Source organism: Arcticibacter sp. (assembly GCF_053551015.1).
This window is the reverse complement of the sequence record NZ_JBMQOB010000007.1, coordinates 173014-343317: the sequence shown is the minus strand read 5'-3', so window position 1 is coordinate 343317 and position 170304 is coordinate 173014. Positions and strand designations below refer to the sequence as shown.

The window sequence follows — 170304 nt, the reverse complement described above, 5'->3', positions numbered from 1 at the left end:
TTCCCATTCCGAACAGAGAAGTTAAGCCCGCCAGAGCCGATGGTACTGCAGTAAAATGTGGGAGAGTAGGTCGGTGCCAAATTTTATAATCAGCCCGGTAGTTTCAGTACTACCGGGCTTTTTTGTGCGTTATGCTTTTGCCTTTTTCTGGTACGAAATCTCTGAGCTGTACGGCTTCCTACCTGGCCCTGTGCGTTTTTATCGCATTCTCAGGTGCTTTGGAGGGCATTTTCCTCATTGAAATCCCGTTTTATATCCCTTAAATATTTTATTTTCTAGGATAATTGTCCATATTTGGACCACAAACCTATGGAAAAATGGCAATTGACACCTTACATACTCTCGAGATAATTGAGGCCATGGAGAACTTTCTTGACCGGAAACGGCCGATAGAAGTACTCCGTTCTAAAGTCGATCTTTCCTATGCTATCGAAAAGCAGAGTGTCGTCATCTTTGAACTTCGTCCTCACTGGAAGAAACCTGAACAGATTGTTGAGGTACCCATAGCTAAGGCTACCTATGTCTCAGGTAAAAAGGCCTGGAAAGTTTTTTGGAAACAGTCTGACCTCAAGTGGCATGCCTATACGCCGGAGCCTTTGGTGCCCACGATTCGCGACTTTGTTTTGCTGGTCGAGCAGGATGAGTATTATTGCTTTTGGGGCTGAAAGAAGATTTTTCAACAAATACACTAAAGCCCGGGAATCTGATTAATTTAGCGGCTAAAAGGAGAGGTATTGGCTAAAAGTGCTACGAAAGAAACCCCGCTGATGCAGCAGTATAACACCATTAAGGCGAAATATCCTGGTGCCTTATTGCTGTTCCGGGTGGGTGATTTTTATGAAACGTTTGGAGAGGATGCCGTAAAGGCAGCCGGTATATTGGGTATCGTCCTCACCAAAAGAGCGAACGGCTCTGCTTCGCATATTGAACTCGCCGGTTTCCCTCATCATTCTATAGAGACCTACCTGCCTAAATTGGTTCGTGCTGGTCAGCGTGTTGCGATATGCGACCAGCTTGAGGATCCGAAAACGGTTAAGACTATTGTGAAACGGGGTGTAACTGAGCTGGTAACACCTGGTGTTGCCTACAGCGATAACATCCTGCATCAGAAGTCCAATAATTACCTGGCCTCCGTTTATTTTGATAAGCAGGTTACAGGGGTTTCTTTTATTGACATTTCTACCGGTGAATTTCTTGTCGCCCAGGGAACTAATGAATATATCGACAAGCTCTTGCAGAGCTTGAAACCCAGCGAGGTGATCTTTCCGAAGAGCAAGTCGAAGGAGTTTACGGAAACATTCGGTGACCGTTTCTACACGTATGCACTTGACGAGTGGGCATACTCCGGAGATTTCGCTTATGAAAATCTCCTTAAACATTTTGAAGTTAAATCCCTGAAAGGTTTCGGAATTGAGCGTTTAAACGTAGCCATTACGGCAGCGGGAGTTGCGCTCCATTACCTCAATGAAACAGAACACCGGAACCTGCAGCATATATCGTCCATCTCACGGATTGAAGAAGACCGCTACATGTGGCTCGATCGCTTCACGATCCGTAACCTTGAGCTGATCGGCTCGGCAAACGAGAATGCGACGACCTTGGTTGACGTGCTCGATCAAACACGTTCCCCTATGGGAGCACGGATGCTCCGTCGCTGGATCGTCATGCCGCTGAAAGAGCGAAGACCTATTGAAGAGCGCTTAAATGTGGTCGATTTTCTGATCAGCGATGAAGCTTTACGCGAGTCTTTGATTCAGGATATCAGTCAGATAGGCGACCTCGAACGGTTGATTTCGAAGGTGGGACTGCAAAGAGCTAATCCGCGGGAAATTTGTCAGTTGAAACGCGCCCTTGGTGCGATTGAGCATATCAAAACCCGTTGTGATTCGTCCGGGAGTGACGCACTGAGGCGCATCGCTGAGCAGCTGAACCCCTGCCTGCTGATCCGGGACAGGATCGAAAAGGAGCTTCATCCAGAGCCGCCGGCGTTGGTGGTGAAGGGCAGCGTGATCGCTGCTGGTGTGAATGAAGAGCTTGACCGCCTGCGCAAAATTGCCTTCGGCGGAAAGGGCTATCTGGTTGAAATCCAGAAGAGAGAAGCGGAACTGACGGGTATTCCTTCATTGAAAGTCGCGTTTAATAACGTATTCGGTTATTACCTGGAAGTTACCAATTCGCACAAAGATAAAGTTCCATCTGAATGGATCCGCAAGCAGACCCTTGTGAATGCTGAACGGTATATCACCCCCGAACTGAAGGAGTACGAAGAGCAGATACTGGGAGCGGAGGAGAAGATCCAGGCACTGGAATCTCGCTTGTATGCCGAATTGGTTTATTCGCTCACAGACTATATTCGTCCGATTCAGCTGAACGCGCAGTTGGTGGCTCAGCTGGATGTCCTGCTTTGCTTTGCGACGCTGGCGCTCCGGAACTTTTATGTGAAGCCCCTGATTGAAGATAGTCATGTACTCGATATCAAAGGCGGCCGTCATCCTGTAATCGAGAAAAACCTCCCTCTGGGCGAGGATTATATAACGAATGATGTGCATCTCGATAACGAGACACAGCAGATCATTATCATTACCGGGCCGAATATGGCAGGTAAGTCGGCCCTGCTGCGCCAGTGCGGTCTGATCGTGCTGATGGCACAGATCGGCTGTTTTGTTCCGGCAAAGGCGGCGCGCATCGGGATCGTTGACAAGATCTTTACCCGTGTAGGTGCCTCCGATAACTTATCTTCCGGCGAGTCCACCTTCATGGTTGAGATGAACGAAACGGCCAGCATCATGAATAACCTTTCAGAGAGGAGCCTTATTCTGCTGGACGAGATCGGAAGGGGTACTTCTACCTACGATGGTATCTCGATTGCCTGGGCCATTGCGGAGTTCCTGCACAATCATCCTACAGCGAAAGCAAAGACGCTCTTTGCTACCCATTATCATGAACTGAACGAGCTATCTAACTCCTTCAGTAGGATCAAGAACTTCAACGTTACGGTGAAGGAGGTCGGCAACAAGGTGATTTTCCTGCGAAAGCTGGTTCCCGGTGGAAGTGAGCACAGCTTCGGTATTCATGTAGCCAAGATGGCTGGGATGCCTCCCAAGCTGATTTCCCGCGCCAATGAAATTCTGAAAAGACTGGAGCAGGAGCGGACCGGCGGTGAACATATCAAAGACAGTATTAAGAAAGTACAGCAGCAGGCTTATCAGCTGCAGATGTTTTCGATCGATGATCCGGTGCTGGTCAAGATCCGGGATATGTTAAACCACCTGGATGTGAATACATTAACGCCTGTGGAGGCACTGATGAAACTAGATGATATTCAGCGAATTTTGAAAGGATGAGAAAAAGCGCAGTGCACTTGAAGTTTTCTTTGTATTTGCTGGCAGGGTGCCTCGCATTTACATCATGTAAGTCGAGGAAGTTGATCACTGATGCCTCCAGTGCAAGAGGAAAGGAGCTGAGCGGAACCATGGAACAACGTTATTCCACTCTGCTGGGCGTTCCTGAGAGCGAGATCAGGGACCAGCGTCTTTACAAATTTATTGACGACTGGATGGGCTCGCCCCACCGCCTCGGCGGCATGGACAAAGGCGGAATTGATTGTTCTGGCTTCACCACGATCCTGCAAAAGGAGGTTTTCAGAAAGAATGTGGCGCGTACAGCACGCGAGATGGCAGACCAGGTGAAGCGCCTCTATGAGGAAGATCTGAAGGAGGGAGACCTTGTGTTTTTCGACTTTGGCGGACAACCTTTTAATCACGTTGGCGTGTATCTGCACAATAACAAGTTTGTGCATGTATCTACCAGTAAAGGTGTCATAATCAGTGATCTAAAGGATCCCTGGTACTATAAGTATTTTTCCCGCTGCGGTTCTGTAAAGTAACGAAAATGACCATAATGCTCTCTTTCGGAGCATAGCAACCATTATATAATAATTTTTACGACTTTTGTTAGCAGTGGCGGAGATAGATTGACCTCTAAGCCTTAATGATTTTATAAATGAAACTTAATCTGAAACGCCCTCTTGCTTTTTTTGATCTGGAAGCTACGGGTACAATTATCGGCTTTGACAGGATCGTGGAAATTGCTGTTCTGAAGGTTTTCCCTGATGGATCCAAGGAGATGAAAAACGCTCGTATCAATCCGGAGATGCCGATCCCACTGGAAACATCTTTGATCCATGGAATATATGATGAAGATATAAAAGACGCGCCAACCTTTAAGCAAGCAGGACCTGAGTTTGCTGCCTTTCTTGAGGATTGCGATCTTGCGGGATATAACTCGAACAAGTTTGACATTCCGATGCTGATGGATGAGTTCCTGCGCGCGGGTGTTCCTTTTGAAATAGATAACAGGAAGTTTGTTGATGTACAGAATATCTTCCACCAGATGGAACAGCGCACGCTAAAAGCGGCTTACAAGTTCTACTGTGGAAAGGATCTGGAGAATGCGCATAACGCAGATGCGGATACGATCGCGACTTATGAGGTGTTGCTCGGACAGTTGGAGAAATATAAGGATGCGGAGTTTACAGATAAAAAAGGCAATGTTTCCGTTCCGGTACAAAACGATGTGGATGCACTGCATCAGTTTACGAACCTGCATAACCCTGTAGACTTTGCCGGGCGCCTGGTTTTCAATGATCAGGGTATTGAAGTTTTCAACTTCGGTAAGCACAAGGGCAGATGCGTAGAGGAAGTTTTTCAGGCGGAGCCTAGCTACTACTCCTGGATGCAGAATGGTGATTTCCCGCTGTATACCAAAAGATGTCTTGAAAAGATCTGGGTAAGGTGGAACGAGAAAAAAGTACTGGTGAAGAAGACCACTGAAACGAAGATTGAAGTGGAGGGTACCCGCCAGGTAACGCCTAAGAAAGATAATGAGGCCAGACCTATATTTAAGAAGAAAGAGCCTACGGCTCCGGTGACAGACTCCATGCTGGAGGAACTCAAAAAGAAGTTTGGTAAATAACATGAGAAAGCCGGTATCACAGCCGGCTTTTTTTATTGCCTGATCTTCAGGAAATCGATGTTGCGTTTGAGGCCTCCGAACTTCGTTCTTTTAACGGGAGAGCCTTTGAAGACTTTTTTAAATACATCCTCGGTAATCTCTTCCCACTCCTTACGGGTCATATCGAGGAGATCCGGATGGGGATCCAGTGATGGCTCCTGATGAGGGCTCGAGAATCTGTTCCAGGGGCATACATCCTGGCAGATGTCACATCCGAACATCCAGTTGTCCGTCTTGCCCCTGAATTCGCGCGGTAGCTCGTCTTTTAGTTCTATCGTCAGGTAAGAGATACATCTGCTGCCGTCCACCACCTGAGGGGCAACAATAGCGTCGGTCGGACAGGCGTCGAGGCAGCGCGTGCAGGTACCGCAATAATCACGTGCAGAGGGCAGGTCATACTCGAGGTCGAGATCAACGATCAGCTCGGCAAGGAAGAAAAAAGAGCCCGACTTTTTGTTGATCAGGTTGCTGTTCTTTCCTATCCATCCGAAGCCAGCCTGAACAGCCCATGCACGATCCAGAACCGGCGCAGAGTCAACAAATGCTCTTCCGGATACATCGCCTATCTGCTCCTGTATGACTTGCAGCAGCTGCTTCAGCTTCGCCTTAATAATGTCGTGATAATCGGTCCCATAGGCATATTTCGAGATTCGTGGAGCCGAAGGATCAGACTGCTCCTCATCGGTATAATAATTAAGAGCCAGGGAAATGACAGATCGGGATCCTTCAACCAGCTTCGTGGGATCAAGGCGCTTTTCGAAATGATTCTCCATGTAGGACATCTTCCCCTGGTACCCGCTATTCAGCCACTTCTCCAGGCGAGGAGCTTCCGCTTCCAGAAACCCCGCTTTAGAAATACCGCAAAACATAAAGCCCAGCTTATACGCTTCGTCTTTAATCAGTCGGCTATATTTCAGGGCATTATTATACATCGTACAAAGATACAGAATAACAAATACGCGTTCTGAGGCATATTATCATTATTTTTGCGCCCATTCTATGTCAGATTCGAATACCCCCCTGTATACCTGGTCCTTCGGCCTCCTTTGTTTAAGTTCCCTGCTCTTTTCCGCAAGCTTCAATATGCTGATACCCGAGTTGCCAGCCTACCTGAGCAGCATGGGCGGTGCCGAATACAAAGGGCTGATCATTGCATTGTTTACGCTTACCGCAGGGATTTCCCGCCCTTTCAGCGGGAAGCTGACCGACACCATCGGACGTGTTCCGGTAATGGCTGTAGGTTCAATTGTCTGTTTTGTATGCGGCTTCCTATATCCGGTTCTGACTACGATCAACGGATTTCTTTTTCTGCGCTTATTGCATGGCTTTTCCACGGGATTTAAGCCCACTGCAACTGCCGCCTATGTAGCGGACATCGTTCCGGTGAAAAGGTGGGGTGAGGCCCTGGGCATCCATGGCCTGTGTTTCAGCACCGGCATGGCAATAGGCCCTGCTATAGGAAGTCTGCTGACCAGCTACTATTCGATCAACGTGCTGTTCTACTGTTCTTCTTTGTTCGCCATGCTCTCGATCGTCATCTTGCTGAATATGAAAGAGACGCTTCGCTCCAGGGAGAAGTTCAGGATGGAACATCTTAAGATCTCCAGGAATGAGATTATTGAGTGGCGGGTCATTCCGGCGGCACTGGTGATTCTCCTCTCGTACCTGGGTTACGGAGTTCTGTTAACGCTGATACCGGATTGGGGGGAACACCTGGGGGTAAAAAATAAAGGCTTATTTTTTATGACCTTCACGATATCGTCCTTGCTGATCCGTTTCGTTGCGGGGAAGGTATCCGACAATTTCGGTCGTGTAGCGGTGATCAAGGTCGCCTTGGTAATGCTTTGCATTTCGTTCTACCTCATTGGTCACGCCAGTAGCGTAACAGAACTTCTTATCGGCTCTGTAGCTTATGGCATTGCCGGAGGGATCTTTTCACCTGCGACTAACGCCTGGACGGTAGATCTGAGTCACCCCGACCATCGCGGTAAAGCGATGGCAACCATGTATATCGCTTTGGAGGTCGGTATTGGTGCAGGAGCCCTCCTGGCGGGTGCACTTTACAAAGACGTGATCAGCATGATTCCGTCCATCTTCTACATCGCGGCTGCAGCGTGCCTCTGTGCCCTGGTATATGTTTACGGACGCGGGTTCTATAAGCCCCTTAGGGAAAAAACATAGTGGTCCGGCGCTCAATTCGCTGAAATACGTCTATAACTTCCTGATAATCTATATGCATAATTTTCTTATGTATATGAATATTTCCTATATTCGTTCATGGCAAATTCAAGCAGTATGCTCAAAGGGAGCCTGCAGACTATTCTGTTGAAGCTCCTGCACGAAAACGGGAAGATGTACGGATATGAGATTACCCAAAAGGTGAAGGAAATCACAAGCGGGGACATCAAGCTCACCGAAGGAGCAATATATCCATCGTTGCATAAGTTAGTGGCTGAAGGTCTGCTGGTAACAGAGACTGAAAGTTATGAGAACCGCCTGCGCAAGTATTACTCGCTCACGACTGCCGGAGAAAGAGAGTTGCGCGACAAGCTTAGAGAAGCTGAAAGTTTTATCGACAACCTGCAATTGTTATTGAACCTTAAACCTAAACTATCATGAACCTGAACAGGCAACAGCTTTCAGCTATTCACAACTATCTCCGTAAAGCCAATACCGCGCCGGAGATGTTCGACGAGATCTATGATCATGTAGTAAGTGCGCTCGAAGCGAAACCGGAGGGGCTGCCTTTTAGTATGAAGACTGTGGAGGAGCTGGCTGTTTCTGAGTTCCGGGAGGTGATGCAGGCAGATGCTGACAAGGTCCGGTTCAAGCGTCTCGATCTGATAACTGGGTTCTCGCTATTCGTTATTTCGAGTTTTGTCTACTGGCTGACGATGGAGCCTACGGTCAGCTTCTGGGACTGTGGCGAGTTCATTGCTGCCGCTTATAAATTGCAGGTGGGGCATCAACCCGGGGCGCCTTTGTTTCTGATGCTCGGCAAACTGTTTTCCTTGTTTTCGCTCGGCGATACTTCAAAAGTTGCTTACTGGGTTAACCTCAGCTCGGTCATGGCTAGTGGCGCAACGGTCATGTTCTTGTTCTGGACTATTACATCCTTGGTTTCTATGATCTACAGAGGCCGGAAGCAACCCTTATGGAGTATTCTGATCGCCGGTATAATGGGAGCGCTGGCATTTGCCTTTTCAGATACATTCTGGTTCTCAGCCGTCGAATCGGAGGTGTATGCCATGTCTACGCTCTTTACAGCCGTGGTGTTCTGGGCTGCTCTGAAGTGGGAGCAGTGCGAAGATGACCGCTGGTTGATACTCATTGCATTCATCATCGGTCTCTCGATCGGCATTCATCTACTCAGCCTGTTGGTGATCCCGGCCGTAACACTGGTATATTATTTTAAGAAGCAGCCTAAGGCAGGGTTCAGGGGAATGTGTCTCGCCTTTCTGGCGGGCTGTCTGCTTGTGGCCATTGTTCAGTATGGCATCATTCAATATCTCGTTCTGGCGGCTGCCAAGGCAGATCTGTTTTTTGTAAATACGATAGGGCTTGGCTATGGCTTTGGAGCTTTTATATTTCTGCTCTTCGGAGGTTTGGCAATAGCATGGGCAATCGCTTACTCGATAGAGCGTAAGTGGTATCGCATGAACCTGGCCCTCCTCTGCCTGACCTTCGTTTTACTTGGATATAGCTCGTACTTTATGATCTATATACGGGCAAATGCTAAGCCTAACATAAACCTGAGTAATCCAGATCACCCGTTTGCATTATACGACTATCTTGGCCGCTCAGGTTATGGCACGACGCCACTTTTGTACGGAAACACGTTCGACGCAAAGGTTGTCCACCAGGAAGAGGGCTCAGCGCGCTATCGGAAGAACAATGAAAGGTACGAGGTTTCAGGGCATCAGTACAAAACTGAGTACGACAAGAATCTCGTTTTCCCGCGCACCTACAGCCAGAAGCCTGGTCATCCGGCATACTATCAATACTGGCTCGGCCTGAAAGAAGGTGAGACGCCGAATACTTTGCAGAACATGAACTTCTTTAGCTCCTGGCAGCTGGGCTTTATGTACTGGCGGTACTTCTTGTGGAACTTTTCAGGCAGGCAGAATGATATACAAGGTATGGGTGGTTCCATGGAAGGAAACTGGATTTCAGGAAGCTCTTTCCTGGATGGACTCAGGCTGGGTAATCAGCGGGGACTGCCTCCCAGTATCACCAATAATGCCGCACACAATGTTTTTTATGGCTTGCCACTCTTGCTCGGGATTGCAGGTATGATTTGGTTCTACAGGCGCAGTAAACGTGGTTTTGCTATGCTCGTTACCCTCTTCTTCCTGACCGGGATTGCCATCGTGATCTATCTGAACCAGGATCCGATGCAGGTAAGAGAACGTGATTATGCCTATGTGGGATCCTTCTATGCTTTTGCTGCCTTTATCGGAATTGGGTTTATGGCGGTAAAGAAGGTTGCAGAAAGATTATTGGAAAGCATAGGTGCACCCCGGCTCAGTCTTATAGCGGCAAGTGGGATCTGCTTCCTCGCTGTACCGGGCCTGATGCTGAAAGAAGGTTGGGATGATCATGACCGGTCAGAAAAGCTGACTGCACTCAGCTGGGCGAAGAATTATCTGAACTCATGCGCCCCTAATGCCATTCTGTTTACCAATGCAGATAACGATACATTTCCGCTCTGGTATGCGCAGGAAGTTGAAGGCATTCGTACCGATGTACGCGTGGTTTGTCTGCAGTTCCTTGCAGACGATGCGTATATCAGCCAGATGAAGAAACCCTCCGGAAAGTCGGCGCCCCTCCCGATCCGCATGGAGCGCCAGAAATATATGGATGGCGTGCGCGAATACTTCCCCTTTGTCGACTACGGTATCACAGATAGTGTAGAACTCGCAGATCTGCTCGGGGTGCTACAGTCAGATGCGAAAGAAGATCAGATCCAGATGGCTGACGGTTCATTCATGAACTTTCTCCCTACCAAAAAACTGAAATTACAGGTAGATCGGAATGCCTTGCTCACAACGAAGACCCTCACTGATAATGAGATCGATCAGGTAGCCGCTACCATGGAGTGGAAATTCAAGAAGGAATTTGCAACCAAGGCTGATCTTGTTCTCTTTGATATTCTGGTTAACAACCATTGGGAGCGTCCCCTTTATTTTGCCACATCCGTATCTGAGGACACGTATATTGGCTTAGACGATTATCTTTACCTCGAAGGTTATGCTTACAGACTGCTCCCGCTTGCGCCTAATGCACGCACCGGAACTGATAAGGAGCAGCGCACACATAGCCATGTCATGTACTCCAATATGATGTCGCGATTTGACTTTTCGGCCTACTCCAAAACGGCCTATATCGACCCGGAAACAAGGAGAGTGATCAACGGAACATGGAGCCTGACCAATACACTCGCCGAAAACCTGATCGGAGAGGGGCAGACCAGAAAAGCTGACGCCCTGTTGCAGAAGAGCCTGAAGGAGCTTCCCGTGGAAATGAGCAGTATCAGAGACTCGCTTAACAGGATGATGACTGTGAAAAATCTGTACGGATGTAAGCGGGCGAAAGAAGCCAGTGAGCTTGCAACAGGGACACTTCAGTTTCTGGATGCAGAGTTGACTTATCTCTCATCACTTGCTCCTGAACAGCAAAGAGGCATGACGAACGAGATCAGCATCGGGATGTACGTGCTGCAGTCGCTGGGAACTATGGCGGCAGACAATAATCAAACGGAGCTGGCAACGCTGATTGGAAAGAATATCGCTTGGCTGGAAGACAAATTTGGAATCGCGAAGTCCTGAAAGACAGCGCTTCTGCGGCAAATGGCCCTGCTCACTTAGGCGGTGATTGGTGTCTGAACTTTGATTTATGCATATTAAAACGTATCTTTGCATCAAACGGTATATTTCTAGTATTTTCTATGTAACCTGTTTGATAGCCCATTCGGTTATCTCCAACTTCCAATTACTTTGTTTGTCAAGCCGTTGCAACAGGGGAAGTGATTAAGCGACTACAGTTTCTATTCTGAATTGACGCGGGTACATTTTTTATGCTTCTAAATTAAAATAGAATATTATGGCAAAGTCTCAGGCAACCTTCATGAAAAAGCAATTGGAAAAAACAAGGCAAAAGAAGAAGGAAGAGAAAGAACAACGTAAAATCGAGCGTCAACAAAATTCAGCGGGCGGAAGTCTGGAAAGCATGCTTGCTTACGTGAACGAGTTTGGAGAAATTGTATCGACTCCACCAGAAAATACGAAACCTCCGGTTATTGAATAAACCGGCGAATAGCTGCACCCGGTATGATCTTCCAAGGATCACCGCCTGATGCAGTACAGGGTTTAAACGAAGAAGGGATCTTTAGGTAGTTAGTATAATTATTAACTCCATCCTTTTCTTTTATGAGACCGCTCCCCAACTTCTGAACCTGTTAAGGCTTCTCTCTCCCTCGCAGGACGTCCTAATCTACTATCCACCGATCCCTGTTAATGTCCTCAAATGGAGGTCTCCATTAAGGTCGGGATGCCACCCACGTAAGCGTTCACTCCTTCCGTGGAATATACTGTATATTGAAGTTAAATACCCGATTTAGCAGACAGCTTATCCTGCTGTTCGTCCTGTGTACCTGCCAGGATACCTTATCGATCTATGCATAGCGTCAGAATAAAGGACTGCGAATCAATGGGATCATTCCTGACGTGCAGGATACAGCTTTCATATTTCTACCTGCTATAGAGCCGTACTGTCCAATGTCAAGTTGATGAATCCGGTAAACTGACTTATATTGTGTCAAACAACACAAATACTAATCTTGTTAAGTTTAAATAATTATAGACTGTTCTCATGTTAACGCGTTCTTTCTGCGGGTATTTGAGAGGGGCTGCAGGCAGACCCTGCAAAAACAATACATTGTACCAGTTTAAATGAAATCCATCAGAGTTTTTTTAGTAGAGGATCATAATTTAGTCAGGAACGGAATTCGGACCTTATTAGAACGGCAGCCCGACATCGAGATCGTTGAAGAGGCACAATCGGTAAACGAAACACTTGAAAAGCTGCGGTCGGGGATAGATGCCGATATCATCTTGTCTGATATCAATATGAAGGAGTTGAGTGGCTTAGATTTGATTAACATGATCAAGCCTGAATTCCCTGATATCCGTATTGTCATGCTCACGATGCTTGATCATGAAAATTACATCAAGCAGGCGATCGCTGCAGGGGCAAGCGGATATTTATTGAAGAACATAGATGTTGAACAGATGCTGTTTGCCATCCGGCATGTATCTACAGGCGGTAAATACATCTGCGCTGAAGTGGTGTTCGAGATGTTGAAGAAACAACTTCATTCGCCCGTGGAATCTGCCCCGGGCAAAGTGGCTGATTTGTCGCAACGGGAAGAAGAGGTTTTGCATCTGATTGCCGAGGGATTGACAAACCAGGAGATTGCCGATAAATTGTTCACGAGCCGGAGGACGGTGGAGGGGCACCGGCAGAATTTACTGGAGAAAACCGGGACAAAGAACACCGCTACCTTGATCAGGTATGCCATCCGGAATGGCGTGATCAGTTAGTATCTTGTTTCCGCAGACAAAGCTACGGAAACAAGATCAATGGAATTTGCGAAAAGCTATAGACTGACGACGAAGCCTTGAAGAGCTTGTTGAACATGCCATGGCGCTTCCACTGTAAAACCATGATGTCAGCCTGGATATTGTGCATTTTCTGATTGAGCTCTTCAGCCTTGTTCTTATGCTTAAGATTTACATAGCTCATTTTCGGATAGTTCATCAGGCGGGAGAGTTCATGTTTGAAGTAATCGCGCATGTAAGATTCTGCCATATCAGGTAAGCCATCTGCGGTGAGGTGAACCAACTGAACCTCGGCGTTGAATGCTCCTGCTAACTTTACCAGGGGACGAATCACCGACATATCGCAATAGCGGAGATCGGTCACATAGGCAATGTTCTCGATCTGTGTGATTTCGTGGTTCCTGGGAATGATCAGTACAGGGCATTTTGCCTTATTGAGGATGTTGTATACCTCGCTCTCAGGCACGTTAGGGATGGAATTGTCCGCTCCTGAAGATATGACCACCAGCTCAATACCTTCTTTACTGATGACGTCAGAAAGCATCTCCTTAGAATATTTGGTCTCCAGGAGGTGTGTAACGTTACCTTCAAACGCCGTCTTTTCAGCTGGTTTCCTCTCCTGAACACCATCAAACTCATCTAAAGGTGTTTCCTCCTGAACAAGTGTGTGGTTTCCTGCATGAACGGGCTTCTTGTTTCTTTTGTTCTGCATGAAACTCGCGTCAACTTTCATCCAGAGGAAGGTTTCGGCTTTCAACCCTTTAGCTATACGCGTTGCACTCTGCGAAATATCCTCATCCGGGGTATCGATCGGATTGATGGCAAGTATCTTTTTCATGTTCCAGTGGTTAAGTGTTGAGTGTATAACACCGCAGAAACAGGAATGTTGGTAAGAAAACTACTTAATTATACAGGAAATTGTACGTTTTTTGACGTTGTAAATACGATTTTACCATTTATCGCTCAATAATGCTGTCGAACTGCCACCCACTGCCGCTCCCTGCTTGCAGGTCTTTGCGGAAGATCACCAGGTAAAAATAGCCGTTGAGGGTGATCGGAACGTGTAGTTCATTTTCATTAGGCATATTCTTGATTTCGAGCTTAGGGAGCTCTAGCTCAGCGACCTTCCTTATTTCATCTGCTGTTGGTTTCATATTTTCGTATTGGTTTTAAAGCCTCGTATTTTCAATATTTATCTGGCTCAGCTATCCAGGAGCTTATCCCTTAGCTTAAAATAGTTTAAGCTGACCATCTCCCGGCGGCTTTGCATCACCAAAGACCGTTCGGCCGCCGTACTTCCAGGAATCCTCACGCTCCTTTTCAAGCAGCGCATCCAAACTTCTTGTGGGTGTAAAGTTTTGTTCTGCTGCTTCCGCCATCTTAGAAAGTCGTCTGATCGCATCTGCTTTCTCAGTATGCCCCACCTTTGCACTGTCTACCGCTTTCCTGAGCACCTGAATGGTGTCATCATAAACCCGAACGGGAACAGGGAAGGGGTGCCCGTCTTTTCCTCCGTGAGCAAAGGAAAAGCGCGCAGGGTCACTGAATCGAGACGGCGTCCCGTAGATCACTTCACTTACCAGAGCGAGCGACTGCAAAGTACGTGGGCCCATACCGGTAAGCAGCAGCAGGTCCTCAAACTGGCGCGGTGCCTGCTCATGTGCAACCCACAGCATGGCTCCCAGTCGCTTGATGTCCACATCTTTCGAGCGAACGTCGTGGTGAGAAGGCATTACAAGCCTTTTTACTTCCCTGATCATCTTTTCGGGCGCTTCTGCCGCTATACTCATGATACTCGTCCTTGCACCTGAAGCGTGTTTATCGGCCAGATTGATGATCGGACCATAATCACGGCCGTAGATAGCGGTGTGTGGGTCTTCTACAAAGGATTGAAGTCCGGCTGAGTGCCAGTGGTAACGCCTCGCAGTAGAACTGCCTTCACGCATACCCTGTTGTACAACGGTCCAGTCGCCATCACTGCTCACGATAAACGAATGCATATACAATTGGAAGCCATCTTGTACGGCGGTATTGTCGACTTTCGCACTCAGCTTGCTGCTTCTTACCAGAAGCGCGCCATCTAAACCGGTGCGTTCAGCCACCTTTAACAGCTCAGCGGGTGCCTGGAGAGATGCTTTACCTTTCCCACCGCAGATATAAAGGCCGAGTTCATTGGAGCGGCTGTTTACCGAGCGCTTCAGCGCTCCCATCACAGACGTGGTTATGCCTGAAGAATGCCAGTCCATGCCCATCACTGCACCCATGCTCTGAAACCAGAACGGATCGCTCAGGCGGCGAAGAACCTCAGCCTTACCATACTCCATAGCTATAGCTTCGACAATGGCAAGGCCGAGGGTGGACATTCGCTCCGAGAGCCAGAGGGGGACCTTTCCGTAATGTAGCGGGAGGTCAGCAGTTCCTGATCTTTTCATTACTAACAAAGTTAGTAAATTATATGAGCAACATGCTATCAGATACCTGTTCGCAGGCGTTTGCTGTTTTCGATCTGACGCTCTACGATCCGCGTTCTGATTTGCCTTCTGAAAGCTTCGCTCTCATTCTCCGGTTCAGGATTCACAGTGGTTCCGTGCGGTGGTTCTGGATCTTCTTCTACCTTGGCGCCGTACTCTTCCAGAACACGGACAGCTACTTCAGACTCAGCTATTGACTGTGTATGTACCGTGACAACAGAACCTTCTGCTGCTAGCTTGGAGAAGTGCGCAGCTTCATCATGGTCGTCGAACAGTGTTCCGAAGAAACCACTCAGACGCTGCTGGTATTCAGACTCGGTATGGTGAGATCCTCTCGCCGAGATATCGATGTTGTCATCAAGAAAGCCGCTGTTCTTGAGTCGCTGTATGGCGTTCTGTGCGGTAAATCCGTTCTCGAATATGCCGATTACGGTGTGTGCACTACTGGTGCTGCCTGCCTTCCTGCGGCTATACAGGCGATCTTCGTTGAAATGCTCGTGACCGTAGAAGTTATCCTGGTAGGACGCTGTGGTAACCGGATCGGCGTTCATGAAGATGGTTCTGATCGTCATCTCTGTTTCCAGCGAAACTTCGTTCTTGCTGTAATCGGGAAGAGCGGCAAGTTGTTCCGCTGTCACGAGTGGCAGCAGGACTTCATCCCGTTCATTATCCAGTTCTGCCAGTCCGATCGGGATCAGCACGTCCCGTTCTTCCAGGTTCCACTCGTTATCAGCGAGATCAAGTACGATATAACGTACCTTTCGGGAACTGGCATCGAACAGCAGTTCAGCTACAGATCCAAGATCCTGCCCCTCAGGGCCAAGAACTTCCCAGCCTTTTATATTCGGCTGGTCATCCACTATCTCAAAGTCGCTTCCACCTAATTCCTGAAGATGGTTGCTTTTTACGTTTTCATCATTTGCTTCCATAAATAGCTTCTAAAAGAGGTACATTAAAAGGGCAATTACCAATAAAATAATTGCGAGCCAAACCCACCAGGGATTGCTCTTTTTGGGTTGAACATCCAGTTGCGCCATGTCTCTGTTAGTTGGTTGTGTTTACTCGTGAAGGATTTCCGTTGGTTGGCTGCTGTTTGTACTTTTCAGCAATAGGCTCCGCTTTTTCATGGTGTGCCTTAAGTACAGGTAAGGTCTTTGTAGCGAAGGCTTTCACTTCCGGATCTTTCTCATTCTTGCTGGTTTCTTCAAACAGCTTGATGGCATCCATATGGTGAACCATCATCAGAGACATGTACTGGCGATCAAATTCCTCACCGGTTTTTGAGCTCAGGTCGGTCAGTTGACCCTGGAAGACGCTGCTGATTACGGGAGAAAGCTGTACTTTCTTAGATGTAGCCAAAGCCTTCAGCTCCTCATTCGCCTTCGAGTGATCTTTCACCATTTGGGCTGCGAAAGCCTTTACGTCCGCATTCTTAGCGGCTTTTTGTGCCAGCTTGCCGAATTCCACTTCCGCCATGCCGGCATCTGCTGCCTTCATGAAGAATGTGGATGCCCCCGCTTGTGTGGTATCTTCATTGGGAGATACCTCTTCCAGATAGGCAGTGCTGTCTGTTTCTGTATTTCTGCCATTGTTATTCTTGCTGTCGGTACAGGCCTGAAACGCCAGCATGGCGCCCAGTGACATAGTTAAAATTGTTGCGTTTTTCATAGGTTGATTGTTTGTCTTGTTAACCTGACCTGCTGCAAAATGTTTGCAAAATTTGGAAAACCATCACGCCATCCGCATTGTTGGTCTGGTGAATCTATCTGAAAAATCAAACGAATACTTATGAAAAATGAACGCTTAAATCCGAATCCTCATGAGCGGTATCCGAGACCGCCTTTTCCAAAGCAAGAGCAGGCTGTACCGGGAACTGAAGATCAGATGCAGCCAAAAGCAGATCATGGTGAAGAGTCTTATGTCGGCAGCGGCAAGCTGGAAGGCATGAAAGCTATTATCACCGGAGGCGACTCTGGGATAGGCCGGGCGGTAGCCATTGCATTTGCAAGAGAAGGAGCTGACGTATGTATCAGCTATCTGGCCGACGTGGAAGATAAGGATGCGGAAAAAACCGCTGAATATGTCAGGGATGCCGGAAGAAAGGCTTTGCTGATTAAAGGCGACATCCGTGATGAGGCGCATTGCAAGGAAATTGTAGACAAGACCGTTCAGGAATTTGGCGGTATTGACATCCTGGTCAACAATGCCGCTTACCAGATGGCGCATGAGGAATTGCAGGAGGTGCCTTCTGAAGAATGGACCAAGACTTTCGACACCAATATCACGGCGATGTTCTATTTGTGTAAGGCTGCCGAGCCTCACATGAAGCCGGGTAGCAGTATCATCAATACAACCTCGGTTAATGCGTATTCTCCGAGCCTGAAGCTCTTGCCGTATGCGGCGACTAAAGGCGCTATTCAGAATTTTACAGCAAACCTGAGTCAGATTTTACTAGAGAACAATAAGGGGATCCGTGTAAATGCGGTGGCACCAGGACCGGTATGGACGCCGCTTATTCCGTCTACCATGCCTGAGCCGGAGAACTTTGGATCGGATACGCCGATGGGAAGACCCGGTCAGCCTGTTGAGATCGCTCCGGCATATGTGTTCCTGGCCTCTCATGAGGCAAGCTACATCTCTGGTGCTACAATACCTATTACGGGGGGACGGATCACGATCTAGAACAGAAGATCAGCAGTCGCTTAAACTGATAGGGATATTGACTGCCAGCCCCCCTTCAGAGGTTTCCTTATACCGGGAATGCATATCCTGGGCGGTGTCCCACATGGTTTTAACGACATCATCCAGAGATACCTTGGCCACCTTGGGGTCGCTCCGCAATGCAAGCTGAGCGGCCGTAATGGCCTTGATCGCGCCCATGGTATTCCTTTCGATGCAGGGGATCTGGACCAGGCCACCTACCGGATCGCAGGTCAAACCCAGGTGGTGCTCCATAGCAATTTCCGCGGCCATGAGGCATTGCTGCGGAGTGCCACCTAATACTTCAGTGAGTCCCGATGCCGCCATTGCTGAAGATACACCGATTTCGGCCTGACAGCCTCCCATCGCTGCCGATATGGTTGCGCTTTTCTTGAATATACAACCGGTCTCAGACGCAGTAAGCAAAAAGCGGATGACATCAGTCTCCTTTCCGTCGCAGAAAGCCAGGTAGTATAGTAGAACGGCAGGTATTACCCCTGCGGCACCATTGGTTGGCGAGGTGACCACCCTTCCGTAAGCAGCATTCTCTTCATTAACAGCAAGCGCAAAGCAACTCACCCAATCGAGGGTATATTGAAAAGCAGATCCGCCTTTCTGTATAGCAGCGAGCCATTCACTATATCCTTCGTATGAAGAACCTCCCAGAAGCAGCTCGTTGATCTCTGCGGCCCGTCTCTTCACAGCCAGCCCGCCGGGCAGAACTCCTGTGTTGTGGCAGCCTCTGAAAACACTGTCTTTCATCACATCCCAGATGGCGAATAATTTCTTTTCTATCTCTTCGTCGGTTCTCCAGCTCCGTTCATTGGCACGAACGATCTCAGAAATGCAACTTCCGGTCTCCTGCACATAGCGGAGAAGGTCCTGAGCCAGGTCGATGGGGTAGGGCAAGCTTACTGCCCGGCCTTTCGACTGAGACGGATGATCATTTTCCCGCAGAATGAAACCACCTCCTATAGAATAATAGGTTTCTGAAATGACAGCTTGCGACCCAGTCAGAGCCGTGAAGGTCAGTGCGTTTGGATGAGCCGGAAGCGACTCGAACATCCTGAACTCAAGGTCTTCTGAATAATGAAAAGTCAGCGGGTGTTTTCCATTCAGCAGGAGTGTACCCGAGTTCCTGATCTCGTCAAACGTCCCGGTAATGTCTGTGGTAGGAATGGTGACAGGGTCGTAGCCGGAAAGCCCGAGAAGTACGGCCAGGTCTGTTCCATGTCCTTTACCTGTCTTCGCCAGTGAGCCGAAGAGCGCTATCTTGAGTGAGGTGACACTGCTGCTTAAGTCGCTGTTCTCTAATGTTAAAAGGAACTGCTGAGCTGCCCGCCAAGGGCCGAGCGTGTGCGAACTTGATGGGCCTATACCGATCTTGAATATATCGAATACTGAGATTTGCTCTTCTTGCATACTGTACGTCTAATGAGCGTATAAACAGGCAAGCTGATTAGGCACTAATCAGCTTGCCTGTTCTGTATATCACTAAATCAAATCTATTGTTTTTCGTTGTTTTCTTTGCTTTTATGCGTTTAAATCAACAAAATATGTGTCTCTGGAATAATGTTAGGCAGAATGTCTGAAAAACTTTAAAAATTAGATACTATAATGCGAAACACTTTGATCTTAAGCGGTTTTTACGACCTCGAGCACATCTGTTTCTTTGCTCACGTGCTGAGTAACTCTCAAAATTTCGAAAGTTTTCAGTCCGTTCGGCATTTCCCACTGCACAATTGAGCCTGTACGGTATCCGAGCAAGGCAATCCCTATAGGAGCAAATACAGAAATCTTTTGCTGTTTCATGTTGGCTTCAGAGGGAAGTACCAGATGAAAAGTGAACTTTTGCTTGCTGCTCTGCTCCTGAATATCAATGCGGGAATCCAGGCACACCACGTCGTCCGGAAGATCTTCTTCTTTCATTATTTTGGCAGACTTGAGCTCAGCCAACAGTTTGTTGCGGTTGAACTCAGAAAGGTTGCTGTGCAATAGATGCTTCTTTAATAGCTCTAACTCTTTTTTTACGATAATTAATTGTTCTGTTTTCATAATGAATAATTTAGATTAAAAGATGTGTCAAATACGCGGGGCCTTAAGCATCGGCATTACTTAGCAGGTAGACTGAACGGGAACAAAGCGCTAAAATGGTTTAAAAAGCAAAAGCCTGGCTCAATGGAACCATTCAGTAAAAGCTAAGAAATAAACGAATGCTTATTGGCTGGCCCCAAGACCAAGTATGGCCGGGGCTATAGTAATAAAGTCCTTGGATTTTTGAAACGCCGCATAGCGTACACCCGGTTTACAAGAGAAAGCAACAGGCGCACATACAGCATCAGAGGCAGCCTGTGATCCAGTCACAAGTCCTTTAACGTTTATGCTATATGTATATAAAGCGGTTGCCATTATTTCAAATGTCTATTAATTATTCGACTTAGTCAAGTATTAAGTTCAGTCACATGGAGAATGTTACATGCCGCTGAGCTGTTTGAGAGTCGCTGCATTGCGGAAAGCGGCTCCGCCGATATCATTATTAAAGAAAACGAAAGCGTCGCCGACATGCTGTTGCTCAACTTGTTTCACGAAGTCGTTCAGCTGCTCTGTGGTATATGCTGAGCTGTAGAGATTTTCCGAACCATGAAACCTGTAGTAGAAAGAGGGTGAATTACTGATGACATCCTGCGGCAAGGTCGGGTGACTGATCCCGCTGAATACAATGCCTCGCTCTCCAAAGGCTTGATATACCTTGTCATTCCACCAGCTGGGATGACGGAATTCCACGACATTGGTAAATACCGGATCCAGATTTTCGAGCATGGCGTCCAGATGGGCATCTGTATATGCGTAATTAGGATGCAGCTGGAAAAGGATGGCCGACAGCTTCTCCCGGAGGCCCGACTGTGCGAGATCATAGAAGCCGGAAATCAGGTCCCTCACGTTGTTGAACTTCCTGTAGTGAGTGATGGTCCGCGGCGCTTTTACCGCAAAATGAAAATCGGGCGGACTGATGTTGTACCAGTTCTCCAACGCTTTAATAGTAGGCGTTCTATAGAATGATGCGTTAAGCTCGAGTGCATTGAAGCGTTCTGCATAGAAGGGAAACCATTTCTTCTGGGGCAGGTCTTCGGGGTAGAAGATTCCTTTCCAGTGCTTATAGTAAAATCCGGAGCATCCGATATGCCATCTGATCATATTTACAGGTTTTTGGAATAAGAAATCACGAAACGGACAATTTGTTTGATCCCAATACTCGTCCATTTTAACGAAGGCCTGCGACTTCAAAGATGATAACATGATACAAAAGCACGCAAAAATCGTATTACCCTTTCATTGCCATGGCCTATATATTTGACGTTTAACCAAACACTTAAATAATGAAGAAGATCTGGAACATGTTGCTGCTCTCGGCAGTGACTGCGTACGCGGGTCAGGTATCTGCACAATATCCCGTCATCCCAAAGCATCTGGAAGCAAAGGGCGACTCGACCATGGACGAATATAAAAAGCTATCAGACCAGGCATGGGCGAAAGCACTTCCAATTGTAGAGAGAGAAGCGAAACAAGGAAAACCATTCGTGCCATGGGCATCAAAGCCCTCAGATCTGCTACAGGCAAGCATTCCTGCATTCCCCGGTGCGGAAGGCGGAGGTGCATATACTATGGGCGGCAGAGGCGGCAAGGTTTATGTTGTCACTTCATTGGCCGACAGCGGCCCTGGTACCCTGCGCGAAGCTTGTGAGCAGGGCGGAGCCCGAATCATTGTATTCAATGTCGCAGGAATTATTCAGCTGAAAAGCCCGATCAGTATCCGCGCTCCCTATATCACCATAGCAGGTCATTCTGCTCCGGGAGATGGTGTCTGCATCGCAGGTGAATCACTCTGGATAGACACGCACGATGTCGTGATCAGGTACATGCGTTTCCGTCGTGGAGCAACCGATGTAACACGTCGTGACGATGCACTTGGTGGTAATGGAGTGGGTAACATCATCATTGACCACGTATCTGCAAGCTGGGGACTCGATGAGAACATGTCAATGTACAGACACGTCTATGATAAAGGCGACGGGTCGAAGCCTGAGAAGCTCCCGACAGTGAACATCACGATTCAGAATTCTATTTTCTCTGAAGCACTCGATACCTACAATCATGCGTTTGGAAGTACAATAGGAGGGCTCAACAGCACCTTCATGCGTAACCTTTGGTCCAGCAACATCAGCAGGAACCCCTCAGTCGGTATGTACGGAGACTTCAATTTCGTGAATAACGTGATCTTCAACTGGTGGAACAGAAGTGCGGACGGTGGTGATAACCGTTCATTCTTCAACTTTATCAATAACTATTACAAGCCAGGACCAATCACTCCCCTGAGCGAACCTATCGCACACCGTATTCTGAAGCCTGAATCAGGCAGGGATCAAGCCAATAAGAACATTTATGGCAAAGCCTACGTGCATGGCAACATTGTCGAGGGGAACGAAAAAGTTACGGCAAACAACTGGGACGGCGGTGTTCAGATTGAAAACCTTCCCAATGCCGGAAATCAGATGGAGAATATTCGCGTTGACAAGCCTTTTCCGATGAGCCCGGTCTCTACCTTGTCTGCACAGGAAGCTTATAGCTATGTCCTCACCAATGTGGGGGCGGCACTACCAAAGCGTGACGCTGTCGACGCGCGCATCATCCGCCAGGTAAAAACCGGAAAGATAGAATATAAAGAAGGAGGGAAGACAGGAGTAGGCAAGGAATATATCAAGAGGAGGCTTCCTGAAGATTCCTATAAGAAGGGCATTATCAGCGACGTCAGTCAGGTAGGCGGATATCCTGTCTATAAAGGCAAGCCGTATAAAGATTCAGACAACGACGGAATGCCTGATGCATACGAGAAAAGCAAAGGGCTTAATCCGAAAGACGCCTCGGATGCCTCTCTGATCAGCAAAACCAGCTATTCGAATATCGAGGATTATTTGAACAGTCTGGTGCCACTGAAATCAGTGAAACCATAGTATTTAAAATCGTGATTTGATGGAGGCTGAACCAATGTGTTTAGCCTCTTTTTTTTGGAGTATGATAACGATCAGGTAACAATGTGTTAATATACAAACTTTAAGGTCGGGCAAAGCGTAACTTTACTACGGAGTTGCTGATATGATAAGGGTAGTGTTCATCATATTGATCGGAATAATAAGTGCTGGGAAAGCAGCGTTCGCTCAGAGCGGATCTCAGCAGTATTGCTTTGAATTTTATGAAGGCACCTATAACCTCGAAGCCGATCAGTCCATCCATGTTCCCGCCCCTCAGAAATTAAGTCCCGCAGCAATCCGATCATTCTACTTCGCCCTGAATAACGCCCGTTATCAGCCGATGATAGATTCCATGCTCGCTTATCGCGGGCGACATCAGCTGAACGACTGGCTGTATTATCAGCTCATCAGGAAAGTGGCTCAGCAGCTTAGCCCGAAGGCCGAAAACTATACTCGCTACACCCTTTACAAGTGGTTTTTATTAAGCAAATCAGGCTATGATGCACGCCTGGCCCTGGCAGGTGAAAAGATTATCTTTTACGTCTATAATGATGAAGATATTGCCGACATCCCTTTCTTCGAAGTCGAAAGTAAGAAGTACATGTGTCTGAATATTCACGATTATCCTAAAGCGGATCTGCACCAGGAGCCACCATACCCGGTAAATATCCCGATACCGGGCGCCAGCCGTTCATTCTCCTATAAAATTACCAGGCTTCCCGACTTCAGGCCTGAGTCTTATAAGGTCAGGAAGCTCGAGTTTCGTTACAAGCAGAAAACGTATCACTTCGCTGTAAAACTGAATCCGGAAATTGAACGGATATTCGCCAATTATCCCGGCGTAGACTTTGAATCCTATTTCAATATCCCTCTGAGCAAAGAGACCTATGGCTCGCTCATTCCCATGCTCAGGGAGAATGTAAGTGGCATGAGTCAGAAGAAGGGAGTCGACTACCTGATGCGCTTTACCCGATACGCATTCCTGTACGAAGATGATGAAGAAAACTTCGGTAAAGAGAAGAGGCTTTCTCCCGAAGAGACACTATTTGCCAGTCACAGCGATTGCGACGACCGTGCTGCCCTTTTCTTCTATCTGGTCAAGGAAATTTACGATCTCCCTATGATCGCGCTGTTGTATCCGACACATATCACCATGGCTGTGCGCTTTGATAAAGCGATAGGTAAGCCGATCTACTATAATGGAAAGGAATACAGCGTCTGCGAGCCTACACCTCAGGAAAAAAACCTCCAGATCGGCCAGCTTTCTCAAAAACTTAAAAACGTGCCGTATAAGATTGTCTATCAGTATGAGCCCGACAAATTATAGTCTCCATTCATTTTTTAAGCTTACTTAGCTATATTCGCTCACACAGGAGCAAAATATAGAAGTTCAGGACTGCACTCGCATCTTCGGTACAACTTTTAGCTGCATTTCCTGAAGAATTAAGAATAATCATATGACTAGACTGGAACAAGCTTTTGAGCTGTTTGACGAATATAATAAACAATGCCCCGAACAGATAACGTGGAATGACCAGATCTACCCTGCAGAATATTTCTACGCCGTTGAGCTATATAACTGGGTGAAAAAGCTGCAACCAGACGCTAATGAATTTCTGCTTCTCGCCTCCAGGAGTCAGCATATTGGCAGATGGGAAATAGCCCGGACCCAATACCCTGAAGGCCGCACAGGTTACCTGAACTGGAGAAGTGATCTGGGAAAGTTTCATGCGGCCAAAGCAGGTGAGCTCCTTGAGCAAGCTGGATATTCGGCAGAAGAGATTGAAAGGGTGCAACAGATCATCCGGAAGCAGCGGCTAAAGCTTGATGCGGATGTACAGGTGATTGAGAATGCCCTCTGTCTCGTATTCCTGGAGTTTCAGTTTGACGACCTGATCAGCAAATTGAGCGAAGAAAAAATGATCAACGTGCTTCGGAAGACCTGGAAAAAGATGAGTGAAGAAGGCCATAATGCCGCCTTGAAGCTCCAATACAGTCCGCTCGCTTCAGAACTGATCTCGAAAGCTCTGCAAGCTTAGCTGCCGGCTTAGAACCGGAACCGTTTTCTTATCCAGATTAGAAGGAGTATTCCTCCGATGGTGAGTAGTATTTTCAGTAGCATTCCAAACAATTAGTATTGGTTTTGTTTCTAAAGGTATAAATATTATCCTGAAAGAAATGCTGCTTCAAATTGACTGGACAAAGGTGCTCATTGGTGAGGAGGATTGGCCCTTCTTACTCGAAATTGCTGTGCGTACCTTCGCCATGTATATCATTATCCTTATTGGCTTGCGCCTGCTGGGGAAGCGTGGCGTAGGCCAGCTGTCCGTATTCGAGCTGGTGGTTATTATCAGTCTCGGTTCTGCTGCCGGCGACCCCATGTTCTACCGCGAAGTTGGCATGCTCGTACCTGTAGTCATCTTCACCATCGTGGTGTGTTCCTACAGGCTTACCACATACTTTACAGCCAAAAGCAGCGAGTTTGATAATCTTGTCGAGGGCAAAGCAGTTTATCTCATCAGAGAGGGCGAGTTCTCCATTGGCAACTTTAGCAAAGAGGGGCTTGCATATGATGAGTTCTTCTCGGAATTGAGGCAGTACAGCATATCTCATTTGGGCCAGGTGGAAACGGCTATTATCGAAACCTCCGGGGCAATCAGCGTATACTTCTATCCGGATGAAAAGGTGCGCTATGGATTACCAATCCTCCCTGATCTGTTTGAGAAAACCATAGTAAGAATCACGAAGGCAGATGTCTATGCATGTTCTTTCTGTGGTAATGTGGAGCAGTTGGAGCCGGCTGACATATGTCGTTGCAAACGCTGCAACCGCGAAGCCTGGGTGAAAGCCATTGATACCAAACGGGTGAAGTAGGTTTAATATACCTCCAGGATGCTGAAGGTCCGCTTATTTATCTCCACTGTGTCTCCGACCTTGCAGCCCATCATCAAGCGTCCGATAGGAGAGTGCGCTGATATCGCATAGGCCGTTTTCGATTCAGCTGTAAGCTGCCCCGCACTGATAGAGATATAAAAATCACCACCCGAAGTCACCACATAGCTTCCTTGTTTGATTTCGTCTGATGCGAAGTCTCCACTAAACTTGTCAAGGATCATGCGCAGCTTTTTAGCTTCCATCAGCTGCTGTGCATTGCGGGAGATTTCCTGCTGCATCATCTCCCTCGTAGTTTCGTACTTGTCTCCTGCACTGCTTTTGGTGTCGTTTACTGAAGCTTCATGAGATGCCTGTAGCGCATTCTCAATAGACAATATACGCTCATCTGCGTAGGCAACACACTTCTCATACAGTACTTTCTTTACATCTTGCATCATAGTCCTTACATTACGCGGAAGCGGATAAAGTTAAATATTTAGATAACATCTTCGGAATACAAGAAATGCTATCTTTATCTAAAATCGTAGCCAATTATATGATCCTTCACCGTTATGTGATCTTGCTGATCATAGCGTTATTCTCCATCCGGCCCATTCACGCTCAAACGATGAAAACACTGAGTGGCTTTATAACGGATGCAGCAAACGGGGAGGTAATTGGGAGCGCGGTGATCCATGCCGGCAAGGTAAAGGCCGTATCAAACGTCTACGGATATTATTCCATTACCATTCCCGCCAATAGTTCGGCCATTAACGTTTCCTGCGCAGGCTTCACACCGCAACAACTTAGTTTGTTTACGCAAAAGGACTCTATACTGAACGTTCAGCTCGCCATACCGGCAAATCTGATTTCTGAAGTTATTATCGACGTTTCCGGAAGGATGGCTTCTGATGAATCCTCTAAGTTGCTGAACATAAATAAGGTAAAAGATCTTCCCACCTTTCTTGGAGAGGCCGATCTGATCCGTTCCTTTCAGTTGCTGCCGGGGGTAAGCACTATAGGCGACGGGGCCTCAGGCTTTAATGTACGTGGTGGTGGCGTTGATCAAAATCTCGTGCTTCTGGATGAAGCTCCCCTGTATTTCACCTCACATCTCTTCAATCTCTTTTCGGTCACCAACCCCGATGCGGTAGTGGATGCGTCGCTATACAAGTCAGCTATTCCTGCCCGCTACGGGGGGCGCTTGTCTTCCGTGCTTGATACGCGCCTTAGAGATGGTAACAATCAGTACTGGACCGCAACAGGCGGACTTGGCCTCATAGCCAGTCGCATCACTCTTGAAGGTCCGATTAAAAAGGATAAAAGCGCCGTTTTGTTTAGTGCGCGACGCTCGTACACCGATGTGATCACCAGGCAGTCATCTAACGAAGATATTAGTGATAACTCCATTTACTTCTATGATCTCAATACCAAGATAAACTTCCCGATTGGCCCCAAAGACCGTCTCTTCATATCCGGATATCTGGGTAAGGACAAGATCCAGTCAGCAGACGACTTTATGCTTCAATGGGGAACGGGCACAGCAACCCTTCGCTGGAATCATGTTCTGAATAACAAGCTTTTCTCTAATCTCAGTCTCATTTACTCCAATTACCGCTATAGCCTCGGCTCCATGAATGAACCCACTTCCAGTTTCCTCTGGAAGGCTTCTATACGCGACTATATGGTTAAGAACATCTTTCAATGGTATCAATCACCGGGCAGCACGATACACTTCGGCGCAGAGCTTGCCTTGCATGAATTCAGTCCCGGTTCCGCCACGCCCCATGGTAATGCCTCTATCTTTCAGCCCATCCAGTTGTCTGGCCAGCGGGCAGCGGACTACAGCTTGTTCTGGGACCACCAGCTAAAGGCTTCCGATAAGCTAAGCCTCGAGTACGGCGTTCGCTATACGGCCTTCCGGAGTATCGCATCAGATTCTACTATCCTGTACGATTACGTGGGCGAAACGGGAATGCGGAAGAGCCCCCAAAATCCGCGGCACTATACCAACGGGCAGATCCTCAGGTGGTACCACCATTTTCAGCCGAGAATATCGCTCGTGTTTGCGACCTCCGAAGCTGCATCTCTTAAAGCCTCTTTCACGCGGACAGCCCAAGATCTGCACCTGATGTCAAACAGCTTATCCACCAGTCCGCTTGATATATGGGCTCCCAGCTCCTATAGCATAAAGCCGGAGCGCGCAAACCACTTTTCCCTGGGCTACTACCGCTCAGCCCCAAATAGCCGCTATAAGGTTTCGGCAGAGGCCTACTACCGGAGCATGACTAATCAGCTGGACTTTGTCGATGGGGCCGAAACCTTACTTAACGAAGATCTTCCTGGTGATATTCTTGTAGGCAACGGGAGAGCCTACGGCTCCGAGTTCCAGCTGGAGCGAAAGAGGGGAAAGGTAACCGGATGGATAAGTTACACCCTGAGCCGTACAGAACGGAAGATAGACGGCATCAATAACAACAAATATTATCCGGCGAAGTATGACAAAACCCATGCAGCAGCTATGGTGGCCATCTATCACCACAATCAGAGGCTCCAATTTTCTGCGACATACAACTTTGCAACAGGCACGCCCGCTACTCTGGCTTCTTCCCGGTACCAGTTCAGCGGCTATACGGTAATGTATAATCCCGGGCACGCGCGCAACAACTACAGGCTGCCTGCCTATCATCGCCTGGATATTTCTGCCACCTTAAAGAACAGAACCCGGCCGGGAAAAAGGATGAACAGCGAATGGGTGATATCTGCCTTTAATGCACTTAACAGAAGGAATGCCTTTTCCATGTATCTTCGTCAGAAAGACTCGAATCCCCTGCAGCTGGAAGCGGTGCAATACTCTATGCTGGGGATGATCGTCCCGTCTCTTACCTGGAACTTTAGATATTGATATGAGAAGCCTGAGAACCTATATCATCCTTGTGCTGACCATGCTCCTGATGAGCTGCGAAAAAGTTCTTCAGGTCAGCATCACTGAAGAAAAGCCTGTACTGGTTGTCGAAGGCTGGCTCACGAATAGACGAGAGGCTCACCAGATCAGACTGTATTACACCAGTCCGGTAATGGATAATACCTCGCCCGTGGTAGCTAAAAATGCAACCGTTATCCTGAAAGACAATGCAGGGAATTCCGAGAAGCTGAAAGAAGTATCCGGCGGCAGTTACGAGATCAGAACGATCCGCGGTCGGGAAGGACGTACCTATACGCTGTCGGTCCTCTTCGAGGGAAGTTCTTACGAGGCCGTTTCCACCATGCCGCGGCTCAGTATGGCCGCCGATACCCTGGAGTTCAAATACAAGAAGAAACAGCTGCTTTATCCTGCAGATGGCTTTTATCCCTTCATCACCGGGCAGGAGCTGAGGGGTGCGGGCGACTATACCTGGTACAAGCTCTTTCGAAACGGTAAGTTTTTGAATAAGTCTTCTGAGATCAATCTATTCAGCGATAAGTACGTCGACGGGAACCGCATCGGTAATTATGAGCTGGAAATCGACAGTCCTTTCGTTTCCGGAGATCACATACGCGTGGAGGCATGGTCTCTAAATGAGGCCACCTATAACATGATGACAGATATCCGGGAGCAGCTGAATAATAACGGGCTCTTTGCAAGTCCGCTTCCAAACGCGCGTTCGAATATCAGGAAACTGGATCCAAACAGTGAGGACGTTACCGGATTCTTCGGGACATCTATGGTGCAGGCAATAGAACGCACTGTCCCATAGATGCTCCCTGGATCAACCATTTTCCTCTTTGCTGTTCTTAATCCATACAAGCCTGTTTTTCACGCACTTCGGACAGAAATAGTTCCGAATGGGCAGAAATGGCAACAGGTTTTTTAGGATCCAGGGCCTTGGACTTTGATAATGAAAAGGTGTATTACACTTAGGGCACTTATAATCTCGATATGACATTCTAATTGGTCAAGGCAACAAAATTAATACAAACCGTACGGTACAAAACGGGTTTTTTTGTAACCTTTACGCTATGAACAGAAATTGGGTATTAATGTTTTTCAATGCGGTATTTTTTCTCACCGCTCACGCAGTATATTCTCAGAATTCGCCTGCGCCGATTAAACTGGTGGATGTCATTCTCAGTCCTGATCATTCTGACTGGAAGTATCTTACGAGTGAAAAACCGCTTGTGAAAGTGACTGTTCTCCAATACGGCGTTCCATTAAAAAATGTGAAAGTTGAATACGCTACCGGTCCGGAAATGATGAATGCAGATGGAAAAGGAAGCCTCCTTCTGAAAGATGGCTCAGGAACTATACAGATGGAAACATCGAAACAGCCAGGCTTCAGGTATTTGAAGGTAAAGACTACGCACAACAACAATAGCTATGAGAACCAGGTAAAGCTTGCCTTTTCTCCTGAGGCGATCGAGGCTACGACGACACTCCCCGCAGATTTCAATCAGTTCTGGAAGCAGAGTATGGATGCGCTCCGCGATGTTCCTCTCGATCCTCAGGTGGAACATCTGCCCGCCTATTCTACCAGCACCGTTGACGTATTCCTGGTTAGTATTCAAACAACAGGCAAGGGGCAACGCATGTATGGATATCTATGCAAACCCAAAAAAGCAGGTAAATACCCGGTAATTTTCTCTCCACCCGGCGCAGGAGTAAAGCCTTTTGCTCCGGCAACATCGCTGGCGGAGCAGGGATTTATCAGCTTTACCACCGAGATACATGGTCTGTCTCCCATGCTTGATGCCTCGGTTTACCGGAGTATAAGCACTGCTTTCGGCGACTACTGGCTTCATAATCTCAACGATCGCGACGCATATTATTACAAAAGAGTCTATTTGGGCTGTGTCAGAGCAATAGATTACCTGTGTAGCCTTCCCGAGTTTGACGGGAAGAACGTAGCTGTAACGGGCGGAAGTCAGGGAGGAGCCCTATCCATCGTCACCGCTGCACTGCATCCAAAGGTAAACTGTCTCGTTGCTTTCTACCCGGCGCTATGTGATATAACCGGGTACCTTCATAATAGGGCAGGAGGCTGGCCTCACATGCTGAACCAGGTAAGTGCTCCTGTGGTAAACCGGCCTGATAATCTGAAGACTCTGCAGTATTTCGACGTGGTGAACTTCGCCCGGCAGATTAAAGTGCCGGGGTTCTATTCATGGGGATATAACGACAATACCTGTCCGCCCACCTCCGTCTACGCAGCCATAAACACAATCAAAGCGCCAAAAACGATCCGCATCACACCGGTATCGGCACACTGGCGGTTCGAAGAGACGAACAGGGAATCAATTAACTGGATTAAAGAGCAGCTGAAACTAGTCGAGCCCGGGAGCAAGTAGATCGGGGTTAACTTCTCCCTCGTTGGCCTCGGTGATCTTGCTGAGGTTATACTTCATTTCTCCGTTCACCTCGCTGCCTTTAAGCAGCCCTTTGTCATAGTAACCGGAAAGTACATCCTCGACGATCAGCCTCAGTTGAGCACTTGTACTTCCCGGTTCAAGCTCTTCCAGCTTGGCCACGACCTCGTCTGTGCTTCCCTCGCCGATTTGTGCCAGGGCAAATATGATCTTACTCTCTTCTGTTGCAGCCGCCTCGTAGGAGGCAGGCACTACTATAGGTTTAAATTCTTCGCGAAAGCTATTATCAGATGCTGTCATAGATACTTTTTCATCAAGAACGGTGGTCGACCTGAATTGTTTAGCTTAACGTCTCCCGCTGAGGAATCCGGCAGACAGAACGCCGGCAATCACAGCTGCGGCGACAATGTATTTGCGATGGGCCTTTGGGCGCCCCGGTAAGCCCCAGCCGCCATGAGTACTGGTGCCGAAGCGTAGGGGATTGAATACATTTCCGCTGGTCACTTCAGTGGGCTCAGCTGTGCGCAGATAGGTGCGGATCACGCGGGCAACTATTCCTGCTGTAAGCTCCGGCATAAGCGAATGGGCGAGCCGCAGCACGGTCGAGACACTTCCCACGGTGACCGAGGAGCGCGGATGCACAGCCAGGGAAACCGCCGCCTTTGCCAGGCGCATCGGATCGTAGACCGGAGGAGCGGGCTTCAGTACCTTACCCGTGTAGTTGCCGGCATGCTGTATGCCGGGCGTGTCCAGAAATGCAGGGAAGAGGTCGCATACATGAATATCCTTCCAAGCCTGAAGCTCTGCTTTCAGCGCTTCCGAGAAACCCCGCAGCCCAAATTTACTGGCCGTGTATGAAGTCCCGAACGGTACAGGTAAAAAGCCGCCTACGGATATGTTGTTGATCAGGATTCCGCTTCCCTGCTTCTTGAAGTAGGGAATAACGGCATGCGCACCAAATAAAAAGCTCATGAGGTTGGTTTGTATCACCTGCGCATGCACTTCCATAGGCACTTTGTCAAATTCTCCCGCAGTCAGCACACCGGCATTGTTGATCCATACATCAATACCGTCCCCGAAATTATTTGCGTCACCCGCCAGATTGATGACAGCTTTCGCATCGGAGAGGTCAGCAGGCACAATAAGTACCTTGGATCCAAGCTCCCTGCATTCTTCGGCAAGCTCCATCAATGCAGCTTCATTCCGGGCAGCCAGTACAAGTCGCGCCTGGTGAAGGGCAAACTCCAGCGCCATTGCCCGGCCCGCACCTGAAGATGCGCCTGTGATAACAACGGTACAATTATTTAACGATTTAATTTCTTTCATCTTAGCTGTAAACTTTATATTCGTACTACCTGATAACAATCACTTAAACAAGGTGTTGTAATGAGGGTACGAGTATGATTTGACAAAACTATAATCCCCGTACACCTGTTCCTTTAGTATATATGCGAGAATTCAGTGCAGAAGAGTCGGTTTCAGAAGCCTACACGTGGCTCATTACCGGAAAAGTTACAGGTATAACAATTGCAGTTTATATTGGTTCTGAAAAGTTTAGAACGCTGGAAGGTGAGTTGCAGTTCTATATCTCCACGCAGGACAATACCGTCTATTTTCAAACCCTTCACTATCAGCATCAGAAACTTGCCTACATTCTTGCTGGCATCAATTGGTTTATTTCCCATCAGCTGAATCCGATCTCTCCACTTCAGTCTTACTAGCTGCACGATTTTCTTATTCGGCAAACAAAACATTGTCTAGCCAACTTTATAGGGTATGAGAAAGTTGAAAGGTATTATATCCGGTCTGGCAGGTGCCATAGCTGTAAATATTCTTCATGAAACGGTTAGAAAGTATGATAGCAAAGCACCCCGAGTAGATCTCATAGGCAAAGAAGCCTTATCGAAGGGACTGTCCAGGATTGGTGTAGAGCCCCCAAAAGGAAAAAAGCTCCATCAGGCCACCCTCGCAGGGGATATCGTCAGCAATGCCCTTTACTACAGTCTGATTGCTTCCGGAAACCAGGACAAGAAATGGCTGAGGGGTACCATTTTGGGAGCATCTGCAGGTCTGGGGGCACTGAAACTTCCTAAGCCTATGGGGCTGGACGACACGCCTGTAACGAAGAACCAAAAGGCTGAAGCCCTTACTGTCCTTTATTATACATTTGGCGGCCTTGTTACAGCCGCGGTTTATGCACTCTTGAACAGAAAATAAAAAGAAGCCGTCTCATAAGTGGATTATGAGGCGGCTTCTTTGTTTCTGTTGTTTTGATGTTGGAGTACGATATCAGGGTAGCTGCAGTTATTAAGATTGAGATTGTAACGTTTTAGTGAGTATTGGTGCAAAAAAGACTAAAAAGGCTGTTATGCCGTCCATTTTCTCAGATTATGAGCGATGGAGAGTAGGCCAACTTCCACCTCGACCTTGGTTAAGCCTCGCAGCAGGAACCGTTTGAAACCATGATTACTCTTAATGTGGGCAAATACCGGTTCAACATCGACGGGACGTTGCTTCCGATATTTGATTCCTTGCTCACTGTTGAGTCTTTCTTTTACAACCTGCTTATGCTTCCTCAAGGAATGGTTGACTTCGGCTATACGATTACCTTTTGCCGAGTGACAAACGCCAGCCATAGGGCACCCATGACAGTTCCTGGCCTGGTAGCGGCTGATGATCTGCACATACCCTGATGGGCTTACCCGCTGCCCGTCGCCAATGTGTGCCATCGGCTGACCCATCGGACAAACCAGATAGTTCTCCACTTTATTATGATACAGGCTATCGTTGCTGAAGGCTTTAATCCCTTCCTTTTGCTCTTTATCAAAGGTATTATACTTGATATAAGCGGCGATACCTTTGTCCTCCAGCAAGCCGTAGTTCTGGTCTGATCCGTAACCTGCATCGGCTACGATTGCCGCAGGCGTTTCGTTATACAAAGCTTGGTAGCCCTCGATATGGCTGGCTAAAGTGCCGTAGTCGGTGGATGTTTGATGTAAAGAATAGTTAAGGATGAACTGCTGCTGAGTGGAGATTTGCAGGTTATAGGCCGGTTTGAGCTGCCCGTTCAACATGTGATCTTCTTTCATTCGCATGAAGGTGGCATCCTGGTCGGTCTTACTGTAGCTGTTTCGACCGGCTAGTAACTTCTCCTGTTGATCATAGCGTTCCAGGTTCTGCGGCCAGTTCTTTGCGGCATAGCTCAGCTTTTGTTTTATCTTCTTGGGGACGTCCTGTTTATCAGAGATGGCTTCATCGATCTTCCTGATCGCCGCTTTTACCTTATCGGGAGCCAGACTTTCAAACTCAGAGGAGGAACTGTCCTGCATTTCTTCAGCTGCAACGCCCTGTGCATACTTCCAAAGTTCGTCCAATTGGCTTTTAATCCGGTCTTTGCTGGTCTTGATCGCTTTGCCCCATACAAATGTATACCGGTTTGCAGCTGATTCAATCTTCGTACCATCGGTGAACACCGCTTCCTTTACATTAACTATGCCTTCAGCTACCAAAAGTTGCACAATCTGCGAGAAGATCTCCTTGAGTATGCCCGAGAGCTTCTCCCCCCGGAAACGGTTGATTGTATGATGATCCGGCGTTTTCATACCTGTCAGCCACATGAAGTGAATGTTAACACGCGTCTGCTCTTCGAGTTTGCGGCTTGAATATACATTGCTCAGATAGCCGTAAACTAATACTTTCAGCAATAATCGAGGGTGGTAACTGGAGGCTCCCCCACCTTTATACGTCCGGTTGATGGGTTTGGTGTCGATCTCATTGATTACTTTGTTAATGATCCTAACCGGATGATTTTCAGCGATCAGTTCGTCCAGGCTTGGAGGGAGCAAGGATATCTGGTCCTGATCATATGGCTTGAAAACTACTGCACTCGAGCGTTTGATTCCCATGCCTTAATTTACGAAAAAAGCGCCCTATAAACAAAAAGAAGCTGCCCTTTTGAGACAGCTTCTTTTATTATTGGTAATCCCGGTGGGTTTGTTTTGCACCGGCATATTGATCTTTCAATTGGTCGGTATACTTATCCGTATACTTCTTTACGTGATCCATCCATTGCGGCGCCTTTTCATTCAGGTCATCCACAAACGACTTTCCGTCCGGTCGTTTTTTCGTTGCATACTTGACGCCCGCAGCTACTGCAGCACCAAGAACTATATATCTGAATAATCCCATAACTTTTTTAATCATAGTAATACAATTTCCATTCCATTTCTCCGAATGCAGGTAGATTATCCTGAAACTCTTACATTAGCGGTTTTTACAGGCATAATCAATTTTGTATAATGATTTCTATCAACAACTTTCAGGAATTTGAACAATATAAAGGACAGGAACTTGGAGTTTCGGCCTATCACAAGATCACTCAGGAACAGATCAATAAGTTTTCCGAGGCAACCCTTGATTACCAGTGGATTCATACGGATGTAGAACGTGCAGCAGCAGAAAGTCCGTTTAAAACGACTATTGCGCATGGTTATCTGACCCTTTCACTTATTCCTTACCTGTGGCAGCAGATTGTTACTATCGGAAACCTGAAGATGGAAATCAACTATGGAATCGAGAGCCTGCGTTTCGGACAGGCTGTGCGTGTAGATAGTGAAGTCAGGCTGAAGGCAAAGCTTTCTGATGTCGTAAACCTGCGTGGAACTGTTAAGGCAACGGTAGAAGTAACCCTGGAGATAAAAGACGAAAAGAAGAGCGCCTTCAACGGGGAAGCCGTATTCCTGTATCACTTTCAGGCATAGCCGGGGCCGGACCTACGGTAATCCCGGCGTTCTCTTCCATAGCAATGTGACAAGTCCGAAAACTATCATTCTGCTTAGTTGTTAGTCAGTTATGGAACTATTAAAATTTGGAAACAAGATTAAAACCCGGGACGGTCGCGAGGGGATCATTCAGGAAGATCAGGAAGCAAATTCCGATGAAGTTAAAGTCATGATCGATGGAGAAGAATCAGCCAGCGTCTTTAAAGCGCAGGAGCTTGAAAAGGTAGCAGATCACCTATAAATCTTAACCATGGAAGAGAAAAGAAACGAATCAACCGCCCTGCGTCCTGAAGGGGACCGGGTGCTGGATGCTAAGCTCGTCCGCATTGATCTCTCCGAACTCGGTCAGAAGATTCAAAAGGAACCGGCATGGATTGAGGGCGACAGAACAGCGATAACAGTCTTTAAAACGGATGAAATGCGTATCGTTTTAATCGCACTGCATGCGGGTGCAGAAATGAAGCCGCATACCGCTCCAGGGGTCATCAGTGTGCAGGTTCTGAAGGGCAGGATACACTTTGCTACCGAAGAGCATCATGAAGATCTGGAACCAGGTCAAATGATTACGCTTCATAAGCGAATCAGCCACCATGTGAAGGCATACGAAGATTCTTCATTTCTGCTGACCATGGCTACTTCAGATAGTACGGAGCTCACATAGGAAATTATTCAGAAATAAAAAAAGGAAGCAATTTGCTTCCTTTTTTTATGCGCTTACGACTGTAAGCCGGCGAAGGTCTTGAACTCTTCTGCCTCGATATAACGTTTAAAGTTATTGATGTCTTCCTTAATCATGTCTTCAAACACGCCGTTAAACAAGGATGTGATGCCTCGACCAACACTGCCGGCAGGAGGGAAGTAGCTGATCTCCACCAGCAACTCGGTACCTGTACCGTTAAGCGCGTCGCTGAATTCCACTTTGCCTGCATTGTCAATCATAGAACCTTCTATAGAACGCCAGCCAATATATGCGTTCTCTTCCTGGCGGGTAACTTCTGCATTCCAGCTCAGGCCCACCAGGTTTCCAGGAGTGTTAGCTACCCAATGGGATACATTCTCTCCGGTCTGCTCCACAGACTTCAGGTGTTTCATGAATTTTGGAAGGTTCGACAGGTTACTCCAGAAGCGATAGATCGTTTCCCGGGGTACATTTACTATAAATCGTTCAGTAATATTGATGGCTTCCGGATCGGATGTATCCTTACCCAGGCGTGTATAGATCGGGCATACACCTGTTGCTCCCCGGTAGAGTAAAACCCCACCCACAGCTGCTTCCTGCAAGGCTATGATAGGATGGCTCCAGATGTTTTTCAGTCCTTTATAAAAAATGACAGCACCGGCAGCGATTGAAATAACACGCTCCGTAGCATCTACATTGGGCGTTCCGGCGTTAGCCAGAAACGAATTGTTTAGTGTATCCTTAAATTTATCAGTTATGTTTTCCATTATGTATCGGTTTTATCAAGGAACATACGGGCGAACAACTTGTTTGCGATAATAGCGAAACGCAGCTATGTCACCGTCGCGGCTTAAAGAATAAATCATAAATTTGAACCTTCAATATGGATGAAAAAATAAGGCAGCTGAGAACTGTAAACGTTACCCGATATGTCATTCCTCTCAGAGAGGGGGGCTCCCTGCCCGCAATAGCAGAAGCCGATGACGAGTTCATGTACGTGCTCAAGTTTCGTGGGGCGGGACAAGGTGTTAAAGCCCTCATAGCCGAGCTCATCGGCTGTGAAATTGCAAGAGCGCTGGGACTTCGCGTTCCTGAAGTAGTCTTTGCGGAATTGGATGAGGCATTTGGCCGCACAGAAGGAGATGAGGAGATACAAGACCTGCTTAAATTCAGCAGGGGACTTAATCTTGCTCTGCACTATCTCTCAGGCGCCATAACCTTCGACTCGGTAGTCTATACCGTGGAGCCTTTGCTGGCTTCGAAGATCGTGTGGTTAGACTGCCTGCTTACAAACGTTGACCGCACAGCCAGAAATACCAATATGCTGATGTGGCACAACGAGCTCTGGCTGATAGATCATGGTGCATCATTATATTTCCACCATTCCTGGAGCAATTGGGAAGAGCAGTCAAAGAAGCCGTTTGTACAGGTAAAAGATCATGTACTCCTCCGTCAGGCTAGCGAGCTGGAGCTTGTTGACCGCGAGTTCCGCAGCGTGCTCAGTCCTGAAACAATCCAGTCGATCGTCAACCTCATCCCTGCTCACTGGCTCTCTGATGAAAGCAGCGAAGAGGCTGAACTCAACCGACGCGTGTATTATGATTTTTTAGTTACCCGGATCTCTAATTCCGACATATTCGTTAAAGAAGCCCAAAATGCAAGACAAACACTTATTTGAGTACGCCGTCATCCGCCTGGTCCCGAGGGTAGAACGCGAAGAATTCCTCAATGTCGGTGTAATCCTGTATTGTTCTTCCTCGCGTTTTCTGAAGATGACCATGACCATTGATAAAGAACGCATTCAGGCATTCGCAGGCGATATAGACCTGCAGGTTGTTGAACAGAATCTGAATGCTTTTTCTGCAATCTGTGCGGGAGGGAAGCAGGGCGGACCTATTGGTCAGTTATCAATAGCCGAACGCTTCCGCTGGATCACGGCAATGCGAAGCACCATCCTGCAGACCTCCAGGGTACATCCAGGCTTTTGTGCCGATCCCCACATGACCATTGAACGGCTCCATCAGGAGCTGGTATTATAGCAATTTCCCTTAACCGGTAAATTCCCTGATCAGGGGAAGGGTGAAGAAGAATTCAGATCCTTTCCCTTGCTCGCTTTCTACCCAGATGCGTCCCTGATGACGTTCTACGATCTCTTTGGATATAAATAGGCCGATACCCAGTCCGGAAATATGCGCGGCCAGGCTCTCGACCCGGAAGAAGCGTGAAAAGATATGCTTCAACTGATGGTCTTCTATTCCAAATCCAAAGTCACGGATTCCAACCCTTAGCTCAAGATCGGTCTTTCTTACGCTGACAATGATCCTGTTTGCGTCAGGTGAGTATTTGATGGCGTTGGAAATGAGGTTGATCAGCACCTGCTCAATACGTTGCCGGTCTGCCTGTACGGGAAGCACCAGCGTGTTGATATCCAGTTCTATTTCATGGTTGGGCGACGAAAACTGTATCGGTTCGATCACTTCAAGCAATAAGGCATGGAAATCAAATGTCTCAAAATCCAGGTGGAGCTTGCCGGATTGGATCTTGGACACATCGAGAAGGTCAGCAACCAGTCCGCTTATCTTGTTCAGCTGCTTAAGCGCCTTACTCACGAATATTCTGTTCCTGTTGTTCATCTCACTTCGCTCCAGGATCTGCAAAAAGCCTTTCATGCTGGTAAGAGGAGTCTTCAGCTCATGGCTGGCCAGCCCGATAAACTCGTCCTTCTTCGCATTGAGCATTCGCACTTCTCTATATAGCTTAGCATTATCGAGAGCAGTAGCCGCCTGGGTCACTACACCAGCCACCAGGTTCTGATGATTTTTCGTAAAACAGCCCGCTTCCCAATGGGCGAACATCAGGCCTCCCAAAATCACATTCCCCTTTGTCAATACTGGCATTACCATCAAACTCACCACGGGATGAATTCCGTGAAACAGCTCCTGAAGTCCGTTGGTACCCAGGGATCCCTTGTCCTTCCGGATATCATCGGAGCGAAAGACAGCTGTTTCCACGAAAACCTGATCAAAGAGTCCGGTCAGTTTATCTGCATCCAGATCTTGTAGGTGGCCTTTGGCGATTCCCGACAAGCTGTGCAGGCGAACAACCTGGCCTGTGTGGTCTGTCGTTTTATAATAGAAGGCGCCTAATTCGGCACCCGTAAGCTGAGTAGTTGCATCAGAGACCTTTTGCAGAATGACCTCGATCTCCAGATCTTCAGAAATTACCTTCCCAATGGAATGAAGTATTTCCAGATCGTGAGCATGGCGCTTGATGGCTCTTTCTGCCTCTTTGCTGTTGGTAATATCCCGTGCTATCTTCGAAGCACCTATAATATGTCCGTCCTTGTCTTTAACCGGAGATATGGTCAGAGACACGGCTATTTCTTTCCCGCTTTTTGTCTTCCTGAACGTTTCCAGATGCTCCACAGGGATACCTTTCCTGATATTGCTGATGATATGCTCTTCTTCAGACATCCGGTCTTCAGGGATCAGGAAGGAGATGTGCTCCCCGATTATCTCCGCTTCGGTATAACCAAACATGACCTCTGCACCTTTATTCCAGCTCGTCACGAAGCCATCAAGTGTCTTGCTGATGATAGCGTCGTCCGACGACTCAATAATAGCCGCAAGCATAGCCTGCTTCTCCTCGGAGATCAGCTGCATGGAAAGAGCATGGAAGATCTGAGAAATTCCAAGGACCCTGCCCGACGAGTCTTTGATCAGCGAAGCAGTGAGTGAGATATGCACCTCCTCATTCTTTTCGTTGAGCCTTGTAGTATGATAATGTTCCAGGGGATGCCCGGAGTTGAGCTTTCGAAGGTTTAGCTTTTCATCAAAGATCAAACGTTGCGGTATGATCGCCTCTACGGATTTACCCATGATGTCATGGGCCCGGTGACCTAAAATCCGGGATGCCGCAGAATTCCAGTGTATAATACATCCATTTGTGTCCAGCGTGATAATGGCATCGTGCGCACTATCGAAGATTGAAGACAAATCGAAGTCATTCAAGCTAATGAGTGGTTTGTTGTTGTCTTCCATTAAAACAAATATATTCAATAAAATATTTGTATAGAACTGAACTAAAGTTTAACCATTAATCAACATGCCATCTTCTGTTATTGCGTCTTATCACTACAATCCGGATACTCAAACGCTAAAGGTCGTGTTTGTTTCCGGAATGATATACGAATATCTGGAGGTACCCGAGTCGGTAATTGCAGAAATGAAAGCCTTCCAGTCGAAAGGAACTTTTCTCAACAAGCGGATTAAAGGCTCCTATACCTACCGGAAAGTTTCCTAATCTGCTGCCTGACGGATAATGGCGTAAACGTCGGTACCAGTTCCCCGAAAGGGGCCCGACGACTGGATCTTGAGCGTAGCCATAGCAGCACCGAACTTGCCAGCTTCCTCGCAATCAGCATTTTTTGATCGTTTATAGAGGTAACCTGCCATGTATGTGTCACCGCAGCCCGTTGCATCCACGATCTCATTGGGCGTATATGCAGGAATTTCGTGAAATTCACCCCCGGTATAGATCAGGGAGCCCTTGCTGCCCAGGGTGACAACTACTTCGTTCACCCCCAGTGCGGCAATGATCTGAGCACCCTCTCTCACATCATCACAGCCCGTGAGCACCGCCAGTTCTGAATCGTTAGCTTTCAGGATATCGACATAAGGGAGCGCTTCAGTCTTTTCAGCCCAGTCTGTTGCCACTACATTCTGATCCTTCACCATTCTTAGATATCCCTGCACATCGAGAGATACAACTCCCTTTGCCGACAGGTACTTAATCAATGCCAGCGGTATATCATCTCCAAGCAGCGGTCCCAGGTGGTAGGTTCCTGCATCCACGTCCAGAAAGGAGTTCACCTCGAAAGGATCAGCCTTCTGAGTGACCCTTTGTGTGCGGCTATCCTGATCCAGCCCGTAAATATTTTCAAAATACACAGTGTGAGCACTGGGAAGCGCCGTTACGGAAGTCCCTATGCTTTCCAGTCCCGACACAATAGGCCGTTCCGATTCAGCAATGGCGGTCACCAGGCTGTAGCGGGTGTCCAGGTTGGCAATAGCGTGCGAGAAATAAAAGGAAGTGCCTCCTGGCATATGTACTTCGCCGGAAGGATTTACAACTTTGTCGAGGGTAATATGTCCGATACAGCAGATGTCTACCATGTAATGTTCAAGTGTTATAGAGATGCTGCAAATGTAGCCATAAAGTTCAAGCAAACAGCCTTTGCGAAAATCAGGACCGCCCGCCGAGCTTTTCGCCCGCCAGAACGATATCGCTGCCGCTTGGAGCCTGGAAGATTTCAAGGTCGAAATGTTTTGCCGCAGCAAAGAGATGGTCGAATATATCTGACTGAATACCTTCGTATTCCGCCCATACAACTGTAGCAGTAAAGCAGTAGATTTCTACCGGTACGCCACGGTCATCGGGTGGAAGCTGGCGGACCATCAGCGTCATGTCCTTCCTGATGTTTTTATGGTGCTGAAGGAAGGCCTGGGTATAGTGTCTGAACACGCCAATATTCGTCATCCGCCTTCCGTTAATGAGCTCTGTGGTGTCCACATCATGCTCCATATTATACTCGTTGATCTCCAGCTCGCGCCGCTCTACAAAGTCCCTGATCAGGTAGAACTTTTTAAAGCGTTCCCGCATTTCCGGATCAACAAACTTAATGGAGCGGATATTAATATGGATCGCCCGCTTGATGCGCCGGCCGCCGCTCTCCTGCATGCCGCGCCAGTTCTTGAAGCTGTCTGTAATGAAATAGTAAGTAGGCACGGTAGTGACCGTCTTGTCCCAGTTGCTGATCTTAACCGTATTCAGATTCATAGCCACCACGCTTCCATCCGCATTAAACTTTGGCATCTCGACCCAGTCGCCCACTCTGACCATATCGTTGGCCGATATTTGCACACTGGCTACCAGACCCAGGATCGTATCTTTAAAAATCAACAGCAATATGGCTGTCATGGCACCGAAGGCGCTTAAGAAGTAGACCGGCGACTTACCCATCAATATGGAGAGCATGAGTATACCCACAGCGATGTATACCACGAGCCGGGCCAGTTGAAAATAACTCGCAACCGGCTTGCTCTTGAAAAGAGGGGAGCTGGAAAGAATATATTCCGCCGCCTTCAGGAATGACAGCACGACGTTCGTCATGACCACAATGATCCAAAGATCCAGTGCAATGACAAAGACTGGAAGCACCTCCGGAAAGTTAATGAAGACCAAAGGAGCAAGGGCCTTGAGGATCAGCACAGGGATCAGTCTTGCGAGATTATTAAGCAGCTTGAACTCGATGATGATATCGTCCCATTTCGTCGAAGTACGTTTGAAAAAAGCATGTATAAAGTTCTCTGTTGCCCATTTCGCGATGTACATAAGCAGATAAGCCAGCAGAGCGATCAACAGGATGTTACAGAAGAGCGTGATGTATGGGATCAGTTCGCTTGCGACACCCCAGTCGGCAAGGTAAGTGTTAAAACAACGTTGTATTTCTATCATTTCGGGCATTAAGATGTAGTAAAAAGGCCCGCAATTTACCAATTTCAACAGGAAGGGGCAGGTAAAAACCCTGTTAGGAAGCAGCACTTGCTTTTTAATTAAAAATTAATTCTCTTGTACTGAATGAATTATGCTGTCTTCTTAAAAAAAGCATAAAACCAGTTTGGAAATGAAGTGACTATTTGTACTTTTGTCGCGGAGAGTTGGCAGAGTGGTCGATTGCGGCAGTCTTGAAAACTGTTGACTGTAACAGGTCCTGGGGTTCGAATCCCTAACTCTCCGCCGAAAGGGATGATTTTTCAATCATCCCTTTTCTTGTTTATATCAACCACCTTTTTCCTGCATCCGCAAGGACTTATATAAAAACGGCGAGTTTTACACAGCAAATCAAAACTAATATTACACTGATCACCAACTTTGAGAAGACCAATTCCGGATGGTAAGCTACTAAGCTCAATCGCAATGTTCATTTCCACAACAGCATCTCATACCACCGTCGTCCGTTTAATTAAACGACTGCCGGAATTCCAAAGGTGACATGCCTGTTTTCTTTTTAAATAGCTTGTTAAACGACTGCGGATGCTCGAAACCCAGCTCGTAGGCGATCTCACTTACCTGCAAGCGAGTCGCGCTTAAGCGCTCTTTAGCATAATCTACAAGCCTGTTTTGAATATGCTGCTGCGTATTCAGGTTCGTATGCATCCGCAGTAAGGTACCCAGGTAATTCGGTGAGATATTCAACTGGGCGGCCATATAAGTAACCGTAGGGATCCCGCTTTCCAGCAAGTGCTTGCTCTCAAAGGACCGCAGGAGTACTTCCTCAAATCGTTCCAGCAGTTCATAGTTCGATTTCCTCCTTGTCAGAAACTGCCGCTCATAAAACCGCTCGGAGTAGATGAGCAATGTTTCCAGCTGCGCAAGGATCAGCTCCTGACTAAATCGATCGATATTCGCCTGGTACTCCTTTTCAATATTCTGCAGGATCTCCACGACTATCTTTTCCTCTTTATCCGACAGAAAAAGCGCCTCGTTGGCGGCATACTGGAAAAACTCATACGACTTGATCTTTTTCGCCAGCGGACTGTTCCACAGGAAATCAGGGTGTATAAGCAATAACCAGCCGGTCGGTTCCACTACAGCATCTTGATTTATCTCCAACTTTAAAAATTGAAGGGGCGACACGAATGTCAAAACTCCTGAGTCGAAATCATACTGTTGCTGCCCATAATTGAACTTTGCAATGATATTTCGCTTTAAGCCCACCGAGTAGAAGTGCTGGACCCACTTCAGCTCCGATTCATTAGGCGGATACTGAACCTGACTGTAATCGATCAGGCTGATCAGCGGATGCCCGGGTTTGGGCAGATTGCAAAAAGTATGAAACTCAGATATTGAGTTAAACTGGACCGTCGTTTCCATAAAGGCGAATTTACCTGATTATTTCCCTTGAACAAATCTCTACTGAAGGTGTCTTCCGGAAATGCTTAAATGTTCTTCTGCGCTGTCGGCCGTACTACAATTTCATTTACATCCACATCTGAAGGTTGGGAAACAGCGAACGCGACTGCTCTGGCGATAGCTGCAGCAGGAAGTAAATCAATCCTGAACCTTTCGATAGCCAGCTTCTTCAATTCCGGATCGGAGATCGTTTCTGCCAGTTCCGATTCTGTAGCTCCGGGAGCTACCAGCGTTACGCGGATGTTCCGGCTTACTTCTTGTCGCAGTCCGTCCGACAGTGCCCTTACCGCAAATTTGGTCGCGCTATACACAGCAGACGTCGGCCCGATCCAGCGATCAGCTACAGAGGTGACATTCACAAACTGTCCACTATCCTTTTCCTCAAAGATTGGAAGTGCGGCTGCAATGCCATGTAAGACGCCTTTGATGTTGACATCCACCATGCGGTGCCATTCATCGACCTTGTAGCTATTGATCATCGACAGGGGCATCAGTCCCGCGTTATTGACAAATACATCCAAAGTGCCGAACTGCTCCACGGCGTAGCCCGCAAATTCCTTTACGTCGTTGGTGTCGGTGACATCAAGCCTTTTATAGACGGCAGCGCCACCCTTGGCCGTGATCTCTTCCGCTACGACCTTAAGCCTGTCAACTCTTCGCGCGCCCAGAACTACTTTCGCCCCGAGGTCCGACAGATGTCTGGCTATCGCTTCTCCGATACCGCTGCTCGCACCGGTAATCGCTACTACTTTTCCTTTTACGTTTTCCATCATTTTTCTTTTGTTTGTCTGATAGATCAAAGGTCGGGAGCAGGATGCAGCCCGGTGTAGCTCAATCCTCGAATGATGTAGCTAAATCGTGGGAGGTACTTTTAGACGGTTTAGTTCCGGAATCGCTGCAACTCTTTTCTACGCCTCTCGATGCAGGTGTTCGCTTGATGAATTTTAGAGATCGGATACAGAATTCCTCTCCACTTTACTCTCTGTGCTCATAGGTATATGATTTGATTCCCAATAATTTACAACAAGAGGTTTTGAGCCCATGAAACAGGTGCATCTTTTTGCTGTTGTATAAGTAAAATTTAAACAATGAGTTGGACCTGCCCAAATGTGATCGGGAACTGCCCTGGAAAGATTACCGGCATTATTGTCAGCGAGTCAGCCTGGATAGCTTATTCGAGGGCCGTTCGCCGGAGTTGGTTCTAGCGTTTGATAAGGTGCTCGCTGAAGTGGCGGATTGGGAGAAAGTACTGGTGGGTGTAACACCGAACTGCATAGTATTTACCCGCAGGGTGGGTTTTCTCGTAATACGTCCGATGAAAAAATGGCTGGATATCAAGTTTTATTCAGCAGCCGCGCACCCGGAAAGACCGGTAGTCAAAAGCATCAAAGTGGGTAACAAATACGAGAACCATGTTCGCGTCGATGCAGCTGAAGATATCAGGCCGGATTTGTTCGTCTATATTCGGGAATCTTATGAATTGATGCGAAAGAAACGCCCGGAACAGTCAGCGCAAGTCCACCATGAAGTCGGCGATTATCCCGATCAATCGTAAATTTACCGCTTGGTATGAACCATGAGCAGTTCGTTTTACCAGACCAACCGTTTTCAGTAGGTCCTGCAGGTGTGGCCGCATTTCCCAAAAATAGAAGTTAATCCTTATACTTGCAGCTGTGGCGTACGTACGCGGACATATCTTATACTGGCGGAGGATTCTGATGATCCTTGTCGCACTGTTCGCATTGGCACCTTGTTCCGTGAAAAAGAATCTGTATCAGGCAGTAGGTGCCGGTTCGAACGATTCGCTCAATAAAACGCGGGTAACTATCTTTTCTGCTTCAAAATGCAGCTTCACTGATACCGCATTCCATAAGGCATCGAGCGAAAAGACTAATCCTGTTTTGACGATTCTTCCTGTCGATCTTTATGCTTATCATTTTGGTTCACAGGAACTAATATCATGCTGTGTAAAATCGAAGTACAGCTACTGTATTGCACCGAACGCTCCTCCTAAATACATTTTATTTAAGCGACTGAAGCTGGATCTGGCTTAATAAGCAAGTTCGCCCAATCAACTTTCGTTTAAATAAAATATTTCCCAATGAAGATTTATAGAGATGACCGGCCATCGGATATGGCAGGTCTTATTACGCTGTCCATGCGCCTGGTGATAGGCTGGACATACTTCTCCGCCTTTTGGAGAAGAATGGTTTTAGAAGACAAACTCATTCCTGGAGAAGCAGGCTATATAGGAGAGAAATTCAACCACTTCCTGCCGAATGCGCTCGGCATTAAGCCCATTATCGAGTATCTGGTCACTCATCCTGATGACCTGCATCTGGCCATGGTTGTTTTTACCATTGTTGAAGCAGTGGTGGGTTTGTTCCTCATGCTGGGACTGTTTACCCGCCTGGCCAGTATAGGCGTCCTGGGCCTCGCCATGGGCATCTTACTGGGTTCAGGTTGGCTCGGTACTACATGCCTGGATGAATGGCAGATTGGTGTGCTGGGCGTGGCCGGCGGTTTTACGCTATTTCTGAGCGGCAGTGGAGCAGGCTCCCTTGATCATTACTTCATGCAGAAGGGTTTGCCTTTTACCCGGACCAGGTGGTTTTGTTGGCTGGGTTCTGGAACCTTGCCCTTGAAACAGTTCAAAGTCCCCGTTTTTATCGCCTCAGCAATGATCTTGTTTCTTACCCTGTTTACCAATCAGGTATTTCACGGTGGGGTATGGGGAACCCTGCACAATAAATCCGTGAAACCAAAGGTGGAGATATCAGACGCCAGGATAGAAAAGGGAAGCCTGCAGTTCAGGATTTACCGGACGGAGGGCGCTGATGTCTACGGGTCTTTTCTGATAGAGATACAGCTCTTGAACAAGGCCGGTGAGGTGATGATGAAGAAGGATGCGGCCCAACTTTCATCCCTTTCTGCCGGTGAGATCAGAAATCACTATGTGACGAAGGCCAAACCCGGAAAACACAGCCTGATCATCCCACTGGGGGCAAAGGCGGATATCTCGCTCGACCTGGCCGGATTTCATGTAAACCCTGACGAGGATTATTCATTGAAGCTTGTTGATATCAGCGGGATCGAATGGGTGGCAACTGTAGGAAAGTCTATGGCCTTCCCTTAGCGCTTTTCTCCCTCTCTGTACTTTGGAAGGTGCTCGTCTGCTCTCTGAAAGAGTGAAGAGGGCGCGCTGGACCAGTGATGAGTCCGACCTGTATTATTCAAGGTCGGACTCGTCACTGGTCTGCACGCTGGTTTTCTTTCGACGGCAAGAGCCGTAAGGAGCGGAAAGCTCAGTCCGAAGGAGAGCGAAAAAGCTGGCGACCGGCGAATGGAACTCATAAAACCCCTCAGCGGACAGCCCGGTCTTCATTCCCCAAATTCGCAAAAATCAGCTGTTTTGCGACGTTTTTGGGAAGAATTTGGAAATTTTCGCTTAAGAATCGTCCTTTTTATTCCGCCGGCCTACCTTGAGGAAAAATAGAAAACCATGGCTATCATTGATCACAAAGGAGCAGTACGCGGAACAGCAGGTTCCGTAGTGTACCGCAGGTACCGCAACAAGAACATCATTCAGGGGAAACCCCGCAAATTCAAACAGACACCGGAGAGTGTAAGGGCTTCAACCGAGTTCGGCCTGAGCAGCTCGGCAGCGGCGGTGATCCGCAGGGGCTTTGAGCCTGCTTTCATTTTCCGCGACGGGGAAGCGGTCGCCCGCACAACAAAACAGGTCTACCAGGCACTGCGAAGCAGCCTGACAGGTAGTATTGGGGAACGCGACCTGCACGATGCCGATCTTCAGCAACTCGTGGGGATGGACTTTAATGGCAATAGCAAACTGGCAGAGGTGCTGCAGATCCCTCACGAACTGAAACGGGATGAAGAAGGAAACATCCTGGTTACTATAGGCCGCTTCCACCCGGCCAAAGACGTCAAAAAAGCGGCCGGATATGCTGCTTCGCGCTACCGGATCCGGCTGATGGCCGTGGCTTTCGACTTCCGCCAGGAGTACCTGGAGTATCTGGATATGCAGGATGTGGACTTTAAAAAATACGATGTGATGCCCGAACAAACCATCCGGCTCAAGGCTCAGGCTGATCCTGGATGTATGGTGCTGGTCAGCATGTCGCTGCTGATGTATGGGGAAATGGGACAAACGCATGAATACGTGCTGCTGAATAACAAGGGCTTCAGTCCATGCGCTATTATTGCTGCCTATCCCGCGGACGAACCTTCGCCTAAGGATGCAAGTCCCGTGGACGTCTGCCAGGCAGTTTTTCCGACGCGCTTCAACAACATGGAGGGTATGGGCTATGCCGGTAACACCTTGCTGAGAGAGTTTGCGAGGACGGGGTTTTGCAAAAAGCCGCTGGTGAATAAGAAACCCGTGACCGAGGTCAGGAGAATGCCAGAACTCCGAAAAAAAGTCGCTTTTTGAAGCTTGGATTTACAAATTTGTATGATATTACTTATTATTGTTAGCTCGACACACATCTATTTAAATGAGTAACATCCTGGTTGATCTGAATAACTGTAACATTGAACCCATCCATATACCTGGTCAGATACAGTCGCACGGATTCCTGATCGCAATTGATCAGGAACTTAGAATTCGCTTTTACAGTGAAAACATACACACTTATCTGAATCTACCGGCTATTGATATTATGGGTAAGCCGATCAGCGAGATTGAACCCATAATAGGGAAGAACGAGCCTCCCAACTTCATCAATCAGCTGATTGTCTTTGGAAAGACGAATGGGTTTGATCAAACCAATCCATTTCAGACGGACATTCAGGGACAGGCCTTCCATTTAATCATTTCCCAGTCGGCGGATTTCTTTTTGCTGGAATTTGAACCGTCGCTTTCTGATTTGAATCTGGATATTCAGAAGATGGTGGGGCGTTCTATTTCGGAGATGCTCGCGGATAAGAACCTCCAGAACTTACTCAATAATACCGCACTTCAGATCAAGAGCATCATCAGCTATGATCGTGTGATGATCTACAAGTTTGCAGAGGATGGCCATGGAGAAGTTGTTGCTGAAGCAAAGAACGACGATCTGGAACCCTGGCTGGGCCTTCACTATCCGGCATCCGATATTCCTCAGCAAGCAAGGGAGTTATATAAGGTTAATTTAACCAGACTTATAGCTAATGTGCATACCGAGCCATCGCGGATTCTCGCAGAGGAAGCCGATGCAGAACGGCGGCTGGATTTAAGTCCGTCGCAGCTCAGAGCGGTATCGCCCATCCATATACAGTACCTCAAGAACATGGGGGTACACTCCAGCTTCAGCATCTCCCTGATCTATCACAAGGAGCTTTGGGGACTGATTGCCTGTCATAATTATACGCCGCGTTTTATTAATTATAAATCACGGGAGTCTGCTAAGCTGATCGGCCAGATCCTGTCATCAGCTCTTGAGTTCAGGCAGGATGAAGAAAATCAAAGTATATATGACAAGTATAAAGCCGCTGTCAGTCAGTTATCTAAATCCATGCTGCAAAGCATCCGCATTGAAGATGCACTGACCAGTCAGAGTATTACACTCATGGATGTTGCAGACGTAAGCGGAGCTGTTCTGGTGTATGAAAATTCCACCGTCAGGCTGGGTGTGACACCTGACGACGAACAGTTGATAAGCCTGATCTCCTGGATAGGCGAGACGATCAGTGAGCCGATCTATTATACGCAAAATTTGTCGTCAATACATCCGGAGGCAGCAGCATATAAGGCAATAGCCAGTGGTATGTTCGTTTGTACGATATCTAAAGAACTGGGTGAATATGTGATTTGGTTCAAGCCTGAACAAATGCAGACCATCCAGTGGGCAGGGAATCCAGAGAAACCTGCAGAGGTAGATGTTGAAGACGGAATATTAAAGATTTCACCGCGGAAGTCGTTTGAGACCTGGTCGGAAACAGTTATTGGAACTTCCAAGCTCTGGACCAATGCGGAGGTGAAGTCCATACTGAGACTAAAAGGAGAGATAACCTATGCTATCAATCAGAAAGCAAGCCAGATAAGGGTTCTGAATGAAAAGTTAAAGCAAGCCTACGAAGAGCTGGATACGTTTAGCTTCACCATATCTCACGATCTTAAGAACCCACTTACGACGATCAAGAGTTACTCGCAACTGCTGATGCGTGATAAGAATATGTCTGCTCAGTCACTGGGCATTCTGGGTCGTATCGTTGCCTCTTCAGACCGGATGGACCAGATGATCCGGGAGGTGCTGGAGTATTCCAGGATAGGCAAGACCTCGCTTACCAAAGTGCCCATAGATGTTCGTGAGATGGTAGACGAACTCGTCAGAGATCTCCGGCTGGTTTATGGCACGTTCGACCTGGAGTTCACGCTCGGGGATACTCCGGTATTGCATGGAGATCCGGTAATGATGTCGCAGGTGTTCTCCAACCTGCTGAGCAATGCCATCAAGTATTCAAGCCAGTCTAATCCGGCACGCGTAAGTGTTCAGGGCACGATAACGGAATCGGAAATCGTTTACAGCATCACGGATAACGGGATCGGCATAGATATCAGGCAGCTTCCTTCGGTTTTCGACCTGTTCAAGCGAATGGATAATGTCCAGGATATCGAAGGTACAGGCGTTGGACTGGCCATTGTCAAACGGATTGTAGAAAAGCACCAGGGCAAGGTCTGGGTAGACAGTGAGCTGGGAAAAGGGTCTACGTTCTATCTGGCCTTTCAGCGTTAGGCAGCCTGCTTGAGTTCGATCCATCGTTTGAATTCCAGGAACGTCTCGTTAGCGGATTGGATCACTACGGCTTTCTCTTCGGGTGTAGCGACCTGTTCATCCAGGGCCGCCCGGAAGGAATTCCACATGCTGTTGGTCTGATCGCCATACCCGTCAAAGAAGGCCAGGGAAGTGCCGCTCTTCAGGTTGAGGAGCTTTGCGATCATTTTGCTGATATGTATGCCTCCGAGTGTGGAGCCTTCCATCACGTAGAGCGCTCCCCACACCTGAAGCTGGTTGGCTAATTCAGGCAGATGCTGGTCGGGAGCTAATTCGGGGACGGTGCCGCCAAGGGAGACGATATCTTCGGCAATAGCTTCTTTCTTCCTTCTCTGATGATAGTCAGGAAGCTCAAGTGGTTCAACTTTACTTATCTTTCTTTCCAGGGCACCAAAGTAGCTGTAAAATAATTCAAGCACTTTAACATAGTCTTGGTTTCCACGGATATTTTTGATCATGGGAACCATCACTTTTTCGAGGGCCACATGCAGGTCTTTTGTTTCTTCCTTCAGCGTTTCAGATAGCATACTTCATACAAAGATAAAAATTGTTCAATAAACCGGTCTGATCAGTGCGAGTCAAAGCAAGCTATCCTGGCGGCAGCGCGACGTTCAGACACTGAAAATCATTCCGTACATTAAACCAGACGTTGAAAAAGCTGTCTTTATTATATTCACCTAAACCTTTCCGCTATGAGAGCCAGCATAATCGCCTTATTTATTCTTTTTACGGGAACCACGATCCTAAATGCACAGACGATCCAGATCTCTAAACGAACTAATATTTTTGGAGATACGATCACCACCATCCGCAATGGAGAGGGCAGGGAGCTCGGAGGGATCAAGCAGTCTAAAGATTTCTTCGACAATAAGATCCTGAGCTTTTTGGGCGCGGACGGAGCGGTCATCTATTCGGTTAAGAGGTCTACCGATATCTTCGGCAATAACATAAAGGAAGTCAGGGACAAGCATGGAAGAGAGATCAGGTCTTTAAAGAACTCTAAAGACTTCCGCGGAAACAGGATTATAACGGTATATGAAGGAGGCCGCACGTTGGCTGAGCTGAAGGTGTCGAAGGATATCTTCGGTAATGAGATCAAGACCTTCACAGGGTCCAGAGGCGAGAGGATTTACACGATCAAAGAGTCAAGGGATATTTTTGGCGACACCACGATCACGCTGGAGGGAAACGCGGATCCTGACCTGGTCAGGATGATGTTGGATTTTCTGAAAGAGTCGTAGGCTTAAGAGCGCGTAAATATTCCCTTTCTAATTATATATTAAAATGTCAAACCGACAACATTTAGGTCGATTTTTGGTTAATTTTGATTAATGGACAACGATGCTGAATTAACGCAAACTAATGCGCCGGTTTTGAATCCTCAGGATGAAAAGCAGGCGATCCTTGCTGCTATTATTGCATCTACGGATGATACTATTATCAGCAAGACACTTGACGGGATAATAACCAGTTGGAATCCTGCAGCTGAGAAGATGTTCGGGTATTCCGCTTCTGAAGCTATAGGGCAACATATCACACTAATCATACCTCCTGAACGGTTCGACGAAGAAGCCTTCATCATCGGGCAGGTTAAAAAAGGGGAGAAAGTTGACCATTTTGAAACGGTCAGACGGGCCAAGGACGGCAGTCGGATTCCGATATCGCTTACGGTGTCGCCGATCAGGAACAGCAGTGGTGCGATCATTGGTGCTTCCAAGATCGCCCGTGATATTACCGAGCGACAAAAAGCAGATGAGAAACAGGCTGTATTGTCGGCTATCGTTACCACATCTGACGATGCGATCATCAGTAAGACCCTCGAGGGGATCATTACGAGCTGGAATCCATCCGCACACAGACTCTTCGGTCATTCCGAGCAAGAGGCTTTGGGAAAACATATCTCCCTCATTATTCCCCCTGACCGTTTAAGTGAGGAGGACGTTATTATCGATAACATCCGCAGAGGAAATAAACTAAACCATTTCGAAACGATAAGGATGACCAAAGACGGGAAGATGATCCCTATTTCGGTCAGTATTTCTCCGATCATGAGCAGCAGCGGCAAGATCATTGGTGCCTCCAAAATAGCCCGCGATATTTCAGAGCAAAAGAAAATATATGATCAGCTGAAGGTGTTGAATGCCAAGAAGGACGAGTTTATCGGATTAGCCAGTCACGAGCTGAAGACACCGCTGACCAGCATAAATGGCTACCTGCAGATACTTGCTATGCGCATGACGGATGACAAGAACAAGTCGTTCCTGGAAAAGACCCAGCAGCAAGTAAAGAAGTTAAGCTCTCTTGTGGAAGATCTGCTGGATATTTCCAAAATAGAAGCTGGGAAGCTAAGTTTCGCTACAGAAGAGTTTGATATTTGTGAGATAATAGAAGATGCGGTTGATCTGATTTCTCATGCGAATAACAGCTATCATATCACGTTCCAACCAGCAGTTTCTTCCTGCTTGCTTACCGGGGATGCACACCGGATCGAACAGGTGATTATTAATCTGATGACGAATGCCATCCGCTATTCTCCGGGTAGTGACGCGATTGAGATTTTCTTAAACGAGGAGAGCGACGAGATAAAAGTGGGCGTGAAAGATTATGGTGTAGGCATAGCCCCCGAGAAGCTGACGAACATATTTTCGAGATTTTACCGTGTGAACGAGGGGAATGCGAACGTTTCGGGACTCGGAATTGGCTTGTACCTGTGCCACGAGATCGTGACCAGGCACGGGGGAAAGATCTGGGCGGAGAGTGTACCAGGCGAGGGTAGTACCTTTTGGTTTACTGTGCCGCGGGAAACAGCTCAGGACTAAGGAGTTAAAACTAACCAATTATAACCAATTTATGCTAAAAGCCCTTATCTCAGTTACCAGCCTCGCTGCGCTGGTAACAGCTGCGGCAATGTCCCCTGCAGATCGTACGGACCTGCCGGTGCCGCCAACAAAATGTGAAGTGGCTGCCATGCCCTCGTTTGCCTCACTGCCAGCCATTGCGAAGCTCCCGGATCCATTTCTGTTTATGAACGGCTCCAGGATGAAGAAAAAGAAGGACTGGACCTGCCGGAGGGAAGAGATTGCCCGCCTGGCGCAGGAGTTTCAGTACGGCTACAAGCCGCTTACTCCAGCTTCAGCTACCAGCGGCAGTTTTGCTGAAGATAAAATCACCGTCAGCGTAACAGATAAAGGTAAGACCATCTCCTTCGTTTGTACTGTAAGCTATCCGAAGACAGGCAAGAAACCTTTCCCCGCCATCATCGGAATGGGTGCATCCAATCTCAATAATGCAGAGCTGCTGAACATGGGTGTTGCTGTGATCAGCTTTCCCAATAGTAAGGTTGCCGAACAGATGAATGCAGGTTCGCGCGGCAAGGGCTTGTTCTATGAGATGTATGGCGCTGATCATTCTGCCTCGGCCACTATGGCCTGGGCCTGGGGATTGAGCAGGTTGATCGATGCGCTGGAGAAAACACCGGAAGCCGGGATTGATGCAGGCAGGTTGGGCGTAACAGGCTGTTCCCGGAACGGAAAGGGCGCCTTGATTGCAGGAGCTTTCGATGAACGCATCCAACTCACGATCCCACAGGAGCCGGGAGCTGGCGGGGCGGCCAGCTGGCGTATCTCTGATGCGCAGAAGGTAGCGGGGAAAAACGTACAGACTCTCTCGCAAATTGTAGGAGAAAATGTTTGGTTCAGGGAGAACTTCAGGCAGTTTGGCCAGGCCTCTGACAAATTGCCTTTCGACCAGCATATGATCGCTGCCCTTTGCGCACCGCGCGCCCTTCTTTTTATTGAGAATACGTCTGTAGACTGGCTGAGTCCGGTGAGTGCATTCATTACTGCCCATGCTGCACATCAGGTTTGGCAGGCGCTAGGGGTGCCCGATAAAATGGGATTTTCTCAGATCGGGGGCCATAATCACTGTGCTATGCCTGATTCTCAACTTCCGGAATTAAAGGCGTACGTCCGAAAATTTCTGATCGGTGGGAGCAAGGAAGACACACGGGTGATGAAGTCGGACGCGAATCTTGCGCTGAACAGGGGAGAATGGGTGGACTGGAGTGTGCCAGTACTGAAATAAGGTAGGTTCATTGATGGCAGTTCACATGAGCAGGACAGGAGCGGATCTATCGGGATCGGAAGCGAGAAGGATTGCGCTGACAGCACAGGGATTCAATAGCTTGTCGCGCCAGGGCGAGCTTACTCCCCGCCAGATGCGGAAAGTCATTGAACAGTTGGGGCTGCTTCAGATCGACAGCGTAAACGTGCTTGTCCGCGCTCATTATATGCCCATCTTTTCCCGCCTTGGCGGCTATGACTCTGAGGTACTTGATGCACTGTTATTGAAGAAGCCGCGCCGTTATTTTGAGTACTGGGGACATGAGGCCTCGATATTGCCCATTGATTGTCATCCGCTTTTACGTTGGCGAATGGCAGAGGCGGAGCAAGGAAGGGGGATCTGGAAGCAACTGGTACCTTATGCTGGCGAAAGGCGTCATGAAGCAGATGGATTGCTGAACCGCATCCGGATGGAGGGCCCTTTAGCAGCATCCGACCTGACAGGGAAGAAAGCATCCAAAGGCATGTGGATCTGGAGTGACGTGAAGCATGCTTTAGAGTGGCTGTTCTGGTCTGGGAAGGTCGCAGCTACTCACCGTCGCGGGAGCTTTGAACGCGTTTATGACCTACCGGAGCGGGTGCTTCCTCAGTCGGTTCTTCAGCTACCTACGCCTGATGAAGTTGCCGCAAAGCGCATGCTGTTGGCACTGGCGGCAAAATCGCTGGGCATTGCCACGGCTGACGACCTGCGGGATTATTACAGACTGCCGGGGGCAAATATCAGTACTGCACTGCAGGAGTTGCTTGAGGAAGGGACAATCAGTTCGGTGCGGGTAGAGGGCTGGAAGCAGCAAGCGTATCTATACAAGGACGCACGTGCAGGCCGGAAGCTTAGAGGGGCAAGCCTGCTGTCGCCTTTCGATCCATTAGTCTGGCACCGGCCACGTACAGAACGGCTGTTTGGCTTTCGCTACAGGCTGGAGATCTACACTCCCGTACACCGGAGGGAATACGGATACTATGTCTTGCCCTTTCTGCTCGATGGTATGCTTGTAGCCCGGGTGGACCTTAAAGCAGATCGTCGGAATAATACGCTACTGGTCCTGGGGATCCATACAGAGCGTGATGCGCCTGAACATACTTTCATGTGCCTGATGGACGAGCTAAGCGTGATGGCTTCCTGGCTGGGCCTGTCAGAGGGAGTCATCGTTCTATAAAGCTTATTTTTCTGAAGCCAGCCTGGTAGATGCATGAAGATCTATCTTTCTTCAGGGAGAAGGTTTCAGAAAATCGAAAGCACCTTTCCGGAGTTGAACGCCATATTCGAGCCAGGCCTTGAGACAGGCGAGGAAGTTAGCCCAGCCACCCGTCTGTTGCAGTGCCTCATGTACGCCTTCGGGGCTGAAATCCATCTCATGCTCTTCTATGCGTACAACCGTTGATCCATCTTCACGGGCCTCCAGGTTGATCTCTACCAGCATACCTTCTTTGCCTCCGCTCCAGTCAAACGAAATGTGTGACCAGGGAACGACATCTTTGACGCTGACCGGAAAGTGGTCCGGGAATTCAGGAAACCACCATTCGACGGTCTGGCCGCTGGTTAGGGTATCGGAGCCAGAAGCAAAATAGTTCTGCATTTCACTGGGGTTGATGATTGACTCGAAAACTGTTTCAGGGGATTTTTGGATTTGTATGTAGGCTTTGGCGGTAAGTTTTGTGTTCATGCTTCAATGGGTTTGTTATTGCTATAGTCGTGCGGGTCACTTCTTTAAATTTACGTATTTGCTGGTTTTTTATGCTGATAGGCGGGGGTTAAAGGAGATTTTAGGTTATAAGCAGGGGCAGAGACGGAGGGATTGTTTTCAGTGATGTTGAGGGGGATGCCTTACGCAACGCGACAGCTCTTTTCAGATTCTATCCAGTATCATTGTGCGGAGAGTAAGGGGCATTGTACTCTTTGAGTCCACGCTTTTATTCAATATTTTAGAGGGTCTAATTCTTTACTCACCACTCAATTTTTTCTGACATAGCTGCGGATGTCATACCGAAAAATAGCTAATGATAAGGTACTTATCATTAGCTATTTTAGCTAGCTGCTTTTATATAATAAACAATATCTGTCTGCTGAACTACTAATCTTTAGTTCACCCGCCTGGGTTTCAATTAGGGGCCAAAAGATTATGAGGCATTTGGAGAGTTTCGAGCGTTGGAGGCGAAAATCTTCATTTCCGTTCAACTGAGGGCGAATTTAAGGAGTTTTTTGGAGAGGTGGAAATTGGGCTGTAACATATTTGTAACATGGCAAGCCTGTCAAGCCTTATTCTAACCATTATCATATGCTATATAAATACCCATCTGCATGAATAAATTTAAGGGAAAAGCAGTCATCCCTACGCACACCTGATCTTAGTAGCCCATTTCATAAATGCGCGCTTTATTCCATTGCATTGAAATTTGCCAATGAATCCCTAAATTGGCTGTCAGAAAAGGGATCACTATTTAACAGATTTTTTAAAGGCTGAAATTATATTGCTCCTGATGCATCTTTTGCAATTGGCAAAAGAAGATAGTGTTGTTGACAACCTAGATTTATATACAAGAATGTGCAAAGAAGAATGAAGCTCATGCAAGAATTAAAATAAATCAACTGGTTGAAGAAGCAGGGTGGCGATTCTTTGATAATGAGGACGGTAAAGCAATCATGAAGCGTTGCGGTCATTTCAAAGGAACATACGACCCGGTAGTTAGAAATCTTGTAGGGCTAGTGAGAAGTTTACTAAGCAGATAATAGTGCAATGAACTTAAATTAAAGTAAAGCAGATTCGGCAGTTGCCTTTGAGTATGAAGACAATTCGTTCTGATCAATCAGGTTTACTCGTTTCGGTTTTTCCAACAATCGAATAGCATTTTCATATGTCTTGAAGAGACTTCTTGATCTGGGTTTAGCTATAATAACGTCGAATAGATAGTCTTTTTCCTTGGCTATGTCTTCCAAATCTAAATATTGCCCGTAGTATTGATAGGCTTTTCTTGTTATTATCTCGGGCCTGGATAGATCGAAGCTAACAGGCTTTACTAAGTGCAATTCATCCTCATCTTTCCACGCTACATCAAATTTGATCTTCGACGAAGAGTTGGGTTCAATAGAGTAGTCGAAATGGAATCGATTTGTTTCCTTAATAGCAGCTGACTGATGAGCAAATTCCTTTATCAACTTTTTATATTTATTAAGAAGGCTTGATTCATCAATACGTTTTGCCACATTTTCCTGAGATTGAAACACAGAAAAATACAGGTTATAAAGCTGGTTTGTTATATGGTCTAAATCCAAGGTATATAATACCGAAGTTCTAAAATTTCCAAACTGTAAAGATGAGGAGTCTGATGGCAAAAATTCTCTTTCCAAAAATACTTTCAGAGATGTGCCTAAATCATAATCAGAAAATATTTCCGGATTTGTATTAAGCTCTTCTACTCGTTTATTGAAGTATTTGAAGTAAGCCTTAATTGTTTTCTCGGGTACATGGGGATAAGCAAATCTTAACCTGATTAGCTTTCCCGGATAGATAAATTCTAATCTCTTTTGTAGTGGAAAATATGCAATTAGGCCAACATTCAATACTTCACCTAGAAGTTGCGAATGATGGTATTGAAGAAGTGCATATGTAAATATTCCTTTGCTCATGAAATTAGCCCTAATAGTATATTACGAAACTTATTGGAATTTTGTTTGAGATGCCGAAGATAGCTAATTAATATATCACTTGCACCAATAGCTATTCCTTCCTTTTGCAACTCCTCTAAATGCCATTTTACTTTATCTATATTCAAAACTTTCAATCCCTCTTCAAAGGTGTCGAACAACGTCTTCTTCGTACCTTTATATGACTTTAAAAGATTAAAAAAAAGGTGTTTTTTGTAATTTCCCGGCCAGTTATTTTGATGGAAATTCTCTATTAATTTCGTGAAAGCTTTTCCATCTTCGTCATCTATTATATTCAACGTCAATTCGTGGTCTATTAATATAAAACCATCATCATCAGCCAGCAAATTAGGTTTATCTCGAAAACCACCCCGGTCTACATTCAACACTAAGCAATCAAAGGCAAATAGAGTGGCGCAATCATGTATATTAAAAGAGCCCTTCAACTGTTCGTTTACCAAAATTCCATTTGAAAGTTCACTGCAGTAAGTAACTCCCTTAAATTTTCCTGCAAGAACATCTCGTTCTGCTACTCCTAGAGTGCTATAAAAATCTGGATCGTAAAGGTTAATGATACAGGCTTCAGGTACAGCCAAATCGAATTCTCCTGATAAGAAATTACAAATAAATTCTTTTCCTATGCTATTTCCCTGTTGAATATTTTTATCTGAAAACACTTTTGCTACGTAGGGTACCTCGTCGGGAACATCTACGTCAGCCGGAATAGCAACAATTCTCCAAGGCTTTGTGGAGCCTCCAGACTGCATATAACCATCAAACCTAATTGGTACAACTTTTTTCAACCTAATAGACTAACCCAGATGCTAAAATGCAGAAGGCTTTTGAATAAATCAAGGATTGCAGACAAAAAGCTATTTTAATCAAAAAGTAAAAGCAGTTCCAACAGCAGCAGCGATAGTAAGGATCAGAATAATAACCCCGGTAAAAAGGGATTTTGCTACTATCAAAGTGATGACGGGTAACCGTTTTCGTTCTCTCTGGTAATTTATGCGCCAGTCTTGAAACTAAATTATCGATAAGCTCGGTTTGCACTTCCTGATTAAAAGATTGAGGCTGTTGCCCGAACATTGCTTTAATTTCTTCAAAATGCACCGTATAATCAGGCAATTTTATCATTCAATGCAAATTCACCAACAAGCGCGACCATAACCTGGCCATGTTCAAACCGCTCTTCATGCGAATTTAATTCGTGGTTCAATGCAATAAGAACACAGATTAAGATATCGGATGGAATGTCTTTGACGAAATCCGACTTTGATTTTGTCCCATTCGGAAATAGATCCTTATATCCTGCAACTGTACTTGGACATATCATAAAGCACTTCTGATTTTTGTAGCCGCCCTGGTAAATACTTAAGGAATCGCTGATAACCGACTCCATTTTTTAATAATTATCTTGCGGTGGATAATTGTAAAGATATGATATTAAGGAGCAAAAGAGCAGCGCTAGATTTTAAACAGGATATCAGCATGATGGCCCATGAGTTCGGTTATGAATGTGGTTATTTAAATAAATATCTCCTGGATTCAATTGCTCTGGTTGACAAGGCTGCTTTTCTGTCAGATGATGCTAAAATCTATTCAATGGAAGCTGACAACTACTTTTGGAGTGTAAACCATAATTTTTATTTCAGTTGTTCATATATCTCGATGTTAATGCAGATTGCCGAAGACTTGGTTAATCAATACATTGGGCATCTGGATTTATTATTGGCTAGTGAAGCGTTGAACAGAAAGATTAATAAGAAGAGTTATTATGAAAAGGTCAAAATTTCTCTGGAACAGAATTTTGATTTAAAAATCAAATCAAAATGGTGGGATGAGTTGATCAAACTTTATCAGGTTAGGAATGCATTCGTTCATCAAAACGGGGCGCTTGACCATAAATACCCTGATCGGGTTAATGCAATCCTCGAGGTGTCAAGAAAATATCGAGGAATTGAAGTCATAAGTAACAGGATTTGGATTGACCAGAATTTCTGCAAGGATGCCTTGAAGATATTTGAAAATTCGATAAGCGACCTTTTTAAGGAAACGAATGCGCATATTAACCTTTTAAAAAAGTCACTCTAGCAGGCATGATAAAATATAATAACCTGGTCATAGATAAGCTAGGTGATATTACCAATGGTACACTTGAATCCTCTAGACTCGCGGTGGGTCTAAGCGAGGAGGAATTCCGGAAGCTGCTTAGCGAACAAAACAAGGATATATTCGAGATGATTGATGATACATTGTCTGATTTTATACTTAACCAGATCGATCAGGATTATATACATACATGGCTAAAAGGAACAGCGAAAAACCAGCAGACAATAGTAAAAGAGTTTCCAGATTTCTTCCGGTATTATTTCATTTTTGTTCACGCTGCTAATAAAATCTTTGGCCGGATTGAAGAAGAAACGACTGGTACAACTGCCGACATAAAGGAAATCATTTTATTTTGTATGCTTGGAAATGTGTGCAGGATGGCAGATGAAATAGGCGTTGTACTAACCAATGGTTCAACAAAGGCGGCACTATCTTTATGGAGGGTTTTTTACGAATATGCCGTGGTTGGTGTTTTTTTAATGCGGCATGATTCTGAAGAATTGTACCAACGGTATGCTGACCATGGGCAAAAGAATGTTGATAAGCAAAAAAATAGCTTCATCAAGCACTTTGAAGAGCTAAAGTTTCCACCGCTAACGGATTCAGCTATTCAGGATATTGAATTACGATCAGCGGAATTAAAGGAGAAATATGGGAATGATTTTTTGGGAGAATATGTATGGGCAAAACTCATATTTGGTGATGATAAAAAGCGGGTTAACTTTTTTGATATTGAATTGAATGCCGGAATGAGCCGCTATAGACCTTTTTACATATGGGCTGGCGGCGTTGTCCATCCGACCTATAATTCGATGACCGACTATTTCGACAAGGAGGGCAAGCTTATTATTGGTGACATTACACGGCAAAAACTGGATCTGCACTCTTACATTGATCCAGCGCAACTTACATTGGTAATTTTTTATTCGTTTTTGGATTATTTTCTATATCGATACTCGTCTGATGGAGAATATGATACCAATGTCTTACTGTTAAGGAAAATCATTGAACGATTAAAACGGACTTTCCCCCAAAAAGTGGATTAATTAAATACGATTAGGCGGGGGGAAGTGTCTTTTTCTGTTTTTTGTTAAAGCCTTTTCGGTATTTTCGTAATAACTAAAGCAATTATATGAAGTATGATATAAATGATTTCATTTTGAAATACCAAGATGCTGATTTTCTTACACTGATAGTCGAAGTTACAAAAGAGGTTCAACATTTGGATGCGCGTTACATGCGACTTAAACGAAATGAATATGATGAAGGACTAGGCTATTATCGGGACCATGTTGGAGATTTTTTATTTTATTTGAATTCTGGAATGGTGCCGGCTGGTATTAAGCTAACCGGATTGCAAAAATTTCTACCAATTATTGAAAACTTAGTAAATAAGGGTCAGTTTAAACCTGAGGCATTAAATGTATTTAAATAGCTCTATAAAAGACCAATTTGTATTAAAATGAACATCCATTTATTTTATATCACAATACATGAAGTGTAAGTGTCCCTAAAAATCCAACGGTTTAGAACTGGACAGAAATGCTTAGTTTTAAATAGGGAATGAAAAAGACACGGTTTACCGAGACACAGATTGTAAGAGCCCTCAAAGAGGGAGAAGAAGGCAGAAAGACAGAAGACATCTGCAGAGAACTAGAGATCAGCAAAGCGACTTTTTACAATTGGAAAAGTCGTTACGGAGGCATGGAAGCCCCGGACGTTAAACGGCTAAAAGAGCTTGAAGAAGAAAATGCCCGCTTGAGAAAGATGTTTGCCGACCTGAGCCTGAACCACGAAATTCTCAAAGAAGTCATCACAAAAAAAGGCTGGGGCTCCGGGAACAAAAACAGTTAACCCAGGAGATTATCCAGGATCACGGTTTAAGTATCACCGGAGCCTGCATGCTAACGGGCATGTGCCGCTCTCAATAGTATTATACCAGCAAAAAGGACAGTGCTGTAATTAAGGCCCCGGATGAGCTATCTGCCAAGCATCCGGTCTATGGTTTCCGTAAGTTATACGCTTATTCAATTATCTCATTCTTTGAGAAGCGAAGGTCTCACGTTTATTTCACCAGTCAAGAGCTTTCACGGCATAAAGTCTCCTTCCTTCGTCAGTCCGATTTATTCCATGTTCTCTTGACAGGCTCATGCACTTAGGAGGAGAGCGGCTTAACAAAGGAATGGTGTAGGAGTTTTTGAAAGAGGTATGTATTATATCTCTTGAGCAGTTTGTGCAATTATAACATCAACTACTTTATCATCTTACTATGAGATAGATATACCAAAAATTTGCATGAATTTTAAATAAAAATATTTACACTTTGTAAAATATTAACACTATTTTTGTGTTAGGGAAAGTATGAACAGGCTTGAGGAATTAAAAAAGCATCTTAAAAGAGGCCAGGTGTATCGGCGGGATGATTTAGCCAAGTGGTCTAAATCAGTTGATCGGCATCTTGATGCTCTTGTTGAGGAAGATACACTTCAAAAACTTTCTCAGGGCTTATACTATTACCCGAAATTAAGTGCCTTTGGTAAAACTCCACCGGAGGAAGAGGTGTTAATACGAAGCTTTCTTAAAGATGATAGGTTTCTGCTTACTTCGCCAAGCTCTTATAATAGTTTAGGGGTTGGTACTACTCAGCTGTATAATGAAAGAACCGTATACAACCATAAACGGCACGGTGAATTCAAACTAGGGAACAGGAAGTTCTCCTTTCGCATGAAGCCACACTTTCCGAGTAAAGTAACCAAAGAATTCCTGTTGGTTGACCTGGTAAATAACCTTGAAACTCTTGCCGAAGATCCGACAGAAGTATTACAAAACATAGCTTTAAAGGTCCGTACAATGGACACCAAAAAGTTGAAACGCTATGTGTCTCAATATGGAAATGCCAAGGCAAAGAAAATATTAACTCCATTATTAGAGTCCCCAGCCAAACAGGATGTCTCTTAGTTATTTGCATGATCGAAGAGACTTCCCTGAGCTATTGCGCATACTCGAGGATGAGTCAGGTATCCTGGCGACGTTAATTGAAAAAGATTACTGGCTGATGCATGTTTTGTACGGCCTGAAAGGCCAAGGATTTAGCTTTGAACTAAAGGGCGGGACCTCGCTGTCTAAAGGATTCAAGGTAATACATCGTTTTTCTGAAGATATTGATATTCATATCACTCCTCCAAAGGGCTTCGGAATCAATGAGAATCCTAAAAACAACAAGCCGAATAATGTTAAGGCCCGCAAAGAATTTTATGACTGGCTGGCTAAAACCATTAAAATAGATGGTATTGTTTCCGTTGAGCGGGACGTGGCTTTTGACGACCCGGAAAATTACCGTAGCGGAGGCATCCGGTTACATTATGAAACCACAACCTCTGCGATTGAAGGCATAAAAGAAGGCATACTATTAGAAGCAGGATTTGACACGGTAACTCCTAACCAAAGTATAACAATCAGTTCATGGGCATATGACAAAGCAAGTGAAACAGAATCTATCAAGATTGTCGACAACCGCGCAATGGATGTTAGTTGCTATCATCCCGGCTATACGTTTGTAGAAAAGCTTCAGACCATTGCAACTAAGTTTCGCCAGGAACAGGAAGATGGAACGCAAAAGCCCAACTATATGCGGCAATACTATGACGTATACTGTCTTTTAGAACATCCGCAGGTATTGGACTTCATAGGTACTGCTGAGTATAACGCACATAAAGAAACCAGGTTTCCAAACAAAGATCTTGAGATTCCTATAGCGGAGAATGAGGCGTTTTTTCTTTCACAGCCTCAACAACGTGCGGAATTTAGAAAACGATACGAACTTACGAGGGCGTTGTATTATAGAGGACAACCGGATTTTGATGAGGTATTAGGCCGGATAAAAGGGGTTATCGAAAAATTATAACATAGTCGTACAGCTTCTCTTCAAATAGGGGCTCAATCATGTACATGCTGCAAGACATTTCCTTCTATGTTTTTCTTGTCTATCCAAACCTTCACTACCCATCCTGCACAAAGAGTAAAAATAAGCAGGCCCAATCCCATACAAAAGAGAATATCAGAAGTTGTATGTTCCAGAAAGCGTCGACTAAATCCAAGAGATCCCAACCCATACCATCCACAGGTAGAAACATACAAAAATCCGAAGGTGAGTTTTTTAGATTGTTCGGTATACCTCGCTATTAATGCTCGAGACCTAAATCTACGAGCCCTAAACAGGTCTTGCAAGGTCCCGATCAGCTTGAGATTAGATGCTTCGGATTAAGCTATCTTAAAAACAAAAAGGCTCAAATCTTATGATCTGAGCCTTTTTGTTTTTTTTGACCTATGGTTTGCGGAGAGTTAGGGATTATTTCATTGATCTCTTGGAGGGAGGCTTCATATCAAATGCTTGTCGCTCCGCTCGCCCTAAACAAAAAATGCCACCCTTTTGGGTAGCATTTGATTTGGCGGAGAGTTAGGGATTCGAACCCCAGGACCTGTTACAGTCAACAGTTTTCAAGACTGCCGCAATCGACCACTCTGCCAACTCTCCGCGACAAAAGTACAAATAGTCACTTCATTTGCAAACTCAAAGTTGGGATTTTTTGGTAAACTGAAATAACCAGCTAAAAATAAGTTCATTAATTTTTGAAATCCTCTGGTAAAGGGGAGGGTTTTAGTTTCTGACGCCTTTTTCCAGCTTCATTTTGGCGATGATATAGTCGTAAGCGACGTTCAGGTAGTTGTTTTTTTCCAGCTGATAGGCATAGTTGCTCTTGGAGAGATCGCCGATAAGGAGGCGGCCATTCTCGTACTGCTGCTGTGCAATGCGGTACGTATCTGCAGCCAGGTCATAGTTTTCTTTTGATCTCAGGTATTTCTTTTCGAGGATGGCAATATCCCTTGTTGCCTGCAATCTTTCCAGTTCATTCTTGTTTTGCTGAGAGAGATAGGACAGGCGGTTTGATTCGGTTTGGAGACGGATCTCTGCCAGCTTCTTCGATCGTTCCAGGCCCTCTGTGATCGGCAGACGGACACCGAGGTTGATGAAGCTGTTTCCGTGCCAGTTGTTTCCTTTGAATATCTCAAACCTGTTATCGAAGTAGTTGGCCCCGTAATAAGCCTTTAGGATGATACTGGGAAGATAGCCTGCTTTCGTACTGCTGAGTTGGGTGTTTAGCAGGTCTGCTTCCTGTGTGAGCTTCCTTAAGGCGATACTCTCAGCTGATGGTGCGGGACTTTGCTGATAGGATCTGAACAGGATTTCGATATCGTCTGTTAATTCGAGCCCGGCTTCGTCAGATGGGGGATAGCCCATTGTCACCATCAGCTCGGCCTGTGCTTGCTTCCAGATCTTTTGAGCTTCTTCGAAGTTGTTCTTTGCGTTGTTGAGATCCGCCTTCACCTTGTTAAGGTCTGTTTGCATCAGTCGACCGGCGTCGAATTGCTCCCTGCTCATTTTCCAGACGGTGTAGTTATTCAGCGTATCTGCGGCGGCCAGTTTCAGCTGTTCTGCTGCTATGATTGCTGCTGCATAGGCTTCGTCCAGATTATAGCTCAGATCAATTTCTTCTGCTTCTTTCTCGGTCTGGCGGATCTGGGTTTGCAGGCGGGCTTCTGCCAGTTCTGTTCTTTTTTGCGGGTTGAAGATATTCAGTTCGGCGTTAACACCTGTATTGGAGGTCCACTTGGTTGTAAAACGGAGCGGGATCAGCTCTCCTTCGGGCGCGTCTGGCCTGAAGGCGTTTGCCGGTACGGGTGTTACCGGAATGATCAGATTGCGCTGCATATTGAAATCGCTGTAGATCAGGGGGACGCGCCTTAAGCGCGCCTGATCTGCCTGGGCCTTTGTTATACTCACCTCGAGTTGTTTGATCTGGAGATCAGGATTGTTTTTCAGGGCAATGGCACGCGCTTCCTGCAGGGACAAGCGCAGCGGGGAAGTGGGCGTTTGTGCCTGAACAAGAGCTGAAAGCAGCAGACCTGCAAGTACCAGTATTCTTTCTTTCATCTGTTTTCGAGTTAAAATATGGAAGCGGGTTCCAGTCGGCTTATTTTAATGACCGCGAACAGGGATCCCCCCACGGACATAAATAAAGTAAATCCGAAAAGCAATAGCGACAGCGGCCAGTCAAATTCGAGCGTTAAGCTGGAGTTGGATACTGCAGCCTTGAAGGCAAGCAATAATGCGAAGGCAATACTGAAGCCGATGAGGGCAAACAAAAAGGCCTGCGTCAGGATCAGCCTGGAGACATAGCCATTAGTAGCGCCAATTGCTTTCAGTGTTCCGTAGTCGACGAGCCTGTCTAATGCTGAGGAATATAGGGTGAGCCCAATTATAAAGAAGCCGCTGATCGTGGCGAAGACGATTAGCGAGCCGAAGCTTACGCCCATATTCGAAGAGATAAGGATCTTGGAGTAGGTCGACTTCTTTAGCTTTTCTGCGTTCCAGGCCTTTACTCCGTAGAATGTTGCGTTAATGCGGTCGATGACCATCTGAGGATCGGCACCGGGTTTTACTTTGACGACGATGGCGTTCACCTTGTCGGGAGGCAGATCAGCGAAATACCGTACATTATCCAGGCTGGTGTACATGTTGTCGCCACCAAAACGCTGGGCATTCCGGGTAATGACCCGCGCTACTGCAAGTTTCTTGTTCAACTCAAACGTTTGCCCTTTCTCTGCAGGAATGCCAAAGCTTTTGGCATTGAAGTATTCGAGACTCACGGAACTGCTTTGCACCAGGTCGCTTAGTTTCCCTGCGACAACGCGGGAGGGGTGTGGCCCTGCTACGAATACAGGTCCGTCGCTTCCGACCAGGTTGACTGCTCCTGTCTTTCCATTTGGCAGTGTAAGACTGGCATTGGTGACGAGGATACTCTGGCTGCTGGCTACGCCGTCAATGCTTTTGATCTCCTGTGCAATGCGGCTGTCGATGCGGCTTAGGACGTTGACATTTTTGGTGACATTATCGATCACCCAGATATCGCCGGGCTCTCCATTGGAGTTTTCTATCAGTGCTGTCATCAGACTGGTCAGGAAACGCAGGGTGGCCAGCTGCTGGCCGATGAGGAAGATGCTGATAACGATGCCCACCAGGATGCCTATGCTCTTGGGGCGGTCAAACTTGATGAATTTAAATGCGGTTACGATCATGGTTGTGATTTTACCTGAATGGTGCATTCAACTTTATGGTTGATTAGCAGCGGGTCATTGGACTTGAACTCCACTTTAAATTCACGTACCCTGCGGTCCTGCGCTTCCGCTGTGGTTTCATATAGAATCGATTTGTCGGATAGTACCGGAGAGAGGAAGATGACCTTTCCTTCGCCTATTGTGTTTTTGCCTCCGATATACCGGACGGACACGGACTGGCCGACTGCTACCCGGTTGGCGAACATCTCATCAATCTCTCCATGCAGCACCAATTTCCCATGCGGGGCCAGGGTGGCAAAAGGCGCAAAGGCCTGTAAGGAGGAACCTAGCTTGGCATCCATACTCACGATGAGGCCGTCTTGCATGGCTGTGATGGTCTTATTGCCGGAGGCTACCTGCGACTGGTTCAGCTGTGTGCGGATCGTCTGGATCTGGCTGCGACTTGCGCGCGCTTTATTCCTGGCGCTTTGCAGGTTGGCCAGTATGACGTCGCGCTCTTTTCTTTTTTCCTCTACGTTCTGTCTTGTTTCGGCACCGGTCTGAACCAGGCGCTCACTGACGCTAAGATCGCGCTCTTTCTCTTTTAGTTCGGCTATATATTGGTCCACATTAGCCTGATCTGCTGCAGCCTGTGCCTGCTGTGTGCTGATCTCCTTTCTGAGCACCTCGCTCGAGAGCTGTTCGTCTTCTGCGTCGAGTAACAGGATCACGTCGCCTCTTTTGACCGTATCTCCTTCCTGTTTCTTGATTGCGATAATGTTACCACTCGCGTTGGAAGAAAGTTCAACTAGTCCTCCTTCAGGCTCCACCTTCGCAATTGCCGAGACCGTTGATACGTTCTCTGGTCGCGACAGGGAATCAAGCCGGGCTTTCTCGAGTTGTTCCTCTTCTTTCTTATTTCCGCCGCAGGAGGCCAGGATGGAGATCCCTGCGATCACCAATACGGTTCTGTGCATAGACTTATTTATAAGCTTCTTCATCTTTTAGTTTATCGGATACTTTACCTTCTTCAACATATATGATCCGGTCAGCAAAAGGTCTCAGCCGCAGATCGTGAGTGACCACGACAACGGCCTTTCCTCCGGCAGCCAGTTGCTTCAGGTCTTCCATTACGAGGGAGGCACTTTTGGCATCGAGGGAAGCTGTGGGTTCATCACAGAGAATGATGGCAGCGTCGGTGACGAGAGCCCTTGCGATGGCAACCCGTTGCTTTTGTCCTCCGCTCAGTTTTTTAGGCAGGTTGTTCTTGCGGTCGAGCATGCTGACCTTCTCAAGTGCTGCGAGTGCTTTTTCTTTTGCCTGTTTCTTCGACTCTCCCCGGAGGAGCAACGGCTGCATTACGTTCTCGAGCGCTGTGAGAGGATTCAGGAGATTGAAATGCTGAAAAACAAAGCCTATATTGTTCAGGCGGATGTGGGCAAGCCTTTTCTCCGGGAGCTTTGTTACGTCTGTGCCCTGAATGATCACGTCGCCACTGGTCGGATAGATTACACAGCCGATCAGCGAGAGCAGGGTGGTCTTACCAGAGCCAGATGGACCCATGATCAGCGTCAGTCTGTTATTCTCGATGTCGATTGAGGTGTTGTCAAGCGCTACAATCGTTGTATCACCCGTTTTATACTCTTTTTTTGCTCCTCTCAGCGAGGCAATTACTTCCATGGAAATTAGGTAAATTGTATTAGTGTAAAGTAAATATTACGCCGAATTGTTCATCCCTGGTCTGAAGTTAACAGTGAGTTAACATGCGAGGCCTAATTTAGCGATTAATAAACTATAGAGATGAAACAGCTGTCCGGGTTCCTGATAATGATGATTCTCGCCTCCTGTGGCGGTGAGAACCGGGCTATAAAGGTTAAGGGTTCAGATACAGAGGTGAACCTTGCGGTGAGTCTTGCAGAAGCATTCTACAAAGTTGATGATGATTACAGTCTGGCGATTTCAGGAGGTGGTTCGGGACTTGGAATTGCTTCCATCATCAACGGGCAGGCTGACATTGCCAACTCTTCGCGGCCATTGAGCAAGTCTGAGTTAGAGATGTTCAGGCAAAAGGGCATAAAGATCCGGACGGTGGTATTTGCAGAAGATGCCACTGCGATCATTGTCAACAAAGACTTTCCCCTGGATTCTATGGATGTAGCCACATTGGGTAAGATTTTCGATGGGACCTATAAGAGCTGGAAGCCCGTAACGGGGCAGGACATTCCGGTTACGCTTTACGGGCGGCAAAGCAATTCAGGCACGCATTCTTTCATTAAGAAGAAGCTGGATATCCGCTTTAGTCCCGAAGCAAAGGAGATGAACGGCAGCGCTCAGATACTGGGCAGCGTGAAGAGTGATGACACAGGCATAGGCTACATAGGCGCCGGCTACCTGATGCAGACGGAAGATCAGTCGGCCGTCAAAGCCCTCAGGATCTATGAGAAGGCAGGCGAACCGGCTATTTCACCCATGGATGAGAATGCTATTCAGGAAGGGCGGTATTTCCTGCAGAGGCCTCTGTATCAGTTTATCCCCGAAAGCTCCTGGGAAAAGGTCTCTGCCTTTATAGCCTTTGAAAAGGGGGCAAGAGGACGGGCAATCATTCAGAAATCAGGCTACTATGTCGTAAATGATTAAAGATACAGATGAAACTATCACAACGTGAACGGATCGACTTCGGAATGAAAGTGATCTTCAGAGTAACTGGACTTCTGGTAATTGCTGTATTGGGAGGCATTTTCTTTATGCTGATCTGGAATAGCAGCGCTTTCTTCTCCGAGGTAAAGCCCTGGGATTTCATCACAGGAACGCAGTGGAACCCTTCAGGTGATTCGATAAGCTACGGGATCCTGCCTCTTCTTACCAGTACGTTTATCGTTACTGTAGGGGCGATGGCGATCGCTATTCCTATAGGGATCGGAACCGCAGCATTCCTTTCTGAATATGCGGGCCGACGACTCAAAAATATATTAAAGCCTGCAATAGAAATGCTGGCTGCGATCCCGTCTGTTGCGATCGGATTTCTGGGAATCGTTATTCTCAGTCCCGGACTGGCCAATATTGCAGGTTTATCTAATGGATTAAATGCACTGAACGGGGCTATTCTATTAGCTGTCATGGCTTTGCCCACAATTATCACCGTTACCGAAGATGCGCTTCAGGGCGTGCCACATTCGTTTAAGGAAGCGAGCTATGGTGTGGGCGCGAGCAGGTGGCAGACGCTGACGAAGGTTGTCATTCCTTCTGCTGCACCGGGGATCCTGGCTGCGGTCATGCTCGGGGTTGGAAGAGCAATCGGGGAGACCATGACCGTGCTGATGGCAACCGGAAATGCTGCTGCCTTCCCGAAAGGGTTCTTCCATTCCGTCAGGACGATGACAGCGACGATCGCTATTGAGATGGGCGAGGTTCCTTTTCAGACAACGCATTATTATGCGCTCTTTGCCATTGCAGCGGTGCTGTTTCTGATCACGCTGGTGGTGAATGTGGTCGGAGAGTATTTTGTAAATAAGTTCAGGAAATTCCATTCATCATGATGAAACGATTTACACCGATAATAGAATGGGGAACGCTGCTGCTGAGCACCGGGACAGTCTGTTTCTTTTTGATCGTGATCCTTCTGGATCTGACTATCAAGGGTCTACCAGCGATCTCCTGGGAGTTTGTAAGCACCTTCCCAACAGAGGGGATGACGAAGGGGGGAGTGCTCCCGGCCATCATCGGCACTGTTATGCTGACGCTGATTACCGCAATTGCTGCCGCACCTTTTGGTATTTGCTGCGCGATCTATCTGAATGAATATGCAGCTGAGACCTGGATCACCAAGCTGATCCGGGCATCGATAAGAAATCTCGCGGGTATCCCCTCGATCATTTACGGCCTGTTCGGTCTGGCGCTTTTTGTCCAGGGTCTTGGAATGGGTACCTCACTGCTGTCGGCCGGCCTCACCTTAGGTCTGCTTTCGCTACCCTATATTATTACGACAACGGAAGAAGCCTTACGGCGGATTCCCAATAGTACAAGAGAGGCGGCGCTGGCCATTGGAGCTACTCAGTTTGAGTCGATCCGCGATGTTGTACTTCCTTCGGCATTGCCGGGAATACTGACGGGACTGGTGCTGACGCTGTCGCGCGCTGCCGGTGAGACTGCGCCGATCCTGTTTACGGGTGTGGCCTTTTACATTAACAATCCAGGCGGTTTCCTGAACCAGGAGTTCATGGCCTTGCCGTACCACCTGTATATGTTGTCTACGCAGCACCATTCCATTGACGAAGTACGTCCGCTGGCTTATGGTACCGCGCTTGTACTGGTTGCAGTTGTATTCCTCCTGAACCTGACCGCTTTTTATATACGCTATAAACATAATAAGAATGAACGGAGAGCACATTAAGTTGTCTGCAAGCGGAGTGAACCTTTGGTTTGGCAGCAAACAGGTATTGAAGAACATTGATGTCGCTTTTCCTGAGCACCAGGTAACGGCATTGATCGGCCCTTCAGGATGCGGAAAGAGCTCATTGCTGCGTGCATTTAATCGAATGCACGATCTGTCGTCTAATGCCAGGATCGAGGGAAAGTTCTGCCTGGAAGATCAGGATCTTTACGATCCCCATATTTCTGTAACACGTGTGCGGAGCCGGATCGGTATGGTTTTCCAAAAGGCCAATCCCTTCCCGAAGAGTATATATGAAAATATAAATTACGGATTAAAGATTAACGGTTACCCCAAAGAGCAAAGGGCCGGCATCGTGGAGAAGGCATTGACGGAAAGCTATCTTTGGGATGAGGTAAAAGACGAGTTGCACAAGCCCGCTATTACATTGTCGGGCGGTCAGCAGCAGCGACTGTGTATCGCGCGGACTGTGGCTTTAAGGCCTGAGGTGATCCTGATGGATGAGCCTTGCTCGGCTCTTGACCCCCTGAGTACGCTGAAGATCGAAGACCTTATTCAGAAGCTGAAGAAGAAGTACACGATCGTCATTGTGACGCATAATATGCAACAGGCGCAGCGTGTAGCCGATAAGACTGTGTTTATGTATCTGGGCGAGATCATAGAGCAGGGTAATACAGATGACGTATTTAATCATCCGAAAAACGAGTTGACCGGTAACTATGTGCTTGGACGTTTTGGATAGTTGGGAGGTGTCTTCTTATGGATATGAACGGCGGTCTCCTCGTCTTTGAAGGTGTTGAAATGAGGCCTCACAATTTTGATGCTTCGCTTGGAGAGGTCGATGCTTGCATTCAGCTCGAAGCCAATGAGTATGACCAGGGAGTTGAGAAACATCCAGATCATGATGACGATGAGCGTGCCGATGGAGCCGTACACTTTATTGTAGTTGCCGAAGTTGTTGATGTAATAGGTAAAGCCCCAGGAGATGAGGATAGTGAGCAGGGTAGCCAGCCAGGCACCGGGACTGAATAGCTTCCATTTTTTAGGATTTGCTGGAGCATAGCGGTAGATGACGCTGATGGTAAGAAAGTAGACGATCATCAGGATCAGCCATCTCGTTCCGGCAATGATGTATACCCAGATCCAGTCTGTCCCCTCGAAAGACAAGCGGGACTGTACTTTGGCAATGATGTACTCACCTGCGGTGATGACGGACAGACCCAATACGAGACCCAGTACAATGACGAAAGTAAGGGTAATGGCTACGATACGCTGCTTTATCCAGCCGCGGGTTTCCATTTGCAGGGAGGACTTATTGAATGCCGCCATGAGGTTCGTCACTCCGTTTGTGGCAAAGAAGAGCGCGGCGAAAAAACCGAAGGAGAGCAAGCCACCATTTTGCTTTTTGATGATATCTTCAAGGGTCGACTGAACCGCCAGATAGGCGTTGGAGGGCAGTACCATCTCGATAAGCGCCAGCAGCTTTTCCTGGAATCCTTCTACGGGGATATACGGAATAAGCGTAAAGAGAAAGATTATGCCCGGGAAAACCGCCAGCAAGAAGTTATACGCAAGGGCGGAGGCTTTGTTGACCAGAGAATCGCGACCGATCTCCTGAAAGAAGAAGCTGCCGATAGTATAAATGGGTAAAGGACTGAATACGGGGAATACGGCCGTCTTTGTCCATTCAATAAACCTGTTGTAGGGTTTGAACTTCAGTAGATAATGCTGTACTCCCGGCATTGTTAGTTTTCAAAAAAGGGTTTCATTCTGGACTGAAAATCTTCAGGCGGCAAGCACGGGCGGTTTCTTTTCATATCCACAAAGGCGAGGGTTGTTTCGCCAACGTGGATGAACTCCTCCTGCTCGTTGTAAAATTCATATTTGAAATGGATGCGCACGCCCGGCATTTTAGCGACGATAGTCCTGATCAGGAGCTCTTCATCGTATCTCGCCGGCTTGATGTATTTGCAGTTCATCTCGAGCACGGGCATCATGATTCCGGATTCTTCCATAGAACGGTAGGTCATACCCAGGCTGCGGAGCATTTCCACACGGGCAACCTCGTAGAACTCGGCATAGTTTCCATAATACATATAACCCATCTGATCCGTCTCACCGTAACGCACCCGCACTCTGGTTTCGTGTGTAAACATTATCTTTTGATATTGCGTTCGTTCAAAGCCTGCTGGAACCTCCTGGCGTTAGCCTGATGTTCGGCCACCGTCACTGCGAAGTTATGGTATCCTGAAAAGTCCTCCTTGGCACACATGTAAATATAATTATGTTTCTCGTAATTGAGGACGGCGTCGATGGCGTTAATGCTGGGCATCATGATAGGGCCCGGAGGCAATCCCGCATAGACGTATGTGTTGTAAGGTGAATCTTTTGTGAGGTGACGGTTGAGCACGCGGCGAATAGTAAAGTCCTCATTTGCATAGATGACCGTAGGGTCAGCTTGCAGCTTGATTCCTCTCTTGTAGCGGTTAAGATAGAGTCCGGCTATCGTAGGCATTTCTTTATCATGCAGCGCTTCCGCGTCGACGATAGCAGCAAGGATACTCACCTGGATTGGTGTCATGTTCAGCGCCTTTGCCTTATCAAGTCTCTCTTTGTTCCAAAACTTCTGGTATTCATCATACATCCGCTTGAAGAACGACTCCGCGCTGATGTTCCAATACATGTTATAAGTATTCGGGATGAACATGGCGTAGACATTCTCCTTATTGAAGCCGTACTTGCTGACGAACTGCGCGGAATCAAGTAAGTTAATCAGCGTGGTGGAATCAGGTTCAATCTGCTTAGAGACATAAGCCGCAAAGTTTTGCTTCAGACGGAGGCCGCGAAACCGCATACTCACTTCCTCCTGGTTTCCTGCTTTCAGCATGTTAATCAGGGCGCGGTTGCTCATTCCATCCTCAAGACGGTATTTACCCGGTTTTACGGCAAGCGGATAGTCCATATTCTGTGCTACCCACAGGAATACGATGGAGTCTTTTACAATTTCTTTTTCACGGATGGTGGCATAAACATCATCGAATGATGAGCCTGTCTTGATGTACAGATACTTCTCGTTATCTGTGACACTTTTCCCCATATAGCGGAGGTAATAGTTGAACATGGTTATACCGAGAATAACCACAACGATCAATGCAAAGGCAATCAGGAATTTCTTAAACGGAGAGAGCCCTTTCTTTTTTTCTTCAGTCATGTTTTTTTAGGAATGCTTAAAAATTACTGCGGATCATCTTATTCAACAGGTGCGGGGTCGTTAGACAGAACCATGTCGACTGATGTTCCTATTGCCACTTTAGACAGAGAATCGCTAACGGTGGGATATTGTTTGATGATCCTTGCGTTTACGCTATCCGTGACAGCTCCTTCGTAGTAAATGGAGCCGGGATTCAACGATGAGCCTTTGAGGGCGAAGATCGCTTCGGGTAGAGACAGGCCTACGAGGTTTGGAAGATCGACTTCTGAAGCCCCCTTGCCGTCACCAAGCACCATGGCGATAGAGGAACCTTTCGGAACCGGGTCACCCTTCCTGATGGTCTTGCCTCTGAAGGAGACCTCCAATACGCGGTCGCGCATAATGTCGGAGGTATATGATGTGTCGGCGATTTTGATGCCGTAATTGCTGAGGACAGCCCTTGCTTCGAGGTAGCTCATGTTGAAGATGTCGGGGAAGCCGACATCAGGGGCATTCAGCGTAATAATGGTGAGGTAAATAGTTCGATTCAGCTTCACATTCGTACCTGCGTCAGGGTCCTGTTCGACCACCATGCCTGGTGTACGGTCTATCTGATAAACCGAATCAATCTGATATCGCAGGCCTTGTTCTTCCAAGAGGGCAATCGCTTGTCCTACTGGCAGACCTTGCAATTTAGGTACGCCAACGCCCTCACCGTGACGGGTATAGAAGCGGAGGCAAAAGAAAATCAGCAATAGAAAAGCGAAGACGGATACAATCGCGATGATCAGGTTTTTACGAAATGTAGATGTCTTAAGGTATGATAAAAGCTTGCTCATGAATCAAAATCTTTGGCAAAGATGGCTAAACTTAAATAAAAAAGCGGATTTTAAAATATATTTGAACCATGAAGAATACCATTGCTCTGGTTACCGGGGGTTTCACCGGTGAATCGTACGTTTCATTTAAAAGCGCTGCAGTAATCGAACAGAACATCGATCGCGAGAAATTTGATGTATATACCGTCGTGATAACCCAGGAGAGCTGGTATTATGTTGATGAAAACGCGGTGAAGCACCCCATAGATAAGAACGATTTTTCTATCGTTCTAAACGATTCGGTTATCCGTTTTGATGCGGTATTTATTGGATTACACGGTTCGCCGGGTGAAGATGGCAAATTGCAGGGCTATTTTGATATGTTGGGCATACCTTACAATACTTGTGATGCACTTACCTCAGCAATTACGATGAATAAAGGTTATACCAAAGCGATTGTAGCCGGGATCCCCGACCTGAACGTAGCGCGTTCGCTGCAGGTGTTCTCTCATACTCCCGTTTCAGCAGAGGAGATCCTGAGTCAGCTCAATCTGCCGCTGTTTATCAAGCCGAACAATGGCGGAAGCAGTATTGGTATGAGCAAAGTGAAGACCGCAGAAGAACTTCCTGAGGCGTTAGCACGGGCATTTCAGGAAGATACCCAGGTGCTGATTGAAGAGTTTGTGTCAGGCAGAGAGTTTTCTATCGGCGTTTATCGCGGCAAAGAAGGCATTCAGGTGCTTCCATGTACAGAGGTGATCACAGATCGGGAGTTCTTCGACTTCGAAGCAAAATATACCCCCGGAGCTACTGAGGAGATTACTCCCGGAAGGATGAACGATGAGGAACTCGAAAGGGTGGAGCGCGTTATCAAAGCGGCCTATAGTAAACTGAATTGCGCTGGGGTAGTCAGGATTGACTACTTCCTGGAAGAAGGTACAGGTAAGTTCTTCTTTATCGAGGTGAACACTGTTCCGGGACAAACGGAGACCAGCTTTATTCCGCAACAGGTGCGGGCAGCTGGAAGAACAATAAAAGACTTTTATACCGAGTTGATCGAGGTGAGCCTGGGAGCTTCTAAATAAGCTGGAAGCTTCTAAATAGAATAGCGTTCGATCATTTGCGGACTGACTTTAGCACTGCGTCCTGATTTAATATCGATCAGGACGTAGTCGAACCAACCGTCGCAGCAGAGCTTTCCTGTCTTTTTGTTTTTGATGGTGAAGGCTACTTTGCAGCCGCGTTCCTGAAGTTCGCTGATACCGGTTTCAACAATGAACGAGTCGCCCAACGTAAGCGGCCGCTTATAGTCGACGTATGCTGTTTTGACCACCCAGCCGAACCCCTGGCTCAGGAATTCTTCCATGGACATTTTATAGAACTCTTCCATCTGTTCGTAGCGGGCTGCCAGTACATAATCAAAGTATTTGCTGTTATGAACGTGGTTAAACATGTCGATGTCGTCAGGACGAACCTTGAACACGGTTTGGAACTTGCTATAGGAGTGAGTCTGCTGCATATATATAATGGAAGTATGCAAGCAAAATTGGGCTATTTAATCAATAAATAAAAATGTCGGCAGAGGGTAAGGGTGCTCTTGTATTTAAATATTGGAATTTAAAGTAATTAAGACTACCTTTGCGGCACTATTCACAAAATTAAAAACGCTTTAATATTATTCAGGTAATGTATTTAAGTAAAGAAAACAAGGCAGAGATTTTTGCCAAACATGGAAAAGGAGCAACTGATACTGGTTCTGCTGAAGGACAGGTTGCATTATTCACTACTCGTATCGCTCATTTAACCGGGCATTTGAAGAAGAACAGAAAAGATTTTTCTACTCAGTTAGCTCTTCAGAAACTTGTAGGAAAGCGTCGCGCATTACTTGCTTATTTGTTTAAGAAAGATATTACCCGCTACCGTGCGATTATCAAAGCTTTAGAATTAAGAGATATCATCAAATAATTCATAATCCAAAAATTAAAAAGCCATTCGCTGATGTGAATGGCTTTTTTTATTTTATTTTTGCATCAAATAAAATAAATACATTCCAAATGTACCTCAAAGAGGAAAGGTACATTGCAATGACGACAAAATGAGTTACAATCTAATTAAGAAATCTTTCGATTTAGGCGATGGTCGCACAATCGAAATTGAATCAGGTAAACTAGCCAAGCAAGCCGACGGTTCTGTAGTAGTTAAGATGGGAGACACCATGTTACTTGCTACTGTAGTATCATCAAAAACAGCAAAAGAAGGCGTTGATTTTCTTCCTTTGTCTGTAGACTACCAGGAAAAATACGCTGCAACAGGACGTATACCAGGAGGATTCCTTCGTCGTGAAGCGCGTCTTTCTGATTACGAAGTCCTTATTTCCCGTTTAGTGGATCGTGCATTACGTCCGATGTTCCCTGAGGATTATCATGCAGACACGCAGGTGATGATCTCTTTGATCTCTGCAGATAAGAACATTATGCCAGACTGCCTTGCAGGCCTTGCTGCATCTGCTGCTCTCGCTGTTTCTGACATTCCGTTTAACGGTCCGATTTCAGAGGTTCGCGTAGCGAAGATCGACGGACAGCTTGTTATCAATCCTTATTTAAGCGATCTGAGCCGTGCATCACTTGATTTCATCGTTGCTGGTTCTGAGAACGACATCACGATGGTTGAGGGAGAGGCAGACGAGATCTCTGAGGAAGAAATGATCGAAGCAATTGAGTTCGCTCACCGCGCCATCAAAATTCAGGTTCAGGTACAGAAAGAAATGACTGTAGAAGCTGGAAAGACTGAGAAGCGTGTATATTCACATGAACACAGTAACCCTGAGTTGAGAGAGCGTGTTTTCGCTGAGACTTATGAGCAGGTATATGCTGTAGCAAAATCAGGCGTGTCTAAACATGAGCGTTCCGATAAATTTGCGGAGATTCAGGACGTGTTTGTTGCTTCTCTTGGAGAAGATGCAGACGACGTTACAAAGTCTCTTGCTAAAAAATATTTCCACGATGTGCAGTACGATGCGGTTCGTAACCTGATCCTGGATGAAGGAATCCGCCTGGATGGTCGTGACGTACGTACAGTTCGTCCGATCTGGAGCGAAGTTGGCTACCTGCCTGCTGCTCACGGTTCTGCTGTATTCACACGTGGTGAGACTCAGTCTCTGACGTCAGTAACTTTGGGTACGAAGTTAGATGAGCAGATGATTGACGGAGCATTCTTTAATGGCTACCAGAAATTTATTCTTCATTATAACTTCCCTGGATTCTCTACCGGAGAGGTGAGACCGAACCGCGGTGCTGGTCGTCGTGAAATTGGTCACGGTAACCTGGCTCAGCGTTCATTGAAGAAGGTTATGCCTGCTGATGAGGAAAATCCATATACAGTACGTGTAGTTTCAGACATTCTGGAGTCTAACGGTTCATCATCTATGGCAACTGTTTGCGCGGCTACGCTTGCGTTGATGGATGCGGGTGTGAAATTGAAAGCACCTGTTTCAGGTATCGCTATGGGTCTTATCACTGACGAGAAGACTGGTAAATACGCCGTTCTTTCTGACATTCTGGGCGATGAAGATCACCTGGGAGATATGGACTTTAAGGTTACTGGTACAGACAAGGGTATCGTTGCCTGCCAGATGGACTTGAAGATCAATGGATTGAGATGGGAAGTGTTAAGTGCTGCTTTAGCACAGTCTAAAGAAGGACGTCTGCACATCCTGAATGAGATCAAGAAAACGCTTGCGGAGCCTAATCCTGAGCTTAAACCTCATGCACCAAGAATCGAAGTGCTGAGAATTGACAAGGAATTCATCGGTGCTGTAATTGGGCCAGGTGGAAAGATCATCCAGGAGATGCAGCGTGAGACGAATACAACTATCACGATCGAAGAAAAAGACAACCAGGGTGTGATCAGCATCTTTGCTCCAGGCAAGGAAGCGATTGATAAAGCTGTTAAGCGTATCAGAGCGATCGTTGCTAAGCCTGAAGTAGGAGAGATCTACGAAGGTAAGGTGAAGTCAATTATGCCTTTCGGTGCTTTCGTAGAGATCATGCCAGGTAAAGACGGATTGCTGCATATTTCTGAAATCGACTGGAAACGTTATGAGTCTATGGACGGTATCTTCCAGGTTGGTGATGAAGTAAGAGTTAAACTTCTGGAAGTAGATAAGCAGGGTAAACTGAAGCTTTCAAGAAAAGCACTTTTGCCACGCCCTCCAAGAGAAGATAAGAAGCCAGCAGCTTCTGAGTAATCTCAGGAATTTGAGTAAACTCACTGATAAATATTAAGAGCCGCTTGCAAAAGCGGCTTTTTTTGTGCCTTTCAGGGTCTGAACACGATGATCGTCATTATTTTAGGTCAGCTTGATCGCTCTAAACAGTTCTTTTTTTTGTACAGGGTGTATTCCCTGTTGCTCAATGGAGTTGCATAGAAAGGACTTTTTCCTGATTAAACGCCCGGTATTGACACTTAAAATATTGGCACAAATCTTGGTTATTGTAAGTCACTATGGGAAAGCGAATTTTGGCGATAGATGATAACCCTGCAATTCTGGATGTTATAAATGAAATACTTTCATTTGAGGGGTACGAGGTGGTAACAATTTCCGATGGAAGGTCTGTTATGGATATGGTAGCGCAGGTGCATCCTGATCTGATTCTGCTGGATGTAATGCTGGATGATTTAGATGGACGGGAGATCTGTAAGGCATTAAAGCGGAATCAGGAGTTCAGTAATATTCCGATCATTATGATCTCCGCGAGTCACGATCTAAAAAGCTCATTGGATCAGCCAGACGCTCCCGATGACTTTATCGCGAAGCCCTTTGATATCTATTACCTGATATCGAAAGTAAACAACCGGCTGGCGGCTTAGTCAGGAAGCGGTGTAATATTCCTCTGTTTCGGTGGTGTGCAACTTGATAATGCCCGATAGAACCAGTGTCACAAGTAACTTCTGGGTACGTCTTCTGGGAAGGTTCAGTAATTTGCTGGAGTCCCTCGCAGATATACGCTCATTGGCGTCAAGATATTGAAGGAGTGTCCGTTCTTTATCAGAATACTCGATGAGGACACCGGCTTCTCCCTGGCTTGCCTTTAGCACGTCGACTACGATTTTGCTTGCAAGCAGGCTTTTGTCTTTCACCCTGACATAAACCCACCATTTGTTGTCTTCTCCCAGAGAATAGTGGGGCTTGGTGTCACTTTCCCTCACATCGGCAACCAGCACGAGTTTATTCTCTACATAGACTTCTTCAAACTGCACGTCGACCATGGGTCTGCAAAAGTATGTGGCCGCCTTGGTAATCATGTATTTTTCTTCATCTTCAGATCTTACACCTTTCACACTTCCGTTGTCTGCGATACCAATGAGCAGCTTACCGCCTTTATTGTTTGCAAACGCGACAAGGGTTTTGGCTATTTTAGAACAGGATGTAATGGTCTTCTTGAAGTCAACAAGCATACCCTCTCCGTCAAAGATCATCTGTTTTATGTTCTGCGGTCTAAGTCTGTTCATCGCTTTATTGTCTTTTAGGTGCGTCCAGATGTCTGATATAGACCAGATTGGAAACACGTGCAGCTATATCGCCACTTTCGTCAGTAATCTCGAGGACGCAATGATGTTCTGTCTTGCCATTTTCATCCAGCAGAGAACAAATTGAATCCACCTCTTTAACGTCGATTTTGATGTTAAAATATAAATTGGTCCTTCCTGGTTTAAGATAAAAGATCTCAGCGGACTTTTGCCATACTATGGTTCTATATCCCCTTCGTAACATGAGTTGGTAGAAGAGGACAGGATAGAAGGGATCGGCTGCAGCATAGATCGTGCCTCCGAAGATCGATCTGTTATAGTTGATGTTGATATAGCTTTTGAAAATCCTCACTTCGACGCCGAGATAATCTTTATGAAACTTCTTGACCCAGATTCGCTGAAACAGGAGCGGGGGATAGAATCGCATAATCCAGGTGAGGGTTCTTTCGGATACAAGCATCTTGACGAATATCCGAATTTTTGCGAAAATAAACATGATTTGAGCTTAGACTTGTTACCGTGTCGCATATGCATTTGCTTGTCAGACGATAAAAATTAATCTATCTTGTGCCAGATTAACTAACTCCAAAAATTGAAATCCATGAAAAAGGTTAAAGTTCTAAGCGTGTCCGCTTTTTTAGCATTCGCTCTATTGTTTTCAGCTAACCATGTATGCGCTCAGGCTAAGCCGGCACCAAGTCCCGCAGACAGCGTGAGCGGCAAGATAGGGAAGGCCAATGTTGAAATTAAATACAGCAGTCCGTCTGTGAAAGGCCGCAAAATCTGGGGTGCACTTGTGCCATTTGACCAGGTATGGAGAGCAGGCGCGAACAAGGCCACTGTATTTACAACGAGTGCCGATATACTTGTCGAGGGAAAGCCACTTTCTGCCGGGACCTACTCGCTCTTTATGATCCCGACCGCATTAAATTGGACAGTCATATTTAATAAAACTTCCGATCAGTGGGGCGCTTATAAGTATGAAGAAGGCCAGGACGCACTGCGGGTTTCGGTTAAACCCAAGAAGGTGTCTGCTGCAAAAGAAAGGCTGACCTACACCATCAATAAAGGCGGTTTTGTATTGCAGTGGGAGAACATTTCCGTTCCCGTTTCTATTAAATAACGGTTACTGGAATTATAATTTTAGATTTGCATGTTGTACCGGTTGCAACATGCAAATCTAAAATAGCTAACTATGACAAAAGAAGAGATCTCTGCCCAATATCAAGTCATTCAGGATGAGATTTGTGCGGGTCTGGAACTTCTAGATACATCAGGAAAATTCCAGCAGGAAGTTTGGTCACGGGAAGGTGGCGGCGGCGGCAGAACCCGCATCATGCAGAACGGAACAATCATCGAAAAGGGCGGGGTAAATTTCTCGGCAGTATTTGGTCACCTGCCCGAAGTTGTGAAAACCTCCCTCAAGGTTGATTCAAGTGAATTCTTCGCAACGGGAGTGTCGATCGTTATCCACCCCAGTCATCCGCTCATACCGATCATCCACATGAATATCAGGTATTTCGAGATGAATGATTCCATTCGGTGGTTTGGCGGGGGAATTGATGTTACTCCTCATTATGTATACCCTGAAGATGCCCGCTTCTTTCATGAATACATCAGGAGTGTTTGTGATCAGTTTAATAAGGAGTTCTATTATAAGTTCAAAACCTGGGCAGACGACTATTTTTATATCAAGCACCGCGACGAGACCCGTGGGATCGGCGGAATATTTTACGACCGGCTCAATCCTGAAAAGACAGGTATTAGCTGGGAATCTATTTTTGAATTTTCGAAAGCAGTAGGACGTTCTTTTGTGCCTATCTACAAGGAACTTGTTGATCGTCACCGCAATCAATCCTTTACTCAGCAGCAGAAGGAATGGCAGTATGTACGTCGCGGCAGGTATGCAGAATTTAATCTTGTGTACGACGCGGGGACCAAGTTTGGCCTGGAAACAAACGGGCGTATAGAATCTATTCTGATGAGTTTGCCGCCTCAGGCAAACTGGGTGTATAATTATATCCCGGAGGCCGGTTCGGAAGAAGAGAAAACGCTTCAACTTCTTAAAAAGGGAATTAACTGGACGTTTTAATATCCGCTCATTTAACTATCTGTTCATTATCAATCTTTTGCTCTTAATACCTGCCTTAAAGCAGGCATTTTCCCACGTTGAGGCAGGTATTGTGCAATAATTTCTTATCTTCGCAAGTCGTCATTTATTACGACTGTACATTTCAAAAACCAACTATCATACGATGGCTGAAGAAACAGAAAACGAAAATTTAGAACCCGCCCACGATCGCATTATTCCCATAAACATCGAACAAGAAATGAGGTCTGCATACATTGACTATTCAATGTCTGTGATTGTATCTCGTGCGCTTCCCGATGTAAGAGATGGTATGAAGCCTGTACACCGACGCGTTCTTTACGGAATGCTTGACCTGGGAGTTACCAGCGGAAGACCTCATAAGAAATCGGCTCGTATTGTCGGAGACGTATTAGGAAAGTATCACCCGCATGGTGATTCATCTGTTTACGGTACCATGGTTCGTATGGCCCAGGACTGGAGCCTTCGTTATCCATTGGTTGACGGACAGGGAAACTTTGGATCCATTGATGGTGACAGTCCCGCAGCAATGCGTTATACAGAAGCTCGTCTGAAGAAGATAGCTGAAGAAATGCTTGCTGATATCAATAAAGATACGATTGACTATCAGTTGAACTTTGACGACTCTCTGGAAGAGCCATCCGTGTTGCCTTCAAAAATTCCGAACCTCCTGGTTAACGGAGCTTCAGGTATCGCGGTTGGTATGGCTACCAATATGGCGCCTCACAATCTGAATGAAGTTATCAATGCTACAGTAGCTTTTATCGACAACAGAGATATCGAGATTTCGGAGCTGATGCAACACGTGAAAGCTCCCGATTTTCCGACCGGAGGTACGATCTACGGACATGCCGGTGTAAAGGATGCATATGAGACGGGCCGCGGACGTGTTGTAGTACGTGCAAAGGCTGAGATCGAATCATACGGGAATGATCGTGAACGAATCGTAGTAAGCGAAATTCCATACCTGGTAAACAAGGCTACAATGATCGAGCGGACGGCGGAACTCATTAATGAGAAGAAGCTGGAAGGTATTTCAGAGATCAGGGATGAGTCTGACCGAGATGGAATGCGTGTAGTTTACGAGATTAAACGTGACGCAAATTCATCTGTCGTTCTTAATAATTTATATAAATATACTGCGCTTCAGACGCCGTTCAGTATCAACAATATCGCCCTGGTTAAAGGCCGTCCGATGTTGCTGAACCTGAAAGATCTGATCAAGCATTTCGTAGATCACCGCCATGAGGTCGTGATCCGTCGTACAAGATTTGAACTTGCGGAGGCTGAAAAGCGTGCGCATGTGCTAGAAGGCTTATTAATAGCTCTCGATCATATTGAGGAAGTTATACGTCTGATCCGCTCTTCAGGTACTCCGGAAGAAGCAAGAACAGGCTTAATGGAGACCTTTGGCTTATCCGATATCCAGGCGAGAGCAATTCTGGATATGACGCTTCGTCGTTTAACCGGCCTGGAGCGTGATAAGATCAAGGAGGAATACGATGAGCTGATGAAATCTATTGAGTATCTGAAATCAGTGCTTGCTGACGAAGGTTTGCGTATGCAGATCATCAAAGATGAACTTGAGGAAGTTAGAGAGAAGTACGGAGATGAGCGAAGAACGACCATTGTACACTCTGCAGAAGACATGTCAATGGAAGACTTCATCGATGATGAGGAAGTTGTTATTACCATCTCTCACGAAGGCTATATCAAGCGTACCCCGCTGACAGAATATCGCACACAGGGAAGAGGCGGAAAAGGATCGATAGGATCGAACTCAAGAGATCAGGATTTCATTGAGCATATCATCATTGCTTCGAACCACAACTATATGCTCTTCTTCACTGAGGCTGGACGTTGTTTCTGGCTGCGTGTGTTTGAAGTACCTGAAGGTTCGAGAACCAGTAAGGGAAGGGCGATTCAGAATATCATCAATATTCCGAAAGAAGAGAAGATAAAGGCTTATATCAAGGTAAAGAACCTGAAAGATCAGGAATATCTGGAGAATAACTTTATCATTATGTGTACCGCGAAGGGAACGATTAAGAAGACCTCTTTGATGGCATATTCCCGTCCGCGTGCAAATGGTATCAACGCCATCAATATCAACGACGGAGACCAGTTACTTGAAGCGAACCTGACAGATGGCAGCAGCGAAATTATTATGGCTTTGCGTTCGGGAAGGGCTATCCGCTTCAACGAGAGTACGGTTCGGCCGATGGGAAGAACTGCTACCGGTGTAAGGGGAGTTACTCTGGCGCATGATAAAGACGAAGTTATTGGTATGCTGAGCATCAATAACCAGGATGCAACTGTGTTAGTAGTCTCTGAAAAGGGCTATGGAAAGCGTACAAACCTGGAAGATTACCGTGTTACGAACCGTGGCGGAAAAGGTGTGAAGACACTTAACGTGACGGAGAAGACCGGCGAACTTGTTGCAATCAAAGATGTGACTGATACGGACGATCTGATGATTATTAACCGTTCGGGTATTGTTATCCGGATTGCGATCGGCGAACTTCGTGTTATGGGTCGCGCTACGCAAGGTGTCAGACTGATTTCACTAAAAGCGGACGATGCGATTGCATCTATTGCAAAAGTGGAGCACGAGGAAGAGGCTGAAAAGGCGGAGATTCTTAATGAACCGAGTGAGGACGACGATCAGGCTGGAGACATCCTGGATGAAGAAGTAGAGGAGGATGAACCGGTAGAAGATGAGGATGCAACTGATAATGATGATACGAATTCTGAAGAGGATACGTTAGAAGATTAATGTCAGCAATGAAAAGGCAACTTATATTAATCACAGTTTTGTGTTGTGCAGGAAGTTATCTTTCTGCACAAACACTTACAAAAGAAGCGATGAATAACTTTGCCCTTTATACATCTACGGCTCAGTTCTCGCATCTGGAGAAAGCAAGAACTGCAATTGATGGTGCTTACAAGAGCAAAAAAGATTCTTTCAATTACAAAAATAACCTGATACGAAGCCTGGTGTATTCATCACTGGCTTTTGCTGACTCAACGAGGAAGCTGAAGTATGTAAAGGACCCGATAGAGGAAACGAAGTTCTCATTCAGACGTTTGAAGAGCCCGAAGCTCAATGATGAGAATAAGCCCGAACTCGACTTTATAAATAACCAGTTGGCTAAGGCGTATTTAGTACGAGCGAATAAGGCCTCTGCATCAGAAAAGTACGCAGATGCCTACAGTGCTTATCTTTCGGTCGATTCACTTGACAAAACGAACTATCTGGTAAAACACAATCTGGCGATATTAAGCGAGCGCCTAGGTTCCAGCAACCGCGCTATCTATTATTATGAGCAACTCATTGCTGATAAGAAACGCTCCTTGCCCGCATATTACCTTGCCCTGTCTAATCTATACGATTTCAAAAACAGCAACAGGTCTCTGGAAGTTCTCCGTGAAGGGCGTCGCTTATTTCCCGGAAATAAGGATCTTCTTTTTAAGGAAATCAACATCTATGTTGAAAATGGTTCATACAATGAAGTTGAGCGCATTGTAGCTGATGCTTTGCAGCTGGATTCAGACAATGTGAGCTTAAATTATTTGGCAGGTTTTTCCTACGAGGCCATGGGAAAAAAAGAAAAAGCCATTGAATATTACCAGAAAGTTATCACTTTAGAGCCTAATAATTACGAAGGAAATTATGCACTAGGCTTATTTTATCTTAATTCATACATCCGCCCAAACAATAAACAAGAATCAAGTCTGAGTTTAGCGAAGAAATACCTTACTATAGCAGGGGAAATCAACCCGAACTCGGTTAATGTTCTGAAATCTCTAGCCGTTCTATACAATAATACCGGGGATATGGTAGAACTGGAAAGGGTTAATGAGAAACTAAAACAATTTATTCTTACAAATTGAAGTATATGAAAACCAAGTCTCTATTACTTGCACTAGCTGTATCAGGAATATCTGCTACCGCTTTTGCACAAAAGTCTGCAGTAAATACTGCCAAATCTGAATACGACAGTTATGCTGCTCTGAAGGCAGCAAGTCCTGCGCTTGCAGCTCCAAAGATCACTGCAGCTAAAGAAGCTGTGGATAAAGCAGTTGTACACGAGAAAACAGCAGCAGACCCAACAGCATGGACATACAAAGCCTTGATATATGCAGATCTTGCAACAAGCGACACGACCAATGCATCAGCAAATCTCGCTTCTGAGGCGACTACAGCATTAGCGAAGGCTAAGGAGCTGGATAAGGAAGGAAAGAACAAAGAGAATATTGCAAAAGTTGGAAACCTGTTGTATATCAATCAGTTTAACGTAGGCAAGCGTTTCCTTGATAAAGGCGACTATTCAAATGCATATACGCAGTTTACGAAAGGCCTCGATTACGCGCCTGGAGATACATTATTGAATTATGCAGCGGGCATCTCGGCTATGAACGGCAAAGATTATCCTAACGCTATCAAGAGGTTTACAGAACTGCTCCCAACTAACTACTCATCTTTGGAGAATGTATATTCTAACCTTTCTGTACTTTATGCAGCAACAAAGGACACTGCAAGTGCAATCAGGATAGCAGGAGAGGGTGCTGCCAAATTCCCTCAGAGCTCTGATCTTGCAACAAGAGAGATCGAGTTTAGCCTGATGACAGGAAAGCAAAAAGAAGTGATCGAAAAAATTTCTGCGCAGGCTGCTAAAGAGCCAACAAATAAGCTATATCCTTTTTACCTTGGAATCGCTTATAACTCACTTGAAGATAATGTAAAAGCTGAGACTGCTTACAAAAAGGCAATTGAACTGGATCCATCTTATACTGATGCTTACATTAACTTAGGCGGTTTGATCATGAATAACGGAATCGTTATTTACAATAAAGCTAATAAGCTACCTGCAAGCAAGCAAGCTGAATACACAGCTACTATGAAGAAGGCGCAGGCTGAATTTGATCGTGCTCTGCCGTACCTGACTAAAGCTGTTGAACTGAATCCAAAATCTGAATTGTCTTTGAAGAATTTGAAGACCTATTATACAATCAAGCAGAACAAAGCGAAGATCGATGAAATCGATGCTAAAATAAATGCACTGTAGAGTATTTACTTATACAAAAAAAGCCAGGGTGTTTCACTCTGGCTTTTTTTGTATAGGCAGGTCAAGCTCCCTTTCTTGATCCGCTCAGACTTTGCATCAGTTGATCATACAGATCATCTCCTGAAGCTTTCTGCGGTTTAAGCTTCTTGATGGTAGGCCTCTTGCCTTTTGCTTTAGCCTTGACAATCTTCAGCAATTCATTATGGTACTCATCTTTGAATTGCGTGATATCAAATTTACTGCTATATTGATTGATAAGAGCAAGACCCATATCCAGCTCTTTTTTGCTTATTGTTATTTCCTGTCCTTCGGCAGGAGTAAGTTCTTCTGATGAACGGATCTCTTCAGCGAACCGGATCTTCGTAATCACAATGATCTCGCCTACAGGATGGATAACACAAAGATTTTCTGTGCTTCTCAGTACAAACCTTGCCAGACCTGCTTTTTTTGATTTTTGAAGCGATTTCAATAGGAGGGTATAGGCTTTTCGACCTTGTGTCTCGGGTTGTGTATAGTAGGATGTTTCGTAGTACATCGGACTGATATCCGAAATATCAAAGAAATTTTCGATCTCGATGATTTTTGTCTTTTCAGGACTTGCATCTTCAAAGTCCTTGTCCTCCAATATGACATAGTCGTCGTCCAGCATATAGCCTTTGACTATCTTATCATACGGCACTTCCTTTTGGGTTTTTTCGTTCACCCTGTGGTATTTGATCCTTGAGTGATCTCTGGAATCGAGCATGTCCAGATCAAGGCCACTGTTCTGCACTGCAGAAAACAGCTTAACCGGAATGTTGACCAGTCCGAATCCAATAGAACCCTTCCAAATTGACCTCATAGTTAATCTCCTCTATAAGCTTGGATCTTTCTTAAACAGTTCGAAATATCGTTTATCCAGATCAAGGAACGTCTCATTGATTTTAAGGCGAAGCTCCATCAAGAAAGACTTTAGCTCCGTGTCATAAAGTATTTCGCCCTGAAGGACGTCATCGAACGCATCAAGAGCAGCCTGGTCACCGTTTCTGCAGCTTTCCAATATACTTTGATCCGAGTTTGATGTCATAGACGCTTTTATATTCATCCAGCCACGGTGGAGGACACCCAGCGCGTCATCTTTGGCATTTGGATCATAGCCGAACTCGGACATTTTCGAAGCCATCTGATCTGCCAGGGCGCTGCGCTCGGCGCTGATCTTTTGAAACAGCATTTTAAGATCTGATGATTTAGCGTGCTCGCTGGCATCAACATAGCCTTTATGACCTTCCTGGATGATCTTATAAAGGCGTTGTAATTGTTTGCTATAGTTTTCTGAGTAAGTCATAGTCTTTAGATATACGAACTAAACGATTGACTCAGGAAATAGTTTTCAAGGCATGCCGGGAGGGAACATGCACGGAAGTCTATTTAACATAATGCTAATTATGAAACAAATAAATTTTAGAAGGAAGTTAGGGGAATTTAAAGATCCTTTACAAGCTGGAGATATTTTGATATTGCAGATCGTTTCTCTGGAGTCAGATCGAAATCAAGCTTGTTGTACAGGTAATCATGAAGATCAAAGCCTTCATAACGAGGCAGCTGCTCAAGTACCTTATCGCGATTGTCCAGACCGAGCTTTAATGCGCTGTTGAGTTCTTTAATGAATTCGTCGGCGACTGGCTTGTTAGAAGCCCAGACAGCAAATGCGAACGGCAGTCCGGTAAATTTAAGCCAATGTTCCCCTAAATCATAGGAAAAAGGAAAACTATTTATGTGAGGAAAAGTCCGGTCTCCAATCTCCACAAAGGCATCTGCGTCTCCTTCAGTGACAAACGTTGGCGACAGCTTCCAATAGTTTTTTACAAGCACTCGTGCGAGATTATTGGATGTACGAGATTGCGGATCAAGTCGGATGGTGCTGACTTCGTGAATGGGCTTTTCGCTAAAAATGAATACCGAATTTACAGCACCGACGGAACCAATACAATAGTCGCCCAGGATGTGATAATCAGGAACATTTAGCAAAGCTGCTACCGGTACGAGACCGATATCTGCCTTATTATCAATGAGCTTTTGTGCACAATCTGAAGGTATGTCGTAGGTTAAATCTATTTTATTTATTAACCCTGAGTGTTCAATGCCGTATGCGAATGGTTTGCTATTTGTATATGAAACTGCCGAAATTCTTAATCTACTCACTTTATCGTTAAATGGTCTGTGTTATTAAATTCAATGATTGAAAACGCTGTTCCGTCGTACTCCAATTTGTAAAGTGTGGTGTTTGAATGAGGAAATTGGTCCATTTCGGAAAGAGGCTTGTTAAGCAGAACGCATAACAATATTCTCATAGCACGACCGTGCATGCATACCAGGATATTCCTGGCGTTTTCGTTTTCAAGTATATGCTCGAAAGCCTCCAGTTGCCGGGTTTTAACCTCTTCAGGACTCTCCCCTTCTTCAAACTTTTCAGTGACCTGCCCTGCTACCCAGCTTCCAAGCATATCAGTAAAGGCTTGCTTTACAGCCTCGCTGCTCTCCACACCTTCGTATACCCCCCAGCCTATCTCATCAAGCCCAGCAAGCTGTGTCCAGGCAATATTCTTATCTATGAACCGCTGTACAGTCTGATGCGTCCTTTTAAGCGTTGAAGTGTATATATGATCGAATGGTACGTTTTCGTAGTAGTTATAGAAGGCCTCAGCCTGAAAGCGGCCGAGGTCATTCAGATCGGTATTCATCCCTTTGCCTTGTACAACGCCTCTGAAATTGAGGTCAGTTTCTCCATGCCGGATGATATAGATGGTTTTGTTCATTTCTTAGATTTCTGCCCCTGTTGAATTCAATACAGGTAGCTTGTAGAATTGAGGTTTAGCCTCTTCTTCATCAAATATGTGATCCTTAAAGTCGGTTATTACATTATACAGCGTATCTCTCTCAATCGGATGGCGACCAGCATCCTTGATAAGTTGTACCAGTTCCTTAGTAGACATCGCAGGATTCTGTTCTTCAGCGCCTGCCATAGAATAGATCTTGGTTGTATCATCCAGTGTTCCATCGATGTCGTCAACCCCGAAATTCAGGGAAAGCTGCGCTGTACTGCGGCTTATCATGGCCCAGTAAGCTTTTATATGGTCGAAGTTGTCCAAATAAATCCGGGAGATGGCGTAATTCCGGAGATCTTCTATCACAGATACTTCGTCCACAGCCGACATTTGATTGTCTTTATTTCTGAATTTCAATGGAATGAAAGTCTGGAAACCTCCTGTACGATCCTGTAATTGCCTAAGCTGTTCCATATGATCAACCCTGTGCCAGAACTTCTCAATATGTCCATATAACATAGTAGCATTTGAACGCTGACCCAGTTTGTGCCACTCTTCGTGGATCTGCAGCCATTGCTCGCCCGTACATTTATCTTTTGCTATCTGATCGCGGATTTCCGGATGGAATATCTCTGCGCCTCCACCAGGCATAGACTCAAGTCCGGCTTCTTTCATCATACGCATTCCTGTTGCATAGTCGAGTTTTGCCTTTTTGAAAATATAGTGGTATTCGACAGGTGTCAGGGCCTTGACGTGTAACTCCGGACGGTGCTTTTTAATGTTGCTGAAGAGGTCCGAATAGAACCGCATATCGTACTGTGGAAGAACACCGCCTACGATGTGTACCTCAGTAACGGGTTGATCATCGTACTTTTTAACGATGTTCATCATCTCGTCCATTGTAAGTTCCCATCCCTCCGAACGCTCCTTAATTAAACGCGAGTAAGAACAAAACTTGCAATCATAGACGCAGAGATTTGTTGGTTCAATATGAAAATTTCTGTTAAAGTAGGTTTTATGACCATGTAGTTTTTCCCTTACATGGTTTGCTAATATGCCCAGGTATCCCAATTCACCCTTTTCAAAAAGGATTACCCCTTCGTCAAAGGAGATACGTTCGCCGGCTTCAACCTTTTCTGCAATCCTTTTGAGTTCAGGATCTATTGACGAATCACTTAAGATTACATTCAATGCATGTTGACTGGTATCCATCATTTCCAAAAATACAATAAAGCAGGTATTTACTCAATCATTTTCTTGTAAGAATGAATAAGTAGCTGAATATGAATTTGCATATTTGCGGGGCAGAACTATCATATACGCAGCGCCTAAGGCGCTTTTCAACGTAGCTTGGCCTGCATCAGTGCTCCTCTTATACATACTAATATGAAAATTGAGACGATAGCGATACACGAAGGAAATAAAACAGACTCTTCAGACAGAGCAGTTATTCAGCCTATTACCCTATCTACCACATTCGAAAGGGGTTTGGACGGAAGCTATCCGGGCGGACACGTGTACACGCGTGCCAGTAACCCGAACCGTTCATCTTTAGAGAATGTAGTTGCCAGGCTTGAGGGAGGCGCGGATGCAGCTGCATTTTCATCAGGGAATGCCGCAGGATCTGCTGTATTCCAGTCACTTGAGCCCGGATGTCACGTGATCGCACCGGAAGATATGTATCACGGACTGCGGAACTTACTCAAACAGGTTTATGCAGGAATATTGGAGTTCGATTTCGTTGATATGAGCGATATTGCGGGCGTCCGTTCACTGATTAAAAGCAATACCAGATTGATCTGGATAGAGACACCTTCTAACCCGCTTTTGAAGATAAGCGACATTCGCGAAATTTGTAAGATTGCCCAGGCGCACGATATTCTCGTTTGCTGCGATAACACGTTCGCCACGCCGGTATTCCAGCGTCCGCTTGACCTGGGAGCAAACATCGTAATGCATTCCTCAACAAAGTATATGGGCGGGCACAGCGATGTTTTGGGAGGCGTACTTATTACCAAAGAAGTGGACCCTTTCTGGCAGAAAGTCCGTGACGTTCAGTCGCTCTCTGGGGCGGTCCCCTCTCCTTTCGACTGCTATATGACCGTGCGTGGTATCAAGACGCTTCCGTACAGAATGCGAGGCCATGCAGAGAATGCAAAGAAAATTGCCGCTTTTCTAAACACTCACCAAGCCGTTGAGGCGGTCTTCTACCCGGGTTTGACCGATCATAAAATGCATGAGGTGGCAGCTGCGCAAATGAGCGACTTTGGCGGAATGATGTCATTTACTATTAAGGGGACGGGAGCTCAGGCGCTCGAAGTAGCGGGCAACCTGCAGGTTTTTACCCAGGCCACCAGCCTTGGAGGTGTAGAAAGCCTTGTTGAGCACCGTGCATCTGTAGAAGGGCCTGGTACTAAGACTCCGGAAAATCTGCTCAGGATTTCCGTAGGACTGGAAAACGTGGATGATCTCATAGACGATCTGAATCAGGCGCTCTCCGGGTTGTAACATATATTTCTATATTCTTTTGGAAAATATGAAAGTCATCGATTATATTTGACAGCAATTGATAGTAATATCAATCTATCAACACCTCTATAAAGGTTTTGATTTATAAAGAAGCGGTGAGAGATCAGGCTCCGTGACCCGCTGACAACCTTCCTAAAAGGAAAAGGTGCCAAATCCTGTTCCGGCTGTATAGGCGGAAAAATATAAATTAATACACCATGAACAAAGAAAAAATTCATCAGTATCCCCTAGCGGGTTTAGAGGGTTCGCCTCTTTCTACAGGTTTTAAGTCAGACGTTAGGTCTCTCGTGCTTATTACCAGTCCATGCTCTTGCTTCTAAGTTCTTCTTTAACTGCCTCCGGCTTCTTAAAAACCGCTGCGGCATTATCTTGTCTAATATCCACATCATAAATAAACCCTCACTATGTCACTAAACAATTTAAAATTTGAAACGCTACAGGTACATGCGGGTCAGGAAGTTGATCCAACAACCGGATCAAGAGCTGTTCCGTTATATCAAACATCATCATACGTTTTCAAAAGCTCAGAGCACGGAGCAAATTTGTTTGCGCTGAAGGAATTCGGTAATATCTATACCAGAATTATGAACCCCACTACGGATGTTTTCGAAAAGAGAATAGCCGCTTTAGAAGGTGGAATCGCAGCTCTCGCAGTAGGCTCTGGTCAGGCTGCACAGTTCATAGCACTTAACAATATACTTGAAGCCGGTGATAACTTCGTCGCCTCATCTTTCCTTTACGGAGGGACATATAATCAGTTCAAAGTTTCTTTCAAACGTCTGGGTATAGAAGCCCGCTTTGCGAATGGGGACGATCCTTCAAGTTTCGAACAGCATATCGATGATAAAACAAAGGCGATTTACCTGGAAACCATAGGTAATCCAAGCTTCAGTGTTCCTGACTTTGAAAAGTTCGCACAATTAGCTCAGAAGTATGATCTGCCGCTTATCGTCGATAATACTTTCGCAGCCGGAGGATATCTTTTCAGACCATTGGAGCATGGAGCGCACATCGTCGTGGAATCTGCAACCAAGTGGATCGGCGGTCACGGAACCAGTATTGGTGGAGTGATTGTTGACGGAGGAACCTACAACTGGGGAAATGGAAAATTCAAATCTTTTACCGAGCCTTCAGAAGGATACCATGGTATGGTCTTCAATGATGTTTTTGGCTTAGGCGGACCGTTCGGTAACATCCAGTTTATTATCAGAGCACGCGTAGAAGGCTTACGGGATTTTGGAGCGGCATTGTCGCCTTTCAACTCCTTCATGTTTATCCAGGGACTCGAAACATTGTCGCTGCGCGTACAGCGCCATGTTGACAACGCTTTGGAGCTCGCCCGTTGGCTGGAACAACACCCTCAGGTAAAGAATGTCAACTATCCGGGACTGGAAAGCAACCGTTATCACGCAAACGCTAAGAAATACCTGCGCAACGGTTTTGGGGCTGTATTATCATTCGAGTTAAATGGGGAGAAAGAGAATGCAGTAAAATTTGTTGATGCACTGCAGCTTACCAGTCACCTGGCAAACGTTGGCGATGCGAAAACACTCATTATACAGCCTTCAGCAACAACTCACCAGCAGCTAAACGAGAGCGATCAGCTTCTTGCAGGCGTTAAGCCAGCCGAGTTGCGCGTATCTGTCGGAATTGAACACATCGATGATATTAAGGCAGACTTCGAACAGGCTTTTGCCAAAATATCAATATAGCGCTAAGAGCTAGATTTCAAAAAGTCCCGGTTCCGGCCGGGACGTGCTTATAAGTGAATGAACATAAAAAAATACACATACACGGGTACATTTAAGTTAGAGAACGGTTCTGAATTGGCAGAACTTGAGATCGCTTATCAGACCTTCGGTACGCTCAATGAAAGAAAGGATAACGTTGTTTGGGTATGTCACGCATTGACTGCTAATGCCGACGTATTTGACTGGTGGAAAGGTTTGTTTGGCGAAAATGAGCTCTTCAATCCACGGGAACATTTCATTGTATGTGCGAATATACTCGGGTCAAACTACGGTACAACGAATCCGCTTTCGATAAACCCTGCTACCGGTGAACCCTGGTACCTGACTTTCCCTCAATTTAACACCCGCGATCTTGTAAGTGTACAGAAGATACTGGCGGATTATCTTGAAATTACCACAATAGACATCCTGATAGGCGGTTCATTAGGAGGTCAGCAAAGTCTGGAGTGGGCACTACTTGAACCAAACCGGATTAACAGACTGATCCTGATGGCTACGAACGCCAAACACTCCCCCTGGGGCATCGCATTTAATGAAAGTCAGAGACTGGCGCTGTCGGCAGATCCGACATTTTACTCGAACACTCCGGATGGTGGCATTAAGGGACTGAAGGCAGCCCGTAGTATTGCCCTCCTATCCTACAGGCATTACGATACATACGCCATCTCCCAGCAGGAGATCTCCAATGACAAGACCGATGACTTCAAAGCTTCATCTTATCAGAACTATCAGGGAGATAAGCTGGTAAAGCGATTCAACGCATACAGCTACTGGTACTTGAGCAAAGCGATGGACAGCCATAATATTTTCAGGGGCAGAGAACACGATCCTAAGATATTAGATGCAGTAAAGGCGCAGACAATGGTGATCGGAATAACGTCCGACATTTTATTTCCGCCTGCTGAGCAGCGTTTTATTGCCGAACATATTCCAGGTGCCCGCTATGTAGAGATCAGCTCCTTTTATGGTCATGACGGCTTTCTGGTAGAAACCGAAACACTTACTCACGAAATAAGCAATTTTCTTAAAAGCACAATCAGCGGTTCAGAAACCGGCCGCATCACAAATTTACAGCATTAATGAGCACAAAATTAACTATAGGGCTATTTGGGTTTGGAGTTGTAGGTCAGGGATTAAATGATATTATCCGTACAAAAGACCTGAATCTTGAAATTAAAAAGATAGCCATCAAGAATCCCGGTAAGAAACGTTCGCTACCCGAGGATCTTTTTACAACTGATGCATCGATCATCCTTAATGATCCGGAAATCAACACAATCGTTGAGCTGATCAATGACGCAGATGCAGCTTACGAGATTGTCAAGGCCGCTCTGCAGAGTGGCAAGAACGTAGTTTCTGCTAATAAAAAGATGGTTGCGACACATCTGGAAGAATTTCTCCATATTCAGGAACAGTATGGAACTTCTCTTTTGTATGAAGGTGCCGTTTGTGGAAGTATTCCCATCATCCGGAACCTTGAGGAGTATTACGACAATGAGCTTCTATACTCGATAAGAGGTATTTTCAACGGCTCATCAAACTATATTCTGTCAAAGACCTTCAGCGAGAATCTTGATTATGACACCGCTTTAAAACAGGCACAGGATCTCGGCTTCGCCGAAACAAATCCGATCCTGGATGTAGGAGGCTTTGATGCTAAATATAAGCTCGTTATAGCGGCCTCTCATGCATACGGCGTTTTGCCAAATCCTGAGGACGTGTTTAACATAGGCATTCAGAACCTCTCGTCTAAAGATATTCAATACGCTAAAGAAAAGAATTACAAGATCAAGCTGGTGCCAACGGCACTTGAATTCGGCGAAAAGCAGGTTGTCTTGTACGTTCTGCCGAAGATGATAAAGTCGGATGATTTTCTTTACAACGTCGAAAACGAGTATAACGGTGTGATTGTACAGGCGGCATTTGCCGATCAACAATTCTTCTTTGGAAAGGGAGCCGGCGGTCACCCAACTGGTTCTGCGGTTCTTTCCGACATCACCGCACTTCGATATGAGTACAAGTATGAATACAAGAAGTACCGGTCAAACAAGGGTTTTGTCTTATCTAACGATTACGAGCTAAATGTGTACCTCCGTTATAGCGACGAGGCGGTACTTTCAAAGCTCGAGCTTTCTGAAGTAACCGAGAGGTTCTACTCCCCTGATTTTAGCTATGTAATTGGTAAAGTTGCTTTGAGCCAGCTCATCGCTAACGCGGAACTTCTGGACCATCCTGAAATCTTTATTGCAGAGATAGGCAGCGTGCTTGCCCCTTCAGTATAAACTCTAAAATAGTATCAAAGTCTCCGGAGACTTTGATACTATTTCCTGCTAATAAAGCTGTTGTCTTTAATATAGTATCTCCAGGGGATATCGCGATAAACGCCCTGAATATTCAAGCCGATTCTGGAAGTTTCAACCATCTGATCACCGGTAATTTCCGGAGCGTCTTCTATCCAAACTATCTCGCTTTGGAGCGAAATGCCATCATGCTTTTTCTGAAGCCCCATTGCTTTCGCTAGCGCACCCGGTCCCTTGCACAGCCTCTTCATATCTTGAATACCCCGGCGTTCGCACATGTGTGGAATCCCCTCAAGGGGTTGGAGTGCTCTGATCAGCACCGCGTGCGAATCGCCCTCTTTTCCCGTGACAATGTTTAGCATATCATGGATACCGTAGCAGATATACATGTAAATAAGCCCTCCTTCCGCATACATCGTTTCATTACGCGTCGTTCTTCGGTTTTTATACGCGTGTGAGCCAAGGTCCTCGGGTCCACGATAGGCCTCCACTTCGGTTATCATTCCAGAAGTGTATATGCCGTCAATGAACGTACATAACTTTTTACCCAGCAACTGCCTGCATACAGCGAGGGTATCGTCATTCTTATAGAATTCAGGTGGCAGTAAATCAGCAGTACGCATACACTTAAAGGTGGATCAACCTGATTATTTCCTCAAGATATTGCTGATCGACTTCGCTGAACTCTGCCAATGATGAGCTGTCGACATCAAGCACACCCACAACCGCATCATCTTTAAAGATCGGTACAACAATCTCCGACCGCGATAGTGAGCTACAGGCGATGTGGCCAGGAAAGGCGTCCACATCGGGTACAATTAAGGTCTCTCCCCTGTCCCACGCTGCACCACAAACCCCTCTGCCCCTTGCAATCCGCGTACAAGCCACCGGACCCTGGAATGGACCGAGTACCAGTTCATCCCCCTTCACCAGATAGAAACCTACCCAGAAAAAGTTGAACTGCTCTTTCAACGCGGCACTTACATTAGCCAAATTGGCTATCAGGTCGGTTTCTCCATCAAGTAATCCAGCAATTTGCGGGATAAGCGATCTGTATTGCTCTTCCCGGCTTCCTGTGTTAATATTCAGATCTTCTGCCATGCCGTAAAAGTACTTTATTAAATTTATTTTTGTCAATTGATAAACACATATATGATGACCAACAAAAAGAAGAGAGTTTTGATTACCTCATTGCTCGCTCTGCTTATTTCGGGTTCGGCTTACGTACCGCCCGACGAAGGTATGTTCCCTCTTAGTGAACTGAAAAATGTTAATCTGAATAAGGCGGGTTTGAAGATTGACCAAAAAGAAATCTATGATCCGGAAGGTAAAAACGCCAGCCTTGTTGATGCGTTAGTGCGTGTGGGTGGCTGTACTGGATCCTTTATTTCAGATCAGGGACTGATTATCACGAACCATCATTGTGCTTTCAGTGCGGTTCAGCTTGCCAGCACGCCAGAGCACGACTATCTTGAGAAAGGCTTCGTAGCACAAGATAAGTCTGCGGAGATCGAAGCGAAAGGAATGACTTGCCGGATTACCGACAGTTATGAAGATGTGTCTGAAAAGATCTTGTCTGCAGTAGCGAACGTGACCGATCCGGCTTCGCGTATACGGGTAATCAACTCAGAGATGAAGAGACTTGCTTCTGAAGCAGTGGCTAAGGATTCGACGATTGAAGCCGAAGTTTCAGAAATGTTCATCGGCAAGACCTATGTGCTTTTCAAATACAAGATTATTAAGGACGTCAGGCTGGTTTACGTTCCCTCACGTAACGTAGGTGAATTCGGCGGTGAAACCGACAACTGGGTATGGCCACGTCACACAGGAGATTTCTCCTTTATGCGGGCGTACGTAGCACCCGATGGATCTCCTGCGGCTTATTCAAAAGACAATGTCCCTTATACGCCAAAGAAATTCCTGAAAGTAAACGCAAATGGAGTTAGCGAAGACGACTTTGTTTTTATACTCGGGTATCCCGGTCGTACATTCAGACACCGCCCTGCTCAGTTTATGGCTTATCAGCAGAATTTCCTGCTTCCCTATGTATCCAACTTGTACGACTTTCAGAATAGGGCAATGGCCGAAGCCGGAAAAAAGAACAGAGCAACGGATATTAAGCTGGCAACACGCGTTAAACGCAACGCAAACGTTCTTAAGAACTATAACGGAAAACTTAAAGGGCTCAGGGGACTTGACCTCGTAAAGGAGAAACAGCAGGAAGATGAGGCACTTGCTGCCTACATCAACGAGAACGTGGAGCTGAAAGCCAGATATGGTAATCTGATGTCTGATATAGATAATCTTTACAAATTGATTTTCAATGATGTATATCAGGATATGTGGCTGACACAGATCTACAGTAGTACCAGTCTTCTTGACGTTGCGAAGCGGATCAACGACTTCAAAGCTTTGATGCTGTCTAAGCCTGCTGCCGAAAGAAGTAAGTTCTTTGCTGACAATGCGGCGAGCTTGAAAAAGTCATTATCAGACCGCTATGAAAGCTTTGACATCGACGCTGACAAGACTATACTCACCCGTATGCTGGAGGATGCAGCCAAGCTCCCTAAGAACCAGAGGATAGATGTTGTAGATAAACAGGTGATCAAAGGGTTTAATCCGGATGAACAGATAGACAAATTTGTAAACAGTCGCTACCAGTATACACGTTTGAAAGACCAGGACTATGTGATGAGTACTTTGCTCAAATCGCCCAAATCCCTAACAGACTATAACGATCCGTTGCTTGTATTCGAAAGGGAAATTAACAGCCAGATTGAGGCGCTGAAACCTGAAAAGGATCGCCGCGATGGTCAGCTCAACAAGCTGATGGGAGATTATGTTGCGGTTAAGGAAAGATTCAAGAAAAGAGATTTTATTCCTGATGCAAATAGCACCTTGCGCCTGACATTCGGGTACGTAAGAGGCTTTTCTCCCGCAGATGCTACCTATATGAAGCCGTTCACAACCATTAAAGGTTTACTTGAGAAAGGCAGCAGTGAGAATCCCGATTTTAGCTATCCTGCAGCAATCAAACAGCTGTGGCTTGCGAAAGACTTTGGAGCGTTCATTAAGAAGGACCTGAATGATGTTCCTGTGTCCTTTTTATACAACCTGGATACCACAGGCGGTAATTCCGGTTCTCCGGTAATGAACGATAAGGGAGAACTGATCGGAGTTAACTTTGATCGTGCGTATGAGGCTACTATTAACGATTATGCCTGGAACGAGAACTATAGCAGATCCATTGGCGTTGACATTCGTTACGTGCTTTGGGTGGCGTCGCGGGTAGACAAAGCGAACTTTCTGCTTGAAGAAATAGGTGTTAAACCTGAATGAAGATAGATAATAAGCTCTTGTAAAAGCAAACGAGGCTGCGTCAATTAAAGAATGACGCAGCCTCGTTTGCTTTATATATTTACCCGAACAAGATTATACGGCAGGCTCCTGCTGGCTCAAGCAGTGAAAGCTACCCAAGCCCCAGATAATGTCGGTTGAGTCTATGCCGACAGTCTCCCGGTCAGGATAACAACTGCTAATGATGTCGAGGGCCTTATCGTCAGCTTCGCAGCGGTAGGTTGGAACGATTACATGTTTGTTACTGATGTAGTAGTTCGCGTATGAGGCCGGTAAGCGCTGATCATCGAAAACAACCGGATCAGGCATCGGCAGTTCAATCACATTGAGCTGTTTTCCGTTAAGCAGGCGCAGTTTACCCAGGCTATCGAGGTTCTTCTGTAACAACGAATAATTGTCGTCATAGATATTTGTCTCGACGACTGACAATACTGTGTCGCTGTTCACAAAGCGGATAGTATCATCGATGTGGCCGTCGGTATCGTCGCCCTCTATTCCTTCCTCTACCCACAGCACCTGTTCAGCTCCATAGAACTCGCAGAGGTACTCTTCAATCTCGCCCTTTGAAAGGTGAGGATTGCGGTTTTCATTCAAAAGGCAACAGGTAGATGTAAGGATCGTTCCGGCTCCATTGAACTCTACAGATCCTCCTTCCATAACGATGCCGGGGTGAAACACGGGTAGATTGAACGCCTCCCCGATTAACGTAGGAATGATATCATCCTGATCAAACGGAGGGTATTTACCGCCCCAGGCATTGTATCCCCAGTCTACGATAACCTTTTTGTTCTCAGCCTGCGGGTTGATCAAAAAAGCCGGACCATGATCCCGGCACCAGGCGTCGTCAGTCTTGTGAAAGAAAAACTCAACCTTGGACAGATCAGCTCCCGACTGTTCTATATGCCGGAGCGCAAGGCGCTTCATTTGCTCGTCAGCTACGTTTATTCTGACCTTCTCACTCCATGACAGCACCTTTATGAACTGGGCATACTGCGCAAAGATAGCGTCGATTTTGCCCGGCCAGCTGGCTTCTTTGTGGGGCCAGGAAAGCCATGTGGCTTCGTGAGGCGCCCATTCGGCCGGGAAGGTATAGCCTAGACTATTCGGTGTACTTCCGTTTGCAAAAAGCGGGAATGCAGCCTGCGGGAATTTACTGTTCATCAATATAGCGATTTGTTATCGGTGCGTATGAGTCGATCCGCCTGTCGCGAAGGAACGGCCAGTGGGTACGGTATCGGTCAGACTTGCTAAGATCAAGCTCAAGTACATGGTTCTCTTCTTCGGTATGTGATGCCTGATAAAGTACTGTTCCAAAAGGGTTAGCGATGAAAGAACCGCCCCAGAACTTCATATGACCCTCATCTCCTGTGCGGTTTACAGAAACTACGTGTACTCCGTTAGCAACGGCATGGCTGCGTTGAATAGTCTGCCATGCATTATACTGCTCCGTATTGGTATCGACCTCCTGGGATGATGCCCACCCGATCGCGGTCGGAAAGAACAGAATTTCTGCACCCATCAGCGCGGTGATACGTGCCGCTTCAGGGTACCACTGATCCCAACAGATGAGTACGCCGATCTTGGCGTATTTGGTGTCAAACACCTTATAGCCCATATCGCCAGGCGTGAAATAGAACTTTTCGTAATAACCGGGGTCATCCGGGATATGCATCTTGCGATACTTGCCGAGATAAGCTCCATCAGCATCAAGAACAGCTGTGGTATTGTGATATAAACCTTGTGCGCGTTTTTCAAACAATGAAGCGATAATTACAACATTGAGCTCCTTTGCCACTTCAGATAATGCATCTGTTGAAGGGCCAGGGATTGTCTCCGCAAGTAAAAAGTTGTCATAATCTTCGACATCACAAAAATAGAGTGAAGTGAATAACTCCTGTAAGCAAACGATTTGCGCTCCCTCTGCCGCAACCTCTCTGATTTTAGAGATCGTTTTTCTAAGATTGTCTTCCTTGCCCGAAGTGCAGCTCATCTGCACTAGTCCTACTTTGACTTTCTGATTCATCTAATACTTGTATGTTTTGCAAAAATAATCAAACTTGCACAATATTCGCCTATTGTATTAAACCAAAGCAATTTAATATATTAGAGAAAAACTATCCAAGCCTTGATCCGTTAACTGCATACCAAAACTATAAACCTTGAAAACAGACGTTGAGAACAGAAACGCCGAGCCTCCGAAAGATGAGGTTTTCCGCAATCAGATAAATAATGTTTCAGACTTCAAATTCGGTACTACGGTTGTTAATGTCTTTGATGACATGGTGAACCGTTCCGTACCGTTCTATGAAGAAATGCAGCGAATGATTTCAGAACTTGCTGCAGATCACGCCCTTCCGGGTACGGTGGTTTATGATCTGGGATGTTCGACAGGAACAACGATGATCGGTATGAATGAGACCGTGCAGGGGGATATTAAATTTATCGGCATTGACGATGCATCGGAGATGTTGAAGAAGTGCGATACCAAGCTTAAAGAAGCTGGCTTTGTACGTCCCTATGAACTTATCGAAGCAAATATCCAGCAGGATTTTAAAGTTGAAAACGCCTCTGTTGTGGTTCTGTGCCTCACGCTTCAGTTTATCCGTCCGATATGTCGTGAAAAGGTGCTGAGAAAAATTGTCGAGGGCCTTGTTCCCGGTGGTGTTCTTATCCTCGTTGAGAAGATTCTGGCCGAAGAGAGTCTCTTTAACAGAAGCTTCATTAAGTACTATTACGATTACAAGAGAAGAAATTACTATAGCGAAATGGAGATCTCCCAGAAACGTGAAGCATTAGAGAACGTCCTGATCCCTTACAAACTGTCGGAGAACATCCTGATGTTGAAAGAGTCAGGCTTCAATCATTGCGAAGTGTTCTTTAAGTGGTATAATTTTTCAGGACTAATCGCAGTAAAGAATTAAGATGGTTTCTATCGGCAACTTTTTCTTCAAGTACAGGAACGTACTTTTTATCTTTCTTTATCTGGCGCTCTTCATTCCTTCGCCACATATTTTTACAGAAGCCAAATTCGGAAGTGACTACTATCTATGGCCTATCTCCCTTGGATTGATCATCACGGTAAGCGGACAGCTGATCCGGGGATTGACCATCGGCCTCGCGTATATTGTTCGCGGTGGGCAGAACAAGAAGGTGTACGCAGAGAAACTCGTTACGGAAGGCATATTTAACCACTGCCGTAATCCGCTTTATGTTGGCAATATATTGATGCTGCTGGGCGTAGGAATTCTTGCGAATTCCGTACTGTTTGTATGCATATTGATGCCCCTCTTCCTGTTTATCTATCAGGCCATTGTACTTGCTGAAGAGCATTTCCTCCGGAACAAGTTTGGGACCGATTTCGTACGGTACTGTGAACGAGTAAACAGGTGGTGGATCAACTGGAGCGGAATCCGGCGCACGTTCTCGGGAATGAGATTCAATATAAGAAGATGGATTCTAAAGGAGTATAATACGCAGTTTGTCTGGCTGGTTGGAATAACGTTGATCCTCCTGATCTACTATCCGCAGGTAACCAGCAATGATAATGACTTCAGGAACTTACTGATCATCGTGTTTCTGACAGCGTTGACAGCCGTTTACCTTTTTGTGAGATATCTTAAAAAATCAGGTCGGATGGTGGATTGACACCGCCCGCTGACCTCCAAACCAAAAACTAACCAATTATTTTATATGAGCTTCTTTTACGATAACTTAATTTATCTTATCCCGCTGTTGGGTGTGCTTGGAATAATAGTCATGTTTTCTAAATCACAGTGGGTTATCAGGCAGGATGCCGGTGATGAAGAGATGCAAAAATTAGCGGGCTACATCGCCGCAGGTGCTATGGCGTTTCTGAAAGCGGAGTGGAAGATCCTGACCTACTTCGCAATTGTTACAGGTGCATTGCTCTTCTGGTCGGGAACGCTCGTAGAAACATCAAGCTGGATGATTTCGGTATCGTTCTTAATCGGGGCGTTTACCTCCGCCCTGGCAGGATATATCGGGATGAACATTGCGACTAAGGCGAACGTACGGACGACGCAGGCGGCGAAGACAAGTCTTTCCAAAGCTTTCCGCGTTGCCTTCAACGGTGGCTGTGTAATGGGCCTTGGAGTGGCCGGACTTGCGGTGTTAGGCTTAGGCTCTCTGTTCATCGTCTTTTATCAAATCTACGTGGTGCAGACCGGGGCTTCGGTTAACGGGCAGAGCATGGAGCGCGCACTGGAGGTTCTTGCCGGATTTTCTTTAGGTGCCGAATCGATTGCACTGTTTGCACGTGTCGGCGGCGGAATCTATACGAAGGCTGCGGATGTAGGTGCTGACCTTGTTGGCAAGGTAGAGGCCGGAATTCCGGAAGATGATGTAAGGAACCCGGCCACTATAGCCGACAACGTGGGCGATAATGTGGGAGATGTGGCAGGTATGGGCGCCGACTTGTTTGGCTCATATGTCGCAACCATATTGGCTACCATGGTGCTGGGGCGTGAAATTGTGTCGCAGGATGACTTTGGGGGCATTGCTCCTATCCTCTTGCCCATGCTGATCGCTGGTGTGGGGCTGTTTTTCTCTATCGTTTCTACGTTCTTTGTTCGCGTGAAGAATGAATCTGACAGTGTGCTTGCCGCCCTAAACCTGGGAAACTGGGCATCAATCATCCTGACGGCAGTAGCATCTTATTTTGCTGTTGCGTGGATGTTGCCTGACACGATGCTTATAAGAGGATTTTCGTTCAGCAAAGAAGATGTGTTTTATTCCATTGTGGTGGGTCTGGTAGTGGGAGCTCTCATGAGTTTGATAACGGAGTATTATACTGCTATGGGAAAAAGGCCTGTGAGGTCGATCGTCAATCAGTCATCCACGGGGCATGCAACCAATATCATAGGAGGCTTGTCGGTCGGTATGGAGTCCACCTTCCTTCCTATACTGGTGCTTGCCTGCGGGATTTATGGGTCTTTCTATTTCGCAGGGCTTTACGGAGTGGCGATCGCAGCTGCTGGTATGATGGCAACGACCGCTATGCAGTTAGCTATAGATGCGTTTGGGCCGATTGCTGATAATGCGGGGGGTATTGCGGAGATGAGCAAGTTGCCGGCAGAAGTGCGTGAGCGCACGGACAATTTGGACGCGGTTGGTAATACTACCGCTGCCACCGGAAAGGGCTTTGCGATCGCATCTGCTGCCCTTACCTCACTGGCTTTATTTGCGGCTTTTGTTGGTATAGCAAGAATTGACTCCATTGATATTTACAAGGCGAATGTGCTTGCAGGTCTGTTTGTGGGTGGGATGATCCCGTATATTTTTTCTTCTCTCGCGATTGCCGCGGTTGGAAGGGCTGCCATGGACATGGTACAAGAAGTAAGAAGGCAGTTTCGGGAGATACCTGGAATCATGGAATACAAAGCGCGGCCTGAATATGAAAAGTGTATCGCCATTTCTACAAAGGCATCAATTCGCGAGATGCTGCTTCCGGGGAGCATAGCCCTCATTGTTCCGGTACTTGTCGGGTTTACACTTGGTCCCGAGGTTCTTGGCGGTGTCCTCGCGGGCGTGACCGTTTCGGGTGTTCTTATGGGAATGTTCCAGTCGAACGCCGGAGGAGCATGGGATAATGCCAAGAAGTCCTTTGAAAAGGGTGCCGTCATCAACAACGAGACATTTTACAAGAACTCTGAGCCTCACAAAGCTTCAATTACCGGCGATACTGTGGGAGATCCGTTCAAAGACACTTCAGGTCCTTCGATGAATATCCTTATTAAGTTGATGTCTATTGTTTCTTTGATTATCGCGCCGCACATCTCTGGTCACCAGTCGGTTACTGCTGTTCAGAGAATGCCGAAAACAGAACAGCAGGCCAGTTCTCCCCCTCTTACGGTTCACGTAAATGATGGGTTTAAAGCCAAATAACGCGTCTATTGACGTAAATCACCTTCTTTTTAAACTGAAAAAGCGTTAGGTTTGATTTCTATTTTACCGTCATGTTCCATAAAAAATCTATTGAACAATTACTTTTAGAGGCAGGTGCAAGTGGTGAGGGGCACCTGAAGCGAACGCTTTCCAGTTTTAATCTCATAGCTCTTGGTGTGGGTGCCATTATAGGTGCCGGATTGTTTTCGCTTACAGGTATCGCTGCTGCTGAGAACGCGGGACCTGCGGTTACGATATCATTTGCGCTGGCTGCGGTTGCATGTGCCTTTGCCGGCTTGTGTTACGCGGAATTTGCGTCAATGATTCCGGTAGCCGGTAGTGCATATACCTATTCATATGCCACTTTAGGTGAGTTTATGGCGTGGATCATTGGCTGGGACCTGGTTCTTGAATATGCACTGGGGGCGGCTACCGTTTCGGTAAGCTGGTCGCGCTACCTGTTGGAGATTCTCCACAAGTACAATATCACGATTCCGCATGAGTTAGCCGTGTCCCCCTGGGAAACGGTACGCCTTGGCGACGGGACCGTTATCGACGGAGGTATGATCAATCTACCAGCTGTTTTTATCGTATTTCTCTTGTCCCTCGTGTTAATGCGGGGTACTAAAGAATCGGCTGCGATCAACAACGTCCTGGTTGTTGTGAAGATAGGCGTCGTTGTTTTATTTATTGCTTTAGGATGGAGCCATATCAATCCGGATAACTATCACCCATACATTCCTGAGAATACAGGTGTTTTTGAGCACTTTGGTTGGACGGGAATATCGACAGGTGCTGCTGTGGTCTTCTTTGCCTTCATCGGTTTTGATGCTGTCTCTACGGCAGCTCAGGAGGCTAAGGACCCGCAACGAGGCATGCCGATAGGGATTATCGGATCCTTGCTTGTATGCGTCGTCTTGTATGTGCTGTTTGCCCACGTGATGACAGGTCTGGTAAATTACAAGGATTTTGCAGGCGACGCGAAGCCCGCGGCGACGGCATTTGCGATGACTGGCTATTCATTTCTGCAGGATGGTTTGATCATCGCCATTCTTGCCGGTTATACATCTGTGCTTCTGGTGATGCTGATGGGCCAGTCACGTGTCTTCTATACAATGGCGAAAGACGGGTTATTACCTAAGTTCTTTGGTGCCATACACAAAAAGTTCTATACTCCCTGGAAGACAAATTTGTTTTTCATGGTCTTCGTGAGCCTTTTTGCAGGATTTGTTCCGGTTTCTGACCTCGGACACATGGTTAGTATCGGTACATTGTTCGCATTCGCACTTGTGTGCTTCGGTATTCTTGTTCTTCGGAAGAGGCTACCGAATGCTGTACGCCCATTCAGAACCCCATGGGTGCCTGTAGTACCAGTGCTTGGTATACTGGTCTGCGTTTATCTGATGTACTCGCTCCCTTCTGAAAGCTGGATCAGACTTATGGGTTGGATGCTTCTGGGAGTTATTGTATACTTCGGCTACGGGAAACGCCACAGCAAAATAAGGCAGTTGCGGGAAGAAAATAATGTATAAAGCTCTTTTAATCTTAATATCTTTGCGGGCATCTTAATGCCCGTAAAATGAGTGAGTACTTAAAGTTTGATCATAAGCAGATTCTGTCTGTAACGATGATCTTGTTTGCCATAATTGATATTATAGGTTCAATTCCCGTAGTTATTGAACTGAGAAAGAAGGCGGGTCATATTCAATCAGAAAAGGCAACGATAGTGTCTATGATATTGATGACTCTCTTCCTGTTCCTGGGAACGGAGTTGCTGAACCTGATCGGCCTGGATGTGGCATCTTTCGCTATAGCCGGTTCCTTTGTTATCTTCTTCATTGCGATGGAAATGATTCTCGGCATAAACCTGTTCAAGGAAGATGTGCCGGAGAGCGTGTCGATAGTTCCGCTTGCTTTTCCTCTTATTGCTGGTGCAGGGACAATGACAACGCTTCTATCACTTAAGTCGGAGTACGATACCCAGAATATCCTCGTGGGTATTTTCCTGAACATGATCTTCGTTTATTTTGTATTGAAGAAGGTTATCTGGCTGGAGCGATTAATGGGTAAGTCGGGATTAAATGTGCTGCGTAAGGCTTTCGGTATTATTCTTTTAGCTATCGCAATCAAATTGTTTAAGAATAACACAGGACTATAGATAGTTAGCTAGCGGATCAGTCTGGCCACGAACATACTGTCGGCCTTCTTGTCATAACCACGTATCAATTCCATGCTTTCGAGTTTCAGATTGAAGGTCTTCATGAAGTACTCCACATTATCCTCATTTTCTTCTGCGAATATAGAGCAGGTAATGTAAACCAGAGGCTTGTCTTCTTTCATAAACTTGACCACGTTTGCGGCGATCATTCGCTGTAGTCGCTGAAATGTAGCGATTTGCCGGTCATTGAACTGGCTGATCAGTTCGGGACTTCGCCCCCATGTGCCGGATCCCGTGCATGGTGCATCAAGGATAATGCCGTCAAATGAATAGCTGTGCAGAAATAAAGAGGGGTCTTTAGTCAGGTCCAGTATTTTCTTCTGATAAGCCTTCAGGCCCGCAGCACGAAAGCGTTCGTCGAGGTTCTCCAGTATGTTTTCCCTTACATCGGAAACCATCAGTTTGACGGTAGGTTCCTGATGAAATAAGTGCAGGGATTTCCCCCCGGAAGCGGCACAGGCATCCCACCAGTAATCATACTTTGATGGCTTGAAATACTCGCCTGCTCGCTGCGATGACAGGTCCTGCACCTCAAATAAGCGGTCGGTTGTGCTAAAAAGCTGATCCAGTTTGACCCTGTTCGGTAAGGCCAGACAATGATCATTCACTTGCCGGTATGGCACTTCATTCTGATTGAGCTTTGCTTGCACCAGCGCCATCTTTCCCGGATGTACGCGAATGAATAAATCGGGCTGCTGAAACAAAGAAACGAGAAATCGCCGACTTTCCAAGCCTTTAGAAAAATGCCCCGTAAATGGGTACACGTCTTCAATGTTAAAGTCGGTGTTGTTCTCCAGGAATGCTATACGGTCATCAAGAGGTTGATCTGCCTCGGCGTAGAGATCTGGTTGCAGTGCCTGCAGGAAAAGGCTTTCTTTACCTTCGCAAAGATACTCCGCAAACATGAGGCGTTCGGCCGGAGGTAAATCAGCGCATGCTTTGCCCAGACGGAAGTAGTTATAGAGAAGGCGACTGGCTGTACGCCTGTCGCCTGATCCCATATTTTTATGTTCACGAAAATAGCCGGGAAGGAACCGGGAAAGTTGCATCGTTTCAGGATACGCTTCCAGTATTCTAAGGAAAGTCCTGAGCTGATTTTCGTATTTATTGGACATCTTTTATTCCCATTCAATAGTTGCCGGTGGCTTAGATGATATATCAAAAACCACTCTGTTAATGCCTTTTACATTATTGATGATCTCATTCGATATTTTGCCCAGCAGATCATACGGGAGATGGCTCCAGTCTGCAGTCATACCGTCCATTGATCCTACGGCGCGGAGACAGATAACATGTTCGTATGTACGCTCATCACCCATTACACCAACAGATTGAACAGGCAGGAAGATTGCTCCGGCTTGCCAAACTTTATCATACCATCCGGAATTCCGCAGGTTATTGATGTAGATGGCGTCAGCTTCCTGTAGTATTGCGATACGTTCAGGTGTTATTTCGCCAATTATACGAATAGCTAAACCCGGTCCCGGGAAAGGATGGCGGCCAAGCAGCGCATCGTCTAAGCCTAAGGCCTTGCCTACACGGCGGACCTCATCTTTGAAGAGCGTATTCAGTGGCTCAACAACCTTAAGCTTCATGAAGTCAGGAAGACCACCAACATTATGGTGAGATTTTATCGTTGCAGACGGTCCATTCACGGACACAGACTCGATAACATCCGGGTATATCGTTCCTTGTCCCAGCCATTTAACGTCCTGCACGTCATGCGCTGCCTGATCGAATACTTCGATGAATGCTGCGCCGATGATCTTTCTTTTTTGTTCAGGATCCTTAACGCCGGTAAGCTGACCTACAAAAAGGTCTTTAGCGTCGATGCCGCGGACATTGAGGCCCATGTGCTGATATGAATCCAGCACTTGTTGATATTCGTCTTTTCTTAGCAAGCCGTTGTCGACGAATATACAATGCAGGTTTTTTCCGATTGCCTTATGAAGGAGCACTGCCGCTACGGAAGAATCAACGCCTCCCGAAAGGCCAAGTACCACCTTGTCATCGCCAAGTTTTTCCCTTAAGCCCTGAATTGTGCTGTCGATGAAAGAATCAGGATTCCAGTCCTGGCTGCAACCGCAAATATTCAGGAGAAAATTTTCCAATAACTGCTTTCCATCAGTGCTATGAGTAACTTCCGGATGGAATTGGATGCCGTAAGTCTGTGTCCCTTTGATCTGGTACGCCGCTACGCGGACTGTGTCTGTACTCGCGATCACCTCAAAGTCGTCTGCTATTTCGGCAATTGTGTCGCCATGAGACATCCAAACCTGCGAATTGGAGTTGATGTCTTTAAAAAGTGGGTTATTGTTGTTGACGTACTGCAGGTGCGCGCGTCCGTATTCCCGGATTGTAGAGGGAACTACATCTCCGCCGGAATTATAGGCGAGGTATTGTGCGCCGTAGCATACGCCGAGCAGAGGATATTTCTTATGAAAAAGATTGAAGTCAATCTGAGGAGCATCAGCCTGTCTTACAGATGCAGGGCTTCCTGAAAATATGATGCCTTTAACACTTTCGTCAACCTCCGGAAGGTGGTTGTATGGGTGGATCTCACAGTAAACGTTAAGTTCTCTAACCCGGCGTGCAATAAGCTGAGTATATTGCGAACCGAAGTCAAGAATGATAATTTTCTCTTGCATGGGCGAAATTACAAAATATCAATAAAAATCACAAATATAAGGCTAGGGCTGCGAAGTACTACGGTGCTCCTCCATAAGATTTTTCACGAAGGTTCCTATCTGAAGCATTACTTCGAAGTTTAGATAGGCACCGTCGGGATTAAACACGTATTCGTTCTGCGAGAGCGAATAGCGGATTATTCCCAGGGGAAAATCTTCGAAGGATTTAACGTAGTAAATCTTTGTGTTCACAAATTTATCAGCAAGAATAAAGTTTACGGGTTTTTCCATGGAGCTGCTAAAATATGAAAATGCCTATTTTTTCCCTGTAATAACTTTATTAAAACCGTCGAAATTCCAGTATTTGTTTGCCAGTTGAAGAAGTTCATCCGAAGAAATAGTTTTAATCACCTGGATATAACGCGAGTAGTAATCGTAATCCAGATTGGACAGGAAGATGCTTTTGAACTTCTCGGCATGGGAAAAAGCATTTTCCAGACTTCCGAGGAATGATCCGAGCATATAATTGCGTACGAGTTCCAGTTCTTCCTGAGGTATCAGCGTAGTCTTTAGTAAGGAAATCTCTTTCTCAATCTCCGTTAGTGTTGAGGAGCAAACATCAGAACCGACTTCAGAAGCGATTAAGAAGTACCCTGCGTTCTGGAGGGATACTTGTGCCGAACCGATGCCGTAGGTGTAGCCCTTGTCTTCGCGAATATTTGCCATTAGACGGGATCCGAAATACCCTCCGAGCACCGTGTTCAGGAACTGGAGAGCCGGAAAGTCCGGGTGACTGCGCACAACAGAAATCTGTCCGATGCGGATTGCAGACTGAAGCGAGTCGGGCTTTTCAGTAAAAAATACGCCGCCCTTTGTTTGAGGGAAGGAGAAAACGTTTTTTTGAAATTCGGTACTGGTGCTCCATCCGGTTCCGAACTGTCTGTTTATTTTGGAAATGGTGAGCTCATCAACTTTCCCTGACGCTATAATAACGCAGTTTCCAGGCTGGTAAGCTTTTTTATAATAATCAAGTAACTGCTCACGATCAATTCTGTCGTAGTCCTCTGCTTCGATGGAATAACCGTAAATGGAGTCTCCGAAAAGGGAATGGTTAAATACGCGTCTGGTAATAACGTCATTCTTTTCGAGGCTGACAGTAAGCTTCTGCTTCTGAGTTCGGATGAGCGTATCTAATTCTTCCTGAGGAAATATGGCATCTGTTAATACCTCCCTGATAACAGGCAGGACATTATCAAGATGTTTGCTCAGGGTGTATAAAGTAAGTGAGGAATAATCGAAACTGTATTCAGGCTGGATGAAGGCGCCGTAGCTGTCAATGCTTTCTGAGATCTGGTAAGAAGACAGTGAGCTCGTTCCCTCGATGATCAGTGCGTTTGTTGCATAAGCCTGAAGTGGACGGGATACGTCCCAGTTCACATTGTTGAATATAAATTCGAGGCGTACAAGCTCCTGCTCACCTGCGTCAACAACATAGAGTTTTATTCCATTGTCAAGCAGCCTGTGGGTTGGTTGCAGCAGGCTGATCTCTTCTATCGATCTAAACTCGGGCGCTATGGTTCTGTTTATCATGAATTTGACAGGTAAAGTAAGGTAGAGGAGTTTTCTTTTCTAAAGATTGATTGAGCACGAACACGAACATCCTCAGCCGTAACTTTGAGGTAGCGAGCGGTTTCCTTATTCAATGCATCAGCATCACCAAGTACTTCGAAATAGGCAAGGTTCATCGCTTTGTCGAGCAAGCTCATTTCAGCAAACACCATTGTTGACTCGATCTTGTTTTTGACTTTGCTGAGTTCAACTTCGGGTACGTGCTCTGAACAAAGTTGATTCAAGACATCCCAGATGGCAGCCTCCGCATCTTCCATACTTACACCGTCAGAGGGCTTTCCATCGATAATCAGGAGTCCTGGGTCTGAACTTCCGGTTAAAGATGCGTTGATGTCTGTAAACATCTTTTTGTCTTTGATGAGGTTGCTGTACAAACGTGAGGAATTTCCCCTCGATAAGATATCCCCGATCAAATCCGCTTCGTAATATCCCTGGTCGTTCTTCGCTGGTACATGGAAGGCGATGTAAATTGCACTAACAGGGACATCGCTGTGATGAGTGATGCGTCTTGCGCTTGTTTGTATCGGTTCCTGAGGTAGAACTCTGTGGTATTTTTCACCTGAAGGAATGTCTGAAAACCACTTCTCTGCCAGGCGCTTAACCTCTTCGGTTTTCACGGCACCGCCTACAACCATAATTGCGTTGTTTGGATTATAGTGTTTCTTGAAAAAGGCTTTTACATCGTCGATGTTTGCATTTTCAATGTGCGAAAGTTCCTTCCCTATTGTGGGCCACATGTAAGGGTGCTTTGTATAGGCCAGCGGTCGCAACATGAGCATCACGTCACCATAGGGCTGGTTGAGGTAGCGTTGTTTGAATTCCTCGCAGACCACGTTACGCTGGACTTCGAGGCTTTTTTCTGAAAATGCAAGGCTAAGCATCCTGTCGCTCTCCAGCCAAAATGCTGTTTCGAGGTTAACTGCCGGTAGGGTTACGTAATAGTTGGTGATATCGTTGCTTGTGAAGGCGTTGTTCTCCCCTCCCACTCGTTGCAAGGGTTCGTCGTATGAGGGAATATTTACGGAGCCGCCAAACATCAGGTGCTCAAAAAGATGAGCGAATCCGGTTTGTGAGGGGTTCTCGTCTCTGGCACCTACATCATACAATATGTTCACTACAGCCATGGGCGTAGTTGGATCTTCATGAACAAGAACGGTCAGCCCGTTGTCTAATGTAAATCTGTCAAATTTTACCATTAAGGTTAATTTCAGGTTAAGGAGCAAAGGTAAAGGATTTAAATTAAGTGGTGTAACAAATTCTCTATCAGAAAAACAATCTATTCTTTCAGATCGTGCTTTTTTTCGTAATTTTGTAACCCGTACAAAAGAACGTAGGAACACGCATTTGAAAGTCGTGAACCTTGTTTAAATCCATCACACTCATGACCAAATACATATTTGTTACGGGCGGCGTTACTTCGTCGTTAGGGAAAGGAATCATTTCCGCTTCATTAGCAAAACTGTTACAAGCCCGTGGCTACCGCGTTACAATCCAAAAGTTCGACCCGTATATTAACATTGACCCCGGCACACTGAATCCCTATGAGCATGGAGAATGCTATGTTACAGAGGATGGAGCTGAAACAGATCTTGACCTCGGACATTATGAGCGCTTCCTTAATGTTCCTACGTCTCAGGCAAACAATATTACTACGGGACGTATCTACCAGAACGTCATCCAAAAGGAGCGTGAAGGTGCGTATCTAGGAAAAACGGTTCAGGTTGTTCCTCATATAACCGACGAGATTAAGCGGAATATGACTTTGCTTGGTCAGGATGGAGAATTTGATATTGTCATCACTGAGCTTGGAGGTACTGTAGGTGATATCGAGTCTCTGCCTTTTATAGAAGCAGTACGTCAGTTAAGATGGGAGCTCGGAAGCAGTAACTCACTTGTCATTCACCTTACTTTGGTACCGTTCCTAGCGGCTGCCGGTGAACTGAAAACAAAACCTACGCAGCACTCTGTTAAGATGCTGCTTGAATATGGTATTCAGCCCGATATACTTGTATGTCGTACTGAGCATCAGCTGTCAGCAGATATCAGACGTAAAGTTGCGCTGTTCTGTAACGTGAACATCAATGCGGTTATCGAGTCGATTGATGCTCCGACGATCTATGACGTACCTCTGCTGATGTTAAAAGAACAGCTAGATAAGACCGTTCTTTCGAAGTTGAAGCTCCCGCTGAAGAGTGATCCGAATCTGGAAAATTGGAAGAATTTTCTTGGAAGGCTTAAAAACCCTACTTCTGAAATCAAAATCGGCCTGGTAGGTAAGTATGTGGAGTTACCGGATGCTTATAAATCCATCACTGAAGCATTTGTACATGCAGGTGCGAGCAATGAATGTAAGGTAAAGGTTATCTCCATCCATTCGGAAAGCATTACCAACGAAAACGTGGCAGAGCGTCTGGCTGGACTGAACGGTGTACTCGTTGCTCCTGGATTTGGAAGCCGTGGCATCGAAGGCAAGATTATTGCCATCCGTCACGTACGTGAAAATAACATTCCGTTCTTTGGTATCTGTTTAGGAATGCAGTGTGCAGTGGTGGAATTCGCCAGAAACGTACTCGACCTGAAAGACGCAAACAGCATTGAAATGGATGAACAAACACCGTTTCCGGTGATCTCCATGATGGAAGAACAGAAAAAGATCAAGAACAAGGGAGGAACAATGCGACTTGGGTCTTATGTATGCGACCTTAAAAAAGGTAGCAAGGCATTTAATATCTATGGTAAATCACAGATATCTGAAAGACACAGACATCGTTATGAATTTAATAATGAGTTCCTTAAGAAGTTTGAGGACGCGGGAATGATTGCGTCAGGCATCAACCCGGAGAATGGCCTTGTTGAGATAGTAGAACTTAAGAACCATCCATTTTTTGTAGCGGGACAGTTCCATCCTGAATTAAAGTCAACAGTTGCTAATCCACATCCGCTTTTTGTTAACTTTGTCGCCGCTTCACTAGCACATTCAAGAAAAAACAACAAAAAATAAAGAACAGATATCACTACTAAATGGATAGAAATACGTTTACAGGCCTCTTTTTAATCTTGATTATTTTTGCAGGCTCTACCTATCTGATGAAGCCCTCCGAATCAGAGCTGAAGGCGGAAAATCTTCTGCAGGATTCGTTAAGGCGGCAAGATTCGTTAAAGACCGCAGGGCAAGGCGGAGCCTCACACTCGCCTACGGCTAAGACTGACAAGAAAGAAGACGCTAAAACAGTAGTTATTGATTCTGCTGCTTTCAGAGGACCATTCGGTGCAGCCCTCACAGGTGTAACTGAAACAGTTGTAATTGAGAACGAGAAGCTGAAAGTAAACTTAAGCACTAAGGGTGGAAGGATTACTTCGGTTGAGCTGAAGGATATGAAAACTTTCGACGGAAAGCCGCTGATCATGCTGGACAGTGCAGACAATAAGTTCAGTCTTGTTGTCCCTGCATCAAGGCAGGAGATTAATACCGGAAACTTCTATTTTGCTCCGTCAGCAAAGTCTCTGAGTGTGGCAAAGAATGATTCGTCTACTTTGACTATGCGCCTGAGCTATTCTGCAACCCAGTATATTGATTACATCTATTCACTTAAAGGTAATAGTTATAAGCTGGGGCTTACCATTGTAGCTCAGGGGCTTGATAACGTTATAGGTTCGAAACCGCTGAAAGTCAACTGGCAGGCTACTCTTAAGCAGAAAGAAAAAGATATTGCCAGTGAACAACGCTACTCCAGTGCTTACTTCAGTCACGGAGAAGGTGAGGTTGAACACATCGGAAGTGGAAAGGACGAAAAGAAGGAGCTTGGTGAAGATGGAAAGATCCAGTGGATCTCTTTCAAACAACATTTCTTTTCAAACGTGCTGATTGCTAAGAACGGATTCGATAGAGGTTCCCTTGATGTTACTGTTCCTACTCAGGCGGGGCTGGTGAAGAATTTTTCTGCAGACATGCAGCTCGCTAAGGGAAAGGATGGAAACTCCTACCCTCTTGAATTTTACTTCGGTCCAAACCGCTTTAATACATTAAAAGACCAGGGGTATAACATTGAAAAGCAGATCGATCTGGGCTGGGGACCGTTAAAATGGATAAACCGTGTTGCTGTTCTTCCGTTCTTTAACGGCCTTGAAGGTATGGGGTGGAACTATGGTTTGATCATTTTAGTTCTAACGATTATACTAAAGGTGGTTCTGACTCCCCTAACCTATAAGTCTTACCTGTCGATGGCTAAAATGCGTGTGTTGAAGCCTGAGATGGATGAAATTAAAAGCAAGGTCGGCGAAGACAATCCTACGCTCTTACAACAGGAATACCTCAAACTATATAAGAAGGCTGGGGTAAATCCTCTTGGAGGATGCATTCCTATGGTACTGCAGCTTCCTATCGTAATGGCTTTCTTCTTCTTCTTCCCGAACCTGTTTGAACTTAGGCAGGAAAGCTTTCTCTGGATGAAGGATTTGTCTACTTACGATTCAGTGATCAACTTTAAAACGATTCCTCTGCTGAATATCAACCATATCAGTTTGATGTGTCTGCTGATGACTGTTTCCACCTTGGTAACAACTTATATCAATAATCAGACGTCTGGAGTGACCGGGCAAATGAAATATATCGGATATATCACGCCGATCATATTTCTTACTGTTCTAAATAGCTATCCGTCGGGCTTAAACTATTATTATTTCTGCGCTAACGTGCTTACTTTCGTTCAGCAGCTCGTCATCAGACAACTCGTAAATGATGAAAAGATTCATTCCCGTATTCAGGAGAACAAGAAGAAACCTGAGACGGAAAAGAAGAAGTCCAAATTCCAGCAAAGAATGGACGACTATATGAGACAGCAGCAACAGGCAGCTAAAAACAAAGGAAAATAACAAAAAACATTAAAGCCGGTTCATCCGGCTTTTTTTTTGCATAAAACAATTTCATCCTCCGCTACTTATACAATTATAATCACTCATAGCTGCCGCTGGAATAGAGAGGTGTATCCACTACTCAGAAGTAAATATTAAAAAAAGGGTTGCATTGTTTTAATTTAGTCAAAAGAACGCCCGCTAATTTGAAATAATTTCATATTATGCGTAATTTTATATAATCATTCTCAACGAAATACATCAACCGAGAGAAGATCAAAAAGGGGAACATTCTATATAATAGATGTTTAGCCTTTTATCTAAGCAACATTATAATGGACACGAATAAACATCCTTTGCAGAACGAACCCGACGTCGTATTGATTGGTGCCGGGATAATGAGCGCCACTCTCGCGGTGCTGTTGAAAAAGTTAGAGCCTAATCTGACTATCGAGATTTTTGAGCGTTTAGATGCTGTTGCCGCAGAGAGTTCTGATGCCTGGAATAATGCAGGTACTGGCCATGCAGCGTTTTGCGAGTTGAACTATACGCCACAGTTAGCGGATGGGAGCATTGAGACTTCTAAAGCTGTAAAAATCGGCGAGTCTTTTGAAATATCCCGTCAGTTCTGGGCTCATCTTGTTGAATCCGGTTTCATCTGCCCTCCAAAGAACTTCATTAAGAGTATACCGCATATGAGTTTCGTATGGGGAGAGGAAAATGTTGATTTTCTTCATAAGAGATATGAGGCCCTTTCGGAGCTTCCATTGTTTAAAGGCATGGAGTATTCCGAGGACTGGGAAAAGCTTCGTGAATGGATGCCCCTCGTAATGGAAGGACGCCCACGCGAGCAGAAAGTTGCTGCTACGCGGATGACAATTGGCACAGATGTCAATTTTGGGTCATTAACGAAGTGTATGTTTGGTGCGGTCAAAGCCTTGCCAGGAGTAAACATGCACTTCTGCCAGGAAGTTACGAAATTGAAAAAGGATGACAGCTCCAGGTGGACGGTGTCATTGAAGGACGATAAAACTGGTAAGAAGCGAAAAGTGAGAGCTCGTTTCGTTTTCATTGGCGCGGGAGGTGGTTCACTTCATCTTCTTCTGAAATCTGGAATTAAAGAAGGCAAGGGCTTTGGTGGCTTTCCGGTGAGTGGGCAGTGGCTCGTTTGTACCAACCCGGATGTTATTAGAAGACATGAGGCCAAGGTATATGGAAAAGCGGAGGTTGGGTCTCCTCCTATGTCAGTTCCACATCTTGATTCGAGGGTAATCAATGGCAAAAAAGCTTTGCTTTTTGGTCCCTACGCCGGATTTTCCACGAAGTTCCTGAAGCAGGGTTCTTTCTTTGATCTGCTTTCTTCCCTTCGCGTAAGTAATATTGTTCCGATGCTTGCAGCAGGAATTCAGAATATTCCACTTACTAAATACTTAATAGACCAGGTCCGTCAATCAAGAGACGAGCGTATGGACGCGCTAAGAACATATTTCCCGGAAGCTAAAGTAGAAGACTGGAAGTTGGAGATAGCTGGCCAGCGAGTTCAGGTGATCAAGAAAGATCCAAAGAAAGGCGGGATTCTGGAGTTTGGGACGGAGGTTGTTACTGGTTCTCAGGGCAGCATAGCCGCATTGCTTGGTGCCTCTCCAGGTGCATCCACAGCAGTGTCTATTATGCTGGGCCTAATTAAAACTTGCTTCCCTGAAAAGTATAAGTCAGCGGAGTGGCAAGCTAAGCTTCAGGAGATGATCCCTTCATTCGGTCAGTCTTTAAACGAAAATCCGGAGCTTTGCACTGAATTGAGAGCCTGGACAAGCAGCGTGCTCAGTTTGAAGAACGTAGTTCCGACGGAAGAGAACAACGAGATTGCTCAGTAAGTACGGATAAGGTCTTAAACTAAAAGAGGATGTAATCAATCGATTACATCCTCTTTTTTTGTGATACGTTAACTGCAGTCTACCATCTGTAGGTTAAGACCCCTGCAAAGCTCCGTGGATCTGTTTGGTTGATCCATGAGGTACGGTATGCATTATATCCGATCTTGTCAAAGATATTGTTGAACAAAACTCTTGCTCCAAGCTTAGCTGAGAATTTGTAAGCTAGTTGAGCGTTAACCGTTGTCAGCGACTTGATATCGAAAGGCTTTTGCCCAGGTACAATGCCTTCGTGAGTTACAGTTCTAGCCCAGTCATTCATGGGCCGCTCGCCAACGTAGTAGATGCCTGCCCCGATAGCTAAGTTTTTAAGATCTCCGTTTTTCACCGTGTAGTTCGCATAGACGTTATAGGTATGCTTAGGTGTATTTAACGGGGCTGAGTTGTAGTAGTAAGATGTATGGTCTTTATACTTGGCGTCGATATACGAATAGCCAGCAATAACTTCAAGGTTCGTCAAGATACGGCCGGTCAATTCAACTTCCATTCCCTTGCGTTCGTCATTTCCGCCTTTTTCATAATAGCCGGTGGGATTCCAGTTGTCGTCATAAACCACCATCGAAAGGTTCTTGTTGTTGATCTTGTACAGGGTAAGATTGAAACGAAGACGATTGTTCAACCAGTCAGATTTTACGCCTGCTTCAAACTGGTCACTGCGTGAATTACCTATTGGATCACCGTTAACATCTGCATTTGCAGCGCTCCGGATACTTGTGGAACTGGTATAAGATCCAAATAGATTGATGTTTTCTTTAGGACTGAACATAACGCCTACCTGCGGGTTCCATGCGCTTCCACTTGTTGCACCGATCTCAGCTGAACCTTTGCTCTGAGCAAAGCTATAACGAACGCCAAGGACGAACTTTAACCAATTGCTGTAAGAGATCACGTCCTGGGCAAGGGCTCCGTAATGCGTCTCTGACGCGGTTACAGGGATGCCACTCACCAGTTGCCTGTTAGTATTCAATTTATTATTTACGGGAGCTGTTACATCAATGGTATCGATGACGATGCTGTTTGTGGTTGTAGTGGCCAAACTGTTGGTCCGGAAGTCCACACCAGCCTGGAAAGTGTGCTTGAATTTACCGGTATGAACGTTTCGACCCACGAGATCGAGCTGCAAAATTGAATTTTGATCGTCACGTGTTGAGCCACTTACTGAGCGGATACGTTTGGAATAATTATTTCCTTTCATCGTACCCAAGTCCGTTCCACTATTATCTACAAACAGATCTGAGCGGATGTATGTCGCTCTTAACGTAAGCTCGTCATTTAGCTCTCTTTTCAGCCGTGCAGTATATGTTGTATTCTTTGTGGTGGTTACGTCATTTGTAAAGCCTAAGAAGCGGTCGTATGGGAGCTTGTAAATCGCGTTAATATCATTAGAACTCAGATTAACGGTTCCAAGGTCTGGTGTACGGTCATCATTTAAATGATCCATCTCGAGTGTCAGTGATGTCTGCCTGTCGGGTCTCCATTCCAATGAAGGGTTAACGTAGATTTTGTTTAATGATCTTATCGCCCTGTAGCTGTCTGAACGTTCATAGACGCCGTTCAAGCGAAATGCTACTGTTTGCGCTTCGTTCACTATACCTTGCACATCGAATGCCGGGCGAACCTGCCCCCAGCTTCCCGCACGTAAGGAAACATCGCCTGAATTCTCGAATTTCGGAGTTTTAGTTACGAGGTTGATAATGCCGCCCGGGCTGCCAATGTCAGTAGCCACTCCCTGAGTAATTGCGGCTGCGCCTTTTAATACCTGGATGCTCTCGATACCCTGCATGTCGGTCAATACACCCGTACCCCTGAAATCTGAGTTTGTACGGATGCCGTTCTTCAGCACCGGGATGCCCCTGTATCCACGGGAAGACATACTTTCTCTTACCCCTCCATATGTTGCAAACGTGTATACGCCCGGAACGTTCCGCGCAGCATCCGATATCGTTAAAGCACCCTGTTGTTCAATCAAGCGGCTGGAGACGACTGAAATACTCTGGATCTGATCGCTGGGCTTCAAAGGTAAGCGAGTGATTACATCCAGCTTTTCAGGCTGTTTGTTCCGCTCACCAAATATCTCCACTTCATTTAAGTTACTGGTCTTTTCCTGAAGATCGAAATTAAGCCGCAAGTGGTCGCCCGGCAGAATTTTAATACTTCTTATCTGTGGTTCAAAACCGACCAGACTGATTCGTAGCTCGTAATTACCTTGTTCGATATTCCTCAAATCGAAAAAGCCACTTTCGTCTGTTTTGGTACTCCTAAAAGATCCATTTAATGAAACGGTGGCATAACCGAGGCTTGCTCCCCCGGAAGAGACCTTGCCGCTAATACGGCCGGATTCCTGGGCACTTAGCGTAGTTTGAATGAATAAGAAAAAGAGAAAGAAGGTAAAATTCTTCGCCATGATTATTGTTTAGATTAATTCTAATTTGGGCCAAAAATAGGAACACTTTGGACATTCGCAAAAATTATTAAGAATTAATCTAAGTAATCGCTTTTAGTAGTATCTGAAATGTACTGTTTAGAGAGGCGGGAATCTGCCTGGAATTTCCGATTTGCTTGAATCTCCGGGGAGATGTGTCTGGTCAACCGTGACAGAACTTTTCTATTGAAGCGAAGGTAACTCCCGCATCGGTTGGTCTTTGAAAAATCAAGACGGAACAGCCCAGGCACTGTGCGACCTACCTTGTTCTGCCAGTGACAAGACTTTCTACAGGTAGTACTTTGATTTTCGTATCGACCCGGCTTCCACAACTTCATTTTTGGGTAGCTTAGACAGGTCATTGTGGATGTCCCTCTCCTGCTTTACTATTTTTCCAAATAGTCGAGATCCTTGTTGAAGCTTTCCTTCAGCTGGCTTAGAGCGAACATAGCAATTGCCGTTAACAGAAATATCATGATGTATCCGGCTGTTATAATAGAATACCTGTGTACAAAATACTCGAACAGCAGCGTGCTGGGGATCAAAGCTCCTCTAACAAAATTTGGTGCGGTTGTCGTAACCGTGGCTCGCAAATTCGTTCCGAACTGTTCCGAGGAAATGGTGACAAATGTAGCCCAGTAGCCTACCGAAAGTCCCATGAGAAAAGCAAGCCAATGGAATTCGTTCTCGGTTATGCCGGTGCTGCTCAAATACAACACAGAACTTGCGATGATCATGATTTGGAACAGGAAAACAGTAAGCTTGCGCGACCTGGTGAGTTGCGCAATCAACCCGGCTGCTATATCGCCTAGAGAGATGCCTATGTAGGTGTACATAATCCCTTTTCCTGCGCTTAATACCGTTGTAGCACCTAATGCTAGTCCAAACTCAGGGGCCTGTGTTACAAATATGCCGACGACAAACCAGATCGGTAGACCAATCAGGAGGCAATAGAGATAGCGTAAGAGGCGCTCCTTCGAGGTGAACAACATTTTGAGATTGCCTTTCTCAATTTTTTGTTCTGCAGTATGCCGGAACATAGCAGACTCGAAAGTGCCTGCCCGCAGAGCGAGCAGCAACAAGCCCATTCCCCCACCAACGAAATAAGCTTCACGCCAGCTAAAGTGTTCTGAAACATAAAATGCAGCTATAGCACCGAGAACACCTATGCCCGCGACCATCATTGTGCCATACCCACGCTTTTCTTTCGCCATGCTTTCACTCACGAGTGTTATACCCGCGCCGAGTTCACCTGCAAGGCCTATCCCGGCGATAAATCGAATGATAGCATAGCTATGGATATCCTGCGCAAAGCCATTGGCGATGTTAGCAAGAGAATACAACAGAATAGATCCAAAAAGGACTTTGATCCGCCCGTATTTGTCGCCTATAATTCCCCAAAGGACCCCGCCAAGAAGGAGCCCACCCATCTGCATATTTAACACATATTCACCTTTGAGGCGCATTTCCTCTTCAGGGATTCCCAGATCACGGAAGCTCTGAATACGTACAATTGAGAAAATTACCAGATCATAGATGTCCACAAAGTAGCCAAGGGCGGCAACAATTACCAGAAGAATGATGTTGTTCGACTTAGTTTGAGATTTATCGGTCATCAATAGCTTTTATCTTTAAATCTATACTTTTGAATGAAGATTAGGACCACTAAGTAGCCGAAAAATGAAAGTATTTCAATACGCCCTGAAACTCAGGCCCCATCCGAGAGGTTTCCACCTCATCACGCAGGATGTCGTTCAGGCCTGTCCGGATATCGCACAGGTTAAAGCCGGTATGTGTTCGGTATTTATACAGCATACCTCCGCCTCGTTAACGATAAATGAAAATGCAGATCCGACGGTGCGTCGTGACTTTGAGACCTACTTCAACAAAATAGCGCCAGAGAATGATCCCGACTATCAGCATACCGATGAAGGACCTGATGATATGCCCGCACACCTGAAGGCAGCAATGCTGGGAACATCGGTAACGATTCCAATCAGGAATGGAAGGCTGGCACTGGGTACATGGCAGGGAATCTATCTTTGCGAACACCGGGATTATGGCGGAGCGCGTCATCTGCTGATTACAGGCTGGGGAGAATAACTCAGTTAAAAGATTTACCTTCGCAACTTAGATCCTGATCAACATGTCTGAAAGTAGTACACGTTTGAATAAATACATCAGTGAAAGCGGCCTTTGTTCCAGAAGGGCAGCTGACAAATTCATTGAGAATGGAAACGTATTCATCAATGGTAAGCGTGCAAAGATCGGTGATCAGGTTTATCCCGGCGACCTGGTAAGTGTTAACGGGCAGAACATAGAACCCCGTGAAGGTTCCGAATCGCTCCTTATCGCCTTCAATAAGCCGGTTGGAATCACATGCACTACTGAAAGTTCAGACAAGACTAATATCGTGGATTACATCAACCACAGCGAGCGGATTTTTCCAATCGGCCGCCTTGATAAAGACTCTCAGGGGCTAATATTCTTAACCAACAACGGAGATCTGGTAAATAAAATCCTTCGAGCGGGGAATAACCACGAAAAAGAATATCTGGTCACAGTAAACAAGCCGATAACCGATCAGTTTATTGCAGGTATGGCTGGCGGCGTCCCGATAATGGACGTGATGACAAAAAAATGCAAGGTATCCAAAGAGAGTCCATATATTCTGAGGATAACCCTGATCCAGGGGCTTAACCGTCAGATTCGGCGTATGTGTGAGTATTTCGGCTATGAAGTTGTTAAGCTCGAACGTGTGCGGATCATGAATATCAAATTGAAGGGCTTGCCTTTAGGCGACTGGAGAGAACTGAATGATGAGGAAACAACAGAAATCAAGCGACTTGTGGCAAACTCCAGTTCAGAAAAAACGGCTGCTAAAAAATCCAATCATCCTGTATCCAGCGGATCATCTTCTCAAAGCAGGCCCACCGGGTCTAAACCAGGAAAGCGCATGTCTGGTACCGGACATACCTCAAATGGCTACAAGCCGGCGTCTAAAGGTAAGAGCGCCTCGCCAGGCAGGTCAAGCAGCAAATCGACCGCAAAGTCTACGACCCGTTCTACAACAAAGTCTTCAAGTCCGAGAGGCAAGCACAAACGTTAAACATTCTCTCTACCCGGTCAACAGACATTTACTTTCGCCTTATATAGATGTGTTTGATGTTGGGCTTACCCGTATCTCTTTCATCGATTTCAAAGCGGTTAATGCTTTTTATAAGCGGGAGGAGCTTCGGAAATCCATAGTTCCGCGGATCAAAGTCCGGTTTCTTTTTTAGCATCAGGTTTCCCAGCTCTCCAAGGAATGCCCAACCGTCTTCGTCTGCAAGGTCAGATATGCTGTCTGAAAACAGACGAATGATCTTCGGATCAATTTTGCTCAGTGGCTGAGCTGTAGGTGTGGCCTTCTTCGGCGATACTTTCTTAGTATCCTGATCTTCTCCAACAGGCTCGTCGGGCTTTAAGATTTCGATGTAGATAAATTTGTCGCAGGCTGTAATGAAAGGAGCCAGCGTCTTCTTCTCTCCTATGCCGATCACCGTCATCCCAGCTTCCCGCAAGCGCGTTGCAAGTCTGGTAAAATCGCTGTCGCTGGAGACAATACAGAAGCCATCCACCTTACCTGTGTAGAGGATATCCATAGCATCAATGATTAATGCACTGTCGGTAGCATTCTTTCCAGTGGAATAGCTGTACTGCTGAATCGGCGTAATGGCGTTCTCCAGTAATACCTTTTTCCACCCTGAAACAGTGGGCTTTGTCCAGTCCGCGTATATCCGCTTAAAGGTAGGTGTGCCGTACTTGGCAATTTCCTCGAACATTTCCTTCACATTGGCGTATGGAACGTTGTCTGCGTCAATAAGTACTGCTAGTTTAAGGTCTTTCTTGTTTTCCATTTTATGTATGCTTCGCTAAAGAAAAACCACCAGTTATTCCTTTGCGCAATGTGGCTGCTCCCGAGAAAATCAGTATCAAAGTATTACCACCTTTCCAGATTAATCAATGGCGTATTCTGTCCTCAATGTTATCGAGGCCGTTTTGTTCTTTGACGAGGTGTTAAAGGTACCTCCATAACTGAAATTCTCGTTGCTGTTTTTACCTGTTATCTGAAAAACACCCATGTTTGCATATTTAAGTTCCCCTAAACTACTTCCTGCATTTTCCGCGATGCTCTCAGCCCGGTCCTTTGCGTCCTTACTTGCCTTACTCAAAAGGTCTATCTTCAACTCAGATAAACGCGAGTAGTAATATTCAGGAGCATTCGAGTTAAGCTCAATACCCATTTCAATTAGTCCTGTTATTTCCCTGCTGACCTTTTCTACAAGGCTGATATTCTTTGATTCGATCTTAACCGTCTGCACCAGATTGTAGCCCGCAAATGTTGTCGAACTTAGCTGCCCCGTATTGCTGTATGAATATTCGAATTCCTTGTTAATGTTGACAGAGGAGAAGATCATTTCATTCTCTTTCAAACCTTTTTCAGTGAGGTACCGGCGAATTGCATTTTCGTCTTTTTTAAGAGCAGCGTAAGCTTCCCTTAAATCCATGCTTTTCTTGTTGTAATTACAGTTCCATACGATAAGATCGCTGACGAAATCCTTTTCAGCGAGCCCGGTAACGATGATCCGTTTTTTATCCTTGTATTTGTACTTGTATGCGCTTGCCAGGACAAAGGTCCCTATCAACAAAGCTACGGCGATTATAGATGCGGAAATATATGTTCTCATGTTTATGTGTACGTTGCAGGAGCGCCGATCATTACACTGGTATATCTTGCCCGCGATCGGCTATTATGAGGGTGATGCGCCTTAGTGGCCCGCATCACCTTCTTTCTTAAGTTGATCAAGTGACAGATTGGTAGTACCTCCAAGGTTTTCCTCAATCTCCTCCGGAGTGCCCTGCGTCGTTAGTGGCTTAGCGGGAACTGCTTCACTCCTGGTTGCGTCAGCAGTCGATTCCCCTGGTTGTCCGACCTGTCCCTGCTCATGTTCTTCTGGTCTTTTGTCTTCTTGTTCCATTTTCTGTGTCATAGCGTAGCGTTTAAGTAGTAAATGCAATTTCACGTCTTTTTGTTTTAAATCCCAGCTACGCGTACTCGCATGCAACAAGTGTTTTTAGGGTCATACCCATAGCCAATAGCTGTATAGGTAGTATACCAACAGTGGTTTTCGGAAACCTGCCGGAAGAATATAAAAGCAGGACGCCCTCAACCTGTATGCTGCTGAGCAACAGGTTGAGGGCGTCATCTGATTAGATTATTAATTAACGTCCCAGAAAATCTTTGAGGAGACGGCATCACCGCCCATAGCTTGAGCTGCGGCAGAGTTGTTTACTGTATTCAGCGTCTGCTCATTTACCGGGTAGATCAGCCGTGTTGGTATCACAAGACCCGCTGGTGCGCCTTCAGCAGCTGAAGGCGGGCTAAGTTTAGGAAAGTCAAGGCGTCTCCATTCCGTCCATGCGTCGTATCCCCGGTTATACAAGGCAATCCACTTCTGTGTACCAATCTTTTCACGCCATGATGATCCGGAAGCTGGATTCGTATAGGCAACCTTAGCCTGACTAAGGTATGTGCTTGCTTGTTCTGCAGTGCCGCCCCAATAGATTATTGAAGCCGTCACTCCGTTATTATAATGCTCTGCGGCGGTTCCTGCAACTGTAAAGCCTCTTTCTACTGCCTCTGCCAGCAAGAGCTCCACTTCGGCGTAGTCAAGTAGTAACGATTCAAAATCGAGTGCTACCACCTTTGCGCTTGCGGTTGAAAAGTTTACATAGGTGTTGGCAAAGCCGTACTTGCCGCCAATGTAATTTCCACCTACGGTGGTAAAGAAAAACGGCCGCCTCGGATCACTAACATCGTTCAGCTTACTGATAAAGGGTTCCGCACCAATAAAGTCCTGCCTGCCGGTGAGCGTTGGGTTTAAGCTGCTCGAAATGGGATTATTGTTTGGCGTCGAACTTAAGTAAGGAAACCTTGCATTGTCAGCGTTGCTGGTGAACACGTTTGGCGCTGCTTCCTGTACCATCCTTCTCGCGGTATTTACGTCTTTATCGGCTAATATCATCCCAAGCTTTAGCTTCAGAGAGTTGCCGAATTTCACCCATCCTGCCACTTTGGTAGTTTTTGAGCCATTATTGTACAACAAGTCTGCTGTTCCAAAGCCTGCCGCTGAAGGCTTCAGAGTGGTAAGGGCTGCATCCAGGCGGGTAACCAGATCGGCGTATACCGCAGCCGCATCATCGTACTTTGGAAGCGCGTTGTCGGGGTTCAGTGCCTCGCTATACGGTACGTTGCCAAATGAGTTCACCAGTACAGACCAGGCATATACCTCAATAATCTCAATCTGTGCAAGCTGATTCGATTTTATATCGGCAGTAAGTATCTGGTCTGCTTCAATTAGCTTTTTTTTAAAGCTTAAGTTTGTTTGCCTTCATTTTCATGCCTAGTTTTGAATTTAAATAAGAACGATCACCTGTTACTCCGATCCGGAGTGTAACAGGTGATCTCCAGTGCCGGACGTTTAAGACCTCCTACCCGATTACATTTTTCAGCCCTCGAGTGGACCACCGTTAATAGTATAATTGTCAGTTTCTCTGCTCACTTGAACCATATTCTTTCCACCCTTTTTTAAAAACGGTATTCTTTTAAAAGGGTGGAAAGCTGCACTTTCGTTCTTTATTCTGAAAAAAATCTCCAATCTTTGCGCCTCCTTAAAAAACATCGGCCAAATGGCAATTTCCAAAAACTTTTACCTCATTCTCATACTGGGCTCATTAGCAGCACTGGGACCTTTTTCTATCGATATGTATCTTCCTGGCTTTGATGCAATTGCCAAAGATCTTAATACAACGGTTCCCCGGGTATCACTCTCTCTTTCCGGCTTCTTCATCGGCATATCCGTTGGGCAGCTATTGTATGGGCCCTTGCTTGACAAGTTTGGCAGGAAAAAGCCGCTTTTCATAGGCCTTATTCTGTACATCGGGGCTTCAATCGTCTGCCTTTTGGTGAAAGATATAAACCAGCTCATTGCGCTTCGATTCGTGCAAGCTATTGGTAGTTGTGCAACAGCAGTAGCTTCAGTGGCCATGGTTCGCGATCTTTTCAGTATCAGCGAAAGCCCGAAAGTCTTCTCATCACTCATGCTGGTTATTGCACTATCGCCCATGCTAGCTCCTACTGCCGGAGGTTATCTGATCTCCGCCTTTGGATGGCAATCCGTCTTCATATTCTTAGCGGTAATGGCCTTTTTTATGCTAATTGCAGTAGTGCTGTTCCTGCCGGAAAGCTTCGTTCCCGATCCAACATACTCGCTTAAGCCAGCTCCGATCATTAAAAGTTTTCTGTCGGTAGTAGTCGAGCCTCAATTTTACACCTATTCCCTGGTGAGCTCGCTCTGCTTTTCCGGCTTATTCACCTATGTAGCAGCATCTCCTATGGTCTTTATGAACCTTTATGGTGTCAGCAAAACCGGCTACGGCTGGATCTTTGCGCTCTTGTCTGTCGCCTTTATCGGTTCGAGCCAGGTAAATAGCCTGCTGTTGCGATGGTTCAGTAGCAGATCGATCGTCAGGTGGGCCCTCGCCGTTCAGACGCTCTTTAGCATGCTCTTCCTCGTTGCAGCCCTCAATGGTATGCTGACCTTGATCAGTACCCTCGCGTTTGTGGCGATATTCCTGAGCTGTCTCGGATTAATCAACCCGAATGCATCTGCCTTGACATTGGCGCCGTTCTTTAAGAATGCAGGTAGTGCATCGGCCCTCATGGGCGCTTTTCAAATGGGACTTGGTGCACTGGCCTCCGTATTGGTTAGCTTTTTTCCGGAGGACTCCATTCTTCCCATGCCGCTGATCATGACTGTTGTTTGCTGTACGGCCTTTCTTGTCCATGCCCTAGGCAAGAAGAAGGTGGATGCGTACGAAGCACGTCGATCGGCTTAAAATACAACATCATCTTTTCCCTCGAGCAGAATGTCAACTATGCGCGCTATGTCTATGCAGTTTTCGACGGTCTCTATCCCGACTTCAACCAGATTTTGGATGTTTTCAGGACTCGCATCGTCCATTTCGTAGTGGGCGCGACCAATATTAGAAGGCTGTATTCTCACATAGTTCGCACCGTTACCCATGGCCGAGAACATTTTTGTCAGGTGATAGTGGGTGGTTTCAGCAGCTGCCGACATCATGATATCGATAACAGGCTTGATCCATCCTACTGCTCCGTAGTTCTTTACCTTATCATAATCATAGGGTTTGTTCTCGCTGCCAGTGCCAATTGAAACCAGAAACATGTTTCTGGCTGTGGGACTTCCTTCCGCATTTCTGATTTCCGAGTATGCACACTGAGCCGGATTATTCGCAAAAACTCCCCCGTCGATTAGCGGGTAGGAGACCCCGCTTAGGGACTTTACAAGTGTCGCTTCAAAATAGGTGGGTGCTGCAGATGTAGCGCGACAAACATCCTTAACCAGAAAATCAGCGCTATCGCCCTTTCTTGCGTAATCGTGTTGTGCGAAGAAATGAGTCCTTCGCCTCTGGACATCATAGGCAGTAACTATACAGGGTTTCAACAGTTTACTGAGCTTCAGATCACCAAAATATTCATTTAAGTACTGTTCAAGCGCTGTCTTACTGAACTTCTCATCCAATATGCCGTCTGCACTTACGACGCGTTGTACCAGGCTTCGGTCGAATATTTCTCCTCCATAGCGTACGTATAGTTCAACAGCTTGTTCCGCGGAGAATCGTGGCTTAGATGGGATTTCCAAATCTGGACAAAGGTACAAACAGGTGAGAATTCCGCCTGTACTCGTCCCTGAGAAGAAATCAAAGTATTGTGCAACTCGCGCCTCCCGGTTCCCGCTTTTTCTCTGCAACTCCTTTTCGATCGCCACGACGATCTGCCCGGCAATAACGCCGCGTATGCCGCCACCATCGATAGACAATATTTTCTTCATCAGGGTTGATCCTCCCTGAATTTCCGAAAATTACTCCGTTTCCGCTATAAATGGTCGACCCTATTTAGGTGCAACTTTTTTCTCAGGTTGATACTTTTTTGAATTTCACCCGCTCACCCATTAACTCCCATATTACCGAGCCGTCGATCATCTCTGCTCCCCTGGGTTCAGGTATCTTCTTACCGGTACGGCCTGCCTGGATACAACGCCAGCTTTGGTTTCCCATATAGATCGTTCGGCCAAGCCCCACCCGGCGTTCCGGCTCCCACACGTTCCTTGCAGCAAAGCCGGAGTTTAAGGCAACCCACCGCTCGCCGGGATTTGTTAAATCATGTATTACCGAGCCCTGGGAGTAGTTTCCGTACTCAGGAACGGACGTGCCGTAACTTTCAGTAATGATCCATGGCTTCCGTTTCTGGTGGTAGCCCGGTACAATTGACGATGGCTGATCATCCGTTCCGCCGCTGTAATTATTGCGGAATCCTATAGTTGGGAAAGTCTTTCCCTTTGTTACCTCAAATCCCGAAACATTGTCGGCAAAACCGATCTCGTCAAGCAGATGACCAGTGATCTGATTATCTGCGACGATCAGGTTATTCATCTTTGCATACCCTGTGCCTGAAAAGTAGATGCCATGTGTTGTGTAAACGGTGTCTTTTAAGTTGTTGTATGTGAGTCTTTTGTTGTTGCGAAGCTGATTTCCTGATACATTAAGTTGCGTGATCCAGCCATTGCTGGTTTCGATGAATATATCGGCAGAGATCTTCCTGCGGAGCCAGTTGCAACCATCGGCAATCGTATTGTTCCTGATCATACCAAACAGGTTTGTTGCAACGGAACTAAAACGTATCCCGTCGCCTCCTGCTGAGCTGACGCTGTTGTTCAGCACCCGGATATCCCGCCCCTGGCCGTTCACAAGTATCCCGTCGCTCTTCGTTACCGAGACGGAGTTGCCCTCAACCAGGACGTCTTCGCTCCTGCCTTTTTTGCTGTTGACGATCATGATACCGGTTCCGTCTTCAATGCCAGTGATCTTTTCCGGATTAGCGATATCTCCAATGCTGTTGACTGTGTTTGCCAGCACCTTCACATGGAAAGCGTCGATAATATAAATGCCACAGTTTTGTGTATGAGCCTCGGGGTTCTTATTCCGGAAGCTGAATGCTCCTCTGATGAAGTTATTACTGATAACGGCATTCACTGCCGTTCCCTGCGCATAGTCGTCGCCATAAAAGATTGCTGCCGCCGAACCGGCGTCGCCGGCATGTTTATTTCCTGCAGCAAAGAAATAGTTGTCGGATATGTTGGTTTGGCTGCACCGCTGTACGTCCACCCCATTGTCTCCGGTGTATTCGATCCGGTTCGCCCGTATGTTTAGGTTCTGACATTGATGATTCGCCAGCCCTATTCCCGATATTTCACTCAGCTTATTGCTTTCGATATCCAATCTGTTGATACGATAGGTCGACACGGCATGAGTGCCGATATATGCGAACGTGTTTCTCAAGATCCGTATATCAGCAGATTCATTCCTTCCAAAGTTGCTAATTGCGCCATCTACTGCTTTGAAATCGATATTGTACCGCCCGAGTCGCAAAAAATCACAATCCTGAATAGTGATTTGTGTTCCCCTGAAAATGATCCCCCTGCCGTGTGCATCGCTGAAGCTGCAGTGTTCTATCAGCACACGTGCCGAAGCTTTGGTATCAAAGCTGATATTGATCAGGTTGTAGCGGCCTGCCAGTCGCTTAGATCGCTGTCCGGGTTCTACGGGCCGTCCTCCGTTAAACCCAATCCCTCTTATAATAATATCCTCACCTCCGATATGGATAAGCGATGGTTGATCTTCTCTATAAGTGCTGTCTGTGAAAATGATGCTGCTAAACTTACCATCTCCTTCGAGCGTCACGCCCGCAGGTATGCTGAGCGATGCCGCAGCCGGAATGTAGTACCTGCCTCTGGGAACGCTCAATACGCGTCCCGTTTTTGCAGCTTCGTCAATCGCCCGTTGAAAGGCCTCGACGTCGCTCCTTGTTCCATCACCTAAGGCCCCAAAGGTTCGCACATTAAGTGCTTCCTGCTGTGTCCGGGAGAATGCTCCGGACGCCAGCGTAACTTGTATCAGTAGTAAAATCAAAAAACGCATATCTTTCGATCAATCTTGCTGTTCCTTCCCGCGCTCAATCCAATAGGGTATCGATAGAAATATCCAAAGTGAAAGGTACGCGAATTCGGGAACCGATCCCATCATGATCAGGAATACAGCAAGGAGTGCAATTAAATAATATTTTTTAAACAGCGTGTCTTTCAGTCGGATAAAGCCATGCCGGAAATAGAACACGGTAAAGCCGACAAGTCCCAGAAGCCCATTGTTGACGAGCAATGTCGAAAAGAAGTCTGTGGACCTCACATAGCCCCATCCCAGTCCCAGTAGCTTACCGGGAAGCGACAGATGCTCCTTCCAGAACATGTACTGGTTCAGAAAATGCCCGGAGCGCTCAGAGCCGGATTCATTACTTCCCGTAAACTTGTCGATAAATACGGAGTGAATAACCTTCTGTATAGCCGGAGACACCAGATATAAGGTCAGCAAGACGACCGCACCGGCGGGAACTATCCAGAACAGTATTTTTCGTAGCCCGTGATCGACAAGGGCCGCCCCTAAAACGAAGATGATTATACCGAGATAGGCAGATGTCGAAAATGTCAGAATCAAAGCGATACCTAACAAAAGGAAATCAATGTACCTCTTCAGGGGTACACACAAGATCCAGAAAGGAATAACCGAAAAAGCAAACATAGACGGCTCCCCCGTCAGGCTCTTAAGCCGCTGCAACCGCAGGCCGCTCAAGGTGATCGTCTGGAACAGGCTGCCGCTTCCAGGCTTATTATTAAACGTCCGGTTGCTGAGTACATCTCCATTTTCGCCCGTAAACTGAAATAAAATCACCTCCACGAAGCCCAGCAGTACAATGATCCTAAGTCCGGTGTAGAGGTGGTGGATATGCTCTCGCCGGGCATAGTACTTAAGATAGAGGTAGGTTAGTACACCTGCGAAAAGATAGATTGTCTGGCCGAACAGGGTTGGCCGGAGCAAGGTCCGTTCAAGATCTCCCCGATCTGTCAGGGTTAGTGAGGAATCCAGTGAAACGGCGTACAGCCATACATGCAGCTGTGCCAGAATATTCAGGCTGGAGAATACAGCAACAATGATCAATAACTCCCGGAGAAGTTCCCTGTCCCTAATGTAGCTCCACCAGAGGAAGAAGGGAGTTGCCAGATACACCATCATGTATGAAGGAACCGATAGGGAGACGGTCGGATAAATAACGATAGAAACGGAAAAGGCCATACAAAGGAGTATGGCCAGAAATACATAAATGCTCCTAAGCAACTTTTTTTCTTGCATAGGTGTTCGCTAGTTCTAACTGATACGGCCTTCCCGATACGTCAATAGCTTCAGAAACGATATCATTGAGTTTCAAAGACATTTTCTGGAGGTACACCTTGCTCACAAAGCTTTTCAGCTTCGCGATGAAGTTCGGCGCACTGAATGATTTCGCATGGTTGCGTATAAACACGGGATCAAATTCAAGAGACTCAGACTTTTCAATGGCCGCCAATAGTGAATTACTGCTTTGCTCATCAAAGAACACCGCGGTGCAGGCTCTGCTGTCCCCGTTATAGGGGATCATAGTCTCCCGCACGCCCCCGAAGCCAAACGCAATCACAGGGCGCCCCGAGGCCGCAGCTTCCAATGGGGTGATGCCGTAATCTTCGTGCTGAGGGAAGATCAATGCCTTGCAGTTTGCGTAGAGACGCGCGAGCTGAGCAGTGCTCTGCCCTTTTCTGAAGCTGATATTATCGCCTGCGAGCGCCTTCAGCTCCTGCTCTTTTGATCCTGTTCCAACTACGATCAGCTTCTTGTCGGGCATCTGATTGAACGTCCTTACGACAAGATCAACCATCTTATAGTCCTCGAGCCTGCTCACCACGAGGTAATAGTCTTTATCTTCCAGCGAAATATAGAAGTTGTCGAGCTTGGCAGCCGGGTTGATGATTCTTACCGGTTGATCCGGATTATACGATTGCTCAATCCTTGCCTTAACTTCTTTGGAGTTGGTCAGGTAAAAATCGCTCGCCTTCGCTGCTATCAGGTCCAGCTTCCTCAGAATGCGCGAAGCAAAAAGAAAGATATTGCGGATCATAAGATTCGAAGATCTTACGATTGAATAAGAAAAAGGGCGCCAGGCTAATCTGAATGGTGTATGACAATAAGTAACCACAGATGCATCCTTATCTGTACGTATGAACTTCCCACAGTGTGTAGTAGAGATCAACACAATGTCGTATCCCTTTAAATTGAAACTTCGCATAGCCAAAATGGCGAAGGGGAAATAAAGAAGTTTGATCAGCTTCTCACTTTTGCCGATGTATTGAAACCAGGATGTGAAGATTTTCGCCTTCCTGAACTCCTCGTATGTCTTCTCTGGATTATAACACAACGTGAATATATCTGCTTCAGGATAAGCCTTATGCATATCCAATACAACTTGTTCCGCGCCACCGCGCCTTACAAGCTCGTCATGTACTATTGCTACCTTCATGTTACGTACTGTTAAATCGGTGAATAATCTTGTCTATGACTTCCGCCGATGCCTTCCAGGTGATCTGGGCCGTTCTCACTGGTCGCATAGGAGCAGTATTCGAAAACGCTTTGATAAGGTTGGATAGATCATCAATCTTCGTCGGACTGAAATAAACAACATCTGTGCCACCCACTTCCTCGAATGCTTCGATCGAGGAAGCCAGTACGGGTGTATTCATGGACAAGGCCTCGGCAACAGGTAGTCCGAAGCCCTCATACAAGGACGGATTGACCAGCGCAATTGCTCCGGCATAAAAGCTCCTGAGCTGCGCATCGCTCACGTATCCCGTAAACGTAATGTTCGGAAACTTCCTGTATTTTTCTATTTCGGGATTTGCTGCGAATGATGCGTGCCCCGCACCAACAACGACGAGATCAATTCCCTCCGGTGCGGCCTCATGAAAGGCTTTAAGGAGGAAAAGCAGGTTCTTTCTCGGATCGAGTGAACCAACAAATAAGAAGTACGGCCTTGGATGTGGACCGAGCACTTCACCTTCAGTCCGCGGCTCAAAGGAACTTGCGTTCGGCACAACGGATATACTTTCCGGATCAATATTGTAAAAGCCTGAGATTTCCCTCTTTGAAAACTCACTCACGGTGATGATGTGTCTGCTGCTTCTCAGCAGTCTCGGGATCAACCATCGGTAGTAGAGAACAAACTTCCTGGAGAAGAACTCCGGATAACGCTCAAAGGCGACGTCGTGCAGGCAAGTGATCTTGTTCTCGTAAAGCAAGGGAGACACGTTGCATAAATTCAGCAGCAAAGGATTGCCCTGCTTCCTGAGAAAGCGCGGAAGCTGAACCTGCTCCCAAAAGATACCGGCTTTGCGGCCGAGAGGCTGTAGTTCATTAGCCAGCCGGTAAGTACTTTCATTCTGATGACCTGGAGCGCATAATATCCTCACAGGGGTTTCAAGCTCCTTGCAGATCCCTGCCGCATAGCGTTGCACCCCACTCATCTTCTGTGACAGGAATTTTCCGTTCACATATATAGTTCTTTCAGCCATGGATACTGTTTATAACGTTGATCAAGCGTTCGTTTAACACACTGGGAGAATAGACATTGTCCAGCGATATGCAGGCAGCCGACTTCTCCCTTATAGTTTCCGGGTTCATAAGAATGTTGCGCAGCAAATCACTCAAACTGTTTGTTTTCATTTCAAACTGCCACATACAACGCTCATCATAAAGCTCGCTTAATCCACCCTTGTCTGCCACGCACACGGGCGTTCCGGTAGCAGTCGCTTCAATGGGGATCCTTCCGAAGGGCTCGTTCCAGGCCGAGGGCACAATGACCAGATCTACACTCCGGTAAAATGCATCAGGAGCAGTTTTTCCAAGAAAGGTAAAACTAAAGGATCCCGCGTATTTCTCCTGGAGCTTCTGCTCGTACTCCGGCAGTACTTTTCCTGCCAGTTCCAACCGGAACGAGGCTCCTTCCCTGCTCAGCACAGCCAGCTCCTCAAAAAGGAAGTCAACCCCCTTCTGCTCGTTGACCTTGCCTATAAAACCCAGGACAATTTGGGCAGAAGGCGATTTCAGCTCCGGCAGCCGAGCCGTGCTTGCCAGGCCGTTAGCGATAACATGCTGCGGCTTATCCGCGCCGAACGAGAAACGCACATGCTGCTTTAATATAAAATTGCTGATCCCGATATAGGCATCAGGCAGTTCTGAGTATCCTTTCTTCAGCGTGTATGTCAGCTTACATGCTCCGCAGAGCTGCTCGCAGTCTCTTCCCCCAGAATACATGGACGTCTTATGGCATAGGAGGTAATAGTCGCGCATAGTATGAACGAGCTTTAATCCTCTTGATTTAACGATCTTCCATATGTGCGGCGAAAAGCCTTGTATATTATTTGTATTCACCACATCCGGTTTAATCCGGTCAAGCAACTTTCCGATTCCCCTGGAGTATAAAGGGTTCGACGAGTCCAGGAGATGCCACATCAGCTTCTTGTACGCACTCTGGCCAGTTGCCTGCTCAATATGGTAAAGGTTTTTTGTTTTGATCGTGATTACGACTACACCGTTCAGTTTCCTGACTGACGGCTTGTAGCCCAATGTAAGCACATAAACATGGTGTCCAGAAGCAACGAGCTGTTCGGCCATGACGCGGACGGACACTTCCGCACCGCCGACCTGAAAGGGTGCATATAAGGTATTGACAAAAAGGATCTTCATTTCTTTCTCCTCAATGAATTTAACAGGCTGTTACCCGCACTGCCGATATAGCTGCGGTTGAAGTAGGTCCTGTCAAAAATATGAATATTCTGCCTTCGCAGCACAATGAACAAGCAGAGCATGATACTACTTTCGGTGCATACCCAGGCTAAAGCCGTGCCATAATAGCTCATATAAGGTATCAGGAGAATGTTTAAGACGATGTTGACTATGCAGCCGATTGCCGTAATTCTGAAATAGACCTTATCCATCTTGAGGTTTAGCAGTGTTTGTACGCCCATCACATTGCTGATGCTGGCAACGAAAGGACTGATCGCCAGGATGCGCAGGATCCATGCGGAGTCTTCAAAGCCTCCTCCGTAGAGGACCTTAACGACTAAAGGTGCACATGCTGCTGCAAAGAGGCACATCGACAAGGTATAAATCATCACAAGCGGAAATACCCGTTTTACCTCTGTGATGCCCTCAGCTTTGCCCCGCCCGAAAGCGGTTCCGATATGCGGAAAGAGTGCTTGACTCATCGGAAGCAGCATAACACTTTGCACCACGGCGATCACCCGCGAGGCGGCGGTAAAAATACCGACCTCCCGCTCTGAACTCAGCAGTCCCAGCAAAACGGTATTGCTGGTGGTATAGAAACTAATCATCAGGGTGGCCATGAAAACCATTTTATCTTCGGTCAGCAAGCCGGTAATAGCTTTGATATCCGGGGCTATAAGCTTCAGAGAAAATCTTCTTTTCGCATAAATGAACAACAAAATCCCCACCAGTATTTGAGATAATGCAGACATGACGGCATACCAGATGTAGTCATTGGGACTCCGGATCATGAAAATAATCGAAACGCAGAAGATCAGCTTGGCTAAAAAATTGAAGATGGCAGTCTGATGAATGACTTGCATCCCCTGAAAAAGCCAGTTCGGAGTGAATACGTTGGCAAGACAGCTGCTGAACATGAAAATGGCTACAACAGGATGGCGGCTTAGTTGAGGCATCGTTAGAAACAGCATACTGAAGAGAAGTACTGATAAGAGAAAAAGTAATACCCTCGAATAGAAAATCTGTGAGAAGAGCCCCTTGATCATCGCGTTATCCTGGCGGTTTTGGGCAACCCTCCTTGTAGCCGTAAAGTCAAAACCAAAGTTGATAAGCAGGATGAAATAGGTCACGATAGCGATCGAGAAATTGATCGCACCGAACCGCTCCGGCCCAATGGTACGGACAATGAAAGGTAAAGTAAGGAACGGCAGAAGGAAGTTCGAGGCCTGTATAATGGTTAAAGCACCATAGTTCTTACCTAATGCTTTATTTTCTGTCATAGGTCGTTTTTAGCAGATGTGCCATCAAATATAGCATAAATGCTTTTTCCAGCGAACATCGACAGACTGAGGCACGAGCCCCGGCGGCCCCCGAACTAACCTGCCTGACCCGTGCTCTCTTCATAGGTCGGCCCGTACATGCCCGGTACTCTGTTTCCGGTAGCCCGTAGATAGACGATCATTTCACCCCGGTGATGATAGATGTGATTAAAGAGGAAGCTTCGCGCAACCACGTCTCTCGGAAGAGGACCAAGAACAGTGCGATCGCCTAGCTTCATCGTCCATAAGTGCTTCAGGCTTTCTTCCGTGGATTCGGTCAGGGCAATCCGCGCTCTTTTAACATTATCTTCAAATAGCCTGAGTGTTGCATCAATATCTGAGGGCATACCACGCTCAAAATTGTCTGCCGCAATATCATACACGTCCTGCGTCATTGTGCCGACATACCAATAGTAGATCGTCGCGATGTGCTGCGCGAGTTCCCCCATAGTCCAGGAATTGGCAGAGGGCCGGTAGTCAAGATCTTTCGAAGGCACGGCCTGTAATAACTTTCTGGTGCTCGTCACTTCGTGTTCAAATTCAGAAATCAGTGATTGAAGGATCATAAGCTTGAGTTTTAAAGAAATACAACATAATTTACAAAAAGAACCCGGCAAGATTCAGGAAAAGTAAATATTTAAATATGGAAGTTCGGTATCAGTCCAATGTTGTTGCTAAACCAGAAAATCAGCTTTTTTTAACATCAACGCTTCATATTGGCTATATTGGAGGATATTTTTTGGAATCTTCATGAAATCTCGCTATTCACCCTGCTTTTTCCTAATCTTTTTCTTTCCGCTGTGGCTCTCTGCCCAAATGCCGGATTCCGTATACGCGATTACGCATTATACAAAGATGGAAACGATGATTCCCATGCGCGACGGAGCAAAACTTTTTACTTCCATCTATATTCCGAAAGATAAGACAAGAAAGTACCCTTTCCTTATTAACCGGACTCCCTATACCGTAGCGCCATATGGTGCTGACAAGTACAAAACCAGCCTGGGAAATTATCCTGCTATCATGAAGGAAGGATTTATTTTTGTTTATCAGGATGTACGCGGAAAATGGATGAGTGAAGGTGTATTTGACGATATCCGCCCGCATAATCCAAAGAAGAAGAGCAGAAAAGATATCGACGAAAGTAGCGATGCATATGACACCATCGACTGGTTGCTGAAGAATATCCCCAACAATAATGGTAAAGCCGGGATTTACGGAATTTCGTACCCGGGATTCTATTCAACGGCATCCCTCCCTGGCTCCCATCCCGCGCTCAAAGCAGTATCACCACAGGCGCCGGTGACTGACTGGTTCATAGGCGATGATTTTCACCACAATGGTGTGCTTTTCCTGCAGGATGCTTTCAGTTTCATGGCTAGCTTCGGCGTTCCCCGGCTAAAGCCGCTTGCTCCTGCCGCCGCAAGAAATGGCGCGCCACTTCCGGTTGTTGATGCCTACCGTTTCTACCTGGAGGCCGGGACAGTCAGGGATTTGAAAGAAAAATATTTTTCCGACAGCATCCGCTTCTGGAATAATCTTTTCGCTCATCCAGATCTGGATACATTCTGGCAGGCCCGGAATATTCAGACTCACCTGAAAAAGGTTAAGCCTGCTGTGCTCGTGGTCGGGGGAGCATTCGATGCAGAGGACACTTACGGGACCTTCGCAACCTATAAAAGCATCGAGAAACAAAATCCCGGCATTAAAAATAATCTGATCATCGGCCCCTGGTATCACGGCGGCTGGGTACGTAACGCTGGGAGCAGCTTAGGCGATATTGAATTCGGACAGGAAACCAGTAAGTACTACCAGGAGCATTTTGAGCTGCCCTTCTTTAAATACTATCTCAAGAACGAAGGTAGCTTTGATCCTGCGGAAGCTACTATCTTCGTCACAGGCTCAAACGAATGGAAGAAGTTCAACTCCTGGCCTCCAGCTGATGTGGAAATGCGTGAGCTGTTTCTGCAGGCCGGCGGCAAACTGAGCTTCGAAAAACCCAGGGTTCAGAATAGCTGGGATGAATATGTAAGCGATCCCTCCAAACCGGTTCCCTATCAGGCCGGGGTCCAACAACGCAGAAGTCGTGAATACATGATCGATGACCAGCGCTTTGCCTCCCGTCGTCCCGATGTAATGGTGTATCAAAGCGAGGTTCTTACCGAAGATCTGACCCTTGCAGGGCCCCTGCTGGCGAAGCTGCGGGTATCCACTACGGGAACGGATGCCGACTATGTTGTCAAACTCATAGATGTATATCCCGAAGACGCTCCTGCTCCGCAAGACAAGAATATTATTATGGCGGGATACCAGATGCTTGTTCGCGCTGAAATCATGAGAGGAAAGTACCGCAACAGCTTCGAGAAGCCGGAGCCGTTTGTACCGGGCGTTCCTACTGCCGTGAATTACACACTGCCCGATGTTGCGCACACATTTAAAAAGGGACATCGCATGATGATCCAGATACAGAACAGCTGGTTTCCACTAGCAGATAGAAATCCGCAGAAGTTCATGAATATTTACGAGGCCCGGACGACCGATTTTCAGAAAGCTACGCATCGGATTTACCACGATGCGCTGAATAGCTCGTCTATCGGTATCGCGGTACTGAGATAGAGTCGTGCCGGTTTCGATAAGCTATTGGTCGACCGCCCGGGATAACAAACGAAAACAAGTATGACAGAGAAAGAAAAATGCCACCAAGGCCTTTTATACGATGCAAACTTTGATGAAGATCTAAGAAATGACCGTATACGCGTAAAAGAGCTATGTCAGGAGTACAACGAAACACGCTACGCCGACACCGCCAAGAGAAGCGACCTTATCCGCAAAATCGTAAGCCGCAGCGGCAATAGCTTTCTGGTTGAGCAGCCTTTCTGGTGCGATTACGGTTATAACATCGAGCTAGGAGAAAACTTCTACTCCAATCACAATCTGGTTATTCTCGATTGTGTGACAGTTAAGTTCGGCGACAATGTGTTCATTGGTCCCAACTGCGGTTTTTATACAGCGGGGCATCCCGAAGACGTGACGCAAAGGAATGCGGGACTCGAGTATGCCCGCCCGATAACTGTTGGTAATAATGTCTGGTTCGGAGGTAATGTAGTGGTGCTACCGGGAGTAACGATCGGCGACAATGCCATTATCGGCGCCGGAAGCGTGGTTACGAAGGATATTCCCGCTGGCGTGCTTGCTGTCGGGAATCCATGCAAGCCAATCCGTGAAGTAAAACAGGACAGATAAGTCTAAATTGTCGCTCAGCCTGGTTTGCGGTTCCGCGGAATATCCTATATTTAAGTTTGAATGTCGGCTGAAGAAGATAATAGAGCACTCTGGAACGATCTGCTAAAGGGCAATAAACAGTCTCTTTTTGATCTGTACAATAATACCTATTTCCATCTGCTGCGCTTTGGACTTAAGATCTGCAGCGATAACGAGCTCGTGATGGATTGCGTTAACCAGCTTTTCCTCCATATCTGGGATAAACGGCAGCGATTGCAACCTGTTCAGCAGGTTCAATCCTATCTTTTTACAACCCTGCGCCGGATTATTCTTGATCAGATCGCTCATCAGTCGCGTATAGACCTCGCAATCGGAAGAATGCTGGATGAAGATGAGCCGAATGTCACCTCATACGAGGAAATCCTGATACGCTCACAGGGAGATCAGGAGACGATGCAGCGCCTGCACAATGCGCTTACAAAGCTCAGTCCAAAGCAAAAAGAATTTGTCAGGCTCAAGTTCTTTGAAGGCTTAAGCTACGAAGAGATTGCAGAGATGCATACACAAACTATCAAGACTTGCTATAACGTTATTTATGATGCCATTAAAGTTCTTAAAAAGACTTTAGTGTCATCGTTTCACGATAAATAACGCGCGCTTGCGATATAAACCGCGCTATTTATCAGCCCTTAGAGAAAAAAGTAAAATAATTCAGGGAAATCTTCCATGTTTCTGCGTCTGTGTTTAAAATAGCACGAATGAAACCTGAACTTTACGAGATCGAAGACTTTGTGTGCGATCATAGCTTTCAGCAATATTGCCGCGAAGAGAATGACGCGTCCATCGCCTTCTGGAGTAACTGGCTTGCCGCCCATCCACATAAAGCCGAACTTGTCGCGGCAGCTCGTCAGCTCGTATTGTTACTGGGAGCGGGACAAGGAATGCGGCTTTCAAAACTGGACCAGCTTCAAAGTGGTCTTCGACAGCGCGAGCTCTTTGAAACAAGCCTGAACCCTGAACCTTCGGTTAAGCGCAGACAGGTACCCATGGTGCTCAAATACCTGAGTGGCATCGCCGCCTGTCTCCTGATCGCTTTTTTAAGCTGGATGCTTTTTTATCAGGAGGCTGGAGATAAGCAGTGGCCGCCGCATGCTCTCAAGTATGCAAGTAATGCAAGTGCTCGCAAGACCATCGTTCTTCCCGATGGTAGTCTCGTGACGTTAAATACCAACAGTCGCATTTTGCTTGATCCCCGCTTTTCAGCGACGAACAGGTCTCTGAACCTGGAAGGTGAAGGGTTTTTTGAAGTAAAAACTGACCCGAGCCACCCCTTCATCGTGAAAACAGCCGACATCACCGTGAGAGTACTAGGTACAGTATTCAACCTGAAGGCTTATTCCGACAGCCGGGGTTCAACAGAAACCACGCTGCTGAAAGGAAAGGTGGAAATCGCCCTTCGCTCTGATGCCAACACGAAGTACGTGCTCTTGCCCAACGAGAAGCTAGTTACAAAGAAGTCATCTGACCAAATTGAAACCTTCAGGGAAGAACTGCATTCCCGGACCTCTTCTGACCATCTCGCAAAGGCAGAACCTGCGGAAACACTGTGGCTGCGCTCCCGTCTGGAACTCAGCAATGAGCGTCTTGAAGATATAGGCGCGAAGCTGGAGAAGTGGTACGGGATCAAAATCGTCTTTGCAGATGACGAGGTTAAATCCTACCGTTATACAGGCACCTTCGAAACGGAAACAGTTCTCCGGGCGCTCGAAGCGCTACAACTGTCTTACCCCTTTTCCATTCAGTCAGAATCGGGAAAGATCATCCTCTCTAAAAAACAAAAATAAACTCCAGATATCATCAACGTCTTAAAACACCATTATGAGAAAACCTCTACTTGCCGTCCCTCCCGGTACAGCAATGCGTACCAGACAACTCATCCGAATCATGAAACTTACCGCTTTGTTGGTTGTGCTGATGTCGATCCAGGTAACAGCATCCACTTTCGCCCAGGGGCGTATCACGGCCAACCTGCAACAAGTCAGTATTAAGCAGCTTTTTCAAGAAGTAGAGAAGCAAAGTCGGTATCGCTTTGTTTACAACAACAAGGTCCTGCCTGATAGCCGCCGTGTATCTGTGGTACTTAACAATGCTACTGTTGACGAGACCATGCTGCAGGCCCTTAAAGGAACGGGCCTGTCCTACTCGCTTAAAGAGGACGGCCTCATCGTTATTTTTATGCCGCAAAGCGAAAGTCACGCCGATATCCGCATTGTGGGACGAGTAACTGATGGTGACGGCAACGCCCTCCCGGGCGTATCTGTACGCGTTAAAGGCGCAACTATCGGCACATCCACAGACATGGAGGGCCGCTATATACTGACAGTACCCGATGGCGCCAGCGCACTCGAGTTCTCCTTTCTCGGCTTTACTTCTCAGACGATCGTCATAACGGACAAGCGGACCATCAACGTTAGCCTTCGTGAAGATACGCGGACGCTGGAAGAGGTCACCGTTACCGGCTATACGAATTACAATCGTAATCAGTCTGCTAACGCGGCTTCTGTGGTCACCTCCGAAAAAATCGGTCAGGTTCCAATGGGATCGGTCGATCAGATCCTTCAGGGTCGCGTGCCAGGGATGACTGTAGTGGCAAGTTCAGGTCAGCCTGGAACGAGCGCCAGCGTGACGATCCGTGGTATTAACAGCATCAGCGGCGCACGCTCACCTCTATACGTGATGGACGGGATTCAGATAGAGGGATCTTATTTTCAGACGATCAATCCGGACGATATAGCCAGTGTTACCGTGCTGAAAGATGCTTCTGCGAAAGCGCTCTATGGCTCCAGAGGTTCTAATGGGGTAATCGTGATTACCACTAAAAAGGGCCAGTCCGGCACACTCCGCGTAGAGTACAAGTCGCAATATGGTCAGTCTGATCTCACCAAACCGGGCTTCACGATGATGAACACTGAACAGCGGCTCCGATTTGAGGAAGAGATAGGTTTGGAAATCGGCGAAGATATCGGTCCGGGCTGGACATACTCGCCAAAAAATCCTGAATATGCGACTAAAACCCCTTCCCAGCAGCGTAGAGCTGATCAGATCCTCGACAGCCTTCGCACGATCAATACCGACTGGCGGGATCTTTTCTTCCAGCAAAGCAAGTTCCTCGAGCAACAGGTAAGCGTCAGCGGAGGCAATGAGAATGTGCGGTTCTATAATTCATTAAATTATTACGACCAGGATGGTATCGCGCGCCGTACGGGGATGGAAAGGTATAACCTACGCAGTAACCTGGATTTTAATTCCGGAAAATTCAGCGGTAATGTAAACCTCTCGCTCGGCTACTCCGCGTCAAGTTTTACGGAAGGCGTAGAGAGTACATCTGTTGGAAGCTCCATGGCTTCAGTTTACTATGCATTGCCTTACGAGTACCCCTATGCGCCGGATGGTACGCTTATTCATCCCGGCAACGCTGGGGATGACATACTCGACTGGCGCGAGGGAAGCCAGGGACTGGAACGCCTGCTTAATTCTTCCGATAAAACTGATCAGTTTAAAACCATTACCGGGCTCTCCCTCGGTTATCAGATCCTGCCTGAGTTGAAAATCTTAACCCGCGCCGGTATTGATTATCGCAATTCTACTGACCAGATCTACATCAATCCTGATTCCTACTACGGATCCAGGCGCAACTCCAATACAGTGGGTGGCCGGGGTAAGTTCGGCGAAGGCAGCAGAAGAAACTTCAGTATGATCTCCACATCGGGACTTACGTACCATAAGATCTTCAACACTGTGCATGACTTCGAAGCGTCGGCTTTCCTGGAGTATGTCTATGAGAACTACCGCGCTTTCAACTACAATGGCTTCGGTCTGGACTCGCGGCTTCCGGAGACTCCCGCAGGCATTACTGTATCCGCCACATTCCTTCCCGCACTCGGAGGGGGTCGCACCAGTTCCGCCCTGCTCTCCTACATGGGGGTAGGTCGCTATACGTACAACGACAAATATACCGTCACCGGAAGCTACCGGTATGACGGCTCCACGAGGGTGGCGCCAAAGAACCGCTGGCATGGATTCTATTCTGTCGGCGCTAACTGGAACGCCAAACAGGAAGATCTGCTCAAGAACGTTGCAGGCATCTCCGACCTGCGCTTCAGAGCAAGCTATGGAAGTACGGCCAGCCCCTTCGGCGGTAACTTCGACTACCTGCCTACCTACGCCGTTAACACCAGCTACGGTGGGGCGAGTGCGATGCGCCCGGCTGCTGCAGGTAACGAGAATTTCGATTGGGAATATGTAAATGAATTCAATACCGGCTTCGACCTCGCCCTGTTCAAGGGAGGAAGGCTACGGATTGCAGCCGATTATTACAATAAGATAACCACCAACATGTTTATCGACCAACCCCCTTCAGCGACCTCTGGCTTCGGCGTGCTCTCATTGAGCAGCGGAAAGATGAGGAATCGCGGCGTGGAAGCCGATATTCAGGGCGATATCATCAAAACGAAGGATTTCAATTGGAACTTAGGCCTGAACTTTGGCTACAACAAGAACGTAATCCTGCGCCTGACAGATGACCTCGACGAGATTCCGGACGGCGACACCCGGATCTGGAAAGTCGGCTATCCGCTCGGAACTTATTATGCTCCCAACTGGGCGGGCGTAAACCCGGAGAACGGCGATGCACAGTACTATGATAAAGACGGAAACATAACCACCGTTTACGACTACAATGCGCTCAGCGTTGCGGAATCCGGCAGTCTTTATCCAAAGTTCACCGGCGGTTTCAACACCGGCCTGCAGTACAAGTCGTTTACGGCAAGTGCCCTGTTCTCTTTTGTAGCAGATGTTAAACGCTGGAACAACGAAGATCTTTACAACGAGAACGATCGTTATATGACCAGTAACCAGTCAATCCGCATGCTGGAAAACCGCTGGAAGCAGCCGGGCGACAACGCAATCCTGCAACGGATTGATATCAGGCGTCAGTTTACCTCTAAAGATATACAGGACGCTTCATTCCTGCGCCTGCGTAACGTTACACTGGGTTATTCCCTCCCCTCCGAGCTGCTGAAGCGTGTAAAGCTGATCAAGGGGGCAAAGATCTTTGTTCAGGGGCAGAATCTTTTCACCTGGACGAAATGGCGCGGCCTTGATCCGGAGAATAACAATATCTACGGTCGCTTCCAATATCCTGCTGCCAAGACTTACACCGCGGGACTCAATGTTAACTTTTAATCCGTACCAACATGATAGATAAATCAATTCGCAAATATATTTCCCTGCTCGGATTACTTCTGCTTGCCTTCGGCTCCTGTAAAAAGCTGGACGATGTCAACCCGACCGACACTATTGATCCTTCCAAGGCCTTTCGCAATGTAAAAGATCTCGACCTCGGTTTGCTGGGAGTCTACGCGTCGCTCGATTATACGCTGATCGGCAGCAACGCCATTGTATCCGATGAAATCACCGTGCCGGATGAAAACACGGTGAGCAATACCGAAGCCTATCGCTGGCTTTATAACTCAGGAAGCGGGTCCGTGACCTCGGCTTTTGACGAATACTATGTGACTATCGACAGGCTCAACCGCGTACTCAGTGCAGCGCCAACCGTCCAGGCAACAGGAGCCGACCTGGAACTCAGGGATCGTTACAGGGGTGAGTTACTGGCGCTTCGCGCCTATAGTCACCTGGAGCTGCTCCGCGCTTATGCTTCATCTTACTCGACCGGCGCACTCGGCGTGCCGTACATGAAAGAATCCATTATCGGCTATCCCGCAAGAGACCAGTTTGAAGCGGTGATCGCCAACATAAAGGCAGACTTGCAGGAGGCAAAAACACTTATCCCGGCCGGTTTTTCTGACAAGAGCCGGATCACCAGGACAGCAGTGTCGGCCATTCAGGCGCGTACTGCCCTCTACGAGAAGAACTGGACGGAAGCGGTCTCCTACTCTACTGAAGCAATTGACGCGGCTCCTCTTGCCAGCAGAGCGCAGTTCCCAGGGATCTGGACGGATCAGAATAATTCAGAAGTGATCTGGGAATTGAAAAGAGTTGGATCCGACTCCAGGATTGGCGCTTTTTTCTTCCGTGAGACAGGAGGCATCGTCCTCTATGCTCCTTCTTTTGAGCTGATCAACACCTTCGATAAGACGAACGACATTCGCTACAGCAGCTACATCACGAATGCCCCCGCCAGAGGTGCAGGAAAGTCTGCTTACCTCATCAAAAAGTACATTGGTGGGGATGCCGCAGCTCCGGGCCTTGCGGACGTGAAGCTGTTCCGCACAGGAGAGATGTACCTTATTCGAGCTGAAGCCCAGGCAGAGCTCGCTGCAGGAGCGGCGGGTGCCGACCTCAACGCGCTTCGTGCCGCACGTATCAGCGGCTATGTTCCGGAAATATTTTCCTCCAAAGAGGCCCTCATCAACGCGATCTACCAGGAACGCTTTAAAGAACTGGCTTTTGAAGGGCACCGCTTTTTTGATCTGAGACGGAGAAACCTGCCTGTTGACCGGCTACCGGAAGATGCGATTAACGCTGCGGGTGCATTGAAGCTCGAGCCTGCGCAGGCGCAGTATGCCTTCCCTATCCCGGCACGTGAACTATCCGTTAACAGGAATATGGAACAAAATCCGAACTACCAATGAGATATCCCTTAGCTATACTAGCGTTTCTGCTTGCTTATTCAGCATCAGGATGCAGTAAAAATAATGGTGGCACGACATCAACGGAGTATGCTCTCAACCCAGACCCGGCCGCTAAGCGGCCGGGCTCTATTGGAATTGTGGGCGACAGTTCTGACGTCGTTACCCCTGTCAACGGGGGACTTGTCCTCATGGGAGGCGGAGCAGATGTTGATGCCGCTTTTAAATGGATGATTTCCAGGAGTGGCGGAGGCGATGTCGTCATCATCAGGGCTTCAGGAGCGGATGCGTATAACTCCTATGTGAACACATTGGGAAAGGTGAATTCAGTGGAGACCCTAATGATCAATTCCCGGGCCTTGGCAGACGACGAACGTGTTGCCGGCATTATCCGGAATGCGGAGATGCTCTTCATAGCCGGAGGCGACCAGTCCAACTACATGAAATACTGGAAAAATACCAAAACAATGGAGGCGATCAACTACTTGCTGAACGTAAAGAAAGCCCCTGTTGGAGGTACCAGTGCCGGTTGTGCTATTCTGGGGGAATTGTATTACAGCGGCGAGAAGGGCAGCGTTGTGTCTGCCGAAGCGCTCGAAGACCCTTACAACCCGAACATGACCCTGTATGCGGGTGACTTTCTGAAAGCGCCCTATATGCGCAGCGTTCTGACCGATCAACATTATGTGGCGCGCAGCCGTCAAGGCAGGCATCTTGCCTTCCTCGCCAGGATGCTCAAAGATCAGGGTATCGGCGCTAAGGGAGTAGCAGCGGACGAACGTACTGCAGTATGTGTCGATGAAACCGGAAAAGCTGTTGTATATGGCACTGGAAGCGCTTTTTTCCTGGCTACTGATAACAACAAAATTCCCGAAGTTTGTGTCGGCGGGGCTCCGCTCCACTGGAACCATGGACAAAAAGCGGTCCGGGTCTACAAGATAATGGCGACACCCCAGGGAAACGGAAGTTTCGATCTGAATTCATTTGATGAGCCGGGCGCCAGCGGCGGTACCTGGCACTGGTGGTGGTCAGAACAGGGAAAACTCAGAATAAACTAACAACATGAAAGTAAAAACATTTAAAACGGGGCTGGTCATCTTGCTGACCAGCGCATGCATGAGCGGCGTCTGGGCCCAGAAATACGTGATGGTAATACATGGCGGAGCCGGCACCATTCTAAAGTCGACAATGACTCCTGAAAAAGAGAAAGCTTACCGCGCAGCGCTTAGCGCTGCCCTGCAAAAAGGATATACAGCCCTTAAAGCCGGGAAACCGAGTCTGGATGCCGTTGAAGCAGCGATCCATGTTCTCGAAGATTCACCGCTCTTCAACGCGGGTAAAGGCGCCGTGTTTACGCACGATGGTCGCAATGAGATGGATGCTTCCATCATGAATGGGAAAACCCTGGAGGCGGGAGCAGTAGCCGGTGTGACTACCGTCCGCAATCCCATCAGCGCCGCTCGTGCTGTCATGGAGCGATCGGAGCATGTGATGATGGTCGGTCAGGGTGCCGAGAAATTTGCGAAGGAAGCCGGACTGACGATTGTGGATCCCTCCTATTTCCGAACGGAAGAGCGCTGGCAGGGACTTCAGAAAGCCATTAAAGAAGACTCTACAAAAAGTGTACTCGACCACGGCAGCAAGAAAGCGGTGTTATTGGGAATAAAGAACCGCGATAATAAATTCGGCACGGTAGGTGCCGTGGCTCTCGACAAAGACGGGAACCTCGCTGCCGGAACATCAACGGGGGGCATGACGAATAAGAAATACGGACGAGTGGGCGATGCGCCCATCATTGGTGCGGGCACCTATGCCAACAACGCCACCGCAGGTATATCCTGCACGGGCTGGGGTGAGTTCTATATCCGCAGCGTGGTAGCACACGATATTTCCGCGCTCATGGAGTATAGAGGGCTCAGCGTAGCCGAAGCTTCAAAACTGGTGATGGATAAGGTGGGTAAGCTTGGAGGAGATGGCGGGGTGATCGCTCTCGACCGGAAGGGCAACGTAGCAATGCCTTTCAACACAGAGGGCATGTACCGTGGTACAGTAACCGACGACGGTAAAATCAGCGTCGAAATTTATAAATAGTTCTAAAGGAACTTTTCGCAGCTTCAGTAAGAACGGGCAACCTGGTGTTTCGTTCTTTACTGAAGCATCTGAAGATCAGCGCTGACAGTATTGGTCTAAGGCAGCCTGAACTGCTCTCCGCCCGTATATAAGCCAAATCGCAGGTCCCGCATCTGAATCAAACCTTTCGCATTCACGCGGAGACCTTCGGGATCAGAGATGCTGATCACCTGGCTCTCACCTGTAACTTCAATATTTTTGCCCCTTACAATGATGGCTGTGCTTTCATCGATGCCGATGCAGGTGTAGTGAGGCTTAGCCGCCAATGCAGAAATCAGGCGGTTGTGACGGCTGCGCTTTAGAAAGTGCTGATCAATTATAACCGAATCAAGCAATCCGAGCCCTTCTTTAAACTCGATGTTCTTATCCCACAACTTATCGAAAGTCTCTTTATAACTCGTATCTCCTGCAAGTTGCTGCCCGGTGATCATGACTTTGCTCATGACTGCGGCGCCCGCACTGGTGCCGGCTATGGTGCTCCCTTTTTGGTAAGCAGCATGAATGGCCTCATATAAGGGCGTGTTCCTGACAACGTCCATAAAGCGATCCTGGTCGCCACCCGGTATATAGATCAGGCGTGCGTTCCTGACTGAGTCAAGCCACTTCTTGTTTCCGGTTAAACTCCTGCTAAAGTTGAAAGCGCGTATCTTGTTTCTAAACAGCTTAGCCAGCTGTTTAGAAACACCTTCAGACGACTCCTGAGGCACCTCGCTGGCCATCGGCAGAACCACAACATAGTCTTTGTTTTTCAGATCAGCGGTTTCAACGAGTTTTGCCATTAACTCATCAGAGCGGCTGCCTCCACCGATTATGAACAGCTTTCCCAAAGGGGACTGGGCATGAGCCACTGAAAGAAACGACAGGAAGAAAAGTGCAGAAAGAAAACCGTATTTCATGCTTAAAAATAGCAAAATCGCCGCAATAAGCCGGGCCTTGACTACTTTATTCTGTTCAGAAAACCTCCCACCAGATCATTGACCTTATCTGAATGCTCAAGCAAACTCATATGTCCTCCTTCAACTATTGCAAATTCGCCTCGCGACACGTTCTTCGCGATGTGCTTCCCTGCATATGCCCTGGTGAGCCTGTCGCCTACTGCCCCGATCACCAGGCAGGGTGCCTTTATCTTGCTGAGCTTCCCCTTCATGTCGAAATCCATACAGCGGAGGAGCCCTTCGGCAGTCACTTCAGGGGGGCAGAAGGCCGCAATCCGGGAACTGAAGCGCAGCTGGGCCGCACTTTGCTCCCCCTTGAAGAAGATGTACCGGTGAAGCAATAAACTTAAGCCGTTCATGTAGTTCATGCGAGTCAAAATCTTAAACATCAACGGATGTTTCTTGGAATATTCCAGATAGGGCCTGATAACCGGTTCCTGTAGATACTCAACCAGCCAGGATGCCTGACAGGTGGTGTAGGGATTCGTATAGCTGCAATGTTGCAGGATTATTCCTTTTGCAACATTCGGGTAGGAACTGCAATATTCCATCACCGTCATAGCACCCAGGCTATGACCGTAGAGAATAGGTTTTTCGAGTGAAAGCTGACTGACGACTGCTGCCAGATCGCGGCAGAGGTCCTTCACCGCCAGGCTTGCAGGTGCCGGCGACTTGCCGTGGCCGGGTAAGTCTATCAGGATCAGCCTGTAGGAGTCCCCCAGGAACTTTCGCTGGTAGAACCAGTGCTGCAAACTGCCGTTTAGACCGTGGATCAGCACCAGCGGTTGCGCGCCTTCTGGTCCCTCGATTGCTACATGCAGTGTATTGCCCGTCGGGCTTTTAACAAATAATCGATTTGAAGCTCGTAGCCTCGCTGGCTTCGCCGACCGGTTCCTTGATGATACCAGCCAGGAAACAGGATATCTTCCGAATGCCAGAAAGAGACCTGCAGATACTAGTCCAAACGTCTTGAGTGTAGGTTTCATGGTGTGAATTGTTAGCACGTTTGTCAACCAAACATCGTCCGGATCGGTATTGTTTGTCCGCTCCGCCCCTCTGCTGATTCCCTTCCCGGTCGGCACCTGCTACCGAGTTTATTGCAGCAGAAGAGCTTGTTTGGGAGCTTCCCTCTCAAGCTGCGCTTCCGGTTTTCGAGCTTCCTGATTTGTAAAGTAAAGCTTCAGGTAAACGAACACAGATCAGCCCGCATTAAGAAAGTAATGTTGCAATAGCATGATGGTTTTTGCATCGATGAACTCCGCCTTTCGTAGTTGTTCACGGGCATCATCAAAGTCCAGCTCCACCAGTTCAATGTCCTCACCTTCTTCTTCCAGTCCGCCACCCTCAGCATGCTGTCCTTTGCTGTCATACTCAGCAGTATACAAGTGCTGGAACTCCGTGATCCCCCCTGCGGATGTATATACGCTGGCTACCTTGCTTAGATTTTGGATCTGGTAACCGGTTTCCTCTTCGACCTCCCTGTGCGCTGTCTGCTCCGGCGACTCCCCCTCATCGATGATGCCGGCGCAGGCTTCAACAAGTTTGCCGGAGGGATTTGCGTTCAGGTAGGTTGCCATCCTGAACTGCTTTGTAAGCAGAAACTTCCGGTTTACTTTATCCACCAGGAGTACCGTGACGGCATCGGGACGAAAGTAGATCTCGTTCTTTTTCTCCAGCAGCTCTCCTTTGCTGTTGGTCCGCTGGAATGTATAATATTTGAGCGGATACTTTTTATCCGACAGGGTTTCTTCCCTGATGATCTTGATCTCAGCCATTCTTTCAGTCTATTTTGTTCATTTTTACTTTCTCCATGATGAATCCTGATTGTGGCATCGTAGGCATTCTGGCAAGGCTATACGAAAGATCCTGCTCCGGCACCTGGTACCGCACGTCACGTATCAGGAAAATCAGGAAGGTCTTAAGTGTTTCGACAGTGATTAGTTCGCCCGGACAACGGTGCGTGCTACGCGCATCGCCTCCACCCTGTGCAAGGAAGTCAAAAGGCTTGATATAGCGTCCGGCAAAACGGTCCGGATTGAAGCTGAACGGCTCTTCCCAGAGTCGGGGGTCGTGATTCGTCCCATACATATCAAGCAGTACCAATGATCCCTTCGCAAAGCGGTGTTCACGCCATTGAAAATCTTTCTTCACCCTTGCTCCCATGAATGGCGCGAAAGGATAGAACCGGCGTACCTCGTTGATGAAATGAGTCAAGTATTCGTCTTCGCCCTCCATCATTTTTTGTCTGCATTCTGGGTAATCCCGCAGAGCCAGGACAGCAAAGGTTACGTACCAGGAGATGGCTACGGTGGGTCGCAGAATATTAAGCAGCTCAACTGCAGCCATCTTGATATCGAGCAGATTGCCCTTTGTATCACGGTAATGCGCACAAACGTACACGGCAGACTGCTTTTCTGCTTCGAGCTTTCCGGACCGCAGGTCACTAATCACTGCGGAAATCCATTTCTCCATTTCCTTCCGGGCTTTACGTCCCCGGATGTTCCTTGAGCCAAGCGAGCCGTAGGCATCAACCATCGCAACGAAGCTTCTGGCGGCATGTACGGCTTGTTCATCTGTTACGGGTATACCGGCCCATCTGCAGATCGCTTTTGCCAGTACTTCAGCAGCTTCGCGGAACAGCACAATTCGCGGGATGGTTTCCCAGACAGCAGATGCTTTGGCGAGTTCTTCGCGCACAAGATCCTGCAAGGAACCGATATTGCCATCGTTGAGCAGCGACATGAACATCGCTTTCCTATGCTGGTGCTCATGGGCATCCCGGGTGTGGATAGCGTTCTTACCCGTGAGCGTATTCTGTATCGGAGGAGGCACGGCGCCCTTCCGCACGAATTTCTGCGGGTCGTAGAATGTCTTTGCGGCATCTTCGCCGCCGAAGCAGATCACATCAAAACCGAGGATGCTCATTTTAAAGATGTCCGATTTGTGCTTGATCCTCCTGTTCATGATGAAAGGAAAGCCCTCGTTAATGAGACCAAGTCCTCCCGCGAGTATATTCTCCCTGGGTATATGCTGCATATTTAATTCGAGTAATGAATGGATGAAACAAGGCCTGCGACATGCAGGTTTTAAATTTTCTTATTTAGCTTATGGCGAAACATTTTTGAATTGCTGGCCATTATCCCGGTATGGCAACAGCAACAGCAATGAAGTCTGCATTCTACACGGTAAACGGCATACGCCTCCATGTCATGGAGGCGGGAGATCCAGAAGGACAGCCGGTCCTCTTTCTCCACGGTTTTCCCGAGCACTGGTACGGATGGCACAAGCAGATCGATTACTTTGCGGCACGCAACTTTCGGGTGATCGTTCCAGATCAGCGGGGGTACAACCTCAGCGACAAGCCCGGACAGGTTCGCGCCTACGAACTGGAGCAGCTGACCCAGGACATCGTCGACCTGATCGCTCAGCTTCGATTAGAGAACACTCTCCTTGTCGGCCATGATTGGGGCGGCATTGTTTCCTGGCATCTGGCCACCTATCACCCGGAACTCTTCGGCAAGATTGTGATTGCCAACGTTCCGCATCCCGCTGCTCTCAGAAAGAAGATGCCGCTTAAACAGTTCTTTAAAAGCTGGTATATCTATTTCTTTCAGATACCCCGCCTGCCGGAACAATTGATCAGCCGGAACAATTTGAGCATGCTGGCAAACAGCATGCTCAAAACCGCCGTTCCTGGCACCTTCTCTGCTGAGGATATGTCTCACTACAGGGAAGCCTGGAGCAAAGGGATATCGCCTATGATCAACTGGTACCGGGCGATGCTCAGCAGTAAGCTGTTCAAAATCACCGCTTCCGGTAAACACCAGATCAGGAAGCCGCTGCTGCTCATCTGGGGCAAACAGGACGCCGCACTCTCATTTGAACTGGCGCCTCCCAGTCTCGATTTTTGCGTCAACGCCCGTCTAAAGACTTACGAGGATGCTACTCACTGGATTCACCATGAGAAGCTCAAAGTTTCAATGAGGATATATTAGCGTTTCTGGAAGAGGAATAAGCCCGTCGCGAGCGCCGCCACTCCCGCAGTAAAAAGAAGCGATCCCCTCATCGGCCGTTTTTCTGGAAGCCATCCACCGGATACACCTGTGCCTTTTTCTCCGGATTGAAAGAGGTGTCCGCTTCCAATGGTCGCCGGTTTAGCCCTGCTGAAATAATTATCCATGATACCCGTCACCACGCGTCTGAAAAGTGCCGGTGCCAGGGCGTTTGCTGCCTTATACACTCCGGCCGTCTCCCCTACGTTGACGGCGTCCTTGGGATGTCGCGCCAATCTAACCATCGCCTTAGCTACCCGTTTCGCACGGAAAACCGGCGGGACAAGTTTAAGCCTCTTGCCGGTATAGTTGGCCGCATGCTGGAAGCCCGGTGTGTCGATGTACGCCGGAAAAACGTCGCACACGTGGATGTCGGGCCAGTGCAGCAGTTCACATCTGAGCGCTTCAGAAAAGCCCCGCAGTCCGTACTTGCTTGCCGAGTAAGCCACCACATAAGGTTCCGGCGCGAATGCACCCACAGAGATGGTGTTTATCAGTGTTCCATATCCCTGTTGCTTAAACAAGGGAAGTACGCTGTAGGTGCCGTTAATATAACCGTTCAGATTAGTTTCGATCACCTTATGGTGTACATGCAGCGGAATTTCTTCAAAGGTGCCTACGGCTCCACTTCCTGCGTTGTTGATCCAGATGTCAATCTTTCCCGTGGACTCCAGTGCAATCCTCACTGCGTTGTCGAGTGTTTCCGGTTTTGTCACGTCGGCTTGAACAGCGAGCGCTTGCCTGGCACCAGCCTCCAGGCATTCGGCGGCCAATTCGGCAAGTACCTGACTGCGGCGGGCCAATAAGATAAGGCTGCACCCGTGCCCTGCGAATGCAAGTGCTGCGGCCCTGCCTATTCCACTGGATGCTCCCGCTATTACAATGGTCTTTTCGTTCAGAGGTGCCCTTGCACCCAGTTTCTTTTTGCTGCTTCTCATGGTAGATGTCGTTATCCTCTGATCAACAAATAAAGCCACAAGCGGTTCGCCACATTAGAAAAGTTCTGCAGGTGGTGCGGGAATGTCGTCGTTGGCAAACGGACCTTTCCCAGCATCAGCGGCTTTGTGGAGTGCTTTACTCAGGGCTTGTACCAATTCGGCATCTACTTCCTGTTCTACTTCGGCAGGTACCCACCTGCCATCCTCATCCTTCAACATAAACTGCTGCCCATCGGAAAGGCTTACCTGCCAGGCAGGCTCTTCGTGGTATAGCAGTTCTTGAACGGAAACATGTACTTTTTTTTCGTCAAAATGTAATTCCAGTGTGCTCTTCATATGTGCATGTAAACAGTTAATGCATTAAAAACACGGTCACTGGCGTTTGGTGTGGTCGATTTAGCCGATCAGGTACTTATCATGAGAGCTATACGTACGACGATGTGACTTATACGGGTGTGCTGTGTTTAATCTCGCTTGTTCGGATACGGGACCAGAAATGTCTGTTTCACCCGTTCAGAGTTATTGAAATACGCTATACAGCTGATCGTCGTGAGGATGGAATACCCGGCCTCCGACATCAAATCTCCCTGACCGTAAAGGAATGAGCTAAACATAAAAACCAACACAGTAAGAACAGACGAACTGGCATAATAGATATTAATCATTCTCGGAAGGATATCCCTTTTCTTGAGGATCAGGAATAAAGAAAAGAGCGAAAAGCAGCAGATAAAGACTACTTTTAAAACGGATAGTGTCAGATATATCTTATAAACAGAATATAGCTTTCTCGCCTGAAAGGAATTCCAGCTGTTTAAATCTGAGTATTTTTCGTGGATGAACTCGTACACCGAGTAAGCGGTTGTCGATAACAGAACCAGAATAATAACAATCAGCCAGCCACCGAGGGGAATAGGATCTCTATAGCTGAATGTGGCTGAGGTCTTACGCCTGTATAACCAAAGCGATAGTGTTAAACAAAGTATGACAAGGGCTACGGAGAAACCTAGCATCCAGTAATTTGGGTAATAAGGAACTTGATCCGGAGTGTAGATGACATCATAGTTGAGATAGTCGCTTTTCAATGCTGCAACGTCTGCCGAATACCCGCTGGCCTGGTGGGCTGGTATATAAGGTTTTAAATAGCTGAACTGATAGTGAAGAGTTAGTAGATCGCCTTCTGCATAATGGTTTGATCTGAAGACGAATGCCTCCCGCTTGATCTCACTGGACTCATCGTCTATGTTCCAGCCGCCGGCTGAAGAAACTAAAATAGTATTGTCAATGTCTACAGGATATTCAACTGTTATAGCATGCTTTCTGCCCGGATCTGTATCAACCAATTTTCCGTTAATAAGGTCTGCACCGAAAGTAAAACGGTAGTTCTTCAAAACGGAGTCCTGAATGAAGAACTGATCAATCTTGTAGTACTCAGTGATGGTGATTTCATTCTTTTTCCGGTTATCCTGCATATTAAGCCGTTCTTTCACCTTAATATGGGGATATCTTTCAGAATAATACCTGAGGTAATTCTTCTGAATGGTGTCTAAAGGAGTTTCCTTAAATGATCTTCTGATATGATCTGCTTCGTTTAGGGTATATGTTGTTTTTACCTTCAACTGTACCGGGGGCCCGATGTTCAAAAGCCTGTATTGCTCAACGGCGACCAGCTTGCCATTCTGAGTATGGGGAATCCGGATCAGGTGATGATTACTATTGTCGAGTACCAGGGCATTCTCTGCGCCGGGAAAGTAGAACTCCGCATTCTTCCCACCCTGATCAGTCAACATCGGATCGATCCACACATCTTTTCCCCTGACCAGCGCCTTTACTACGGCCCGGTGGAACAGCGAAAAGGAAGGTAAAAACTGATCGCGTCTTGTTTGATCATCATCATTGATCAAAGCAATGTAGGATTCTACACCTATAGAGCGGAGAAGAGAAGTCAGCAGTACTGCTTTATCTCTGGAGTCTCCGTACCCCTGGGCAAGGACTTCCTCAGCCCGGCAGATTTTGGGCCGGAACAATCCCTGTGTTATCCAGACAGATTCGATATCATCCTGAACGAATCGAACAGCCTCCCTTAATCTGGCTTCCTCTGTTCGATAGGTGCTTTTAATTTTGGCTGAAAGAGGGTTTAACCCAGCTGCACTCCCATCGGAGACAACCAGCAGGTTACTCGCCATCTTTGCGACCTGCGTCCAGTCAGAGTAGTCGCTCACCTGCACTATGGGGGCGGGACTGAACCATTCTGGCTCATGCGTCTCAAAGTGAGCTGCGGGGAGATTTCTTCGCAGCCACTCATAGCGCATCAGATCTCCCTCTGCTTTTATCACCGGTTTTTCGGCAGCATTTAAATACTTGAACCGGATATTACGTTTTTTCGAAGAGATAAGTGATGTATAGTGTACCAGAGCGGGCTTATACTCCTGCAGGTAGAGAACTCTGAAAAATTGACCATGAAAGGCCGGGTTAGCACCCCTCAAAGTATAAGAGAATTCGAGCTTCTCCCCTTTTTTTAAAGCTTTCACTGAAAAATACGCCGTATGCATATTGGAATACTTCCGAGGCTTCGGGTCCTGTTCATCTTCAGTGATCTGGAATTTGCGTATATCCAGTTTATTCTGTGGCTTGCCATTCTTCCATAATATTACTTCATGGAAGACGAGGCTCTGCCATGAAGGATCGAAGCTTACAGATATTTCAGCAGCCTCCTCCGAGGGCTCATCCGAAACGACTTCGCGAACAATCCGGATGTATCTGGACCTCTTTTCTGCATGCAGCTGTTCTTCAGATACATTCAGAATATACTCTGACGCAGTGTCGGCTATATTCTTCTTTTGTGCATATTGAGGAAGCTTAACCACCCATTCGGGAGCCGCCTGTTGTGATATTTTTGGTTCTGAGACTTTTAGAAAATGAGGGCTCAGAATAAATAGTATAAAGCCTATTGATAAGATAAGATGCTTCATGATAAGGTTAGGTTTAGAAAAATCATTCGCTTCCGGGAGCGCATGAGTGCAATTTATGAAAATAATATATCAATGAACATTCGTAGACAGCTACTGTTGAGTATTTGATCATCAGATATACTAATGGAAAAAACATCAGAAAAAAAAACTGTTTTAGTGACAGGAGCGAGCTCTGGTATCGGGCAAGGTATTGCAATAGGTTTTGGCCAGCTGGGCGCCAGGGTTATTGTAAACTATCATAGCGATAAAGAGGGTGCGCAGTATACGCTCAACAAGATTACAGCATCTGGCGGTGAGGGATTTATCCATCAGGCTGACGTGAGTAGCGAAGATGAGGTACAGGCAATGTATGCGAAAGCAGTAGATGCTTACGGTCCTCTTGATGTGCTGATCAACAATGCGGGAATTCAGAAGGACAGTTCTTTTTCAAATATGAGCCTGGATGAGTGGAATGCAGTGATCAAGACCAATTTGACGGGCCAATTCCTTTGTGCCAGAGAGGCTATCAGGCTTTTTGAACAAAAACCTGATGTTGGCGATAATGATAAGTCGAAGGGAAACATCATTTTCATCAGTTCTGTGCATGATGTGATTCCATGGGCAGGTCACGTCAATTATGCCTCATCCAAGGGTGGGATCTCTATGTTAATGAAATCACTAGCACTCGAAGTCGCCCAAAAGAAGATTCGCGTAAACTGTATTTCGCCGGGAGCCATCGCAACCGATATCAATGATGATGTCTGGAAGGATAAAGAAAAAATGGCTGAATTGCTCAAACTTATTCCTTATAAGCGCATCGGTCAGCCTGAGGATATAGCGAAAGCTGCTATCTGGTTGGCTTCTGATGAGAGCGACTACGTTACAGGAACCACCATCTATGTGGATGGTGGGATGACCTTGTATCCCGGTTTTCTGGAGAATGGATAAGCAGCAGGACTTACTCCGGCTTTTTCTTGTACAGATAGCTGCTTTCAATATTTTCAAGTTTGCCATATTTCCGTTCGTAACGGATTCCTTCATCGGGACCGAAGGGATGTCCCCCGAAGCCATTCCGCATCATGGCAATGGCTTTATCGGCGACGCTTCCTGGCTTTCTTGAAGCAAAAAGTTGCATTACTGATTGGGCAATGACGGGTACGGGTACTTCCATGCGCATAGCGTCTGCCACTAGCCAGTTCACCTCCCCCGTGTCTTCAATATAGGAGGGAACTTTTTCAAATCCCTGCTGCTCGTCGTAAGTCTTTGCCATCAGCTCGATCAGCCAGGATCGGATGACTGAGCCATTGTTCCAGGTTTTAAGGATCTCAGGAAAGTTGAGTTCTTCACGGTAATGCGACAGAAGGTCCATCCCTTCGGCTATAGCCTGAAGCATGCCGAATTCGATGCCGTTATGTACAAGCTTGACGTAATGTCCCGAGCCGGGTCCTCCGGTATGAACAAATCCATTTTCCACGGAAAGGTCCCTGAGCACCGGCGCTACATGATCCATAGCTTCCGGTTCTCCACCAGCCATAAAGCAGGCTCCGTTACGGGCGCCGTCAACTCCGCCGCTGGTTCCGCAGTCAACAAAAGCGATCTCATGCTCTTTCAGTGCCTGTGCCCTGCGCACAGAATCTCCCCAGTACGAGTTTCCTCCGTCGATGATGATGTCTCCTTTTTCCAGTCTGGTAGAAAGCTGCTCGATAATCCGGTCGATAACCGCTCCTGCGGGTACATAGATGAACACCATTCTTGGAGATGGCAGAGCGGCGACCAGCGAGTCCATATCGGGCGCCTGCGTTAGACCGTATTCCTGTAGATCGGGGTAGCTGTTGAGGTCGTACCCGGCAACCTTATAACCTCTGTCAATCGCCTGCAGCGCCATGTTCCCTCCCATTTTGCCCAGGCCGATAATACCTATTGTTGTCTTTTTCATCCTGATGTTGATTTGATGCGTTCTGAAAGCGCTTAATCATTAAGACCTGGACTGCGATTTTGTTTTAAGGAACCTGCGGCTAACGTAAACCGAAACTCGCGACTCGTCTGTAAACAAGAAAGGAACCGCGGTCTGCGGTTCCTTTCTTGTTTCTTATCTCTGAACTGTAAACTATTTCGTGAAAATGGACTCCCTGTTCCGGTACCCTGGCTTGTCAGAATACCAGTCTGCGTACTGCTGGCCGCCAGACAACGCCCATTGGGAGAAGTACTTATATACATCGTATATGGCGACTTTCTCAACTGGGTAATCAAAGGATCCGAAGATATCAAGCGCGAAAGGTTTGTTATCCTTCGTGACATAGTACCTTCCTGCTTTGACATCGGAGTTATCCGACTGTGTGGCGAGCAATGCCTGATCAGCAAGATCTGTTGGCAGGTGATTCACCAGGTGCACTTCCCTTCCTCTTGTCAGATTACTGATTAGGAACGGATTAAATGGAGCCCTCGCGGTAAAATCTTCCTGCAGTAGCGAGTTGAAGCGGACGGTGATTGAAATCGTATCGCTGGAAGTAATGGGCGTATTGCGTACGGTGTTAATAAAATTGGCGCCGGAAGCGAATAAATTGCGATGAGAATCGAACGGTATGATGACCGCTGAAGATTGACCGCTCTCTGTGCCGTTAGCCGACATTTTGATATAGTTCGCGCTAAGCTTCTGTCCGCTCACCTGTTTTACTGTTCCAGGGGTAAGTGGCAACTGTATGCCAAAGCCGTTGTTGAAGTTTGCTCCTGCAGCAAGTGGCTTATATGATCCGTTCATGTATACCACGTTGTTTGCGGCGTTCATGGCAAATCGGTATTGATAGCTGACAACCAAGTCGTTCAAATCATAGTCACCTTCTGCTGGCCACATATCTTCGAAAGCAATGGTGCCCCATACAGATTTGCTCGGATAATAGCGGTTGTAAGCCAGTGTCGGATCCTCAGGATACTCGTCATAGAGATCCGGAACGCCGTCCTTGTCTTTGTCAGTAACATTCTCGTCGACGAACGGAATACCTATTGGAGATATCGCCTCTACAGGATTAGACTGGGCAAAGAACACAATATCATTAAAGTCCTGATCACTGTGGGCTCCCGGGCTACGGTTTATGTCTTCGAAGCCCACAAGAAATACCCGTTGTGTAGCATCGTTAAGTAATACGTTATGTCTCTTCTGGCTGTTGTTCGACTCCGGATTTAGCGTTTCGTCAGTAAAGAACATTGCCGCGCCGTAGTTAACAGTCTTGTCTTTGGTATTATAGGCGTTTTGAATCAAAACAAATCCGATGGAGGTACCAGGCTTAAAGCGTCCGATCTTTACTTTGTCGCCTTGAAGCATGTTACCTGCTCCACGCCCTCCAGCTAGCGAAGCATTGGGAAATATCAGTCGGATTGAATCGATCTGATCCGCAGATGTTGGCTTATGACCCGTTGGATAGGTATAGTAGCCAAGGGAGTTCAGATAATCTGCGCCTTCATGAACAAACGTTATCCAAACATCTGAGGTTTTGGTGATGCTGAGGTTTGTGGGAGCCTCGGTATTCAGGTATTCTGGGCGGACAGCCGGAACAGACTGGCCCTCCGGTATCGTGTTACCCAGGTGACGGATAAGCGCGGCCATATCAACCGTATTATCCACCTGTTCGCGTTTATTGGGTCTGCCAAGTTCGTCGAACTCCGCAGGATTATAAACAAAAACGGTGCTACTCGCGGAGGTGGAAAAACGCGCATTCTTCAATACAGGAGAGGCGTTGCTGCCTGTTTGAAGAACAATATTTCCGCTGACCCCTGACGCTCCACCGATCACGGCGTTGATGGTGTTGCCGCTTACATAGGCGCTCAGGTTTCTGGCAAGACCGATATAGGCAGGATCAATAACGATTGTATCAAGGTAAGAAGGCAAATTAAGGATGGTTTTTACATAGCCGTTCTCGTCGCTAAGCACTTTCGTCAACTCTGCGCCCGCTTCAACCCTGTCGGGATTGTACACGGATACCATGACATTGCGGAGCGGCTGATCCGTCCTGGTAAGGAGGCGTACGTTGAGGGCGACTTTCCTGGTGGTAGCGTAGTCGAATCCGTCGGGAGAAGCTTTGTCCCCCGTGATCGCTTCACCGGCGTCATTTACTTGGTTTTTTTGGCAGGATGCAATCGACAATGCAAGGATTGCAATGCTGAGTTTGAGAAACGTCCATTTCATGCTCCGGTTTAGGCATAAACTGTACCAGAACATTATTCTACCTCCGCCCCCCCGCCCAATCGCTTTGTAGCGTGATTTTTACCGGACCGCCTTAATCAGGAGTTAAATCTCCGTACACAGTTTGAGAAAAAAATTACACATGTGCAGGTTTGAGCTGCATCATCGTGGCACAGTTTGTCTTCCCCGATAATTAATATCTTTGGGCCGAAGCAGGAAGATGTTCCCGATAAAGCTTCCTGCACAGGAACGATGAAGACACAAAAAGAAAGAATGTTTGATGGTGAGCCTTACGACGCCCACAGCGAAGAAATGGTCAGCATAAGAAGGCGTGTAAAAGGCCTTTTACATAAGTTAAACGTGACGGAGTACTACACCGAAAACTTCCAAAACGTTATGAATGAGTTATTGCCCAATTCCGCACCCAACGTCCACTTTGAGCCGCCTTTCTACTGCGATTATGGTGATCATATTTATGCCGGCAACAAGGTGTTCATCAACTTTGGAGCTGTGATCCTCGACGGTGCAAAGGTGACAATAGGTGCCCGGACGATGATCGCGCCGGGAGTGCATATCTACACTGCCCAGCACCCTCTGGATGCGGACGAACGTGATGTATGGGAAAACTGCAAGCCAGTAACGATAGGCGAACGTTGCTGGATTGGTGGTCACGTAACAATCTGCCCGGGCGTGACGATAGGCGACCGTTGCGTGATTGGCGCAGGATCAGTAGTGGTTAAAGATATTCCGGATGATTCCCTTGCGGTGGGAAACCCGGCACGCGTGATCAGGAAGCTTAATAACGCGGAGGGAGAAATCGATTCTTACTTTTTGAAAAAGCCTTAAAACAATATTCCCATTGGTCAGTAATTAGATAATGTAATTCCTGACCAATGGCGAAAGAAAAATCAAGCAAGGAGTCGAGACGTAATTTTCTTAAGAAATCGACCCTGATAACTGTTGCTGCAATGGCTCCGCCGGCAGCACTGAAAGCGGCGGAAGAGCAGTGGGATGAACGTCTGGCCGCCGCTATCGAGAACGTCCCCCTTCAGGTAGAGGTAAACGGAAGCATGCACCAGGTGAAGATTGATCCGCGGGTGACCTTGCTCGACTTCCTCCGAGAGCACCTTCATCTTACCGGCACAAAAAAAGGCTGCGACTATGGTCAATGCGGTGCTTGTACCGTTCACGTCGACGGGCAGCGTGTGAACTCTTGTCTCACGCTCGCCGTAATGAACGACGGAAGGAAGGTCACTACGATAGAAGGACTTGCCAATGGAAAGGACCTGCACCCCATGCAGGCCGCCTTCATCAAACACGATGGATTACAGTGCGGATACTGCACCCCGGGTCAGATCATGTCGGCTGTTGCCTGCATACGGGAGGGGCATGCCGGAACGGATGAAGAAATACGCGAGTTCATGAGCGGAAATATCTGCCGCTGTGGAGCCTACCCCAATATTGTCGCAGCCATTAAAGAAGTTAAAGGAGGGGCCGGAGTATGAAACAGTTCCAGTATGTACGGCCCGCAGAAGCTGAGGCGGCCGTCAATGCCCTCTTAAAAGATCCCGGAGCCCGGTTCGTTGCCGGAGGAACCAATCTGCTTGATCTGATGAAGCGCGGCGTAGAAGCGCCTGACCGGTTGGTAGACATCAACCGCCTTCCTTTGAAGGAGATCAGGAAAGAAAAACAAGAATTTTATATCGGTGCACTAGCCTTGAACAGCACAGTGGCGGAGCACCGCGATATCCGCGAAGGCTTGCCTCTGCTCTCACAGGCACTTCTTGCAGGTGCTTCAGCACAGCTCAGGAATATGGCAACTGTAGGAGGAAATCTTCTGCAGCGTACGCGATGTCCCTATTTTTACGATACTGCCATGCCCTGCAATAAACGCGTTCCGGGGAGCGGCTGCGGCGCTTTGAAAGGGTTCAACCGGATGCATGCCATCTTTGGGGCCAGCGAACATTGCATTGCCGTTAACCCCAGCGATATGAACGTAGCTCTTGCCGCACTGGATGCTACAGTGCACCTATCCGGACCCAAGGGCCGTCGTTCCATCCCGGTGCAGGACTTCCACCGCCTCCCGGGTGATCATCCTGAGCAGGATACAACCATCGGGAAAAACGAGCTCATCACGGGTGTCAGCATTCCACGCTCTCCTTTGAAACACGTGCATTATCTGAAGGTGCGCGACCGCAATTCCTATGCTTTTGCACTTGTATCGGTCGCGGCGGCGCTGGATCTCGACGGAAAGCTGATTCGCGGAGCCAGGCTGGCTATGGGTGGTGTGGCACACAAGCCCTGGCGGCTTACGGAAGCAGAAAACTTTCTGATTGGAAAGGAGATATCGGCCTCCAGCTTCCAGGAAGCTTCAAACCTGGCGATGCGTGGCGCCCGGGCATACGAACATAATGAATTCAAACTGAGGCTTGCGCCGAGAAGCATTGTACACGCCTTAAGTATTGCTTCGGGACTGGTAAAAGCTTAAACCTAATGCAGATGGAAAAGATATCTCAGAAAAACAGGGAGCCCCTGCACAGGGTAGACAGTAAGCTAAAAGTGACGGGAGTGGCACGCTACTCCGCAGAATACCATTTACCGGGACTGGTATATGCGGTGCTGGTAACCAGTACGATCGCGAAAGGAACGATCAAGAGCGTAGACAGCAAGGCGGCTGGTCGGGCTCCAGGAGTGCTTGCGGTCATTTCGCATGTCAATGCTATCCGCCCTCCGGGGTATCCGGCAGACAATGAACATCCGACCGAACCTGCTACAGGAGGGCAGCCTCTGCGGCCGTTCTATAACAACAAAGTATATTCAAACGGACAACCTGTTGCGGTAGTAGTGGCCGATACCTTTGAGCGTGCCACTTATGCTGCTTCGCTGGTAAAAGTCACCTATGCGCAGGCAGAGCACCGTACGGACTTCCATGCAAACATGGACAAGGCCGTACTGCCCTCCCAGGCGAAGAAGAACCCTAAGTCGCCCCTCGCTGACTATGACCGTGGCGCGGTCGACGCCTATAAGAACGCAGCGATAACGGTGGAAGCCGAATACGAACACTCCTCGGAGATGCACAATCCCATGGAGCTGCAGGCCATCACCGTACATTGGGAAACGGATGACCGCCTGACGCTGTATGATAAAGTGCAGGGCACGCAACCGACTCAGCAGAATTTTGCCAGGGAGTGGGCACTCCCTCCTGAGAATGTCAAGGTGATAGCCCCCTTTGTTGGTGGCGCCTTCGGTAATGGTCTGCACAACTGGCCGCATGAGACGGCTGCCATCATTGCCGCCAAGATGGTTAAACGCCCCGTTAAGCTGATGCTGACCCGGGAGCAGATGTTCTTTATGGTGGGTTACCGTCCCAGGACTTGGCAGAAGATCGGCATAGGTGCCAGCTCAGACGGGAGGCTTGTGGGGATATCACATGCATCAATAGGTCAGACATCCTCTTATGAAGAATTTACGGAAAGTACTTTGCAGCAGTCGCGCATGATGTACAATGCGCCGAACGTCAGCACCCGCTACCGCATCCTGCAACTGGATGTAAGCACGCCGATCTGGATGCGCGGTCCGGGTGAAGCTACCGGTGCCTTTGCACTGGAAAGTGCCATGGATGAGCTTGCCTATAAACTGAAGATGGATCCCCTGGCATTCCGCATACTGAACTATACCGAGTCTGATCCGGAGAAAAAACTACCCTGGTCGACCAAGTTCCTGAAAGAATGTTTTGAGCTGGGGAGCAAAGCCATTGGTTGGGAAAAAAGAAAGCTGGAACCGGGTATGTTGCAGGAGGGTCATTGGCAGATTGGCTATGGTATGGGTGTGGGCACCTTCGGTGCGAATCGCGGAGGAGCAAAGGTGCGCGCCAAGCTGTTTGGAAACGGATCCCTGGTTTTGCAAAGTGCCGTGACAGACATCGGTCCGGGTACAGGTACCGCGATGACCCAGGTGGCGATCGACCATACCGGCATATCGGCTGAGCGGATCACTTTTCAGCTGGGTAATTCTGAATTTCCGCAGGCAGGAAATCAGGGCGGATCCTCTACCGTTAACAGCGTGGGTTCTGCGGTGATTGCGGCCTGCGAGGCACTCAAGAAGGAACTGCTTACACTTGCCACTGGCAGTGTGCCTGAATTTAAAGACGCGACGATGGATCAGGTCGTCTTTGAAAATAATGAGATCACGCTGAAGGGTAAGAATGTGCGGATGAGCCTCGCTGATCTGATGAAGAAAAGCCGCACGGCTGACCTCGATGTTATTGAGGAGGCTAAGCCAGGTGAAGAGCGGAGGGCCTACTCCATGTACTCGTACTCCGTCCATTTTGCTGAAGTGCATGTGCATGCAGTAACGGGAATGGTGAAGGTTAAAAAAGTTGTTACCTGTGCTGATGCGGGAACCATACTCAACGAAAAGACTGCGGGAAA

155 protein-coding genes, 2 tRNA genes, 1 rRNA gene, 1 pseudogene and 1 riboswitch (1 of these 160 only partly in view) are annotated in these 170304 nt (G+C 46.8%); of the genes and pseudogenes, 85 read left to right on the top strand and 74 right to left on the bottom strand.

All coding sequences use genetic code 11. The features are described from left to right. From rrf to ACO1NU_RS04325, 5 genes are all read left to right on the top strand, one after another. Positions 1-82, top strand: a 5S ribosomal RNA gene (rrf, locus tag ACO1NU_RS04345); the annotation flags it as partial. A 235-nt stretch (positions 83-317) separates the two neighbouring features. Continuing rightward, positions 318-665, top strand: coding sequence for a DUF3024 domain-containing protein (locus ACO1NU_RS04340; protein WP_448817237.1), 348 nt, complete (start codon positions 318-320; stop codon positions 663-665). Positions 666-734: 69 nt separating this feature from the next. Beyond that, entirely contained in the window at positions 735-3344 is a 2610-nt protein-coding gene (gene mutS, locus ACO1NU_RS04335; protein ID WP_448817236.1) for a DNA mismatch repair protein MutS, read from the top strand. After that, positions 3341-3886, top strand: coding sequence for a C40 family peptidase (locus tag ACO1NU_RS04330; RefSeq protein ID WP_448817235.1), 546 nt, complete (start codon positions 3341-3343; stop codon positions 3884-3886). The genes mutS and ACO1NU_RS04330 overlap by 4 nt, the downstream gene beginning before the upstream one ends. Positions 3887-4002: 116 nt before the next feature. Continuing rightward, a complete protein-coding gene (locus ACO1NU_RS04325; RefSeq protein WP_448817234.1) occupies positions 4003-4974 on the top strand; it encodes an exonuclease domain-containing protein in 972 nt (323 codons plus the stop codon). 32 nt (positions 4975-5006) lie between these two features. Here ACO1NU_RS04325 and queG read toward each other — a convergent pair whose 3' ends face one another. Further along, complete coding sequence (gene queG, locus ACO1NU_RS04320) at positions 5007-5945, bottom strand: tRNA epoxyqueuosine(34) reductase QueG (RefSeq protein WP_448817233.1); 939 nt, start codon at positions 5943-5945, stop codon at positions 5007-5009. A gap of 67 nt (positions 5946-6012) precedes the next feature. Between queG and ACO1NU_RS04315 the strand changes: the two genes are divergently transcribed. The 5 genes from ACO1NU_RS04315 (at position 6013) to ACO1NU_RS04295 (ending at position 12614) form a co-directional block, all read left to right on the top strand. Then, positions 6013-7194, top strand: a complete 1182-nt coding sequence (locus ACO1NU_RS04315; RefSeq protein ID WP_448817232.1) for an MFS transporter — start codon at positions 6013-6015, stop codon at positions 7192-7194. 96 nt (positions 7195-7290) lie between these two features. Further along, the gene (locus ACO1NU_RS04310) at positions 7291-7632 is read left to right on the top strand and encodes a PadR family transcriptional regulator (protein ID WP_448817231.1); all 342 of its coding nucleotides are present in this window, start codon (positions 7291-7293) and stop codon (positions 7630-7632) included. Further along, positions 7629-10841, top strand: coding sequence for a glycosyltransferase family 117 protein (locus tag ACO1NU_RS04305; protein ID WP_448817230.1), 3213 nt, complete (start codon positions 7629-7631; stop codon positions 10839-10841). The genes ACO1NU_RS04310 and ACO1NU_RS04305 overlap by 4 nt, the downstream gene beginning before the upstream one ends. A 274-nt stretch (positions 10842-11115) precedes the next feature. Then, positions 11116-11319: a hypothetical protein gene (locus tag ACO1NU_RS04300; RefSeq protein ID WP_448817229.1), complete on the top strand. Its 204-nt coding sequence runs from the start codon at positions 11116-11118 to the stop codon at positions 11317-11319. 644 nt (positions 11320-11963) lie between these two features. Next, a complete protein-coding gene (locus ACO1NU_RS04295) occupies positions 11964-12614 on the top strand; it encodes a response regulator (RefSeq protein WP_448817228.1) in 651 nt (216 codons plus the stop codon). Between the two features lie 22 nt (positions 12615-12636). On the opposite strand, the gene ACO1NU_RS04290 is transcribed toward ACO1NU_RS04295, so the two are convergent. The 5 genes from ACO1NU_RS04290 to ACO1NU_RS04270 all read right to left on the bottom strand — a co-directional run bounded on the left by ACO1NU_RS04290 (position 12637) and on the right by ACO1NU_RS04270 (position 16771). Then, positions 12637-13470, bottom strand: coding sequence for a hypothetical protein (locus tag ACO1NU_RS04290; protein WP_448817227.1), 834 nt, complete (start codon positions 13468-13470; stop codon positions 12637-12639). 118 nt (positions 13471-13588) lie between these two features. Continuing rightward, on the bottom strand, positions 13589-13786 hold the full coding sequence (locus ACO1NU_RS04285) for a hypothetical protein (protein ID WP_448817226.1): 198 nt from the start codon (positions 13784-13786) through the stop codon (positions 13589-13591). 75 nt (positions 13787-13861) lie between these two features. Beyond that, complete coding sequence (locus tag ACO1NU_RS04280; protein ID WP_448817225.1) at positions 13862-15064, bottom strand: DUF763 domain-containing protein; 1203 nt, start codon at positions 15062-15064, stop codon at positions 13862-13864. Positions 15065-15102: 38 nt separating this feature from the next. After that, on the bottom strand, positions 15103-16032 hold the full coding sequence (locus ACO1NU_RS04275; protein ID WP_448817224.1) for a PRC-barrel domain-containing protein: 930 nt from the start codon (positions 16030-16032) through the stop codon (positions 15103-15105). Between the two features lie 115 nt (positions 16033-16147). Next, the gene (locus tag ACO1NU_RS04270; RefSeq protein WP_448817223.1) at positions 16148-16771 is read right to left on the bottom strand and encodes a DUF4142 domain-containing protein; all 624 of its coding nucleotides are present in this window, start codon (positions 16769-16771) and stop codon (positions 16148-16150) included. 120 nt (positions 16772-16891) lie between these two features. Here ACO1NU_RS04270 and ACO1NU_RS04265 point away from each other — a divergent pair, with 120 nt between their 5' ends. Further along, positions 16892-17785: an SDR family oxidoreductase gene (locus ACO1NU_RS04265; protein ID WP_448817222.1), complete on the top strand. Its 894-nt coding sequence runs from the start codon at positions 16892-16894 to the stop codon at positions 17783-17785. Between the two features lie 9 nt (positions 17786-17794). Here the strand turns inward: ACO1NU_RS04265 and ACO1NU_RS04260 are convergent, their stop codons facing one another. The 3 genes from ACO1NU_RS04260 to ACO1NU_RS04250 form a co-directional block, all read right to left on the bottom strand. Beyond that, a complete protein-coding gene (locus ACO1NU_RS04260) occupies positions 17795-19225 on the bottom strand; it encodes an L-serine ammonia-lyase (RefSeq protein WP_448817221.1) in 1431 nt (476 codons plus the stop codon). A gap of 213 nt (positions 19226-19438) precedes the next feature. Next, a complete protein-coding gene (locus tag ACO1NU_RS04255) occupies positions 19439-19858 on the bottom strand; it encodes a GreA/GreB family elongation factor (protein WP_448817220.1) in 420 nt (139 codons plus the stop codon). A 417-nt stretch (positions 19859-20275) separates the two neighbouring features. After that, positions 20276-20998, bottom strand: coding sequence for a DUF72 domain-containing protein (locus ACO1NU_RS04250; protein WP_448817219.1), 723 nt, complete (start codon positions 20996-20998; stop codon positions 20276-20278). Positions 20999-21180: 182 nt separating this feature from the next. On the opposite strand from ACO1NU_RS04250, the gene ACO1NU_RS04245 reads away from it, so the two are divergent. From ACO1NU_RS04245 to ACO1NU_RS04230, 4 genes are all read left to right on the top strand, one after another. Beyond that, positions 21181-22812 (top strand): polysaccharide lyase, encoded by a 1632-nt coding sequence (locus ACO1NU_RS04245; RefSeq protein ID WP_448817218.1) that lies wholly within the window; start codon positions 21181-21183, stop codon positions 22810-22812. A gap of 142 nt (positions 22813-22954) precedes the next feature. Then, a complete protein-coding gene (locus tag ACO1NU_RS04240; protein WP_448817217.1) occupies positions 22955-24157 on the top strand; it encodes a hypothetical protein in 1203 nt (400 codons plus the stop codon). A 130-nt stretch (positions 24158-24287) separates the two neighbouring features. Next, a complete protein-coding gene (locus tag ACO1NU_RS04235; RefSeq protein ID WP_448817216.1) occupies positions 24288-24869 on the top strand; it encodes a DUF4202 domain-containing protein in 582 nt (193 codons plus the stop codon). A 139-nt stretch (positions 24870-25008) separates the two neighbouring features. After that, positions 25009-25704: a DUF421 domain-containing protein gene (locus ACO1NU_RS04230; RefSeq protein ID WP_448817215.1), complete on the top strand. Its 696-nt coding sequence runs from the start codon at positions 25009-25011 to the stop codon at positions 25702-25704. Positions 25705-25706: 2 nt separating this feature from the next. On the opposite strand, the gene ACO1NU_RS04225 is transcribed toward ACO1NU_RS04230, so the two are convergent. Beyond that, positions 25707-26162, bottom strand: a complete 456-nt coding sequence (locus ACO1NU_RS04225; RefSeq protein WP_448817214.1) for a GreA/GreB family elongation factor — start codon at positions 26160-26162, stop codon at positions 25707-25709. 65 nt (positions 26163-26227) lie between these two features. Between ACO1NU_RS04225 and ACO1NU_RS04220 the strand changes: the two genes are divergently transcribed. The 3 genes from ACO1NU_RS04220 (at position 26228) to ACO1NU_RS04210 (ending at position 31029) form a co-directional block, all read left to right on the top strand. Further along, complete coding sequence (locus ACO1NU_RS04220) at positions 26228-28609, top strand: TonB-dependent receptor (RefSeq protein ID WP_448817213.1); 2382 nt, start codon at positions 26228-26230, stop codon at positions 28607-28609. A 1-nt stretch (position 28610) separates the two neighbouring features. After that, positions 28611-29441: a DUF4249 domain-containing protein gene (locus ACO1NU_RS04215; RefSeq protein ID WP_448817212.1), complete on the top strand. Its 831-nt coding sequence runs from the start codon at positions 28611-28613 to the stop codon at positions 29439-29441. Positions 29442-29703: 262 nt separating this feature from the next. Further along, complete coding sequence (locus ACO1NU_RS04210) at positions 29704-31029, top strand: acetylxylan esterase (protein ID WP_448817211.1); 1326 nt, start codon at positions 29704-29706, stop codon at positions 31027-31029. Here the strand turns inward: ACO1NU_RS04210 and ACO1NU_RS04205 are convergent. Together ACO1NU_RS04205 and ACO1NU_RS04200 are read right to left on the bottom strand one after the other, a co-directional pair. Then, a complete protein-coding gene (locus ACO1NU_RS04205; protein WP_448817210.1) occupies positions 31006-31347 on the bottom strand; it encodes a hypothetical protein in 342 nt (113 codons plus the stop codon). The two genes, ACO1NU_RS04210 and ACO1NU_RS04205, sit on opposite strands and share 24 nt — an antisense overlap. Positions 31348-31392: 45 nt before the next feature. After that, a complete protein-coding gene (locus ACO1NU_RS04200) occupies positions 31393-32373 on the bottom strand; it encodes an SDR family oxidoreductase (RefSeq protein ID WP_448817209.1) in 981 nt (326 codons plus the stop codon). A gap of 122 nt (positions 32374-32495) precedes the next feature. Between ACO1NU_RS04200 and ACO1NU_RS04195 the strand changes: the two genes are divergently transcribed. Together ACO1NU_RS04195 and ACO1NU_RS04190 are read left to right on the top strand one after the other, a co-directional pair. Beyond that, complete coding sequence (locus ACO1NU_RS04195) at positions 32496-32768, top strand: hypothetical protein (protein WP_448817208.1); 273 nt, start codon at positions 32496-32498, stop codon at positions 32766-32768. A gap of 55 nt (positions 32769-32823) precedes the next feature. Then, a complete protein-coding gene (locus tag ACO1NU_RS04190) occupies positions 32824-33264 on the top strand; it encodes a hypothetical protein (RefSeq protein ID WP_448817207.1) in 441 nt (146 codons plus the stop codon). 149 nt (positions 33265-33413) lie between these two features. Here the strand turns inward: ACO1NU_RS04190 and ACO1NU_RS04185 are convergent, their stop codons facing one another. Then, entirely contained in the window at positions 33414-34952 is a 1539-nt protein-coding gene (locus ACO1NU_RS04185; RefSeq protein ID WP_448817206.1) for an IS1182 family transposase, read from the bottom strand. A 67-nt stretch (positions 34953-35019) separates the two neighbouring features. After that, complete coding sequence (locus ACO1NU_RS04180) at positions 35020-35250, bottom strand: YtxH domain-containing protein (RefSeq protein ID WP_448817205.1); 231 nt, start codon at positions 35248-35250, stop codon at positions 35020-35022. 95 nt (positions 35251-35345) lie between these two features. On the opposite strand from ACO1NU_RS04180, the gene ACO1NU_RS04175 reads away from it, so the two are divergent. The 3 genes from ACO1NU_RS04175 to ACO1NU_RS04165 all read left to right on the top strand — a co-directional run bounded on the left by ACO1NU_RS04175 (position 35346) and on the right by ACO1NU_RS04165 (position 36489). Further along, complete coding sequence (locus ACO1NU_RS04175) at positions 35346-35807, top strand: MaoC family dehydratase (RefSeq protein WP_448817204.1); 462 nt, start codon at positions 35346-35348, stop codon at positions 35805-35807. Between the two features lie 91 nt (positions 35808-35898). Then, the gene (locus ACO1NU_RS04170; RefSeq protein ID WP_448817203.1) at positions 35899-36069 is read left to right on the top strand and encodes a hypothetical protein; all 171 of its coding nucleotides are present in this window, start codon (positions 35899-35901) and stop codon (positions 36067-36069) included. Between the two features lie 9 nt (positions 36070-36078). After that, positions 36079-36489 (top strand): cupin domain-containing protein, encoded by a 411-nt coding sequence (locus ACO1NU_RS04165; protein WP_448817202.1) that lies wholly within the window; start codon positions 36079-36081, stop codon positions 36487-36489. 53 nt (positions 36490-36542) lie between these two features. Here the strand turns inward: ACO1NU_RS04165 and ACO1NU_RS04160 are convergent, their stop codons facing one another. Then, complete coding sequence (locus ACO1NU_RS04160; RefSeq protein ID WP_448817201.1) at positions 36543-37274, bottom strand: SRPBCC family protein; 732 nt, start codon at positions 37272-37274, stop codon at positions 36543-36545. Positions 37275-37390: 116 nt separating this feature from the next. Between ACO1NU_RS04160 and ACO1NU_RS04155 the strand changes: the two genes are divergently transcribed. Then, positions 37391-38185, top strand: a complete 795-nt coding sequence (locus tag ACO1NU_RS04155; RefSeq protein WP_448817200.1) for a HipA family kinase — start codon at positions 37391-37393, stop codon at positions 38183-38185. Then, positions 38163-38546, top strand: a complete 384-nt coding sequence (locus ACO1NU_RS04150; RefSeq protein WP_448817199.1) for a DUF3037 domain-containing protein — start codon at positions 38163-38165, stop codon at positions 38544-38546. The genes ACO1NU_RS04155 and ACO1NU_RS04150 overlap by 23 nt, the downstream gene beginning before the upstream one ends. 9 nt (positions 38547-38555) lie before the next feature. Here ACO1NU_RS04150 and ACO1NU_RS04145 read toward each other — a convergent pair whose 3' ends face one another. Continuing rightward, positions 38556-40547 (bottom strand): PAS domain S-box protein, encoded by a 1992-nt coding sequence (locus ACO1NU_RS04145; RefSeq protein ID WP_448817198.1) that lies wholly within the window; start codon positions 40545-40547, stop codon positions 38556-38558. 64 nt (positions 40548-40611) lie between these two features. On the opposite strand from ACO1NU_RS04145, the gene ACO1NU_RS04140 reads away from it, so the two are divergent. Next, a complete protein-coding gene (locus ACO1NU_RS04140; RefSeq protein ID WP_448817197.1) occupies positions 40612-40809 on the top strand; it encodes a KTSC domain-containing protein in 198 nt (65 codons plus the stop codon). On the opposite strand, the gene ACO1NU_RS04135 is transcribed toward ACO1NU_RS04140, so the two are convergent. Together ACO1NU_RS04135 and ACO1NU_RS04130 are read right to left on the bottom strand one after the other, a co-directional pair. Further along, positions 40806-41681 (bottom strand): PfkB family carbohydrate kinase, encoded by an 876-nt coding sequence (locus tag ACO1NU_RS04135; RefSeq protein WP_448817196.1) that lies wholly within the window; start codon positions 41679-41681, stop codon positions 40806-40808. The genes ACO1NU_RS04140 and ACO1NU_RS04135 overlap by 4 nt on opposite strands. A 70-nt stretch (positions 41682-41751) precedes the next feature. After that, entirely contained in the window at positions 41752-43023 is a 1272-nt protein-coding gene (locus tag ACO1NU_RS04130; protein ID WP_448817195.1) for a mechanosensitive ion channel family protein, read from the bottom strand. A gap of 197 nt (positions 43024-43220) precedes the next feature. Between ACO1NU_RS04130 and ACO1NU_RS04125 the strand changes: the two genes are divergently transcribed. Further along, a tRNA-Ser gene (locus ACO1NU_RS04125) sits at positions 43221-43305 on the top strand. A gap of 222 nt (positions 43306-43527) precedes the next feature. Here ACO1NU_RS04125 and ACO1NU_RS04120 read toward each other — a convergent pair. Then, positions 43528-44442, bottom strand: a complete 915-nt coding sequence (locus tag ACO1NU_RS04120) for a helix-turn-helix domain-containing protein (protein WP_448817194.1) — start codon at positions 44440-44442, stop codon at positions 43528-43530. Positions 44443-44507: 65 nt separating this feature from the next. Then, entirely contained in the window at positions 44508-45254 is a 747-nt protein-coding gene (locus ACO1NU_RS04115) for an SDR family oxidoreductase (protein ID WP_448817193.1), read from the bottom strand. A 320-nt stretch (positions 45255-45574) separates the two neighbouring features. On the opposite strand from ACO1NU_RS04115, the gene ACO1NU_RS04110 reads away from it, so the two are divergent. The 5 genes from ACO1NU_RS04110 (at position 45575) to ACO1NU_RS04090 (ending at position 51215) form a co-directional block, all read left to right on the top strand. Beyond that, complete coding sequence (locus ACO1NU_RS04110; RefSeq protein WP_448817192.1) at positions 45575-46036, top strand: DUF5655 domain-containing protein; 462 nt, start codon at positions 45575-45577, stop codon at positions 46034-46036. A 118-nt stretch (positions 46037-46154) separates the two neighbouring features. Continuing rightward, the gene (locus ACO1NU_RS04105) at positions 46155-46535 is read left to right on the top strand and encodes a hypothetical protein (RefSeq protein ID WP_448817191.1); all 381 of its coding nucleotides are present in this window, start codon (positions 46155-46157) and stop codon (positions 46533-46535) included. Positions 46536-46582: 47 nt separating this feature from the next. Continuing rightward, the gene (locus ACO1NU_RS04100) at positions 46583-47617 is read left to right on the top strand and encodes a TQO small subunit DoxD (RefSeq protein WP_448817190.1); all 1035 of its coding nucleotides are present in this window, start codon (positions 46583-46585) and stop codon (positions 47615-47617) included. A gap of 366 nt (positions 47618-47983) precedes the next feature. Next, positions 47984-48931: a hypothetical protein gene (locus ACO1NU_RS04095; protein WP_448817189.1), complete on the top strand. Its 948-nt coding sequence runs from the start codon at positions 47984-47986 to the stop codon at positions 48929-48931. A gap of 64 nt (positions 48932-48995) precedes the next feature. Beyond that, positions 48996-51215, top strand: a complete 2220-nt coding sequence (locus ACO1NU_RS04090; RefSeq protein ID WP_448817188.1) for an ATP-binding protein — start codon at positions 48996-48998, stop codon at positions 51213-51215. Here the strand turns inward: ACO1NU_RS04090 and ACO1NU_RS04085 are convergent. After that, positions 51212-51781: a biliverdin-producing heme oxygenase gene (locus ACO1NU_RS04085; RefSeq protein WP_448817187.1), complete on the bottom strand. Its 570-nt coding sequence runs from the start codon at positions 51779-51781 to the stop codon at positions 51212-51214. The genes ACO1NU_RS04090 and ACO1NU_RS04085 overlap by 4 nt on opposite strands. Before the next feature lie 165 nt (positions 51782-51946). Here ACO1NU_RS04085 and ACO1NU_RS04080 point away from each other — a divergent pair, with 165 nt between their 5' ends. The 4 genes from ACO1NU_RS04080 to ACO1NU_RS04065 all read left to right on the top strand — a co-directional run bounded on the left by ACO1NU_RS04080 (position 51947) and on the right by ACO1NU_RS04065 (position 56532). After that, a complete protein-coding gene (locus tag ACO1NU_RS04080) occupies positions 51947-52495 on the top strand; it encodes a hypothetical protein (protein ID WP_448817186.1) in 549 nt (182 codons plus the stop codon). Between the two features lie 90 nt (positions 52496-52585). After that, the gene (locus ACO1NU_RS04075) at positions 52586-54073 is read left to right on the top strand and encodes a PAS domain S-box protein (RefSeq protein WP_448817185.1); all 1488 of its coding nucleotides are present in this window, start codon (positions 52586-52588) and stop codon (positions 54071-54073) included. 31 nt (positions 54074-54104) lie between these two features. Next, positions 54105-55337 carry a glucuronyl esterase domain-containing protein gene (locus ACO1NU_RS04070; RefSeq protein ID WP_448817184.1) on the top strand — a complete coding sequence of 411 codons (1233 nt, stop codon included), beginning with the start codon at positions 54105-54107 and terminating at the stop codon, positions 55335-55337. A gap of 25 nt (positions 55338-55362) precedes the next feature. Then, a complete protein-coding gene (locus tag ACO1NU_RS04065) occupies positions 55363-56532 on the top strand; it encodes a winged helix-turn-helix domain-containing protein (protein WP_448817183.1) in 1170 nt (389 codons plus the stop codon). 51 nt (positions 56533-56583) lie between these two features. Here the strand turns inward: ACO1NU_RS04065 and ACO1NU_RS04060 are convergent, their stop codons facing one another. From ACO1NU_RS04060 to ACO1NU_RS04045, 4 genes are all read right to left on the bottom strand, one after another. Beyond that, positions 56584-57039 (bottom strand): SRPBCC domain-containing protein, encoded by a 456-nt coding sequence (locus ACO1NU_RS04060; protein WP_448817182.1) that lies wholly within the window; start codon positions 57037-57039, stop codon positions 56584-56586. Positions 57040-58121: 1082 nt separating this feature from the next. After that, positions 58122-59000, bottom strand: a complete 879-nt coding sequence (locus tag ACO1NU_RS04055) for a hypothetical protein (protein ID WP_448817181.1) — start codon at positions 58998-59000, stop codon at positions 58122-58124. Beyond that, on the bottom strand, positions 58997-59821 hold the full coding sequence (locus ACO1NU_RS04050; protein WP_448817180.1) for a HipA family kinase: 825 nt from the start codon (positions 59819-59821) through the stop codon (positions 58997-58999). Before ACO1NU_RS04050 ends, ACO1NU_RS04055 begins: the two co-directional genes overlap by 4 nt. 1 nt (position 59822) lies before the next feature. After that, positions 59823-60155 carry a hypothetical protein gene (locus tag ACO1NU_RS04045; RefSeq protein ID WP_448817179.1) on the bottom strand — a complete coding sequence of 111 codons (333 nt, stop codon included), beginning with the start codon at positions 60153-60155 and terminating at the stop codon, positions 59823-59825. A gap of 303 nt (positions 60156-60458) precedes the next feature. On the opposite strand from ACO1NU_RS04045, the gene ACO1NU_RS04040 reads away from it, so the two are divergent. From ACO1NU_RS04040 to ACO1NU_RS04015, 6 genes and pseudogenes are all read left to right on the top strand, one after another. Next, complete coding sequence (locus tag ACO1NU_RS04040; RefSeq protein ID WP_448817178.1) at positions 60459-61112, top strand: hypothetical protein; 654 nt, start codon at positions 60459-60461, stop codon at positions 61110-61112. Between the two features lie 5 nt (positions 61113-61117). Continuing rightward, positions 61118-62176 carry a DUF5677 domain-containing protein gene (locus ACO1NU_RS04035; RefSeq protein ID WP_448817177.1) on the top strand — a complete coding sequence of 353 codons (1059 nt, stop codon included), beginning with the start codon at positions 61118-61120 and terminating at the stop codon, positions 62174-62176. 86 nt (positions 62177-62262) lie between these two features. Beyond that, complete coding sequence (locus ACO1NU_RS04030) at positions 62263-62565, top strand: hypothetical protein (RefSeq protein WP_448817176.1); 303 nt, start codon at positions 62263-62265, stop codon at positions 62563-62565. 128 nt (positions 62566-62693) lie between these two features. After that, positions 62694-62946: pseudogene (locus tag ACO1NU_RS04025) on the top strand (transposase); the annotation flags it as partial. Between the two features lie 545 nt (positions 62947-63491). Further along, positions 63492-64088: a DUF6088 family protein gene (locus ACO1NU_RS04020; RefSeq protein WP_448817175.1), complete on the top strand. Its 597-nt coding sequence runs from the start codon at positions 63492-63494 to the stop codon at positions 64086-64088. Next, positions 64078-65034, top strand: coding sequence for a nucleotidyl transferase AbiEii/AbiGii toxin family protein (locus tag ACO1NU_RS04015; protein WP_448817174.1), 957 nt, complete (start codon positions 64078-64080; stop codon positions 65032-65034). Before ACO1NU_RS04020 ends, ACO1NU_RS04015 begins: the two co-directional genes overlap by 11 nt. 542 nt (positions 65035-65576) lie before the next feature. Here the strand turns inward: ACO1NU_RS04015 and ACO1NU_RS04010 are convergent. The 5 genes from ACO1NU_RS04010 to ACO1NU_RS03990 form a co-directional block, all read right to left on the bottom strand. Continuing rightward, positions 65577-65664, bottom strand: a tRNA-Ser gene (locus ACO1NU_RS04010). Between the two features lie 123 nt (positions 65665-65787). Continuing rightward, the gene (locus ACO1NU_RS04005) at positions 65788-67122 is read right to left on the bottom strand and encodes a TolC family protein (protein ID WP_448817173.1); all 1335 of its coding nucleotides are present in this window, start codon (positions 67120-67122) and stop codon (positions 65788-65790) included. A gap of 11 nt (positions 67123-67133) precedes the next feature. After that, positions 67134-68267 carry an ABC transporter permease gene (locus tag ACO1NU_RS04000; RefSeq protein ID WP_448817172.1) on the bottom strand — a complete coding sequence of 378 codons (1134 nt, stop codon included), beginning with the start codon at positions 68265-68267 and terminating at the stop codon, positions 67134-67136. Further along, positions 68264-69247 carry an HlyD family secretion protein gene (locus ACO1NU_RS03995; protein WP_448817171.1) on the bottom strand — a complete coding sequence of 328 codons (984 nt, stop codon included), beginning with the start codon at positions 69245-69247 and terminating at the stop codon, positions 68264-68266. The genes ACO1NU_RS04000 and ACO1NU_RS03995 overlap by 4 nt, the downstream gene beginning before the upstream one ends. After that, positions 69228-69926: an ABC transporter ATP-binding protein gene (locus ACO1NU_RS03990; protein WP_448817170.1), complete on the bottom strand. Its 699-nt coding sequence runs from the start codon at positions 69924-69926 to the stop codon at positions 69228-69230. The genes ACO1NU_RS03995 and ACO1NU_RS03990 overlap by 20 nt, the downstream gene beginning before the upstream one ends. 120 nt (positions 69927-70046) lie before the next feature. Here ACO1NU_RS03990 and ACO1NU_RS03985 point away from each other — a divergent pair, with 120 nt between their 5' ends. Genes ACO1NU_RS03985 through pstB form a run of 4 tightly spaced genes read left to right on the top strand, consistent with a single transcriptional unit; the run spans position 70047 to position 73378 of the window. Continuing rightward, on the top strand, positions 70047-70883 hold the full coding sequence (locus ACO1NU_RS03985) for a PstS family phosphate ABC transporter substrate-binding protein (protein WP_448817169.1): 837 nt from the start codon (positions 70047-70049) through the stop codon (positions 70881-70883). 8 nt (positions 70884-70891) lie between these two features. Beyond that, entirely contained in the window at positions 70892-71782 is an 891-nt protein-coding gene (pstC, locus tag ACO1NU_RS03980) for a phosphate ABC transporter permease subunit PstC (protein WP_448817168.1), read from the top strand. Next, positions 71779-72636 carry a phosphate ABC transporter permease PstA gene (pstA, locus tag ACO1NU_RS03975; protein ID WP_448817167.1) on the top strand — a complete coding sequence of 286 codons (858 nt, stop codon included), beginning with the start codon at positions 71779-71781 and terminating at the stop codon, positions 72634-72636. The genes pstC and pstA overlap by 4 nt, the downstream gene beginning before the upstream one ends. Next, a complete protein-coding gene (pstB, locus tag ACO1NU_RS03970) occupies positions 72617-73378 on the top strand; it encodes a phosphate ABC transporter ATP-binding protein PstB (RefSeq protein ID WP_448817166.1) in 762 nt (253 codons plus the stop codon). The genes pstA and pstB overlap by 20 nt, the downstream gene beginning before the upstream one ends. Here the strand turns inward: pstB and ACO1NU_RS03965 are convergent. Genes ACO1NU_RS03965 through ACO1NU_RS03950 form a run of 4 tightly spaced genes read right to left on the bottom strand, consistent with a single transcriptional unit; the run spans position 73354 to position 76665 of the window. Next, entirely contained in the window at positions 73354-74379 is a 1026-nt protein-coding gene (locus ACO1NU_RS03965) for a YihY/virulence factor BrkB family protein (RefSeq protein WP_448817165.1), read from the bottom strand. The two genes, pstB and ACO1NU_RS03965, sit on opposite strands and share 25 nt — an antisense overlap. Before the next feature lie 2 nt (positions 74380-74381). Further along, positions 74382-74792, bottom strand: a complete 411-nt coding sequence (locus ACO1NU_RS03960) for an acyl-CoA thioesterase (RefSeq protein WP_448817164.1) — start codon at positions 74790-74792, stop codon at positions 74382-74384. Beyond that, on the bottom strand, positions 74792-75847 hold the full coding sequence (mltG, locus tag ACO1NU_RS03955; protein WP_448817163.1) for an endolytic transglycosylase MltG: 1056 nt from the start codon (positions 75845-75847) through the stop codon (positions 74792-74794). The genes ACO1NU_RS03960 and mltG overlap by 1 nt, the downstream gene beginning before the upstream one ends. Before the next feature lie 38 nt (positions 75848-75885). After that, on the bottom strand, positions 75886-76665 hold the full coding sequence (locus ACO1NU_RS03950) for a PASTA domain-containing protein (protein ID WP_448817162.1): 780 nt from the start codon (positions 76663-76665) through the stop codon (positions 75886-75888). Positions 76666-76733: 68 nt separating this feature from the next. On the opposite strand from ACO1NU_RS03950, the gene ACO1NU_RS03945 reads away from it, so the two are divergent. Continuing rightward, positions 76734-77729: a D-alanine--D-alanine ligase gene (locus tag ACO1NU_RS03945; RefSeq protein ID WP_448817161.1), complete on the top strand. Its 996-nt coding sequence runs from the start codon at positions 76734-76736 to the stop codon at positions 77727-77729. Between the two features lie 11 nt (positions 77730-77740). On the opposite strand, the gene ACO1NU_RS03940 is transcribed toward ACO1NU_RS03945, so the two are convergent. Beyond that, entirely contained in the window at positions 77741-78163 is a 423-nt protein-coding gene (locus ACO1NU_RS03940; protein ID WP_448817160.1) for an acyl-CoA thioesterase, read from the bottom strand. A gap of 167 nt (positions 78164-78330) precedes the next feature. On the opposite strand from ACO1NU_RS03940, the gene rpsO reads away from it, so the two are divergent. The 3 genes from rpsO to ACO1NU_RS03925 all read left to right on the top strand — a co-directional run bounded on the left by rpsO (position 78331) and on the right by ACO1NU_RS03925 (position 81513). Further along, a complete protein-coding gene (gene rpsO / locus ACO1NU_RS03935; RefSeq protein ID WP_448817159.1) occupies positions 78331-78609 on the top strand; it encodes a 30S ribosomal protein S15 in 279 nt (92 codons plus the stop codon). Between the two features lie 130 nt (positions 78610-78739). Then, a complete protein-coding gene (gene pnp / locus ACO1NU_RS03930) occupies positions 78740-80890 on the top strand; it encodes a polyribonucleotide nucleotidyltransferase (protein WP_448817158.1) in 2151 nt (716 codons plus the stop codon). Between the two features lie 257 nt (positions 80891-81147). Then, complete coding sequence (locus ACO1NU_RS03925) at positions 81148-81513, top strand: response regulator (RefSeq protein ID WP_448817157.1); 366 nt, start codon at positions 81148-81150, stop codon at positions 81511-81513. On the opposite strand, the gene ACO1NU_RS03920 is transcribed toward ACO1NU_RS03925, so the two are convergent. Together ACO1NU_RS03920 and ACO1NU_RS03915 are read right to left on the bottom strand one after the other, a co-directional pair. Beyond that, positions 81514-82155 carry an AlbA family DNA-binding domain-containing protein gene (locus ACO1NU_RS03920; RefSeq protein WP_448817156.1) on the bottom strand — a complete coding sequence of 214 codons (642 nt, stop codon included), beginning with the start codon at positions 82153-82155 and terminating at the stop codon, positions 81514-81516. Between the two features lie 4 nt (positions 82156-82159). Beyond that, positions 82160-82633, bottom strand: coding sequence for a DUF4442 domain-containing protein (locus ACO1NU_RS03915; protein WP_448817155.1), 474 nt, complete (start codon positions 82631-82633; stop codon positions 82160-82162). A 141-nt stretch (positions 82634-82774) separates the two neighbouring features. Between ACO1NU_RS03915 and ACO1NU_RS03910 the strand changes: the two genes are divergently transcribed. The 5 genes from ACO1NU_RS03910 to ACO1NU_RS03890 all read left to right on the top strand — a co-directional run bounded on the left by ACO1NU_RS03910 (position 82775) and on the right by ACO1NU_RS03890 (position 89352). Next, positions 82775-83296: a DUF2911 domain-containing protein gene (locus tag ACO1NU_RS03910; protein ID WP_448817154.1), complete on the top strand. Its 522-nt coding sequence runs from the start codon at positions 82775-82777 to the stop codon at positions 83294-83296. Positions 83297-83368: 72 nt separating this feature from the next. Further along, complete coding sequence (gene hemF / locus ACO1NU_RS03905) at positions 83369-84265, top strand: oxygen-dependent coproporphyrinogen oxidase (protein ID WP_448817153.1); 897 nt, start codon at positions 83369-83371, stop codon at positions 84263-84265. Between the two features lie 163 nt (positions 84266-84428). Beyond that, on the top strand, positions 84429-87059 hold the full coding sequence (gene gyrA / locus ACO1NU_RS03900) for a DNA gyrase subunit A (protein ID WP_448817152.1): 2631 nt from the start codon (positions 84429-84431) through the stop codon (positions 87057-87059). An 89-nt stretch (positions 87060-87148) separates the two neighbouring features. After that, positions 87149-88177, top strand: coding sequence for a tetratricopeptide repeat protein (locus tag ACO1NU_RS03895; RefSeq protein ID WP_448817151.1), 1029 nt, complete (start codon positions 87149-87151; stop codon positions 88175-88177). 5 nt (positions 88178-88182) lie between these two features. Then, a complete protein-coding gene (locus ACO1NU_RS03890) occupies positions 88183-89352 on the top strand; it encodes a tetratricopeptide repeat protein (protein ID WP_448817150.1) in 1170 nt (389 codons plus the stop codon). 61 nt (positions 89353-89413) lie between these two features. On the opposite strand, the gene ku is transcribed toward ACO1NU_RS03890, so the two are convergent. The 5 genes from ku to mqnE all read right to left on the bottom strand — a co-directional run bounded on the left by ku (position 89414) and on the right by mqnE (position 93368). Then, positions 89414-90193, bottom strand: coding sequence for a non-homologous end joining protein Ku (ku, locus tag ACO1NU_RS03885; protein ID WP_448817149.1), 780 nt, complete (start codon positions 90191-90193; stop codon positions 89414-89416). 12 nt (positions 90194-90205) lie between these two features. Next, positions 90206-90676 carry a ferritin-like domain-containing protein gene (locus ACO1NU_RS03880; protein WP_448817148.1) on the bottom strand — a complete coding sequence of 157 codons (471 nt, stop codon included), beginning with the start codon at positions 90674-90676 and terminating at the stop codon, positions 90206-90208. A gap of 137 nt (positions 90677-90813) precedes the next feature. Next, complete coding sequence (locus tag ACO1NU_RS03875; protein WP_448817147.1) at positions 90814-91533, bottom strand: menaquinone biosynthetic enzyme MqnA/MqnD family protein; 720 nt, start codon at positions 91531-91533, stop codon at positions 90814-90816. Beyond that, positions 91530-92147, bottom strand: coding sequence for a histidine phosphatase family protein (locus ACO1NU_RS03870; RefSeq protein ID WP_448817146.1), 618 nt, complete (start codon positions 92145-92147; stop codon positions 91530-91532). Before ACO1NU_RS03870 ends, ACO1NU_RS03875 begins: the two co-directional genes overlap by 4 nt. Positions 92148-92150: 3 nt before the next feature. Beyond that, positions 92151-93368: an aminofutalosine synthase MqnE gene (gene mqnE / locus ACO1NU_RS03865; protein ID WP_448817239.1), complete on the bottom strand. Its 1218-nt coding sequence runs from the start codon at positions 93366-93368 to the stop codon at positions 92151-92153. Between the two features lie 174 nt (positions 93369-93542). Between mqnE and ACO1NU_RS03860 the strand changes: the two genes are divergently transcribed. From ACO1NU_RS03860 to ACO1NU_RS03845, 4 genes are all read left to right on the top strand, one after another. Next, a complete protein-coding gene (locus tag ACO1NU_RS03860) occupies positions 93543-94664 on the top strand; it encodes a trans-sulfuration enzyme family protein (RefSeq protein ID WP_448817145.1) in 1122 nt (373 codons plus the stop codon). 100 nt (positions 94665-94764) lie between these two features. Further along, a riboswitch (SAM riboswitch) is annotated at positions 94765-94874 on the top strand. Between the two features lie 215 nt (positions 94875-95089). After that, positions 95090-96397: an O-acetylhomoserine aminocarboxypropyltransferase/cysteine synthase family protein gene (locus ACO1NU_RS03855; protein ID WP_448817144.1), complete on the top strand. Its 1308-nt coding sequence runs from the start codon at positions 95090-95092 to the stop codon at positions 96395-96397. A gap of 57 nt (positions 96398-96454) precedes the next feature. Beyond that, positions 96455-97516: a homoserine O-acetyltransferase family protein gene (locus ACO1NU_RS03850; protein ID WP_448817143.1), complete on the top strand. Its 1062-nt coding sequence runs from the start codon at positions 96455-96457 to the stop codon at positions 97514-97516. Beyond that, entirely contained in the window at positions 97516-98718 is a 1203-nt protein-coding gene (locus ACO1NU_RS03845; RefSeq protein WP_448817142.1) for a homoserine dehydrogenase, read from the top strand. The genes ACO1NU_RS03850 and ACO1NU_RS03845 overlap by 1 nt, the downstream gene beginning before the upstream one ends. Positions 98719-98756: 38 nt before the next feature. Here the strand turns inward: ACO1NU_RS03845 and ACO1NU_RS03840 are convergent, their stop codons facing one another. Beyond that, complete coding sequence (locus tag ACO1NU_RS03840) at positions 98757-99359, bottom strand: DNA-3-methyladenine glycosylase (RefSeq protein WP_448817141.1); 603 nt, start codon at positions 99357-99359, stop codon at positions 98757-98759. A gap of 4 nt (positions 99360-99363) precedes the next feature. Then, the gene (locus tag ACO1NU_RS03835; RefSeq protein WP_448817140.1) at positions 99364-99837 is read right to left on the bottom strand and encodes a GAF domain-containing protein; all 474 of its coding nucleotides are present in this window, start codon (positions 99835-99837) and stop codon (positions 99364-99366) included. A gap of 51 nt (positions 99838-99888) precedes the next feature. Between ACO1NU_RS03835 and ACO1NU_RS03830 the strand changes: the two genes are divergently transcribed. After that, positions 99889-102075, top strand: coding sequence for a S46 family peptidase (locus ACO1NU_RS03830; protein ID WP_448817139.1), 2187 nt, complete (start codon positions 99889-99891; stop codon positions 102073-102075). Positions 102076-102168: 93 nt separating this feature from the next. Here the strand turns inward: ACO1NU_RS03830 and ACO1NU_RS03825 are convergent, their stop codons facing one another. Both ACO1NU_RS03825 and ACO1NU_RS03820 read right to left on the bottom strand, forming a co-directional pair. Next, the gene (locus tag ACO1NU_RS03825; protein WP_448817138.1) at positions 102169-103254 is read right to left on the bottom strand and encodes an agmatine deiminase family protein; all 1086 of its coding nucleotides are present in this window, start codon (positions 103252-103254) and stop codon (positions 102169-102171) included. Next, positions 103244-104116 (bottom strand): carbon-nitrogen hydrolase, encoded by an 873-nt coding sequence (locus ACO1NU_RS03820; protein WP_448817137.1) that lies wholly within the window; start codon positions 104114-104116, stop codon positions 103244-103246. The genes ACO1NU_RS03825 and ACO1NU_RS03820 overlap by 11 nt, the downstream gene beginning before the upstream one ends. A 136-nt stretch (positions 104117-104252) precedes the next feature. On the opposite strand from ACO1NU_RS03820, the gene cmoA reads away from it, so the two are divergent. The 5 genes from cmoA (at position 104253) to ACO1NU_RS03795 (ending at position 110155) form a co-directional block, all read left to right on the top strand. Beyond that, positions 104253-105014 (top strand): carboxy-S-adenosyl-L-methionine synthase CmoA, encoded by a 762-nt coding sequence (gene cmoA, locus ACO1NU_RS03815; protein WP_448817136.1) that lies wholly within the window; start codon positions 104253-104255, stop codon positions 105012-105014. 1 nt (position 105015) lies between these two features. Next, a complete protein-coding gene (locus ACO1NU_RS03810; RefSeq protein WP_448817135.1) occupies positions 105016-105738 on the top strand; it encodes a methyltransferase family protein in 723 nt (240 codons plus the stop codon). Positions 105739-105783: 45 nt separating this feature from the next. Next, positions 105784-107997 (top strand): sodium-translocating pyrophosphatase, encoded by a 2214-nt coding sequence (locus ACO1NU_RS03805; RefSeq protein ID WP_448817134.1) that lies wholly within the window; start codon positions 105784-105786, stop codon positions 107995-107997. A 71-nt stretch (positions 107998-108068) separates the two neighbouring features. After that, positions 108069-109529, top strand: coding sequence for an amino acid permease (locus ACO1NU_RS03800; protein ID WP_448817133.1), 1461 nt, complete (start codon positions 108069-108071; stop codon positions 109527-109529). Positions 109530-109576: 47 nt separating this feature from the next. Further along, positions 109577-110155, top strand: a complete 579-nt coding sequence (locus ACO1NU_RS03795; protein ID WP_448817132.1) for a MarC family protein — start codon at positions 109577-109579, stop codon at positions 110153-110155. Positions 110156-110163: 8 nt separating this feature from the next. Here the strand turns inward: ACO1NU_RS03795 and ACO1NU_RS03790 are convergent, their stop codons facing one another. From ACO1NU_RS03790 to ACO1NU_RS03770, 5 genes are read right to left on the bottom strand one after another with little or no spacing between them, the layout of a single operon-like run. Further along, positions 110164-111330 carry an RsmB/NOP family class I SAM-dependent RNA methyltransferase gene (locus ACO1NU_RS03790; protein ID WP_448817131.1) on the bottom strand — a complete coding sequence of 389 codons (1167 nt, stop codon included), beginning with the start codon at positions 111328-111330 and terminating at the stop codon, positions 110164-110166. 3 nt (positions 111331-111333) lie between these two features. Next, positions 111334-112863 (bottom strand): glutamine-hydrolyzing GMP synthase, encoded by a 1530-nt coding sequence (gene guaA / locus ACO1NU_RS03785; protein WP_448817130.1) that lies wholly within the window; start codon positions 112861-112863, stop codon positions 111334-111336. Between the two features lie 42 nt (positions 112864-112905). Next, positions 112906-113133: a hypothetical protein gene (locus tag ACO1NU_RS03780; protein ID WP_448817129.1), complete on the bottom strand. Its 228-nt coding sequence runs from the start codon at positions 113131-113133 to the stop codon at positions 112906-112908. Between the two features lie 24 nt (positions 113134-113157). Further along, positions 113158-114432, bottom strand: a complete 1275-nt coding sequence (locus ACO1NU_RS03775; protein WP_448817128.1) for a M16 family metallopeptidase — start codon at positions 114430-114432, stop codon at positions 113158-113160. Further along, the gene (locus tag ACO1NU_RS03770; protein ID WP_448817127.1) at positions 114429-115667 is read right to left on the bottom strand and encodes a M16 family metallopeptidase; all 1239 of its coding nucleotides are present in this window, start codon (positions 115665-115667) and stop codon (positions 114429-114431) included. Before ACO1NU_RS03770 ends, ACO1NU_RS03775 begins: the two co-directional genes overlap by 4 nt. 185 nt (positions 115668-115852) lie before the next feature. On the opposite strand from ACO1NU_RS03770, the gene ACO1NU_RS03765 reads away from it, so the two are divergent. The 3 genes from ACO1NU_RS03765 to ACO1NU_RS03755 all read left to right on the top strand — a co-directional run bounded on the left by ACO1NU_RS03765 (position 115853) and on the right by ACO1NU_RS03755 (position 121196). After that, positions 115853-117472 (top strand): CTP synthase, encoded by a 1620-nt coding sequence (locus tag ACO1NU_RS03765; RefSeq protein ID WP_448817126.1) that lies wholly within the window; start codon positions 115853-115855, stop codon positions 117470-117472. Between the two features lie 20 nt (positions 117473-117492). Next, a complete protein-coding gene (gene yidC, locus ACO1NU_RS03760) occupies positions 117493-119343 on the top strand; it encodes a membrane protein insertase YidC (protein WP_448817125.1) in 1851 nt (616 codons plus the stop codon). A 314-nt stretch (positions 119344-119657) separates the two neighbouring features. Further along, complete coding sequence (locus ACO1NU_RS03755) at positions 119658-121196, top strand: malate:quinone oxidoreductase (RefSeq protein WP_448817124.1); 1539 nt, start codon at positions 119658-119660, stop codon at positions 121194-121196. Between the two features lie 79 nt (positions 121197-121275). Here ACO1NU_RS03755 and ACO1NU_RS03750 read toward each other — a convergent pair whose 3' ends face one another. Together ACO1NU_RS03750 and ACO1NU_RS03745 are read right to left on the bottom strand one after the other, a co-directional pair. Further along, positions 121276-123657, bottom strand: a complete 2382-nt coding sequence (locus tag ACO1NU_RS03750) for a TonB-dependent siderophore receptor (protein WP_448817123.1) — start codon at positions 123655-123657, stop codon at positions 121276-121278. Between the two features lie 404 nt (positions 123658-124061). Continuing rightward, positions 124062-125291 carry an MFS transporter gene (locus ACO1NU_RS03745; protein WP_448817122.1) on the bottom strand — a complete coding sequence of 410 codons (1230 nt, stop codon included), beginning with the start codon at positions 125289-125291 and terminating at the stop codon, positions 124062-124064. A gap of 64 nt (positions 125292-125355) precedes the next feature. Here ACO1NU_RS03745 and ACO1NU_RS03740 point away from each other — a divergent pair, with 64 nt between their 5' ends. Beyond that, the gene (locus ACO1NU_RS03740) at positions 125356-125778 is read left to right on the top strand and encodes a secondary thiamine-phosphate synthase enzyme YjbQ (protein WP_448817121.1); all 423 of its coding nucleotides are present in this window, start codon (positions 125356-125358) and stop codon (positions 125776-125778) included. A gap of 43 nt (positions 125779-125821) precedes the next feature. Beyond that, a complete protein-coding gene (gene rluF / locus ACO1NU_RS03735; RefSeq protein ID WP_448817120.1) occupies positions 125822-126784 on the top strand; it encodes a 23S rRNA pseudouridine(2604) synthase RluF in 963 nt (320 codons plus the stop codon). Between the two features lie 28 nt (positions 126785-126812). Here rluF and ACO1NU_RS03730 read toward each other — a convergent pair whose 3' ends face one another. The 4 genes from ACO1NU_RS03730 to ACO1NU_RS03715 form a co-directional block, all read right to left on the bottom strand. Beyond that, positions 126813-127574, bottom strand: a complete 762-nt coding sequence (locus ACO1NU_RS03730; protein WP_448817119.1) for an NYN domain-containing protein — start codon at positions 127572-127574, stop codon at positions 126813-126815. A 99-nt stretch (positions 127575-127673) separates the two neighbouring features. Beyond that, positions 127674-128405 (bottom strand): SIMPL domain-containing protein, encoded by a 732-nt coding sequence (locus tag ACO1NU_RS03725; protein WP_448817118.1) that lies wholly within the window; start codon positions 128403-128405, stop codon positions 127674-127676. An 81-nt stretch (positions 128406-128486) separates the two neighbouring features. After that, complete coding sequence (locus ACO1NU_RS03720) at positions 128487-128708, bottom strand: hypothetical protein (protein WP_448817117.1); 222 nt, start codon at positions 128706-128708, stop codon at positions 128487-128489. A 228-nt stretch (positions 128709-128936) separates the two neighbouring features. Then, entirely contained in the window at positions 128937-130061 is a 1125-nt protein-coding gene (locus ACO1NU_RS03715; protein ID WP_448817238.1) for a SusD/RagB family nutrient-binding outer membrane lipoprotein, read from the bottom strand. Positions 130062-130407: 346 nt separating this feature from the next. On the opposite strand from ACO1NU_RS03715, the gene ACO1NU_RS03710 reads away from it, so the two are divergent. Further along, positions 130408-131616, top strand: a complete 1209-nt coding sequence (locus tag ACO1NU_RS03710; RefSeq protein ID WP_448817116.1) for a multidrug effflux MFS transporter — start codon at positions 130408-130410, stop codon at positions 131614-131616. On the opposite strand, the gene ACO1NU_RS03705 is transcribed toward ACO1NU_RS03710, so the two are convergent. The 8 genes from ACO1NU_RS03705 to ACO1NU_RS03670 form a co-directional block, all read right to left on the bottom strand. Continuing rightward, positions 131613-132632: a patatin-like phospholipase family protein gene (locus tag ACO1NU_RS03705; protein ID WP_448817115.1), complete on the bottom strand. Its 1020-nt coding sequence runs from the start codon at positions 132630-132632 to the stop codon at positions 131613-131615. The two genes, ACO1NU_RS03710 and ACO1NU_RS03705, sit on opposite strands and share 4 nt — an antisense overlap. An 82-nt stretch (positions 132633-132714) precedes the next feature. Beyond that, the gene (locus tag ACO1NU_RS03700; protein ID WP_448817114.1) at positions 132715-134778 is read right to left on the bottom strand and encodes a glycosyl hydrolase family 28-related protein; all 2064 of its coding nucleotides are present in this window, start codon (positions 134776-134778) and stop codon (positions 132715-132717) included. A gap of 9 nt (positions 134779-134787) precedes the next feature. Next, entirely contained in the window at positions 134788-136041 is a 1254-nt protein-coding gene (locus ACO1NU_RS03695) for a hypothetical protein (RefSeq protein ID WP_448817113.1), read from the bottom strand. Continuing rightward, the gene (locus ACO1NU_RS03690; protein WP_448817112.1) at positions 136019-137239 is read right to left on the bottom strand and encodes a glycosyltransferase; all 1221 of its coding nucleotides are present in this window, start codon (positions 137237-137239) and stop codon (positions 136019-136021) included. Before ACO1NU_RS03690 ends, ACO1NU_RS03695 begins: the two co-directional genes overlap by 23 nt. Before the next feature lies 1 nt (position 137240). Then, entirely contained in the window at positions 137241-138287 is a 1047-nt protein-coding gene (locus tag ACO1NU_RS03685) for a glycosyltransferase family 4 protein (RefSeq protein WP_448817111.1), read from the bottom strand. After that, entirely contained in the window at positions 138280-139461 is a 1182-nt protein-coding gene (locus ACO1NU_RS03680) for a glycosyltransferase family 4 protein (protein WP_448817110.1), read from the bottom strand. The genes ACO1NU_RS03685 and ACO1NU_RS03680 overlap by 8 nt, the downstream gene beginning before the upstream one ends. Next, positions 139458-140780, bottom strand: coding sequence for a flippase (locus tag ACO1NU_RS03675; RefSeq protein ID WP_448817109.1), 1323 nt, complete (start codon positions 140778-140780; stop codon positions 139458-139460). The genes ACO1NU_RS03680 and ACO1NU_RS03675 overlap by 4 nt, the downstream gene beginning before the upstream one ends. A 95-nt stretch (positions 140781-140875) precedes the next feature. Further along, positions 140876-141385 (bottom strand): DinB family protein, encoded by a 510-nt coding sequence (locus ACO1NU_RS03670; RefSeq protein ID WP_448817108.1) that lies wholly within the window; start codon positions 141383-141385, stop codon positions 140876-140878. Between the two features lie 184 nt (positions 141386-141569). On the opposite strand from ACO1NU_RS03670, the gene ACO1NU_RS03665 reads away from it, so the two are divergent. From ACO1NU_RS03665 to ACO1NU_RS03630, 8 genes are all read left to right on the top strand, one after another. Further along, positions 141570-143435, top strand: a complete 1866-nt coding sequence (locus tag ACO1NU_RS03665; RefSeq protein ID WP_448817107.1) for a CocE/NonD family hydrolase — start codon at positions 141570-141572, stop codon at positions 143433-143435. A gap of 60 nt (positions 143436-143495) precedes the next feature. Continuing rightward, positions 143496-144062 (top strand): sugar O-acetyltransferase, encoded by a 567-nt coding sequence (locus tag ACO1NU_RS03660; protein ID WP_448817106.1) that lies wholly within the window; start codon positions 143496-143498, stop codon positions 144060-144062. A 60-nt stretch (positions 144063-144122) separates the two neighbouring features. Beyond that, entirely contained in the window at positions 144123-144692 is a 570-nt protein-coding gene (locus tag ACO1NU_RS03655; protein ID WP_448817105.1) for an RNA polymerase sigma factor, read from the top strand. Positions 144693-144799: 107 nt separating this feature from the next. Next, entirely contained in the window at positions 144800-145885 is a 1086-nt protein-coding gene (locus ACO1NU_RS03650) for a FecR family protein (RefSeq protein ID WP_448817104.1), read from the top strand. 34 nt (positions 145886-145919) lie between these two features. Beyond that, positions 145920-149285, top strand: coding sequence for a TonB-dependent receptor (locus ACO1NU_RS03645; RefSeq protein ID WP_448817103.1), 3366 nt, complete (start codon positions 145920-145922; stop codon positions 149283-149285). A gap of 11 nt (positions 149286-149296) precedes the next feature. Then, positions 149297-150697 carry a RagB/SusD family nutrient uptake outer membrane protein gene (locus tag ACO1NU_RS03640; RefSeq protein WP_448817102.1) on the top strand — a complete coding sequence of 467 codons (1401 nt, stop codon included), beginning with the start codon at positions 149297-149299 and terminating at the stop codon, positions 150695-150697. Further along, the gene (locus tag ACO1NU_RS03635; protein ID WP_448817101.1) at positions 150694-151752 is read left to right on the top strand and encodes a cyanophycinase; all 1059 of its coding nucleotides are present in this window, start codon (positions 150694-150696) and stop codon (positions 151750-151752) included. Before ACO1NU_RS03640 ends, ACO1NU_RS03635 begins: the two co-directional genes overlap by 4 nt. A gap of 4 nt (positions 151753-151756) precedes the next feature. After that, complete coding sequence (locus ACO1NU_RS03630) at positions 151757-152785, top strand: isoaspartyl peptidase/L-asparaginase family protein (RefSeq protein WP_448817100.1); 1029 nt, start codon at positions 151757-151759, stop codon at positions 152783-152785. A 95-nt stretch (positions 152786-152880) separates the two neighbouring features. Here the strand turns inward: ACO1NU_RS03630 and ACO1NU_RS03625 are convergent, their stop codons facing one another. The 4 genes from ACO1NU_RS03625 to ACO1NU_RS03610 all read right to left on the bottom strand — a co-directional run bounded on the left by ACO1NU_RS03625 (position 152881) and on the right by ACO1NU_RS03610 (position 156795). Continuing rightward, the gene (locus ACO1NU_RS03625) at positions 152881-153720 is read right to left on the bottom strand and encodes a cyanophycinase (protein ID WP_448817099.1); all 840 of its coding nucleotides are present in this window, start codon (positions 153718-153720) and stop codon (positions 152881-152883) included. A gap of 41 nt (positions 153721-153761) precedes the next feature. Beyond that, positions 153762-154745: an alpha/beta fold hydrolase gene (locus tag ACO1NU_RS03620; protein WP_448817098.1), complete on the bottom strand. Its 984-nt coding sequence runs from the start codon at positions 154743-154745 to the stop codon at positions 153762-153764. Positions 154746-154958: 213 nt separating this feature from the next. Then, on the bottom strand, positions 154959-155534 hold the full coding sequence (locus ACO1NU_RS03615; RefSeq protein WP_448817097.1) for an NUDIX domain-containing protein: 576 nt from the start codon (positions 155532-155534) through the stop codon (positions 154959-154961). Positions 155535-155538: 4 nt separating this feature from the next. After that, positions 155539-156795 carry a cytochrome P450 gene (locus tag ACO1NU_RS03610; protein WP_448817096.1) on the bottom strand — a complete coding sequence of 419 codons (1257 nt, stop codon included), beginning with the start codon at positions 156793-156795 and terminating at the stop codon, positions 155539-155541. 110 nt (positions 156796-156905) lie between these two features. Between ACO1NU_RS03610 and ACO1NU_RS03605 the strand changes: the two genes are divergently transcribed. After that, positions 156906-157754: an alpha/beta fold hydrolase gene (locus ACO1NU_RS03605; protein ID WP_448817095.1), complete on the top strand. Its 849-nt coding sequence runs from the start codon at positions 156906-156908 to the stop codon at positions 157752-157754. Here the strand turns inward: ACO1NU_RS03605 and ACO1NU_RS03600 are convergent. The 3 genes from ACO1NU_RS03600 to ACO1NU_RS03590 all read right to left on the bottom strand — a co-directional run bounded on the left by ACO1NU_RS03600 (position 157751) and on the right by ACO1NU_RS03590 (position 161718). Continuing rightward, the gene (locus ACO1NU_RS03600) at positions 157751-158749 is read right to left on the bottom strand and encodes an SDR family oxidoreductase (RefSeq protein ID WP_448817094.1); all 999 of its coding nucleotides are present in this window, start codon (positions 158747-158749) and stop codon (positions 157751-157753) included. The two genes, ACO1NU_RS03605 and ACO1NU_RS03600, sit on opposite strands and share 4 nt — an antisense overlap. 54 nt (positions 158750-158803) lie before the next feature. Continuing rightward, on the bottom strand, positions 158804-159085 hold the full coding sequence (locus tag ACO1NU_RS03595; protein ID WP_448817093.1) for a hypothetical protein: 282 nt from the start codon (positions 159083-159085) through the stop codon (positions 158804-158806). Between the two features lie 128 nt (positions 159086-159213). After that, positions 159214-161718 (bottom strand): DUF3857 domain-containing protein, encoded by a 2505-nt coding sequence (locus ACO1NU_RS03590; RefSeq protein WP_448817092.1) that lies wholly within the window; start codon positions 161716-161718, stop codon positions 159214-159216. Between the two features lie 123 nt (positions 161719-161841). Between ACO1NU_RS03590 and ACO1NU_RS03585 the strand changes: the two genes are divergently transcribed. Further along, positions 161842-162645, top strand: a complete 804-nt coding sequence (locus ACO1NU_RS03585) for an SDR family oxidoreductase (RefSeq protein WP_448817091.1) — start codon at positions 161842-161844, stop codon at positions 162643-162645. Between the two features lie 10 nt (positions 162646-162655). Here ACO1NU_RS03585 and gnd read toward each other — a convergent pair whose 3' ends face one another. Both gnd and ACO1NU_RS03575 read right to left on the bottom strand, forming a co-directional pair. Next, on the bottom strand, positions 162656-163633 hold the full coding sequence (gene gnd, locus ACO1NU_RS03580) for a phosphogluconate dehydrogenase (NAD(+)-dependent, decarboxylating) (protein WP_448817090.1): 978 nt from the start codon (positions 163631-163633) through the stop codon (positions 162656-162658). Between the two features lie 171 nt (positions 163634-163804). Continuing rightward, positions 163805-165877 carry an LruC domain-containing protein gene (locus ACO1NU_RS03575; protein ID WP_448817089.1) on the bottom strand — a complete coding sequence of 691 codons (2073 nt, stop codon included), beginning with the start codon at positions 165875-165877 and terminating at the stop codon, positions 163805-163807. Positions 165878-166126: 249 nt separating this feature from the next. On the opposite strand from ACO1NU_RS03575, the gene ACO1NU_RS03570 reads away from it, so the two are divergent. The 4 genes in view from ACO1NU_RS03570 to ACO1NU_RS03555 are tightly spaced (at most 47 nt apart) and all read left to right on the top strand, a layout consistent with a single transcriptional unit that may run on beyond the window. Beyond that, on the top strand, positions 166127-166720 hold the full coding sequence (locus ACO1NU_RS03570) for a sugar O-acetyltransferase (RefSeq protein WP_448817088.1): 594 nt from the start codon (positions 166127-166129) through the stop codon (positions 166718-166720). Positions 166721-166767: 47 nt separating this feature from the next. After that, positions 166768-167379 (top strand): (2Fe-2S)-binding protein, encoded by a 612-nt coding sequence (locus ACO1NU_RS03565; RefSeq protein WP_448817087.1) that lies wholly within the window; start codon positions 166768-166770, stop codon positions 167377-167379. Continuing rightward, positions 167376-168362 (top strand): FAD binding domain-containing protein, encoded by a 987-nt coding sequence (locus tag ACO1NU_RS03560; RefSeq protein WP_448817086.1) that lies wholly within the window; start codon positions 167376-167378, stop codon positions 168360-168362. Before ACO1NU_RS03565 ends, ACO1NU_RS03560 begins: the two co-directional genes overlap by 4 nt. An 11-nt stretch (positions 168363-168373) precedes the next feature. Next, positions 168374-170304 carry the 5' portion of a xanthine dehydrogenase family protein molybdopterin-binding subunit gene (locus ACO1NU_RS03555; RefSeq protein WP_448817085.1) on the top strand. Its footprint extends 307 nt past the window's final position, so the window shows 1931 of its 2238 coding nt (coding positions 1-1931); its start codon is at positions 168374-168376; its stop codon lies off the right edge, out of view.

Excerpts from the sequence above, each read along its gene's own strand:
- ACO1NU_RS04340 (WP_448817237.1), top strand. The coding sequence starts at position 318 with ATGGCAATTGACACCTTACATACTCTCGAGATAATTGAGGCCATGGAG.
- ACO1NU_RS04330 (WP_448817235.1), top strand. The coding sequence starts at position 3,341 with ATGAGAAAAAGCGCAGTGCACTTGAAGTTTTCTTTGTATTTGCTGGCA.
- ACO1NU_RS04325 (WP_448817234.1), top strand. The coding sequence starts at position 4,003 with ATGAAACTTAATCTGAAACGCCCTCTTGCTTTTTTTGATCTGGAAGCT.
- queG (WP_448817233.1), bottom strand. The coding sequence starts at position 5,945 with ATGTATAATAATGCCCTGAAATATAGCCGACTGATTAAAGACGAAGCG.
- ACO1NU_RS04315 (WP_448817232.1), top strand. The coding sequence starts at position 6,013 with ATGTCAGATTCGAATACCCCCCTGTATACCTGGTCCTTCGGCCTCCTT.
- ACO1NU_RS04310 (WP_448817231.1), top strand. The coding sequence starts at position 7,291 with ATGGCAAATTCAAGCAGTATGCTCAAAGGGAGCCTGCAGACTATTCTG.
- ACO1NU_RS04305 (WP_448817230.1), top strand. The coding sequence starts at position 7,629 with ATGAACCTGAACAGGCAACAGCTTTCAGCTATTCACAACTATCTCCGT.
- ACO1NU_RS04300 (WP_448817229.1), top strand. The coding sequence starts at position 11,116 with ATGGCAAAGTCTCAGGCAACCTTCATGAAAAAGCAATTGGAAAAAACA.
- ACO1NU_RS04295 (WP_448817228.1), top strand. The coding sequence starts at position 11,964 with ATGAAATCCATCAGAGTTTTTTTAGTAGAGGATCATAATTTAGTCAGG.
- ACO1NU_RS04290 (WP_448817227.1), bottom strand. The coding sequence starts at position 13,470 with ATGAAAAAGATACTTGCCATCAATCCGATCGATACCCCGGATGAGGAT.
- ACO1NU_RS04285 (WP_448817226.1), bottom strand. The coding sequence starts at position 13,786 with ATGAAACCAACAGCAGATGAAATAAGGAAGGTCGCTGAGCTAGAGCTC.
- ACO1NU_RS04280 (WP_448817225.1), bottom strand. The coding sequence starts at position 15,064 with ATGAAAAGATCAGGAACTGCTGACCTCCCGCTACATTACGGAAAGGTC.
- ACO1NU_RS04275 (WP_448817224.1), bottom strand. The coding sequence starts at position 16,032 with ATGGAAGCAAATGATGAAAACGTAAAAAGCAACCATCTTCAGGAATTA.
- ACO1NU_RS04270 (WP_448817223.1), bottom strand. The coding sequence starts at position 16,771 with ATGAAAAACGCAACAATTTTAACTATGTCACTGGGCGCCATGCTGGCG.
- ACO1NU_RS04265 (WP_448817222.1), top strand. The coding sequence starts at position 16,892 with ATGAAAAATGAACGCTTAAATCCGAATCCTCATGAGCGGTATCCGAGA.
- ACO1NU_RS04260 (WP_448817221.1), bottom strand. The coding sequence starts at position 19,225 with ATGCAAGAAGAGCAAATCTCAGTATTCGATATATTCAAGATCGGTATA.
- ACO1NU_RS04255 (WP_448817220.1), bottom strand. The coding sequence starts at position 19,858 with ATGAAAACAGAACAATTAATTATCGTAAAAAAAGAGTTAGAGCTATTA.
- ACO1NU_RS04250 (WP_448817219.1), bottom strand. The coding sequence starts at position 20,998 with ATGATCAGATGGCATATCGGATGCTCCGGATTTTACTATAAGCACTGG.
- ACO1NU_RS04245 (WP_448817218.1), top strand. The coding sequence starts at position 21,181 with ATGAAGAAGATCTGGAACATGTTGCTGCTCTCGGCAGTGACTGCGTAC.
- ACO1NU_RS04240 (WP_448817217.1), top strand. The coding sequence starts at position 22,955 with ATGATAAGGGTAGTGTTCATCATATTGATCGGAATAATAAGTGCTGGG.
- ACO1NU_RS04235 (WP_448817216.1), top strand. The coding sequence starts at position 24,288 with ATGACTAGACTGGAACAAGCTTTTGAGCTGTTTGACGAATATAATAAA.
- ACO1NU_RS04230 (WP_448817215.1), top strand. The coding sequence starts at position 25,009 with ATGCTGCTTCAAATTGACTGGACAAAGGTGCTCATTGGTGAGGAGGAT.
- ACO1NU_RS04225 (WP_448817214.1), bottom strand. The coding sequence starts at position 26,162 with ATGATGCAAGATGTAAAGAAAGTACTGTATGAGAAGTGTGTTGCCTAC.
- ACO1NU_RS04220 (WP_448817213.1), top strand. The coding sequence starts at position 26,228 with ATGCTATCTTTATCTAAAATCGTAGCCAATTATATGATCCTTCACCGT.
- ACO1NU_RS04215 (WP_448817212.1), top strand. The coding sequence starts at position 28,611 with ATGAGAAGCCTGAGAACCTATATCATCCTTGTGCTGACCATGCTCCTG.
- ACO1NU_RS04210 (WP_448817211.1), top strand. The coding sequence starts at position 29,704 with ATGAACAGAAATTGGGTATTAATGTTTTTCAATGCGGTATTTTTTCTC.
- ACO1NU_RS04205 (WP_448817210.1), bottom strand. The coding sequence starts at position 31,347 with ATGACAGCATCTGATAATAGCTTTCGCGAAGAATTTAAACCTATAGTA.
- ACO1NU_RS04200 (WP_448817209.1), bottom strand. The coding sequence starts at position 32,373 with ATGAAAGAAATTAAATCGTTAAATAATTGTACCGTTGTTATCACAGGC.
- ACO1NU_RS04195 (WP_448817208.1), top strand. The coding sequence starts at position 32,496 with ATGCGAGAATTCAGTGCAGAAGAGTCGGTTTCAGAAGCCTACACGTGG.
- ACO1NU_RS04190 (WP_448817207.1), top strand. The coding sequence starts at position 32,824 with ATGAGAAAGTTGAAAGGTATTATATCCGGTCTGGCAGGTGCCATAGCT.
- ACO1NU_RS04185 (WP_448817206.1), bottom strand. The coding sequence starts at position 34,952 with ATGGGAATCAAACGCTCGAGTGCAGTAGTTTTCAAGCCATATGATCAG.
- ACO1NU_RS04180 (WP_448817205.1), bottom strand. The coding sequence starts at position 35,250 with ATGATTAAAAAAGTTATGGGATTATTCAGATATATAGTTCTTGGTGCT.
- ACO1NU_RS04175 (WP_448817204.1), top strand. The coding sequence starts at position 35,346 with ATGATTTCTATCAACAACTTTCAGGAATTTGAACAATATAAAGGACAG.
- ACO1NU_RS04170 (WP_448817203.1), top strand. The coding sequence starts at position 35,899 with ATGGAACTATTAAAATTTGGAAACAAGATTAAAACCCGGGACGGTCGC.
- ACO1NU_RS04165 (WP_448817202.1), top strand. The coding sequence starts at position 36,079 with ATGGAAGAGAAAAGAAACGAATCAACCGCCCTGCGTCCTGAAGGGGAC.
- ACO1NU_RS04160 (WP_448817201.1), bottom strand. The coding sequence starts at position 37,274 with ATGGAAAACATAACTGATAAATTTAAGGATACACTAAACAATTCGTTT.
- ACO1NU_RS04155 (WP_448817200.1), top strand. The coding sequence starts at position 37,391 with ATGGATGAAAAAATAAGGCAGCTGAGAACTGTAAACGTTACCCGATAT.
- ACO1NU_RS04150 (WP_448817199.1), top strand. The coding sequence starts at position 38,163 with ATGCAAGACAAACACTTATTTGAGTACGCCGTCATCCGCCTGGTCCCG.
- ACO1NU_RS04145 (WP_448817198.1), bottom strand. The coding sequence starts at position 40,547 with ATGGAAGACAACAACAAACCACTCATTAGCTTGAATGACTTCGATTTG.
- ACO1NU_RS04140 (WP_448817197.1), top strand. The coding sequence starts at position 40,612 with ATGCCATCTTCTGTTATTGCGTCTTATCACTACAATCCGGATACTCAA.
- ACO1NU_RS04135 (WP_448817196.1), bottom strand. The coding sequence starts at position 41,681 with ATGGTAGACATCTGCTGTATCGGACATATTACCCTCGACAAAGTTGTA.
- ACO1NU_RS04130 (WP_448817195.1), bottom strand. The coding sequence starts at position 43,023 with ATGATAGAAATACAACGTTGTTTTAACACTTACCTTGCCGACTGGGGT.
- ACO1NU_RS04120 (WP_448817194.1), bottom strand. The coding sequence starts at position 44,442 with ATGGAAACGACGGTCCAGTTTAACTCAATATCTGAGTTTCATACTTTT.
- ACO1NU_RS04115 (WP_448817193.1), bottom strand. The coding sequence starts at position 45,254 with ATGATGGAAAACGTAAAAGGAAAAGTAGTAGCGATTACCGGTGCGAGC.
- ACO1NU_RS04100 (WP_448817190.1), top strand. The coding sequence starts at position 46,583 with ATGAAGATTTATAGAGATGACCGGCCATCGGATATGGCAGGTCTTATT.
- ACO1NU_RS04095 (WP_448817189.1), top strand. The coding sequence starts at position 47,984 with ATGGCTATCATTGATCACAAAGGAGCAGTACGCGGAACAGCAGGTTCC.
- ACO1NU_RS04090 (WP_448817188.1), top strand. The coding sequence starts at position 48,996 with ATGAGTAACATCCTGGTTGATCTGAATAACTGTAACATTGAACCCATC.
- ACO1NU_RS04085 (WP_448817187.1), bottom strand. The coding sequence starts at position 51,781 with ATGCTATCTGAAACGCTGAAGGAAGAAACAAAAGACCTGCATGTGGCC.
- ACO1NU_RS04080 (WP_448817186.1), top strand. The coding sequence starts at position 51,947 with ATGAGAGCCAGCATAATCGCCTTATTTATTCTTTTTACGGGAACCACG.
- ACO1NU_RS04075 (WP_448817185.1), top strand. The coding sequence starts at position 52,586 with ATGGACAACGATGCTGAATTAACGCAAACTAATGCGCCGGTTTTGAAT.
- ACO1NU_RS04070 (WP_448817184.1), top strand. The coding sequence starts at position 54,105 with ATGCTAAAAGCCCTTATCTCAGTTACCAGCCTCGCTGCGCTGGTAACA.
- ACO1NU_RS04065 (WP_448817183.1), top strand. The coding sequence starts at position 55,363 with ATGAGCAGGACAGGAGCGGATCTATCGGGATCGGAAGCGAGAAGGATT.
- ACO1NU_RS04060 (WP_448817182.1), bottom strand. The coding sequence starts at position 57,039 with ATGAACACAAAACTTACCGCCAAAGCCTACATACAAATCCAAAAATCC.
- ACO1NU_RS04055 (WP_448817181.1), bottom strand. The coding sequence starts at position 59,000 with ATGAGCAAAGGAATATTTACATATGCACTTCTTCAATACCATCATTCG.
- ACO1NU_RS04045 (WP_448817179.1), bottom strand. The coding sequence starts at position 60,155 with ATGATAAAATTGCCTGATTATACGGTGCATTTTGAAGAAATTAAAGCA.
- ACO1NU_RS04040 (WP_448817178.1), top strand. The coding sequence starts at position 60,459 with ATGATATTAAGGAGCAAAAGAGCAGCGCTAGATTTTAAACAGGATATC.
- ACO1NU_RS04035 (WP_448817177.1), top strand. The coding sequence starts at position 61,118 with ATGATAAAATATAATAACCTGGTCATAGATAAGCTAGGTGATATTACC.
- ACO1NU_RS04030 (WP_448817176.1), top strand. The coding sequence starts at position 62,263 with ATGAAGTATGATATAAATGATTTCATTTTGAAATACCAAGATGCTGAT.
- ACO1NU_RS04020 (WP_448817175.1), top strand. The coding sequence starts at position 63,492 with ATGAACAGGCTTGAGGAATTAAAAAAGCATCTTAAAAGAGGCCAGGTG.
- ACO1NU_RS04015 (WP_448817174.1), top strand. The coding sequence starts at position 64,078 with ATGTCTCTTAGTTATTTGCATGATCGAAGAGACTTCCCTGAGCTATTG.
- ACO1NU_RS04005 (WP_448817173.1), bottom strand. The coding sequence starts at position 67,122 with ATGAAAGAAAGAATACTGGTACTTGCAGGTCTGCTGCTTTCAGCTCTT.
- ACO1NU_RS04000 (WP_448817172.1), bottom strand. The coding sequence starts at position 68,267 with ATGATCGTAACCGCATTTAAATTCATCAAGTTTGACCGCCCCAAGAGC.
- ACO1NU_RS03995 (WP_448817171.1), bottom strand. The coding sequence starts at position 69,247 with ATGAAGAAGCTTATAAATAAGTCTATGCACAGAACCGTATTGGTGATC.
- ACO1NU_RS03990 (WP_448817170.1), bottom strand. The coding sequence starts at position 69,926 with ATGGAAGTAATTGCCTCGCTGAGAGGAGCAAAAAAAGAGTATAAAACG.
- ACO1NU_RS03985 (WP_448817169.1), top strand. The coding sequence starts at position 70,047 with ATGAAACAGCTGTCCGGGTTCCTGATAATGATGATTCTCGCCTCCTGT.
- pstC (WP_448817168.1), top strand. The coding sequence starts at position 70,892 with ATGAAACTATCACAACGTGAACGGATCGACTTCGGAATGAAAGTGATC.
- pstA (WP_448817167.1), top strand. The coding sequence starts at position 71,779 with ATGATGAAACGATTTACACCGATAATAGAATGGGGAACGCTGCTGCTG.
- pstB (WP_448817166.1), top strand. The coding sequence starts at position 72,617 with ATGAACGGAGAGCACATTAAGTTGTCTGCAAGCGGAGTGAACCTTTGG.
- ACO1NU_RS03965 (WP_448817165.1), bottom strand. The coding sequence starts at position 74,379 with ATGCCGGGAGTACAGCATTATCTACTGAAGTTCAAACCCTACAACAGG.
- ACO1NU_RS03960 (WP_448817164.1), bottom strand. The coding sequence starts at position 74,792 with ATGTTTACACACGAAACCAGAGTGCGGGTGCGTTACGGTGAGACGGAT.
- mltG (WP_448817163.1), bottom strand. The coding sequence starts at position 75,847 with ATGACTGAAGAAAAAAAGAAAGGGCTCTCTCCGTTTAAGAAATTCCTG.
- ACO1NU_RS03950 (WP_448817162.1), bottom strand. The coding sequence starts at position 76,665 with ATGAGCAAGCTTTTATCATACCTTAAGACATCTACATTTCGTAAAAAC.
- ACO1NU_RS03945 (WP_448817161.1), top strand. The coding sequence starts at position 76,734 with ATGAAGAATACCATTGCTCTGGTTACCGGGGGTTTCACCGGTGAATCG.
- ACO1NU_RS03940 (WP_448817160.1), bottom strand. The coding sequence starts at position 78,163 with ATGCAGCAGACTCACTCCTATAGCAAGTTCCAAACCGTGTTCAAGGTT.
- rpsO (WP_448817159.1), top strand. The coding sequence starts at position 78,331 with ATGTATTTAAGTAAAGAAAACAAGGCAGAGATTTTTGCCAAACATGGA.
- pnp (WP_448817158.1), top strand. The coding sequence starts at position 78,740 with ATGAGTTACAATCTAATTAAGAAATCTTTCGATTTAGGCGATGGTCGC.
- ACO1NU_RS03925 (WP_448817157.1), top strand. The coding sequence starts at position 81,148 with ATGGGAAAGCGAATTTTGGCGATAGATGATAACCCTGCAATTCTGGAT.
- ACO1NU_RS03920 (WP_448817156.1), bottom strand. The coding sequence starts at position 82,155 with ATGAACAGACTTAGACCGCAGAACATAAAACAGATGATCTTTGACGGA.
- ACO1NU_RS03915 (WP_448817155.1), bottom strand. The coding sequence starts at position 82,633 with ATGCTTGTATCCGAAAGAACCCTCACCTGGATTATGCGATTCTATCCC.
- ACO1NU_RS03910 (WP_448817154.1), top strand. The coding sequence starts at position 82,775 with ATGAAAAAGGTTAAAGTTCTAAGCGTGTCCGCTTTTTTAGCATTCGCT.
- hemF (WP_448817153.1), top strand. The coding sequence starts at position 83,369 with ATGACAAAAGAAGAGATCTCTGCCCAATATCAAGTCATTCAGGATGAG.
- gyrA (WP_448817152.1), top strand. The coding sequence starts at position 84,429 with ATGGCTGAAGAAACAGAAAACGAAAATTTAGAACCCGCCCACGATCGC.
- ACO1NU_RS03895 (WP_448817151.1), top strand. The coding sequence starts at position 87,149 with ATGAATAACTTTGCCCTTTATACATCTACGGCTCAGTTCTCGCATCTG.
- ACO1NU_RS03890 (WP_448817150.1), top strand. The coding sequence starts at position 88,183 with ATGAAAACCAAGTCTCTATTACTTGCACTAGCTGTATCAGGAATATCT.
- ku (WP_448817149.1), bottom strand. The coding sequence starts at position 90,193 with ATGAGGTCAATTTGGAAGGGTTCTATTGGATTCGGACTGGTCAACATT.
- ACO1NU_RS03880 (WP_448817148.1), bottom strand. The coding sequence starts at position 90,676 with ATGACTTACTCAGAAAACTATAGCAAACAATTACAACGCCTTTATAAG.
- ACO1NU_RS03870 (WP_448817146.1), bottom strand. The coding sequence starts at position 92,147 with ATGAACAAAACCATCTATATCATCCGGCATGGAGAAACTGACCTCAAT.
- mqnE (WP_448817239.1), bottom strand. The coding sequence starts at position 93,368 with ATGGATACCAGTCAACATGCATTGAATGTAATCTTAAGTGATTCGTCA.
- ACO1NU_RS03860 (WP_448817145.1), top strand. The coding sequence starts at position 93,543 with ATGAAAATTGAGACGATAGCGATACACGAAGGAAATAAAACAGACTCT.
- ACO1NU_RS03855 (WP_448817144.1), top strand. The coding sequence starts at position 95,090 with ATGTCACTAAACAATTTAAAATTTGAAACGCTACAGGTACATGCGGGT.
- ACO1NU_RS03850 (WP_448817143.1), top strand. The coding sequence starts at position 96,455 with ATGAACATAAAAAAATACACATACACGGGTACATTTAAGTTAGAGAAC.
- ACO1NU_RS03845 (WP_448817142.1), top strand. The coding sequence starts at position 97,516 with ATGAGCACAAAATTAACTATAGGGCTATTTGGGTTTGGAGTTGTAGGT.
- ACO1NU_RS03840 (WP_448817141.1), bottom strand. The coding sequence starts at position 99,359 with ATGCGTACTGCTGATTTACTGCCACCTGAATTCTATAAGAATGACGAT.
- ACO1NU_RS03835 (WP_448817140.1), bottom strand. The coding sequence starts at position 99,837 with ATGGCAGAAGATCTGAATATTAACACAGGAAGCCGGGAAGAGCAATAC.
- ACO1NU_RS03830 (WP_448817139.1), top strand. The coding sequence starts at position 99,889 with ATGATGACCAACAAAAAGAAGAGAGTTTTGATTACCTCATTGCTCGCT.
- ACO1NU_RS03825 (WP_448817138.1), bottom strand. The coding sequence starts at position 103,254 with ATGAACAGTAAATTCCCGCAGGCTGCATTCCCGCTTTTTGCAAACGGA.
- ACO1NU_RS03820 (WP_448817137.1), bottom strand. The coding sequence starts at position 104,116 with ATGAATCAGAAAGTCAAAGTAGGACTAGTGCAGATGAGCTGCACTTCG.
- ACO1NU_RS03810 (WP_448817135.1), top strand. The coding sequence starts at position 105,016 with ATGGTTTCTATCGGCAACTTTTTCTTCAAGTACAGGAACGTACTTTTT.
- ACO1NU_RS03805 (WP_448817134.1), top strand. The coding sequence starts at position 105,784 with ATGAGCTTCTTTTACGATAACTTAATTTATCTTATCCCGCTGTTGGGT.
- ACO1NU_RS03800 (WP_448817133.1), top strand. The coding sequence starts at position 108,069 with ATGTTCCATAAAAAATCTATTGAACAATTACTTTTAGAGGCAGGTGCA.
- ACO1NU_RS03795 (WP_448817132.1), top strand. The coding sequence starts at position 109,577 with ATGAGTGAGTACTTAAAGTTTGATCATAAGCAGATTCTGTCTGTAACG.
- ACO1NU_RS03790 (WP_448817131.1), bottom strand. The coding sequence starts at position 111,330 with ATGTCCAATAAATACGAAAATCAGCTCAGGACTTTCCTTAGAATACTG.
- guaA (WP_448817130.1), bottom strand. The coding sequence starts at position 112,863 with ATGCAAGAGAAAATTATCATTCTTGACTTCGGTTCGCAATATACTCAG.
- ACO1NU_RS03780 (WP_448817129.1), bottom strand. The coding sequence starts at position 113,133 with ATGGAAAAACCCGTAAACTTTATTCTTGCTGATAAATTTGTGAACACA.
- ACO1NU_RS03775 (WP_448817128.1), bottom strand. The coding sequence starts at position 114,432 with ATGATAAACAGAACCATAGCGCCCGAGTTTAGATCGATAGAAGAGATC.
- ACO1NU_RS03770 (WP_448817127.1), bottom strand. The coding sequence starts at position 115,667 with ATGGTAAAATTTGACAGATTTACATTAGACAACGGGCTGACCGTTCTT.
- ACO1NU_RS03765 (WP_448817126.1), top strand. The coding sequence starts at position 115,853 with ATGACCAAATACATATTTGTTACGGGCGGCGTTACTTCGTCGTTAGGG.
- yidC (WP_448817125.1), top strand. The coding sequence starts at position 117,493 with ATGGATAGAAATACGTTTACAGGCCTCTTTTTAATCTTGATTATTTTT.
- ACO1NU_RS03755 (WP_448817124.1), top strand. The coding sequence starts at position 119,658 with ATGGACACGAATAAACATCCTTTGCAGAACGAACCCGACGTCGTATTG.
- ACO1NU_RS03750 (WP_448817123.1), bottom strand. The coding sequence starts at position 123,657 with ATGGCGAAGAATTTTACCTTCTTTCTCTTTTTCTTATTCATTCAAACT.
- ACO1NU_RS03745 (WP_448817122.1), bottom strand. The coding sequence starts at position 125,291 with ATGACCGATAAATCTCAAACTAAGTCGAACAACATCATTCTTCTGGTA.
- ACO1NU_RS03740 (WP_448817121.1), top strand. The coding sequence starts at position 125,356 with ATGAAAGTATTTCAATACGCCCTGAAACTCAGGCCCCATCCGAGAGGT.
- rluF (WP_448817120.1), top strand. The coding sequence starts at position 125,822 with ATGTCTGAAAGTAGTACACGTTTGAATAAATACATCAGTGAAAGCGGC.
- ACO1NU_RS03730 (WP_448817119.1), bottom strand. The coding sequence starts at position 127,574 with ATGGAAAACAAGAAAGACCTTAAACTAGCAGTACTTATTGACGCAGAC.
- ACO1NU_RS03725 (WP_448817118.1), bottom strand. The coding sequence starts at position 128,405 with ATGAGAACATATATTTCCGCATCTATAATCGCCGTAGCTTTGTTGATA.
- ACO1NU_RS03720 (WP_448817117.1), bottom strand. The coding sequence starts at position 128,708 with ATGACACAGAAAATGGAACAAGAAGACAAAAGACCAGAAGAACATGAG.
- ACO1NU_RS03710 (WP_448817116.1), top strand. The coding sequence starts at position 130,408 with ATGGCAATTTCCAAAAACTTTTACCTCATTCTCATACTGGGCTCATTA.
- ACO1NU_RS03705 (WP_448817115.1), bottom strand. The coding sequence starts at position 132,632 with ATGAAGAAAATATTGTCTATCGATGGTGGCGGCATACGCGGCGTTATT.
- ACO1NU_RS03700 (WP_448817114.1), bottom strand. The coding sequence starts at position 134,778 with ATGCGTTTTTTGATTTTACTACTGATACAAGTTACGCTGGCGTCCGGA.
- ACO1NU_RS03695 (WP_448817113.1), bottom strand. The coding sequence starts at position 136,041 with ATGCAAGAAAAAAAGTTGCTTAGGAGCATTTATGTATTTCTGGCCATA.
- ACO1NU_RS03690 (WP_448817112.1), bottom strand. The coding sequence starts at position 137,239 with ATGAAGGTAGCAATAGTACATGACGAGCTTGTAAGGCGCGGTGGCGCG.
- ACO1NU_RS03685 (WP_448817111.1), bottom strand. The coding sequence starts at position 138,287 with ATGGCTGAAAGAACTATATATGTGAACGGAAAATTCCTGTCACAGAAG.
- ACO1NU_RS03680 (WP_448817110.1), bottom strand. The coding sequence starts at position 139,461 with ATGAAGATCCTTTTTGTCAATACCTTATATGCACCCTTTCAGGTCGGC.
- ACO1NU_RS03675 (WP_448817109.1), bottom strand. The coding sequence starts at position 140,780 with ATGACAGAAAATAAAGCATTAGGTAAGAACTATGGTGCTTTAACCATT.
- ACO1NU_RS03670 (WP_448817108.1), bottom strand. The coding sequence starts at position 141,385 with ATGATCCTTCAATCACTGATTTCTGAATTTGAACACGAAGTGACGAGC.
- ACO1NU_RS03665 (WP_448817107.1), top strand. The coding sequence starts at position 141,570 with ATGAAATCTCGCTATTCACCCTGCTTTTTCCTAATCTTTTTCTTTCCG.
- ACO1NU_RS03660 (WP_448817106.1), top strand. The coding sequence starts at position 143,496 with ATGACAGAGAAAGAAAAATGCCACCAAGGCCTTTTATACGATGCAAAC.
- ACO1NU_RS03655 (WP_448817105.1), top strand. The coding sequence starts at position 144,123 with ATGTCGGCTGAAGAAGATAATAGAGCACTCTGGAACGATCTGCTAAAG.
- ACO1NU_RS03650 (WP_448817104.1), top strand. The coding sequence starts at position 144,800 with ATGAAACCTGAACTTTACGAGATCGAAGACTTTGTGTGCGATCATAGC.
- ACO1NU_RS03645 (WP_448817103.1), top strand. The coding sequence starts at position 145,920 with ATGAGAAAACCTCTACTTGCCGTCCCTCCCGGTACAGCAATGCGTACC.
- ACO1NU_RS03640 (WP_448817102.1), top strand. The coding sequence starts at position 149,297 with ATGATAGATAAATCAATTCGCAAATATATTTCCCTGCTCGGATTACTT.
- ACO1NU_RS03635 (WP_448817101.1), top strand. The coding sequence starts at position 150,694 with ATGAGATATCCCTTAGCTATACTAGCGTTTCTGCTTGCTTATTCAGCA.
- ACO1NU_RS03630 (WP_448817100.1), top strand. The coding sequence starts at position 151,757 with ATGAAAGTAAAAACATTTAAAACGGGGCTGGTCATCTTGCTGACCAGC.
- ACO1NU_RS03625 (WP_448817099.1), bottom strand. The coding sequence starts at position 153,720 with ATGAAATACGGTTTTCTTTCTGCACTTTTCTTCCTGTCGTTTCTTTCA.
- ACO1NU_RS03620 (WP_448817098.1), bottom strand. The coding sequence starts at position 154,745 with ATGAAACCTACACTCAAGACGTTTGGACTAGTATCTGCAGGTCTCTTT.
- ACO1NU_RS03615 (WP_448817097.1), bottom strand. The coding sequence starts at position 155,534 with ATGGCTGAGATCAAGATCATCAGGGAAGAAACCCTGTCGGATAAAAAG.
- ACO1NU_RS03610 (WP_448817096.1), bottom strand. The coding sequence starts at position 156,795 with ATGCAGCATATACCCAGGGAGAATATACTCGCGGGAGGACTTGGTCTC.
- ACO1NU_RS03605 (WP_448817095.1), top strand. The coding sequence starts at position 156,906 with ATGGCAACAGCAACAGCAATGAAGTCTGCATTCTACACGGTAAACGGC.
- ACO1NU_RS03600 (WP_448817094.1), bottom strand. The coding sequence starts at position 158,749 with ATGAGAAGCAGCAAAAAGAAACTGGGTGCAAGGGCACCTCTGAACGAA.
- ACO1NU_RS03595 (WP_448817093.1), bottom strand. The coding sequence starts at position 159,085 with ATGAAGAGCACACTGGAATTACATTTTGACGAAAAAAAAGTACATGTT.
- ACO1NU_RS03590 (WP_448817092.1), bottom strand. The coding sequence starts at position 161,718 with ATGAAGCATCTTATCTTATCAATAGGCTTTATACTATTTATTCTGAGC.
- ACO1NU_RS03585 (WP_448817091.1), top strand. The coding sequence starts at position 161,842 with ATGGAAAAAACATCAGAAAAAAAAACTGTTTTAGTGACAGGAGCGAGC.
- gnd (WP_448817090.1), bottom strand. The coding sequence starts at position 163,633 with ATGAAAAAGACAACAATAGGTATTATCGGCCTGGGCAAAATGGGAGGG.
- ACO1NU_RS03575 (WP_448817089.1), bottom strand. The coding sequence starts at position 165,877 with ATGAAATGGACGTTTCTCAAACTCAGCATTGCAATCCTTGCATTGTCG.
- ACO1NU_RS03570 (WP_448817088.1), top strand. The coding sequence starts at position 166,127 with ATGAAGACACAAAAAGAAAGAATGTTTGATGGTGAGCCTTACGACGCC.
- ACO1NU_RS03565 (WP_448817087.1), top strand. The coding sequence starts at position 166,768 with ATGGCGAAAGAAAAATCAAGCAAGGAGTCGAGACGTAATTTTCTTAAG.
- ACO1NU_RS03560 (WP_448817086.1), top strand. The coding sequence starts at position 167,376 with ATGAAACAGTTCCAGTATGTACGGCCCGCAGAAGCTGAGGCGGCCGTC.